177 protein-coding genes, 4 tRNA genes and 1 other RNA gene (1 of these 182 running past the window's edge) are annotated in these 230,686 nt (G+C 42.8%); 66 read left to right on the top strand and 116 right to left on the bottom strand.

Annotation, left to right across the window (positions count from 1 at the left end; genetic code table 11):
* Positions 1–474 carry the 5' portion of a ferrochelatase gene (gene hemH, locus JMX96_RS08235; RefSeq protein WP_201568529.1) on the bottom strand. It extends 546 nt beyond the left edge of the window, so 474 of the gene's 1,020 nt are visible here — the first part of the coding sequence; its start codon is at positions 472–474; its stop codon lies off the left edge, out of view.
* A 495-nt stretch (positions 475–969) separates the two neighbouring features.
* On the opposite strand from hemH, the gene metX reads away from it, so the two are divergent.
* The 4 genes from metX (at position 970) to JMX96_RS08215 (ending at position 5,200) form a co-directional block, all read left to right on the top strand.
* Positions 970–2,313: a homoserine O-acetyltransferase MetX gene (metX, locus tag JMX96_RS08230; protein ID WP_227676990.1), complete on the top strand. Its 1,344-nt coding sequence runs from the start codon at positions 970–972 to the stop codon at positions 2,311–2,313.
* Complete coding sequence (gene metW / locus JMX96_RS08225) at positions 2,310–2,918, top strand: methionine biosynthesis protein MetW (protein ID WP_057758464.1); 609 nt, start codon at positions 2,310–2,312, stop codon at positions 2,916–2,918. Before metX ends, metW begins: the two co-directional genes overlap by 4 nt.
* Before the next feature lie 412 nt (positions 2,919–3,330).
* Positions 3,331–3,912 carry a tetratricopeptide repeat protein gene (locus tag JMX96_RS08220; RefSeq protein ID WP_057758462.1) on the top strand — a complete coding sequence of 194 codons (582 nt, stop codon included), beginning with the start codon at positions 3,331–3,333 and terminating at the stop codon, positions 3,910–3,912.
* A 289-nt stretch (positions 3,913–4,201) separates the two neighbouring features.
* Entirely contained in the window at positions 4,202–5,200 is a 999-nt protein-coding gene (locus JMX96_RS08215; protein ID WP_320157903.1) for a rhodanese-related sulfurtransferase, read from the top strand.
* 149 nt (positions 5,201–5,349) lie between these two features.
* Here JMX96_RS08215 and serA read toward each other — a convergent pair whose 3' ends face one another.
* Positions 5,350–6,576, bottom strand: a complete 1,227-nt coding sequence (gene serA, locus JMX96_RS08210) for a phosphoglycerate dehydrogenase (RefSeq protein WP_057758460.1) — start codon at positions 6,574–6,576, stop codon at positions 5,350–5,352.
* A 336-nt stretch (positions 6,577–6,912) separates the two neighbouring features.
* On the opposite strand from serA, the gene JMX96_RS08205 reads away from it, so the two are divergent.
* Complete coding sequence (locus JMX96_RS08205; RefSeq protein WP_201568526.1) at positions 6,913–8,349, top strand: FAD-binding oxidoreductase; 1,437 nt, start codon at positions 6,913–6,915, stop codon at positions 8,347–8,349.
* Positions 8,350–8,439: 90 nt separating this feature from the next.
* Here JMX96_RS08205 and JMX96_RS08200 read toward each other — a convergent pair whose 3' ends face one another.
* A complete protein-coding gene (locus tag JMX96_RS08200) occupies positions 8,440–9,069 on the bottom strand; it encodes a BLUF domain-containing protein (protein ID WP_201568524.1) in 630 nt (209 codons plus the stop codon).
* Between the two features lie 537 nt (positions 9,070–9,606).
* Here JMX96_RS08200 and JMX96_RS08195 point away from each other — a divergent pair.
* The 4 genes from JMX96_RS08195 to lspA all read left to right on the top strand — a co-directional run bounded on the left by JMX96_RS08195 (position 9,607) and on the right by lspA (position 15,949).
* Complete coding sequence (locus JMX96_RS08195) at positions 9,607–11,244, top strand: carbon-nitrogen hydrolase family protein (RefSeq protein WP_102094613.1); 1,638 nt, start codon at positions 9,607–9,609, stop codon at positions 11,242–11,244.
* 196 nt (positions 11,245–11,440) lie between these two features.
* Positions 11,441–11,989, top strand: a complete 549-nt coding sequence (locus JMX96_RS08190; protein ID WP_201568522.1) for a protein disulfide oxidoreductase — start codon at positions 11,441–11,443, stop codon at positions 11,987–11,989.
* Between the two features lie 449 nt (positions 11,990–12,438).
* Positions 12,439–15,300, top strand: a complete 2,862-nt coding sequence (gene ileS / locus JMX96_RS08185; protein ID WP_201568520.1) for an isoleucine--tRNA ligase — start codon at positions 12,439–12,441, stop codon at positions 15,298–15,300.
* On the top strand, positions 15,293–15,949 hold the full coding sequence (gene lspA / locus JMX96_RS08180; protein WP_201568511.1) for a signal peptidase II: 657 nt from the start codon (positions 15,293–15,295) through the stop codon (positions 15,947–15,949). The genes ileS and lspA overlap by 8 nt, the downstream gene beginning before the upstream one ends.
* Positions 15,950–16,093: 144 nt before the next feature.
* On the opposite strand, the gene JMX96_RS08175 is transcribed toward lspA, so the two are convergent.
* Positions 16,094–16,762 carry a DUF1294 domain-containing protein gene (locus JMX96_RS08175; protein ID WP_227676982.1) on the bottom strand — a complete coding sequence of 223 codons (669 nt, stop codon included), beginning with the start codon at positions 16,760–16,762 and terminating at the stop codon, positions 16,094–16,096.
* 183 nt (positions 16,763–16,945) lie between these two features.
* On the opposite strand from JMX96_RS08175, the gene JMX96_RS08170 reads away from it, so the two are divergent.
* Both JMX96_RS08170 and JMX96_RS08165 read left to right on the top strand, forming a co-directional pair.
* The gene (locus JMX96_RS08170) at positions 16,946–17,443 is read left to right on the top strand and encodes an FKBP-type peptidyl-prolyl cis-trans isomerase (RefSeq protein WP_057758447.1); all 498 of its coding nucleotides are present in this window, start codon (positions 16,946–16,948) and stop codon (positions 17,441–17,443) included.
* Positions 17,444–17,543: 100 nt separating this feature from the next.
* Positions 17,544–18,584: an aldo/keto reductase gene (locus tag JMX96_RS08165; protein ID WP_201568509.1), complete on the top strand. Its 1,041-nt coding sequence runs from the start codon at positions 17,544–17,546 to the stop codon at positions 18,582–18,584.
* A 173-nt stretch (positions 18,585–18,757) separates the two neighbouring features.
* Here JMX96_RS08165 and JMX96_RS08160 read toward each other — a convergent pair whose 3' ends face one another.
* On the bottom strand, positions 18,758–19,558 hold the full coding sequence (locus tag JMX96_RS08160; protein WP_201568507.1) for a lysophospholipid acyltransferase family protein: 801 nt from the start codon (positions 19,556–19,558) through the stop codon (positions 18,758–18,760).
* 306 nt (positions 19,559–19,864) lie between these two features.
* On the opposite strand from JMX96_RS08160, the gene hflX reads away from it, so the two are divergent.
* The 4 genes from hflX (at position 19,865) to JMX96_RS08140 (ending at position 24,102) form a co-directional block, all read left to right on the top strand.
* On the top strand, positions 19,865–21,292 hold the full coding sequence (hflX, locus tag JMX96_RS08155; protein WP_057758442.1) for a ribosome rescue GTPase HflX: 1,428 nt from the start codon (positions 19,865–19,867) through the stop codon (positions 21,290–21,292).
* Between the two features lie 376 nt (positions 21,293–21,668).
* Positions 21,669–22,103 (top strand): CidA/LrgA family protein, encoded by a 435-nt coding sequence (locus tag JMX96_RS08150; protein ID WP_201568505.1) that lies wholly within the window; start codon positions 21,669–21,671, stop codon positions 22,101–22,103.
* Between the two features lie 16 nt (positions 22,104–22,119).
* The gene (locus tag JMX96_RS08145) at positions 22,120–22,809 is read left to right on the top strand and encodes an LrgB family protein (protein ID WP_201568633.1); all 690 of its coding nucleotides are present in this window, start codon (positions 22,120–22,122) and stop codon (positions 22,807–22,809) included.
* 486 nt (positions 22,810–23,295) lie between these two features.
* Positions 23,296–24,102: a lytic transglycosylase domain-containing protein gene (locus JMX96_RS08140; protein WP_201568503.1), complete on the top strand. Its 807-nt coding sequence runs from the start codon at positions 23,296–23,298 to the stop codon at positions 24,100–24,102.
* Positions 24,103–24,273: 171 nt separating this feature from the next.
* On the opposite strand, the gene tsf is transcribed toward JMX96_RS08140, so the two are convergent.
* From tsf to JMX96_RS08090, 10 genes are all read right to left on the bottom strand, one after another.
* Positions 24,274–25,155: a translation elongation factor Ts gene (gene tsf, locus JMX96_RS08135; RefSeq protein ID WP_114701165.1), complete on the bottom strand. Its 882-nt coding sequence runs from the start codon at positions 25,153–25,155 to the stop codon at positions 24,274–24,276.
* Positions 25,156–25,530: 375 nt separating this feature from the next.
* Positions 25,531–26,322: a 30S ribosomal protein S2 gene (gene rpsB / locus JMX96_RS08130; protein ID WP_057758431.1), complete on the bottom strand. Its 792-nt coding sequence runs from the start codon at positions 26,320–26,322 to the stop codon at positions 25,531–25,533.
* A gap of 465 nt (positions 26,323–26,787) precedes the next feature.
* Positions 26,788–27,237 carry a chemotaxis protein CheX gene (locus JMX96_RS08125; RefSeq protein ID WP_102091536.1) on the bottom strand — a complete coding sequence of 150 codons (450 nt, stop codon included), beginning with the start codon at positions 27,235–27,237 and terminating at the stop codon, positions 26,788–26,790.
* Positions 27,238–27,272: 35 nt separating this feature from the next.
* Entirely contained in the window at positions 27,273–27,722 is a 450-nt protein-coding gene (locus JMX96_RS08120) for a chemotaxis protein CheX (RefSeq protein WP_201547934.1), read from the bottom strand.
* A 30-nt stretch (positions 27,723–27,752) separates the two neighbouring features.
* On the bottom strand, positions 27,753–28,115 hold the full coding sequence (locus JMX96_RS08115; protein ID WP_057758425.1) for a response regulator: 363 nt from the start codon (positions 28,113–28,115) through the stop codon (positions 27,753–27,755).
* Positions 28,116–28,176: 61 nt separating this feature from the next.
* Positions 28,177–30,357 (bottom strand): ATP-binding protein, encoded by a 2,181-nt coding sequence (locus JMX96_RS08110; protein ID WP_201568502.1) that lies wholly within the window; start codon positions 30,355–30,357, stop codon positions 28,177–28,179.
* 12 nt (positions 30,358–30,369) lie between these two features.
* Positions 30,370–31,239, bottom strand: coding sequence for a transporter substrate-binding domain-containing protein (locus JMX96_RS08105; RefSeq protein ID WP_201568495.1), 870 nt, complete (start codon positions 31,237–31,239; stop codon positions 30,370–30,372).
* A 357-nt stretch (positions 31,240–31,596) separates the two neighbouring features.
* Positions 31,597–32,856, bottom strand: coding sequence for a multidrug effflux MFS transporter (locus JMX96_RS08100; RefSeq protein WP_201568493.1), 1,260 nt, complete (start codon positions 32,854–32,856; stop codon positions 31,597–31,599).
* A gap of 355 nt (positions 32,857–33,211) precedes the next feature.
* Positions 33,212–34,024 (bottom strand): crotonase/enoyl-CoA hydratase family protein, encoded by an 813-nt coding sequence (locus tag JMX96_RS08095; RefSeq protein ID WP_201568491.1) that lies wholly within the window; start codon positions 34,022–34,024, stop codon positions 33,212–33,214.
* A 223-nt stretch (positions 34,025–34,247) separates the two neighbouring features.
* Entirely contained in the window at positions 34,248–37,865 is a 3,618-nt protein-coding gene (locus tag JMX96_RS08090) for an ATP-binding protein (RefSeq protein ID WP_201568489.1), read from the bottom strand.
* A gap of 592 nt (positions 37,866–38,457) precedes the next feature.
* On the opposite strand from JMX96_RS08090, the gene cysM reads away from it, so the two are divergent.
* The 6 genes from cysM (at position 38,458) to JMX96_RS08060 (ending at position 46,714) form a co-directional block, all read left to right on the top strand.
* Positions 38,458–39,429: a cysteine synthase CysM gene (cysM, locus tag JMX96_RS08085; protein ID WP_370587171.1), complete on the top strand. Its 972-nt coding sequence runs from the start codon at positions 38,458–38,460 to the stop codon at positions 39,427–39,429.
* Positions 39,430–39,571: 142 nt separating this feature from the next.
* Positions 39,572–40,396, top strand: a complete 825-nt coding sequence (locus JMX96_RS08080) for a 3'-5' exonuclease (protein ID WP_201568488.1) — start codon at positions 39,572–39,574, stop codon at positions 40,394–40,396.
* Positions 40,397–40,458: 62 nt separating this feature from the next.
* A complete protein-coding gene (rlmD, locus tag JMX96_RS08075; protein ID WP_201568487.1) occupies positions 40,459–42,030 on the top strand; it encodes a 23S rRNA (uracil(1939)-C(5))-methyltransferase RlmD in 1,572 nt (523 codons plus the stop codon).
* A gap of 423 nt (positions 42,031–42,453) precedes the next feature.
* Positions 42,454–44,991 carry a RelA/SpoT family protein gene (locus tag JMX96_RS08070; RefSeq protein WP_201568484.1) on the top strand — a complete coding sequence of 846 codons (2,538 nt, stop codon included), beginning with the start codon at positions 42,454–42,456 and terminating at the stop codon, positions 44,989–44,991.
* Positions 44,992–45,046: 55 nt separating this feature from the next.
* A complete protein-coding gene (gene mutM / locus JMX96_RS08065; protein ID WP_201568483.1) occupies positions 45,047–45,988 on the top strand; it encodes a bifunctional DNA-formamidopyrimidine glycosylase/DNA-(apurinic or apyrimidinic site) lyase in 942 nt (313 codons plus the stop codon).
* A 285-nt stretch (positions 45,989–46,273) separates the two neighbouring features.
* The gene (locus tag JMX96_RS08060; RefSeq protein ID WP_102091526.1) at positions 46,274–46,714 is read left to right on the top strand and encodes a hypothetical protein; all 441 of its coding nucleotides are present in this window, start codon (positions 46,274–46,276) and stop codon (positions 46,712–46,714) included.
* A gap of 114 nt (positions 46,715–46,828) precedes the next feature.
* Here JMX96_RS08060 and mscL read toward each other — a convergent pair whose 3' ends face one another.
* The 3 genes from mscL to JMX96_RS08045 form a co-directional block, all read right to left on the bottom strand.
* On the bottom strand, positions 46,829–47,284 hold the full coding sequence (gene mscL, locus JMX96_RS08055) for a large conductance mechanosensitive channel protein MscL (RefSeq protein ID WP_102094592.1): 456 nt from the start codon (positions 47,282–47,284) through the stop codon (positions 46,829–46,831).
* A gap of 280 nt (positions 47,285–47,564) precedes the next feature.
* Positions 47,565–49,415: a translational GTPase TypA gene (gene typA / locus JMX96_RS08050; protein WP_057758402.1), complete on the bottom strand. Its 1,851-nt coding sequence runs from the start codon at positions 49,413–49,415 to the stop codon at positions 47,565–47,567.
* Between the two features lie 349 nt (positions 49,416–49,764).
* Entirely contained in the window at positions 49,765–51,039 is a 1,275-nt protein-coding gene (locus tag JMX96_RS08045; RefSeq protein WP_201568482.1) for an OmpA family protein, read from the bottom strand.
* 584 nt (positions 51,040–51,623) lie between these two features.
* Here JMX96_RS08045 and JMX96_RS08040 point away from each other — a divergent pair.
* Positions 51,624–52,352, top strand: a complete 729-nt coding sequence (locus JMX96_RS08040; protein WP_201568480.1) for a GspH/FimT family pseudopilin — start codon at positions 51,624–51,626, stop codon at positions 52,350–52,352.
* Between the two features lie 20 nt (positions 52,353–52,372).
* Here the strand turns inward: JMX96_RS08040 and JMX96_RS08035 are convergent, their stop codons facing one another.
* The 19 genes from JMX96_RS08035 to coaD form a co-directional block, all read right to left on the bottom strand.
* Entirely contained in the window at positions 52,373–53,146 is a 774-nt protein-coding gene (locus tag JMX96_RS08035) for a pyridoxine 5'-phosphate synthase (protein ID WP_201568478.1), read from the bottom strand.
* A gap of 63 nt (positions 53,147–53,209) precedes the next feature.
* On the bottom strand, positions 53,210–54,001 hold the full coding sequence (recO, locus tag JMX96_RS08030) for a DNA repair protein RecO (protein ID WP_201568477.1): 792 nt from the start codon (positions 53,999–54,001) through the stop codon (positions 53,210–53,212).
* A 63-nt stretch (positions 54,002–54,064) separates the two neighbouring features.
* A complete protein-coding gene (gene era, locus JMX96_RS08025) occupies positions 54,065–55,180 on the bottom strand; it encodes a GTPase Era (RefSeq protein WP_201568475.1) in 1,116 nt (371 codons plus the stop codon).
* Positions 55,181–55,376: 196 nt separating this feature from the next.
* Positions 55,377–56,174, bottom strand: a complete 798-nt coding sequence (gene rnc / locus JMX96_RS08020; protein ID WP_201568473.1) for a ribonuclease III — start codon at positions 56,172–56,174, stop codon at positions 55,377–55,379.
* A gap of 102 nt (positions 56,175–56,276) precedes the next feature.
* A complete protein-coding gene (locus JMX96_RS08015; RefSeq protein WP_227676980.1) occupies positions 56,277–56,669 on the bottom strand; it encodes a DUF4845 domain-containing protein in 393 nt (130 codons plus the stop codon).
* Between the two features lie 131 nt (positions 56,670–56,800).
* Positions 56,801–57,703 carry a signal peptidase I gene (gene lepB / locus JMX96_RS08010; protein ID WP_201568471.1) on the bottom strand — a complete coding sequence of 301 codons (903 nt, stop codon included), beginning with the start codon at positions 57,701–57,703 and terminating at the stop codon, positions 56,801–56,803.
* A 102-nt stretch (positions 57,704–57,805) separates the two neighbouring features.
* A complete protein-coding gene (gene lepA / locus JMX96_RS08005; RefSeq protein WP_201568469.1) occupies positions 57,806–59,605 on the bottom strand; it encodes a translation elongation factor 4 in 1,800 nt (599 codons plus the stop codon).
* A 363-nt stretch (positions 59,606–59,968) separates the two neighbouring features.
* Positions 59,969–61,210: a capsule biosynthesis protein gene (locus JMX96_RS08000; protein ID WP_201568467.1), complete on the bottom strand. Its 1,242-nt coding sequence runs from the start codon at positions 61,208–61,210 to the stop codon at positions 59,969–59,971.
* A gap of 139 nt (positions 61,211–61,349) precedes the next feature.
* Positions 61,350–63,830, bottom strand: coding sequence for a capsular polysaccharide biosynthesis protein (locus tag JMX96_RS07995; RefSeq protein WP_201568465.1), 2,481 nt, complete (start codon positions 63,828–63,830; stop codon positions 61,350–61,352).
* 75 nt (positions 63,831–63,905) lie between these two features.
* Positions 63,906–65,678 carry a polysaccharide biosynthesis/export family protein gene (locus JMX96_RS07990; RefSeq protein WP_201568463.1) on the bottom strand — a complete coding sequence of 591 codons (1,773 nt, stop codon included), beginning with the start codon at positions 65,676–65,678 and terminating at the stop codon, positions 63,906–63,908.
* A 55-nt stretch (positions 65,679–65,733) separates the two neighbouring features.
* Entirely contained in the window at positions 65,734–66,849 is a 1,116-nt protein-coding gene (locus tag JMX96_RS07985; RefSeq protein WP_201568461.1) for a capsule biosynthesis protein, read from the bottom strand.
* On the bottom strand, positions 66,818–67,489 hold the full coding sequence (locus tag JMX96_RS07980) for an ABC transporter ATP-binding protein (protein WP_201568459.1): 672 nt from the start codon (positions 67,487–67,489) through the stop codon (positions 66,818–66,820). The genes JMX96_RS07985 and JMX96_RS07980 overlap by 32 nt, the downstream gene beginning before the upstream one ends.
* Positions 67,490–67,535: 46 nt before the next feature.
* Positions 67,536–68,348 (bottom strand): ABC transporter permease, encoded by an 813-nt coding sequence (locus tag JMX96_RS07975; protein WP_201568457.1) that lies wholly within the window; start codon positions 68,346–68,348, stop codon positions 67,536–67,538.
* A 226-nt stretch (positions 68,349–68,574) separates the two neighbouring features.
* Positions 68,575–68,651 (bottom strand) — tRNA-Met (locus JMX96_RS07970).
* Between the two features lie 121 nt (positions 68,652–68,772).
* An RNA gene (gene rnpB / locus JMX96_RS07965) (RNase P RNA component class A) lies at positions 68,773–69,139 on the bottom strand.
* A gap of 74 nt (positions 69,140–69,213) precedes the next feature.
* Positions 69,214–69,930 (bottom strand): dethiobiotin synthase, encoded by a 717-nt coding sequence (gene bioD / locus JMX96_RS07960; RefSeq protein ID WP_201568455.1) that lies wholly within the window; start codon positions 69,928–69,930, stop codon positions 69,214–69,216.
* Entirely contained in the window at positions 69,927–71,267 is a 1,341-nt protein-coding gene (gene bioA / locus JMX96_RS07955; protein ID WP_227676978.1) for an adenosylmethionine--8-amino-7-oxononanoate transaminase, read from the bottom strand. Before bioA ends, bioD begins: the two co-directional genes overlap by 4 nt.
* 55 nt (positions 71,268–71,322) lie before the next feature.
* A complete protein-coding gene (locus tag JMX96_RS07950; RefSeq protein ID WP_201568453.1) occupies positions 71,323–71,571 on the bottom strand; it encodes a YfhL family 4Fe-4S dicluster ferredoxin in 249 nt (82 codons plus the stop codon).
* Positions 71,572–71,666: 95 nt separating this feature from the next.
* Positions 71,667–72,185: a pantetheine-phosphate adenylyltransferase gene (gene coaD / locus JMX96_RS07945; RefSeq protein ID WP_102078894.1), complete on the bottom strand. Its 519-nt coding sequence runs from the start codon at positions 72,183–72,185 to the stop codon at positions 71,667–71,669.
* Between the two features lie 251 nt (positions 72,186–72,436).
* On the opposite strand from coaD, the gene smpB reads away from it, so the two are divergent.
* A complete protein-coding gene (gene smpB, locus JMX96_RS07940) occupies positions 72,437–72,913 on the top strand; it encodes an SsrA-binding protein SmpB (RefSeq protein ID WP_057758370.1) in 477 nt (158 codons plus the stop codon).
* Positions 72,914–73,051: 138 nt separating this feature from the next.
* Here the strand turns inward: smpB and rarD are convergent, their stop codons facing one another.
* Positions 73,052–74,074: an EamA family transporter RarD gene (rarD, locus tag JMX96_RS07935; protein ID WP_227676976.1), complete on the bottom strand. Its 1,023-nt coding sequence runs from the start codon at positions 74,072–74,074 to the stop codon at positions 73,052–73,054.
* A 242-nt stretch (positions 74,075–74,316) separates the two neighbouring features.
* Between rarD and JMX96_RS07930 the strand changes: the two genes are divergently transcribed.
* Together JMX96_RS07930 and JMX96_RS07925 are read left to right on the top strand one after the other, a co-directional pair.
* Positions 74,317–74,784 (top strand): Lrp/AsnC family transcriptional regulator, encoded by a 468-nt coding sequence (locus JMX96_RS07930; protein WP_101204277.1) that lies wholly within the window; start codon positions 74,317–74,319, stop codon positions 74,782–74,784.
* 162 nt (positions 74,785–74,946) lie between these two features.
* Complete coding sequence (locus tag JMX96_RS07925) at positions 74,947–75,705, top strand: hypothetical protein (protein WP_201568450.1); 759 nt, start codon at positions 74,947–74,949, stop codon at positions 75,703–75,705.
* A gap of 171 nt (positions 75,706–75,876) precedes the next feature.
* On the opposite strand, the gene JMX96_RS07920 is transcribed toward JMX96_RS07925, so the two are convergent.
* Both JMX96_RS07920 and JMX96_RS07915 read right to left on the bottom strand, forming a co-directional pair.
* Complete coding sequence (locus tag JMX96_RS07920) at positions 75,877–76,527, bottom strand: hypothetical protein (protein WP_201568448.1); 651 nt, start codon at positions 76,525–76,527, stop codon at positions 75,877–75,879.
* 10 nt (positions 76,528–76,537) lie between these two features.
* Positions 76,538–77,824: an ammonium transporter gene (locus JMX96_RS07915; RefSeq protein ID WP_201568623.1), complete on the bottom strand. Its 1,287-nt coding sequence runs from the start codon at positions 77,822–77,824 to the stop codon at positions 76,538–76,540.
* Between the two features lie 612 nt (positions 77,825–78,436).
* On the opposite strand from JMX96_RS07915, the gene JMX96_RS07910 reads away from it, so the two are divergent.
* The 5 genes from JMX96_RS07910 to dcm all read left to right on the top strand — a co-directional run bounded on the left by JMX96_RS07910 (position 78,437) and on the right by dcm (position 84,983).
* The gene (locus JMX96_RS07910; RefSeq protein ID WP_087813979.1) at positions 78,437–80,899 is read left to right on the top strand and encodes a YgiQ family radical SAM protein; all 2,463 of its coding nucleotides are present in this window, start codon (positions 78,437–78,439) and stop codon (positions 80,897–80,899) included.
* 329 nt (positions 80,900–81,228) lie between these two features.
* Positions 81,229–81,639, top strand: a complete 411-nt coding sequence (locus JMX96_RS07905; RefSeq protein WP_134292608.1) for a hypothetical protein — start codon at positions 81,229–81,231, stop codon at positions 81,637–81,639.
* 331 nt (positions 81,640–81,970) lie between these two features.
* Positions 81,971–82,534, top strand: a complete 564-nt coding sequence (locus JMX96_RS07900; RefSeq protein WP_227676974.1) for a hypothetical protein — start codon at positions 81,971–81,973, stop codon at positions 82,532–82,534.
* A 167-nt stretch (positions 82,535–82,701) separates the two neighbouring features.
* Positions 82,702–83,718, top strand: a complete 1,017-nt coding sequence (locus JMX96_RS07895; RefSeq protein WP_201568447.1) for a hypothetical protein — start codon at positions 82,702–82,704, stop codon at positions 83,716–83,718.
* The gene (dcm, locus tag JMX96_RS07890) at positions 83,718–84,983 is read left to right on the top strand and encodes a DNA (cytosine-5-)-methyltransferase (protein ID WP_201568446.1); all 1,266 of its coding nucleotides are present in this window, start codon (positions 83,718–83,720) and stop codon (positions 84,981–84,983) included. The genes JMX96_RS07895 and dcm overlap by 1 nt, the downstream gene beginning before the upstream one ends.
* A gap of 58 nt (positions 84,984–85,041) precedes the next feature.
* Here dcm and ligA read toward each other — a convergent pair whose 3' ends face one another.
* The 6 genes from ligA to JMX96_RS07860 form a co-directional block, all read right to left on the bottom strand.
* Positions 85,042–87,033, bottom strand: a complete 1,992-nt coding sequence (ligA, locus tag JMX96_RS07885; RefSeq protein ID WP_227676989.1) for an NAD-dependent DNA ligase LigA — start codon at positions 87,031–87,033, stop codon at positions 85,042–85,044.
* Positions 87,034–87,382: 349 nt separating this feature from the next.
* Positions 87,383–88,399, bottom strand: coding sequence for a cell division protein ZipA C-terminal FtsZ-binding domain-containing protein (locus tag JMX96_RS07880; protein ID WP_201568445.1), 1,017 nt, complete (start codon positions 88,397–88,399; stop codon positions 87,383–87,385).
* Positions 88,400–88,614: 215 nt separating this feature from the next.
* A complete protein-coding gene (locus tag JMX96_RS07875; protein ID WP_201568443.1) occupies positions 88,615–92,559 on the bottom strand; it encodes an AAA family ATPase in 3,945 nt (1,314 codons plus the stop codon).
* Positions 92,560–92,625: 66 nt separating this feature from the next.
* The gene (locus JMX96_RS07870; RefSeq protein ID WP_201568441.1) at positions 92,626–93,567 is read right to left on the bottom strand and encodes a hypothetical protein; all 942 of its coding nucleotides are present in this window, start codon (positions 93,565–93,567) and stop codon (positions 92,626–92,628) included.
* Positions 93,568–93,603: 36 nt separating this feature from the next.
* Positions 93,604–94,545 (bottom strand): STM4504/CBY_0614 family protein, encoded by a 942-nt coding sequence (locus tag JMX96_RS07865; RefSeq protein ID WP_201568439.1) that lies wholly within the window; start codon positions 94,543–94,545, stop codon positions 93,604–93,606.
* 46 nt (positions 94,546–94,591) lie between these two features.
* The gene (locus JMX96_RS07860) at positions 94,592–95,395 is read right to left on the bottom strand and encodes a sulfite exporter TauE/SafE family protein (protein ID WP_201568618.1); all 804 of its coding nucleotides are present in this window, start codon (positions 95,393–95,395) and stop codon (positions 94,592–94,594) included.
* Positions 95,396–95,552: 157 nt separating this feature from the next.
* Between JMX96_RS07860 and JMX96_RS07855 the strand changes: the two genes are divergently transcribed.
* Together JMX96_RS07855 and JMX96_RS07850 are read left to right on the top strand one after the other, a co-directional pair.
* On the top strand, positions 95,553–96,542 hold the full coding sequence (locus tag JMX96_RS07855; protein WP_201568437.1) for a biotin--[acetyl-CoA-carboxylase] ligase: 990 nt from the start codon (positions 95,553–95,555) through the stop codon (positions 96,540–96,542).
* Between the two features lie 59 nt (positions 96,543–96,601).
* Positions 96,602–97,330 (top strand): pantothenate kinase, encoded by a 729-nt coding sequence (locus tag JMX96_RS07850; RefSeq protein WP_201568435.1) that lies wholly within the window; start codon positions 96,602–96,604, stop codon positions 97,328–97,330.
* A 110-nt stretch (positions 97,331–97,440) separates the two neighbouring features.
* Here JMX96_RS07850 and JMX96_RS07845 read toward each other — a convergent pair whose 3' ends face one another.
* From JMX96_RS07845 to JMX96_RS07790, 12 genes are all read right to left on the bottom strand, one after another.
* Positions 97,441–98,628, bottom strand: a complete 1,188-nt coding sequence (locus JMX96_RS07845; RefSeq protein WP_057758345.1) for an isovaleryl-CoA dehydrogenase — start codon at positions 98,626–98,628, stop codon at positions 97,441–97,443.
* Positions 98,629–98,671: 43 nt separating this feature from the next.
* Positions 98,672–99,592, bottom strand: a complete 921-nt coding sequence (locus JMX96_RS07840) for a hydroxymethylglutaryl-CoA lyase (protein ID WP_201568433.1) — start codon at positions 99,590–99,592, stop codon at positions 98,672–98,674.
* Positions 99,593–99,651: 59 nt separating this feature from the next.
* Positions 99,652–101,751, bottom strand: coding sequence for an acetyl/propionyl/methylcrotonyl-CoA carboxylase subunit alpha (locus JMX96_RS07835; RefSeq protein ID WP_201568429.1), 2,100 nt, complete (start codon positions 101,749–101,751; stop codon positions 99,652–99,654).
* A gap of 77 nt (positions 101,752–101,828) precedes the next feature.
* A complete protein-coding gene (locus JMX96_RS07830; RefSeq protein ID WP_201568427.1) occupies positions 101,829–102,638 on the bottom strand; it encodes an enoyl-CoA hydratase/isomerase family protein in 810 nt (269 codons plus the stop codon).
* A 165-nt stretch (positions 102,639–102,803) separates the two neighbouring features.
* Positions 102,804–104,414: a carboxyl transferase domain-containing protein gene (locus tag JMX96_RS07825; protein WP_201568425.1), complete on the bottom strand. Its 1,611-nt coding sequence runs from the start codon at positions 104,412–104,414 to the stop codon at positions 102,804–102,806.
* Positions 104,415–104,654: 240 nt separating this feature from the next.
* On the bottom strand, positions 104,655–106,430 hold the full coding sequence (locus JMX96_RS07820; RefSeq protein WP_201568424.1) for an AMP-binding protein: 1,776 nt from the start codon (positions 106,428–106,430) through the stop codon (positions 104,655–104,657).
* Positions 106,431–106,800: 370 nt separating this feature from the next.
* The gene (locus tag JMX96_RS07815) at positions 106,801–108,054 is read right to left on the bottom strand and encodes an FAD-dependent oxidoreductase (protein ID WP_191114695.1); all 1,254 of its coding nucleotides are present in this window, start codon (positions 108,052–108,054) and stop codon (positions 106,801–106,803) included.
* Positions 108,055–108,153: 99 nt separating this feature from the next.
* Positions 108,154–108,762 carry a DJ-1/PfpI family protein gene (locus JMX96_RS07810; protein ID WP_201568423.1) on the bottom strand — a complete coding sequence of 203 codons (609 nt, stop codon included), beginning with the start codon at positions 108,760–108,762 and terminating at the stop codon, positions 108,154–108,156.
* A gap of 403 nt (positions 108,763–109,165) precedes the next feature.
* Positions 109,166–109,897, bottom strand: a complete 732-nt coding sequence (locus JMX96_RS07805) for an amino acid ABC transporter ATP-binding protein (RefSeq protein WP_057762314.1) — start codon at positions 109,895–109,897, stop codon at positions 109,166–109,168.
* Between the two features lie 190 nt (positions 109,898–110,087).
* The gene (locus JMX96_RS07800) at positions 110,088–110,756 is read right to left on the bottom strand and encodes an ABC transporter permease subunit (protein WP_201568422.1); all 669 of its coding nucleotides are present in this window, start codon (positions 110,754–110,756) and stop codon (positions 110,088–110,090) included.
* Positions 110,753–111,499, bottom strand: a complete 747-nt coding sequence (locus JMX96_RS07795) for an amino acid ABC transporter permease (protein ID WP_201568421.1) — start codon at positions 111,497–111,499, stop codon at positions 110,753–110,755. The genes JMX96_RS07800 and JMX96_RS07795 overlap by 4 nt, the downstream gene beginning before the upstream one ends.
* Positions 111,500–111,596: 97 nt before the next feature.
* Positions 111,597–112,571, bottom strand: coding sequence for a glutamate/aspartate ABC transporter substrate-binding protein (locus tag JMX96_RS07790; protein WP_180958124.1), 975 nt, complete (start codon positions 112,569–112,571; stop codon positions 111,597–111,599).
* Positions 112,572–112,947: 376 nt separating this feature from the next.
* Here JMX96_RS07790 and JMX96_RS07785 point away from each other — a divergent pair, with 376 nt between their 5' ends.
* Positions 112,948–113,928: an Hsp33 family molecular chaperone HslO gene (locus tag JMX96_RS07785; RefSeq protein WP_201568420.1), complete on the top strand. Its 981-nt coding sequence runs from the start codon at positions 112,948–112,950 to the stop codon at positions 113,926–113,928.
* Positions 113,929–114,022: 94 nt separating this feature from the next.
* Here JMX96_RS07785 and JMX96_RS07780 read toward each other — a convergent pair whose 3' ends face one another.
* The 10 genes from JMX96_RS07780 to JMX96_RS07735 form a co-directional block, all read right to left on the bottom strand.
* Complete coding sequence (locus JMX96_RS07780) at positions 114,023–115,516, bottom strand: alpha/beta fold hydrolase (RefSeq protein WP_201568419.1); 1,494 nt, start codon at positions 115,514–115,516, stop codon at positions 114,023–114,025.
* A 236-nt stretch (positions 115,517–115,752) separates the two neighbouring features.
* A complete protein-coding gene (locus JMX96_RS07775) occupies positions 115,753–117,969 on the bottom strand; it encodes a PhoX family protein (RefSeq protein ID WP_201568418.1) in 2,217 nt (738 codons plus the stop codon).
* Positions 117,970–118,266: 297 nt separating this feature from the next.
* Positions 118,267–118,983: a fumarylacetoacetate hydrolase family protein gene (locus tag JMX96_RS07770; protein ID WP_201568416.1), complete on the bottom strand. Its 717-nt coding sequence runs from the start codon at positions 118,981–118,983 to the stop codon at positions 118,267–118,269.
* Positions 118,984–119,119: 136 nt separating this feature from the next.
* The gene (locus JMX96_RS07765) at positions 119,120–119,845 is read right to left on the bottom strand and encodes an ABC transporter permease (protein ID WP_101205569.1); all 726 of its coding nucleotides are present in this window, start codon (positions 119,843–119,845) and stop codon (positions 119,120–119,122) included.
* Positions 119,846–119,857: 12 nt separating this feature from the next.
* Positions 119,858–120,592: an ABC transporter permease gene (locus JMX96_RS07760; RefSeq protein ID WP_057758316.1), complete on the bottom strand. Its 735-nt coding sequence runs from the start codon at positions 120,590–120,592 to the stop codon at positions 119,858–119,860.
* Between the two features lie 608 nt (positions 120,593–121,200).
* The gene (locus JMX96_RS07755) at positions 121,201–122,148 is read right to left on the bottom strand and encodes an ABC transporter substrate-binding protein (RefSeq protein ID WP_201568415.1); all 948 of its coding nucleotides are present in this window, start codon (positions 122,146–122,148) and stop codon (positions 121,201–121,203) included.
* 72 nt (positions 122,149–122,220) lie between these two features.
* Positions 122,221–123,117, bottom strand: coding sequence for a transporter substrate-binding domain-containing protein (locus JMX96_RS07750; protein WP_201568414.1), 897 nt, complete (start codon positions 123,115–123,117; stop codon positions 122,221–122,223).
* Between the two features lie 152 nt (positions 123,118–123,269).
* Entirely contained in the window at positions 123,270–124,070 is an 801-nt protein-coding gene (locus tag JMX96_RS07745; RefSeq protein ID WP_180958123.1) for a transporter substrate-binding domain-containing protein, read from the bottom strand.
* A gap of 330 nt (positions 124,071–124,400) precedes the next feature.
* Positions 124,401–125,198, bottom strand: a complete 798-nt coding sequence (locus JMX96_RS07740; RefSeq protein ID WP_057758311.1) for an ABC transporter ATP-binding protein — start codon at positions 125,196–125,198, stop codon at positions 124,401–124,403.
* Between the two features lie 348 nt (positions 125,199–125,546).
* Complete coding sequence (locus tag JMX96_RS07735) at positions 125,547–125,852, bottom strand: hypothetical protein (protein ID WP_179799076.1); 306 nt, start codon at positions 125,850–125,852, stop codon at positions 125,547–125,549.
* A 431-nt stretch (positions 125,853–126,283) separates the two neighbouring features.
* Here JMX96_RS07735 and JMX96_RS07730 point away from each other — a divergent pair, with 431 nt between their 5' ends.
* The 4 genes from JMX96_RS07730 (at position 126,284) to gltS (ending at position 130,276) form a co-directional block, all read left to right on the top strand.
* On the top strand, positions 126,284–127,585 hold the full coding sequence (locus tag JMX96_RS07730; RefSeq protein ID WP_201568413.1) for a glutamate-5-semialdehyde dehydrogenase: 1,302 nt from the start codon (positions 126,284–126,286) through the stop codon (positions 127,583–127,585).
* Between the two features lie 121 nt (positions 127,586–127,706).
* The gene (locus tag JMX96_RS13680; RefSeq protein ID WP_201568412.1) at positions 127,707–128,459 is read left to right on the top strand and encodes a ribonuclease domain-containing protein; all 753 of its coding nucleotides are present in this window, start codon (positions 127,707–127,709) and stop codon (positions 128,457–128,459) included.
* A gap of 16 nt (positions 128,460–128,475) precedes the next feature.
* The gene (locus JMX96_RS07720; protein ID WP_201568409.1) at positions 128,476–128,865 is read left to right on the top strand and encodes a barstar family protein; all 390 of its coding nucleotides are present in this window, start codon (positions 128,476–128,478) and stop codon (positions 128,863–128,865) included.
* Positions 128,866–129,001: 136 nt separating this feature from the next.
* Positions 129,002–130,276: a sodium/glutamate symporter gene (gene gltS / locus JMX96_RS07715; protein ID WP_201568407.1), complete on the top strand. Its 1,275-nt coding sequence runs from the start codon at positions 129,002–129,004 to the stop codon at positions 130,274–130,276.
* A gap of 135 nt (positions 130,277–130,411) precedes the next feature.
* Here the strand turns inward: gltS and JMX96_RS07710 are convergent, their stop codons facing one another.
* From JMX96_RS07710 to JMX96_RS07695, 4 genes are all read right to left on the bottom strand, one after another.
* Positions 130,412–131,947 carry an alanine/glycine:cation symporter family protein gene (locus tag JMX96_RS07710; RefSeq protein ID WP_201568405.1) on the bottom strand — a complete coding sequence of 512 codons (1,536 nt, stop codon included), beginning with the start codon at positions 131,945–131,947 and terminating at the stop codon, positions 130,412–130,414.
* A gap of 409 nt (positions 131,948–132,356) precedes the next feature.
* Complete coding sequence (gene glyA / locus JMX96_RS07705; protein WP_201568403.1) at positions 132,357–133,613, bottom strand: serine hydroxymethyltransferase; 1,257 nt, start codon at positions 133,611–133,613, stop codon at positions 132,357–132,359.
* A 687-nt stretch (positions 133,614–134,300) separates the two neighbouring features.
* A complete protein-coding gene (locus tag JMX96_RS07700; protein ID WP_201568401.1) occupies positions 134,301–134,789 on the bottom strand; it encodes a chorismate--pyruvate lyase family protein in 489 nt (162 codons plus the stop codon).
* Between the two features lie 99 nt (positions 134,790–134,888).
* Entirely contained in the window at positions 134,889–136,274 is a 1,386-nt protein-coding gene (locus JMX96_RS07695) for a GNAT family N-acetyltransferase (protein WP_201568399.1), read from the bottom strand.
* Positions 136,275–136,881: 607 nt separating this feature from the next.
* On the opposite strand from JMX96_RS07695, the gene JMX96_RS07690 reads away from it, so the two are divergent.
* Complete coding sequence (locus JMX96_RS07690; RefSeq protein ID WP_191114679.1) at positions 136,882–139,101, top strand: NADP-dependent isocitrate dehydrogenase; 2,220 nt, start codon at positions 136,882–136,884, stop codon at positions 139,099–139,101.
* A gap of 237 nt (positions 139,102–139,338) precedes the next feature.
* On the opposite strand, the gene icd is transcribed toward JMX96_RS07690, so the two are convergent.
* Positions 139,339–140,598, bottom strand: coding sequence for an NADP-dependent isocitrate dehydrogenase (gene icd, locus JMX96_RS07685; protein ID WP_201568397.1), 1,260 nt, complete (start codon positions 140,596–140,598; stop codon positions 139,339–139,341).
* Between the two features lie 437 nt (positions 140,599–141,035).
* Between icd and JMX96_RS07680 the strand changes: the two genes are divergently transcribed.
* Both JMX96_RS07680 and JMX96_RS07675 read left to right on the top strand, forming a co-directional pair.
* The gene (locus JMX96_RS07680; RefSeq protein ID WP_201568396.1) at positions 141,036–141,650 is read left to right on the top strand and encodes a pseudouridine synthase; all 615 of its coding nucleotides are present in this window, start codon (positions 141,036–141,038) and stop codon (positions 141,648–141,650) included.
* Positions 141,651–141,863: 213 nt separating this feature from the next.
* Entirely contained in the window at positions 141,864–142,718 is an 855-nt protein-coding gene (locus JMX96_RS07675; protein ID WP_201568394.1) for a DUF305 domain-containing protein, read from the top strand.
* Positions 142,719–142,886: 168 nt separating this feature from the next.
* Here the strand turns inward: JMX96_RS07675 and JMX96_RS07670 are convergent, their stop codons facing one another.
* The gene (locus JMX96_RS07670; RefSeq protein ID WP_201568392.1) at positions 142,887–144,923 is read right to left on the bottom strand and encodes a M61 family metallopeptidase; all 2,037 of its coding nucleotides are present in this window, start codon (positions 144,921–144,923) and stop codon (positions 142,887–142,889) included.
* A 324-nt stretch (positions 144,924–145,247) separates the two neighbouring features.
* On the opposite strand from JMX96_RS07670, the gene JMX96_RS07665 reads away from it, so the two are divergent.
* Positions 145,248–145,733, top strand: coding sequence for an FKBP-type peptidyl-prolyl cis-trans isomerase (locus tag JMX96_RS07665; RefSeq protein ID WP_201568390.1), 486 nt, complete (start codon positions 145,248–145,250; stop codon positions 145,731–145,733).
* Positions 145,734–146,279: 546 nt separating this feature from the next.
* Here the strand turns inward: JMX96_RS07665 and JMX96_RS07660 are convergent.
* Positions 146,280–148,490, bottom strand: a complete 2,211-nt coding sequence (locus JMX96_RS07660; protein WP_101205548.1) for a carboxy terminal-processing peptidase — start codon at positions 148,488–148,490, stop codon at positions 146,280–146,282.
* Positions 148,491–148,953: 463 nt separating this feature from the next.
* Between JMX96_RS07660 and nagZ the strand changes: the two genes are divergently transcribed.
* Complete coding sequence (gene nagZ, locus JMX96_RS07655) at positions 148,954–150,030, top strand: beta-N-acetylhexosaminidase (protein ID WP_201568388.1); 1,077 nt, start codon at positions 148,954–148,956, stop codon at positions 150,028–150,030.
* 101 nt (positions 150,031–150,131) lie between these two features.
* Here the strand turns inward: nagZ and JMX96_RS07650 are convergent, their stop codons facing one another.
* Both JMX96_RS07650 and JMX96_RS07645 read right to left on the bottom strand, forming a co-directional pair.
* Entirely contained in the window at positions 150,132–151,730 is a 1,599-nt protein-coding gene (locus JMX96_RS07650; RefSeq protein WP_201568387.1) for an OmpA family protein, read from the bottom strand.
* A 297-nt stretch (positions 151,731–152,027) separates the two neighbouring features.
* Positions 152,028–153,659 carry a hypothetical protein gene (locus JMX96_RS07645; protein WP_201568385.1) on the bottom strand — a complete coding sequence of 544 codons (1,632 nt, stop codon included), beginning with the start codon at positions 153,657–153,659 and terminating at the stop codon, positions 152,028–152,030.
* A 414-nt stretch (positions 153,660–154,073) separates the two neighbouring features.
* On the opposite strand from JMX96_RS07645, the gene JMX96_RS07640 reads away from it, so the two are divergent.
* The 6 genes from JMX96_RS07640 (at position 154,074) to JMX96_RS07615 (ending at position 159,289) form a co-directional block, all read left to right on the top strand.
* Positions 154,074–154,682, top strand: a complete 609-nt coding sequence (locus JMX96_RS07640; RefSeq protein WP_201568383.1) for a rhomboid family intramembrane serine protease — start codon at positions 154,074–154,076, stop codon at positions 154,680–154,682.
* Between the two features lie 103 nt (positions 154,683–154,785).
* A complete protein-coding gene (locus tag JMX96_RS07635; protein WP_201568376.1) occupies positions 154,786–155,742 on the top strand; it encodes a metallophosphoesterase in 957 nt (318 codons plus the stop codon).
* Between the two features lie 107 nt (positions 155,743–155,849).
* On the top strand, positions 155,850–156,401 hold the full coding sequence (gene purE, locus JMX96_RS07630) for a 5-(carboxyamino)imidazole ribonucleotide mutase (protein ID WP_201568374.1): 552 nt from the start codon (positions 155,850–155,852) through the stop codon (positions 156,399–156,401).
* Positions 156,402–156,598: 197 nt separating this feature from the next.
* A complete protein-coding gene (locus JMX96_RS07625) occupies positions 156,599–157,963 on the top strand; it encodes a 5-(carboxyamino)imidazole ribonucleotide synthase (protein ID WP_201568373.1) in 1,365 nt (454 codons plus the stop codon).
* Positions 157,963–158,412, top strand: coding sequence for a DUF188 domain-containing protein (locus JMX96_RS07620; RefSeq protein WP_201568371.1), 450 nt, complete (start codon positions 157,963–157,965; stop codon positions 158,410–158,412). The genes JMX96_RS07625 and JMX96_RS07620 overlap by 1 nt, the downstream gene beginning before the upstream one ends.
* Positions 158,413–158,647: 235 nt before the next feature.
* Complete coding sequence (locus JMX96_RS07615; protein ID WP_201568369.1) at positions 158,648–159,289, top strand: NAD(P)H-binding protein; 642 nt, start codon at positions 158,648–158,650, stop codon at positions 159,287–159,289.
* 158 nt (positions 159,290–159,447) lie between these two features.
* Here the strand turns inward: JMX96_RS07615 and epmA are convergent, their stop codons facing one another.
* From epmA to JMX96_RS07600, 3 genes are all read right to left on the bottom strand, one after another.
* On the bottom strand, positions 159,448–160,491 hold the full coding sequence (gene epmA / locus JMX96_RS07610; protein ID WP_201568368.1) for an EF-P lysine aminoacylase EpmA: 1,044 nt from the start codon (positions 160,489–160,491) through the stop codon (positions 159,448–159,450).
* A 56-nt stretch (positions 160,492–160,547) separates the two neighbouring features.
* Positions 160,548–161,657, bottom strand: a complete 1,110-nt coding sequence (locus JMX96_RS07605) for a 4-phosphoerythronate dehydrogenase (protein WP_201568616.1) — start codon at positions 161,655–161,657, stop codon at positions 160,548–160,550.
* A gap of 108 nt (positions 161,658–161,765) precedes the next feature.
* Positions 161,766–162,893, bottom strand: coding sequence for an AI-2E family transporter (locus JMX96_RS07600; RefSeq protein ID WP_057758261.1), 1,128 nt, complete (start codon positions 162,891–162,893; stop codon positions 161,766–161,768).
* Positions 162,894–163,768: 875 nt separating this feature from the next.
* Between JMX96_RS07600 and JMX96_RS07595 the strand changes: the two genes are divergently transcribed.
* Positions 163,769–165,460, top strand: coding sequence for an NAD+ synthase (locus JMX96_RS07595; RefSeq protein WP_201548552.1), 1,692 nt, complete (start codon positions 163,769–163,771; stop codon positions 165,458–165,460).
* A gap of 214 nt (positions 165,461–165,674) precedes the next feature.
* Positions 165,675–166,949, top strand: a complete 1,275-nt coding sequence (locus JMX96_RS07590; protein ID WP_201568366.1) for a hemolysin family protein — start codon at positions 165,675–165,677, stop codon at positions 166,947–166,949.
* A gap of 46 nt (positions 166,950–166,995) precedes the next feature.
* Here JMX96_RS07590 and JMX96_RS07585 read toward each other — a convergent pair whose 3' ends face one another.
* A complete protein-coding gene (locus JMX96_RS07585; protein ID WP_201568365.1) occupies positions 166,996–167,712 on the bottom strand; it encodes a YggS family pyridoxal phosphate-dependent enzyme in 717 nt (238 codons plus the stop codon).
* 355 nt (positions 167,713–168,067) lie between these two features.
* Here JMX96_RS07585 and JMX96_RS07580 point away from each other — a divergent pair, with 355 nt between their 5' ends.
* Positions 168,068–169,123, top strand: coding sequence for a type IV pilus twitching motility protein PilT (locus JMX96_RS07580; RefSeq protein WP_057758253.1), 1,056 nt, complete (start codon positions 168,068–168,070; stop codon positions 169,121–169,123).
* A gap of 132 nt (positions 169,124–169,255) precedes the next feature.
* A complete protein-coding gene (locus JMX96_RS07575; RefSeq protein ID WP_101205533.1) occupies positions 169,256–170,377 on the top strand; it encodes a PilT/PilU family type 4a pilus ATPase in 1,122 nt (373 codons plus the stop codon).
* A gap of 128 nt (positions 170,378–170,505) precedes the next feature.
* Here JMX96_RS07575 and fur read toward each other — a convergent pair whose 3' ends face one another.
* Positions 170,506–170,940, bottom strand: a complete 435-nt coding sequence (fur, locus tag JMX96_RS07570; protein ID WP_057758249.1) for a ferric iron uptake transcriptional regulator — start codon at positions 170,938–170,940, stop codon at positions 170,506–170,508.
* 317 nt (positions 170,941–171,257) lie between these two features.
* Between fur and JMX96_RS07565 the strand changes: the two genes are divergently transcribed.
* Complete coding sequence (locus tag JMX96_RS07565) at positions 171,258–171,677, top strand: outer membrane protein assembly factor BamE (protein WP_201568364.1); 420 nt, start codon at positions 171,258–171,260, stop codon at positions 171,675–171,677.
* A 33-nt stretch (positions 171,678–171,710) separates the two neighbouring features.
* Here JMX96_RS07565 and JMX96_RS07560 read toward each other — a convergent pair whose 3' ends face one another.
* From JMX96_RS07560 to JMX96_RS07545, 4 genes are all read right to left on the bottom strand, one after another.
* Positions 171,711–172,082, bottom strand: coding sequence for an RnfH family protein (locus tag JMX96_RS07560; protein ID WP_227676972.1), 372 nt, complete (start codon positions 172,080–172,082; stop codon positions 171,711–171,713).
* On the bottom strand, positions 172,070–173,203 hold the full coding sequence (locus JMX96_RS07555; RefSeq protein WP_201568363.1) for a hypothetical protein: 1,134 nt from the start codon (positions 173,201–173,203) through the stop codon (positions 172,070–172,072). The genes JMX96_RS07560 and JMX96_RS07555 overlap by 13 nt, the downstream gene beginning before the upstream one ends.
* Before the next feature lie 354 nt (positions 173,204–173,557).
* A complete protein-coding gene (locus JMX96_RS07550) occupies positions 173,558–174,226 on the bottom strand; it encodes a c-type cytochrome (RefSeq protein WP_101205531.1) in 669 nt (222 codons plus the stop codon).
* A 318-nt stretch (positions 174,227–174,544) separates the two neighbouring features.
* Positions 174,545–174,880 carry a c-type cytochrome gene (locus JMX96_RS07545; RefSeq protein ID WP_201568362.1) on the bottom strand — a complete coding sequence of 112 codons (336 nt, stop codon included), beginning with the start codon at positions 174,878–174,880 and terminating at the stop codon, positions 174,545–174,547.
* Between the two features lie 403 nt (positions 174,881–175,283).
* Between JMX96_RS07545 and yihA the strand changes: the two genes are divergently transcribed.
* Positions 175,284–176,054 (top strand): ribosome biogenesis GTP-binding protein YihA/YsxC, encoded by a 771-nt coding sequence (gene yihA / locus JMX96_RS07540; protein ID WP_179798163.1) that lies wholly within the window; start codon positions 175,284–175,286, stop codon positions 176,052–176,054.
* 123 nt (positions 176,055–176,177) lie between these two features.
* Here yihA and JMX96_RS07535 read toward each other — a convergent pair whose 3' ends face one another.
* Entirely contained in the window at positions 176,178–176,885 is a 708-nt protein-coding gene (locus JMX96_RS07535) for an HAD family hydrolase (protein ID WP_201568361.1), read from the bottom strand.
* A gap of 132 nt (positions 176,886–177,017) precedes the next feature.
* Positions 177,018–178,028: an RluA family pseudouridine synthase gene (locus JMX96_RS07530; RefSeq protein ID WP_101205527.1), complete on the bottom strand. Its 1,011-nt coding sequence runs from the start codon at positions 178,026–178,028 to the stop codon at positions 177,018–177,020.
* Between the two features lie 1,191 nt (positions 178,029–179,219).
* Here JMX96_RS07530 and JMX96_RS07525 point away from each other — a divergent pair.
* Positions 179,220–183,404, top strand: coding sequence for an Rne/Rng family ribonuclease (locus tag JMX96_RS07525; RefSeq protein ID WP_201568360.1), 4,185 nt, complete (start codon positions 179,220–179,222; stop codon positions 183,402–183,404).
* A gap of 116 nt (positions 183,405–183,520) precedes the next feature.
* Here JMX96_RS07525 and JMX96_RS07520 read toward each other — a convergent pair whose 3' ends face one another.
* The gene (locus JMX96_RS07520) at positions 183,521–184,462 is read right to left on the bottom strand and encodes a DUF808 domain-containing protein (RefSeq protein WP_201568358.1); all 942 of its coding nucleotides are present in this window, start codon (positions 184,460–184,462) and stop codon (positions 183,521–183,523) included.
* A gap of 405 nt (positions 184,463–184,867) precedes the next feature.
* Here JMX96_RS07520 and JMX96_RS07515 point away from each other — a divergent pair, with 405 nt between their 5' ends.
* The 5 genes from JMX96_RS07515 (at position 184,868) to JMX96_RS07495 (ending at position 190,794) form a co-directional block, all read left to right on the top strand.
* A complete protein-coding gene (locus JMX96_RS07515) occupies positions 184,868–185,719 on the top strand; it encodes a DsbC family protein (protein WP_201568356.1) in 852 nt (283 codons plus the stop codon).
* A gap of 386 nt (positions 185,720–186,105) precedes the next feature.
* A complete protein-coding gene (locus JMX96_RS07510; protein ID WP_201568354.1) occupies positions 186,106–187,446 on the top strand; it encodes a homoserine dehydrogenase in 1,341 nt (446 codons plus the stop codon).
* Between the two features lie 109 nt (positions 187,447–187,555).
* Positions 187,556–188,737: a thiolase family protein gene (locus JMX96_RS07505; protein ID WP_201568353.1), complete on the top strand. Its 1,182-nt coding sequence runs from the start codon at positions 187,556–187,558 to the stop codon at positions 188,735–188,737.
* Positions 188,738–189,135: 398 nt separating this feature from the next.
* On the top strand, positions 189,136–189,984 hold the full coding sequence (locus JMX96_RS07500; RefSeq protein WP_191114655.1) for a DUF2382 domain-containing protein: 849 nt from the start codon (positions 189,136–189,138) through the stop codon (positions 189,982–189,984).
* 243 nt (positions 189,985–190,227) lie between these two features.
* Positions 190,228–190,794 (top strand): YsnF/AvaK domain-containing protein, encoded by a 567-nt coding sequence (locus JMX96_RS07495; RefSeq protein ID WP_201568352.1) that lies wholly within the window; start codon positions 190,228–190,230, stop codon positions 190,792–190,794.
* 124 nt (positions 190,795–190,918) lie between these two features.
* Here the strand turns inward: JMX96_RS07495 and JMX96_RS07490 are convergent, their stop codons facing one another.
* Together JMX96_RS07490 and secA are read right to left on the bottom strand one after the other, a co-directional pair.
* Positions 190,919–191,452, bottom strand: a complete 534-nt coding sequence (locus JMX96_RS07490; RefSeq protein WP_201568350.1) for a hypothetical protein — start codon at positions 191,450–191,452, stop codon at positions 190,919–190,921.
* A 241-nt stretch (positions 191,453–191,693) separates the two neighbouring features.
* Positions 191,694–194,495, bottom strand: a complete 2,802-nt coding sequence (secA, locus tag JMX96_RS07485; protein WP_191114652.1) for a preprotein translocase subunit SecA — start codon at positions 194,493–194,495, stop codon at positions 191,694–191,696.
* 462 nt (positions 194,496–194,957) lie between these two features.
* Between secA and mutS the strand changes: the two genes are divergently transcribed.
* Together mutS and fdxA are read left to right on the top strand one after the other, a co-directional pair.
* Positions 194,958–198,059, top strand: coding sequence for a DNA mismatch repair protein MutS (mutS, locus tag JMX96_RS07480; protein ID WP_201568348.1), 3,102 nt, complete (start codon positions 194,958–194,960; stop codon positions 198,057–198,059).
* A 206-nt stretch (positions 198,060–198,265) separates the two neighbouring features.
* Complete coding sequence (fdxA, locus tag JMX96_RS07475; RefSeq protein ID WP_101205516.1) at positions 198,266–198,589, top strand: ferredoxin FdxA; 324 nt, start codon at positions 198,266–198,268, stop codon at positions 198,587–198,589.
* 95 nt (positions 198,590–198,684) lie between these two features.
* Here fdxA and tfpZ read toward each other — a convergent pair whose 3' ends face one another.
* The 23 genes from tfpZ to JMX96_RS07360 form a co-directional block, all read right to left on the bottom strand.
* Complete coding sequence (gene tfpZ / locus JMX96_RS07470) at positions 198,685–199,425, bottom strand: TfpX/TfpZ family type IV pilin accessory protein (protein ID WP_320157902.1); 741 nt, start codon at positions 199,423–199,425, stop codon at positions 198,685–198,687.
* A gap of 89 nt (positions 199,426–199,514) precedes the next feature.
* The gene (locus JMX96_RS07465) at positions 199,515–199,964 is read right to left on the bottom strand and encodes a pilin (RefSeq protein ID WP_201568344.1); all 450 of its coding nucleotides are present in this window, start codon (positions 199,962–199,964) and stop codon (positions 199,515–199,517) included.
* A gap of 94 nt (positions 199,965–200,058) precedes the next feature.
* On the bottom strand, positions 200,059–200,511 hold the full coding sequence (locus tag JMX96_RS07460; RefSeq protein WP_201568343.1) for a pilin: 453 nt from the start codon (positions 200,509–200,511) through the stop codon (positions 200,059–200,061).
* A gap of 314 nt (positions 200,512–200,825) precedes the next feature.
* Entirely contained in the window at positions 200,826–201,278 is a 453-nt protein-coding gene (locus JMX96_RS07455; RefSeq protein ID WP_201568341.1) for a type IV pilin protein, read from the bottom strand.
* Positions 201,278–201,868, bottom strand: coding sequence for a prepilin-type N-terminal cleavage/methylation domain-containing protein (locus tag JMX96_RS07450; RefSeq protein WP_201568339.1), 591 nt, complete (start codon positions 201,866–201,868; stop codon positions 201,278–201,280). Before JMX96_RS07450 ends, JMX96_RS07455 begins: the two co-directional genes overlap by 1 nt.
* On the bottom strand, positions 201,852–205,784 hold the full coding sequence (locus JMX96_RS07445; protein ID WP_201568337.1) for a PilC/PilY family type IV pilus protein: 3,933 nt from the start codon (positions 205,782–205,784) through the stop codon (positions 201,852–201,854). The genes JMX96_RS07450 and JMX96_RS07445 overlap by 17 nt, the downstream gene beginning before the upstream one ends.
* 64 nt (positions 205,785–205,848) lie before the next feature.
* Positions 205,849–206,709, bottom strand: a complete 861-nt coding sequence (locus JMX96_RS07440; RefSeq protein WP_201568335.1) for a PilX N-terminal domain-containing pilus assembly protein — start codon at positions 206,707–206,709, stop codon at positions 205,849–205,851.
* Between the two features lie 40 nt (positions 206,710–206,749).
* Positions 206,750–207,928, bottom strand: a complete 1,179-nt coding sequence (locus tag JMX96_RS07435; RefSeq protein WP_201568333.1) for a PilW family protein — start codon at positions 207,926–207,928, stop codon at positions 206,750–206,752.
* A complete protein-coding gene (pilV, locus tag JMX96_RS07430) occupies positions 207,928–208,497 on the bottom strand; it encodes a type IV pilus modification protein PilV (RefSeq protein ID WP_201568331.1) in 570 nt (189 codons plus the stop codon). The genes JMX96_RS07435 and pilV overlap by 1 nt, the downstream gene beginning before the upstream one ends.
* Positions 208,494–208,973 carry a Tfp pilus assembly protein FimT/FimU gene (locus JMX96_RS07425; protein ID WP_227676970.1) on the bottom strand — a complete coding sequence of 160 codons (480 nt, stop codon included), beginning with the start codon at positions 208,971–208,973 and terminating at the stop codon, positions 208,494–208,496. The genes pilV and JMX96_RS07425 overlap by 4 nt, the downstream gene beginning before the upstream one ends.
* Before the next feature lie 340 nt (positions 208,974–209,313).
* On the bottom strand, positions 209,314–210,150 hold the full coding sequence (locus JMX96_RS07420) for a ComF family protein (protein ID WP_227676969.1): 837 nt from the start codon (positions 210,148–210,150) through the stop codon (positions 209,314–209,316).
* Between the two features lie 75 nt (positions 210,151–210,225).
* Positions 210,226–211,674: a phospholipase A gene (locus JMX96_RS07415; protein WP_201568329.1), complete on the bottom strand. Its 1,449-nt coding sequence runs from the start codon at positions 211,672–211,674 to the stop codon at positions 210,226–210,228.
* Positions 211,675–212,058: 384 nt separating this feature from the next.
* The gene (gene dsbD / locus JMX96_RS07410; protein ID WP_201568327.1) at positions 212,059–214,188 is read right to left on the bottom strand and encodes a protein-disulfide reductase DsbD; all 2,130 of its coding nucleotides are present in this window, start codon (positions 214,186–214,188) and stop codon (positions 212,059–212,061) included.
* A gap of 47 nt (positions 214,189–214,235) precedes the next feature.
* The gene (locus tag JMX96_RS07405) at positions 214,236–214,784 is read right to left on the bottom strand and encodes a protein-disulfide reductase DsbD N-terminal domain-containing protein (protein ID WP_201568325.1); all 549 of its coding nucleotides are present in this window, start codon (positions 214,782–214,784) and stop codon (positions 214,236–214,238) included.
* A gap of 245 nt (positions 214,785–215,029) precedes the next feature.
* Positions 215,030–215,569: a type II secretion system major pseudopilin GspG gene (gene gspG / locus JMX96_RS07400; RefSeq protein WP_413786736.1), complete on the bottom strand. Its 540-nt coding sequence runs from the start codon at positions 215,567–215,569 to the stop codon at positions 215,030–215,032.
* Between the two features lie 417 nt (positions 215,570–215,986).
* Positions 215,987–217,189: a type II secretion system inner membrane protein GspF gene (gene gspF, locus JMX96_RS07395; protein ID WP_201568321.1), complete on the bottom strand. Its 1,203-nt coding sequence runs from the start codon at positions 217,187–217,189 to the stop codon at positions 215,987–215,989.
* An 83-nt stretch (positions 217,190–217,272) separates the two neighbouring features.
* A complete protein-coding gene (locus JMX96_RS07390; RefSeq protein ID WP_201568319.1) occupies positions 217,273–218,334 on the bottom strand; it encodes a hypothetical protein in 1,062 nt (353 codons plus the stop codon).
* A 320-nt stretch (positions 218,335–218,654) separates the two neighbouring features.
* Positions 218,655–219,590 (bottom strand): AraC family transcriptional regulator, encoded by a 936-nt coding sequence (locus JMX96_RS07385; RefSeq protein WP_102094695.1) that lies wholly within the window; start codon positions 219,588–219,590, stop codon positions 218,655–218,657.
* A gap of 445 nt (positions 219,591–220,035) precedes the next feature.
* A tRNA-His gene (locus tag JMX96_RS07380) sits at positions 220,036–220,111 on the bottom strand.
* A gap of 41 nt (positions 220,112–220,152) precedes the next feature.
* Positions 220,153–220,229 (bottom strand) — tRNA-Arg (locus JMX96_RS07375).
* Between the two features lie 105 nt (positions 220,230–220,334).
* A tRNA-Pro gene (locus tag JMX96_RS07370) sits at positions 220,335–220,411 on the bottom strand.
* 250 nt (positions 220,412–220,661) lie between these two features.
* On the bottom strand, positions 220,662–222,179 hold the full coding sequence (locus JMX96_RS07365; RefSeq protein ID WP_227676967.1) for an McrC family protein: 1,518 nt from the start codon (positions 222,177–222,179) through the stop codon (positions 220,662–220,664).
* Positions 222,180–222,194: 15 nt separating this feature from the next.
* Positions 222,195–223,712: an McrB family protein gene (locus JMX96_RS07360; protein WP_227676964.1), complete on the bottom strand. Its 1,518-nt coding sequence runs from the start codon at positions 223,710–223,712 to the stop codon at positions 222,195–222,197.
* 377 nt (positions 223,713–224,089) lie between these two features.
* On the opposite strand from JMX96_RS07360, the gene JMX96_RS07355 reads away from it, so the two are divergent.
* Positions 224,090–224,815 carry a DUF4442 domain-containing protein gene (locus JMX96_RS07355; RefSeq protein WP_201568317.1) on the top strand — a complete coding sequence of 242 codons (726 nt, stop codon included), beginning with the start codon at positions 224,090–224,092 and terminating at the stop codon, positions 224,813–224,815.
* Positions 224,816–224,853: 38 nt separating this feature from the next.
* Positions 224,854–225,327: a RidA family protein gene (locus JMX96_RS07350; RefSeq protein ID WP_201568315.1), complete on the top strand. Its 474-nt coding sequence runs from the start codon at positions 224,854–224,856 to the stop codon at positions 225,325–225,327.
* A gap of 112 nt (positions 225,328–225,439) precedes the next feature.
* Here the strand turns inward: JMX96_RS07350 and gspE are convergent, their stop codons facing one another.
* The gene (gene gspE / locus JMX96_RS07345; protein WP_201568313.1) at positions 225,440–226,993 is read right to left on the bottom strand and encodes a type II secretion system ATPase GspE; all 1,554 of its coding nucleotides are present in this window, start codon (positions 226,991–226,993) and stop codon (positions 225,440–225,442) included.
* A 327-nt stretch (positions 226,994–227,320) separates the two neighbouring features.
* Between gspE and JMX96_RS07340 the strand changes: the two genes are divergently transcribed.
* Positions 227,321–228,142: a thiazole synthase gene (locus tag JMX96_RS07340; protein WP_101205496.1), complete on the top strand. Its 822-nt coding sequence runs from the start codon at positions 227,321–227,323 to the stop codon at positions 228,140–228,142.
* 174 nt (positions 228,143–228,316) lie between these two features.
* Positions 228,317–229,756 (top strand): WS/DGAT/MGAT family O-acyltransferase, encoded by a 1,440-nt coding sequence (locus JMX96_RS07335; protein ID WP_201568312.1) that lies wholly within the window; start codon positions 228,317–228,319, stop codon positions 229,754–229,756.
* 92 nt (positions 229,757–229,848) lie between these two features.
* Here JMX96_RS07335 and JMX96_RS07330 read toward each other — a convergent pair whose 3' ends face one another.
* Complete coding sequence (locus JMX96_RS07330; RefSeq protein WP_057758174.1) at positions 229,849–230,676, bottom strand: inositol monophosphatase family protein; 828 nt, start codon at positions 230,674–230,676, stop codon at positions 229,849–229,851.
* Between the last annotated feature and the right edge of the window lie 10 nt (positions 230,677–230,686).

Here is a 230,686-nt window from a genome sequence, read left to right as displayed (position 1 = left end):
TTGCTTGAGCGTCCACTTCGTCAGCGCATCATATACGGCACCGCCTGAAGAAGCCGAATACTGCGGAAACAACGGTAGAATAACAAAGTGATCAACCCCTTCACCACGTAGCGCATCCATGACGTCAGGCAAACCAGGATTACCATAGCTCATCGCAGGATGCACAGAGACACGAAATGGCGCCACACTATCAGCCAAACGTGGTTCCAATAGCTCAACTTGGCTTTTTAGTATTTTACGAATCGGTGAATCACCTTCCCAGATACTGGCGTAAGCCTTTGCTACGCGCTTAGGACGACTAGGTAAGACAAATAGATTCAGAATAATAGCCCATAGAAATTTGGGAATCTCAATCACTCGTGGGTCTGACAAAAACTGTTTGAGGTAGCGACGTACGGCAGGGGCCGTTGGCTCATCTGGGGTACCAAGATTCACTAACAAAACGGCAATACGTGGGGGCAATTTAGGTTTCATAGCAGCACTTTATTAGCAGTAAGTTATTAAGGGTTAGGTCAAAATAATAAGAGACGATACTGTTAAGACACAGTTGAATAGACACCTCATTAGTGTAGCATTTTATCTATTAATGACGCGGGCTAAAAGCGCTCCTATACAATTTGATACGCAGTTGCTATTTATTAACTCTTGATTACTTGATGCTGGCGGCTTACTCGTTATTCATTTCTAGCGCACCTTCTATAAAAACTATGATCGATGCGCTCGAAAGGCGCGCTCGATGGTTGTACTCCAACGCGCATCACCATACAATAGGCAGGCCCAGTTTATAAAAACCGTGTAGGTAAAATAGCCTGTTAGCAACGTGCCATTTTGCTTTTATTTTATTGATGATTGTAGTCTTGCGAGGTAGCTTTGAACGCACGCTCTGATAATACCAGTGACCAGCATCCTAATTCACAACCTCACTCTAATAGCTCAGCCAATACCAACAGTGATTTAGGGTCTGTAGGTATCGTTACGCCTCAGAATTTTCATTTCGCTGAGCCCTTAACGTTAGAATGCAACCGTACCCTACCCTCGTTTGACTTGATGGTAGAGACTTACGGTACGCTCAATAGCGACAAATCAAATGCGATTCTGATTTGCCACGCGTTATCTGGCAATCATCATGCAGCTGGCTTCCATAGTGCTGATGACAAAAAAGCAGGCTGGTGGGACAATATGATTGGCCCCAATAAAGCAATTGATACCAATCAGTTCTATGTGGTGTGTGTCAATAATATCGGCAGCTGTTTTGGTTCAACAGGGCCTACCACTATTAACCCAGATAGCGTTGGCTCGGATAGTGTTAGTTCGGACAGCCTTGATTCAAATAGTAGCAATGAGCCACAAGTGTATGGCCCTGATTTCCCGCTGATCACCATCAAAGACTGGGTAAAAACCCAAGCAATGCTCTCAGATCGTCTAGGCATCGACATTTGGCATGCGATTGTCGGCGGCTCAATGGGCGGTATGCAAGCGCTACAATGGTCTGTTGATTATCCAGAGCGATTAAAGCGCTGTGTGGTCATTGCCAGTACGCCAAAGCTATCTGCTCAAAATATCGCCTTTAACGAAGTGGCGCGTCAATCTATATTATCCGATCCTGACTTTAAAGACGGGCGCTATATACAAGAAGGCACTTATCCTCGTCGCGGACTGATATTGGCGCGTATGGTTGGCCATATTACCTATTTAACTGATGACGCGATGAAAGCCAAATTTGGTCGTGATTTAAAATCTGGCAAATTCATGTATGGCTACGATGTTGAATTTCAGGTCGAAAGCTACCTACGCTATCAAGGCGAACGCTTTAGTGAAAACTTCGATGCCAATACTTATCTGCTCATGACCAAAGCCTTAGATTACTTTGATCCGACGCGCGATTATCCTTCAACGGTAGCAAAAGATACTACAGAGTCGGCAGTGCAAATAGAAGACTCAATCGCGGCGTCAGTCGAATCTAGCAAAGCAAACGCACAGAGTGAGTTAGAAGATGCGGTAACGACGATTGAAGATATTGAGTCTGATCGTCAGCAAGAGCTTTCTGCGCTCAAAGCGGCCTTTGCCCATACACAATGCCAATATCTGGTCGTGTCATTTACCACTGATTGGCGTTTTGCACCTGAGCGCTCGCAAGAGATTGTCGATGCACTGATGGCCACTGGCAAACCCGTCAGCTATATCAATATTGACGCGCCGCACGGACATGACTCATTCTTATTTGATATTCCTCGCTACATGGGTGCGGTTAAAGGATTTTTGACTGCGCCATTTATTACCCCTAGCCGCCCAGCCACAGGAGAGCGCTCATGAGAATGGATCACCAACTGGCAGAGCGTTGGATTGCGCCGCAAGCACATGTACTGGACTTAGGTTGTGGTAATGGCGAGCTGCTTGCCCACTTACAGCAAAAACTAGGCGTGACAGGTTACGGACTAGAGATTGATGAAGACAAAATCAATGAGGCGATTGGTAATGGTCTATCGATTGTCGAGCAGGATCTCAACGATGGTTTAGCGCGTTTTGCTGATAACAGCTTTGACACGGTTGTCATGGCACGTGCCCTACAAGCAGTAAAAGCACCTGACGAGTTGTTGCTTGATATGCTGAGAGTTGCCCGTGAAGCAGTCATCACCTTTCCTAACTTTGCGCATTGGCAAAACCGCATTCATTTAGGGCTTAAAGGTATGATGCCTGTCTCTGAAGCGCTGCCTTACGAATGGTACAACACGCCAAACATTCATCTATGTACCTTTAAAGATTTCGAACTGTTATGTGCGCAGCATGATATTCATATCATTAATCGTTTTGCCGTTAGTGATTCTGAAAAAGGTCACACACCGCTAATGAAAGCGTTAATAAGACAAGCGCCTAACTTGTTAGCAGACGTCGCTATCTACCGAGTGACCAAGAAATAACCGTTAAGTTATCAGCTGGCTTTATGTTTTATAGAATGTTAAACAGTGCTGTAAATACTGATATTAACCTTAATAGATTGTTAACTTAATATAATTTTTTAGTAACTGTCTGATTTTGTTAAGGACAATCAGGTACAAACGTCTATGAGACCTTGTAATTAGTATTTGAGTTTCGTAAGTTTGGGTGTTAAGCTAGCAAAATATTGTCAGCCACCCCACTATTACGACCGTTTGTCTAATCAGTTAGGGTGAAATCTCTGATTTAGAGATGACAACCCCCTTTTGCTAATGATTAGGTAAGTTCATATCGCAAGATTCCACCTAATTGTTATCGCCGTCTGACTGTCTTTAGCGAGACAATGTTTAGCGGTACAATTTTTTTGCTTATTAACTGCCTAATTTTGGAGCTGCTATGAAATTATTAAAAGCTGCGTTGTTTACTGCATTATTTTCTTGTGCTGGTTTAGCCAATGCTGAGTTAATATCAAACGTACCGCTTGATACCTCACGTTTTGAGCTTATGCCTGTGAGCGAGTTGTCTAGTCGTGCCGCCCAAGGTAACGATCACGCACAGTTCTATCTGGCCAAGCGTTTGCAAAAAGGTGAAGGTATTGCGCAAAATACCCAACAAGCAATCCAGTGGTATACAAAAGCGGCTCAGCAAGGTGTTGCTCCTGCTCAGCTGAATCTTGCTATCATGTATTTGCGCGGTGAAGGTGTACAGCCTAATTTGCAACAAGCCCGTTTGTGGTTAGAAAAAGCTGCAATGCGTGGCGATAACCGTGCTAGCTACACGCTTGCGCTACTAGATGAAAAGCAAAAAAATCTAGTCGATGCCTATAAATGGTATGACTTGGCTGCCCGTGATGGCATGTTAGACGAAAAAGTCCGTAACAAGGCACGTGGTAAAATTGGTCAGTTGGCATTGAACCTATCAAGTGATGACATCGCCAGTGCTCGTAGCAAAGCAGATACTTGGTTCCAGAGTAAATAGTATCTAACTTTCGTACTACGAATTGAATATAAAAAAAGCTCAGTATTTTACTGGGCTTTTTTGTTTTTTATAACAATAATCCAAGCGTTACAAACTATTCAAAACCCTAGCAAAATTTGCTACACTACGCGCGCATTAATCAATTCCACAATTGAGATAATGTTATATACCTATCTACTTTTCTATTATCATTGCACTAGGTTTGCGACCTAGCCAGCAGGAGAAAGACATGAGCATCAACAAAGAAACCGCGATAACTGACAACAATTCAGCCCCTGTATACGATAGTGTGACTAATAATATCGTCGTTGCCGCACTATATAAGTTCACGCGCTTTGCTGATTTTGAGCAATATCGTGAGCCTATTCTAAACACTATGCTTGATAACGATGTGAAAGGTACATTGTTACTTGCCAGTGAAGGCATTAATGGTACGATTTCTGGTACGCGTCAAGCTATCGATACTGTACTTGACTACCTGCGTAGTATTGAGGCGATTGGCACGTTTACCTTCAAAGAGTCCTATACTGACACACAGCCTTTTTATCGCACTAAGGTGAAACTGAAAAAAGAAATCGTCACTATGGGTGTCGAGAATATCGATCCATTGGAATCCGTTGGTCGCTATGTAAAACCAAGCGAGTGGAATGCGTTGATCTCAGATCCTGAAGTCACCTTGATCGACACGCGTAACGACTATGAAGTGCAAATCGGCACCTTCCAAAATGCAGTCAACCCAAACACTGAAACCTTCCGCGAGTTTCCAGAATACGTTTCAAAAGAGCTCGATCCAGCCAAGCATAAAAAAGTGGCGATGTTCTGTACAGGTGGTATCCGCTGCGAAAAATCTACTGCCTATTTACGCGAGCAAGGGTTTGAAGAGGTCTATCATTTAGAAGGCGGCATCCTAAAATACCTTGAAGAAGTCCCTGCCAGTGACTCTATGTGGCAAGGTGATTGCTTTGTTTTTGACAATCGAGTTTCGGTCAACCACAACTTAGAAAAAGGCAGTTATGAGCAATGTTTTGCTTGCCGTATGCCAATCACAGCCGATGACATGCAAAGCCCTGCCTATATCAAAGGTGAGTCATGCCCACACTGTATCGACAAAGCGACCGACGAGCAGAAAGCCCGTTTCCGTGAGCGTGAGCACCAAATGCAGCTAGCCAAGAAGCGTGGTGAAGCCCATATTGGTAGCGACGTGATGGATGTAATCGAAAAGCGTAAAGCCGCTAAGACGGAAGCGCGTCTACAAGCGGAAGCTGCAAACAACGCTAAAGCGAACTAAACTTAGTATTAGTACAATAAAAAAGAAGCGAAACAAAAAAGAGAGGCTCTAATCAATAGAACCTCTCTTTTTTTATGATAAATCTTCAATGCGTATCAAAACTATTAGCCCTGATATAATTGATCCAATTTTATAATGGATTGACTATATTAGAATAAGATACGTACGCGGATAGTCTCTTCTACATCTTTTAATTGGTCTAGTGCAGCAGTCGAATCATTGTAATCGACATCCATCACTAGATAACCAACATCACCTTCTGTCATCAGGCTCTGTGCTAGGATGTTAATGCCAGCTTCAGCAAACAAACGGTTAATCTGAGACAGTACGCCTGGCACGTTTTTGTGAATGTGTAGTAGACGATGCGAGTTTTCTTTGAACGGAATAGAAACTTCTGGGAAGTTCACCGCAGTCGCTGTATCACCTTGGTCAGAGTATCTAACAAACTTATCTGCTACTTCCAGTCCGATATTGGCCTGTGCTTCTTGTGTTGAACCACCGATATGCGGCGTCAAAATCACATTATCAAACTTACGTAGTGGTGACTCAAACTCTTCGTCAGCTGACTTTGGCTCTTTCGGGAACACATCAATAGCCGCGCCCAAGATTTTACCAGACTCAAGCGCATCCGCCAGATCATCAATTTCGACGCACGTACCGCGAGCCGCATTGATAAAGTAACTGCCTTCTTTCATCTGAGCGAACTGCTCAGCTTTCATCATATAGCGGGTGCTTGGTACATCAGGTACATGCAATGTCACGATATCAGCCGTTGATAGTAGCTCTTCTAGGCTACCAACTTGTACCGCGTTGCCTAGTGGCAATTTGGTCACAGCATCATGATAAATGACTTTCATGCCGAAGCTTTCTGCTAAGACAGACAGCTGCGAGCCGATAGAGCCATAACCGACGATACCGATAGTCTTGCCACGTACTTCGTGTGAGTTGGTCGCAGACTTACCCCAGCCGCCGCGATGTACGGTTGCATTCTTTTCAGGAATACCGCGATACAGCATAATGGCTTCTGCCAATACTAGCTCAGCTACCGAACGGGTGTTCGAGAATGGCGCGTTAAAGACAGGGATACCAAGATCACGAGCGGCATCTAAATCTACTTGGTTGGTACCAATACAAAAGCAACCAATGCCGATAAGCTTGTGTGCGTGCTCAAGTACTTCACGCGTCAGCTGAGTACGCGAACGAATACCGATGAAGTGAGCATCTTTGATCTTTTCGATCAGCTCGTCTTGATCTAAGGCGTGACTGATATTCTCGATGTTGTGGTAACCAGCTCCTTCCAATACTTTTAGGGCATTGTCATGTAGACCTTCAAGCAATAAAAACCGGATTTTGTCTTTTTGTAGTGATAACGCCATATGAGAACTGTCCTATAATTGTTTTATAAGATTACCTGTTGGATAATCTATGATGGATGAAACGAAAACAGTCCCGATATCTTACACAAAATTTGAGGCCGATGTTAGCAGATTAGATGAATTATTGGTTATCAAGCCTGAAAAATTTTTATGCTATAGTGAATTATTCTGTTTGAAACCGATCGAATCAACTATTTATTACTTACCTCTTCTTATAGGTAAAAATTATCACCCACTTATTACCTCTACGAGCTGACTCACCACTGAATTTATAGTTATTTCGCTATATAATAAGCAGTCCCAGCATCGTGCTTACGCCAATATTGAGATTTGACCATGACGCCAACTACCGCTCAAAACACATCCGAAACTAATGCCGTGCAAACCATCTTGAGCACGCTCACTGATACCCATAGTTTCGACCCGACCCAAATCAAAACCGATGCTGAGAGTCTAGGGCATTGGGGCAAAGACTGGACCAAACACTTTGCCCCTGCTGCTGCTGCCATCGTCTTTCCAAAGACCACCGAGCAAGTACAGACTATCGTACTCCTTGCCAATGAGCACAACGTCGTCCTCACCCCAAGTGGTGGTCGTACTGGTTTATCTGCTGGTGCCGTGGCTGCTAATGGCGAGATAGTCGTTAGCATGGATAAAATGAACCAGATTGGACAATTCTACCCTGCCGATCGAATAGTTGAAGTCGAAGCCGGTGTCGTCACCCAACAGTTGCAAGAATTCGCTGAATCAAAAGACTTATACTACCCTGTCGACTTTGCCTCAGCAGGCTCTAGTCAAATCGGTGGCAATATCGGTACCAATGCTGGCGGTATCAAAGTCATTCGCTATGGCATGACCCGTCAATGGATTATGGGGCTGACTGTTGTCACGGGTAAAGGTGATATCTTGCAGCTGAATCGCGGCATGGTAAAGAACGCCACTGGTTATGACTTGCGCCAATTGTTCATCGGTAGTGAAGGTACGCTTGGCCTTGTCACTCATGCGCAAATCAAACTTGAACGTCAGCCACAAGACTTAAACGTCATGGTGCTTGGCATGGACAGCTTTAACGATGTGATGAACGTACTCTCTGCTTTTCAAGCGCAGATTGATTTGACGGCATTCGAGTTCTTTGACGATGTGGCCATTGATAAGCTGATGGCACATGGTCAAGTACAAGAACCCTTTGAATCGCGTACCAAGTTCTATACGCTATTAGAGTTTGAAGCACCATATGAGCCAATCATGGACAAAGCCATGGCCATATTTGAGCATTGTATGGAGCAAGGTTGGGTCGTCGATGGGGTGATGAGTCAAAACCTCACGCAAGCAGCAGAGCTATGGAAGCTACGTGAGTATATCTCTGAGACCATTTCAGTATTCACCCCTTACAAGAATGATGTCTCGGTGCTAATAAGCCATGTACCGACCTTTATCGAAGAGATTGATCATATTGTCAGCAGTAACTATCCTGACTTTGAAGTTTGTTGGTTCGGTCATATCGGCGATGGTAATTTGCATCTGAATATATTAAAACCTGAGAATATGAATAAAGATGATTTCTTTGCTGAGTGTCAGGTCGTCAATAAATATGTGTTTGAGACAGTACAGAAATATGGTGGTTCGGTATCTGCTGAGCATGGGGTTGGTATGACGAAGAAGCCGTATCTGCACTATAGCCGCAGTGAAACTGAGATTGAGTACCTAAAGGAAGTCAAAAAAGTCTTTGACCCAAACAATATTATGAATCGTGGTAAGATTTTTGATATGTGATTAGATGTTTAACACTTATCTCAAATAAAAAGACGCTAAACCGAGAGGCTAGCGTCTTTTTTTGGGTTTATAATTCGTAAAAACTACAATCTATAAATATAACAGTATCAGTGCGACGACCAGTAATATGCTCAAAAACCCTTGAATAATCAGAAACGCCTGATGCGGTGCCGCGATATGACGCACCATATTACCCAATGCATTATAAGTAATACCTGCTGCCTTAATATGAGGTGGACTATCGAAAGTTTTGATAATTTGCAAAAACTGCTCAGTCCGATCAGACGACCAGCCGTGCGGCGCAAATGGTAAAAACGGAGATAATTGTACGGCCTGTTTCTTGGTCGCGGGTGACCATAACCAACGCTCTAAAAACAGCAAGCGCATACGCCAGTCGGCAAAGCTGCGATGATTGATGACTTGTAATAGCAATACTTCTACATTCTTATGGCGGCTATCGACGAAGATTCGCTCTTGCAGAGCAAATACGTCTGACTTTTTACCTTCAATACATTGCAAGAAGTGACCATTTCCGTAGCATAGCGTGCCTGTGATGTTATGCTGCTGATTGTAGTTACGTGCGTGGCCTTCTACTTCATCAAAGATAGAGGTGCTTAGACGCGAGCCAAGAGTCAGCGTACTGACATAAACCAACTGAACCAAAGCGGAGTCATCTATGTCATCCCACTTCATGATTCTATTGGTATGATTTAAAGGCATAATAAAATAATCCTAAGAAGCCGATGAAAGACGGCTAAACGAAACAAGCAACACAATACTATGCCTGAGTTGAACCAAAAAATTGACTCACAAAAACGTAGCAAATATTTACTACGTGAGACTGTTATTACCGTTACAGCTTGCTATGATAACAAGCAAAACAAAAGATGCTGATAGATATTATTTAGATTGTATATTGAGATAATAAATAGCAAGACAGTCGTAGGTACAATGATAATGCAAAGTTATGCGCTTATCTGTGCTCACAAACCCTATAGGTATAGAGTGATGTAGATTGTGGCAATCGCTATCCTTTAATCCTTTAGGTTAGTCGAAACAAGCACCAAACATAATGAGTAAAACGGCCCAAGATATCAACATAACCTATTGTAAATACGGCAATAAATTATTGTAACGACAATATGTTCCTATTGGAATGTTTTTATTACTTTTTTGCACAAAAATCGGCACATCAATGTGCTATGACCCCATTATTTGATACCCCTACATTCAATAGCTATTTAAAACAGGAAACTTATGAGTAAGATGGAAAAACTAGATGACTTTCACCTCACGATTGCTGAGATTAAGAAAAAAGATTATCCACAATTAAAGGCATTAATGGATCGTGTCTATGTAAACTTGGGTGGCGCGTGGTCAAAGACAACCATTCATACCTTGATTGATGCCTTCCCTGAAGGTCAGATTGCTTTGTTTGATCATGATCAGCTGATTGGTATCGTACTCTCTATGCGCGTTGACTATGCCAAGTTTTCAAACCCGCATACCTATGATGATTTGATTGGGCAAAAAGAAATCATCAGAGACAACCCAGAAGGTGATGCCATTTATGGTTTGGATGCGCTCATCGACCCTGATTATCGCGGCTACCGCCTCGGTCGTCGTCTGTATGACGCACGTAAAGAGCTGTGCCGACAGTTAAACTTCCGCGCTATCTTAGCCGGTGGACGCATACCTAACTATCATAACCATAAAGATCTGACTCCAGGCGAATATATTGATGCCGTTGAAAGCCGTGAGATTCACGATTCAGCTTTGTCGTTCCAGTTGTCTAATGGCTTTATCGTTAAACGTATTTTGACCGCTTATCTGCCAGATGATAAGCAATCAAAGGGCTTTGCTACCTTGCTTGAGTGGGCAAATATCTACTACGAGCCTAAAGACTATAAGCCTAATACTCGCAAGTCTGAAGTGCGTATTGGTGGTATTCAGTGGCAGATGCGTGAAGTCGAATCACCTGAAGAATTACTGCAACAGGTTGAGTTCTTTGTCGATATTATGGCTGATTACAACTCAGACTTTGCCTGCTTACCAGAGTTTTTCAATGCGCCATTGATGGGTCTATGCGAAGAAACCGATCAAAATATTGCCATTCGATTTTTGGCAGGTTATACCGAGTGGTTCAAAAATGAAATCTCGCATTTAGCGGTCAGTTATAACGTCAACGTCATTACTGGTTCGATGCCATTACTAGACGAAGACGATACCTTATACAACGTCAGCTATTTATGTCGCCGCGATGGTACCGTTGAAGAGCAACGCAAAATTCATATTACTCCGCATGAGCGCAGCGCTTGGGTAATCGAAGGTGGCGATGAAGTCAAAGTATTCGACACGGATGCGGGTCGTATCGGCATCTTGGTCTGCTACGATGTTGAGTTCCCTGAGCTTGCACGTCTGATGGCACTTGATGACATGGATATCTTGTTTGTGCCCTTCTGGACTGACACCAAAAACGGCTATTTGCGTGTGCGTCACTGTGCCCAAGCACGTGCCATTGAAAATGAATGCTATGTGATGATCTGCGGCTCGGTAGGTAACTTGCCACAAGTCGAAAGTTTAGATATTCAATACGCTCAATCGTCGATTTTTTCACCGTCAGATTTTGCGTTCCCGCATGATGCGATTATGGCAGAAACCACTGCCAACACGGAGATGGTATTCTTCTCTGATGTAAACTTAGACAAGCTCACTCACGTTCGTCATGAAGGATCAGTACATAACTTAATCGATCGCCGTGATGATTTGTTCAGCTTAAAGTGGAAGCGCAAAGCCAAAGTGCCAGCGAGCAAGTTGAGTGATGAGCAGCGCCGTGAAAATTCAGGTAGCGTACTGATTGGTGATCCATTACAAAACCGAGCACAAAAGCCATAATAGGTTGATGTCGCACACTTATAGTAGACTTTATAAATAACACGGCTGATTTTCAGCCGTTTATTTTTATCTACTGTCTACTCTTTGTGCAATGATCATATAGGCAATCACGATAAGATAAGCAGTGACGATAAGCCATTATTTGAGAACAACTGAAAATAACTGAAAACAATATGCAAACTAAAAAGCGGATGTCATGACGACTGATATTGAACAAACAGAAATAAAGCCAAAGAAGCAGCCGAAGCCGAAGATAGTTTCGATACTTAAAACGATAATGTTATACGGTCTCATGTTTATCGTGATCTATAGCGTGGTCAATTGGTGGCGACAGCCTGTCATGCCTGCCAACCCTCAGTTGCAACTGACCGATTATCAAGGGCAGACTATCGACCTAGCAGCGATGAGTCATGAGCGGCCTACACTGGTATACTTTTGGGGTACGTGGTGTTCAGTCTGCAGCTTTACCTCGCCAACTATCAATAAACTAGCTGCAGATAACTATCCCGTTGTCACTGTTGCCGTACAGTCCGGCTCAAACCAAGAGCTACGCAGCTACCTCGATCAACATCAGTTTGATTTCACCACCATAAATGATCAACAAGGCAATATCTTTGCAGATTGGCAAGGACAAGTCACACCGTCCTATGTGGTATTAGAGAGTGGCGAGATGACACAAGGGCTAACAGGTATTCAACCATTATGGTCATTGAAACTGCGCTTATGGTTAGCATCTATTTTTTAGCAGTTGAGCCGTACTTTATGTTTCAATGAATAAGCATTCAAGGAGCTTATAGCTACGTCTGTGCTGAGGATATACGACGTAGATAAACGATTGATATTGGACAAAATTGGACTGACCTCGCACAGCTCTTTTTACCCTACCCTTTTTGTCATATAATAGCTGCCGATCTAAATATTTTTTTGAATTATTTTACTAGCATATTTTATATTGCAATCGTCTCGTTACCATTTATTATTGACGTAACTATTTACCGACTAGTGAGCGATAATGGGTATTTATTGACATGATGGTTGATAAACCGACTATGATGAGCAATATACCTACTATTAGTAATTAAGCATTATCAATACCGCGTGACCCTCAGTACTATATTGAACTACATTGAACATCGAGCCTTGTATCCGGTTTTGAACCGACACACAAACCTACCTTTTAAAAAGATACCTTCTATGACTGATAAAAGCACTGACACACCAAGCCAAGATTACAAAGACACGCTAAACCTTGCGGATACGCCATTTGCGATGCGCGCAAACCTTGCCAAGCGCGAGCCAGATTGGCTTGCTGCTTGGGAAGCAGATGACGTGTACGGTAAAATTCGTCAGGCGCGTGCTGGTGCAACCAAGTATATTTTGCACGATGGCCCTCCATACGCCAACGGTCAGATTCACTTGGGTCATGCGGTCAATAAAGTACTAAAAGACATTATTGTAAAATCAAAAACCTTATCAGGATTTGATGCGCCTTATGTCCCTGGTTGGGATTGTCATGGTCTGCCAATCGAACAAAAAGTCGAAGCCAAGGTCGGTAAAGTTGGTCAAAAAGTTTCTGCGACCGAATTCCGTGGCCTATGCCGCGAATATGCGAGCACTCAGATTGAACTGCAAAAGGCAGACTTCAAGCGCTTAGGTGTGTTTGGTGATTGGGACAACCCTTATCTGACCATGAACTTCCATCAAGAAGCCAACATCGTACGTGCGCTTGCCAAAATCTATGACAATGGTCATGTGACTCGCGGTATGAAGCCAGTTAACTGGTGCTTGGACTGTAGCTCTGCCCTAGCAGAAGCAGAAGTAGAATATCAAGACAAAGTCTCTGACGCGATCTATGTCAGCTTTGATGTGCTCGGTACGGACAAAGTAGCCGCATTGGCAGATATCGCAGATAATATCGCTGCTGTTATTTGGACCACCACGCCATGGACGTTACCTGCCAACCAGGCTATCTCAGTACATCCAGAGCATAACTATAGCGTGGTTGCTACCGAAAAAGGCAATCTGTTACTCGCAGCGGATCTTGTAGAGACTGCACTAAACGAACTTAAACTGGAAAATAACGGCATCTTAGCAACTGTATCAGGCAGCGAGCTTGAAGGCCTACATGCCCAGCATCCACTGATTGAAGACCGTCAAGTGCCGCTCATCTTGGGCGACCATGTGACTACTGATAGTGGTACTGGTCTGGTACATACTGCACCTGGTCACGGTTTAGACGATTATATCGTTGGTCTAAAATACAACTTACCAGTAGAAAACCCAGTAAGCGGTACAGGCGTTTATTTAGATAACGCTGCTGTATTTGCCGGCGAGCACATTTATAAAGCCAATCCAAAAATCATCGCTGCACTACATGATAATGGCCATCTAATCAGCCATACCAAAATTGAGCATAGCTATCCGCATTGCTGGCGTCATAAGTCGCCAATCATTTTCCGTGCTACGCCTCAGTGGTTTATCAATATGGAAACCCAAGGCTTACGTGCTCGCGCGCTTGCTGATATTCCTACAGTCAACTGGACCCCAGCGTGGGGACAAAACCGTATCGAATCAATGATGACGGGTCGCCCTGACTGGTGTATCTCGCGTCAGCGTACGTGGGGCGTGCCGATTACTTTCTTTACGCATAAAGAAACAGGCGAGCTGCATCCAAACACGCTTGAGCTGATGGAAACCGCAGCTCAAAAAATCAATGAAGGCGGCGTAGAAGCTTGGTTCGATGCTAGCTGTGAAGACTTCTTAGGCAGTGAAGCCGCTGACTATGACAAAGCAACTGACACATTAGACGTTTGGTTTGACTCAGGCACGACGCATTTTGCGGTACTTGATCAACGTGATGAATTGACCAATCCAGCTGATATGTATCTAGAAGGCTCTGACCAGCATCGCGGTTGGTTCCAGACGTCACTGCTAACGTCAGAAGCGATTTATGAGCGCCCACCGTTTAAGCAAGTACTGACGCATGGTTTTGTGGTCGATGAAAACGGTCGCAAGATGAGTAAGTCACTTGGCAATATCATCACCCCGCAAGAAGAGATCAATAAGACAGGCGCGGACATGCTGCGTCTGTGGATTGCATCGAGTGACTATCGTTATGAGATGAGCGCAGGTAAGACGGTCTTTAAAGGTGCGATCGATATGTATCGCCGTATCCGTAATACGCTACGTTTCTTGCTTGCCAATACTGATGACTTCAATCCAGCGACTGATAGCATTGATATCAATGAATTGGTTAGCCTTGATAAATTCATCATTGAGCGCGCACAAACCGTACAAGCGCAAATCATTAGTGCTTACGATGCAATGGACTTTCACCAAGTCACTCAGCACGTGACGGCGTTTTGCTCGCAAGACTTGGGTAGCTTCTATCTAGATATTATCAAGGATCGTCAGTACACCACGCAGGCAGATGGTCAGCCTCGTCGCTCTGCGCAGACGGCTATCTACCATATCACTCATGCATTGATTCGCTGGATTACACCAATCCTATCATTCACGGCGCAAGAGGCTTGGGAAGTGCTGAACCAACGTGATTCGGACAAAGGCGGCTATGTATTTACTCAAGAATGGTATGAGTTCCCAGCGTTTGAGCTAAGTGCTATTAGCAATGATGACTGGCAGCGCATCATGTTCGCAAAAGACATGGTGAACAAACATATCGAGACTGCACGTGGCGAAAAAATCATCAATGCCAACTTGTCTGCCGACGTGAGTCTATATGCTGACGGTGCTATGTATGAAAGCCTAGCTAAGCTTGATGAAGAGCTTCGTTTTGTACTAATTACTAGTAACGCTGCACTAAAGCCAATGAGCGAAGCACCTGCTGATAGCATCGCACAGACAAAAGAAGCGACCGACACCAATACCGAAGAGGCTGTAGATTTAGTGGTACAAGTAAGTGCGGCTACTGGTACTAAGTGCGTACGCTGCTGGCACATTCGTGATGACATCGGTACAGATAGCGCACACCCTGAGCTATGCGCGCGCTGCGTAACCAATGTCAGTGGCGATGGCGAGGTACGTCACTATGCCTAACCCAACAGACTCACCTGAAAGCCAGCATGACCAGCAGCCGCAGGTTAAGGTCGATCATTCGCCTAAGCCTGCTCATGCAACCACAGGTAGCTCGACTACGCCTAGAAGTCGCATGACCAAGTCAACAAATAGGACACCAAAGCTGGTGGCCAATGGTAGTCGTGCTTTTGTATGGTATGTATTGGCATTGGTTATCGTCGTTATCGATCAGTGGACTAAATGGCTGGCAGAAACTAAGCTGACCTTTCATGATCCAGTGCCGGTGATTGAGCCATTTCTCAATTGGACATTGGCTTATAACTACGGCGCGGCATTTAGCTTTTTGGCAGATGCTGGCGGTTGGCAGAAGTGGTTTTTTTCAGGACTGGCTTTACTCATGTCGTTGTTTCTAATCATTTATCTGATTAAAGCACCACGCAAAGCCACGCTGTTATCTTTTGGTCTAGCCTTAGTATTGGGCGGTGCAGTTGGTAATTTAATCGACCGCTTATTACATGGTCATGTGATTGATTTTATCCATGTGCATTATGCTGATGTTTGGCATTATCCGATTTTTAATATCGCAGATATCGGTATTTCTATTGGTGTATTATTGATTGTCATCGATATGCTGTTTTTGGAAAAAAAGCGTGAAATGCCACGGTCATAATTTTAAATAGTATTATGAATACCGTTTGACTTATAAATAAAAAAGGTGGGTTATGTAATCGTAACCCACCTTTTTTTTGTCGATCGTTTTAATGCTTTCGTCATACACGTAGCAATACTGCTAATCGTGAATGCAATTATTTATTTATAGAAACTCTGATAATAAGTCAGTCACAGTCTCTAACCCGCCACCTGCCAATAAAAATAGCAACCCTGCCATGTTCACAACGACGGTCAAATAATAAGTCACTCGAAACTCAGGCTTTTGTGATTTGTGACGCAGATACGTCTGAGCCAATAGCGCGCCTACCCAACCACCAAGCGCGCTTAGTATATGCAGTGTAGACTCAGGCGTACGCCAGTCGCCACTTTGCGCAGCAGCTTTGTCTTTGGCATACATGCCATAAGTAATAATCCCTAACACGACGTACCAGCCGACCACTAGCCAGCTCAGTTTATCTGTTGCTGCTAATAAAGCCAAAACACCATAAAAAGCCAGTCCAAGAAATGAGCGTTTCTTTTGACCCGCTTCAAATTCCGCCTGATGGCTACGTTTCTGATTGCGCTGACGGATCTGCTGATTTTTTTGTGCCATTTTTTGCTGTACGAAACCAAGCTCTTGTACTTGCTTGGCTCGCTTGCGTCCCTCCGCATCTTGCCCAATGCTAAAGACCACTGCCTCACCGATATTAGGACGGCGCTGAGCCTTAAACTCACTCACATGAAAGAAAACAGACTCGCCTGCTTCAGTTTCAATAAAGCCAAACCCTTTATCGTCCTGCCATTTTTTGACAGTGCCTTGTTGTTTATTCACCACCGACACCTCATATCCTTTAGAATTGCCAATTATAGTACACCATCTGCGTTACATTATTGACGCTTACATCTGGTCTTAGATGACTTATTATTTCTTACACTATAGTACTGCAATTAAAAACACTGTAATCCAACGCATTATTTTCTATTCTTTTATTCTAGCAACCGATGGCTCTTTATTATGACTCAATCTCAATTTATTAACCCAAACGAAGACACTCGTATCGCTCATGGTAGCCTTGTGAAGTTGCACTTTGAAGTTTCACTAGAGAACGGCACCATCATCGACTCAACCTTTAATCGTGATGCACCTGTGTCTTTGACCATTGGTGATGAGAGCTTGTTACCTGGTTTCGAGCAAGTATTGATGAATCTACGCGCCGGTGACACTCGTACCGCACACCTTGAGCCAGAGCAAGCTTTTGGTGAGTGGAATCCTGAAAACATCCAACATTTTAGCCGTACTCAGTTTGCGCTAGTCGCTGATAATCCAGAAATTGGCATGATGGTTGAGTTCGAAGACAAAGGTAAAAACACACTGCCCGGTACGATTAGTGCCATCGATGAAGATCAAGTCGAAGTAGACTTTAACCACCCATTGGCAGGACAAGACGTATTATTTAAAGTAAAAATCTTTAAAGTCACACCGCCCGGTGTCACAGGCATCAAATTAATGTAGTCGCTTAAAGACTATCAAAAACTCGTTAAACGTTAACTAAGATAAAAGCTCACGACGATAAAAATTAATATCGATAAAAACAGCCAAAAGGGAGACTTATATGCAGTATCAAACGTTACCGCAACTCGATGAAAAAGTATCTAAAATCTGTTTAGGCACGATGACATGGGGACAGCAAAATACTGAGTCCGAAGCACATGAACAAATGGACATGGCACTCAGTGAAGGTGTGAACTTTTGGGATACCGCCGAGATGTACCCGTCACCACCAGATAAAGACAAACAAGGTGATACTGAGCGCTTTATGGGCACTTGGTTTAACAAGACCAAACAGCGTGACAAAGTCATTCTCGCAAGCAAAATATCGCCAATGAACTTTTTGCGTGATGGTCAAACGCGCTTTAATGCCGAGCACATTAGCAGCGCTATTGACGGGAATTTGGAGCGTCTACAGACAGACTATATCGATATCTATCAGCTGCATTGGCCAGAACGTCAAGCGAATTTCTTTGGTCAGCGCGGCTATGATGAAGAAATGGCAGCACAGTCATTAGACGATTTAACGCCATTTTTAGAGACTATTCAAGCGTTGAACGATGAAATCAAAAAAGGTCGTATTCGTGCTTACGGCCTATCAAATGATACCGCGTGGGGACTGATGCGCTATCTATGGGAAGCAGATAAAAATGGCCTAATTCCACCACTTACCGTGCAAAACCCATATAGCTTATTGAATCGTTTATACGAAGTTGGTATGGCTGAGATTGCCCATCGTGAAAACGTTGGTCTACTTGCGTATTCACCGCTTGGGTTTGGTGTATTGTCTGGCAAATACCTTGATGGTAAACGTCCAACTGGCGCACGTCTCACCATGTACGATCGTTTCGGTCGTTATGTGAATGAGCAGGCCAAATCAGCCACTGAGCAATATGCCAAGATAGCTGCTGATGCAGGTTTAGACATGGCACAGATGTCATTGGCTTTCGTAAACTCTCGTCACTTTGTCACCAGTAACATCATTGGAGCGACGACGACCGAGCAACTCAAATCAAACATCGATAGTGTCAATGTGGAGCTAACGGCAGATGTCTTAGAAGCGATTGAAGCGGTGCATACACAGCAACCTAATCCATCGCCATAGTTGGTCTTTTATAGAGACTGGATGTTAATACAGCCTGCTGAATAAATGACATTATGCTCGCTCTATTAATTTTCCTATAGAAAAGGGCGCAAATCGTTTCGATTTGCGCCCTTTTATTGACTGGCTGAGATTAGCTACACTAGTTCAACTCTAACTAGTTCAACTGTAAATAATCAGTCTTCAACTGGTGCGCTAAGGACTCTTGAATGTAGATCTGCTAGTCCTTCATTCATGCGTGCTTGTAATAAATTGGTAAGCTCGCTTTTGTTACGACCTTCTGGATCTATAGGCGCGAGTGGCAATACATAAGCGGTCACGTTTTTGCTATCGAGTACTTTCTTCATGCTTTCTTTCATCGTCAGCTTACCATAGTATGGCAATGCGTCGCTTAATGTGCCGTCTTTATTGACATAAGCGATGATGATCGGTCTGATAGGCACATCAGCATCTATGGCTGCTTGCAGCAATGTTCCATGAATGCGCTTTACTTTTTTACCACTGGTGGTGGTCGCCTCAGGGAAGAAAATAATCGAAAAACCTTTGGCTAGAAAGTCAGCAATCTGTGCCGATACTGAGCTTGCATCACCGGAGCCGCGCTCGATGAAAAGCGTCCCTGCGGCATGAGCAAGTTTGCCAAATACAGGCCATTCACCGATTTCAGCCTTGGATAAAAAGAACGCTGGGCTCACAGTACCAACGACAGGAATATCCATCCATGATACGTGATTCGATACCCACAAACCATGGAACTGCTCTACAGGTTCCACTTCTACTACTTTTACCCCAAAAGAGCCTGCCATCTTGCGGCAGAATGTCTGGATATAGCGTGGTAGGGTTTCGCGTGGTGGTTGTTTAAATGCACCGATACGCTTTGCTGCGCGTATGCCGCCGACCATGGTCGTGGTCATACCAGCAACCTGTCTGCCTCGGCTCAACTGTCGTCTGAGTGAAAAGCTTGATTTAGCTTGGCTCATCTTCGCCCTCATGATTAAATAACGGGTGTTTAATAGTCAAAAAACGAGCCCAGTATAACAAAGTTAGCACACTCAGTGATAGCTTGTTCACTCAGTGAGTGCTGACTTTTATACAAACGGGCAATAAAGCAGATTTATAAAAAATTATCCGCGGCAAACGCTGTAACATAAAACCATCGCTAATTATGCTAATACGCTTTAATATCAAGTGATAAGACCATATATAGATAATCATATGAACGTTATGTTAAAGCTTATTAAGCTGATTATAGCGAGACATTTACTTTATTAAATAGGTGATACTCTTTGGACTATTTTGAAAGACATGAAGGTGGCGAACGCGCCATTTTAGTACATTTAGACATCCGCCAAATTCAAGATCCTGATGATCTTAGTGAATTTGAGCTGTTGGCTGATTCAGCAGGTGCCGATCGTTTGGCATTAGTCACTGGATCACGCTCACGCCCTGACGCCAAATACTTCGTTGGTAGCGGAAAAGCAGAAGAAATCGCAGAACTAGTGCGCGAACACGAAGCAGACATCGTACTGTTTAACCACAGCCTGTCGCCATCACAAGAGCGTAATATCGAAGCGCTAGTGAAATGCCGCGTGTTGGATCGTACTGGTTTGATTTTGGATATTTTTGCACAGCGCGCCCGTACTTATGAAGGTAAGCTGCAAGTCGAACTGGCTCAGCTTAACCATCTATCAACGCGTCTGGTACGTGGTTGGACGCATTTAGAACGTCAAAAAGGTGGTATTGGTCTGCGTGGACCTGGTGAAACCCAGCTTGAGACCGATCGCCGTCTACTACAGACTCGCGTCAATCAGTTAAAGAGCAAATTAGAAAAAGTCCGTCAGACCCGTGCGCAAGGTCGTGCCCGTCGCCAAAAATCAGACGTACCGACCATCTCACTGGTCGGCTACACCAATGCGGGCAAATCTACTTTGTTCAATCGTTTGGTCGATGAAAACATCTACGCTGCTGACAAACTATTTGCGACGCTAGACCCTACTCTACGCCGTTTAGACTGGCAGGGAGTTGGTCGTGTCGTCTTAGTCGATACGGTTGGTTTTGTTCGTCATCTGCCGCATGAGCTGGTTGAGTCTTTTCATGCAACCCTAGAAGAAACGCTAGAAGCAGACTTGTTATTGCACGTCATTGACTCCTCTAGCGAAGATATGCACGAGCAGATTCAGGCGGTCAAAGAAGTATTGGCAGAAATCGATAACGATGTACCTGTGCTCAATGTCTATAACAAGATTGATTTGACTGATGAGCCTGCACATATCGGCTATGCTAGCGAAGGACAGCCAAACCGCGTCTATGTCTCTTCTAGACAGAACCTTGGCATGGAAGAGCTAACGCTTGCCGTACAGCAACTGCTGACGGGTAAACTGACGACGTTTGATTTGACCTTGCCGTATGATGCTGGACAGTTCAAAAACACTTTATATGAATTAGGTGTTATTGAAGAAGAAAGCTACGACGATACAGGTCGTGAATGTCTGACGATTCGTTTGCCAAGTGACCGTCTAAGACAGCTACTGGGTCAAGCTAACTTGAAACCTATCGATGTGTTGCCGCTTGCACAAGCAACACTACTGATGCCGGTACTAGAAGAGTTTGAAAAAGTTGATGACGTTGAAGAGCCAACGATGACAGAGGCTGAAGAAAAAGCGTTTGACGAGTTTGATGCATTACACTCAGAAACAGCTGATTCAGAAAAATAATAGTTGTTCCTATAAAATAAGAACTATTGTTAAAGTGAGTCATTTGCGACAGTAGTTGAATGAACGTTTGATTCATACTGTTAGATCACAAACCCTTATATAGTACGTTAAAATAGAATAGACGATATCCATTGATATCGTCTATTTTTTTTGGATATGACCAGTCACGGTGCATAGGCTTTATTAGTTGCCCTACTCTCTATATAATCGCCTGTTATACATTCAACAAATATTGATAGATAGCATTAATCTCTCGAAAGTGAATCATTGCTACCATCAGTATGCATAGCATTATTTTCTACGTTGTGTTCTTGGTGTGATCACATACTTTGTTTGGTACACCATCCATTTATATCTGACTTGGCCAGAATTGCTTATGAAGCCTGCTCACTCTCCCCATCTCCCACTATGGCTTGCGTTAATTCTAACGTTGACCATGGTCATCGTTGTTCGAGAAACGGCGGTTGTTCTCTGTCAAATGGCAGGCATCGAAAAAGCGGCCAATATTGTCGGTTTGGTTGCGATGTTTGTCATTTTGATGGCGTGGCGACTGCTCAAGGGGTTACCGAGCTGGCTCACACAGGCCAGTAATACATTGCTAGTCGATAGTGGTTTTGCCTTCTTACCAGTTTCTGCTGGTGCAGGCCTGTTGCTATTTGCTCTAGGAGATGAGCTCTTGGGTGTGATGATAACGATGATCGTTAGTACGCTCATACCGCTGTGGGGACTAGCATTATTGGCCAATCGTTGGCTCAATCACGCTGCAAACTCTGATAGTACGACTACCAATGAGCCAAAGGGACAGCCGTGAGCTGCGGAGAGATATTATGACTTTTGACAGCGTATTTATGGCAACCCTTGCCGCAATAATATTAACCTTGGCAGCACACGTAATTGCACGTGTATTGGCACGTAAATTATCATGGCTACCGATGGTCATTACCGCACTTGTCCTAGTACTTGTTTTCCTATTTGTACTGCAGTGGGATTACAACAACTATTACAGCGTGGCAAAACCTGTATTTGACCATCTGTTGGGATATGTGACAGTACTTCTGGCTGTGCCATTGGCGGCGATGAATTTTAAAGGCTTACCAGTCAAAAAACTCACTCTAATTGTCGCTATTGCTAGTGTCGTTGGCGCATTATTGCCTATGTCACTGGCCTATTTATTTTCGCTCAGTCATGAGACCCTATTGGCTTTCGCTACCCGTTCTGTGACTACGCCTATTGGCTTGAGTGTCGCAGATTTAATCAAAGCACCACTGGCAATGGCTAACCTAATTATCATCGTTTCAGGTCTGATAGGTGGTACGGTCGCTCGCTTTTTGTTCCGCGGTATCAATGATGACCGAGCCAAAGGCTTAGCACTGGGGTTAGCGGCTCACGCGTTTGGTACAGTAGAGGCATGGCAAATCAGTCATACAGCAGGACGTTATGCAGCATTTGGCTTGGCAGTGAACGGGTTAGTTACCGCGGTTTGGGTGCCTATCTTTATCAGCGCTATTGGTATCTAGTCATCACTAAAACCCTGCCTAAACTATTCTTATATTTTTAAAAATTTAACCATTAATAGGCTTATTTACTGTTAATTTCAGATTGAATATTACCTCGATTACTCAAGTGTCATTATTATTTCTTAAAAAATTGATACACTTTATTTGTCTAAACTTATAAACTCAAAAAGCCCACTACAAATGGCTCATTAAGTCACTTAGAAAAGTTAGTATATTGATTTATCTAAGGTTATTTAATAATAGAAATCTGATTTTACAACTTAGTTTGTCAATCTGATGCGTCAAAAAGTTATTATATGTTATAGTAAGCAACTATTATTTTTTGTATCTATTGCAAGTGGTTCCTTATTGAAAGTGATAATTGCTAAGCTGCTGTCCTCACAGTGGGCTAAATAATTCTGCAAAATCAGTAACCGCTTAAGCGCCTAAATCAATGCATATGTAGGCAAAACAATTTGCTGTTATTCGATAAAAAGTGATTTTACTATGATAAATACGGCTACTTTAATGACTCGCTGCTTATCTCCCCTTTTACTAAGTGCCATTGCTCTTTCGACCTTTTCTGTCGCTGCCAATGCAGGCAACATGTATATCTACAAAGACAAAGGTGGACAAGTGCTGTTGACCAACGTCAATCCTAGTGGAAATTTTGATAAGTTCACGAAAAAAGTAAAAGTAACTTATTATAAAGACTCTAAGATGTATGACGGAAGCAGCGATAGCTATGGTAGCAGTGCCGCTAGCAACAGCGGAAGTCGCAACTCTTACGACAGCTACATTCGTGCGTCCGCTGAGCGCAACGGTGTGGACCCTGCCCTAATGAAAGCGATGATGCATACTGAATCAGCTTTCAATCCAAATGCACGTTCACCAGTAGGCGCACAAGGCCTGATGCAGTTGATGCCAGCAACTGCGCGCCGCTTCAATGTGAGCAACCCTTGGAACCCTGCAGATAATATCGAAGGATCAGCCAAATATATCGCGTGGCTTATGCGCCGCTTCAATAACAATGTCGAACATGCTGTCGCAGGCTACAATGCGGGCGAAGGCAATGTCGATAAATATGGTGGCATCCCTCCATTCAAAGAAACACGTAACTATGTTCAAAGAGTGATGAGCCGTTATCATAGCCTGTATAAAAACGATGCCGGACTGTTTGGTGCACGTATCAGTGCTAACAATCAAACCAGTAGCACTAGTACAAGTAGTGGCTTACAAAATGTCAGCTACGGCACCAGCAGCAATGTGAATAGTGCCAGCTATGCCAACTCAGCCTATGCTGCTTTACGCTAAGCCAGTCACCTAAAAGTCAGACATAAAAAAGCCCATTAACGAATTAATGGGCTTTTTTATGTCTGGATGCTTTATATCTTGAGGCTTCATATTTTGATGCATTAAGAGAAATAAAGCCGAACTGTGAGCCACAATTAAGGACTCACAGCCTGATCCAATACTATTTGGTGCTTACTTGTTAGCAGCCTGAGTTGCAGCAACTTCAGCAGCGAAGTCTTCTTGCTTTTTCTCGATGCCTTCACCAACTTCTAGACGTTTAAAGCCAAGTACTTTTACGCCTTCAGCTTTTAAGACTTCGCCAACTTTCTTGTCGTTGTCCATAACGTATGGCTGACGTAGTAAAGTTACTTCGTCTAGGTACTTACGTAGGCCACCTTCGATCATTTTTTCAACGATGTTGTCAGGCTTGCCAGACTCACGAGCTTTCGCTTCGATGATGTCTTTTTCGCGTGCCAATACGTCAGCAGCAACATCTTCGTCATCTACAGCAACAGGGTTGAATGCAGCGATATGCATAGCAAGGTTTTTACCAGTGTCAGCGTCGCCACCTTCATAAGATACCACTACACCGATACGTAGACCATGACGGTATGCAGCGATGTTAGCACCTTCAAGTGTTTCAACGCGGCGAATCTGGATGTTTTCACCGATTTTCTGTACTAGAGATACACGTGCTTCTTCAACAGTCTGACCTTCGCCATAAGACAATTCAGAGATAGCAGCAACGTCAGTTACGTTGTTTTCTAGTGCAAGGTTAGCAACTTTTTCTGCAAATGCAGTGAAGCTGTCATCTTTTGCAACGAAGTCAGTCTGGCAGTTAACTTCTAACAAGAATGCTTTGTTCTCGCCTTGAGCGATGATGATAGCGCCGTCAGCTGCGATGTTACCCGCTTTTTTAGCTGCTTTAGCTTGACCAGATTTACGTAGGTTATCAATGGCAACTTCAACATCACCGTTTGATTCTTCTAACGCTTTTTTACATTCCATCATGCCAAGACCAGTACGGTCACGCAATTCTTTTACCATTTTGGCAGATACTTTTACTTCTGTCATAAGAGTCACCTTAGTATAGTTATGTATAGGAGTGCTGTATTTCTAAATGCTGGATTTCTATTCGATATCTTAGTATTACTTAAAATCTTGCAGACAGCTCGTTTTGAACGATTACTAATATAGCCATAGATGATGTCAAACAAATAACATCTGTACAATATAGCGATATGACCAGTAGGAACGATAATACCCGCCCAATAGCTGCTCGCTTATACGCACGGCATTATTAATCAGGCTTTATTCAATAACAAGGCATGACGAGTAAAACTACATCATGCCTATTATGAGCTTATATGCTGTTCAGAACATTATATGGATGCTGATAGATACACTATAAAGACATCCTTACAAAGTTAAACTTTTTAAGTCAGCTACTTATTCTGCTGGAGTTGCAGCAGCTTCTTCTGCAGCTGGCGCTTCTTCAGTTGCAGCAGGTGCTTGCTCAGCTTTACCACCAGCTTGAGTTTGTGCGTATTCTTTACCAGCGATGATAGCATCAGCCATAGAAGTTACGTACAAAGTCACAGCACGGATAGCATCATCGTTAGCTGGGATGATGTAATCAACGTTGTCTGGGCTAGAGTTAGTATCAACGATACCGATAACTGGGATACCCAAGTTCTTGGCTTCTTTAATAGCAATAGCTTCATGATCTACGTCTACTACGAAGATAGCGTCAGGTAGGCCGCCCATGTCTTTAATACCACCTAGTGAACGCTCAAGTTTTTCCATATCGCGAGTACGCTCTAGCGCTTCACGCTTAGTTAGCTTAGCGAAAGTACCGTCTTCTGCTTGCTTTTCTAGCTCTTTTAGACGGTTGATTGACTGACGTAGAGTTTTCCAGTTAGTCAACATACCACCTAACCAGCGATGGTCAACGTATGGCATGCCAGCGCGAGCTGCTTGCTCACGTACGATACCGCTTGCAGCGCGTTTAGTACCAACAAATAATACTTTGTTTTTCTTAGCAGCTAGGCCGTTTACGTAAGTCAACGCTTCGTTGAACGCTTTTACGGTGTGCTCTAAGTTGATGATATGGATTTTGTTACGTGCGCCAAAGATGTATGGACCCATTTTTGGGTTCCAAAAACGTGTTTGGTGACCAAAGTGAGCGCCTGCTTGTAGTAAGTCGCGCATTTCGATTTTGGTTGGATTCTTTGTAGCCATGAGAATATATCCTATTGGTTGGGTTATGCCTCCACATCACAAAAACAGCCTATTTAGCGACACGCATCTGCTACCGGTTAGTTTTCATTAGTAAAGCACTAACAGATCACAAATTAATCAAGTCGCCAAACACCCAGCAATTTTTTGCCATGATGTGTGTGTCATTGGTTGGTTTAAAAAAAGAAGCTATCGCTAGATTGAAGCAAATGCCCAAATCTAAACTATAAAGTGAATTATAAAAAATAGCTGCGCTGTATTTTATCACATAACGTCTTGGAATCTCCAGCAGTTTGTTTGTAGTGTATCAATAAGATAAAAACAAACTATGGCGATAATAAAACAAAAAAAAGCGACACATTTGCATCGCTTTTTTCATGATTATTTTTCTAATAGCTATTTTTTAAGTGAGGTTAATGCTGTCGCTCTTTTATAGTTATCACTCGTTTATAGAGGATTGACTATAATTTATGCAATGCAAATACCAATGACCGCCTTGTAACCACGCCACGTAAATGGTGTGATGTAACTTTGACGATCTTTAGGCAAATAAGACACGCTTGGCGCACTCTCTACAATGTGCGGCGGAGAGATAATAAACTCTGAACCAAACTCTGTACGAGCGTTACCTGAGATTGTATTGGCCATTTCACCCAACAAATCTTTCATCATAGTGATTGAAGAGTCAGGCTCGCCCATCACTTTGATGACTTCTCGCAACATCGCGCTTGGTGCACTGACATAGACGCAACCTTCTAAAGGACCCGATATCTTGATGACACCGCTATAATCAAAGCCAATCGCGCTTTTGTTGTTGTTCAAGTAAGGGGTATCAATTGACACTTCCGAGCCATCGATTTGCGCAAAAAACGCATTGATCGAGCTTAGAAATACACCCAATTTTTCTACTTTAACCATAATATATTAATATCCATCTGTATTACGTGGCAGCATTAGTCTTGCAAACAAACCACAATCTCGCCTACTTGAGAATGCCAAGTGATGGGGATGATAAAAGAACGCTCATCGTTCGGCAATACAATACTTTGCGGCGCACCTTTGAACACAAATGGTACAGAGATATGAAACTCTGAGCCAAACTCTTTACGTGCATTGCCTGCGATGGTATTGGCCACTTCCCCAGCCAGATCTACATAGTTCTCTTCACTTTTATCGGTTTCGCCCATGCTGTCTAAGATTGAAGACAGCAAGTCACGCGTCGCCGAGAAATACACCACGCCTTTTTGGCCACCAGATATACCAATCACGCCCGTATAATCGTGGACTTTTGGCTGTTTGTTCTCTAGTAAGTAAGGGGTATCAGCAATAAGCTCTTCTCCACCAAACTGTTCAAAATAATTACTAATAATACTTAAAAAAATCTGTAGCTTTTGCTCTTTCATAATGACATCTGCTTTGGTCGATGAATGGTATTAGTCTTGCATCAGCTCATACAAAGACTCTACAAGCTCCTCTTCCGAAAAAGGCTTGCACAAAAATCCGCTAGCACCTAACGACAGTGCTTCAATGCCGGTGGCTTTGTCCGATAACGCTGATACCACTAAAATGCGTACTTCAGGATCAATCGCGATGATTTTTTCAATACACTCTAGCCCATCCATTTGTGGCATGGTTAGGTCCATAGTGATCACATCAGGACGATGGACATTGAACTTTTCGATGGCTTGAACACCGCTAGTCGCTGTTGCAACCAACATGAATTTTCCTGAATCGTATGCGCGCTGAATACGGTTTCTAATAATATTTGAATCATCAACAATCATTAACTTATGCATAACTTATCTACTACCTTTAATGAAGTGCTTGTCGTCCCTGACAATATAATTACTATTTTGATTAAGCTTTAGGTAAAGTAATGACAAACCGTGTCATCTGACCCAGCTCGCTATTTACGTTAAGCTTGCCATCATACTCTTTTACTTTTGCTTTGATGATGTCAAGTCCGACACCGCGACCACCATCTTCATCTGCATGCTCTTTGGTAGAGAATCCAGAAGAGAACAGCTGTTTGAGCAAGTCACCTTTGCTAAGCTGATTTGTCTCTTCCGTACCGAAACGACCTTCTTCAATCAGTTTATTACGGATGCTGTCATAGTTGATGCCTTGTCCGTCGTCTTGCACCACTAGCATAAAGTTTGAACCGTTGTCTTGCACTTCCAAATCTATGATCCCAACGTCAGTTTTGCCAGTAGCATGACGCACACTTGGCGACTCGATACCATGTACTACCGCATTACGCAGCAACTGAATACTGATTTCTTTGATTGGCTTTGCCAGATTTGCCGGAATGCTGGTTTGGGTTAGCGTCGTACTTTTTAGCTGTACTTGCTTGCCCTGTCTTGCAGCAATCTCTTTTGTAAATTCATTGTAAAAAGACAATAAATCGTCATCTGCTTCATTGTCTAAGTCGATATCTAGCCCACCATCAAAGTCAGCATTACTAGCTGCATGGTCTGCTACTGGACTTTGGGTAGCAATTGGCGCTTGTACGGTTGACGACTTAGCTGCTGTCGGTGCTGAGCGGTTGATACGCTCACCCAACGTCGCAATCGTGTTCGATAAGCTGAGCAAATCATCCAAATGTACTGCCAATGGTAAGAAGTCATTACCAGACAACTGACCTTGGTTTTGCAATGCATGTAACTTGTCTTCAGCATCAGAAGCAATCTTCGTAAAGCTGTGTAGTTTTAGTGCTGATGCTTCACCTTTTAAGCTGTGCATTTCACGATAAATAGCTTTTAATTTGCCTTCAAGCTCGTATTGTGAGCTACCAGGATTTTTTAAGATATTATTCATCTTCTCGATATGCGCTTGGGTATTACCAATAAACTCATTAATAATCTTTGGATTCACATTCAAGATAGTCGTTAACATCTCAATCTGCATATCGTTTTGCGAACGCTCTTTTTCTAGGCGCTGTTCTAAGTAGACTGCATCTGATACATCGTTAACGTTGACCAAGATACGGGCAATGTCTTTATTGTCATAAACACGTGAGAATTTAAAATCTAAGAAGCGATTATCAAGACTCTTGTCGTCAGACAGATTATGCAGCATGACCTTGTTTAACGGGTTAAGTGAATCTACCAGCTTTTCTTTCACTCGAGGGTTATAGAGCTGTTCAATAAACTGCTGTGTGGTCTTGAGGTCTTTATCAGAGATACGGCCACGCAAGACATTGGTAAAGTTCTCCCCTGCCAAGCTATCAGAGCCGATGATATTGTTCAGCGCTCGAGAATGCTGTTGACCAATATTCAAGTCCTTATCAAGTAGGAAAAGACCCGTATTTACCGTTTCCATAATTTCTTGCGTTTCTTGGCGAGCGGCAAGTGCTTCAGCATCCGTCTCACGTAGACGACGTACAAAGAAGAATACGAAGATTAGGAAGTAGGTAAAGATAGCGGCAACACCAAGTACCTGAATAAGACGAATGGTAGTTGCTTGACGTTGTGCACTATCGAACACGTCTTTTGTCAAATTATCCAAAGAATCGTTAATAAACAAACTTGATGTCTTCGCCTGTTCAACGGCCTGCGTCAATTCATCAGCAGACGTTACCATGATATTATCAGCATCTTTTAGATATGTTTGAATCTTAGGCTCTAGCGCTTTCCATTGCTCATTGGCCGCAGCAATATTGGTTTGTGCTTGACTATCAATTTTTGGCAAGTCATAGCTATTACCTTCTGCATCTGTAATTGTACTGCCTTGCTCAATAGCAGCAATCGAGCTGGTGATTAGCGCAGTATTTTGTTCTAAACGGCTTAGCACTCGTTGTATGTGCGGAGAGTTAGTATCCTCACCATAACTACTGTCTAAATCGAAAAGATCTTTAATTACTGCCTGTGCACTGTTTGCAACTTGGTTAGTTTGGTCAATTAAAGCGGTGTTTCGTTCTAATAAATTTGAGGTATAAAACGTGAACGCTAGCAAAGCACCGATTAGAGATAAAAATAGTGCAATTGAAATAATCAGACCTTGATAGCGCTTATTGTCAACATTAGGTACGGTTGCCATCTTCAGAATTCCTTAGTTCAATTGCTTAGTATTGGTGTCAGAGTCGCTCTTTTCAGCAGGGTCAGCTTCACCCAACCAGCGCGCCTCAATTTCTTTAAATGTCCCTTTTTCTTTTAGTTTGGCAATACCTTCATTAACCGTTTTGATAAGCTGAGTATTTTCTTTTGCCATGAGCACCACTTGCTGGGCTGAAGGCGCATCTGCAGCTTCATAGGGTACAATTTTCACTTTATGCTCAGGATAGCCTTTGACGATATATTGTAAGACTGGCATATCGTACAAGAAGACATCTGTATTACCTTGAACCAAATCCTGATACGCCAAAAATGCTGTAGGTCTTGAAATTAGCTCAACTGAACTGCCCATCTCTTTTAGCGTGTCTTCTTCTTTAGAGCCTTCTAACGTACCTGCTTTTAGACCTTTTATATCGTTTAAGCCTTTTACATCGAACTTACCTTCCAAATACATGATAGTAGCTGGGTTGAAAAAGTATGGTGTTGATAGACCATATCTCACTGCCCGATCGTCTTTGTAAGAAATACCAGAAATCGCTAGATCACGCTTTCCTGTTTCGACGCTATCGAACATGTCTTGCCAAGTTTCTTTGTAAAACTCGACTTTGAACCCCTGCTCTTCACCAATAGCACGAATTGAATCAACATCAGTGCCTTGCATATTGCCATAGTCATCCTGGAATGAAAAAGGCGGCAAATCACCAGTCATGGCAACTTTCAATGTTGGCGCTGTATCAGGTAGCTTACTCACAAAGCTATCTGTGTTTTCCTTTACTGGTGCGCTTGCATTTTCTTGAGTAGCAGAATTACCACAGCCAAATAGGCCAACACTCAACAAAATCGGTAACGCTCGATATAACTGCTTCATAATCTATCCTTGAAACCTAACGTTGTTTTACATTTTAATTAATTGACAATCTAGCAAGGTTAAGCAATGTCTATACATATTAACTTACAGAAAGTTACGTTAGATAGTACTTGCCTAATTTCACGATTGCAATAATTATGTTTGGTCATTATTTAAGGTAAGCCATATATAGCAAAGGCTGCATATAATCGTAAATAACATATACTCGTTTATAATCAATAAATTCCATCATATAAAACGCCTATAAAATTTAATTTTGCTCTGAATAAAAATATATAGAGTGCACAAAAAAGCACTCATACGCTGTGAACGCATGAGTGCTTTTTAAAATACAGCTAACTTAAAATAGAAATGCCTTTACTCTGCGTCGTCCAAATTGAGATTACGGTCTATCTTCCAAATCAGGAAAGAACCGAAACTCATTAGTGAGAACAGAGCAATACCGACCTTGAGGACTGGATTGACTGGAAACAGGTTCAATAATAAGCCGCCGAAGATACCGACTGAAAACATTAGCGAGCCTTGTAATGCACTTGCCATACCAGCACGGCGTTTCTGAAAAGCGAGCGCAATTGCAGAAGCATTGGGCTGGGTCAGACCCAGTCCTGCGATACAAAAGAAAATACAAGCCAGCACCAGTGGTAGCCAAGCATCCGTCCCTAAAAGCAAGCCAGTCACAAATAGCACACCCGCAGAGACAACCTGCATCATCGCCCCAAATCGCAAAATACTTAGTATTCGAAAGCGATTGGTAAGCCATTGGTTTAACTGAGTCAAACCTACAAAACCAGCCGCATTCATTCCGAACAACCAAGCAAAATGTGTCGCTGAGACGCCATAAGTATCCATAATTAGCTCAGAAGCCGAGCTGATATAGACAAACATCGCTCCCATTAACAATCCACCACCAATTGCTGGATAGTTAAAAGTCGGGTCTTTTAATAAATCCCAATATTGACTGAGCACTTCTCTTGCAGGACGTACGTTGCGATTTTCTTCGGTCAAAGTTTCAAAAAAGAAAAACTTAGTAAGTAACAAATTAAGAGCGCCAAATGCAGCTAAAAACCAAAAGATAGAATGCCAATCAAAAAACTGTAAGAATAGCGCGCCAAGCGATGGTGCCAATATGGGTGCTAAGCCCATCACTAAAATCATGATGGAAAAAGCTTTTGCCGTTTGTTTGGCAGTGAGGCGATCTCGAATCGCAGCGCGAGTAACTACTGCACCCACACACGCGCCCAATGCTTGTAAAGTACGGCCTGCAAAAAGCACGTACTCATTATCAGTGGTCGCACAAAGGATAGAAGCGATAACGTATAAGGTCATACCTATATATAAAGGTTTGACACGGCCGACACGGTCACTGAATGGGCCGTAAAATAGCTGCCCAAATACCAAACCTAAAAAGTATGCAGGAACAGAGTTGGCCATAAAGGCCGTTGAAACACCGAAATCATCGGCCATCGATGGCAATGCTGGTAGATACATATCAATGGATAATGGCCCTACTGCAACCATCAGCCCAAGCATCATAATCCATGCAACAGGCAAATCAGCAGAGCGCACTCGCTCAGAGGCGATAGGTTTGTTTGGAAGGGAGGGTTTTGAAGCAGACATATTTAGACCGTTTTATATAGTGGCTATTATTTTTAATATTTTATTTTTCGACGTTTAATTGCTTGCACGTGTTGTTAGGTAGGCTTTCGTCATTTTACTGGCTTATCTAGTAATCAAAATAGATACCTTTAACAACAATAGTGCATCTTTACCCACATCGGTGCAAGCAGACAATGCTATATCGTGCTATCTGCTTGCATTTCAATGGCTGTAAGACAATGGCAAAACAACCGCTAACAATTAAAACTCGTCAAAAGGATTTATCAAAATATGTCTGGTATTCTTAGGTAGTAACCTCTTCTATTAAAGTGAATCAAACGAAAATAACACTAGCAAATTTACTGATAGCAAAAATTTAGCGGAATTGGCGTTTGCCAAATAAGGTGCTGGCCTGCTTTGCTTTTCTGAGGGCAAGCTTACGATTACGACCAAGCATCATTTTAAGCTGCCATGCTTTTTCTTTATATAAAGTCTTGGCAGGTTGATCATACATCGCATTTATCACGCGTTTGCTTGCTAGCACCGCATCAGGAGAGCGCTCTGCAAACTCGGCAGCAAGCTTTTGTGCTTGTTCAAGAGGCACTTCACTACAATGGCTAATCAAGCCTAACTCTTTGCCTTCATTAGCATCGATGATACGAGCGCTCATGGCGAGCTCTTTTAGAGTATCTTCTCGTAGAACCCCAAATGCCGATTGAGTCAGTCCCATATCTGGCACTAACCCCCATTTAGCTTCCATAATAGATAACTGACAGTCAGGGTGACTGACACGTATGTCACAAGCCAACGCCAACTGTAACCCAGCGCCGATACAATACCCTTCCAATACTGCTATGACGGGTACTGGCAGATCACGCCATACCAAGCACACCCGTTGGAACGCACTTTGCCATGGCTTAATCAACTCCCAAAGCGCAAATGCTGTGTTTTTTGGATGATTTAAGTCTCCTAAATCAATCCCTGCGCAAAACGTTCCTTCTGCCCCATTTAGAATGACCGCGCGTATGGTTCTGTCCTTGCTAATGCGACCTGCCAGCTTAATCAACTCATTGATTACCTGGAAACTCATGGCATTTTTTTTATGTGGACGATTTAAGGTAACCGTCAGTATGTTGTCTGTAATACTAACTTGTAAGGTCTCATACTGGTAACTTGCAATCGCGTTCATAACAATCCTTATTAATGAATAAAATAAATATGGTGCTGATATTCACAATATTAGCAGGCTTGTCTTTGTTGTACCGTAGTAATAACTGACTGCCACGATACTATAGTCAGTTTCATATACAGCAGATATAGAGTGTTTAGTTGATAACGATAAGCAAATCTAACAAGACTACCTATCGCTTTCTGAACCTGAATGATTTTATCTGCTTTACCTTAACCTCAACTTATATCATTTTCCACGTCATGTCATTTTCGCTCAAGCGATGATAATTAAGCTGAGGATAAGAAGATAAATCTACCTTTTGCAAGTTGTCTAGCGCCGTTAATAATGCCTTATAATAGGGCTCAATCATTGCAAATTGCACAGGTGTCGTATGCTGTACATTCAGCAGACATTTATCTTCCAAATCTTGGCTAGCCTGACGCAGTTGCGGTACACCTGTATATCGACTACCGCCCAGTATACGATGGGCAATTTGTGCCAACATATTGCGGTCATGCGCTTCCCATGCCTGAATAAGCGCCTGTTTTTCATCATTGATAGTATCGATCATCATGATAATAAGCTTGGCCGCCAATTCAGGTTTGTTCGCTGAACGAGTGAGCGCATCTTGCCAATCTAAAATGTTTGAAGTATCACTTTTGCTTATATTGTTGTTACTAAAGTCATTATTGATTTGCTCGTGTAAAGTCGTATTATCGTGAGCTGTTCTATCTTGAAAGCCTTGGTCTTGAGGGCTTTTATCTTGAGAGTTGTCGATAGACCTTATTTGTGATTGTAGTAGTGGCGATTGACCTTGTTTTTGTAGACGTAAGCTTTCATAGCGCGGTTGAATATCACGCGCAGTATCTCGTCTATAGCCGTCACGAGGCTGGCTATCACGCAGATAATCATCACGGATTTTTTTCAGGGATAGTGGACGGGTAATTTTCGGCTCGCTACTGACAGAAGTACTATTACGATCTACCCCATCTCCTCTTATTATTGGATAAGTAGCGATTGAGTTGTCTGAACTGGCTTGAGTCTCTTGCCCATTTACATTGTTGGAGAGCAAGTCGTTCGATAAATCATTGTCATTGATTGAGTAACCACGCAACGAGTCAATAGCAGTTAGCTCAGCTTCTGATGAGTCGGTGCCCCGTACATTAGCATCCTGTACATTAGCACCTTGTAAATTATCACTCTGCAAATCAGAATGCTGTAAGCCAAAGCTCTGCAAATCTGTATCAGGTAATGCGGTCAATTGTGGTGTCGTACTCTTGCGACCAAGCCATTTCTGTAGCACTTGCAATAACTGAGGTTGGCTAATAGGTTTGCCGACATAGTCATTGATACCGCTGGCTATAAGTTTGTCACGTTCATCTGCCAACCCATGCGCGGTCAGAGCGATAATAGGGATACGACTATCCGCATTTTCGATATTTCGAATCTGCTTAGCTGCCTCATGTCCCGACATCCGCGGCATTTGAATATCCATAAATATCAAATCAATATTATCTTTGTCTTGCGTAGCCGCTTTATCATCAGCGCTCGTGTCCTCATGATAGAACGCGCTATTTGTTTTCTTATTTATCTCATCACGTGTTTCTGCTTTAGAGAGTTGCGTTTTATTCGATAGGCTTTGCTTATCGCTCTTGGCAGTTTTAATATTTTTGGTTTGTTGTTTACTGATAATCTCAATAGCATCAAATCCACTGCTCGCAGTGACTACCTGAATACCTAGCTCACTCAATAAAGCATCAAGCACTAGTAAATTGGGCAAATGGTCATCAACTGCCAGTACAGTGACCCCTTTCCAGCGTGGTTCCTGCAAGCTTTGCGGCATACTACGGCTTTGGGTATCGAGCATCGCGTACAGCTGTCTTTTGTCTAATGGCTCATACAGTATGTTGGCATGATAGCGATTGAGTAGCGCTTGATCGGCTGCCACTTGATAGCCAAATACAGCAAGCTTGCCTTGATAATGCAGACGAATTTGCTTGAGGAGCGCCATCATATCGTCTTGGGTGTCATCATCAACGATGACCCAATCCCAATAGTTACCGTGTTCTTTTAATGACTCAAGCACACCTGGTAATGAGTTGGCTTGAGTCAGCTTAATCGGTAAGTACTGCAAGCTGGCCTTTAGTACTTGTATCGAAGCAGTATGATTGATCCAAACCAGTACATTAAACTCATCGGTCTCGCTTGCCAGTGGCGCTAATACTGGTAATTCAATCGTTTGACCAGTGGCTGCCTCTAGCACATCGACATGGGCCGGCATGCGAAACCAAAACGTCGCACCTTGGTTGGCAATATTTTCTTGAGCATTATCATGAAATCCAATATCACCGCCCATCAAGCGCGTCAACTGTTTGGAGATGACCAGACCCAACCCTGTACCACCATACTGACGCGTGATTGATGGATCGCCTTGGCTAAAGCTTTGAAACAGCATTTTTTGATCTGCAAGAGAAATACCTTTTCCGCTATCTTGCACGCTAATCATCAGATAATTGTCACGGTGGTCATCTAAGCTCACACGCACCACCACATCACCACTATCCGTAAATTTAATGGCATTACCAACGATATTGGTCAATACTTGCTTAAGACGTAACGCATCGCCGTTGATGCGCATCGGCACATCATTGTAAAACAGTACTGCCATGCGCAAACCCTTCTCCGCAGAGACAGGAGATAGCATATCGACCACATCGTAAATGGTGTCATAGAGATCAAATTCATGACGATCCAGTACTAGCTTGCCTGCCTCAATTTTAGAAAAATCTAAGACATCATTTACCAAAGCGAGCAAGTGTGCTGAGGACTTACGTATGGTCTGTACATACAAGTCCTGCTCAGGATTGAGCTCGCCATGACGTGCCAGCAAATTAATAAAACCATCGATACTGTTCAATGGTGTACGCAGTTCGTGACTGATATTGGCTAAAAACGCAGATTTTGCTTGGCTGGTTGAAATTGCCGCATCACGTGCATTTCGAATAGAGATGTTTTGCATCTCCATCTCATCAAATGCCAGACGTAAATCATCCTCCGTTTGCTCGGCATGGTCTTTGAGCTCTTGAAAGCTTCTATGTAGGCGGCGCAATGTTCTAACTAGATCTTGCTGTAATAGATTCAGTTCACCATCTGACTCAACGGGTACAGGTTGGTATAAATTATCGACATGGGTACGCTGCAACTGCAAACGCAGCTCATAAATGGGAGCAATCCAACGTTTTGAATAGATATTTAGGCTCAGTAGTAGAATCAAGATAGTAAACAAGCCGGTAATCACTAACGCCATCGCAATACGGTAGCGTGCAATATAGAGCGGCTCATTGTCCATATCGACGAGCAGCCACAACGTTTGCCCTTCAAACTCTCCCAATACACTGCCATACGCTGTGCCTACAGGCGTTGGTCGTTGTGACAAAAAGCTTGCGGAATCACTGATTAGCGGCCATTCTTCATTGAGGCCATAACCGACTGTTGCTAGTATTTGATTGCCTTCATTAATAATAGCAATGCGCTGTACATGCTGCTCAGACTGCATACGTCCAAGCTTATCTTGGATACCCTCTAGCGTCGTCATCGCCGCTTGCTGGGTCCTCTCAGCACTACTCCCTACTTGCTGGCGCTCTTGTTCTAGCAGCTCAGGAATCAGTTCAGCTATGACTGGTGTATAGCGAATAAGTACCGCTTCGGCCAATACTTCTTGCTCAGAGTCGCTTGCACGCATGGTTTCGTGAAATACCAAAATGCCGCCTACTGCTGCCAACACACAGATGGGCAAAAACACCAGTATGATCAGCTGACCATAAGCACTACTGGTGTCGAAACGTTTTTTATATGCCATGCTAGGTCTACTCTCTACTAAGGTTCTTGCCGTGAATTTTCGTAATAGTGTCAGTGTTCGTGTTACTTGCAGCGCATCATCTCAGAGCATCTGGGTAAGGCGCTATTTTTAATGAAACCACTAATTGTTAATAAGGTAATTGGTTCTGATAAGACAATTGATATACAGCTCAAGATTATCTTAACAGGATTCTCTAAGTTCTGGTTAGGCATTCCATGTGATGAATAACGTTATAATTAGAGTGCCAACTACTCTGTATCAAAGAAAAGACGGCGTTAAGCGAACAGTCCTACTTTTGCAACCCTCAACGTAACATTGACATTGACCTGATACAGTGACTATTAATCCTTGATGCGATAAGCGCAGCTGAAAACAAAATGATATAATAAAGCCACTTTTTATTTACCACAATATATCGCTCATAGTCATAACATATGAGAGCGCACTCTAATGCCTTTCGTTTTTAGCTCGCTTATCACCGTAAACCTATATACCAAGCGACTGTCTAAAATTATGATCTAACAATAAAAACAGTGTTTCCATCAAAAACAAGCCATTAAAAACATATTTAAAAAATAAAAAAGGATACTTTATGTCCACTACGGCCATGTCAAATGCTAACTTTATTACTCAAATCACTACCCTCGCTGATTGCGTTGGTCAAACGCCATTGGTACAACTTCAACGTCTGCCTGAGCAAGAGCACATTGCCAATGGTGCCACAGTACTAGCTAAGCTTGAAGGTAATAATCCAGCGGGCTCAGTAAAAGATCGTCCTGCTTTTAATATGATTTATCAAGCAGAACAGCGCGGTGATATCAAGCCTGGCGATATGTTGATTGAAGCCACTAGTGGCAATACTGGTATTGCATTGGCCATGGTCGCTGCGATGCGTGGCTACCCAATAACGTTGCTGATGCCAACCAACTCTACCCAAGAGCGTAAAGATGCCATGATTGCCTATGGCGCAACGCTGATTGAAGTAGACGAAGGTATGGAAGCTGCGCGTGATTTGGCATTGCAGATGCAAGCAGATGGCAAAGGGGTTGTATTGGATCAGTTTAATAATCCTGATAATAGTCAAGCACATTACCTGACTACAGGCCCTGAGCTATGGGCACAGACAGAAGGTAAAATTACGCATTTTATTAGCTCGATGGGCACGACAGGTACGATTACCGGTGTATCACGCTACCTAAAAGAGCAAAATCCAGACGTCAAAATCATCGGCCTACAGCCTGATGAAGAAGCTTCGATTGCTGGTATTCGCCGTTGGCCAGCGGCTTATATGCCAGGTATTTTTGATGCAGATTTGATTGATGAAGTGATGGATATCGATCAGCGTATTGCCGAAGTCTATATGCGTAAATTGGCGAAGACTGAAGGTATCTTTGCTGGAGTATCTTCGGGCGCAGCTGCATGGGCAGCGACCCAAGTGGCAAAAGAAAATCCTAATGCTGTTATTGCTTTTATTGTCTGCGATCGTGGCGATCGTTATTTATCAACGGGTTTATATAACGTTGACGATAGTAATACGGATAACAGCAGCGCAGAAGTTAATTAATGCATAAGAAATGCCATTTAGTATCGTTAATTTGAAAGAAGTGCAAAGCGGCCAAGTGCAGATGCAATACTTCAAGCAAGGTTAGCGCTGTCATTCTTTTATAATGAATTAACTATCAGCTCATAAATAGTCAGGATTATCTATGTCACAAGCGCTACCATCCGACCCTATATTGGTTTTTGATATCGAGACTGTCGCCGATGTCGATGCAGCACGCCGTATCTATCCGCAATTGGCCGATCTTAACGATGCGGATGCGTTAAGTGCGCTGACAGCGATACGTACACAAGAGGCAGGGCATGATTTCATGCGCTTGCCACTACAGCGCATCGTCTGTATCTCAGCTCTGTATATCAAGGATGGGAAGTTATCGCTATTTTCTTTGACTGCCGATAAATTTAGTGAAAAAGAAATCCTAGCCAAATTCTTTAGAGCATTTAACGACATTGAGACACTGCCGCAACTTATTAGCTGGAATGGCTCAGGCTTTGACATACCTGTACTGATATATCGTGCCATGCAATATGATTTGTCAGCACCATGGCTGTTCGAAGAAGGCGAGCGTATTAAAAACATGCGCTTTGATAACTATGTTAATCGTTTTCATACACGTCATCTAGACTTGATGGATCGGTTTAGCCAGTATGGTGCTAGTCGCCGCGAAGCCATGGATATCGTCGCAAGTCTGTACGGATTACCCGGTAAAACTGACGTGGATGGAAGCATGGTTGGCGCGCTTGTTAGTAGCGGTGACTGGCAGACCCTATCTATATACTGTGAGTCTGATGTTATGAACACTTGGCTTATTTATTTACGCTGGTTACGTCTAACAGGACAGTTGTCTTCACAAGATTTTGATGCTTGGCAGCAGCAGAGCTATGACTATCTGGCAAAGTATACCCAGACTGACGGTAGTCCGCGACATCAAGAGTTTATCGCTGACTGGTCATCGGCACCCAAATTATAGAATTAGCACTATTAGCAGTTTTTCATTCCCTTCTTCTGGTTATTTATTATTAAGGCAGGTTTATGCAACCCACCGATTCAAAAACATCTACAGCATCTGATATGGCAGCGCAAAACAGTAACGCTCAAGCGAATGAAGCTCAAACAAACGACACCCAAACGATTGTCATTCCGCCTAGTAAGAAAAAATCGAAGCCATCATCAAAGACACGTCGTCGCCTAAAAGATGCAGAGCCAATTCCATTTAATATTGATGGCTTGTCACATGATGGTCGCGGTGTTGCTGTCTATGGTAATGGTTTTGACGTTGCGGAAGGCCATGCTGAAGATAAACACGGCAAAAAAATCTTTGTTAGTTTTGCCCTCCCAGGTGAAAGCGCCTTAGTAAAAATAACCAACAGCCGTGCTAGCTTTGAAGAAGGCGATGCCATTAGTATTACTGCCAACCCAAACCCTGAACGTGCTGTCCCACCATGCCCGCATTTTGGTACTTGCGGTGGTTGTAACTTGCAGCACTGGCAGCCAGATGGTCAGATAAACTTTAAGCAGTCGGTACTGGCTGAAATGCTAATGCATCAAGCCAACGCGGAACCTGACAATTGGCTCCCTCCTGTGGTCGGTGATCGTCTTGGTTATCGTACCAAAGCACGTTTGGGCGTGCGCTATGTTGTCAAAAAAGAAACCGCGCTTGTCGGCTTCCGCGAGCGTTCAAGTAACTTCTTGGCAGAGCTAAATGAATGTCATATCTTGGATCCGCGTATTGGGTTTGAGATTGAAAACCTAAAAACGCTTATTAGCACTTTAGAGAGTCGTGACAAAATTGCTCAGCTTGAGCTTGCAATGGGTGAGCAACTGCCAGAACTACCTGATGGCAATCAGCCAGTTGCGCTCATCGTACGTAATTTAGAACCGTTGTCAGACGCTGATATAGACAAACTAAAAGTATTTTTTGCAGCGCGTAATTGGCAGCTATATTTGCAGTCGAAAGGCGTTGATAGCATCCAACGTATTGCTTTGACAGACGCTGATGATTTGAGCGAGCAATTTGGGCGTTTATATTATCAATTGCCAGAGTATGATCTGACTTTTGAATTTATCCCTACTGACTTTACTCAAGTAAATCTATCTGTGAACCGTCAGATGACTAAGCTTGCCTGTGACTTGTTGGATTTAAAAGCAGGCGAACGCGTATTAGATTTATTCAGTGGTTTGGGTAACTTTAGCTTGCCATTAGCGCGCCTCGTTGGCGAGACAGGCTCAATAGTCGGTGTCGAAGGCAGTGAGGCCATGACCAAACGTGCTGCTGACAACGCTCGTCGCAACGGTATTAACAATACTGAGTTTTACAGTCAAGATTTGACTCAAGACTGTACTGATAAGCCATGGGCCAATCAAGGCTTCGATGCACTGTTGATTGATCCACCGCGCTCTGGTGCTTGGGAGATTATGCAATATTTGCCAAAATTCAATGCTGAGCGCATTGTTTATGTGTCTTGTAATCCAGCGACCCTTGCTCGTGATACAAAAGCATTGTTAGAACAAGGCTATCGTCTGACTCATGCTGGCGTGATGGATATGTTCTGCCATACGGGTCATGTTGAATCTATCGCTCGCTTTGAAAGAGTAGCGATTTAACGTTATTAATCTTCAAAAATGATTAATAGTCAATAACAACTGATAGTTAAACCTAATTAAAGAGACAATTAAGCGTTATTACGATTATCTAAGATAACTCAAAGCTTTGATAAGTTTGTGCTAATAAATAGCCATTATTTAGCGTAATTGACCACAGCCATACAGAGGCTCGCTTGATTTGTCACTTTAAAATGAGATAATAGTAAACAATCTTCCTATGTTTTTGATGATGTTTCCAATCGCTACATAGCAAGCATTTGCACTCATAGCTTTATATATTTTACGCGCATTTTATAGCTGCTAAAAATAACATTTTTAGCAGTTGTATTGGTTTATAGCTGACACTTTATGGATCGTTAATTCAGAGTGTGTGCATAGTAGATGAGGTTATAATCAATTCAAAATAGCTAAGAGGAGTCGGCTATGGTAAAAATTCGTGAAGGATTACCGCTGGTGGATGGACAGACCACGCAGGCCGATAGTGCAACACTTGCGGCGCAACTGGTGGCGAGCCAACGCTCTCACCAGTCAGCCAATAGCTATGCCCAAATTCCCCTCGACATCAAATACCAGTTGGCAACTCACAAGCTACATACTACTTTTGATCGCTCAGCCGCACACACTTATCATTTGCATGACCCTCACACTGAAGACGAGTATTTGGATGATACCAATGCGCTATCAAACGATGAGCTTGAGGCGGTCGACTTAGACCAAGCTAATATCGACGTACCTACTTGGCTAGATAATGTGGCCAAGCGTATTGGACAAGAGTCAGTACCCAACCTAAGTGCAGCTTGCGAGTTTATTCGCAGTCATATGAATACCAGTGAGTCTGAGCGCTCAGGCGCTTATGTGACCGGTATTGGTATGACTGATATCTTGACCTATCTTTACCAAGATGAAGACGCATTGGTCGCGGCCATGCTGTATCGCAGTGCCCGCAAATCAATCATTAGTCTCGCTGAAGTTGAAAAAAACTTTGGTCCAGATATTTTGACGCTTGTTAAAGACACCCTTGCAATGGGTAAGCTGTCGGAGATTATTGAGAGTAACAAGCGCTTAGAAGACCATTTCGTCAATAATCAACGTGATCAGCTATCAAATATTTATAGCATGCTCATCTCTGTCACCAACGACGTGCGTGTGGTACTCATCAAATTGGCAGAGCGTACCTTTGCCATGCGTGAATTGACGTTTTCTAGGCCAGAGCGTCAAACTCGTGTCGCGCGTGAGGTCATGACTATTTATGCGCCATTAGCCCATCGTTTAGGTATTGCACAGCTAAAATGGGAGCTCGAAGATTTAGCTTTCCGTTATCTCGCGCCTGATCGCTATAAAGAAATTGCTAAGCTACTGTCAGAAAAACGTAGCGAACGTGAGTCCTATATTCAGCGCGTACAAGACAAGCTAAATGAATCATTAGCAGATGCCAGTATCGAAGGCGAAGTATCTGGGCGCGTCAAGCATATCTACTCTATTTATCGAAAAATGAAGCTTAAAGGTTTATCGTTCGATCAGCTTTATGATATTCGTGCCTTGCGCGTCTTGGTCAATAGCCCTTCTGACTGTTATCACGTTTTAGGCCTAGTACACGGCTTATGGCGTTATATTCCTGAGCAGTTCGATGACTATATTACTAACCCTAAGTCCAATGGTTATCGCTCGCTACATACTGCTGTAATCGCGGAAAATAAATCACTGGAAGTCCAGATTCGTACTCATGAGATGCACTTTGAGGCCGAACTTGGCATGTGTGCGCACGTTAATTACAAAGAAGGGCTAAAGAATAAGAAAGACAATTATCTGAATCAAAGAATCAGCTCACTACGCCAATTATTATCTATCAATAATGAAACACGCAATCAGCCACGCTCAGCTGTGGTAGCGGGCGAAGAGATAGACGATATTGAGTTTGACGAAGAAGAACAACTTGTTGATTTTGATGAGCTAGAACGTATTTATATCTTTAGCCGTGACGGTGATATTACTGAGCTACCAAAAGGCGCGACCGTTCTTGATTTTGCCTACTATGTACATACTCAAGTTGGCAACCGCGCGCAGGCAGCCCGCGTTAATCAGCGCTATGTGCCACTGACATATCAGTTGAAAACAGGTGAGCAAGTTGAGATTATCACTAAGGCTTCGCGTGAGCCCAATCGTGATTGGTTGGTAGCATCGCTAGGTTACATTCATACCAATCGGGCCCGTTCAAAACTGCGCCAGTGGTTTAATAAGCAAGACCGTGATAAGAATATTGAAATAGGTCGCCAAATGCTCAGTAAAGAGCTTGAGCGCCTATCTGTTCATCCTAATAGTATTGATCTAAACGACTATATTCAGCATTTTCATGTCAATACGACCGATGATATTATCGTGGGGCTGGTGACAGGTGATATTGGCCTGAATCAGTTGACCAGTCATATCTCTCGTCAGCTACACCTTGAACCTGAGATACCACCAGAGAGCTTTGTACCTCATGTAGATAACCGAGATACAGGTAAGCTCGATGCCTATAAAATCCATATCGATGGTTTGGATAATATCGAAATCAATTTGGCAGGTTGTTGTCATCCTGTGCATGGCGAACCGATTGCTGGCTACATCACTTTATCGCGCGGCGTTAGCGTGCACAATAGAGGCTGCCCAGAGTACTTACGTCTGGTCGAGCGTGACCCTGAGCGCAAGATAGAAGCCGCTTGGCAAGTGCAGACGGGGCGTTATCAGCCCGTTGATATTCATGTCGAAGCATATGACCGACGCGGTTTGCTACGTGATTTGACACAGATAATTGATAAAGAAAACGTCAATATTCGCCAAGTTCAAACGTTAAGCAATGACGACAATATTGCTTTTTTAAAGTTCCATATTGAAGTCTCAGGCTTAGCGCATTTGTCTAAGTTGCTCGCAAAATTAGAACAGCAACATGGTATTTTGCACGCGCGCCGTGCAGTTGTGTAAATAAAACCTTAAGCCAGTCGTTGTTTATTTTATAATAGAGTTGTCAAAAAATACTATGCCTGAATTACCTGAAGTAGAAACCACTAAAGCCAGCCTTGCTCCATTGTTGGGGCAACAGGTAGTTGATGTTAAAGTATTTCAACCAAAGCTGCGGTGGATGATGCCAGATAACTTGGACGCGCTGGTTAATTACACCTTAGATAGTGTCGAGCGCCGAGCAAAGTATCTGATTCTTAATTTTCTGCCAGCAGATGCACAGAATAACGCTACAATGTCAGCCAATAAAGTTGAACCACGTCAGCTTCTTATTCACTTAGGAATGTCAGGTAGCTTACAGCAACATAACTATGGTACTGATAAACGTAAACATGACCATCTGGTCGTCGTTTTTAATGATACTGCTAACAAAAAGTCTCAGCTACATTACTATGATCCTAGACGTTTTGGTTCAGTACTATGGCATGAAGATTACGGCAATAAACTACTAGATCATCTGGGTCCTGAGCCGCTTTCAAAAGATTTTACCGCAGACTATTTGTACAGTTTAATCCAGCGTATAGATTTATCTAGTCAAGATAACAATGGGTCATCGTCAGATGATACTAAAACGAATAAGCGACTAAAACCCATTACTCGGGCTATTAAATCTGTCATCATGGAACAAGAGGTCGTAGTGGGGGTTGGCAATATTTATGCAACTGAAAGCCTGTACTTGTCTGGCATCCACCCTGCTACACCAGCCAATCAAATTTCATACGATCAGATTGTCATTTTAGTGAATCATATTAAAGAAATTTTAAAGAAAGCGATAAAACTGGGCGGTTCGACCCTACGGGATTTCACAGTAGCAAGTGGTCAAACTGGTTACTTTCAGCAAACCTTAAATGTGTATGGTAGACAAGGAGAGAGCTGTGTGCATTGTAGTACGACGCTAGAGAATATCAAGCTTACTGGTAGAGCTAGTGTTTATTGTCCAAATTGTCAGCCGTTAAAATAGCTAATAATTGATATCCGTTTGTTTGTACTGTATCTAGATTAAGGTAATATTTAGATACAGTATTTACTTTTGAAAGTATCAAATATTGCCAAAGCTATAACTAGATTATTCTCATTTTTGTTGCTTATTAGCGCGCATCTTGCTTTAATAGTGCTAGCGCTTACATAAATAGTGCGTATCATTTATTTTTCTGTAATATTTAGCCTAACTATTGTTGCCGCAAGATTCCTGTGTGAAGATAGCAGCAGCCATTAATCATACTACTATGAGTTTCAGGATATCGTTATGACTGTTAAAGCAAAAACTCAACGCACAGTTAAGCAGAGATTTTTTACTGTATTGGCAACTTTAGGATTGGTAGCTGCGACTATTCAGCCTACTTTTGCAGCTATAGAAATTGATGAAACTGATTTCGGTCCTTCATACGAGACGATGGTAGTCGATACGATTGTTGGTAAGCCACTGCAACTCGTGAATGCTGTGGCTGGTACGGCAGCTTATATCGTAAGCCTACCTTTCTCACTTATTGGTGGTAATGCAGATCAAGCACAGCAGAAACTATTTGTTGAACCTTGGGATGCGATGGGACGTTGTTTAGGCTGCACAGTTGCAGAAGACAACTATTACAAATCTCAAGTTATTGATAATAACGTGGTACGTATCGTTGTCGATCAACCATCAGAAATTCTGATTAACACCAATGATTATGTAGTGGTTACTCCGTAAAAGCACTCTTTTAGTAAAAACATTCAATATTCTATAAAAGATGATAGTAAATACTTTATAGAAAAAAAGGGCTAACAAGAAGTTAGCCTTTTTTATTGTCAACGAGTTGATAATTTATTTCGTAATACTGGTATTACTTAATTTGGCACTGATTTCACGCAGCAACTTCACTTCTTCTGATGGCTCTTCTATTGCTTCTTCTATAACTTCCTCTACCTCTTCAGCACGGCGCATTTTATTGACACCTCTAACCATCATAAAGATGATGAAAGCTAAGATTAGGAAGTTAATAAGTACGGTAATAAAACTACCGTAAGCCAATACAGGTACACCTGCCTCTTTGAGCGCATCATAAGTCATAGCAATACCATCAGGTGCATCGCCTAAAACTAAGAACATGTTTTCAAAATTAATCTCGCCGCCAAAGATAAAAGCGACAATCGGCATAATAATATCATCTACCAGAGATTTTGTGATGGTAGCAAAAGCCCCGCCGATGATGACACCGACTGCCAGATCCATCACGTTACCCTTGACAGCGAACTCTTTAAACTCTGAAACCATACTCATTGTTTTTTCCTCAAAATTTATCTATAAACAAATAGATATTTATATAATTAGTATCACATCTAGCTTTAATGTTAATAATTGAATACATTAATGCCACTATTCATTCTGTCTGTATTTTTCCAAGATTACAACACAAAAAAAAGCAGTATAAAGTGAACCACTAATAGCTCACCTTATACTGCTCAATTTTTGAATCACTTAGTGCCAGTAAAACTACTGATACTAAGTGTTTGCGTCAAACATCAATATCATGAATTACTCAGTAACTCACTTATTGATATTAAGCACCTTTCTTACCACGGCCGTGACGCTTACGCTCACTTTCAGTCAAGTAGCGTTTACGAATACGTACCGCTTTTGGCGTTACTTCGACTAGCTCATCGTCTTGAATAAATTCAAGCGCTTGCTCAAGAGTGAACTTCACTGCTGGCGTCAACGTCAATGCTTCGTCAGTACCACTAGCACGTACGTTGGTTAACTGTTTAGCAGTCGTTGGGTTAACAGTCATATCATCGTTACGAGAGTTAAGACCAACAATCATACCTTCATAAACTTCAAGCTGTGGCTCAGCAAACAACTTACCACGTTTCTGTAGGTTAAATAGAGCAAAACCTAGGCAAGTACCATTTGCCATAGAAACCAATACGCCGTTAGAACGACCACCAACATCACCGATCTTCTGTGGACCGTAATGTGAGAAGCTCGAGGTCATGATACCACTACCTGAAGTCAGGGTTAGGAACTCAGAACGGAAACCGATCAAGCCACGCGCTGGTATGGTTGCCTCGATACGCATACGGCCTTTACCGTCCAGCTCCATGTTAGTCATCTCGCCTTTGCGTAGACCAACTTGCTCCATGATAGAACCTTGATGCTCTTCTTCGATATCGAAGACAACGTTTTCATACGGCTCTTGTAGCTTACCATCAACTTCTTTAACGATAACTTCTGGACCAGAAACACCTAGCTCAAAACCTTCACGGCGCATGTTTTCGATAAGTACTGATAAATGAAGCTCACCACGGCCTGATACTTTAAATTTATCAGGAGACTCAGTGTCTTCTACACGCAATGCTACGTTATGAATCAATTCACGCTCAAGACGCTCACGAATGTTACGTGAAGTCACGAACTTACCTTCACGACCAGCAAATGGTGAATTATTTACTTGGAAGTTCATAGATACTGTAGGTTGATCTACCGTTAGTGCTGGTAGTGCTTCAACGTTGTTAGGATCACAAATAGTGTCAGAAATGTTTAGTGCATCGATACCTGTGATACAAACGATATCACCTGCTTGTGCATCTTCAACGTCAATACGATCAAGACCATGGTAACCCATGATTTTTAAGATACGACCGTTACGCGTTTTGCCATGCTTATCAATGACAGTCACTGGCGTGTTAAGTTTAACTTTACCACGCTGAATACGGCCAATACCGATTACACCAACAAAGCTGTTGTAGTCAAGGCTTGAGATTTGCATACGGAACGGAGCGTCAGCATCAACCTGTGGAGGCTGAACAACGTCAACGATAGTTTTGAACAATGGGGTCATGTCGTCAGCTAAATCATCTGCTTCTAGACCTGCAATACCGTTCAATGCTGAAGCATAAACAACTGGGAAATCAAGCTGCTCATCGTTTGCACCTAGGTTGTCAAACAAATCAAATATTTGATCCATTACCCAATCAGGACGTGAGCCAGGACGATCGATTTTGTTGATAACAACGATCGGCTTTAGACCTTGTTCGAATGCTTTTTGCGTCACAAAACGAGTCTGAGGCATTGGACCATCAACAGCGTCAACAACCAAAAGTACGCAATCAACCATAGACATTACACGCTCAACTTCACCACCAAAATCGGCGTGACCTGGGGTATCCACAATGTTAATACGGTATTCGGTTTCTGAAGTTTTATCTGTCCAGCGGATAGCTGTGTTTTTAGCCAAAATGGTAATACCACGTTCTTGCTCAATATCACCTGAGTCCATTGCACGCTCAGCAATGTTTGCACGGTCGCCAAAAGTACCAGACTGATGTAATAACTTATCAACCAAAGTTGTCTTACCGTGGTCAACGTGGGCAATAATTGCAATGTTACGCAGGTGTTTGATATCGTTCGCCATATAAAATGCTCGTTTCGTCTTAAAAAAATGCAGTAGCAGTAAGCGCTGCTGAATAAACTTTCATCATCAATCAGATAGATATTGAATCTAAGATGACGCAAAAAAGAATGCTATCAAATAAAAAAGTTCAATACAATCAAATATCTATACTGACGAATTCATCATACAGATTGCTATGCTATTGTACATACTGTTAATTTACAGAATGTTTGGGTGGCTAGTATAACATTATTGATTCATAAATTTATGTAATAACTCACTTTTCTCAATACATAAATAAAAAAAAGCCACCCATTGGGTGGCTTTTTTTGTAACTGTATATTTAACTATACGATTATTTTGCTAATACTTACTGAACAACCATATCTTTAGTTTGTTCAACAGTCATTGTTTTGTCACCAGTAATGATGGCATAAACACGACGGTTCATAGCACGACCTTCTTCAGTGTCGTTTGAAGCGATTGGGTTGTTATAACCATAGCCTACAGTTGATAGACGGTTTGGAGCGATACCGAATTCATTAGTTAGCATAGATTTAACAGCAACGGCACGAGCTTCAGATAGACGTTGGTTGTAACGTGCTGAAGGACCAGTCTTAGAAGCATGACCTTCTACACGAGCTGTAGAGTTAGGATACTCACGCATCTTCTCTGCTACTTTAGCGATTTCTGGCTTGTACTGGTTTTTGATAGCTGACTTGTCGTTATCAAAGAATACACGTAGTTCCATTTTCAGTTCGTCAGTAATGTCTACTGGTACTGGGCAACCGCGCTCATCAACTACAACGTTCATTGGAGTGCCTGGGCATGCATCGATGCTATCAGGTACGCCATCACCGTCAGAATCAAGATCAGCTTCAACAACAACTACTGGAGTGTTGTCAACTACTGGCTCTTGCATAGGTGGTACTGCTACTGTAGGTGCTAAATGGCCACCTAGTACTACTTCTAGACCGGCCAAAGCCATGCCTTCCCACCAGTTGTTATCAAAGTTATGAATCGCACGAGCTTCACCACGTAGGCTTAGCGCGTCATTGATGCGATACATAGCACCTAGACCTAGGTTACCGATAGTGTCTTTAGAGTTTGATACTTCAGTACCAGCAGCAACTACTTCGTTATCAGAATTAGTGTATTGCTCTTGGTTTTCTACTTTAATCTTAGATTGACCAGCACCTATTAGTACATATGGCTTAAGTGCACTATCAGTATAACCAGTGAATTCTTCAGTACCGATCAAGAAGTTACCAGAAATCATTTCTTGTTCGATATCAAAACGGTTAGCGCCAGATTTCGCTGAATCTTCAGAAGCTTCACCATTAGCATCAGATACACCATATTCTACTTGGAACTGAGTAGAAGGAGTAAGTTCGATACCTAGTGCTGCACCAGTGTATAAGCTACTTTCTTTAGCTACGCCACCATTGTCGTTACCAACGCGATCTGTATTGTTTTGCAGATTCTTACCAGTAGTAAGAACTTCACGCTGTTTGTCAGAGGTATCACTGAATTCTTCAGTCATATGATAACCAAGTAACAATGGGCTAATAGTAACACCAGCATTAGCTGCCATCGGTGCAGCCGCTACAGCAACAAGGGCTAGAGCTATTTTATTCAATTTCATGGACTTCCTCCAAAGGATAATTTTAGTGATGCATTAAGCAAAACCGATTCTCAAGACGTACTAAGATAGACATCTCTTACGCATTTTAAGTTACAAAGCAAAACCAATTAAGGAGTAGCTTAGCGATTATTAATTCAGTTTACAACTTTTTTCGTTAACGAGCTACACATTATTACACGATAATGTTGTAACTAAAACACAATAAACAGTCTAAGTTACCCAGAACTAACACACCTTACGCTTCTTATCTTTTACACATCAGTTTGCGATAGATGAATAGTCTATTGATAGCTCTTTTCTTGAAGCATTTTATTACAATTGGAATTTTTTCTCTATTGCTAATGTCATTCTTTCACTAATTGAAACATTTTTTGACAGTCGCTATATATTACATATATATTGTAAAAAACCAATATTCTTCTGAAAATCAAGTAATTAGGTGTTGTATGTGTTTTATATACAGAGGAATAAGAGAAGGTTTAAAGAATTTGGACAATTGGTTTGCTTAAAAGATAGTCAACACAAGGATGTGTGAGACGTTGTTCTCTACTTGAATGACAAACAGCTATAGGATGTAGCGCATTATGAACTTACTTAGTAAGGTACTGGCCCATTATAAGAGAATAGTCATTTTTACCTTTTGTTTACCTATTTGCAGAAAAGGCGGGTATGGAATTGATAATTTCTTAGCTATTGCATCTAGGTTATTCAATAAACTATTGAAGTTAGCCTATTATAGGAAACCATCCCTTCAGAACAATAATATTCTCAGTGCTAAGCAATCAAACGGCTTTACTCTCGTTGAACTAACTGTGACGACAATGGTATTGGGGATTATCGCAGCTATTGCAGCGCCAAGCATCTTAACGCACTTAGCACGAATGGAAGCCCAACGGGTCAAGCATCAACTAGAGAGCACCTTATCCTTAGCAAAGGCCGAAAGTTATATAAGTCGGCAGGATGTCTTAGTTTGTTTATCGAATGATGCACAGCAATGTCATAGGAACAGTTATAAGACACTTCTGCTATTCGTAGATAAAAACAACAACAAGCATTTTGATTCTCAAGTAGATACCTTATTAACTCAGCAATCCTTAAACCTAAGATATAGTACAGTGAAGTTAAGAGTTGGTGGTAGGCGTCACTATACTAAATTTTGGGGTGATAGCGGCAGACCGCGAGGACACTTTGGCCATATAAAATACTGCCCCACCTCTTCTTATAACAAATCAATGTACCAAATCTCTTTTAACCAATCCGGTATCGTCAAACATAAACTTAATGCAGACCATCCTACGAAATGTAATGGGTAATAGATGCTGTATATGCAAACCTATTTATGCATAGCCTCTTTCATCATTGTTACAGCACTATCTAGTCCTACAAATACGGCATCTGCAATAAGTGCATGACCGATATTTAATTCATATATACCATCAATCTTTGCAATGGCATTAACATTGTCACACGTTAAGCCATGACCCGCGTTAATAAGCAATTTATCGTCTAGGCTCTGTGCTGTAGCTACTGCTTGTTCAATTCTTTTAAGTTCAGCCAGCTGTGCGTCATTATCATTTGCTAAACCTGCTTCGGCATAAGCACCCGTATGTAATTCTATCGCGTCCGCACCACACTCTATCGCGGCTGCAATCTGCTTGTCATCAGGATCAATAAACAAAGAAACCTTGATATTAGAATCTTGTAGCTTATGAACATACTCTTTTAAAGACGTGACTTGCCCTGCAACATCAAGACCACCTTCTGTCGTTAATTCTGCACGCTTTTCAGGTACTAAACATACCCAAAAAGGTTTAACTTCGCAGGCAATTGCAAGCATTTCATCAGTCGCCGCCATCTCTAAGTTCATTCTTGTCGACAACTGCCCTGCCATTTCATAAACATCAGCATCTTGTATATGACGGCGATCTTCACGTAAATGTATAGTGATACCATCTGCTCCTGCCTTTTCGCACAGTAATGCAGCAGCTAGAGGACTCGGATAATTCACACCGCGCGCTTGACGAAGTGTTGCCACGTGATCAATATTCACGCCTAACAAAGGTTTTTTTGAATTGTTTTCAGATGAGGTAGATACAGAGATACTCATAAAAAATCCTTTGGGCAATTAAGCCTAACTTATATAGTTGATACTACGAGAATATTTGAGACTTTATTGATAGCGCTGCTGCTGCTGCCATAATAGACGACTTTGTAGAGGCTGATAATCAAGCAAATGATCAATAAGATGTCGATGTAGTTTTGACCAATGGCTCAGCGTTTGCTCAGTAATACCTAAGCGTGCCATTTCTATGATATCCGCACCCTTAAAGACGGTCTGTCCAGACTCACTGGCTAAATGCTCAGACTCTTCATTATGTACTAATACAGGAAGTAAACCTACATCCGGTAAAAAGCGATAAGTAGAATCAGACTCGATGGGATCTTCAACGTTGTCATGCGTTAACGTTAAAGTGAATCCTAATTCGGTAAATAGATACTGCTCAAACTGACGTAGACAGAGACGAAGCTCGCTATTACTCAAGGGCTGCTTGAGTTGTTGTAGACTGATTTGATAATGCTGCCACAATATAGGCATTGGGTCTTCAGTAGGTAACAGCCGCCACAGAATCTCGTTTATATATAGTGCGGCATACTGATGTTGGCCGCTGATATTGGCGTAAGGTACGGCTTCCAAGACAGCAGGTGTACTATCTTTTTGAACACCGTCTTTTTGAACACTGTCAGCTTGAGTATTATCTTGCGAAGCAATATTAATTTGACTAAAGGTTTTTAAGTCACGTTTGCCAGTAGCAAAAAGCTGTAACGGCATAAATAGTGGCGCGCCTTTTTTTCCAACACCATGTATCACACCATGTTGTTGAGAAAAAAGATAATACAAAGCGCGCTTTTCTTGATAAGGACGCTGATGCAATAAATACCCGACGAGCGCTTCATTACGCATTTTTTATTACCTAAATAGCTAAAAGGCAGATAGTGCTTTTGAAGCGTTCGTTCTTAACCGCTATCAATAGCCCAAACTGGTCAACGCACGCTCGTCATCAGACCAGCCACGTTTCACTTTGACCCACAAAGTTAACATGATTTTCTTACCAAACAACTGCTCCATATCTTTACGAGCATCCATACCAACTTGTTTGATACGCTGGCCTTTATCACCGATAACGATGGCTTTTTGACCACCACGTTCAACATAGATAGTCGCATCGATGAAAGTACAAGCTTTGCGCGGACGCCCTGTTTTTGGATCAGTATGTGTAGGTTCGTCTTTAAACTCATCAATCTGTACGGTTAAATCATATGGCACTTCATCACCCGCACTACGCATGATTTTTTCGCGAATGATTTCACTGGCTAAAAATCGCTCAGAGCGATCAGTGATTTGCTCTGTATCATAAATAGGCGCAGCGACTGGTAAATGTGAGGCAATCACTTCTTGCAAACGATCTAAGTTTTGATTTTTTAGTGCAGATACAGGAACGATATCAGCAAAATCGAAACTATCGTTGAAAGTTTCGATAAGTGGTAGCACGCTGCCTTTATCTTTTAGAGTATCTGACTTATTAATAACCAATACGACTGTTAGATTGGTCTCACCGAGCTTTTGCAAGGTCAATAAATCATCGTCACGCCATTGATCTGAATCGACAACAAACAATACTAAATCTACATCTACTAACGCCGATACCGCCGCTTTATTCATACGTTCGTTAATAGCACGTACTTCGTTACGGTGAATACCTGGTGTATCAACAAACACCGCTTGCATTTCATGGTTTGACAAAATGCCATGAATACGATGACGGGTAGTTTGCGGTTTACGTGAGGTGATAGACAGCTTTTGACCCAATAAGTGATTCATCAAAGTTGACTTGCCCACATTTGGACGTCCAACAATAGCGACATAACCTGCTCTAAAATCATCAGCCATACGGGCATTGCCACTTGGTGCAAAAAATTCTTCAATAGCCACATCATTGTCTAATGCAATATCTTCTGCATCAATACCATGAGTCTCTTCAGTAACTCCGATATTGTTTTGGCTTAAATCAATATCTGTGTTTTTACCCAAACTTTGGGGGCCGTCTTCATTGTTTGATGGCAAATCAGTATGATTGCTCATAAGTTAATCCTATAGGGTTTGTGTCTAGCCGAACAGTCGTTGATGCCAAATTTATTCATTCACCATTAAAAACGGGCTAGAGACATTTAAAGTTTTAAAATAAATAATATGTGAGGTAGTTTTAATATATGTTTTGCAAGCTATAAACCAATCTAAGCTAATACTCTGCATCTAAAAATGCGTTTATAGATATCGGCTATACACGTTTTTTGGCAGATCCTGGCAATTTATGTAATTGGTTAATCATAAGCTCAGCTGCTTTTTGTTCAGCAATACGGCGGCTCTCACCAGATTCAGTAATATCAGGACAGTTATTGATATTGACATGGCAACGTACAACGAAAATTTGATGCGGTGCATTACCACGCGTTTCCATGAGTTCGTAGTTGGGCAAGTCAAACTGCTTAGATTGTAGCCACTCTTGTAACCGACTCTTGGCATCCTTTAGCGCTTTTTGGTCATTGACATTATCAATCAGATCACCATACCAAGAGAGAACACATTTACGAGTAATATCCATATCTTTACTGTCTAAATAGATAGCACCAATCAGAGATTCTACAGCATCCGCCAGTATAGACGCACGATTGCGACCGCCACCTTTGCGCTCACCTACTCCTAATATAAGATGGTTAGACAGCTCTAGGTTTTGGGCGATAATTACCAATGACTCTTGGCGCACCAGTGTTGCACGCATACGCGTTAGGCGCCCTTCATTTTGACTAGGATAACGATGATATAAAGCTTCACCCACAATCATCCCTAAAAGTGCATCACCTAAAAACTCTAGGCGCTCATAGTTTTTTTTGCTATCAAATGAGCGATGCGTTAACGCAAGTTTAGGTAGACTCAAGTCATTGAACTCGTAGCCTAACTTACGCGTTAATACTGCTAACCGCTGAATAAATTCCGAGCTAACAACAAGCGTGTCAACAGACGTACTATTTTTTTGGGAAGTAGAAGCCGCTTGGGAATGGTGCAAAGTTGGTTTCATGCGAGGTTTGTGGTTATCCCTTCTGCTTGACAGATTTAGTTTAATAATATTATTTGATATATCTTATGAAATAATGAAGGTGCTATGTCGTACTATTGCGACTTACTCTGCTGTTGCCATTTCGACGTCACCTTCGAAACGGTTTACGATGTCGACATTGCTAAAAAAGTTGTTAGTTATTGCATATTCTTTATGAATAGCCAATTGACCTGTTTTTTTATCGGTAAAAGTAAATACCTCTTCGGCTTTAGTATCGTAATCTGCATTAATTGATAACTGCTTATCAACACGCTCAACGAATTGCTTAGCTGTCTCGTTGTTACTATTGGCTTCTTTTAGCTGTGCACTTAATACCTTGGTCAGTTGGTAGTCACCAATTTGAGCTGGTACAATAGCTACTGTCAATTTAGTCGCAATACCCAAAAGCATAATAATGAGAACAACATTTGTCACACTGGCGCCGCGCTGCATAGCCAAACCAGATAATTGCTGCATTATGATATCCTTCTGAAGATAAACGACTATTTCGAATAAGTGTATAAATAATAAATAGCTATTGATTATTTAGCAACGATATTAGCATAAAACCATTATCAACCAATCAATCTCTAGACAATCTCATAATCTTAATTGATACTACCATTACGCTCAAAGGTCGGTAGGTTAAGACCAGGTGGTTTATGCATCCAAATATAAACTGCCTTACCTGCTAGGTTTTCATCCGGAACGAAGCCCCAAAATCTACCGTCTGCGCTGCGATCTCGGTTATCACCCATCACAAAATACTGATCTTCTGGCACGTTAATGCGCCACTCAGTACCCTCTGACTCAACCACCTCTGGTGATTGTTGTTGTAAAAATGGCGCGTATTGTGAACTGTTCATACCGTCTAAATAGCGCACGAGGTGCTTATTGTCACCTTGTACTTCTTCAAAATATTGTGCCGCCTCTTCTTCTTGCTGGCCCATTGCAGAAGCACTCTCTTCGGTCAGCACTTGACCTGGACCAACCTGGCCTGGTAAGTATAGCTGTGAAGTCAATTCAGCATTTGCCGCGAAATCTACAGACTTAGTCTCAATAGGTACGTCATTGATAGACAGCGTGCCTTGGCTATAACTTACGGTATCGCCAGGCAAACCGATAACACGTTTAATATAATAAATGCTCGGGTTCTCAGGATAGCGGAACACTGCTACATCGCCATGCTTAGGTTCACCAGTATCTAGCACCTTATTATAGGTTAACGGCAGGCGCACGCCATATGCATACTTATTGACGGCAATAAAGTCACCCGTATATAGCGTCGGCACCATAGACGATGATGGGATATTAAATGGCTCAATTAAAAATGAGCGTACTATCAATACCACTGCTAACACAGGGAAAAAGTCATAAGCCCAGCGAACTAGTAAGCCTTCTTGACCTCGACCACGAGTTTTGCGCTGTTTGAGCGCTAGCTTATCTAACAGCCAAACAATTCCTAGGACTATAGTTAACGGCACTAAAATTAAATTAAAATCAAAATCCATACCAAATTGCCTATTAACGAGCGGCTTATCTAACACCTTTACGATAAGACTCACTACATTTGACTGTTATCTACAATGACTATCTTAGGTTACGTTTAGCGATTAGCTATCAACTTGCAACACAGCTAAGAAGGCTTCTTGTGGAATTTCCACGTTACCTACTTGCTTCATACGTTTTTTACCTGCTTTCTGCTTAGACAATAGCTTTTTCTTACGTGACACATCGCCACCATAGCATTTTGCTAATACGTCTTTACGCATGGCTTTTACCGTACTACGACCAATGATCTGGCTACCGATAGCTGCTTGAATGGCGACATCAAACATTTGACGTGGAATCAGCTCTTTCATCTTAGTAACTAGAGCATTACCACGATAACGTGATTGGGTTTCGTGTACGATCATCGCTAAGGCATCGACTTTATCGCCATTGATTAGTACATCAACTCTTACTAGCTTGTCAGCTTGATAGCGCTCGAAGTTATAATCTAGCGATGCAAAACCACGTGAAACCGACTTCAGACGATCAAAGAAATCCATGACAACTTCGCCCATTGGAATATCAAATATCAGCTGTACTTGTCGACCCATAAAACGCATATCAACCTGAACGCCGCGACGCTCAATACATAGCGTCATTACATTGCCTAAGAACTCTTGCGGTACCAAAATTTGACAGCGGGCAATTGGCTCACGGAACTCTTCAATGTTGTTTGGCTCAGGTAGATGTGAGGGGTTATCTACATAGATTACATCACCGTTCTTTTTCTCAATTTCGTAAATAACTGAGGGCGCTGTAGTAATCAAATCTAGATCATATTCACGCTCTAGACGCTCTTGGATAATCTCCATATGCAGCATACCCAAGAAGCCACAGCGGAAACCAAAGCCAAGCGCATCCGACGTATCTGGCTCAAAAAACAGCGAAGCATCGTTGATTTGCAATTTCTGCAAAGCTTCACGGAATTTTTCAAAATCACTTGAATCTACTGGGAACATACCAGAATAGACTTGTGGCGTGACTTGTTTGAAGCCTGGGATACGATCCACATCAGGGGTATTAGCATGAGTGATAGTGTCGCCTACTGGCGCTCCGGCAATATCCTTAATACCCGCAATAACAAATCCGACTTCCCCTGCTTCTAAAACACCCGTATCTACAGGCTTAGGCGTAAAGACACCAATCGAGCCAACCAGATGTGCCTCTTGAGTCGACTTGATATATAATTTGTCACCTTTACGTATAGTACCTTCACGCACCCGTACCAATGAGACCACACCCAAATAATTATCGAACCAAGAGTCAATAATTAGTGCTTGGAGTGGCGCTTCACGATCACCAGTTGGTGCCGGAATAAACTCCACCAATGCTTCTAGCAGCTTATCAACACCCAGACCAGATTTGGCTGATACTCGCGGTGCATCAACGGCATCGATACCGATAATATCTTCAATTTCTTGAATGACGCGCTCAGGCTCAACTTGCGGCAAATCAATCTTATTTAACACCGCCATGACTTCTAAGCCTTGATCAACGGCTGTATAGCAGTTGGCCACTGACTGCGCTTCTACGCCTTGAGCGGCATCAACCACCAATAGCGCACCTTCGCAAGCCGCTAATGAGCGCGAAACTTCATATGAAAAATCGACGTGACCAGGGGTATCAATAAAGTTAAGCTGATAGCGCTCTCCATTTGGATGATCATAAAACAGCGTTACCGATTGTGCTTTGATAGTGATACCGCGCTCACGCTCGATATCCATTGAGTCGAGTACCTGCGCCTGCATCTCGCGATCTTGCAAGGCACCGCACATTTGAATAAAACGATCGGCAAGCGTCGACTTACCATGATCAATGTGGGCAATGATTGAAAAGTTACGAATATTGGCTAATGCAGTCACAAAGCGCCTACTAAATTAAGGGTGATAGAATAATAAAACTAAAAAATAAATATCGTCAGATGCAATTAATAAGATGCGTGTACTTCTTTGAAGGTTAACCGTTATAACAAGCCGATTTGGCTAATACCACCGTCTAAAACCTATAGCCAAGCACATTAACTCTTATGCGTAGACGTAAAAGAGTATTCTAGCAGTTTTCCACTGCAAAGTAAGGCGATTTTGTTAGAAGAGATGTGACTTACAGATGAAATAACAAGCTAAAAAAGGATAATGCAACAATCGTTACACTTGTTGAACTTCGTTTCTTTATATAGATACCATTACAGTTACTATGACCTCTTAGAAAGAAAAACAAATAAATGACTAGGGTAAATTGGTCTTAGACATATCTACGTCTGTCGTTTCGCTGCCAGTTTGGCACAAATACTTATACATCCATGGCGATCTGCCATAAAAAGCACCATTTATTTGAGTTTGCTCTATCAAGTACTCACGAAATCTCAAATAAAATTCATTATCTGGGCCTTTAGGCTGCTGCCAAAAATCATCAAGCGGCTTTTGATCTGTTAGCTTAGGAATATCATAAATTGCCCGACCCATAACCTTAGTAGGTTTCTTATGATAAACCGACTGCAAGCCTGTCGTACTGTTAATAGTCACCATGCCAATACTATATTTCATCAAAGTTGGCAGGTGCATATCACAACCATAGAAAACACGATGAGACACTTGATAGCGCTCAGCTAGGCTAGCTACCAGCTCCCGATAGTCTCTATGACCACGATCCAATGGATGATGCTTAAACACGAGTAACTGTTTTTGCTTAGCAAAATTTGCAAAGCTTGCGATAGACTCGTCAATGAACTGTACCACATCACGATAATCACTATGATGGGTAATCTGTGAGTCATTATGTACTTGCAAGCTAATCAAAAAGTAATTGTTACTTTCTTGCTTGGTCAGTTTATTTTGCAGGTGTTTGTCTGGTAAATACCCTCGAAGCTTCCGCCACGGTGCTTTTAACCAAGCGATAGCCTCTTGCCAAGCAGTCATGCCACGATAATGCGAATAATGTGTATAACGGCTTTTATAAAGCCAAGCAATAATGTAATAGACGATGGCTGCGATACTGAGGCGATAAAATCGATTATGTGTATATAAAGGCTGATCATTGGCTTTCTTAAGTGCTTTGATCTCAGCAGTGTTTAGACGTGAATAGCCATTAATCCCATGCTCTTGCAAGGTAATGTAATCAGGACGCAAGTACCCCTCTTCAAAGACAAAGAATGAAATACCCAGCTTCTCACTAACACATGCTGCTTGAGTATGATGCGGTCGACAATCACCAAAGCATACAATTGCATCAATACCATGCTCTTGAATAAACACCTGCAACCAAGAGGAAAATTGCGCTAACGTATTGGTATATTCGTAAGTATTGTCGTGATGATAAAAAAAGGCATCGCCTGCATTAAAATTGATTTTGCTTACTTTAATGTCTTGAGTTTGCAAGAATGACGAAAATCGATTAAAAAACCCACCCATTTTCCCTTGTAGTAGCAAGACGTGTCGATGAGTAAGCAAGTGAGACATCGAAGCTGCCATAATACAGGGCTACCATTAAATGAGAAAATAAGAGATAAGAAAGGTCGTGCAACCGTGTGAAAACACATAGCGTAAAAGTGATTATACCGAAAAAGCATCTATTTGTCGCAATGCAATTATACGGTGCTACTCTGGTAAATCAACGAGACGTTTTACGCAATTTCTGTTGCCACTGGTGACGCTGCTGCATAAAACGTGTGGTCGCGTGACGTTTAAACTTTGTAGATAAAGACGAGGTCACATTATTAGCTGAACTATTTAAGGTATTAGCCATTTTAGATTGCGATTCTTCATTACTCGCAAGCAGATGCGAGTCTTTGAGAGGATACAAATAATCGATCACCTGCTCGACTTGTGCCAGCCCATAGCCGTCAGGTAGACGATACAACGGGTAACATATAAGCGCGCCATATATTAGCTGCTCAAGAGTCAAAGGTATATCTCGTTGACGCCTTTTTAGATAGGTAGCTTTCGGTAACGACTGCTCATCAATATCTGTGGTCAATCCCCAACCTGCATAAAACGGCAATCCATAACAGGTAACGTCTAACCCTCGCAGCAACGCTTCAAAACCAGTCAATGAGCTGATCGTATGAACCTCATCCACCCATTCTAAGCAATCAGGCATTGCAGTATCGTAGGCAACCGCTTGAACTTGTCGTAGATGAGCTTCTGATACTTTGCCTGCTCGCAGTCCTGCTTCAACATCAGGATGCGGCTTATAAATCAAATAAGCGTCTGGGTTATCTTGTCGTACACGTTCAATCAGACCACTGTTTGTCTTTATTGTAGAGCCGCAGTACTGTACTGACAAATCGTCCTCTACCTGACCAATAATAAGAACGCGTCGTCTCCCAGATATTTTAGCATCCTGCATCCACGAATTATTTTGGATACTAGAAACATCTATACCAGCCCCAACATTGTATTTACTTACCCGCTGATTCAGCAGTTTATCTTGCAGTCTTTCTACGCGAAGACGCTGTTCAGAACTTAATGGCTGAAAATTTTGCAGCAATGTTTCTAAATCTGAAGGCTGAGTCGCATCGTAATAGATACCTTGTTTGTCTATCACAACAGACAGTGGCGCCAATAAAGTAGCACCTAAACCATTTGATCGGATAAACCCATCTTCCATACAATAAATAGCTATATCCGAGCTTTTTTCAGCAAGTTTACTCTGTAGCTTCTTCTGTACTTGCTGACGTTTGGCCAAACCCCATACCAATAAAGGCTGGCTGAAATTGACACGGAAATGGTCTGGATGTAGAAGATTTTTTAGACGCGGTTTTGGTTTAACGAATAATGTCGTACGCGGTAGGTCTGTAAAGGCTTTGACAAATGGCAGCTTCCAACGACTAAATTCATATATTGTCAAATCGCCTTCAAGACGTGCTTGCCACCGCCGATTGGTCACCAACCACTCAATGGCTGTATCGATATCACAAGCTTGTTTCGTTGCTGGATCTACATAACGACTGTAATCAATATAAGCACTATAAAATAATGTTTCTAACGTCGTTTTAAGCGTTTTATGTGAAGTTAAAAGAAACACTGCTAAGTTTGACGAATCTCTATTATTGAGGAGTGTCTCAGCTAATGCTAAGCGACGTTTTTGAACTGATTTAAGTAGATTTCTAGGTGCGTTAGTATCATCGGTCAGCCCCCAGCCACAGTACCAGCTGACCCCGAAGCAATGTACTCTTTTACCTAACATTAATGCTTCAAAGCCCATATGTGAGCTGACGGTATAAACCTCACTTACTTGCTTAAGCAGTTCAATAGGATTGAGAAACTCAGTCAATAGCCTAACGTTTTTAGGCAGTTTTAAGTTGGATAAGTAGCCTGATTTTGATGCAGGATGAGCCTTTATCCAAATATGGGCGTTAGGATGGTTGCGACATGCAGATTTTAGCATCTTCTTAAATTGACGTTTATTCGCACCAGCGCCTTTAACAGAGGCATCACCCGCTACTTGGTCAATCAACAGGATATGTGATTGTGAAGCATTTTCCTTTTCGTTAATATTTTCTTCATTAATCAATTTATCCAACGACGGACAATCGATTATGGAATTATATTTACTCAGTTTTTCTTCGCATATATGTGCCATCAGATGACGAGCACGTGCCTCGCCTGCTGCGCAATTACTGCTAGTACTCTTGGTGCGCTCAACAATCAACTGCTCGAGGCGCGAGTGATGCGTCATATCAAAGTAGATGCCAACGTCATCGACAACCACGCTCAAACCATGGCGACTACTAATACCTGAATCCAACGAACGCAAAAATCCATCTTCAATACTTAAGGTATTCACGTCCTGACGAGTGGCAGCTTTATCAGCTCGTTGAAAGCTTTTCTTGTGCCCCCATCCAATAAATGCCTCAGGTTGTGGTTTTTTCTTGCGATTTATCAGGCTTTGTTGCAAGCCTGACCACGGATACCAGCGCTGAATATCAGCTTGCAACACTTGCGAGAGTAGCAAATTGTTGCGGCACATACCTTTACCAACTACTGCCAACTGCTTTGGTGATTGATACTGTGACGATGGCGAAAGTAGCGCATGATCAGAGGTAGACACATCAGATACCTTGACTTCATTCGCTACTTTTTTTGCCATATCTTTAATACCTTTACTCGTTAATTTTAGTTAAATCTATTTAACAGTCATCGTTAAGTCATGAATGGCTAACCGTTATAGATCTAGAACTACCTTGGCAGCAATTGCTAACTGATAAACAATCTGTGATAGACCGCGAGCAATCTCCACACGCTTAGTTTTGACTTTTGGTAATACCATAATCTCGTCACCCTGCTGGATACGATACGCAGTATTGACCACTTGGCTCGCTCCATTTTGATGAATAATTAAGATATCTTTTGTATCAGCGTTATCAGAGAAACCACCAGAATTAGCCACATAATCGCCAACGGTGTAGTCAGGATTAAAGGTAAGTGCCCCTTGTGCTCGTACTTGACCATTGACTGTAATGACTGATGTTTGTGCTGGTATCTCAATGATGTCGCCCTGTTGCAGAATAATATCTTGCCATGAATTTGGCACAACGACGATTTGACCGTCCGTCTGAACATTGCGAGCTTTAGCGACGAACTGCTTAACCAATGCTGCATCGTCTTGACGCAATGCGGCTTCTTCACGAGTCGTCGATTGAGTGGCAAGCGTTAGTTCTTCTAGACGATCGAGCGATTCGTTAATCATGCGTTTTTGTTGCTCAGCAACAGATTCACGATAGATGGTTAGATGCGTTAATTTTGCCAGGGGACTTGGCTGTAATTGTGGCACGATATCTTTTAGACGCGCGCCATATGGCACAACCATCGCGCCATTACCAGTATGTGCACCTTTTACCTGCACCGCGATGGTACCTGCGTAACGATCTGACGTTACTACCATTTGGTCGCCGTTATAGACAGGAACGTTTTGGGCTTCACTTAATGAGTAGTACTCTGCGGTTTGTGCACGTCCTGCACTGCGAGTGATACTGACATTAGTGGCATTTGCTGCCGGATTAGACACTTGCAACACATCACCAATAGTCAGATCATTCACATCAAACTCAAAAGTATATTCGTTTTGAACTTGACCGCTTACCACAAATGTCTTTTTCTGCGGTGCCACGGTGATGACATCACCATCTCGAAATGAAAAAGCCTGTAATTTACCTGCTAGCAAAAAGTCATATAAATTGACTTGCTGTAGCATTTGACCGTTACGTTTGATTTGAATGTCAATATAACTACCGCGCGTTGGGTCAACGCCGCCTGCTCTATCTAAATAAGACAATACCGAGTCTGCTGCTAGACCACCGTAATAGCCTGGCTGCTTAACAAAACCTGTGACGAATACTTTGACTGGCTGCGCCTGCTCTAATGAAGCATAAACGCCTACATTCGAGCGGTAAATACGACTGACGGCACTTTTGACCACGTTTTGTAAGCTACCATTTTGTACACCAGAGACGCGAACTGGTCCAACGTTCGGTAAGAAAATATTACCTTGTGGATCGACAGTCATGGTAGCAGCATATTGGTAAGCGCCCCACATTCTTACTTGAACGTTATCGCCAGGGTTAATCACATAACTGTCATTAAAGGTTGAACCTGAAGTCGTCGAAAATGCTCCACGGAATAATTGCTCACCGAACATCATATCTTGAGTTTTAATATCTTGATAAGGACGCGTAGTATTGATGACCGACTGGCTTGGTAAGCTTGCTGCGTTAACCGCTTCTTGAGTCGTTGCTTGCCCTGGCACTGCCCCAGCAAATGCTTGGGTAGACACGTTAATATTGCTCTGGTTCTGAGATTGACTCATGTTATTACTGCTTGTGCCAAAGCCCGAACCTGATATTTGATCTGCATAACTGCTTGCAGCTGTTGCAGACATACTAGTCGCCGCCATTGCCAAGCTTGTCGCTATCACGATAGAACGTGGTTTCATATTCATGAGTTATATTCCTTTCCTGATCTATCGATCATTACTGATATCTGGTTTTTCAAGATTAGCTGCGGTGATCACGGACAACTGCCATCACCAAACGCACAAATCCGTACAGCATTAAGAGCAATGCAAGCGATGTCCAAATAAGATACGCTTGGCGCGGATATGTTGCATCTTCAGCTTCATAGGGCGTTGAGATCACAATCAAGTTTTTCATTTTCTTGAACGCTTCTAGTCTTGATTTCTCAAGCGATGACAACGACAACTTATACAACTCGGTAGCAAAATCCACATCTGCCTTAATGGTCTCAAACTGTACTGCTTGACGGTTTAATTTGGTTGTATTTGGTGATGTCAATTTGGTTTGTTCTTGAGTAATTTGCTCTTCAACAGCCTTTATCTGACTTCTTAATGAAACCACTTGCGGTGCATCTGGATTTAGATAACTGAGTAGCTGACGCTCTTCAGTACGCAATGAGCTTAATTGCGCTTGCAAGCTGCCAATTAACTGATTGACGATTTGTGCATTGGCTTGTGGGTCATAGATTTCGTTTTCATTCTGATAATTTAATAGCTGCTCTTTGGCATCGTTTAAACGCTCTTCTGACTCGTCTAACTGAGTTTCTGCAAACGCCAATTGATCACGAGCCACTTCCTGTGAAATGCGGTTCACAAAACGCTCAGACTCACCTAAGATAGCTTTGTTCAGCTCAAAAGCATACTTTGAGTCAAAGCCTTCTGTTGATACCGAAAGCACATAGCTCTGCTCGTCAAGATCAATGTGAACCCGTTTTTTGAAGTACTCAAGTAGATCTTCTTGCGTCGCATCAGGATCGATTTCATAAATAGGGTCTGAACCATCAACATAATAAGCTTCTCGGAACTTAAACTTATTATCGAGTCGCTTCACCATATCATTCGACAAAATATACTCTGTCAAATAAGTCGCGTCTTCTTTACTGGTACTATTCACGCCCAATAGAGCTGATAGTCCGCCACCAGCTGGTACGCTCGAATCACTGACTTGCTTCACTACCACGTCAGCAGTCGAAACGAAACGCGGATGCGCCAGTGTCATTACATAGTATATAACGAGCAACCAAGGAAGGATGACCAAGCCAATAAACAGCGAGAAGTTAATTATCTTACTTTTTTGCTTTGTGGATATGCTTTTCATAAACCTCAATCGCTTCTGTTGTATCGTCAAACACGTGTGCTGTTTGATCCATTAGTACAATACCAATATCGCAGTTTCGTTTGATATCACCAATATTGTGCGACACTATTAAAAATCCTGCTTGTGCGCGGCGGGCCGCTAAAATCTCTTCACTACGCTTACGGAATGCTGCATCACCAACAGCACCTGCTTCATCGAGCATATAGTAATCAAAATCAAAGGCCAAGCTTAAACCGAACGTTAAGCGGGCTCTCATGCCTGATGAATAGCTTTTAACTGGCATATCAAAGTAGTTACCAATGTCAGCAAACTCTTCGACAAAACGAATTTTTTCATCAATATAAGGGCCGCTTGAATATAAGCGGCAAACAAAACGGACGTTTTGGCGGCCTGTTAGACTGCCTTGAAAACCACCTGCCACCCCAACTGGCCAAGAAATAGTCGAGTCAGTGATAATATCTCCATGATCCGGTTCATCAAGTCCACAGATAATGCGTAGTAATGTTGATTTACCAGCGCCATTACGTCCCAATAAGCCGACACTCTGTCTATCACCAATTGTAAGATTAAGGTCTTTAAACAAATAGTGACGCCCTTTCTTTGTCATAAATGACTTAGAGACATTTCTAACTTCAATCATCACATTACCTATTAGTGTTAGCATTGCTTAAATGATAACTATTCTATTATTTTGAACGGATCATATCTCGCTCAGCAAACTTGTAAAGTAGCAACCCTAAGAAATTGACTGCAAACATCCATTTCAGGAAATATATTATATCAATGTGGTAGGCAGGATAATTTGGGGCAAAAGCATGCCTGATTAGTTCGATGTTATGAATGAAAGGATTGTACAACAAATAGCTAAAATAAGGTTCAGGGATAATATGAATCGGATACACAATACCAGAAGTAAAGTACAGTATCGTAAAAAATATAGTAATTATTTTACTAACTTCGCCACCATAATAACCAATGACCATCATGATTAAAGCAACACCAAAACTAAATATAAAAAGAGTTACCCAACAAAATAATACAATATGAATATTCTCTAAGTTAGCGTATATATTGAAGAAAAAAAGCACAAATAATAATAATACTGACGTAACAAAATAGATCATCAATTCTAGAAATGACCGCGCAATAATGACATCGATATGCCGAATCGAACGATACATTAACAACCCTTTGTTTGCCTGAGCAGCTCCCAATGCTCTTGTTGCGATTCTTTGAAACATGCGAAAAGGGACCATTCCAACCACCAGAAACAACATTATATCCATTCCTGGCACTATTCTTTCACGGAAATTACCGACAAGTATCAAAATAATAGCTATTTGGAATATAACTTCAAGTGGTGCCCAAAGATAACCTAAACGATATCCACCGAAGCGAGTCTGTAATTCACGCATCAGCAAAGCATGAAATGCTGCACCCATGACTTTAAGGCCACTGCGATGCTTGATAGGACGATAAGGGGGGAGTTGAACAGACATGGCGTTACAGGACTTTACCGAAAACAGCCCCTATGATAAGTAAGCGCGACATAAGTTACAAGAATTAATCTGTATATAGACAGATAAACCTATGATTTAGTAAGAAATCTGTAAGTAAATCACACCTAAAATGCTATGTATCAACAGCTTCTAGTTTAAAAAACCATTTATTTTGGGCAAAAAAAAACCAATCTCGATAGATTGGTTTTTTTCGTACTGCTATAGATGGTGGCGATGAAGAGACTTGAACTCTTGACCTCACGATTATGAGTCATGCGCTCTAACCAGCTGAGCTACATCGCCGTTTTAGGCTGCACATTATGCCCAAGCTATTGACTGTCGTCAACCCCTAATAAGCATTTTTTGCAAAAAAACGAATTTAATTCAGATTAATTACAACTATTACTACAATAAACAGTAAAAAAGGTTTGGTAAACCGATAAGCCGGGTTCTGTCGTGGACGATCATTCCTCTAGGCGTATCATCGCTAATACGCTCAAGCAACCTACCCGCATCGAACGCGGGCCGCGCCATGCCGATGCCTATTTGGTCTTGCTACGCGTGGAGTTTACCATGCCGTGAAATGTTGCCATCCACGCGGTGCGCTCTTACCGCACCCTTTCACCCTTACCGATAATATCCTAAGATACTAAAGGCGGTCTACTCTCTGCTGCACTGGTCGTCAAGTTACCCTGCCCAGCCGTTAGCTGGCACGCTGCCCTATGTAGCCCGGACTTTCCTCCCCTGCTCATCTGTTGCCAGTGTGCAGCGGCGATCGCCTAGTCTACCAAGCGCGCTAGTATAGCAAACTTATGACTGCCTGCGCATGTCTTTTGAATTTATTTTTAAAGACAACATAAATAGGCTAAACAAAATTTTCTGGCAGTGTCTCAATATTACCGACCAAGTTATCTTTTAGATATGGTATTTGCAGCCAATGCGCTTCGGGATAATGATTGTCCAAATATTTTCGTAGAAACTCAATAGTGCTATTTGCGATCTCAGTATCCGTTTGCTCAGCATCATCATGAATATGATTATAAATTACGCTATGTACCATCAATCCGCGCGACTTTATAGCTTCTAAACTCAGCAACGTATGATTGATACTGCCCAATCGACCAGAGGTGACCAAAATAACTGGATAGCCTTGCTCGGCAATATAATCTAATATCAGTAGATTTTCTGTAATCGGCACAAGTAAACCACCTGCACCTTCTAGTAGTACCGCATCGTAATGTAACTGTAAGCGCTTGGTGGCGTTAGTAATCATATCAGGATCAAGTGTCTCTCCTGATAGCTTAGTAGCCAAATGAGGGGACGCTGGCTTCTTATAACGATGAGCACAAGTCGTAAAATCGAGGTCACACGGTTGCAAAGGTAAGTCCATTAATTGACGATGTGTAATAATATCATCAGCGATATTCATCTCACCATTATCTGAATTTATCGATACGCCCGTCTGTACTAGTTTTTGAGTGATGACGCTCACACCTTGTTGCATAAGCGCTTTGGCAAGCAGTCCAGTAGCATAGGTTTTACCAATATCGGTATCGATACCAGAAACAAATAAAACACTCATGGTTGACCTCGGTTTTCTAGATACGTACATACTACTTTTAGCAGTGATTGGCATAAGGTAGTCAGCTCATCATCAGTAATCACGTAGGGTGGCATGATATACACCAACTTACCAAATGGTCTGACCCAGATACCATTATCAATCAATAAAGACTGAAATGTAGGCATATCGACCGCTTCATGCAATTCAATAACGGCGACTGCACCCAAACAACGCACCTCGGCAACACCTTCTAATAACGCGGCTGGCGCTAGTTGTTGCTCCATAATGCGTTGCATATTTGCGGTACGCGCTTCAGTATCATAAGTCATAATCAAATCAATCGATGCACACGCAACCGCACAAGCCAGTGGGTTGCCCATAAAAGTTGGGCCATGCATAAGGGCTGGATAGTCACTATTATGAATGGTATCGGCAACTTTTCGGGTACATAGCGTTGCAGCAAAAGTCATATAGCCACCCGTCAGCGCCTTGCCAATGGTCATGATATCAGGGCTAATAGCTGCATGTTCACACGCAAACAATTTACCACTACGCCCAAACCCAGTGGCGATTTCATCCGCAATCAATAGTACATTATGCTCATCGCACAGTTGACGCAGCAATTGCAGATATTCAGGACTATAAAAACGCATCCCGCCTGCGCCCTGAATAATTGGCTCAATGATAAAACCCGCCAGCTGCTCACCATACTCGACAAAAAACTGCGCTAATGATTTACGCTCATCTACTGTCAATGCGCGATCAAAGCCAAGTGGCGGCGCAGGAACAAAATGCTGCATCGGTAACTGTTTACCATATAGGCTATGCATACCATTAACAGGATCACAGACACTCATGGCATGCCACGTGTCTCCATAATACCCTGAATGGGTTGAGGCAAACTGTTGCTTGGATGAGCGCTTGGCAGCCACTTGATATTGCAGCGCCATTTTTAGCGCCACTTCTACCGCAATACTGCCGCTGTCGGCATAAAAAATTGCATCAAGTCCAGCAGGTACAATATCTAGTAGCTTTTTGCCCAAATCTATCGCTGGCTGATGGGTTAACCCACCAAACATGACATGCGCCATTTTACCCAACTGATTAGTCAGTGCGTCATTCAGTTTTGGATGGTTGTAACCATGAACGCTCGCCCACCATGACGACATACCATCGATCAGGCGCGTGCCATCTTCGGTGATGATATAAATACCTTCAGCGCGATCGATTACGATATTAGAATAAGTGGGTGGCAGGCTGGCATATGGGTGCCAAAGATGTTGCTGATCGAAGTCATTTACGACTTGGATGGATTGCGTGGTTGTTGTTTGCGTGGTTACTTTTTCCATAGTCATCGTGTTGCCCCTAAAACGTTGTAAATCCAGACGTCATCAATCGCTTATAAATACTCTATTGGCCCGTAATACGTTTGTATTTAGACAGCAGGTCGCTTTCAGTCTCGATATGATTGGGATCGTGGGGAATACAGTCAACTGGACAAATCACAACGCATTGCGGCTCGTCAAAATGTCCAACACATTCTGTACATAGATCAGGGTCGATGACATAGATATCATCCCCTTCTGAGATGGCTTCATTGGGGCAAGCAGGCTCGCACACATCACAGTTGATGCACTCATCAGTGATTAATAGTGCCATGAACTGTTCCTTATATTTTTACTTATATCAGTCATATATGGCTGCTCTTTGCTATTTTAGCAAGTGCTAGCAGCATATCTTTGATACAGCGTCTTTTATTTGATATTTAACTTTTTATCGAATGCTTGCAAAACACAAGGTGGAACGAATTTATTGACGTCACCACCAAGCTTAGCAATTTCGCGAATCATGGTAGATGAGATAAAGGAGTAATTTTGAGATGGGGTCAAAAACACTGCCTCAAAGTTTTCATCAAGCTCACGATTCATATTAGCTAGCTGAAACTCGTACTCAAAATCTGACATTGCACGCAAACCACGCAAAACTGCAGTGGCGTTTTTTTCACGCATAAAATCAACAAGCAGCCCTTCAAAACCAATTACAGAAACTTGCGGTAAATCTGCAAACACGGTTTCGACCAAAGCAACGCGCTCTTCAAAATTGAACAAGGGTTTTTTATGATGGCCTGAGGCAACCGCGATAACGACCTCATCAAATAGCTTGACGGCGCGTGTGACCAAATCTACATGACCGTTGGTAATAGGATCAAAGGTACCAGGGTATAGAATTTTAGTATGTAGCTTTGAGGAATTGGGAGAAATAGAGTGGCTCATAGCATGACTGATATAATCGGTGATATTAGGCCATATGCTAGCAAATTTTGCTCAAACTTAATACTTATCTGCTACATTTGTCCTAACAGCTGATTTACCTTTTCACCAGAGGCTTTGATACAATAGGCAGTTCGACTCATCCATCTCATAATCGAAATAAAAAACAAGACTAGTTATTGGATTAGGATGAGGAATTAGTGGGACTGATTAAATAAGGAGCCTGTGTTTTAGGTCATCCTTATGGAGAAACTATGTCAAAAAAATCAAAAAAGCCAGATAATCAGATTTGCGCCAATAAAAAGGCGCGTCATGAGTATTTTATCGAAGAAACCTTTGAGGCAGGACTGGCATTACAAGGTTGGGAAGTCAAAGCCATTCGTGCTGGTAAGATGACGATTACCGAAGCGTACGTCATATTCCGCAATAACGAAGCTTTCTTGTTTGGTGCGCACATTCAGCCATTGCTATCGAGCTCAACGCACGTTAGTCCAGACAGTATTCGTACCCGTAAACTGCTGCTGAACCGTCGTGAAATCGAAAAACTATCTGGGGCAATCAACCAGAAAGGTTATGCCTGCGTACCGCTATCTTGCTACTGGAAAAACTCACTGGTGAAATGCCAAATTGGCCTAGCCTTGGGTAAAAAGCAGCATGATAAACGTAAAACGCTAAAAGATCGTGACTGGGAACGTGATAAACAGCGCGGTTTCAAACAGCATTTAGATTAAGTGTTATTTAATCTAAATAAAAAGGACGACTCAATATTTACTGAGCCGTCCTTTTTTTTGTCTACGATATCTATAAATATTACCGTCCAGCTTTAGCTACCAATAACAACTCATACAAGCATTTAGCAATCCACTCTACTATGCCATTTGCTCTTCTAGAGATGCTGCTGTCTTTCTACTAGCCTGACGCAATTGCCTAACACCATGAGCAATTAAACACCCAATACCTAACCAAATCATACCATAGCTATAGATCATCGCTGACTCAAATGGGTTGCCTAGTACAGTCACTGCCAAAATAAATAGCAACGCAGGTTCCAAATAGCTCATCATTCCATACACATTGACTGGTAGCATTTGACTGGCATCAATATTGGTCTTCATTGCCAAGACACTGAGCACACCCAAACCTATTAGCATCATAATAAAGAAACCCGAGCCGCTAACCAATGCCAAACTGCTTGGGGCAAAGAAGAATAAGTAAGCTAGCGCAAAGGGCGCAAATATCGTTAAATCAATCAATAATCCAGTCACTGCGCCAATTCCCTGCAGACGGCGTAAAATGTAGTAAACAGGATACGTACCGCATACCCATAGCGTCGCCCAAGAGACACTTTGGGTACGAATAACTTCGCTACCTACGCCCAGTGCAGCAAAGACCACTGCCAACCATTGCAAACGGCTTAGTTTTTCGCCAAAGAGGACACAACCAAACACCACCATCATTAATGGGAATAAGAAGTATCCCATCGCGGTTTGCACGCCTTGGCCATTCACTGGCGCCCACATAAATAACCAAAATTGACTAAGAAATATCGGCGTAGGTAATAGCAGCCAAGCCCACTGCTTAGCACCTTTGAGCAATTTTAACTTATCAATGTGCAACCCCAGACGCCCACTTACCATTAAGTATCCGACCAACGCTGCCCACATCGCGAGCATGCGCCAGATAAAAACTTGCGTCCCTGATAATGGCGACAAAAAACTGCTATACGCATAGAGTACGCCAAATAGCACATTGGACAATATGGCAAAAGACACCCCTAATATTAATGTGCGTTGTTGTGCGCTACCTGTCGTCCAAATCGCAGGTAGTGGCAAACGTGCAGCAGTCGTTGCTAGCGTATTAGCGAATACATTGGAGAGCATTGAGATAGACATGATAAGCACCGTAGCTATTAATAGATGATAAAAAACCAATTGCTAGCTCTTTTTTTAAAGTAGCTCTAATCGATATGGTCTATTTTACTAGGGTGCTTTGATATATTATCTCTATATAGATGTACTTATGAATAAAAATATCAAATAGGTGTCGTATAAATTATTATTTTCTTATATTAGTGTTTTTAGTGATAATATTTATAAAAATTTATAAAAAACTCTGCTGTTAAGGATGACCTGATATGAGCCATACTTTAGATAATATTGATAAAGCTATTTTGAACTTGCTGCAAGATGATGCGACATTACCGCTTAAAACTGTCGCAGAGCGGGTGCATGTATCTATTGCGACGGCGCAGCGGCGTATACAGGCGCTGATAGATAGTGACGTGATTACCAAACAAGTAGCTATCGTCAATCCTGACAAAGTGGGCTACGGTCTGACAGCCGTAGTGATGATAGAAATGGAGCGCTCTAATACCTCAATGCAGCATCGGTTTGAGCGCCTAATGGATGCGCAATCACGTATCATGAGCTGTTATGAAGTATCGGGCGATTTTGATTTTATGTTGATGGTCAATGCAAAAAACATGAGCGACTATCATCAGTTCACTCGCAGCTTACTGACTTACGAAAATAACGTACGCAATTTCAAAAGCCAGTTTGTGATGAACTTTACTAAGAGTGGAACCAAAATCACGCTAGATTAACTATAATTAATTAGTCTAAGCTGAAGTTGCCTATCATATGACAATGGATGATAAGTAGCTAAGTTACCTCTAAACCCTGTACGATATCACCAAATATTTGATGGAAATTAAGCTTTAATCACTCATTTCGTAAGCCCATTTTTTAGACAAGGAAGCCTAATCATGACTGACCATACAAACGCTACTAACAAGAATATGCAAGAGTTACTAAAACCGTTAAAACCATTAAATTCAAAAAAGATAATAGCAGCCGCTTTGTTTGCCACAGTACTAGCCAGCTCGGGCTGTGCGACTAGCTCACTATTAGACAATAGTGGACACGTCACTACGAACACGACGAAGCAAATATTGTCTGAAGATCAAATTGTTGCTTTTGGTCGCCCTGCGCAGGCGTTACCAAAAATGCCAAACGCGTCAATGGTTATCGTAGGAGAAAAAAACAGCTACGTCCTCACCCAAGGTGGGACAGAAATGGTGAACTTACTGAGTAATCTGTCTCAAAAAAATATTCAAGTGGATAACGATATGAGCTTTCATGTACCCAATAATGATGGGCACTTCCAAGGTGAGATGAAACTGTCTTATGCCAAATTAAAAGATGAGTTTGGGCGTTCAGACTATCAGTTCTTTTTGCAAAATAACGGTAAAGAGTGCACTTCAGCGAGTGATCAACGTATCAATGCTCAGCGCTTTTGTTTTAGCGTTCCTGTCAAAGGCGCTATCTATCCGCAAGTTAGTAATTTAGGGTTGATTCAGTCAAACTATCGCGCACTGACCAAACCATATACGGTGAGTTTTTATACACAGACTCAGCAAGATGTCGTCACTCGTAGCGGTCCAAATGGCGCACAAAAGCTAGTACTGCTACCTTTTGCCCTCGCCTTTGACGTGGTTACTTTCCCGCTTCAGCTATTGGACTAGATAGCTAAATACTATTAGACAGCTCATCGCCTAGTATCAAGTTTCAAGGTACGTTATGAAGGCTGCGTCATGACAGCTAAATAATGAAAGCTACGTTATAAAAGCCCCTTTATATAAAGCACGTTATCGAAAGGTTTTCCGTACCCAACCGTAACGTGCCCACTAAACATTTTAGAATAACTTTTCGACCAATGTTTTCGGATAGCTCTGTTTCGCTGTTTCCGCTGCTCGAAACATCATCTCATCTGCTTCAACAGGGCCTGCAACATCGCATAAGCATACATAAGCCAACTGCATCAAATTATTTAACAGGTGCTCATTATCAGGTACAGACGGGCGATTGCCTTCCAAAAACTGACTGATGTTAAGACTATGCCCTTTGAAGGTGCGCTCTTGCGAAACAGTTTGGTGCATGGTCAGAAATAGGTTGCGACTTTCTGTTTCTGATAGCTGACTGCGCAGCGCTTCTATGACAGTATAAAATGCCAAAACCAACTCAGAGACAGGGACTGACGCTTTGACTGTTTCATTATGGCTATTGTGACTATTATAACCATTATGATTATCAGCCTCGACTGTCTGCTGACTCCCCGCTTGCAACGTAGCCCAAAAACCTTTCCTAATATCAGACTTATAAGCTTGCAGCTCAGGATAGCGCCGTGTCGCGTCCAAGACGCACTGCTGCATCATTTTTACAGAGACAGTCGAGTATCGCTGCCACTGTGATTTAAGCAGTCGCACCTCTTCAGGATGTAGATAATCGGCAAGCACTTCTGCCATCGCAGTCACAGCTTGGTCTACGGATTGAGTATCAATATTCATCAGCTCTCTCCTATAAATGCCGCTCGGTTAAACTCTTGGAATCAAACATTTGCTTCTGAAACTCAGGGTAACCAAGCTCTGCATGCTCAGTATAATCAAGGCCGCGCTGCTCATGTAAGCGGCTGGCTTTTAACCCAAAGCTTAGATCGATAAGCTTATACATCACCAGACCCAATCCCAGTCCCCAGCCTAACGCCACGCCGACGCCCAGCGCTTGCACGCCTAGCCGCGATAAATTAAACAAATCTCCTGTATAAAACAATCCTGCGGCGAGCGTACCCCATGCACCGCCAAAGCCATGTACTGCCACTGCCGAGACCACATCGTCTACTTTGAATTTTAATAATGCTTGCGACGATAGGATATAAACCACGGAAGCAACCGCACCGATGATAATGGCATATACAGGCGTTGTGGTCGCACAACCTGCAGTAATCGATACGAGACCAATCAAGCTGGCATTAACACTATCGCTCAGTAAAATGGCTTTGTTAAGCGATCGGGAGATAAGCATATAGCTCACCACCGCACTGACTGCTGCGACAAAAGTATTGACTGCGATTAAGCCAATATTGCCCGTGATAGATAAGGTCGATCCAGCATTGAAACCGAACCAGCCGAACCATAAGATAAATCCACCAAGCGCTAACAACGTCATGTTATGCCCTGCGATGAGTCTTGGCGTGCCATCAGGGGCAAAGCGACCTAACCTTGGGCCAATGACCAAGATACCTGCCAATGCCAACCAGCCACCGATAGAATGCACGACGGTAGACCCAGCAAAATCAATAAAGCCAAGCTCAGCTAGCCAACCAGTACCGCCGAAGTAACCACCCCACACCCAACTGGCAAACACAGGATAAATGAACAAACAAATCAAACATGCCGCCACTGCATAGCCGATAAAGGAAACGCGCTCTGCCATTGCACCACTAGCAATCGTCACCGCTGTCGCTGCAAACATCATCTGAAAGAACATCAACGCCCAGTCCATATTAGACAACGCGACTGGCATAAAGTGATCCGTGCCGATGAATCCTGAGTGATTGGTACCCATCATTAGCCCAAAACCAACCAAGTAGAACGCTAGACCACCGATACACATGTCGGTATAGTTTTTCATCATTACGTTTACCGTATTTTTCGCACGTACCGATCCGCTCTCAAGTAGAGCAAAACCTGCCTGCATAAAGAACACCAATACCCCGCCCCAGATAATCCAAGCGATATTTTGATATTCGAGCAACTGTGCCACGGTCAATGTGTCGGCCTCAGCAGCTTGGGCGCTACCCATCATTGCAAACAATAATGTACTTAGCACCAGCCTATTGCTTAGCGATAGTTTTAATGGTTGTAATAGTTTTAATAATGCCTTTACCGTGTCCAGTCCAACAGATGATGTTCTCATTTTATCTCCAAACACTTATCTATCCGTTCAAATGTTATCGGTGCACTATTTTTACTCATTAATGCACACAAATAAGCCCTAATAAGGGTGGAGCAAAACCTGTGCCAAAACCTATCATTAGAAATTGAAGGAAGTCATAAATATAAGAAAACAAATGACCAGTATCAGCCAAGTCGGTATTTTGATAATTATGCTTGCGTGGACGTGGCTATAAATTGAACTAGGGTAGAGAATGATTGTTGGAAGTAAGTTTTATTGAACTAATAATGTGACTGTTCTGTCTAGACTGTTTTTGCCATTATTTTGCTGTGCGGATAGCTTGCTTTGCATGAGCAGTTTATCTCACGCTATCAATAACTTATCGGCAATCGCCCCTCATAGAATAGGTCGCATAGTGAAGGCGATTCATGTTAAAATGAGCGCTTTTAAATTCGCCTTTATTATCATTGGGTAATAAGGGCTGTATTTTTAGTGCCATTTTTCTAATTAACAGGTCCGCCCATGTCTGCCGATACCATCGCCCGCACTGCCTTTAAACAAGGCACCAAGCCACTTTATGATTATGACAAACACTGGGCGAGCTGCTACGAGCCGGCGCCTTATCTACCGATGAGCCGCAAAGAGATGGACGATCTAGGCTGGGATGCTTGTGACGTTATCATCATCTCAGGTGATGCCTATGTCGATCATCCAAGCTTTGGTATGGCCATCATCGGTCGTCTATTAGAGTCGCAAGGCTTCCGTGTTGGTATCATCGCTCAGCCAGATTGGAAGAGCAAAGACGCCTTTATGGAACTTGGCAAACCTGTCTATGCTTACGGCGTGACCGCGGGCAACATGGACAGCATGATCAACCGCTATACCGCCGATCGTAAAATCCGTAGCGATGATGCTTACTCTCCAGGCAACGTGGCAAACAAACGCCCTGATCGTGCGGCTATCGTATATAGCCAGCGCTGCCGTGAAGCCTATCCTGATGTGCCAATTATCTTAGGCGGTATTGAAGGTAGCTTACGCCGTATCGCTCATTATGATTATTGGTCAGACAAAGTCCGCCGTAGTATCTTGCTGGATGCACGTGCTGATGTCTTACTATATGGTAATGCTGAGCGTGCGATCGTCGACGTGGTACATGGTCTGTCTAAAGGCTATAGCTTTGAGCAGATGAGCAAACTGCGTGGTACGGCTTACTTATTGACCCCGACTCGTCGTCATTGGCAAGAAGATATGACTGAGGTTGCGAGTAACGATGTCGATACCGTTGGCCGTGTCGATCCAATCATCAACCCTTATGTGATGACCGAAGACGTTGATAGCTGTTCAATTGAGCAGAACAAACCATCGGACTCGCCTGTTGGCCAAGCCATGCCTTCATCTATGTCATCGCAATATCAGGGTTTTGTCGCTGAGCCAGTTGCCAATAAAGTCATCAACGCTGAACAAGTCGACGAAGAGACGCAGGTGGTACAAATGCGTGGTTTTGATAAGCCAATGACCGCACGTAAGCATAAGCTAAAAATGCCACCACGTGAAAAGACGGTGATTCGTCTGCCTGACTACGAGCACGTCAAATCTGACCCTGTACTTTATGCTCATGCAAGTCGTATCCTGCATTTAGAAACCAATCCAGGTAACGCCCGTGCGCTTGTACAGCGTCATAGTAGCGGTGCTGGTAACTCACATACCTCTATCGATGTTTGGCTCAATCCACCACCAGTGCCACTCTCAACTGAAGAGATGGATTATGTGTTTGACTTGCCGTACGCGCGCTTGCCGCATCCAAGCTATGGCGATGCGCGCATCCCAGCTTATGATATGATTAAATTTTCGGTCAATATCATGCGCGGCTGTTTTGGTGGTTGTACTTTCTGCTCGATCACTGAGCATGAAGGCCGTATTATCCAAAGCCGTTCAGAAGATTCAATCTTGCGCGAAGTAGAAGCAATTCGTGATACCGCACCGAACTTTACTGGTGTGATATCTGACCTTGGTGGCCCTACTGCCAATATGTATCGCCTAAGCTGTAAAGATGAAACGATTGAGAAGAACTGCCGTAAGCCATCTTGTGTCTATCCTGATGTCTGTGAAAATTTGATCACCGATCACAGTAACTTAACCAAGCTATACCGCAAAGCGCGTGATATCAAAGGCGTGAAAAAGATCCTGATTGCTTCAGGCTTACGTTATGACTTGGCAGTGAAAGATCCTGAATATGTGAAAGAGTTGGTCAGTCATCATGTCGGTGGTTACCTCAAGATTGCGCCTGAGCATTCTGAAGAAGGCGTGCTATCGAAGATGATGAAGCCGGGCATGGGCAGTTATGATCAGTTCAAAGCCATGTTTGAACAGTTCAGTCAAGAAGCAGGCAAAGAGCAATATCTGATTCCTTACTTCATCGCCGCCCATCCGGGAACCAAAGATGAAGATATGATGAACCTTGCCCTTTGGCTCAAAAGTAATGGCTACCGTGCTGACCAAGTGCAGGCGTTTTATCCAAGCCCGATGGCGACCGCGACTACCATGTATCACACGCACAAAGATCCGCTACACAAGGTTAGTCGTGATGAAGGTGACATGGATATCGTCAAGTCTGGCAAGCAGCGCAAACTACATAAAGCATTCTTACGCTATCATGATCCAAAAAACTGGGTATTACTACGTAAAGCCTTACAAGACATGGGTCGTAGTGACTTGATTGGTAAAAACCGTGGTTGCTTGATTCCGCCATTTAACGCCAGTTTAGAGGGGCGTGATGCCGCGCAAGATACTTATCAGTCAGCGCGCAAAAAGAATAGCCGTGTTGGCAATGACTCAGTGAAGCGTAGTAATGGCTCGTCAAACAACAGTGTGTCAGCTAAAGGTGCAGCGGGTAAAAATGCTGTCGGTAAAAACAGTAAGAAGAAAGTCAGCAAAGGCAATTTCCAGACTCAGCATACTGGTCTACCACCGCGTAAAACGAAGTAGTGTTCATAGCAGTTAATGTTCATAGTATAAAAATACATGCTCAATATAGAGCGTGTTAAGTAAAACAAAAAAGCGCCTATCAGCCACTCGTTGATAGGTGCTTTTTTACGCGCTAATTTTATAGTTGCACATCTCATAATTAATACGACTTACTTTTCAGCATGTCGCAGATTACAAGTTACATTAGACAGCGGTTGGGTAACGAAGCTAACAGGTAATGAACAATTTCTAACATTGAAATGGTTCGTTTTCGCTACTATAACCCTCATATGCTAAACGCATCATTAAGAACAAGTAAATGACATCAGCGAAAAGCTTTGGAGAGCACTATGAAAATGATAACTAAAATTGCGACTACCCTACCAGTCCTTGCCCTATTGAGCGCTTGTGCGACTACCGCACCAACTACCCCAGATGCAACTGATACACCAGTTCCAGAGAAAGTAACCGCCGCCTATGATCGTATGGCACCAGCACCATACACCTGTACCGATGACAGCAAGATCATGGCAAAGCAATCTATCAATAAAGAACAAGTCATGCTCAACGCTACCTTACCAAAAGTAAAATGGGCCGAGCAGCCAATCATCCTAAACGGTAAAGTGAAAGGCGAAGTCGCAAGCTATGTAAACGACTCAAACCCAGAGGTCGTCTATGCATGGCACATGAAAGGTGACAAAGGTATCTTTGCGATGAAGTGGGCTGATGGTAAAGAATACCAAGTAAACTGCCAAATCTAATCAGTTAAAAATACGCTCATATCGTAATAGACAAATAGTCGTAATAGACAAAAAGCAGTCATTAAATAGTGGCTGCTTTTTTATGCGTGTTCGTTTGATATTTTTATAGAAATGGCTATAAAAATCAGTATCAGATAGATAATTGTATAGTCAGTTCAATATAATTTCGACACAAGGAAACCGAGTGCAAGTTATACATTAGTATGCTTAGCGAGGTTAACGCTGTCATTCTTTTATAGAGGATTAGACTATATCAAAACTTGCCATCTGATGTATTTCGCTAGAGAAGCACAAAGAAAGCTGTCAAAATAGTAGATAGAGCAAATCAATCATGACCGACAATCAAAAGGGTAACTCGATGGCAAAGCGTCTGATAAGTATGATGGTAATTGCAACGGCAAGCATGTGGGCGCTGACAGGCTGCGATAACGCTACCGATTCTGTCGATGCCACTGAGCAAACTGCGGAGACAGCAGCAGATCCATCCGCACCAGCAGCCGACACCATCGACTGGTCACTGGTAGACAGTGGTACAAAACCTGCTGACCCTACCAATTATAAGTATCCGTTTGCCATCGACAGTCAAAACGTCCGAGACTATGCAGATTACTTCAAAGTGGACGCTGCGACCGCTCAGCATAATCTGACAGTGAGCATGGCAAGTAACGAAGCGCTATCGAAAGCGTTAGATCAACTCAGCGAAACGTATGTCTCACATGAGCTAACCGATGGCAATGAGATGACGCTTATCATTCATACCACGCCTGATGTCTCTGCCAGTCGCTATGATTATGTGCTGTCTGATGACTTTGCTAAAGGGCTGGTACTACCTATCGTAATTCAGCCAGACGGTAAGAAAGGTGATGTGAAGGCGCATGGTGAGATGGTGGAGTAGCATATTGGATCTATGCTCCTGTCAGCGGAAGAGGTAGGAGCTATTATATTAGCTACTAGAACTAGTCTGCTACTGACTATGATTTACGTTAGATATCTATGACTTGTACATACTTAGTAGATTTAATGCTAAAATTCATGCTTCTTAAATAGAGACTATACTATTCTATGCAAACAGTTGATGATCTAGCCCAAAACGCATGTAATTACTGGCCATCAGAGTTAATTAAAGAGGCAGCTGATAAAAGTACTTTAATTCCTCTTCTTGAGACACAAGATACCTTCTTAAATTTATTAAAAGTAGCTGATGCTAGTCCTTATGCATGGAAAGAGGCGCTTATCCAAAATAAAGCATTATCAGCTAACCTGTTCTTAAAGCACCTCATGGTACTTACAGATATTGGTGGAGAGCGCCTACAACGCTATTCAAAAGATTTTTTTCAACTATTCCCTGAACGAAAACTAGAATACAAGTTCGATAATGTTGTTCATACTCATGAATTTAGTAAAACTGACAAACGTGTTTGGAACAATAAAAAGTTAAGGATTGAAAAGTCCCTACTGCTTGAGAACCGTCAAAGCTTCAGTGAAGATATGCTTGATGTCTGCATGCTGTTGATCTGGGGCTCAAATACTATAGACCCTTCTAACTTACCAGATGAGATATTAGAAAAAGCTATTATCGGCAGCATGATAGGCAGCCCTGATAAATTAGAAAAATACGTCAAAGAACGCTACCTCTTTGTTAGTCGACAGATTGGTGGTTCTACAGCTAATGACTTGGGGTATATTTGCGAAGCCTATATCAAAAATAAACTACAAAAGATGCTACCTGATTACTATAATTTTGATGGGCATACATTAGTAAATGTTACCTTGAATGATTCGGAGCTAACTAAATTCGATATAGTTGTTTCTAATTCAAACACTAATCGCTCTATAGGTATAGAAGTTAGCTTCCAAGTTACTACTAACTCTGTGATTGAGAGAAAAGCACAGAATGCTAATAACAGACAGCAACTTGCACACCAACATAATCATAAGGTTGGGTACATTATAGATGGTTCAGGTAACTTCCAAAGAAAAAGCGCTGTACAAAATATATTAAACTATAGTGATTGTACTGTGAATTTTTCTGATGCTGGGTTACTGCAAATGGTTAATTATATAAAAGATAACATTTAATGATTAGATTTATTGATTTATTCGCTGGAACAGGTGGCATTAGACTTGGTTTCGAACAAGCTTTGCATGAGCTGGATATAAACTCTGAATGCGTTCTCAGTGCAGAAATAGACAAAGAAGCATGTAAGACTTATGAAGAAAACTTTGGCGAAAACCCATATTGTGATATTACACAATTATCTAATGTGAAAAACTTTGATGTGCTATTGGCAGGATTTCCTTGCCAAGCTTTTTCTTCAGCTGGTAAAAGATTAGGTTTTGAAGATACGAGAGGTACGCTGTTTTTCGATGTAGCACGTTTAATAGAAAGCAATCAGCCGTCTTTATGTATCCTTGAAAACGTGCGAGGTTTAGTAAACCATAACAAAGGCAAAACATTTGCTACTATTAAAAATGTTTTGAGTGACTTAGGTTATGAATTTGAATATAGATTACTTAACTCAAGCAACTACAGCGTAGCTCAAAATCGTGTAAGGATCTACATAGTAGCAGTTAAAGGTACTATTCCTAAAATAACACTACCAAGCGATGTTGGGGCTGTAGATTCACACGCATTTAAAGAAAACTTAATAAACAATGATTTATTTCATGACAACAAATCAATATTAGTCAGAGATATTTTAGAACCTAATCCTAGTTCCCATTATGACTGTTCTGAAGAGTTCACAAATCAATTAAAAAAAGTATTAAAAGGAGACTTAAGTAAGCTACATGGTATACGTCTAATTGATAGTCGAGGTGGAAACTCTATACATTCTTGGGATTTAGGATTAAGGGGAGAGTGTAACAATCATGAAATTGAATTTATGGATTTGTTAATTGCCAATCGTCGAAAAAATATTTTTGGTACACATCAAGATGGGAAAGCATTAAGTAAAGAACAAATTAGCACTTTCTATCTATACGATGATATTGATGCGATTATCAACTCGTTACTATTAAAGCGTTATATTAAAGAGAACGACGGTCTATACAACTTAGTAGCAGGGAACATGTCATTTGAGGTATTCAAATTTCTTGACCCTGATAGTATTTCAATAACTTTAACTGCCTCTGACTCTAATAGGTTAGGAGTATATCATAATGGACGTGTACGTCGTCTAACTCCCAGAGAGTGTGCAAGGTTACAGGGTTTTCCTGACTCGTATAAACTACATCCTAAAGATAACTTTGCTTACAAACAATTGGGTAACGCAGTCAGCGTACCAGTAATCAAAGCACTCACTAAAGATGTTTTAATTAATAACCCTAATATTTTAAAATAAATTTTAGGGTTATTTAAGAACACAATTCATACTTTATAAAGTTTTACTTTGACCTCACCTACTCTCCAACCATCGCCAAAAACTCTTCCTCACCCACGATTTTGACGCCCAGTTTTTCTGCTTTGGTCAGTTTAGAGCCAGCCTTATCACCTGCCAGTAGCGCAGTCGTTTTTGCCGAGATGCTGCCTGAGACTTTTGCACCCAGCGCTTGTAGTTTGGCTTTGGCTTCATCACGCGCCATGCTATCGAGTGCGCCTGTGATGACCCACGTTTGCCCATCGAGTGGTAGACCTTCTGAGGCGACCTGCTCGACCTTATCCCAGTGCACGCCAGCTTCACGTAATGCGGTGATGACCTCTATATTGTGCGGCGCACGGAAGAATTTATAGGTCAGCTCGGCAGTAATTTCTCCAACATCTGGGGTTTTTATCAAGGTCTCAATACTGGCCGACATTAGACTATCTAAATCACCAAATTGCTGAGCAAAGTTCTGTGCTGTGCCTTCACCAACACCGCGAATACCTAGTGCGTAAATAAAGCGAGCCAATGTCGTATGCTTGCTAGCTTCGATAGCGTTGATGATATTTTGGACAGATTTCTCACCCAGTTTTTCAAAGGTGACCATCTCATCTGCATGATTGTGCAATTGATAGATATCAGCAACGGTTTTGACCAGACCGTGCTCAAAGAAGCTAATCAGCCAACTTGCGCCAAGCCCATCAATATCCATCGCACGACGTGAGACAAAGTGAATAAGTGCTTCTTGCTGCTGCGCTGGGCAAAACAGCCCACCCGTACAGCGCGCCAATGCTTCATCTTCAGGCAGCACTACGGGAGAGTCGCAGACAGGGCAAGTCAAAGGTAGCGTGACAGGCTCACTATCGGCTGGGCGCTGATCGTGCCAGACACGAGTAACTTTTGGGATGACATCGCCCGCCCGATGGACGCTGACCGTATCGCCTGCGCGTACATCTAAACGTTGAATCTCACCAAAGTTATGCAAAGTAACATTGCTGACAGTGACGCCGCCGACTTTGACAGGTTCAAGCTTACCGACTGGTGTGATTTGACCCGTACGGCCGACTTGCCACTCGATATCGTTGAGACGCGTCATTACCGTTTCGGCAGGGAATTTATAAGCAGTCGCCCAGCGTGGCTCGCGTGATAGGTAGCCAAGTTGCTGCTGTAGCGCAAGGCTATTGACCTTGATGACCATGCCATCAATCTCAAATGGCAGATCGCTACGCCCTTCTATCACTGACTCATAATAGGTCTGCGCGGCGCGTGGATTGGCGACCACTTCTACTGCGCTGACCGTAAATCCAAGCTCGGTAAGCCATGCCAACGCCCCTGACTGAGTGTCGATAGTATCTGGCAAACCTTGATTGACCGAATAGCCATAGAAAGCCAATGGACGACTGGCTGCTATCGCTGGATCTAGCTGACGTAAGCTACCAGCGGCGGCATTGCGCGGATTGGCAAAGGTTTTGCCTTCATTCTCTTCTGCTAAGCGATTGAGACGCTCAAACCCCGCCTTTGGCATTAATACTTCACCGCGCACTTCTAGCAACTCAATATCAGCAGCATCAGCTATCCATAGTGGCAAGTTACGAATGGTCTTGGCATTTTGGGTAATATCTTCGCCCGTCTGCCCATCACCGCGCGTGACCGCTTGGACAAATTTACCATGCTCATACTTCAGTGAGACAGCCAGTCCATCAAGCTTTAGTTCCATCTCATATTCAGGGTTTTGCTGTGAGTCGCTGAGACGATCATTGACACGGCGCATAAAATCGCGCAGATCATCATATTCAAAGACATTGCCTAGCGACAACATAGGAATATCATGAGTGACTTGGGTAAAGGCCGATAGCGGCATATCGCCGACTTGATTGATTGGGCTATCTGGCTGCACCAAATCTGGATATTCTTCTTCAATCTCAAGCAACGAGCGACGCAATTGGTCGTACTCGCTATCTTCTAATATCGGATTATCTAGCACATAATAGGCATAGTTGTGCGTTTTGATAGCATCAATAAGCGCACGCATTTTTGAGACAATCTCTGCACTATTATTGATACTACTGTCGGTCGAACTAGGTACATTAGATTTGGCAGGTGCTTGGTTTTCTACTTGAGCAGATAGGTTTTTAGAGTTATTTGATGAGGTAGAGTCAGTCATAGTCGGCGTCTTTTTTGCAATTCAAGATGTCGATATGATAACAAGTTTGTAGGAAGCTCGGTATAGTCAATCCTATATAAATCAAATACCATGTCAGGCTTGCTCAGTCTACTATGGTTAGCATTTTGCAGAAACTATAGCCCATTAAAAAAGGCAAATAACGTTAATCGCTATTTGCCTTTTTTATGATTTCTGCTATTAAGTAGCTTTTAGCCTTCTAACCCTCATAATCACGGACTTGGTTGCGTAGCTGCTGCTTGTATTCAGGCGTGATTGGTTCGTTCTCTTCATCAAGCATAATCGCGTCAAGGTCGCTTGCCATCATATAAGCAATACTCATCATACTATCAAAGCTACGCACGGCCTGTGGATGTGGCAACGACAAGAATACGACGACACCATTATAAGTGTTGGTCGCGACACTATGCGGATCAAATGGCGCGATACCACTATCAGTAATGCCCATCATGCTAAACCACAACATACCGGTGCCGTCTTTTTGCTCATAGCGATGGAACATATTCATCGCGCCATAGCGTAGGCCGTATTTATCAATCAACGCTAGCAGGTCACGACCACGGATAATCGCCGCTGGACGATCGCGATATTGGTGCGGCAAGATGGTGATATTGATATTGTCTTTGGCATTGATCAAGGGGCCGTTTTGCGCATCATCACCCGACTCTGATAGATGCTGATCCAGTATCGGGCTATTGTCATCGAAGCTTGGCTCTTCTGCCGTATCGATGGTCGGCATTAGGCTATCGGTCGCTGACATTAGGCTAGAGAACGCATCAGGCTCTTGCTCGATATGCATCTGATCGGCGACTTCTACAAACTCAGCACTATCGGCACGGCGTTGCTCTTCTTGCCAGCGAGCGTAGTCTGCTTCATCGATGACGTCATGATCGTCAGCTGCTACATGGTCACGCTCAGCTGTTAGTTGAGCATCAACGTTGGTATGTGCTTGCGTCAATGGCTCTTCTTCAACCACGGCATCCAAGTAGCTACGATCTGGACCGATGCTCGTCTCGCCTGCGACTGTATCATCAAGATCTGGCTGATCGACGATGTTGCGCTCGTGACGCGGTATGATCGGAATACCATTTTTATCATAATTGACCGCAGCAGCTTCGGTAGCACCGCGGCGCTTAAAGCTACGAATGACCATAAACAGCCCTGCGAGCACGATAAACGCGGCAATGGCAATCAATATAAACTGAATAACGGTCATGATAAATACATCCTAGTATATATAACAAAAGGGAATACACAAACGAGCATAAATGGCAATATTCTAGCATGGCTGACCTATATCGTCACCACATTGTGTACTTTATAACCAGTATGCTGGACTGAGGTCAAGCTTATTTGCATTTATGCCAATTGATTGATTATATTTGCATCGCGCTGATTCTCATAGCACTTTTAGTGTCGGTTATTTCACGCTTAGCTCTCTACGTAACGCGCAGCTTCGTCGAGCGACACACTGACGAGTGTAGAAATGCCTGCACTTGGCATGGTAATACCTTTTAGCTCATCAGCAATTTGCATCGTTAATTTATTATGACTGATAAAAATAAACTGCAAATCATCTGCTAGCTCATGGATGAGACTGGTAAAGCGCGCGACGTTGGCATCATCAAGCGGTGCATCAACTTCATCAAGGACACAGAACGGTGCAGGATGCTGCTTAAATATCGCAAAAATCAAACTCAATGCAGTAAGGGTTTTTTCACCACCCGATAATACCGCTAAGCGACTATTACGTTTACCCTTCGGCTGCGCCATCAAGGTAAGCCCTGCCCGCCATTGTTCCGACTTTGGCGTATTGGCTGGCATCTCCTCAGTATTCAGTGTCAGACTGGCTTGCCCACCGCCAAAGACTTTGGCAAATAAATTGGCCAACTCATTATTGACTGCGTCAAGTGTCTGCATAAACAGCGTCTTGGTCGTCTCATCAATAGAGGCAATCGCTTCAGTCAATGTCTGCATACTGGCCGCGATATCTGCCGTCTGCTGTGCGAGTGGCTCTAGGCGTTCGTTCACTTCGGCCAACTCTGCGACCGCTGCCAAATTGACTGGCCCAATCTTGCTCAACTGCTGGGTCAACTTGGCTCGCTCGGACTCTAGCTCAACGATTTTGTCTGGACGGACGCGGCGATCATGAGCGATAAAATCTGCTAGCAGGTTTGAGACGCTCATGCTTTGTTGTGGCTGTTCTGCTTGCGCTTTATATTTATGACTTACACGATAATAAGCATCTAAAGCGCTCTGCGTGTGTGCGCTAGCATCCTCTAACCGTGCAGCACTCAGTGCCAGCTCAGTAGCATGACGGGCAAGCTCGCTTTGCTGCGTTTGTAACGTATTTTGCAATGTATCAAATGCTGTCTGCTGCTCAGCGTACGTTTGTTTTAGTGCTGTTAGCGCAGTATCGCGCTCGTTCAATAGCACTTGCTGCTCATCGCGCGTTACCTGTGCAGACTGCAAAGCTGCTTGTAGCTCTGGCAATTTGGCCTGCTGCTGCTCGTGACGTGTCTGTAGACTTTGCTCATTCTCTAACGACTTATCATGTTGCTCAGTCGTACGAGCCAGACTGCTAACACTATGCTCTAAACGCATCTCATACTGCTGAATACGCAGCTGCAATGCTTGCCACGCGTCATCATCGACTTGACGCGCGCGGTTTAGATCGCTGCGCTCAGCTTGCAGTTGCTGAGTTGTCGCTCGTGCCTCTGCTATTTGCAGAGTGAGTGTGGCGATCTCACTTTCAATGTGCTGTTGTTCTTGCTCAAGGGTTTGTTGCTCTTGTACCAGTTCTTGCTTTTCTTGCTCAAGCGTTGCTTTATCAGCGTTCAAACGCTGGCTATCCGCTTGCAACCGCTCAGCATTGGCTCGCTCGGTCGTCAGTTGCTGCTGGTATTGATGCTTATCACGGGTTAACTGCTCAGCTTGCGCGCGCGTTTCTTCCAAGCTAACCATCAACGCATCATAATCGCGCTGGTCTTTTGCAATAAACTTTTGCTGCTCTTGTATTTTGCTTTCAAACTCATCAAGCAAGTCTTCTAACGCTTGCAAACGAGTGCGCTGCTGCAAACGCTGAGTGAGAAATTGACTGCTGCTATCACTTTGATTATCTTGCGCACCAGCGAATTTGCTTAAATTAATCGTTCCATGACGACTGATGAGCCAACCATCTGCGGTAAGTAGGATAGCGGACGATGGTAATAATTTTAGTACATCAGTAAGTGTGTCAATCTCATTCTGTTGACTGGTCTCAAACTGCGCCGTATATATATAGCACTGCTGCCATAGCGAGAGTAGCGGCTGAGTAATCAACTGCGATAATGGCAACACTTTATCAATCAAATTGTCTGGCAATTCGCTGACAAATTCTTGGTCACTAATATCACTTTTCGCAGTTGGCAACCATAAGCTATGACCTGTCTCTATTAGAGTTTTATCTTTTGCACTGGCAGGCGTATTTTGTGCCGTCTGATAAGTCAGTAAGTCTGCAACGTCATGCTCAAGCACTTGCCAGAGGCTATCAGTTTTCTGAGAAATGCTATTAGCGTTGTTAACGTCTGATTGCTTGATTTGATTAGCTTGTGGATTAGATGTCAGCACATGGCTGTCTAGCCATAATGCCAAGATACTATCGAGTAGCGGCGCATACTCCTGCCCTTTGGCACTTAGCTCAATCTGCTCACGTAGCGTCGCGATGGCTAACGGCTGATGATGTATGCCATCGTTATCTGCATTATCCGTCGCAGTAGTTTGGGTCTTTGCTGATTGCTGTTTTATAGGTTTCGGATGCAATATCTGATGCAGGGTATCGTATTCGCCTGCCAGTAGCGCATGACGCTTTTCATAATCGCTCAACTTACTCTGTTGTGTGTTTAGTCTCTGCTGCAAACTATGCGCTTGCGGTTGTATCTCGGACAAGCGTTCATCGACGGCTTCGTATTGACGCTCAACCTGCTGCAACTGCATGCTTAGCTCAGTGACTTGCTGTTCTAGCACCTGACTGAGATCTTGCACCTTATCCGTCTTACTCACATCAGTACTGTCAGATGCAGATGGCGCTATAGACTGCTGTAATTGCTGCCACAGGTTTTGCCAGTTTTGCTCGCGGCGTTGCCATTTATCATGGCTTTGCTGATGGCGTTTCTGTGCTTGAGCATTAATGGCTTGCTGCTGTTCAAGCGAACGGGCTTTATCTTGTAAGCGTGACAGATTGTTTTGCGCTTCATGCCACGCACGTTGTAGTGGCTGCTCATTACGCTTATAGTTATTGCGTTTATCTGTCAGCTCAGTCAGCTGCGGACGTAACGCTTCTAACGCTTGATTCTGCTCAGCTTGTTCAGCGTTGAGCCGCTCGATATCAGCGAGTGATTGCACACGCTGCTGAGCCAAGCCTGACAATTGCTGCTCGATAGTAGTCAGCTGTGACTTAGCATCGCTCAATTGATGTTCCGCTTGTTGATAGCCGAGCTGCTGCTGATAGTGAGCGCTTTGAGCATCGTCTTTGAGCCATTGCTCTTGATTGATACGCGCAGTGAGCTTGTCTTGCTGAGCTTTGAGCGTGTCATAGTCAGCCTGTAGTGACGACACCTCAGCAGCACTACGTTCATGCGCTACTTTCTGCTGTTGATGCGTTTGCTTCGCTTGATAGAGCTGTTGAATGGCGAGCTGCTGTTCGATATCACCTAGTGTTAATGCCAATTCTTCGTAACGCTGCGCGCTCGCTGCCTGTTTAGACAGTGTTTTCTGCTGGCGTAGTAATTCGCTTTGCATATCATGCAGACGCGCTAGATTGTCTTTCGTTTTCTCTAATTTCTTTTGCGTTTCTTCACGGCGAGCCTGATAGCGTGAGACACCTGCCGCCTCTTCAATAAACTCACGCAGCTGCACAGGACTAGACTCAACAATGCGCCCAATCATGCCTTGCTCAATCACCGCATAGCTACGTGCACCCAGCCCTGTACCTAAAAACACATCGACCACATCACGGCGGCGGCAACGCGTACCATTGATAAAATAATCTGAGCGGCCATCTTTATTTACCTGACGGCGAACCGATAGCTCTTGGTACAAGTTAAACTCGTGGCGAATACCAGTCTGCTCATCTTGGGTATGCTCAAAGGTTAGCTCGACACTGGCGACACTTTTGGCTGTCTTATCCTGCGTACCAGCAAAGATAACATCACTCATCGCCCCGCCGCGTAACTGCTTGGCCGAGGTCTCGCCTAGCACCCAGCGGATGGCATCAATCACATTGGATTTGCCACAGCCGTTCGGCCCGACGATGGCGGTGATACCATGACGAAAAGTAAAAGTGGTTGGATTGGCAAAGGATTTGAAGCCTGCCAGCTTTAGAGATTTTAAACGCATGAAGAGTCAATAAACTTAGCAAAAACAGGCGGCTATTCTACCTGAAATTGTAGTGGGTTTTTAGGGTTAAACGGCTAACTGCATAAACGATTTTGATTCAAGGCTTTGATGGAACCCTCGCAGCAGTTTTTGCTCCACTTGGCAGACGCTATTTTCTGCTAAGTAGCGATTATTAAACTCGATAAAGGCTGACCAAGAGATACTTGCCACTTCTAAATGATTAACTATTTTTAACAGCTCTGGTCTTAGCAAATGCTGATACTTTCTTGGCCGTTTATGACATAGAGCCAGCTCCCGATCTACGAGCGTTTGCTTGTTTTGCTTTAGCGCGTCACCACCGATAAATAACAGCAAAAACTTTGCCCCTTTCTCGATAAAGCCTTTTGCTAATAAATGCTCGTACATTAAGCAGTACTTTAGGATTGGGTCTGGGTTTTTCCGACCAACGAGTTTTAACTCATTGGCTATCAGCACATTCGCCTGATGGTTATAGGCTAGGTTGTCCATATACATTGCTTTTAGCTCTGTACTGTTTTCAAACATGCCGCTGTTGCCATGTGTCGACCATGAGCCGCTTGTCTCAAAGTTGATAAACTGCTGATAAAATAAGTTCAGATAAACATCACTGCACAAACTCAAAAAAATATCGAATTCTTTATTTAGATAGTCTTCAGAAAAGAACGTTACGCGGCGCACGGCTTCTCTCGCATTACAGATACCCATCGTTTGCGTTGAATACGTCTCTAGCTGCTCAGTTTCATTCATTTTCGTATTGAGCTTTTTGATGACTGATTGCTCAATCTCTTCTATATTTTTGTCTTTTAACTCTGGGTGGGCCGCCCACTCAATGATTTGGCGTACGTATTGCTTTTTAGTGATGCCTAAAATACGCTGTGGCTCCCATGCCAAAAACTCTACCATATTAGAGAGACCCGTCGTCCATGATAACTGGTCTTTTAGATGATTCATTGAGCCGAAAACACGGCGGTATTTTTCTGCAGCTTTCATACTAATAATGTCTCACGGTTTGCTTACTTACTTTACTCAGTCCAATGATTCTTCAGCTTTAATTAAAAATACGATCGTAGATGCGGTCATATGTAGCACATACTGAATAAGGTGTTCAGGAACTTCTATCTCATCGTTACCTTTACCATGACCACTTAATTTATTTCGAGGTGTACCTATGCTTGAAGTAAGTATATTGCTTAATGAGTTAAACTGGTCAGTCCAAAACTTCGGTATCAATTCATTACTTAAGCAACAATCTACAAGCTTCTTTGAAGTTGCATTTTTATCACATACCAAACTTCTCTTATGAATTATGATTTTCATTGTACTTTCAAAAGCTTTTAAACAATCTGTTAGAGCTGCATCGTAACGACTATGACGATAATGTTCGTGAGCGTTTAGAAACTCTTCTTGAGCACCTATATATGTAGGGTTACTTAATAACTGTAAAACAGGTTTAACTGCTTCAGCGTGGATAAACTCAGAGTCTACTCTAACGATTTGACCGCTCTCATACTGATAACCTACACCATGTTCGCGGAAACGTTGGTTCAATTCATTGATAGCTTCGTCAATGTTTATAGAAACCTTATACCTATATTCTCTAGCGAAGCTAGAAATAGTTTGCGCCATCAACTCTATAATACTTAGAGCTTGTTCAATATTATCCTCACTTAAAAAATAGCTAGAGATACTTTCAAAGTAGGTAATGTAAATTTCATCATCGCTATCTTCTTCATTTAGTTTAAACACACCTATTTCTTTGCATAGACTCTTGTAGCATTTTTTCAAATATTCACGATTTAAACTGCTAGGATTCCAACCACCGCCAGAATAGTCCGCTTCTATTGTTTCATCCCATAAGTGAATTATTTGGACTTTTAGTTTATTTGGTAATTCATCGTATTGATAAACATCAGGATATTCGCCTCGAATTCTTTTCTGCCTTTTATGGAATAAGTCAGTAACAGCCATATTAAACCCTCAATTTATTATTAGTAACTACCTCGCTACACCAAAACTAAATCACACCCAACCCACTCAACAACAACTGCCCTCCAGCAAATATTAACAACACACCAAATGCGCGCTTAAGCATCAGCGCAGGTAAGACATGGGCAAGCTTGGCACCGACTTTTGCCATCGCAAAGCTGGCGACTGAAATAAACAAGAATCCTGTGACGTGGACAAACCCTATCGTACCCTCAGGTAGATTGACCACGTCTTGACCGAACCAAGCAAAGCCCGCTGCTCCAGCCAATGCAATCGGTAGGCCGCATGCTGCTGACGTGCCGACCGATTGCTTCATCGGCAGTCCTGCCCAGTTCAAGAACGGTACGGTCAAGCTGCCGCCACCAATGCCAAAAATAGATGACGCCATCCCAATGCCAGTACCTGCACCAAACTGGACACCGGCCGATGGTAACGGTTTACCCACTTGTTCTTTATTCGAAAAGAACAGAATTTTTAGAGCAACCAATAGTGCACCGAAACCAATGATAGCCTGTAGTGCTTGTCCATCAATCATATCCGCGATACCAGCGCCGACCAAACTACCGATGACCAATCCAAGCGCCATCTTGCGCCATACTTCCCAGCGCACGCCGCCGCGCTTGTTATGTGCCGTCAGTGAGCTGATCGAGGTCACGACGATGGTCGCCAGTGACGTCCCGATGGCCAAATGGGTGATTACTTCTGGCGAAAAATCATATGCGGTAAAAATCCAGACCAATGCGGGCACGATAATCATGCCACCGCCGACGCCAAACAAGCCCGCGCTGACACCCGCAAGCGCGCCTGCAATCACAAACCACACATATAACATCATAGAACGAACCTTTTATAATACTGACTGGCGCTTAGGCGTGCTTAATTGTATTTGCCAAATCTCAGCGTGACCTTTATGCTGTTTACTCGGTACTGTCTGACCGCAACAATCGCTCAGTATATCAAAGTTTCCTTTAACCACATCGACTAAACTTATGCCGCCACTCACTAGTTTTTCTCCCTATTTATCCGAGCTCAATCACCGTCATGTGGCTAGTAGCGCCTCGACCAATAGCGAGCTGATAGAAGCCTTGCAAAACGGGTCGTTAGATGTCACCACCGTACACGTTTTGACCGCGGAAGCCCAAAGCGCAGGTCGTGGACAGCACGGACGCTCGTGGCAATCACCGCGCGGCAATGTCTATCTGTCGCTATATCATCCTGTGCATATGCCGATCAGTGGCCTGCTATCGCTCATCATTGGCCTTGAACTGGCAAAAATGCCCGTCATTCAAACACTGAACGAGCAACTGCAAGCGCAGGGACTGACACCAATCGGTGTGAAATGGGCAAATGACTTGGGTTTTTATCAGCAAGCTCAGAGCCAATGTAAAGAGCTATCTAAAGAACAATCTATAACGGACAGCTCGGTATTGGAATCAGCATTGAATAGTGATGTAGCAAATCAGCGTACGCTACCTTTTAATAAACTGGCTGGAATTTTGATAGAGCCAGTGACTAAAGCTGGCAGGTTGGTCGGTGTGGTGCTAGGCATTGGCTTAAACGTACAGGCAGCACCAAAGCTCACTACGCAAACGTCTGAGGGCATGAGCTACCAAGCGATTAGCTTACAAGATATTAATGAGATGCTACCTTTAGAGACACGATCTGCGAGCCTACCAGACCTACCAATGCTCTATCAGCAGATGAGCAAAGCATTGATGGCGGCGATGACACGCTTTGAGCATTTGGGCATAGAACAGCCAACGGGTCATACTTATTATTTGGATAGTTTTTTGGAGCAGTTTGCGATGATGGATGCGCTATCAGGTCTACATTTGCGCGTCACGCAAGACTATAATAACGAAGAAAAAGTCGTGACGGGAATCGCTTGCGGTGTCGACACACATGGCTGTTTGCAATTGCGCCAAGATAGCGGTAAGATTTCTACGCTTTTTACTGGACGCATCGACGTTATTTATTAGGCTTAGACAATTATATTGATGAACACCATCATTAACGAGCACTATATAAAGGGACTTTTATGCTCTGGCTTGATCTTGGAAATACCCGCCTAAAATACTGGCTAACCGATGATATCGGACAAATAGTCGCGCATGATGCCAAGCAGCACCTGCAAGCACCTGCCGAACTACTTATGGGTCTGACGGATCGCTTTGAGCGTTATGCACCTGACTTTATTGGTATCTCATCGGTATTGGGTGACAATCTCAATGCCAAAGTATCAGAGACACTCAGTCGTTTGAAGATTCCGTTTGAGTTTGTCCATGTCGATGCAGCACACGCGCTGATGAAAAGTGCTTACAATGATCAGCAGCTCGGCTGTGATCGCTGGCTACAGATGCTCGGTGCGGTCGATAAGAAAAAACGCCAGTGTGTGATTGGTTGTGGTACAGCGGTGACCATTGATTTGATTGATCATGCTGAGCATTTGGGCGGTTATATTTTCCCCAGCATCTACCTGCAACGTGAATCACTGTTCTCTGGTACTAAGCAAATCACTATCTCGAACGGTACTTTTGATAGCGTCAACCAAGGCTTGACCACTCAAGACGCGGTACATCGCGGTATTTTGCTCTCTATCGTCGGCGCGATTAATGAGATTAGCCATCGTCACCCTAATTTTGAATTGATTATGACAGGTGGTGATGCAGCCATTATCTCGCAGCACGTTAATCGCCCAGTGCGCTTACGTGATGATTTATTATTAAATGGTTTGGCAAGATACTTTGATTATCGCAATAAGTCTTAACCGCTTGTAGATAATTCGGTTCGACGTCGACACAAAAAAAGCAGCACATTTTACACGTGCTGCTTTTTTATTTTATATTAGAAAATAGCTAAGGCATCATTAGCTGTCTCTTATTTGGTCTCGTTAAACAGCTCGCGACCGACTAGCATACGGCGAATTTCACTGGTACCTGCGCCAATTTCATACAGCTTAGCATCGCGCCAGTAGCGACCAAGTGGATACTCATTGGTGTAGCCATTACCACCAAATATTTGAATGCCCTCGCCTGCCATCCATGTGGCTTTTTCGGCACACCATAGAATCACACTGGCGCAATCTTTACGCACTTCTCGACTATGACCGGCACCGCGCGCGTCCAACATATCGAGGTTTTTCCCGACAGTATATAAGAAGCTACGACCGGCTTGTAGTATCGTATACATGTCCGCAACTTTACCTTGGATAAGCTGGAACTCACCGATCGCTTGACCAAACTGTTTACGGTCGTGGATATAGGGCACCACATTGTCCATTACTGCTTGCATGATACCGATAGGACCTGCGGCCAGTACGGCACGCTCGTAATCTAGGCCACTCATCAGTACCTTAACGCCTTCATTGAGACCACCCAAGATATTTTCGCTTGGCACTTTTACATTATTAAAAGTCATCTCGCCAGTATGGCTACCACGCATGCCGAGCTTATCTAGCTTTTGTGCGGTACCAAAACCTTCCATGCCTTTTTCAACGATAAAAGCCGTCATGCCTTTTGCACCCAATTCAGGATTGGTCTTGGCATAGACCACCATCACGTCCGCATCAGGGCCATTGGTGATCCACATTTTGCTACCGTTTAAAATATAGCTGCCGTCTTTCTCTTCGGCTTTGAGCTTCATACTAACGACATCTGAGCCAGCGCCTGTCTCACTCATTGCCAAGGCACCGATGAACTCGCCGCTGATTAGCTTTGGCAGATATTTCTGCTTTTGTTCTTCAGAACCGTTACGTTTGATTTGGTTAATACACAGATTAGAGTGTGCGCCATAGCTAAGCGCGACTGATGCCGAAGCTCGGCTAATCTCTTCCATCGCGACCATATGGGCAACATAGCCCATGTTGGAGCCGCCGTACTCTTCAGGAACGGTAATACCATGTAGACCGAGGTCACCCATTTTTTGCCACAAATCCATTGGGAATTCATCGCTGCTATCAATCTCAGCAGCACGTGGAGCGATCTCATTTGCCGCAAACTGCTGTACGACATCACGTAGCGCGTCAATATCTTCGCCAAGTTGAAAATTTAATCCAGGTAAACTCATAACCATTCCTTGTATTTTAGTATTTAATTTTTACAGTAATTATTTAAGACTGACGTTTATTGATTAGAGCACGTGCTACGTTTGAGCCATTCGGACGCTTTAAGAACGCACTGATACGCTCGCCTGCCACGACCAATTTATCCAAATCGATGCCTGTGCTGATACCCATGCCATGCAGCATATACACCACATCTTCGGTCGCGACATTGCCCGTTGCGCCTTTAGCATAAGGACAACCGCCCAAGCCAGCGACAGAGGTATCAAACTCACTCACACCCATTTGTAATGCAGCCAAAGTATTGCTTAATGCTTGACCATAAGTATCATGAAAATGACCCGATAGCATAGAGATATCAGCATACTCAAGTGCAGCTTGCAACGTTCGTTGTACTTTGAGTGGTGTACCCACACCGATCGTATCGGCAATGCCAATCTGCTCTGAACCGATCTCAATCAATCGCTTGGTGACATACGCTACTTGGCTAGGGGCAATCTCGCCTTCATAAGGACAACCGACCGTACAAGAGATCACGCCTCGTACTTTGATGCCTTGTGCTTTTGCCGCAGCAGCTACTGGCGCAAAACGTTCGATACTCTCATCGATACTACAGTTGATGTTTTTTTGACTAAAAGTTTCACTGGCTGAGCCAAAGATGACGATTTCATCAGGGCGATGCAAGATAGCATTTTCAAAGCCACGCATATTGGGCACGAGTACCGAATAGCAAACGTCCGTCTGCCGCGTAGGCGCGAGTGCGTCGAGCAACTCGCTGTTATCACCCATTTGTGGCACCCACTTTGGCGAGACAAAACTGGTCGCTTCCAATTTTTTAACACCCGCCGAAATTAAATCATTGATAAGCGTTTGCTTGATAGAGGTCGGTACCGTCATGGATTCGTTTTGTAGCCCATCACGCGGACTGACATCAACGATGGTGACATGGCTTGGATACGAATGGCTCATACTTGTCGTCCTTTTTGCTATTTGCCCTTTTATGAGGCTTTTTTATTAGGCTTCGTCAGCTATGCGCTCTCACTATCGATGCGCAGTAGCTCATTACCATCAGCGACCAAGTCACCTGCTGCAAATAATAGCTCTGCTACCACTCCATCCGTCGGTGCGGTAATCGTATGTTCGATTTTCATGGCTTCGATAACTGCAAGTGGTTCGCCTTTTTTCACAGTATCACCAACAGCTACTTTGAATGCAACCACTTGTCCTGGCATGGGTGACTTTAAACTGCCAACCGCTGCTGTGTCTTCACCCACATGTGCCATGATATCAATAAGCGTAATTTCATCACGCCCGCTATCTGTGAATACGTAGACCGCCTCGTTATTCACCCAGCTTTGGGCACTGATACGTGCACCCTCTAACCATAAGGTATGATTGTGCGCGTCACTGCTATCATAGCTGATCTGACCTTCATAAACTGTTTCGGTCTGAGCAGCCACATTGATATTGCTATCATCCTGCGTATTCGCGATTTCTCTTCTAATGACGAGCGTAAAACTACTGAGATTATCGCCGCCTTTTTTGCTATCAGCACAACTCGCATTATGCCAATTACTGATGCGAGCGCTATAAGCCTGCTCATCATAAACCAAGCTAAATGAACGAGTATAATCGCTATAAGCACGAAAACCCGTTGGCTTGCTAAATGGATCTAAACCTTGCGTGGTCGCTTCACTCGCAAGCTTCTGAGCAATAGCAGTCACCACAAGCGTCGATAATCCGAGAGGATGCTGATCAAAAAGCTTATCCTGCTCACGCTCTATCAAGGCTGTATCAAGATTGGATTTGCTAAATGAATCGGTATTTAAAATATAACGCAAAAATGCCACGTTGTTTGGCAGACCAACGATACGCGTCTGTGCCAATGCATGATCTAGTCTCGCCAACGCTTGCTCGCGCGTAGGAGCATGGACGATAAGCTTAGCAATCATAGAGTCGTAAAAAGGACTAATCACATCACCCTCACGTACGCCATCATCGATACGCACATTAGTAATGTTGAAGGTACTATGCTCAGGCTTTTGATAAGTGAATAAAGTCCCAGTCGCTGGCAAGAAATTATTGTCAGGGTTTTCAGCACAGATACGCGCCTCAATTGCATGACCGTTGATAGCCAGATCGTCTTGCGCCATTGGCAATGGCTGACCCGCAGCAACCAACAGCTGCCACTCGACCAAATCGACACCAGTAATGGCTTCACTAACCGGATGCTCAACTTGCAAACGCGTGTTCATTTCCATGAAATAAAAATTCATAGAGTCTTCACGCTGCTCAACGATGAATTCAACAGTACCTGCACCAACGTAATCAACCGCACGTGCTGCTTCGATTGCCGCTGTACCCATCGCTTCACGCATGGCAGTATCGACACCGGGCGCTGGCGCTTCTTCTAATACTTTTTGATGGCGACGCTGTACTGAGCAATCACGCTCAAACAGATGCACATAATTGCCATGCGTATCACCAAATACTTGGATTTCGATATGACGTGGTTTTAGCGCGTATTTTTCAACCAATACTTGATCATTGCCAAAACTGGTAATCGCTTCACGGCGACATGAGTCTAACAAATCAATAAAATCGCTACTTTTTTCAACGATACGCATGCCTTTACCGCCGCCACCTGCACTCGCTTTAATCAAAACAGGATAGCCAATACTATCAGCCTGCTGCTGCAAAAACTGTGCATCTTGGTTGTCACCATGATAGCCCGGTATCAGCGGCACGCCAGCCGATTCCATCAAGCGCTTAGACTCAGACTTGCCGCCCATAGCACGGATAGCATCCGCCGATGGGCCAATAAACACCAAGCCAGCATCTTGGCAAGCCTGCGCAAAATCTGCGTTCTCACTTAAAAACCCATATCCTGGATGGATTGCTTGGGCGCCAGTCTCAAGCGCTATCGCAATAATAGCATCGCCTTTTAGATAACTGTCTTTCGGTGCCGAACCGCCTAAATAGATAGCTTCATCACAGACAGCCACATGCTTGGCCTCACGATCCGCATCAGAATAAACAGCAACGGTACTGACGCCAAGACGCTTAGCAGTCGCAGCCACTCGGCAAGCAATTTCACCACGGTTGGCGATTAGAATTTTAGAAAACATAACTATCCCTGTGTCTTGTCGTTATTATTTGACGTCTTGTCTATTTACCCATTTGCCTATCATTGTTCTGCTACTAGTTAGTCTACTGTCAGCCAATCAGGTTTACGCTTTTGCAAAAACGCTTGTACACCCTCGCGACCTTGCTTTGATGAGCGGATATCAGCGATACCTTTGACCGTGTCAGCAATCAGCTCATCTGTAATAGGTGCACCAGCGACATCGTGTAATAGCTGTTTGCAGGTTTTTACCGCGTCAGGGCTATTTTTGACGACCTTGTTACAGAACGCAGCCACTTCATCGCTTAGCCACTCTTCGCTAACACGCTCATGGATAAAGCCAAGCTGACGCGCCTTTTTGGCATCAAATACTTCAGCACTTAAGAAATAACGCTGCGACGCTCTAGCACCTAGCGCGCGGATAACATAAGGACTGATAGTGGCAGGTGCCAACCCTAAACGCACTTCGCTGAGGCAGAAATTAGCAATTTTGACCGCGATAGCCACATCGCAAGCAGCGACCAAACCCATGCCACCTGCGTACACATCGCCTTGAATAGCCGCAACTGTCGGCTTAGGACATTCATAAATAGTCTTAAGCATTTGCGCCAATTTATCAGCATCCGCTAGATTCTCTTCATAGCTATAGTCCGCCATGGCACGCATCCAATTGAGATCAGCACCTGCACAAAAAGCCTTGCCAGCAGCCGCTAGCACAATGACACGTACCTCATCATCAGCACCAAGCGTATTGAACGCATCGGTTAGCTCGGCTATCATTTCATCATTAAATGCATTACGTATCTCAGGACGATTTAACGTCACTGTCGCCACGTGCTGCTCCACTTTAACCAGTAGGCTTTTATAATTTTTATCACTGTCTTTTTGCATAACTTTCTCTATATTTTTTATGTAAATACTCAAATAAACTCTTGGTCAATCCATAATAATGTTAATACAAGGAAACCAAGTACAAAGACTAAGCGTAGATGTACAAACCATACTTCAAATGAAGTTGACGCAGTAGTCGCTTATTATGGGGAGACCTTAGAACTCCTACATTCTAAAGACACCAAACGTCGTCTCTTCAATCGGCGCGTTATACGCAGCGCTTAATCCTAAAGCCAATACACTGCGCGTATCAGCAGGATCAATTACGCCGTCATCCCACATACGTGCGGTGGCATAATACGGATGACCTTGCTCTTCGTACATTTCGCGAATCGGCGCTTTAAATGCCGCTTCGTCCTCATCGCTCCACGCTTCACCTTTGCGATCAAAGTTATCACGTTTGACCGTTGCCAGTACTGATGCAGCTTGCTCGCCGCCCATGACAGAGATACGGGCATTTGGCCACATCCATAAGAAACGCGGGCTATAAGCACGGCCACACATACCGTAGTTACCAGCACCAAACGAACCACCGACGATAACGGTGAATTTTGGTACTTTGGCATTAGCCACCGCCATTACCATCTTGGCACCATGACGAGCGATACCTTCGTTTTCGTATTTGCGGCCAACCATGAAGCCAGTAATGTTCTGGAGGAATACTAATGGGATTTTGCGCTTACAGCACAGTTCGATGAAATGCGTCCCTTTTTGCGCTGACTCACTGAATAAGATACCGTTATTGGCAATAATACCAACAGGCATCCCTTCGATATGGGCAAACCCGCACACTAGCGTCGTACCAAAGCGTGCTTTAAACTCATCAAAGGCACTGTCATCAACGATACGGGCGATGATTTCTCTGATATCAAACGGCTTGCGCTTGTCCGTTGGAATCACACCATAGAGTTCTTTGGCATCGTAACGTGGCGGACGTGGTGTGATTTGATTAGGGATGTTTTTCGCAGGGCGATTTAGATGACTGACGATATTACGGGCAATCGATAACGCGTGGGTATCGTTTTGCGCTAGATGATCAACCACGCCTGACAGTCTAGTATGTACATCACCGCCACCCAAGTCTTCTGCGGTAACTTCTTCACCCGTTGCTGCTTTGACTAGTGGTGGACCACCCAAAAATATCGTACCTTGCTCTTTGACAATAATAGACTCATCGCTCATGGCAGGCACATAAGCTCCGCCAGCCGTACAGCTACCCATGACCACAGCAATCTGTGGAATGCCTGCCGCACTCAGATTGGCTTGATTAAAGAAGATACGGCCGAAATGCTCTTTATCAGGGAACACATCATCTTGATTCGGTAAGTTTGCACCACCTGAATCAACCAGATACACACATGGCAGATGATTTTCTTGCGCAATCTCTTGCGCACGTAGATGCTTTTTGACCGTCATTGGATAGTACGTGCCGCCTTTTACCGTGGCATCATTACAGACAATCATACATTCGATGCCATTGATACGGCCGATACCTGCAATCACGCCAGCCGCCGGAATCTCTTCGCCATACATATCATGTGCAGCCATCGGTGCCACTTCTAGGAACGGTGTACCTACATCCAATAAACGCTCGACGCGCTCACGTGGTAACAGCTTACCACGCGCTAGATGTTTGGCTCGTGCGCGCTCTGAGCCACCTTGGGCAACTTTACGCAAGTGTACATACAGGTCATCGACTATCTCTTGCATCGCGGCACTGTTTTGCTGAAAATCGCTTGAGTTTGGACTCAGTTTACTGGTTATGATAGCGCTCATGATATCCCTTTTTTTCTTATACATAGATAGATACGTAGCTGTGAGTAGCTTTTTATATAAATGATACTAACTACTATTTTTAAGCGTTGCTCACATATAGTCGATTCAATTTAAAAGTAGTACAAGGCAACCGAGTGCAGATGTATGTGTGATACTTCAAGCGAGATTAACGCTGTAATACTTTTATAGTGAAATGAATATGGTTAGTCTTTTGTTTTTTAGAGCAGATAAGTAAGCTTACTACAAACCCAACTCTTCTTTCATTTGCTCAATGATTTTATATTTTTGAATTTTACCAGTGATGGTCATTGGATATTCAGTCACAAAACGATAGTAGGTCGGCACTTTATAATGAGCGATATGCTCACTACAGAACTCGCGTACTTCTTGTTCAGTCAAGCAGCCAGGCTCTTTCGGAATAATCCACGCCGCGAGTACCTCACCATAACGCTCATCTGGTATACCCACGATTTGTACATCACGAATCTTTGGATGACGATAGAGGTAATTTTCAATTTCTACCGGATAGATATTCTCGCCGCCGCGAATCACCATGTCTTTACTACGGCCGACGATTTTTACGTAGCCATCTTCATCCATTGTGGCCAAGTCACCCGTATGCATCCAACCATCTTGGATAGCTTCACGCGTTTTAAAGCGGCTACCCCAATAGCCTTTCATCACTGAATAGCCTCGTGTAAGCAGCTCACCTGTCTCGCCCAACGGGACAATTTCACCTGTTTCTGTATCGACGACTTTCACCTCAAGCGCAGGCTGTACCAGTCCTACCGTCGAGACTTGTTTATCAAGTGGCGTGTGCTCATTGGTCTGGCAAGATACTGGACTGGTCTCTGTCATACCATAGGCAATGGTGACTTCGCTCATGTGCATCTTATCGATGACACGGCGCATAACTTCAATCGGACAGCTAGACCCGGCCATAATGCCCGTGCGCAAGGTAGACAAATCAAAGTTTTCAAATTCAGGATGGTCAAGCTCTGCGATAAACATCGTTGGCACGCCGTGCAGACCTGTACATTTCTCTCCTTCGACTGCTTGCAATACGGTTAACGGCTCAAAGCCGTCGTTTGGATATACGATACAACCGCCATGTGTGAGAATCGCTAGATTACCAAGCACCATGCCAAAACAATGATACAGAGGTACTGGAATACACAGCCTATCCTCTTCAGTGAGGTTCATGGCCTCACCGATGAAGTAGCCATTGTTAAGGATGTTACGATGGCTTAAGGTTGCGCCTTTTGGTGTACCTGTCGTACCACTGGTGAACTGTACATTAATAGCATCGGTGTTTTTAAGCTGGGCTTGACGCTCAGCAACACGCGGATCGTTGGCATCGCCCTCGCTCATCCACGCAGAGAACTTTTGCATAAAACCGAAGGTCTCTTCAGACTCTGGCTCATCAATCCAAATGATGCGTTCAATCGTCGGAATCTCAACCAAATCAAGCTGAGTGTAGTCTTTGTGGTAAATTTCAGGACACAGCTCACGGATTAAACTGGCATAGTCACTGGTTTTGAAATGACGCATCAGTACGAGCGCTGAGCAGCCCAGTTTATTTAAGGCATATTGCAACTCAAAAGTACGGTAGGCAGGATTGATATTAACGAGGATAACGCCGACTTTTGCTGTAGCCAATTGCATGAGCAACCACTCAGCATTGTTATGTGACCATATACCGATACGATCGCCAATCTCTAATCCCATTTCAATCATGCTACTGGCTAGCTGATTCACTTGCTGCTGTAGCTCACGATATGTCCAGCGGATATTTTGATGGCGGACGACCAGTGCTTCGCGCTCAGGATATTTAGAAACAATAGCATCAAAAAAGTCACCGATTGTCGCTTCAATCAGCGGTACATCAGGACCTTTGTCATAGCTTTGAGTAAGTGGTGCGTTGGCTGAGCGTGCGCCCATATTGATACTAGGAATGTTGTTTAAAATAGTGTCGAAGTCAACGCGAGTCGAATCGAAATCAGGAGTTTGAGTCATAACGAGTCCTTTCGTTTTACTTTTTATATTATTTATAAATAGCACTTATTGATAGCCTGCGTGCAAACCTTCTTCCTTGGGCAGGTCTTACATAGCATTCAGCTACTATAACGCCATCAATGAAAGCCTGTCAACAATATCAATACAGTATGTATCATTTAATTAGACAGTCTGCCTTTCTACTTAGTAAAAGGTAGCATAGAATCATGGCAAATATTTGACACGAAAAAGCCAGCCACATTATAAGTAATGGGCTGGCTCGATCATCAACACTGTCGTTTAACTGAATTTTCTGGAAAGCATCTAATAAAGGAAATCACTTATAAATGATATGCTTTTATTAGTTTTTCAAAAAACGGTATTGCAATCGTTATGCTTTAGGAACTGCAGGCGCCTTAATCGTTACCGTTGCGCTAACGGCTTCATTATCATCGATCAAATCCATGATTAGCTCATCATCACTTTCAGTCTTCACTTGCCAATTGCCCGCTGCTTGCGGTACGCCCGTCACCATCACAGAGATGGCTTTGTTCTTAAGGCGAATCATCGGCGGCTTATGATCATAACCGCTGTGCTCGTGACCTAAGATATCATCAGCGATAGTCGCAGCCTGCGCGCGTAATGGCGCAACATAACGACAAGCCACCCCATTGATAGACATACAGTCGCCGATGGCATAGATATTCGCTGCATTGGTACGCAACGTCGCTGCATCCACCACAATACCCGTACGGCGATCGAACTCCACACCAGCCGCCGCAGGTAATTGCTCATCGACTGTCAGACCTGTACTGGCAATCACATGATCTACAATCAGTGGTTCGAGCGACTGAGTATCAGTATTGTCTGCATCCGATGATAACGGTGCATAGTCTACTTGTAGTTTCTCGCCATCTTCGCTGTCATTATTATCATCGTCACTAACACGAGCGACAGCTGATACTTGATAACCACCTAAGAATTGAATACCCTGCGACTCGATTGCTTTGGCGATACGTGCTGTTGCTTTTGCTGGTAGCATCTGCGAAAGCGGTGCATCATTTAAATCAATGAGCGTTACTTTATGACCAGCTTTAAGTAGGTCTTCTGCGATTTCTGTACCCACCATACCAGCACCAACGATCGCAACATGCTGACTACCTGCTGCTAGCTTTTCTTGTAGCTGACTAAAACGCTCGATATGATTGACATGCCAAACCAAATCTTGCGGCAGACTTTTAGGGAAGATAGGATGAGCACCCATCGCTAGCACCATTTTCTCATAGCCGATAGTCGTCAGTGTATCATCTGACTGCGTAGTAGAGCGCACCTGTACGGTTTGGCTCACTGGATCAATATCTGTCACTTGCGTATTGGCTAACAACGTCACTTCTGCTGTGTTCGCCGCTTCGCTACCAGATGCCCGTACTAAGTCTGATGCTCGTTTGTTTTGGCTGATTGCCATCGTCAACATCGGCTTGTGATAACGGTCGCCACTATCAGCCGTGATTAATGTGATTGGAACCTCTGTGTCTTTGGCACGAATGGCATCAATGACATGCCAGCCTGCCAGTCCTGCACCAATAATAACCACACCTTTTTTTGCTGCTGTGCTCGATGCTACAGATAGGTTTTCTACGCTCATATAAACTCCAATATGGTTTATGAATTATTTTAATTATCAAAAATATTGACCGCTATTGTATCAGTAAACAGCCATTCACTCACCTATCTAACAATTCACTTAGTCAATATCGAATTCCATGCGATGTGCTGTTGCACGCATGGTTTCACTATCTATTAATTTTTCTATACAGTATAGACTTGCATGGATGCCTGCACTTATCCCCGCTGATGTGACGATATTACCAGTATCATCACTGGCATCTACAAAACGCGTATGCGAGATCACATCGATATCAGGATAGGATGCTAAATTATCCAAGTCCATCCAGTGCGTGGTTGCTGACTTACCAGCTAGCAAACCTGCCTTAGCCAACAGCAACGCTCCTGTACACACTGAAAGCGTCAGCTCTGCCAAACTTGCTTGAGTGATAATCCAGTCAATTACCACCTTATTATATATTTCTGTTTTTTCGGCACCGTAACCACCAGGGATGATTAAGACATCAATGTCTGGATGCTTGGCAAAACTATAGTCAGGAATGACTTGCAGACCATTCCTAGCGGATATCGTTGCTTGGTTCTCGGCAATAGTGATAACCTTAAAGTGCTTATCATCACTAGAACTGGCAGCATTTTCAGCCAACGAAAACACCTCAAAAGGCCCTGCAAAATCCAATACTTCTACTTCATTGAACAGTAGTATGCCGACGGTTCGTTTTAGCGTCATATTCAATCCTAATTCAGTTAATAACGTTAAATAAAATTAAATTTATCTATATTATGATTACTATCTTTTCAAATTTGTTTGATTAATCAGATGAGACATTTCATTTGCTTTTGCCGTTTGCGATTTCTCTAATTCGGCGACTATTCCCGCTCTATTTTCAGCGGCTTTATAGTCTCAAAGATCTCTTCTTTGAATTCCTTGTGTGTAGATATCATAAGCCCCAAATCGTTTTTCAAATAACTATACAAAAAAGGCTAAATACAAAGCGCCCTATTAAAGATAGCGTTTAACCGTCTTTAATAGGGCGCTTTGTATAATTATTAGCAGTGGAAAGAAAAGTAAGCTTTAGAACATGTCTTTATCTTAGAAATACTGCTATAAACAATCGTAAATCAAAGTGTATTTAATGATTTAAAATCTTCGACAAGAACATCTGCGCACGGTCACTTTTCGCGCCTTCAAAAAACTCATCCTTACTACAGTTTTCTACGATATGCCCTTCATCCATAAAGATGATACGATTGGCTACCTGACTGGCAAAGCCCATCTCATGCGTCACACACATCATGGTCATACCATCACGAGTCAGCTCGACCATCACATCTAGCACCTCCTGAATCATCTCAGGATCAAGCGCGGAGGTTGGCTCATCAAACAGCATTGCGACGGGATCCATGGCTAACGCTCGTGCAATCGCAACACGCTGCTGCTGACCACCAGAGAGCTCCGCTGGATATTTCGCCGCTTGTACCGTCAGACCAACACGGTCTAGATAGGCCATCGCTTTTTGTTTGGCCTCAGACTCTTTACGACCCAACACTTTGATTTGTGCCACAGTCAAATTATCAATAATAGTCAAATGTGGAAACAACTCAAAATGCTGAAACACCATGCCGACACGGCTACGTAACTTAGGTAAATTAGTCTTTGGGTCACCGACAGAGATGCCATTGACCATGATGTCACCCTTTTGAAAAGGCTCAAGTCCATTCACTGTCTTAATCAAAGTTGATTTACCACTGCCCGATGGACCACAAACAACAACGACATCACCTTTATGTACATGCGCTGTACAGTCAGTCAGTACTTGAAAATCTCCATACCATTTGCTGACATTAGATATCTCAATGACCATCTCATCACTAGCATGACCACTATTGGTAACCAGCCCGCCAAAGGCATTTAAGTACGTATCAGCATTGCTCATCACTGGCTCCTAACCACATTATTTTCGATAATCATTATTTAAAAAAGGTAAATCAAACGCTCAATCCAAGCTCTCAACACTCAAAAGCGCAAGCGATAAGCGTATCAAAATAACTATATTAAAACCGCAAACGCTTTTGTAATTGTTGCACACCAATAGAAGCACTTAAGCTAATCACAAAATAGACAGCACCAGCACCTAAGATATACGGCGTGAGTAATCCCATTAGCTCACCGCGAACGTAGGCTGCGCGGAAAAAGTCGGTCAAACCAATCGCAAATACCAGTGTCGTATCTTGGAATAAGATAATACACTGCTGCAAAATCAATGGCAGCATCTTACGAAAGGCTTGTGGCAAAATGACCAGACGCATGGTCTGCCCATAAGTCATGCCAAGCGCTTTTGCCGCATTGACCTGCCCGCTACCAATCGATTGAATACCAGCACGCACCACTTCTGAGAAATAAGCGGCCTCAAACATCATAAAGGCGACCACACAAGAGGCAAACGCAGCATCGAGCTGCAGGTACTTACCCGCTACCCAAAGATAAATCATCGGTACGGCAAAATAAAACCATAGCAATACCAGTAGCAGCGGTACGGAGCGGAAGTAATTGACGTATAGCTTTGCTGGAATTTCAAGCAATTTAATGCCTGACAAGCGCATCAATGCCAGTACAGTTCCTAAACTGATACCGCCTAAAATAGCCAAAAACAGCACTTTTAAAGTGGTAAGCATGCCACCCATCAAACCAGGATAGGCTGTTGCCAATTCGGTCATATTCATTTCTGACCTCCCGCAATAAGCCCAGGCACACGCAATTTACGTTCAATCAACCCCATAATAGCGATCAAGGATAAATTGAAAACTAAGTAAATAATCGTCGCGTAAGTATATATCTCGATACTATTTTGAGTATATTCGCTGATGGTTTTGGTTTGGCTAATCAGCTCCATTACCCCCACAAGCGAGGCCACAGAAGCGTTTTTGAAACAGTTCGTTAGCTCAGAGCTGAGCGGTGGCAAGATAATACGAAATGCCTGCGGTAGCAGTACTTCTTTATAGACTTGTGGAATGCTAAACCCTAACGCATAGGCCGCATTAATCTGTCCATCTGGTAATGACTCAATACCTGTCCGCACCTGTTCAACAATACGAGCAGCGGTAAATAAGCCCAAACCAATACTGGCTGATAACATGGCTGAGGTATTCGGAGACAAATCCTTATACCACCATTCTTGTATCGTCGGCGTGAGCCAGCCAGGCGCGATATAAAACCAAAAGAACAGTTGAACAAGCAGTGGAATATTACGAAAAAATGTCACATAAGCCGTACCGATTGCACGAGCGGTATTGTTGGGCAATGTACGCATGATACCGAAGATAGTACCGACGACCATCGCGATAGCCCATGCGATACTACCAATCAATAGCAGCCAGCCAAGACCAGTGATCATCCAATGGATGTAGAGCTCGTTGCCAATACCAGTCTGCTCAAAGAGCACACCCCAGTTCCAGCTATAATTCATGGTTGTCTCTCCGAGCAACGATTGATAAGCCTATACGTCAAATAAAATTACTGGCTATCTGAACGTATAGGCAAGCTATGTTGAGGGACAATGAGCGTTACTGCGCTGCTGCTTCTTTAGGCTGAGCGCTGTCATGCGGATTGGCAATCAAGGCCTTTAAGTTGTCTGACATCTCAAAGTTTAGATTGACGTTCTTTGGTGGGATTGGGTTCAAGAACCACTTGTCATAAATGCTATTGATTTCGCCTGAGCTAAAGACATTAGCAAGTGCTTCATCGACCACAGCTTTGAATTCAGGATCATCTTTACGCATCATACAACCATAGATTTCAAACGATTGCGGCGTACCGACGATGACCCACTCATCAGGATTTTTTGCTTTGGCTTTTTCGCCTGCAAGCAATACATCATCCATCATAAAGGCATCAGCGCGACCATTTTCTAGCATTAGGAAGCCTTCGCCATGATCTTTTGCTGAGATGATATTGGTATCCATTTTATTATCATCGTTGTACTGACGGATATAACGCTCTGAAGTCGTACCTGCTGTCGTTACCAAGGTTTTGCCTTTTAGGTCTTCAAAATCTTGAATACCAGAGTCTTTTTTGGTCAACAGACGCGTACCAATTTCAAAGAAACCATTAGAGAATGCAACTTGCTTTTGACGTTCTTCGTTATTGGTGGTTGAACCACACTCAAAATCTACCGTGCCGTTTTGTACCAATGGGATACGAGTTTGCGAAGTGATTAGGTTATAGCGAACGTTAAGGTCTGGCATGTTTAGCTTTTGCTTAACGGCTTCAACCACTTTCATTTCCAAGTCGTGCGCATAGCCAATCGGCTGATTAGGATCATCAGCGATATAAGAAAAAGGAATAGAGGAATCACGGTGACCGACGACAATAGTGCCAGAGTCTTTGATTTTCTGTAGCGTACCGTTAGTCGTGGTTTCTGTCGTCGCTGCATCATCTGCTGGCGCATCGGTGCTGGTCTGGCTGCTGTTATTACATCCCGCTAAGCCTAATGCCATAACAGCAGCTAAAGTCAACGGTTTGGAAAATGAGTATGTCATGAAATACATCCTTTTATCGCAAGATTGAGTGAGTGCTTGGACGACATAGGTCTGATTGACCAGACTGCCCCGCATCCGTACGGTTGTTGCTGTTGTTTATCACAATGCAACTTAATGTTACTGTACAACAAATTTGCAGTAGAGGGTGAATTTTTTTTGAGAGAGTACATATTTATGAATATATTTATATTCTAACTATAAGATGATGGCTTATAGCGGCTATCTACTCAGAGTTTTGTACAGACAGCTGCTTGGTTTTTTAAACCCATTATTGACAATTACTACTCATAATCGTCAAAACAGTCTACTAAGTGAGATTGATAAATCGGCAGTAATCCCCATAAAGCAAACAACTTCTCTATACTACAAATGACTTATGACTCAAGATATCCAAGTCCCAAATACGGACAGCCAAACTATTGGCAACCATAGCAGCAACGACATTCGCCAACGTTTCTTTGTTGAAGACTCGCCCGTGCGCGGTGATGTGGTACGCCTATCACGCAGCTACGCGAGCACCATTGCACAAAAGCCCTACCCTGAAGCCATCAAACGCTTATTGGGTGAGATGCTGACCGCAGCGAGTTTGCTAATCAGTACGGTCAAAATCAATGGTCGCCTGTCTATTCAGTTGCAATCATCAGACAGTGACAGCTTACTAAACTGGGCGATGGCAGAATGCGATCAAGACGGTATCATTCGTGCGCTTGCTAGTTGGAAAGGCGAGACGGATGAGCAAGTACAAGCGTGGGACAATATGACCCATGCCAAAGAAGCCTTTGCAGAGCTTGGTGCGATGGGACAAGGCGTATTGTTTATCAACATTCAGCCTGATGGCGGTGAGCCATACCAAGGTATCGTTGAGCGTAGCCATGACAATCTAGCGGACTGCTTAGCGCATTATCAAAAGCAATCAGCCCAGATTCCAACATTGATTAACTTGGCATCTGATGGCCTGCAAGCCGGTGGTATCTTGGTACAAATGCTACCGCGTACTGCTGAAGAAACGTCTGAAGTTGAGCAAAACCAAGATGCAGGTATCGACGATGATTTATGGACGCGCTTGTCTGTATTGACGCGCACGGTAAAAGCAGAAGAGCTAACGACACTGGATGCTAACGAAATCCTTTATCGCTTGTATCACGAAGAAAACATCGTGGCCCCTGAGCCTGCCCCTCTGTCATTTGGTTGCACTTGCTCACGCGAGAAGTGTGAAATGGCAATCGAACAAATCGGTGAAGCAGAAGCATTAGATATCGTCGAAGAGCAAGGCGGTACATTTGAGATGGATTGTGGATTCTGCGGTGAAGTCTATAAGTTCAATAAAGATGATGTAGCAGCAATATTTGCTGAGTAAGTTTTTTCTTATTTGCTATAAATCAGCCTTTGTAGAAATATAAAAACCCCTCAAGCATGATGCTTGAGGGGTTTTTGTATTTATCATTAAATCACTACACCGCTACATCTAAACTTCTGGGATAAGAGTGTATGCGCGGACGTCCCGCATAGTCACTTCGACCATTATCAAGTAGCCATTCAACAACCTGTTCGCGTACTCGTCTACTATGAATTAAGTTCATATGATTGACGCCATAAAACACTGCTTTATGACCATCTGGCACAAACAAAGCATGCTCAGCGTCATCTTCACCTAAGGCTGAAGCCACCGATACCAAACTGTCTCCTAGCAGATCCGTTACCTTAGAATCATAATGCGTCTCAAGCAAAGCACTGGCGACAAAGTAAGTCTTGATACCACTTGGCAACCGTGCAGGATGGCGAAAGTCTTGTGGCAACACGCTACGTCCTTCTAATGCTTTCCAATCTGCATCCCGAATACTGCCATGACGCAGATCGATAATACCGGCACTGCGCATATCCCCGAGCTTAGCCAGTGAGCCTGCAAACGGCAGCTTGGCAATGATGTCTTGTACATAATTACCGATACGCTCAAGCACTGCCCCATGATGCGGCGAACCTAGCGTGATGAGATTGCCCACGCGTTTTATCCAATCTAGGCGGTCTTGCTCGCCATAAAACAGTGCACTGCGAGAGACCAAACCACCCATACTATGTCCGACCAGATCTATCTGACTGATATTTGGATTGTCATCGACCAGCGCTTGTAGTAATTGAGAGAACTTGCGACCGCTACGTGAGATACGGCGACCTGTATTGTAATCCAAATACAGCACCGTGGTATCAGGCTGGCTAACATGAATGGCCTCGCCTAAATCATTACCTGCTTGTGCTTGCCAGCTTAAATGACTCATACATAGACCATGGCACAAAATAACGATACGGCCTGATAGCACTTCATTCTGTGGTTTGCCGTCTTGAGTGTATAGCATCATCGGAATGGCGAGCGCATTTTGGTTGTTGACCAAATGATCACCTATGACACCATTGAGCACATTGACCAGTTTTTTTAGTGAGTCCGGTAGTGGCTGCACTGACTTTTGGAGAATCAGGTTTTTGTATATGCGTAGTACAGACGCTAGATTATTACCGACCATTTGCATCACATGACGTATCGTGCCATATATACGTCCAGTAAATCCGCGCGACCATTTATTTAAATGTTTGTCATTGAAGCGGCCTAGCGGACGCAGAATAACTTCACGATGAATGGCTTCTACGATTTCTGTAATCTCAACCACACCCATGGTAGCGAGCTGGGCCAATCCTTCAAAAAAATTAGCCAAAGACACAGGTGTTTTGTTGATTTCATCGCTGTCATCCGAATCTGCCAGTAGCTTGACCAGCTCATCCATATCGATGGCTTCGAGTTGGTCGATTTGCTCATATAGATGACTGTGTAGCGGTACACTCGCATCTGGGACAAAATGCGCATCGAGCTCATGATGAGTACGAGTATAGCTGCTATCGTTTTGAGCGTCGCTGTCACTAACACCGTCGTTATAAAACACATTTGGACTGCTCATAATATTTGCACATTCAGCGAGAAAAGTAATGGTCTATATTATCCTGTAACTGCAGCAAAGAGAAGTGAATGGTTTGACTTTAGATCGGGATGACGACTAGCAGAGCCAGATTACTGATAGACGGTCTCGTTAGCCATCAAATCAATATAATAATAAAAAATCCCAAGTCTTAACTTGGGATTTTTATGGTTGTGAGCATTTTAGTTGTTTCTATTATTCGCCTATAGCTTATCTATCTATGTCGTGCTATCAGCCGTATCAAATGACTCTGCCAGTATGACATCACCATCCTCGCGAGTAATCATCACAGTCGCTGAACGAGGTATACTACCACCAGCGACAGCGCCCCATGTGTTGCCAGGATGCTGAATATTGATAAACAGCGTTTTGAAATCTGGCGCCATGGTGATACCTGTTACTTCGCATCCTTCAGGACCGACAAAGAATCGTTTGATATTGTCATTGCTAGCAGATGTGCCGACTCGGGTTGACTGCCCTGCCGATGTGGTCGTCATCGAGCCATCACTGACCTTACCCGGCAGAGCCGCAAGCAACATACAGCTACTGGTATCGGTATAAGCGCCGTCATCTGTCTGAATCCATAAGACACCGCGCGGGTCAAAATATAGCCCATCAGGTGAAGAAAAGTCATTATTATCATTTAATTGAGAAAGGTTTTCTGCTGATAAGTCACTTGGCGCACCAAACAGATAAATATCCCATTCAAAGCTCGTTGCGGCATGGTCACCGCCTGCTTCTGCCCAGCGAATAATGTGACCATTGTCATTACCAAGTGCTTTTCCGCTTGACTGATAGCTACGCGGATTGGAAGCTGAGACAGGCTGATCGTCACGTACGCCGCGATATTTATTATTGGTCAATGTCACATAGACATCGCCCGTCATAGGACTGACCGATACCCATTCAGGTCGATCCATCTTAGTAGCACCAGCAGCATCGGCAGCGGCACGGGCGAAGATCAATACTTCATCTTGTCCATTGAATGGCAGTACACTATTAAAAGCATCCAGTCCGTTTTGACCGTGGACAAGGGCTTTCCACTCACCGCTACCATCTTCGTTAAATACCGCCACATATAGCGTGCCGTCATTCAGATATTTGTCACCTGCTTTTAGTCCGCCGCCGATGTCCGAGTTTGACCACATCGCTTTGGAGACAAACTTATAAATGTACTCACCTCGGGCGTCATCACCCATGTAGAAAACTACTGGCTTACCTTGCTCGACAGGAGCATACGCGCAGTTTTCATGAGCGAATCGGCCCAGTGCAGTGCGTTTCTGCGGTATAGAGTTTTGGTCAAATGGGTCAATTTCAGTAATATAACCGAAGGTGTTAAAGCCGTAGCGATAATCTTCCGCAGCACTGGCACCGACTGCGGTCATATCCCAGCGTGAGAACTCGTCTGCTATTTTAGCATCCTTTGCCTCTGGGGTATGCCATAGATACTCCCATCCTGGGAAGTCCTCCACCGCACCGTAGCGCTCGCGCGCATAGTTATCACCAGCGCTCAATTGACTAGCATCCTGTCCACGGGCAAACACACCCAAGAAGTTCTCTTCGGTAGTCAGATAAGTACCCCACGGTGACAGACCTGCGCCGCAATTGTTATTGATACCGCGAGTCTGATAGCCTGTCGGATCAAACTTGGTCTTGACCAGAGCAGAGCCTGCCACAGGGCCAGCCAATTGTGCTGTTGTACTACTGGTGATACGGCGATTGTATTTAGAATCAGGTACCATCTCATAACCCATACCATCTGCACGGCGAGTTAACTCAACCACCGAGACGCCATGACAGTTGACTTCACGGCGGACGTCGCTCGCGAGACGACGGTTTTGAAAAATAGGCGCAGCATCGTTATCTTGAGTGACGTAATAGCCAAATGGGCTAAGCTCACTGCTATTAACGTATTCATGGTTCATGACTAGCAAGCTATTTTCTGACGCTTTAGCATCGTAAGCGTTACCGTTTTTGCCAAAGAACCACATCCCATCATGGTTGTCACCCATACGCCATTCAAATGACTCTGCTGATTGCTCGCGATTGTCTTTCCAATCCTCGATACCAGAGTTCAGCGGTGTACCAAGCGGTAATATCATCTCTGCCTTGTAACCTGCTGCTACGGTCATCGTATCCGCTGTTGAATGCGCGACTGCCTCAAACTTTAAGGTATTAGGACGCTTCAAATCACCTTGTGCAGGGATAGCGGCATTATCGTCATTACCAACAATACTGTTATCATCGTCTTCACTACAACCGACCAAAGGTAATGCGCCAAAAAACGCAGCAGCCGTCAACCCTGTGCCACCTTTTAGGATACTACGGCGGTTCAATCGACGATTGATAATCGTCTGAAAGTCAGTATTATTAGTAGGATTTGAGTCTTCAACCACTTCGTGGGCAAGCGTTCGCTCATTGTTCAATAATGTCATTATCAGTCACCTTGCTATTAGGCTAGATTGGCAGAGAGTTGATCGCGGCTTTATAATTACGACCACAAAAATACGAATTCCGCTTAAGTCTACTCAACCTTTATGACAGCACGCTGAACAATAGGTGACAAACTGATGACAATCGACTGTACTGATGATTATTGAAAAATAGAATGGTTAGATAGTTAGCATTGTTTGGCAGTTAGCAAATTCAAAAAATAAATATAAAGGCTTAAAAGCAAAAACCCCAAGCAATTGCTCGGGGTTTTTAATATGTGTTTGTTATTGCAATCAAGCTTACTGTACTTGCGACACCCACTCATGAGCACCCAGTTTTAGTTTAAGCTGATCGCCTGCTTGCAACACACCAACGCCGCTTGGCGTACCAGTCATAATTACATCCCCTGCTTGCAAGCTAAAGGCATGACTGATATTGACCAGCAATTCATAGACAGGAAATAGCATTAAGGCACTATCGCCATCTTGCGTTAACTTATCATTGATAGATAGCTGATACTGTACACTTTGCAGATTGCCAAACGCTTGTGGGTCGAGCCAATCAGCAAGGACGCAAGCTCCGTCAAAACACTTAGCACGCTCCCACGGATGACCTTTTTCTTTTAGCTTGCTTTGCAAATCACGCAAGGTCAAATCCAGTCCCAATGTCACGCCACCAATGGCTTGCTTAGCTTGCTCAATCGTCGCCCTAGATAAATCAGCTGATAGCTGAATACATAGCTCGGCCTCGTAGTGAGTCTCGCCAAATAACTCTGGACTTGGGCGAACCACATCACCACGGATAGAGACCACTGAAGACGCAGGTTTCATAAACAGTATCGGTGTGGTTGGTACTTCATTGCCCAACTCTGCAGCATGTGCCGCATAGTTGCGACCGACACAGACAACTTTACCAATAGAAGCACGTAATCTTTCATTATGATTGATAGCGCCCTGCTCGGCATTGACACCAGCTGCAATGGCGTTCGCTAATGACTCGTGTGGCGATTGGCTCATACTAAACTCTCCCTGTAAATGATGGCTATTTTATCAGCAGTCCATACTATATTGTCTACAGTGACTTTGACGATTTTTAGTTGCTAACTATTAACTATTAACTATTAACTATTAACTATTAACTATTAACTATTAACTATGGAATCGTATTGGTCACCACATCTGGTGGTACATAACTGGCATGACGGTTCATACGCTTTTCAAACATTCTAAAGCTAAACAAGATAACCCACGACAGCAATAAATAGACGATACCAGCGGCAAAGAATAGCTCCATCAAGGTATAGGTACGCGCACTAATCGTACGAGCAACACCTGTGATATCCATCAATGCAATAGTCGAAGCGAGCGCACTACCTTTTAGCATAAAGATAACTTCGTTACTGTATGCTGGAATCACAATACCAAATGCGCGCGGCAGCGTAACGCGTGTTAACTTTTGCCATTTAGACATACCAAGCGCATCAGCAGCTTCAAGCTCTCCAATAGGAATCGTCTGAATCGCACCGCGTATAATCTCGGCTAGATAAGCACTGGTATTGAGGGTAAAGGCGATGATGGCGCACCAATATGCTTGGCTGAGTACTGGCTCCCATAAGAACGACTCGCGTACGGCCTCGAACTGACCCAAACCGTAATAAATCAGGAATATCTGTACCAGCAGCGGCGTACCACGGAAAAAGAAGATATACAGAAACGGTAGTATCTGTACCACCCAGTTCTTAGACAGTCGTAATAACGCCAAAACCAAACCAAACAGCAATCCAATCACACCTGAAAACAAGACCAGCTGTACGGTCAACACCGCGCCGCCTAGTAAATCAGGGATATGGTCAAAAATGACCTGCCAATTCCAATCCATAGTAACTCTCCTCTACCCTATGGTCGATTGACTGTGAGTGGATTGACGGCTTATCTTTTTGGCATAGCGTGCCGCAGGATTGGCACGCCACTCAAGCCACATCATAAAGCCAGTAATCAACATGGTCAGACCCAAATAAATAATCGCTGCTGCCATATAAAAGGTAAATGGCTGCTGTGTAGACTGTGCCGCACGCGATGACTGATACATGATGTCCTTGAGACCCACGACCGATACCAATGCGGTATCTTTAAGCAGTACCAGAAATAAATTTCCCAGACCTGGTAAAGCAATCTGCCACACTTGCGGCAAAGTGATGCGATAAAAAGTCTGAAAAGGACGCATACCAATCGCTTGCGCAGCCTCTCGCTGCCCTACTGGAATCTCTTGAATGGACATGCGAAAAATCTCAGTCGCATACGCACCAAAAGCAATAGACAGTGCCATGACACCACCCCAAAAAGCGCTAATTTCGACATAGTCGTTATAGCCGAACTTTTTGAGGATGCTCATCAATAAAATAGAGCCGCCATAGTAAATAAAGAGCACCAATAGCAGCTCAGGAATACCGCGCATCGTCGCAGTATAGACAGTCGCAAGTTTACGCAGCAACCAGATATTGGACATCTTTGCGGTTGCGCCGAGCAAGCCTAAAGCCAGACCAATGATTAAACTGGTCACAGCTAGCTGTATGGTGACGGTAGCGCCGCTCAATAAAAGCGCGCCAAATCCTTGTAAGTCAAACACGATTATCCACTCAGTCTCTTTATATTAGCAATTAAGGCATGTCTTCAATTCAATCGATAGACATCTAAATGGTTTAAAAACGGCTAAATCTTGCCAAACGGCGTCAAATAGCTGACTAATATCTCGATATTATTTGCGCTATTTTTCTTGTTTGACTGCAATTTATCTCATTTTTATTACCATTTTTAAAATGAAGACACGCCCTAGCAAAATATGAGTTAAAAGAATCAGCATCAATAGCTGAACGCGGCGAAACACCGTATTTTATACCAAATCAATAGGGATGGTCGGCGTCAAAAAATGACGTCAGAAGAATACGATTAACGCTGCGATAATTGACACAGTAGAAATGAGCGCTGATTTTATCATATTCACTCGCCGTGATGTTAATACTGACGCGTAAAAGCTGTGCCTAAACCGTACTTAAACAGACACTTGCCTCTAGAAATACACAATGAGCCGACTAAATTTGAGCAAAAATGATAGGTGACTATTATGTATATTCGTTGATATAACGACAAATAAAAAAGGACATCACCATGGTGGCGATATCCTTTTATTAATCAAAACAATATTTTTTGACTGCTATCTTTGACTACTGTTAGCTATTAACTAGTGCTTTCTGTCGTTGGTTGCTCGCTAATGTCTGCATCTGCACCCTTATCTACATCTTCACCAACTGTACTCGTTGCAGACGCTGGTACCGCAAAGTACTTTTGATTAATTTTATCGTAAGTACCATTAGCTTTTATATTAGCAAGAGACTGATTAATCTTTGCTTGTAGCGGATCGCCTGGGCGTACTGCTATTGCAAAGTTATCATTAATATCGATCTCATCACCTTTGAGCGCATATTTGCTACCAGCATTTGAGCTCAGCCATTCTATGGCAGGCAGCTTATCAGAAATCATCGCATCGACACGGTTTGAACCGAGATCCAAAAACGCATTGCTCAACGTATCATAAAGCTTCATATCGGCTTTTGGATACGTGTCTTCTAGCCACTGCGATGAAATGGTTGAACGCTGTGCAGCAATAGAATGCGAGTCAATATCACTGTTGTTACTAGAGTCAAAACTGCTGTCTTTTTTGGCCAAAAAAACCAAGGCATTGCTAAAGTACGGATCGGTAAAGCTCACCTGCTGCGAACGCTCTGGAGTAACAGACATCGCCGCCACAATCGCATCGTACTTACCTGCTTTTAGACCAGGAATAATACCGTCCCAGTCCTGCGCTACAATCTCACAAGTAACCTGCATATCCGCACAAAGTGCATTTGCTATCTCAACATCAAAACCACCCAGTGTCCCATCGGCATTGGTATAGTTAAAAGGTGCATAGGCCCCTTCTGTACCGATGCGTAATACATCACCTGTAGAGGCTGCCGTTGCTTCGTTAGCATCTGGATTGGTATCAGCCGCACTCTCTTGGCTATTGCTACAGCCAGCAACGGTAAAGGCCGTCGCTAGTGCAAACAATGACATAGACAGACGACTGGCTACATTAATGTTAGATTTGCTAGTCGTGGCACATATTGGGGCACAATGGTTGCTCATGATCATCCTTGGTTTTTGCTTGAGTAAACAACACGTCTTTACACAACAGCAGTCAAACTACTAGATATCGTATTAGTTAGCTGGTGCTTCTTCTTCAGCGACCACTACTTCTTCGACACTATCAGTTGTTGCGACCGCTTTTTGAGCAGCAGCAGTTGAGCTAGTACCAAAATAGCTACCCGTGATTTGATCATAGGTGCCGTTGTCTTTTAGCTCAGCCAATGCCGCATTGAACTTAGCAACTAACGGATCGCCTTTACGGAAGGCAATACCCATTGCGTCGTCATTGGTGCTGATTTCTTCACCTTTGACTTCGTAACCTTTGCCTGCGTCTGTTTTTAACCAGTCAATACCCGTTACTTTGTCAGACATCATACCGCGCACACGACCTGAGGTCAGATCTAGATAAGCATTGTCTTGCGTATCATATAATTTGATATCAGCATCTGCATGCTCGTCTTGTAGGTATTGCGAGGCAACAGTTGAGCGCTGTGAGGCAATTGGTAGACCTGTTAGTGACTCTACGCTTAAGTCATCACCTTTTTTGCCGATCAAGATGATACCGCTATGGAAGTAAGGATCACTGAAATCAACCACTTCTTTACGCTCAGGCGTGATAGACATACCTGCGATAGCTGCATCAAATTTCTGTGCGTTAAGCCCTGGAATCAAACCATCCCAATCTTGAGAGATGACTTCACACTCAGCTTTCATTTGTGCACATAGTGCGTCAACCAGCTCAATCTCGTAACCAATCAGTTTGCCATCTGCATCGGTATAACTAAAAGGCTTATAGCTTGATTCTGTCGCAATTTTGATATTTAAAGGCGCTTCAGTAGCGGTGTCAGCTTCAGCATTTTCTGCTGGTGCTGAGCTATTGTTACAGCCTGCCAACATTAGCATTGCTGCGCTAAGTGGTGCTAGCCACAATGCTTTTTTGCTCATTGATGATGTCATTGAAATTGTCATAAGTTTTATTCCTTAATATATTTACCAGCTGTATCGTCAATCACTGCTTGCTGATTTATGCTTATAAACACCGTTTATTTAAAATATGCCCAGTTTTAAGCATTACTCGCATCAAACGTTATGTGTTCTAAGCATAAATCTTCAGTGAGTCATTATTGACCAAAGTTCATCTGCTCAAGACGTGCAAGCTCACCGTTACTACGGATTTCGCTCAATGCTTTGTCAAAGTCAGCTTTGAGTGAGTCACCTTTACGTACAGCAATGGCAATATTGTCATCGTTATCAATTTCATCACCAACGATACCGAAGCCCGCTGCGTTTTCTGCTAACCATGATTTGGCAGAAACTTTTTCGGCCAATACGGCATCGCTACGACCAGATTTTAGATCTAGATAGGCATTGTCATAGTTGTCATACAATTGAACTGTGTTGCCTTCTTTACCTTCGTAGTTATCCTGTAGATAAGCACCTGGCGTAGTAGAACGTTGACCACCAAGCGTTGCATCTTTAATCGTCATAGGATCAAAACCACCATCCGTATTGGTCAACCATACCATCGTATTGGCAAAGTACGGCTCGCTGAAATCAACTTTTTCTTGACGCTCAGCAGTAATAGACATACCTGCAATCACAGCATCATATTTCTGTGCCAATAGACCAGGGATGATACCGTCCCAGTCCTGTGCAACGATTTCACACTTTGCTTGCATTTGATCACACAAGGCATTGGCAACATCGATATCAAAACCTGCCAAGCTGCCGTCAGCGTTGGTGTAGTTGAATGGAGGGTAAGCGCCTTCGGTGGCGATACGAATGGTTTTACCAGTGGTTTCTGCTGCAGGGGCGTCAGCGTTGGTATCGGTAGTTTCATCGGCAGGTTGGCTACAAGCGCTCAACATCAATGCAGCAGTAACGGTCATTGATGACCACAATAGGCGAGAATTCGACATCATACGTTCCTTAAATTCTGATGGGTTTTACATAAGTTTTTGACAGGATTTTCTGACTTAGGGTTCTGATATTTTGTTCTCTGACGTCCCTGCCAGACAAGCAATATAGATAGCAGAATAACAGACAGCCACGAGACGTGACGGCCTATAAACCTTTTGATAATACCTGAGTAAAATATCAAAAACAAACGTTTTGCATACTCAGAGTTATCATTAAGCAATAAACAGTCAACAATGGTTACGTTACAGTGATTTTACGTTTGGCAGGGCAAATGGTGACAAGAGTGTTGCCACCATTTATATTGGACATGATATTAAGCAAAAAATTAATAATTAAGTAGGACGGTGTGATGCCATAAAGTCTTTGACACGCTCAGAGGTAGGGTTATCAAAGACTTGCTCAGGTGTGCCAATTTCTTCAACCACACCTTGATGTAAAAAGACGACTTTGCTTGATACTTCACGGGCAAAGCGCATTTCGTGAGTAACGATAAGCATCGTACGTCCCTCTTCTGCTAGCTCGCGCATTACCGCAAGCACTTCGTTAACCAGTTCAGGATCTAGCGCAGAGGTTGGTTCATCAAATAGTAGAACTTGTGGCTGCATAGCAAGTGCACGGGCAATTGCGACACGCTGACGCTGACCACCAGATAAGTTCGCAGGATATGCATCTTTTTTGTCTAGTAGGCCTACTTTATCGAGCAATTTTTCTGCATCGCTAATCGCTTGGTCTTTTTTAATCTTTAAGACCTGCGTTGGCCCTTCGATGATGTTTTGTAGAATTGTCTTATGCGGCCATAGGTTAAAGTTCTGAAAGACAAACCCCACGCGTGCGCGCAAGCTTTCTAGCTGCTTCACGTCTGCTGCTTGTAGCTCACCTGATTTAGCAGGTTTTAGCATCAGCTCTTCGTTACCGATCAAGATACGACCATGATTGGGGTTTTCTAGAAGATTAATACAACGCAGCAACGTCGACTTACCTGAGCCAGATGAGCCCAAAATAGAGATAACATCGCCATCATAGGCAGTCAGGGATACCCCTTTTAATACCTCTAATGAGCCGTAGCTTTTATGGATGTCTTGTAAGTCTAGGGCGATAGGCCGAGTCGGGTTTTTTGCAGTATCAAGCATGGTTCAGCAGACTTCCAATAAATATGAGTGAAAACACGAATAAAATAAGAGCTATATCTATATATAGTACAAGCATCTAGATGCATTATCGTAATATGCCTGATGAGGCAAAGAGAAAAATGCCATATTGTCTCTTATTACGCAGTAAAAAGGCAAATATTGTATTTAACCAACGGGTTAATCAGCTTCTAACAAACCGCGAATACAAAAAAGCCCAGACTGCATTTATCGCTCTGGGCTTTATTTTATCACTTTAGAATACGAGACGTTGTGTTATCTGATAACTGCCTATTTATAGTATGTGCTTAGTACATCTAATATGTAGCTAGTGCATTCTATAGTATGCGATTAGTACGTCGATACATGCTCTGAGTCTTCAGTACCATCCATCATATCCGCATCTTCTGCTGTCGCCACTGCTACATCATCGTTATTGGTAACGTCCATACCCTCATCATCGGCACTAGCAACGGCCACATCATCATTGTCACTCGCTGTCGCACTTTCTTCTACAGAGGTTTGAGCGTCTACAGTAGTGTCAGCTTCAGTTTCCATCGGTGTGTCGTCTTTTTTGCTACAAGCGCCTAATGCCAAAGCACCTGCTACCAAGCCAACCGTTAACCAATTTTTATAAGTCGTATTTTTCGTAGCCATGTTCGTTCTCCATCACTCATCATAATAAGATTAAGTACTATCTACTGATAGCCTTGCTGTTTTAATGCTTACTATACTGAGGATATCTCGCAGCTACCTTAGTATTTACAGCGCAATTCTGTTAAAAACACGTAAAGATATAGTGGAGTACTGATAACGCAGTTATTTTAAATAAACACCGCTTAGCATGAATAATATTACTTTGAATAAGCCCTTACAAGAGCATCGCAAAGCGGATTCTGTTCACAAAATCATCTTTACTATCGTCCCAATCTGCTCTATGTTAAATAGCATAATGACCTCTCACTATCTGAGTAGGCATTCAAAACTTCTTTTTTTGCGACACTTTTCGCCTTTTTAGGTACTTTTACCTATATAAAATTGGGCGCTTTTAGTTATAAAAAACCTGTATCACATAAGGAAAATAATTTATGAGTCAATCGAATACTACGGATATTACGACCTATATGCAGTCTGTCGGCAAGCAAGCACGAGCTGCTTCTCGCGCGCTGGCTGCTGCCAACACTGGCGATAAAAATTCAGCACTATTAGCCATTCATGATGAGCTGGTCAATGCCAAACAAGACATCTTGGCAGCTAATAAAATCGATATGGACAACGGTCAAAAAAACAATCTTGATAGTGCACTCCTCGACCGCTTGGAGCTAAACGAAGCACGATTTAACGGTATGCTACAAGGTCTTAAAGACGTCGCTGGCCTTCCTGACCCAATTGGTGAAGTCACTGACATGACTTATCAGCCATCGGGTATTCATTTGGGTAAAATGCGGGTGCCACTTGGCGTAGTCGGTATGATTTATGAGTCGCGTCCTAACGTAACATTGGAGGCTGCCTCACTGGCACTCAAGTCAGGCAATGCCATTATTTTACGCGGTGGTTCTGAAGCCTTTGAGTCTAACCAAGCCATTGCCAAATGCATCATCAAAGGTCTTAGCCATACTGATCTATCGGAACATAGCGTGCAAGTGCTACAGACGACCGATCGTGCAGCCGTCGGTGAGCTGATTACTATGACTGAATATGTCGATGTCATCGTACCACGTGGTGGTAAAGGTCTGATTGCGCGTATTAGCAACGATGCCAAAGTCCCTGTGATCAAGCATCTAGATGGTAACTGCCATACCTTTATTGATAGCAATGCAGATCCTGAGATTGCGATTAAGGTCAGTGTCAATGCCAAAACACATCGCTACGGCACTTGTAATACGATGGAGACGCTACTGGTCGATGAAACAGTCGCAGATGAGCTATTGCCTAAAATAGCAGAGGCCATCGTCGCTGCTGATAACGCAATGCAACTACGCCTTGATGACAAATCACAAGCTATTCTAAATGAGAGTGCTAAGCTTGAAGGTCATCTATCAGCTGCCACTTCTGAGGATTGGGATACTGAATATTTAGCTCCTATCCTAGCGGTAAAAGTGGTCTCAGGTATTGACGAAGCGATTGAACATATCAATACGCACGGCAGCCATCATACCGATGTCATCATCACTGATAACTATACCAAGTCGCAGCGCTTCATCCGTGAAGTGGACTCGGCCAGCGTTATGATTAACGCTTCTAGCCGTTTTGCTGATGGTTTCGAATACGGTCTCGGTGCTGAGATTGGTATCTCAACGGACAAAATCCATGCGCGTGGTCCTGTCGGTCTCGAAGGTCTGACTTCGCAAAAATGGATCGTTTATGGTCATGGCGAAACCCGTGCTTAATCATACTAGCATCGACTATCGAAACGAGTAATCAGAAACGTCAGCAATTATGCTGGCGTTTCTTCGTTTAAATCACAAGTATTTTAGTTAAGGCATTTAAATTATAGGGAGCGGTACGACCATGCAAAGTGGCAAGATTAAGCACTGGAACGAAGATAAAGGCTATGGCTTTATCGATGTAGATAATCAAAGTGAAGATGTGTTCTTTCATATTAGCAAAGCACGATTGGCAAAGCCTATAACGGTTGGTCAAAGTGTCTATTTTAACAGTGCTCGTAACGACAAAAATCAATTGAGAGCTACTGAAGTGACCTCATCTTCGTTGAGCCTTGACCAAGATACTGCATCAGATGTTCCAAGCTATACACCTACTAATGCCAATAGAAATAGCCATCATAGCACTCGTAACTCAAATCGTAGCAGTCAAAACAGCAGACCCAATAAAAGAAGCTTAGGCTCTACGCTATTTAGCCTTATCGCTATAATCGCTGTCGCTTTCTATTTCTTTGGTGATTTAAATTCGACATTGTTTGCTGATAGCATCGAGTCGACAACGGTATCGCAGGACGTAAATAATAATACGAGCCAAGTCGCCCGTGCTGGTATAACAGGTGATGCACAGGTCGATAATACGATTGCGCTTATTCAGCAAGGCGGCCCGTTTCCTTATCCAAATAAAGATGGCACGACGTTTTATAACCGTGAAGGCAGACTACCCGCCCAGTCACAAGGCTACTACCGCGAATATACCGTACCCACCCCTGGTGTCTCTCATCGCGGCGCACGGCGTATCGTCACAGGTGGTAACCCACCTACCGTCTATTACTTGACTATCGACCACTATGATAGCTTTCAAAGACTACAGGTGCCTTAATATGAAACGAGCTGATATGAAACAAGCCATCCACTACGTTAATCAAAGCCATGTTAATCAAGACCACATTAACCAAAACGGTACAGCACTGGGTACTAGCATTCCTGCGCAGGCTGTTACTATAGCCGTAGGTGACACGCTCGAGAAAACTGAGTTATTGACGAGTTTGGCCAAGGCCTGTGACTTTCCTAGTTATTTTTCACACAACTGGGACAGTGCATGGGATTGTCTAACAGACAGTGAGGCAATTTATTTGAGGCTGGATTTAACAGACGTCAAAAGGATAAATACTGAGGACTTCAATGTCTTTAAAAGCATCATTGAGGATGCCTTTAGAGAATTTGGCAAACCACAATTGTGGATCATCGTGCCATCTGAGGATGAAGCTTATAAGTTAGAAAGTTAGTCGTTGAAAGCCTATATTGCAAGCCCGACCGCCGATAGTCACCGATAATTATTCGTCATCATAGAAACCTGAATTCGAGATAAAGCCATATTTATCCCGAATTCAGGTTAATTTATTTTATAGAAAGGATTAACCTATGGAGATTACCTTAAACGGTTATTACACCCTGATATTGGCCACCTTAGTGCTGCTGCTTGGGCGGTTTTTGGTGCGGAGAGTCAAGTTTTTAGAAGACTTTAATATTCCAGAACCTGTTGCTGGTGGTCTGGTCGCGGCGATTGTTGTCTATGCTCTCAATATGGTTTGGGGATATAGTTTTAACTTTCATCAAGGATTACAGACCGCCACCATGTTGATGTTCTTTGCGTCCATCGGTCTGAGTGCTGATTTCAGTCGATTAAAAGCAGGCGGCACACCATTATTGATTTTTACTATCGTTGTTTCAGTATTCATTGTATTGCAGGATGTCGTTGGTGTGGCCATGGCAAGTGCGTTAGGACTTGATCCTCTGCTCGGTCTGGTGACAGGGTCTATCGCTCTAACTGGTGGTCACGGTACAGCAGGCGCTTGGGGTATTACGTTAGAACAAGACTACGGCGTGGTCGGTGCGACGACGCTTGGTATCGCGGTTGCTACTTATGGTTTGGTCGCAGGTGGTATCGTTGGGGGTCCTGTTGCCCGTCGCTTGATTAACCGACTTGGGTTAAAACCAACGCTAGCCAACCCTGATCCTAGCGATATCGAAAAAGTTGCTGGTGCACAGTCGTTATATAGCACCAAACACGATGAGGAGTCTGCAGGTAGTAATAAAGATATCTTTGAAAGACCTGATAGCATGCGCTTTATCACAGCGTCCTCTACTATCGAGACTTTGGCACTATTCGCAGGTGCTTTGGCTTTTGCCGATGTAATGGCCATAGTTGCTGAAGGCACCTGGTTTGAGTTGCCGACGTTCGTATGGGCACTGGCAGGTGGTGTCATCATTCGCAATGTACTGACGATGGTCTTCAATTTTGATATGTTTGACCGCTCAATTGATGTACTTGGTAATGCATCTTTAAGCCTATTTTTAGCGATGGCATTATTGTCTTTAAAACTTTGGCAGCTGACCGATTTGGCGGGTCCTGTATTAGTCATATTGGTTGTACAGACCATCATTATGATTATCTACGTTTACCTGATTACCTTTAAAATTATGGGTAAAGACTATGACGCAGCTGTATTGTCAGCGGGTCATTGTGGTTTTGGTATGGGTGCAACACCGACAGCGATTGCAAATATGCAGGCAGTCACTGATCGCTATCTGCCTTCACCTAAAGCATTCCTAATCGTGCCAATGGTTGGTGCGTTCTTCGTTGATATCGTTAATGCCACGATATTGCAGATTTTTACGAAGTTGCCGTTTATGTAGGCTGATACTGTCCCAGATTAAAACTTAATAGCCATCTAGCAAATAACAAATACTAGCCATCGAAAAGCCCGCCAAGACTCATCTTGGTGGGCTTTTTTAATTATCAAGTTATAAGAGAATGTTCAATCAAACCATTTATTTATACTTCTTAATTTCACCACTTTTCACACGCGCTATGAAAGAATTAACCTCTCTTTTCACAATTGGCATCAAGAAGTACAGACCGATGATGTTGAAGATCGCCATAGCGAACAGAGCCGCATCTGAGAAGTCGATAACGAAGCTGAACTGTACGATGGTACCGATAACAACGAAGATTAAGAAGATAAGTTTGTATATCATCTCGCCGCCTTTACCTTCACCAAAGAGGTAAGTCCAAGCTTTTAGACCATAATATGACCATGAAATCATCGTTGAGAAAGCAAACAATAATACCGCGACAGCTAAGAAATACTGGAAGATAGGAGCCGTTTCCATGAAGGCTGCACGGGTTAGATCCACACCAGTAAGTGCTTGGGTTTGCAAGTTTGCGGCAGTGTTCACCCCAGAGATAGTAATAACAAGCGCCGTCATCGTACAGATAACAACCGTATCAATGAAAGGCTCTAATAGCGCTACTAGACCCTCAGTAGCAGGCTCTTTGGTTTTTACTGCTGAGTGAGCAATAGCGGCTGAACCAACGCCCGCTTCGTTAGAGAAAGTTGCACGTTTTAAACCTTGAATCAATGCGCCAATAAAGCCACCAGCCACGCCAGCACCAGTAAAGGCACCTGTGAAAATCTCGCCAAATGCAGTGCCGATATGATTAAAGTTAGCAATCAGTACGATTACCGCCATAGTAATGTATAACAAAGCCATAAAAGGTACGACTTTTTCGGTAACGGTTGCGATGCGCGGCATACCACCAATGATAACCATACCGACTAAAAATGCTAAGCCAATACCAAAGAACACACTGTAATCCGTTGGAATGCTAAAAGTAGAGCTCATGACTGCAAAGGCTTGGTTACCTTGGAACATGTTACCAGCACCAAAGGTCGCCAATATACACATGAGTGCAAACCCAACAGCCAGAAACTTACCTAATCCGCCCATACCACGTTCAGCCATGCCGCGGCTTAGGTAGTACATAGGGCCACCTGATACGACACCAGATGGTAGTACCGTACGATATTTGACGCCTAACGTACATTCTACAAACTTAGTCGCCATACCGAATAGGCCGACCATAATCATCCAAAAGGTAGCGCCAGGTCCACCAATAGCAAGTGCTGCACCAACACCTGCGATATTACCAAGACCAACGGTACCTGATAATGCAGTAGCTAAGGCTTGAAAGTGGCTGACCTCGCCTTCTTCTTTGTTGGCCGGATTGGGATCGGTATATTTGCCTCTGACAATATCTAAAGACAAGCCTATTTGGCGAAATTGAATAAATCCAAAGTAAAAGGTGAAGATGAGTGCAGCAACTAATAACCAACCTACAATGAGCGGGAAGCTGACGTCTCCAAGAGGTACTGAAAAGAAAATAAGATCGACGAACCAGCCAAATATATTGGCCATAAAGCCATCAAGACCTGCTCCAAATGCTGCTAAACCTGATTGTTCTGCTGCTTGCGCAAGAGTCGTGCTGAGTAATAGCATCGTTGCGACTAAAGATTGTTTTTTCATGTAAATCCCTTTATTGAAAATAATATTTATATAATTATTCAATCAATTACAGCGATACTAATACAAAGTGTAACTATTTATTATAATTTGTATTAGTATTATTACTAAATGTTCAATACTGACTATATACTAATATTTTTGTATAAACAAAGAGATTTACACATTTTTCTTAATTAAACATCAACTTAGCTCTTTAAAACTAATAGCGGAACTCAATCAAGCTCACTACACTTATCGAAAAATGTCGGTAGTAATTTTCAGGTTAAATAACGGACTTAAATATAATTAAAAGAGCTCAATGGCAATATCAACATAGGTTTGCGTTAAATGACATAATATTCATAGAGAGCAATAACAAAAAAACCGCTAAGCAAAAGCTTAGCGGTTTTTTTTATTACCATTCTAAAGTTTACTGATTTTTAGCATAGACTGGTAATTCTGCACAGATAGCTTCTACTTTAGCGCGTACTTCAGTCGCAACCACTTCATCACCGCGGCTGTCTAGTACGTCACAGATCCAACCTGCCAACTCACCCGCTTGTGCTTCGTTGAAGCCACGAGTAGTAATCGCTGGCGTACCGATACGAATACCAGAAGTCACGAATGGTGATTTTGGATCGTTTGGTACAGCGTTTTTGTTGACAGTGATGTGTGCTTCACCAAGCCATTTGTCTGCTTCTTTACCCGTCATCTCTTGCTTAACGAGACTGATCAGCATTAGATGGTTTTCAGTACCACCAGAGATAACTTCATAGCCGCGCTCTTGAACCACTTTTGCCATGGCTTGCGCGTTTTTCACTACTTGCTGCTGATACGTTTTGAAGTTATCTTCTAACGCTTCTTTAAAGCAAACCGCTTTTGCAGCGATGACATGCATCAACGGGCCACCTTGGTTGCCTGGGAATACAGCTGAGTTTAGCTTCTTAGCCAATACTTCATCACGTGCCAAAATCATACCTGAGCGTGGGCCACGTAGAGTTTTGTGCGTCGTCGTTGTAACCACATCAGCGAAAGGTACTGGGTTTGGATAAACACCGCCAGCAACTAGACCAGCAACGTGTGCCATATCGACCAATAGATACGCGCCTACTTCGTCCGCGATGTCACGGAAACGCTGCCAATCAACTACTTGTGAGTATGCTGAGAAACCCGCGATGATCATTTTTGGCTTATGCTCACGCGCCAAGCTCTCTACTTGATCATAATCAATAAGGCCAGTGCCATCTACCAATCCGTACTGTACGGCATTGTAGTTCAAACCTGAGAAGTTGATGTGTGCGCCATGCGTCAAGTGACCACCAGCGTCTAAGCTCATGCCTAGTACAGTGTCATTTGCTTCTAGCAATGCTAAAAATACGGCTGAGTTTGCTTGGCTACCAGAATGCGGCTGAACGTTCACATACTCTGCACCGAACAACTCTTTAGCACGGTCAATAGCCAATTGCTCAACTACGTCCACATGCTCACAACCACCATAATAACGCTTGCCAGGATAGCCTTCTGCGTATTTATTGGTAAGGTCAGTACCTTGTGCTTCCATCACTGCTTGTGAGCAGTAGTTTTCAGAGGCGATAAGCTCGATATGGTTTTCTTGACGAACGCTTTCTGCGGCCATCGCTTCAGCAAGTACTGGATCAAAATCTTTGATAGAAATATCTTTAAACATAGTGATGTCCTAAGTAGTGACTGTCATTAAAAAACGTCATTGAAAAGAAGCTTATAGCCTGCCCACAATAAAACAACTACTGCGTCAACGTCGCTGAAGTACTATTAATACCTCTGCACGCTGTTTTTCTGCAGTCTGTTTTATGGTATGACCCTTATTGTGAATGGAGTCTATTAGCAAAGATTGAAATAAGAATAAATACAGGCGACTGACCTGTTATTAACCTGACTGATTCGTCAATAAAATCGATGTACATTTGCATCGATATCATCGCGAAAGATTAAGTGTAACATGAAAATTTGTGCTGTGAGCGCAAAAAAACCTCACCTTAAGATGAGGGAATTAAATGACTATATAACACAGATAAATAGCCAATAAAATAAAGGATTTATCCGCTGATTTTTTTCTCTTGCTTGCACTTTTATGCTGTTTTAGGCATAAAATATTTTTAAGCGTGGCTAGATATAGTCAATTTAATATAATTTCGATACAAGGAAACCGAGTGCAAGTTATACATTAGTATGCTTAGCGAGGATGACGATGTAGCGGATTTATATAGACTTGACTATATAGTCGATTCAATTTAAAAATGGTACAAGGCAGCTGAATGTAGATGTATATTAAACACCTCAAGCGAGGTTAACGCAGTAATACTTTTATAGTGGAGTGACTATTATAGTGAAGTGATTATAAGAACGCCGGCAGGAACGTTTCACTAATCATTATTTTACGACCATGCCAGTCATAACGGGTTTGTCGTTGCCAACCGTCACTGGTATGACTGATAAAACGCTCATTTGGCAAGGTACGGCGACGCTTAAATAGCACGTAGCCAATAGGTGTGTTCTTCAAATGCTGAAGACGACGAGACTGACCCTTCAAACTGTTTAAAGGAAAGATACTCTGTGCTTGCACCCATGGCATGTCATCATTGCCATATAGCTGCACTTCCCGTATCCATGCCAGCATTGGACGATTTAGCATCATGCCTCGTACACCCAACTGTTTTTTTTGACCTAAAGTCAGCAAACGATAGCCTTCAAAGCTGCGTTTTACGCGCAGCGGCTGCCCTGCCTTCTCTTCTAATATCGCAGTGAGAGAACCTTCAGCATTGAGCCAAGGTATGAGTTCAGTAGGAGGTAGATCATTGGTAGAACTAAAAGAATTGCTGGTCATAGTTTATGGCTAGTATTTTTTAGAGAGTATTTAACAGTTAAAAGGTACATACGAATAAAAGCAAAGTTAGTCACAGCTGACTACCGTTATAAATTACTGCTATGAGTCAATGCCTTTTAATGCAGGCATATTGTCTGCGTTAAAAGGCAAAGCTTCGAATGCCTGCTGACGATACTGCGCCATATGCAGCCGATCTCTAGCACAAAAATCACCAATCGCTGGTACAAAACGCGGATCATAAATACGGTGGATAGAATGCGTCGTCGTTGGAATAAAGCCACGTACCAGCTTATGCTCGCCTTGCGTACCCGGATCAAAGGATAACAACCCTTGCTCAATAGCAAACTCAATACCTTGATAATAGCACAGCTCAAAATGCAAGCTGTCATATTCACCTAGCGCGCCCCAGTAACGACCATATAAGGTGGCATTATTATTATCAACATCAGCCTTGTCACCATCAACATTGTCGCTATCAGGTCTGTCATATAAGAACAAACTACTCGCGATAATCTCACCACTGGCATCAAGTGCTTGCGCAAGCATTATATGCTCAGGCATGCTCGCTGCCAAAGCCATAAAAAAGTCTATCGTCAAATAAGGTTGCTGTCCGCGTACTGCATAGGTCATCACATAACAATGATAAAAGGCCTTCCAGTCTGCGTCGCTAATAGCATCGCCGCATTTTCGCTGGCAAATAATGCCTTGCTCAGAAACTTTACGGCGCTCAGCCCGAATGGTTTTGCGTTTTTTGGCTTTTAAGGTCATCAAAAACGCATCAAAATCTGCAAATGGCTTACGGTCATTCAGTAAGTCTTTATTTTGCCATAAGAACTGGCAACCTTGACGCTCAAATATCGGTAGCTCAATAGCAGCTGACTCTACGCCGCTTTCTTGAGCTGCTATCGCAAGCTCTACATCAATTTCAGTTGGCATAGATGTAGTGGCAATAGAGGCAAGCTCAGGTGTCACAAATAGCCCATGCCAGCTTGAGGCGCCCACTTGTTGAGCGATATCATCGATACCTGCGATGGCTGTTTTGAGGATATCTTCATTTAATATTTCACCTTTTGCCAACCAAATCCTTTGACCAGTAATCGGTGTATATGGTGCGCTAGTGACCAATCGCGGATAATAATCAACACCATAGCGTGCATAAGCTTCAGCCCATGCATGATCAAATACAAACTCACCACGATGATGGCCTTTTATAAATACTGGCATGACGGCCACAGGCTGCAATGTATTTTCTGCCGCGCTATCTACTAAGGTATCGGTGTTACCTTCACTATCGGCACTGTTAGTAGCATCAGCGACACGATGTACCAAAATAAATATTGGTAGCCACCCTGCCTGCTCACCAATTGCTCCGGTGTCAGTCAACGCTTGCCAAAAAGCAAATGACATAAAAGGGGTATCTGGCGTCTGCCACTCTGTTTGGCTCTGCCAGCTGGTATCATTAATCAGCGCATACTCTAAACTCATATTCACCGTCACTATTATAATCGCGATATATTTATCGATAACCAATCTATTGATGACCTAGACTAGCAAATTTTTACGTCATTGCTGTCACAATTTGCAAAAACTTATCTGCATCCAATAAAAAACCACCAACGATAACGCGGGTGGTTTGTAAGAATGCGCTCATGGGCAGTAAGGTCAATATAAAACGTCATGAAAAAACAGTAGTTGTATGGAAAAGATGATATCGAAGCCGATGACTGGTAGAATAAGGTTGTTATTAGCTTAGTATAATTCGAAACCATAGGATACGAGCTAAAACAGTATACTTAGTTCATGGTATACGATTGACATCCTATCGGATTTATAGTGGATTGATTATAATGTAGCGTCAGTGATTCACTTTTAGGCAGTTTTGCACCGACCGTTAACGTGTTGCCTTTAAATGCTTTTTTCATGAATATTATTAAAAGAAAATGTCTGACCTGTCTTAAAAATTTCTAAGAAGCTACATATGAAGTACTTGTTCTAACCATATCATGGATTATTGCATAGTATCATTGACGCATATTCAACACTATATTTGAGCTTTATTATTAACTACAGCCTAAAGGAAGATCTAACTAAAATGTCAAAAATTATTTATACAAAAACTGACGAAGCCCCAGCGCTGGCGACTCTGTCGTTCTTACCTATTGTCGAAGCATTCACAAAAACAGCAGGCGTTGAAGTTGAAACCAGCGATATCTCTGTTGCAGCGCGTATATTGGCTGAATTCCCTGAATACTTGACCGAAGAGCAACGTGTTCCGGACAACTTAGCTGAGCTAGGTCGTCTGACTCAAGATCCAAACACCAATATCATCAAACTGCCAAACATCAGTGCTTCTGTACAGCAGTTGAAAGCCGCTATCAAAGAGCTACAGAGCAAAGGCTATGCCATCCCTAACTTCCCAGAAGATCCACAAACTGACGAAGAAAAAGAGCTACGCAAGCGCTATGGCAAAAGCTTAGGCAGTTCAGTGAACCCAGTACTGCGTGAAGGTAACTCAGATCGCCGCGCTCCTAAAGCAGTTAAAAACTATGCACGCAAGCACCCACACTCTATGGGTGAATGGAAGCAATGGTCAAGCACGCACGTATCACACATGCATGGCGGCGACTTCTACGATGGCGAGCAATCTATGACATTAGATAAAGCTCGTACAGTACGTATGGAGTTGTTACTTGATGATGGTACTCAAAAAGTACTAAAGCCTAAAATTGCTTTGCTTGATAAAGAAGTCATCGACCTGATGGTCATGAGCAAAAAAGCACTATTAGAGTTTTATGAGCGTGAAATGGAAGATTGCCGCGAAGCTGGTATCTTGTTCTCATTGCACGTAAAAGCGACTATGATGAAGGTCTCGCATCCTATCGTTTTTGGTCATGCAGTTAGAATCTACTATAAAGAAGCTTTCGAGAAACATGGCGCTTTCTTTGATGAGCTAGGTATCAACGTCAACAACGGTATGGCAGATCTATACGACAAGATCTCAACGCTACCAGCTTCAAAGCGTGAAGAAATTGAGCGTGATTTACATGCGTGTCAAGAGCATCGCCCACGTCTGGCAATGGTTGACTCTTCAAAAGGTATCACCAACTTCCATTCTCCAAGTGATGTAATCGTTGATGCTTCTATGCCAGCGATGATTCGTTCAGGCGGTAAAATGTGGGGCGCTGATGGCAAAATGTATGACTGTAAAGCCGTCATGCCAGAGTCTACCTTTGCGCGTATTTACCAAGAAATGATCAACTTCTGCAAATGGCATGGTAACTTTGATCCAAAAACGATGGGCACCGTTCCTAACGTTGGCCTAATGGCTCAAAAAGCTGAAGAATACGGCTCGCATGACAAGACTTTTGAGTCTAGCGATGCTGGTATTGCACGTATCGTCGATATTGATACGGATGAAGTGCTACTCGAAAAACGTGTTGAGAAAGGTGATATCTGGCGCATGTGTCAGGTCAAAGATGAGCCTATCCAAGACTGGGTAAAACTTGCCGTACGCCGTGCTCGTGAATCAGATACGCCTGTAATCTTCTGGTTAGACCCATACCGTCCACATGAAAACGAGCTAATCAAAAAAGTCAGAACGTATCTAAAAGATCATGATACTACTGGCTTACATATCGAGATTATGTCTCAGGTTCGTGCGATGCGTTATACGCTAGAGCGCGTTGCTCGTGGTCTAGATACTATCTCTGCGACCGGTAACATCTTACGCGATTACCTAACTGACTTGTTCCCTATCCTAGAGCTAGGTACCAGTGCCAAGATGCTATCAGTTGTACCATTAATGAAAGGCGGCGGTTTATTTGAAACTGGCGCTGGTGGTTCTGCACCGAAGCACGTTGAGCAGCTGACAGAAGAAAACCATCTACGTTGGGATTCACTTGGTGAGTTCTTGGCATTGACGGTATCTTTGGAGCATCTAGCAAACAACGACAACAATGCTAAAGCTCAAATCTTGGCAGATACGCTAGATACAGCAACAGAGAAATTGCTACTAAACGATAAATCACCATCACGCAAAACTGGCGAGCTCGACAACCGTGGTAGCCATTTCTATCTAGCGATGTACTGGGCAGAAGAGCTTGCAGCGCAAGATAAAGATAGCGAGCTAAAAGCGCAATTTACACCATTCGCGCAAAAGCTAAAAGAGAACGAAGAAGCCATCGTTAAAGAACTTAATCAAGCTCAAGGCAAGCCAGTAGATATCAAAGGCTACTACTATGCTGATGAAGAATTGGCTAAGAAAGCAATGCGTCCAAGCGCTCTGTTTAACGAGACTTTGGCATCGCTATAATTTTAAGCGATTGCTCTTAAACCATTAAGCCTAATCGCTTTTGGGTTTTATACTCAGAAGCGATTGGATGAGTTTAAGTTTTAGTAAAAAAACACCTCAACCGTCTTAGAACGTTGGGGTGTTTTTTTGTGTGCTGTCTAAAGGCTCTATAAAGAGTGAAATAAAAAAAGCCACCTGTATAATCAGGTGGCTTTTAATAAACAGTAATAAAATAGAATGCTTAGAGTTTAAGTAGTTTTAGGCTTCCATATGCTTAATAATCGCCTTACCAAACTCCGAAGTACTCAGTAAGGTAGCATCTGGCATCAGACGCTCAAAATCATACGTGACTGTTTTATTGGCAATCGCACCTTGGATACCGCTGATGACAAGATCAGCTGCTTCCGTCCAGCCCATATCACGAAGCATCATCTCAGCAGACAATATGAGTGAGCCTGGGTTTACTTTATTCTGACCAGCGTACTTAGGTGCAGTACCGTGCGTCGCTTCATAAACAGCGATCGCGCCGCCTTTATTTGCACCAGGTGCGATACCAATACCGCCTACTTCAGCCGCCAAGGCATCAGAGATATAGTCACCGTTTAGATTGAGTGTCGCCACTACAGAGTAATCTGCAGGACGCATCAAAATCTGCTGCAAAAACGCATCAGCGATGACGTCTTTAATAATAATGTCATTACCCGTTTTTGGATTTTTCATGGTCATCCATGGACCGCCATCTAATAACTCTGCACCAAAACGCTCTGCCGCCAGCTCATAACCCCAATCCTTAAACGCACCTTCAGTGAACTTCATGATATTACCTTTGTGCACTAGGGTCACATTTGGCAGATCATTATCGATGGCATGCTGAATCGCTTTACGTACGAGGCGCTGTGAGCCTTCTTTTGAGACAGGCTTGATACCGATGCCGCAGTCTTCAGGGAAGCGAATACTGGTCACACCCATCTCATCTCTCAAGAAATTGATAACTTTTTTGGCATCATCACTGCCCGCTTTCCACTCGATACCCGTGTAGATGTCTTCTGTATTTTCACGGAAGATAACCATATCCGTTAGCTCTGGATGCTGTACTGGACTTGGCACGCCTTCGAACCAACGTACTGGGCGTTGACAGACATACAGGTCAAGGTTTTGGCGCACTGCGACGTTTAACGAACTAAAGCCACCACCTACTGGTGTGGTCAATGGACCCTTGATACTAATGACGTAGTCTTTTAGAATCTCTAGCGTCTCGCTTGGCAAATAGTCGCCGTCATATACTTTCGCTGCCTTTTCACCAAGATAAGTCTCCATCCAAATGATAGACTTCTTGCCGTGATACGCTTTATCAACTGCAGCATTGACTACTTTTATCATGACAGGCGTGATATCTACACCGATTCCATCACCTTCCACAAACGGAATGATCGGATGGTTGGGAACATTTAATGTTAAATCTGCGTTTACGGTCACTTTTTCGCCGTCTCTTGGCACGATAACCTTATCATATGACATCGATGATACTCCTTGGTTGTATGTTGGACGTCGCAAGCGAACTAGACACTTTGTTATGCTAACCGTTTTATTATAGTTGTAACGCTCTGGGCGCTTATCGGTTAAGCAAAGCTTTGATGAATACGACACTTGCGGCATTGATTTAAACAATGTTAAAAATAGCTCGAAGCTAAAAAATTAAAATAAAGACCCAAACAATAATTATCGCTTGCAGCTAGTAGATATTTCTCTATTAAAAATATAAATACCACTATCAGAATGCGGATTTAGGATAACAGCAAATTTATACAAGCGCTGTCCTACTTTTGTAGCAGGTCACGTAGCATACAGCACGTTAAATATATCGCCTTTAGTCTTGCCGCTTAATACTAGCTCTGCATCACAAAACATACGCTACAATGATTCATTGTACATCAAAAACTAGGAAACACCTTTTTATGTCTACTTCTAGTCTCATCTTATTCAATAAGCCTTACGGCGTGCAAAGTCAGTTTAGAGATGACAGTAATAACGATCACACCACCCTATCGCAATACTTTACTGACAAGGCTTTACGAGTTGCTGGTCGGTTAGATGCTACTTCAGAGGGCTTGCTGATTTTGACCGATGAAGGTCGAGTTAATAAAGCAATTACTCATCCGCCAAAAGCCAATGCAGGGCGCAAACAAGGTAAAACTTATTTAGTACAAGTAGAAGGAACGCCTACTGCTGAGCAACTCAATAAGCTTAAACGTGGCGTGGTTTTAAAAGATGGTAAAACGCTACCTGCTGAGGTCAGACACGTTAGTGAAGAAGAACTACCGATGGTACTCTGGCAGCGTAATCCACCAATACGTGAGCGTAAAAGCGTACCGGACTCATGGCTAATGCTGACAATATACGAAGGGAAAAATCGCCAAGTTAGACGTATGACAGCGCACGTCGGTTTACCTTGTCTGCGTTTAATACGTTGGTCAGTGGCAGGGTTTGAGCTGGGTGAATTAGCTGTTGGGGAGTTTGTACGTGTTCATCTAACTAGCGAACACTGTCGTCAGCTAGGTATTAGCAATTAGTTTATATGGTTTTAAGTTTATATATTGTTGATTAGTTCACACTGTTTGGCTATTTAGCCCCAAATATAAAGCTCTGACACTAATATATTACGACCTATTAAACATAGTGTCTCGAATGGGTAAGGTTTATCTGCTAACATTCAGCACGTAATTGATTATGTATAATAGGTATTATCCATTTATCGTTTGGTTTTTTCACAATAGGGATATGTCATGATTGCTTCTCGTCGTTTTCTTTCGTTGGTCACTAGCATTTCTGCGGCACTTGTATTGAGCGCCTGTCAGCCAACGACAGAGGACAACCAATCAAATCCTGCAGAAGAAACCTCACCGCCAGTGACTGATATGCCACATGCTGAGCATGACGATATGGCAGACGATACTCTAACAAATGACAGCGATAATAGTGTCATTGATGAGTCTCAAATGAGCGATATGCTCAGAGACTATACGAGATCGATGACTAGAATGCATGATGAGATGATGATTGGTATGGGTTATAACGATCCTGATACCGCTTTCGCTAAAGGCATGTTGGGACATCATCGCGGCGCGGTAGAGATGGCAAAAATAGAGCTCAAGTATGGTACTGATGAAGCGATGCGCCAACTTGCTCAAGATGTCATTACGGCCCAGCAAGCTGAAATCGATGTATTAAACAAGTGGTTGGCTAGCCATCCTGATGCTGCCAAACCTAAGCCAAATACTGTGGCAATGCAGCAAGCATATGCTAAAAACATGGAAAATATGCATGGCGAAATGACTTTGGGTGTGGCTGATCCCGTGCCTGATATGGCATTTGCACGCGGTATGCTACCGCATCATATTGCCGCTGTTGATATGGCAAAAGTTCAGCTCGAATATGGGACAGATGAAGAGATGCGTCAGTTGGCGCAAGACGTCATTGATAATCAGCAAACTGAAATTGATGTGATGAAAAACTGGATTGCTGCGCTTGAGGCTGCAAGTAGCAACGAAGACGATAGCTCTGTAGATGAAAATATTGAGCCTGAAACTACCGATAATAAGAACCTAGATAGCTCAGATAATAAAGCTAAAGAGCAGTAATCTTGTACGTCACCAATCACAGATTGATTAATCACTTAGGTTGCTTGGACATATCTACAATATTAAAAGTAATTTAAAAAAACCCTCTTCTAAGCAGTACTGCTCGGAAGAGGGTTTTTTATATGGAAGGGTTTTTCGTATGGAAAGGTATTTGATATAGCATTGAGGCTATCGCTTCATAACATTAAGCCATGTCTCCCAACCTGCCTCACCTTTTAATTGCTCATTATCATTATCATTCTCTAAAGTCTTATCTCCTTTTGCTAAGCGTAGGCTTACTTTATGAGGAGGTACTGCTCCAGTCATGCCAGTTGTCTCATCTCGCGGCTTAACTTTGGTTGTCGTTTCGGGTTGAACCTGAACACACATCAGTTCATCACGACGGAATAAATAACATTCAACAGGGTGCGCTATATTAACCAAGGCGGTAAGTTGTTTCGTATCTGCTTTGATGCCGTCAATCGCGATAATAACGTCATGTGCTGAAATACCAGCTTTAGCCGCAATACTATCTCGCATCACACGATTTACCTTGAGTCCAGCTGGCGTTTCGTTACATCGCATACCCCAAGGCACATGCTTGTCAGCCGTTTCTTTAGTATTCGCCTGTATTTTGACGCCGTTTGCCACTAGCAACGCTTCAATTGGCAACTCTTCTACCCCGTTGACATAACGGCGCTCAAAATCTTCCCATTCTGCTAGCGGCATAAACTGCTCAATGACGGAGCCCATATCGGCACTACTGATACCAATTCGCTTACTGTCGTTCTGCTTAGCTTGAGTATAAAAAGCTTTGACCACATCAAATAAACGATAACGACCGTCGCTATTTTTGAGTAAGATTAGATCCAGACATAGAGCTACCAACGCGCCCTTATTATAGTAGCTTATACCCGCATTGCCTGTATTTTCATCGGTACGATACAGCTTAATCCAAGCATCAAAGCTCGACTCTGCAACGCTTTGATTGCCACGCCCTGGGGTTTGATAGTAGCGATTGATTTGCTCGGCTAGCAGTCGCAGATAATTGGCTTTATCAATCACACCTGACGCTTGCAACATAAAATCATCGATATAAGACGTAAACCCTTCGAATACCCAAAGTAATGGCGTAAATGCCTCACGTCGTAAATCGACATCGATCATGACATCAGGACGTACCGTCTTCACCCACCATGAGTGAAAATACTCATGACTACATAATCCTAAAAATCGCTGATAATCTGTACTTGGTAACTTTGGCTCATTGGTGCTGGGTAAGTCATTGCGCGGGGTGATAAGGCTAGTAGAGTTGATATGCTCAAGCCCACCATAGTCTTGACCACTGGCAAAGGTCATAAAAGTATAATCGTCAAACGGCGCATCGCCTAACCAATCTACGTAGGTCTGACAAATCTGAGTAATATCCTGCTGCAATCGACCTAGGTTAGCATTCTGCTTACCTGACAGGTAAAAGCTATGATGTAGCGTCTGATGCTCATTATCATGAATAATAAAATCAAACTTTTCTTGCTCCGCGATTTCGAATGGGTAATCAATCAGCTCGTGATAATTAGCTGCCTGTAACTTATAAATGTGCTGACTATTCGCTTGCTGACTGCCTTTTTGCTGCTGATCAAAATGCAGGTGCGTAGCGTCCAAACCACAGGCTAACAGTACTCTGCTACTTTCTTTGTCTACAAAAAATGTCTCAGGAACGATTAAGCTAACTTGGGCAGGTGCTTGCTCTTGCCCTTCGATGGCGAGCGCAAGTGAAGTGAAATTGCCATAAAGTCGTTGCTGATCGACATAGGCTGTACGTACAGACAAGTCATAGCAATAGACTTCGTACTCGACGATGACCGTCTGCCCTGCTTGCACAGTTGGCAGCTGCCATGTATTTTTGTCAATTTTTTGCGCGCGATAAGTTTCTGGTTGCTTGTTACTATCCGCTGTTTGAGCCTCTACTATTTGATAATGTACCGCAGTGATGTTTCGAGCAAACTCGCGCATTAGATAACTGCCTGGTATCCACGCTGGTAACCAAAGCTGCGGAGCGTCGGATACTGCTGTAAAACTCAGTGATACATCGACCAAATGTTCAAAGAAACGGGCAAAATCAAATTGATAGCTTATATCAACTATCGTTTTAGCCTTAGTAGCATCGTGATTGGTTGAAACATTGCTCGTTAGTTGTTTAGTAGTGGTATTGGTAAATGCAGTCATCGTGTCTCTCATCCTTATTTTTATAATTATGCTAGAAGTCCTGCTCTAAAAAAGCAACTTCTAAACCATGAATAGCCAATAGCTATGCATTAACTATAGAAAATAGCAGTTATTATTGTAAATTGTGGCATTAATTGGCATTTTTTATGTTTTTTGCCTTGAAAGTTATGTGGGCCATCTCAATTAAAGATGCTAACTGCTAAAGTTACTTTAATAAACTGATGATAATTGACTAATGACGTGGCCTTTTGGCTTGCAGATTGGCTCTTTTAGGTTTATTGCAACCGTATTTAATTTTTTACATAGATATATTTAGGATATTTTATGACTACTATCGCAAAAGACACTGCCGTCAAATTCAATTACACACTAAAAGACGACGAAGGCAATATCCTTGACCAGTCACCAGAAGGTCAGCCACTTGCTTATCTACATGGTCACAGCAACATTATCCCAGGCCTAGAATCACAATTAGAAGGTAAGTCTGCTGGCGAAAAAGTTAATGCAGTCGTTGAACCTGCTGATGGCTACGGCGAATACCAAGAGCAAGCAGTACAGCACGTACCACGTGACAACTTCCAAGGCGTTGATGACATTCAGCCTGGTATGCAGTTCCAGTCAGAAGCTGGCGGCCAAGTAATGTTGGTTACCGTAACTGCTGTAAACGATCAAGAAGTTACTGTTGATGCAAACCATCCATTGGCTGGCAAGCGTTTGACATTTGATGTTGAAATCCAAGAAGTACGTGCAGCAACTGAAGACGAACTAAACCATGGCCATGTACATGGTGCAGGTGGCGTTGAGCACTAATCTCTTCTAGAGTGCAGTGAAAATAGTTAGATGATAAGTTATTAAATTTATCATCTAATCTAAAAGGCCAGTAGCCGATCAGGTTACTGGCCTTTTTTTATGTTTATCTCATGGTAAGTTTTGAATTAATGTCGATGTGGTCATCTATGAACTAAGTGCTAATTCCGTATACAGTGCTTCTCAACTTAAATACTATCTACTTAGAAAATCCGTCACAAAAATTACTAGTCTCCAGACGTAACAAAGCCGCATAACGACAAGCGTCATGCGGCTTTTATTACCAACCATCCATGTTAGCGTTACGTGATACCTAATCCCGGGGTATCTCATAACTGACAGGCATCCAGCCTTATCATCCTTAATCAGCAAACTACTTATCCCTAGTGCGACCTTTAAGATACCAATCCCTAGTATCAATGAACCGTTTCGTTCAATCGTGCCGTACAGTTATAGTCGCAGATTGACCCTTCGTTGGTAAGAGGTCTAAACGTCAATCTATGTAAGCATATGCTTACATAGATTACGTAACGCTATAATAACTTCACATTATAGCTTCTCTTCAGGGCTAAGCATTGTCTTAGGTTCCGCGCTGAGCATCAGGTAAGCTGCCTCATTGATAAACGCTTCATCCTCTGGTAACTCTGGACGCTCAGCGGCTTTCATGCGGCTACGTTCTTCAAATTTTGCGTCCATCGCTGCTTGATAAGTATTCCAGTTAGAGTACGGACGCTCACCAGTTGCGATAAGGCGCTTGTTTTCTGCTTCTAATGAGCGTTTTTCAATTAGCTGCATTTTAGCTCGGCGGCTATTGATATCTAAACGAACAGGTTTCTTTTCATCATCCATGTTACGAATATCATTTAGCGTCGACAGATAAGTAAATTGCGGGTCTTTTTGTTGGCGAATCTTAGACTGCTGATTGAGCGTCGCCAACGTGTCACTGGTAAACTTCCCTTCAGGCTTATACGGCGCCGTTCTGATAGTGTCCCAAGGCAATGCTTTTTTCTGAGCGCGCTCGCCAAAGGTTGCATCGTCATAGATATTGACCAGCTCAACATCTGGTACGACACCTTTATTTTGCGTACTACCGCCAGTGACACGATAAAACTTACGCTGAGTTAAGGTGGCAGAGCCTAAAGCTAAGCTATCGAGCTGAATCTGCGCAGAGCCTTTACCAGTCGTCGTACTACCAACTACTAATCCGCGACCATAGTCTTGAATAGCAGCGGCAAAGATTTCACTGGCTGAGGCCGATGCTAAGTTGGTAATGACCGCCATCTTGCCATCATACAGCTGCTCGCCACCATCGTTGTCACGGTATACTTGAATATTGCCGCGATTATCACGAATCTGTACCAGTGGTCCACTCTTGATAAAGAAACCTAACATCTTAGCAACTTCATCTAATGAGCCACCAGGATTATTGCGCAAATCAACCACTAGGCCATCGATATTTTGTTTATTCAACTCTTTTAGCGCTTTTTCAGTATCGATACTGACGCTACGATAGTCTTCACCATTGCGACGTGCACGATAGTTTAAATAAAAGCTTGGTATCTCAAGTACGCCAATACGCTTTGGTGTCTTATCAATATTAGGACGCTGCACTTCTACCACTCGCTGAGTGACGCCAGATTCTTCTTGCTGGATAATATCACGTACCACCGTGACCGTACGGGCGCTAGCATCTGGGGTATTAGGTTGACGTAGTTTCAGTGTGACCGATGTACCGCGTTTTCCGCGAATCAAGCTGACAATTTCACGCGTTGACCAGCCAACCACGTCCGTCATGGTTTCGCCATCTTTTGCGATACCAACGATCAAGTCATTGGGCTTGATTTGACCCGACTTGGCGGCTGGACCACCATCGACCAAAGTCACAATACGAGTATAGTCCGGATTTTTGCGATCTGGACGAATAGAGACACCTATGCCTTCCAACTGAAGACTAGACTGGATTTGCAGTTCTGTCGCCTGAATCGGTGCATAGTAATTACTGTGCGGATCATAAGTGAGCATCGCTGTATTTAAGATGGTCTCCATTATTTCATCATCTTTGAGACGCTTAAACTGCTCTTGTTGACGCGACAAACGATTTTGCAAAATCTCATTTGGCGTACGCTCATCGTTACGTACCAAGTCTTGCCCGCGAGTAATATCCGGATTGCTTAAAAATACTTTCTCTTTGGCTTTTTCGTCTTCTTGGCCGAGCGTAATGCTCATCAACTGAAACTTTAACTGACGTTCCCAGTAGTCGCGCTGCTCTTTTTTGGTTTTAAAATGGCCAAGTTTTTCACGATCAAGAATGATTGTGTCATTACCTGTCAAATCAATGTCTGTTTTGAGCATTTTGGTGGCCATCGCAAAGTACTCGTTTGAGCGTTTGCGATACCGATCAAACACCTCTACCCCTGCAGATAGATCACCTTGCTTTAGGCGAGCGCCAAAATCTTCAGCGTGTTTTTTCTTCAGCTCATCGACATCAGATTGCAAAAACAACGTGTGGTTTGGGTCAAGGCTATCGATATACATTGATAGGATTTCGCTACCAGTCTTGCTATCTAAAGGCTGATTAAGATAATGACTCCGATCCAGCAAGGCGGCTACTTGACGGGTGGTGACTTTTTGCTCAGGGGTCTGAACGAAACTTCCCGTGTTGGTCTCGGCGACTGCAGTACCGTAGCTTTGGGTCAAGATAATACCGGCGATGCCCACTGACGCTGCACTGAGTAACCACTGTGCTGGTTGTTTTTTCATCATATGTACCTAGTTATTTGAAGTTAATAGTATTGGGTAATTCATCAGAATTAGAAATGCTCGAATCTGTTATGACCTATAAATACTGTGTTTTTATTCTTATACTTTATGCATCATTAAATACTGATATATAGTCAAAAATCAATCAATATTATCATGCGCATAAATACTGAACTGTCTCAAACTGTATAAGCAATCTTACACGCTACGTCTGTACATACCAAACTTTCTATCACTTTTATCATACATAGCAATTGAGGGCTATCAACATCGATTTGATGACTGAATCTAATGGCTATTAGCAAATTGATTTGACCAAAAAAATCTGCCACATTATGCTCAGTTAATAATAGCTGTCATAATAAGGTATCTGAACAATGACTGATAAGCGATAAGATAGCCATAGATAGATCATCAGTCACCCTCATAATATAACCATATATAAAATAATAAGGAACACGCGATGTACGGCGTTTTAATGATAGATATCGATAGTACCGCTTTGACCGCTGAAGATGTCAGCTTGATTAAACAAGCACAGGTCGGCGGAGTAATATTGTTTGGTCGTAACGTCATAGATGCGGCCCAAGTCAGAGCACTATGCGACGATATACGTTATCACAATCAAGACATACTTATCGGTGTGGACCAAGAGGGTGGACGAGTCGCGAGGCTACGTGAAGGATTCACGCCCCTACCTGCTATGGGTCGATTGGGTGAGCTATTCAATCAAGACCCGAGCCAAGCACTCAGCTGCGCCTACGATTGCGGTTATCTAATGGCGGCTGAAGTGCTGGCTGTAGGAATTGATTTGAGCTTTGCACCCGTACTGGATAGAGACGGTATTAGCCAAGTTATCGGTGATCGCAGCTTTCATCATGAGACGCAAGCCATCACTGCGCTTGCAACACAATTCATGCGCGGAATGAAAGCGGCTGGTATGGCAACCACTGGTAAACACTTCCCCGGTCATGGTGCCATCGCTCCTGACTCGCACGTATCAGAAGCCATCGATACGCGTAGCTTAGATGAAATCATCAATAGCGATATGCAACCTTTTGCTCAAACGCTACATAGTCTGGACGCTCTTATGCCAGCACATGTGATATTTTCGCAAGTAGACGACAAGCCAGCAGGATTCTCCAAAATTTGGCTACAAGATATCATTCGAGATGAGCTTAAATTTGATGGGGTATTATTCTCTGATGATTTATCGATGGCAGGTGCAAAGGCGGCTGGTGATGTCAGTGCTCGCGTAAAAGCGGCCATTGATGCCGGTTGTGATATTGCCCTCGTATGCAACGACCGTGTGGCTGCTCATGAGGCAGCTAAAGCTGCGCAAGATCTGCCTTACCCTAACCAGCAACGTATCAAAACCATGCGTGGCAACATCCCAACATGGCAAGGCGACCTTGAATCTACCTGCCAGCAGTTTGAATACTGGCAGCAAGCCAAGCAAAATGTTACTCAGACTTTTTTTGATGCGCAAGCTGATGGTCAGACTGCTAAAGAATCGACAGATCCTACTCTGTATAAATAATAGCTTACTTAACTATCATCGAGCAGCATGCAAAAAACCGCACCTTTATAAGATGCGGTTTTTGTCATTTGGCTACTATAATCAAAATAAGAACAAATAGATTAATTGGTTGGGTCTACCGCAGTATCTTGGGTAGCATCATCGCCATCTGGTAACAAATCATCATTGTTACTATCTAATGGGTTCATATCTGGATCTAGCGAATCACTGTTTATCATCATGCCATCATTGGCGCTGACCACTTCGTCATTGACCATAAATTCGATACGGCGATTGCGGAAGCGACCTTGTTCGGTTGAATTGTCCGCGATTGGTTCTGATTCGCCCATGCCTTTGGTCGTTAGTTTACTGGCATCAACCCCTTTAGATACTAGATACGCTTTCACTGACTCAGCACGCTCCTGAGACAGCTCCATATTATAGGTATCAGAGGCTTGACTGTCTGTATGACCGACGATCATCAGCTTCATATCAGGTACGTTATTGATGATTTCTGCAGCACGGTCTAACAGCGCTTTATTGACTTCAGGTATAACCGCTTCATCTACTTGGAAGTTAATCACCTGAATACTTAAAGCGCGAGCAACATCACGTGGATCTGGGTTATCGCCCAGATTGGTCATCGCCACATCTGCAGCAGCCAGACTATCGTCAATCTCGCCTTGTAGGTCTAATGGACCTTCAGCTTGAACCGTCATGGCAGGAGCAGCTGCTTGTAAATCAGCAACTAACTTGTCCAATGCAGCTTTATCAGGAGCATTAACAGTAATGTTATCGCCTTTGATAATCATGCTCGCATTCGGTACATTTTTGATAATTGGTAATATCGTTGCCAGTTGAGCGGATGCTGGCATATCTACTGCAAAATTATCATCAACGTCAGCACGGCATTTATTTGCTTCATCACCAAATGCACCAGTCAAAGCATTCATAACATTGGTTTGTAACGTCTCATCACCTACGCTCATACGACAAGCATACAGCTCGCTATTTTCACCAGTTGCGATACTCAGTGATGCAGGCTCAATCGCGCCTGCAACCGCTAGTGCCTCATTGCCTTGTGCCCCTTGCTGCACTGTAGCCGCTGGCGTTGCTACAGGTTCAGGGTTTTCTTGACAGCCTCTGAGTAGTGCCCAAGCCAATGCACCTAGGATAATCAAACCAATAATGGGTAGCAGCGCTTTCATAAAGCTCTCTTTTGGCTCTTCTTCTTTTTGTAGTGGCGCTGTGCTGGTGGTATCAGAAATTGGTGTGCCAGCCGTAGTAGAAGTGGCAGCGACTGCACTAGCAGGCAAAACAGTACCCGCCCACGCAGGGATATGATGCTGATAACTGTTCAGATTGTCATTCAAAAATTGCGGAACAGGCGTAGTACCAGCTAAACTTTTGATTTCATGAAAAGCTAATGGCGCTGCCATCGCAATCAAACCACGTGAGGCCGTTGCATCGACATTATGTTTGCCTGCCAGTTCACGAGAAATTTGGTCGCGGTGTGCCCCTTCTGTCCATACACGGTCATAAAAAGCATTATCGTCACGGGCAATATTTTCATTAGCAAAGCGACTAAAAGTATCGTTGTCTGCAAGACGAGCAGCAAAAATGGCATAAAACTGTTCTAGTAGATTTTTCTTAGCTGGGCTACGGTCATCTTCCAATACGGCTGGGCTGACGGTGCGTGTCAAATGGCTAATAATATCCATAATATGGCTCTCCCCTTAATTTTTATTTATATCATTCGTTCGCTCAAAAAGCAGCTATTTCATTCTTTTGTATTAAATCATCATAGTAGTAGTCATGGTGGCGATGAATTCATCAAACTACTTTATTTGGTTTTGATTATTATAAAATTCTTAAGCTGCTATTCACAGTCTGTACGTTGTTGTGCAAATGATACAGTAAGTAATGTTTCGGTTGGCACACGTAACTGTAGCCAAGCTACATGAAAAGATAGGCCATATAAAAAGACACGCCCTATGAAACAGCGTGCCTTATAAAAACTATCTAACTTGAGCTGGTTCAGCAACGATAACCGTGTTTGCCATCTCATCCACTTCTGAAGGTGAAAAAGGGCCTGGCGGTCTGGTCGTTTGATTATTCGAAGGAAAATTGTTGGGAGTATTGCTCGCGCCATTAGTAGGCAGATTGTTGGGCGCATTATTAAAGCTATTATTGTTAGGCAAAGGAGTTGGTATCACACGATCTCCAGTATCATCATCTGATACTTGGTATTCGCCAGAGTTACTATTTAACCCATTATTATTGTATTGATTATTAATCCCCGCTCCATCATCTACAAACTGGTTATTTGCGTTTGCCATGTTGTTCGTAGCATCACCAATGTTGCTATTATCAGGCAATGGCAGTGGCGCTGTACTCTCGACTACCATTGCTGGTACTAAGCTTCGTATTTCTGTGACCAGTTTTTGCAGCAGCATATTGTCTGGCGCCTCCAGTGTAAGACGGTCATTTTGCACATGTAAACGTGCAAACGGTGTTGATCTAAGCATCGTCAATACATTGGGCAGTGTCTCCGCAGGCATATTAGCGATTGAGGTTGCTACCCCATCCTGTATGTTCAATTCACAAATACTTGCCTGCTCACCAAAGCTTGTATTGAGCGCCTGTTGCAACGTGCTTTGCAGTGCAGTATCGCCAACGGTCGCACTACAAGTGTACAAGTTTCCGCCGTTGTCTACACCGACAATAAGCTCAACAGGAGTCGTTGTTGGTACAGGAAGCACGGGTGCTGGCGGTGGTTCAACAGGTACTGTGGCTACAGGTTCTACTGGTATTTCATTATTGGGTTTCACTAATAATGCCCATGCTGCTAGTGCAAGCGCGGCTAGAGCTACTATTAACAAAAATACACGTATTAGTAGATCGTTTCGTTGATTACGAGTACGCACCTGTGCATGCTTTAAGTTACTGTTTTCTGCTAAATGGTAGGCTGCTGGATTGGCATGAATAGCATCACTATTGGCAATCTCATCGTCATCTAGGGCTTTATTACTTACGCGCTCAGCAGTTGATATTTGCTCTATACTTTCTACATCATTATTTGTTATTGGTTTGTTTATGCCAGTATCTAAAATGGAATCATCTTGCCTATCCGATATGTCGTCACTTACTGGCACATGTACTGGTACATGGTCATCATCTGAATTGAAGCTTGTTTGTATTTGCTGACTAATACCTTGAGTAGTAATCACAACTGCTGCCCAGATAGGCAAATATGGACGTAAAGCAGCCTGTTTTTCTTGTAAAAATGCTGGCAAAAACTGCCCATTGGCCAATACTTTTAGCTCACGATATGCCAATGGGGTAGCACTAATTAGTAATTGCTCAGTTGTCTGCTCATCAATGTGATGAGTGGCTGACAACTCTTGGACAATAGTCTCTTGCAGGCTTTTATCTTGCCATATTTGTTCAAATAAAGGGCTTTCATTATTAGTGCTAGTAGTTACTTGATCAGTACGCAGCAACTGTGAATAAACCTGTGGCACAGCTAGACGCGAAGCCAAAACAGCATAGAACTGCTCAAGTAAACTGACATAGGCGACATTATTGCTGTCATCATTACCTATTACAGCTGGGGTTACCGTTTGTTCTAGCTGGTCAATAATGTTCATAATCCACTGCCTCTATCAGCCTTATTTGAATGTGCAAAATTAAGCACTTATTTTATTTTTGTCCATGTCACTTGTGTATTTTGCTTCTTTGTCTAAAAGATTAATTGCAGCGCGGATGAATGAACACTACTCTCGTCTTTAACCTTGCTTTAAAAGTTTCACTTATGTTGCATGGTACACTGCTACATTATTCACTATAACCGCATAAAAAAGCATCGTTTTGTCACACAATAGGTATTCGCGTTATCGCAACTGCTGTTAGTATTAGTCTATTGCTAATCGTTAGTACTTAATACGGATCAGACGTCAAACTTACTTTTTAATCAGCCGTAACGCTTAGGCTTTGAATATTGTCATTTGTAGCTTGTCATTTGTAACATTGTCACATATCAGGCACGGCCTAAGGATTTTCCTTTGTTAAACCATACGACGCTTATTATCATTATTACCGTTATTGTCAGCTTATTGGCTTGGCAAAACAAGACGCTATTTAATCGATTGATTTTTTATCCGCCAGCAGTTAACAATGGGCAATGGGATCGCTTTGTGACCCACGGCTTTATTCATGCTGATAGTATGCATTTGCTCTTCAACATGTTTACTTTGTATTTCTTTGGGCGTGCTATCGAAGGACTATATCAGCCGTTTTTATTCGGCTACGGTTTTGTGGTTTTTTATGTGTTGGCAATTACCGTTGCCATGATTCCAAGTTACGTGAAAAATAAGAACAACGCCAGTTATTTGAGTTTAGGTGCATCAGGCGGTGTATCGGCTGTGCTATTTGCTTTTATTTTGCTAGCACCATGGGAGAGAATTTATCTCTTTGCCGTGATTCCTATTCCTGCGATACTATTTGCCGTGGCTTATATATTTTATAGTATCTATGCGGATCGACGCGGTGGTTCAAACATCAACCATATGGCTCATATGTGGGGCGGCGCATTTGGCGTTATCGCTACGATTGTTTTGGAACCAAAAGTCCTACCGCATTTTATCAATGCGTTGCTATCACCGGGATTTTAGACATTTTTACGTATAGTAAAGCTAGCACTTTAAACACAGCTATACTTTATAAACTCTATTTTACGCAGGGTACACTTTTACATTTGAGATTTAGTAATACATTATGATTATAGATATTATCGGTGATATACATGGTTATGCAGACAAGCTGGTCGGTCTGCTGCATCAGTTGGGCTATGAGCATAACGGTCAGCATTTCGTGCCACCAACAGGTCATAGGGCGTTGTTCATCGGCGATTTGATCGATCGTGGTTCGCAGCAATTAGCCACGTTAGAGATTGTCTTTGCAATGCTAGATGCCGATGTAGCCGATGCAGTAATGGGCAACCATGAATATAATGCGTTGGCATATGCCACGCGCGATCCTGATAATACTAGCCAGTATTTACGCTCGCACAATGATATCCATAGACGCCAACACGAGGCGTTTTTAGCAGAAATACTATTTGGCTCAGAGCAACATGAGTACTGGTTGCAGCGTCTATACGAAATTCCATTATGGCTCGAGACCGACTACGCCTGCTTTGTACATGCTTGTTGGGATACAGATAGCATGGCAATACTAAAGCCCCTTCTGACTGACGATAACTGTCTGACTCCTACAGGTCTAATCGAAACGGCTAAAGAAAATACCGTTGCCTTTGACGCTTTAGAGCGAGTGTTAAAAGGGGTTGAAACAGGCTTACCTGATGGTATTGTGATGGTAGATAAAGAAGGTACCGAGCGTACACGAGTGCGAGTACGTTGGTGGCTAGATAAGCTAAATACACGCACACTTCGTGAAGTGTCTCGTGCTCCATCATCCGCATTGGCACAAATACCGCCTGACGCACTGGCTGAAAATATTGAATTTGCGCTAAAAACTCATAAACCTGTGTTTGTCGGGCACTATTGGCTCACTGGCACACCTGAGCCACTCAGTCCACAAGTTGCCTGTACTGACTACTCTGCTGCAGTAGATAGCGGCTATCTAACGTGCTATCAACTGGATACCGAACAACCATTACCATTGACGGTCAATCACTTTGTTCAGCATTATCACGATGAAAAACATATATAAAATCGTGATATCAATGCAATTAGCGCCAGACAAGTATTAAAAGTCAAACTTGGCTTTACGACCATAGCAAAATTTTTGTATGATGGTCTTTTTGAGGATATCCAATCATGAGCACCACGAATACTGCTGCTAACCAGAACGGTCCAATCACCTCCCCTGCTGGTCAGCCAAAAGTCGGCATTATCATGGGTTCGCAGTCTGACTGGGCAACTATGAGTGCTGCTGCGCAATTGCTTGCAGACTTTGACATTGCTTTTGATTGTGAAGTTGTCTCTGCACACCGTACGCCTGACAGATTATTTGATTATGCCAAAAGCGCAAAAAATAATGGTCTACAAGTGATCATCGCTGGTGCAGGTGGTGCCGCTCATCTGCCAGGCATGTGTGCCAGTCAAACGCCGCTACCTGTCTTTGGTGTCCCTGTAAAGTCCTCTATGCTGAGCGGTTGGGATAGTCTATTGTCTATCGTACAAATGCCAAAAGGCGTCGCTGTTGGTACTTTGGCGATTGGTGCTGCTGGTGCTTATAACGCTGCCCTACTTGCAATTCAAGTATTGGCATTGCATGATGATACGATTGCTACTAAGCTCGATCAGATGCGCCAGTCTCAGACTGAGACTATTCTCGCTAGCCCAACACCAGGTATTATCAATCCTTAGGTAAATATAAAACGACCTACTTTTATAGCAGCGTCTTTTATATTGATAGCCTAATGATTGAAATTATCACTGTATATTTTCAAGCAATTCCAATTAGAGATAAGGTGCATACAGTGCACCTTTTCCTATTTTCACCCATTGAGTTTTAGATTTTAATAGCCCATACACCTTATTCACTTTTATTCAAAGAGCCTGCCATGACTACAGCAAACGCTTATCCTGTTACCCAAACCATTCGTACCATCGGTATTTTAGGCGGTGGTCAGCTTGGTATGATGCTTGCCGAAGCCGCCATGCCATTGGGTTACCAATGCGTATTCTTAGAAGACAATCCAGAATGCCCTGCCAGCTTATACGGTCGTGTCTTTCATAGCGATCAATTAGAAGACTTTATCGCAGCAGCGGATGTCTTTACGTTAGAGTTTGAGAACACGCCAACGTCTACGGTCGAGCAACTGGTTAGCCTGTCAAAATCTGGCAGCAAGCAAGGCATGTTTCCACCACTGATTGCGCTTGATATCGCTCAAGATCGTCTAAAAGAAAAGCAGATGTTCAACACACTTGATATCGCAACCGTGCCATTTATGGAAGTCAATTCTGAAGCTGAGCTCAAGCACGCTTGTAAAGAGTTAGGACTGCCTATCGTTCTAAAAACCAGCCGAGGTGGTTACGACGGTAAGGGACAGTTCGTTATCAAGCAGGACAGTGATATTAAGACAGCTTGGCTAGATTTAAAAGATGCTGTCAGCGGTAAAGGTTCACTTACGCCAACGCCTGCGCCGTTAATTGCTGAAGGTTTCATTAACTTTAGCCGTGAAGTCTCTATCATTGCAGCAAGAGCGCAAAATGGTCAGGTACGCTGTTACGATTTGGTCGAAAATCATCATCACAACGGTATTTTGGCCAAAACTCAAGCGCCTGCTGTTGGCACGAGTCATCTGTTTCAACAAGCAACAGACGCCATTACCAAAGTCATGAACCATTTGGACTATGTCGGCGTTATGGCGCTTGAATTATTCGTCACCAAAGATGCTCGCGGTCATAACGCGATATTGGCGAATGAGATCGCGCCACGGGTACACAACTCTGGGCACTGGAGTATCGAAGGCGCTATTACTAGTCAGTTTGAGAATCATATCCGTGCTGTGGTTAACTTGCCATTAGGCGATACAGATAACGTGCATCCTGCGATTATGGTAAATGTGCTAGGTCAATATCCTGATATTAGTGCAGTGCTAAACATCGATGGCGCTCATTACCATAGCTATCATAAGGCTGAGCGTGACGATCGCAAGATTGCTCATATAACCCTGATGCCTAATGACGTGACTGATTTAGAGCCTGCTATGACAAAATTGGTTGCTATCTTGCCAAACAAGGTTGGTCTAGATAAAGAATATGTAAGCGTGGATACTCAGCCTAGTAAAGCAGACGTCGATACTAAGAGTAATGCTAAAAACAGTGCTCAGAACAGTATTCAAAATGATGCCAAAGCTGATGACCTAGACAATAAAGACAGCCTGACTACTACCCCATCAAAACCTGAGAAGGCTAAAAAATAATGCAAATTTGGGTGGACGCAGACTCGGTACCATTGATTGCCAAAGATTTGATTATTAAGACGGCTGAACGTACCAAGACCATGGCCATATTTGTAGCCAATCAGCCGATTAAGTTACGCAAGTCGCCCTTACTTGTTATGACTGTCGTGCCATCAGGATTCGACAAAGCTGATGATTATATCGTCGAGCAGATACAAACTGGTGACTTGGCTATTACTAGCGATATTCCCTTGGCCAATGACATTTTGGATAAAGGTGGTATGGTACTAACGACGCGCGGCGTGGTCTACGACAAGAACAACATCAAGCAAAAGCTCAATATGCGCGACTTTATGGACACTATGCGTGGTACTGGTGTCCTAGAGTTGCAAGAAATGAGCGGTCAGAAACCTTACGGCGATCGAGATAAAAAAGCCTTTGCCGACGGTCTTAATCGCTTAGTTCGTTAATACTTTTTATCGCTCTATCTGACGGTCAGCCGCCCTTTCATCTATTATATGATGTCATCTGATCAACGTTTGCTTCCTTGCAAACTGTATACACTCTATAACCAAACACTATTCAATCAGCACGCTTTATAACGAAGCGTGCTACCTATCTTTGTTACTCTATATTCGGTTTTTAAGATAAATAAACTTACAGAATAATTTAAACAATAGAATTTAAATAAAAATAGGAATGATTATGAAAATTTTAGTCGTTGGTGCAAGTGGTCGAGTGGGCGGTGATTTGGTTAAGCAGTTATTGGCTGATGATCATCAAGTTATTGGCACGACTCGTCAGAAAGAAAAGCTATTTGATAATGACAACTATACCCAGCTAGATTTAGACATTACAGCAAGTAAAGACTCTATTGAAAAACAATTGGATCAGGATATTGAGGCTATTTACTTTGTTGCAGGATCTGGTGGCAAAAATGTCTTAGAAGTTGACTTGCATGGTGCCGTGAAAACGATGCAGGCTGCACAAGATAAAGGCATTAAACGTTATATTATGCTGAGCTCAGTCTTTTCATTAGAAACTGAAAAATGGGATGAAAACCCTGGTATTGCAGATTTAAAAGAATACTATATCTCTAAACACTACGCCGATCACTGGTTAGTGAACAACAGCTCACTTGATTACACTATCGTGCAGCCAGGCGCACTAAAAGAACGCGCTGGTACAGGCAAAATCACTATCAATGATACAAGTTCTGGTGAGAATGCAATCGAAGATGTAGCGACAACGTTAGCAGCAGTACTAACCGCAGATAACACCATAGGCAAAGTTTTCAATCTACACAATGGTGATATCAATATCAATGAAGCAGTTGCTACTGTATAAATAAGTTTAGTATTACCAAAATTGGTTGTATCTGCTAAATTTTAGAAGCAGCCAATACAAAAGGTCGTTATCGATTCGCCAATATCTAATTGGTAAATCGGCAACGACCTTTTTATTACGTATTTAGATTACAACTAATCGAAAAAAAGCTCTTTCAATCATGCTTGCCCACTGGGAAAAGGGATAACTTCCTCCAAGCTGCTTGCACCTGTCAACACCATAAGCAATCTATCCATACCGACTGCAATACCACTACATGGCATCAAATCATTGGAGGCGGCTAATAGATGCTCATCGATTGGCATTTGAGGTAGATTATGACGCGCACGTAATTGATTGTCTTGTTCAAAACGGTCTCGTAATACTTGACCATCTGCTAGCTCATCATAAGCATTGGCGATCTCAACGCCATTAATATACAGCTCAAAACGTTTTGCAATTTTATTACCGTCTTTATCCATAGCTGTCTTCGCTAACGCAGCAGTCGCAGGTGGATACTCTATAATTAATGTCGGCAAATCATGACCTAGGTTTGGCTCTACGGCATGACTGAATAACAAATCCAACCAGCTCTGACGACGGTTTTCTTCGCTATCATCAGCATTATTAAAATCAAATCCTGTCAAACCCATATCTTCTGCCACGGCTTGCAATGCAGTTAAACTCGCTGTCAACGGATGTATGCCCACAAAGTCCATAAAGGCATCGACATAGCGATAATGACTCATCACAATTGAATGACCATAGAGCGTCTCCAACAACTCATTAAGTTCAGTTGCCATCTCGTCCAGACTATAATTAGGTTGATACCATTCAAGCATCGTAAATTCAATATTATGACGCATGCCTATTTCGTTATCACGAAAGACAGGACAAATCTGATAAATAGGCACTTGCCAGCTGGCTAATAAACGCTTCATCGCAAACTCAGGCGAGGTATGCAAATAATAAGTGCGTGGACGGTCTTGATAGGTCACGTGAGCTGCTACAGACTGCAAAAAAGTGTCTGTATTGCCTGCTTGGGATAATAGCGGTGTCTGCACTTCCAGTACTTGTCGACTGGTAAAAAACTGACGAATATTGCTAATGAATTGCGCGCGTTGTTGTGCCATCGCAAGTGTCATGGTTGGTGCATAGCTAGGCTTAGAGCTAATAGATTTAAAAGTAATAGGCTGCGAAGAAATGTTATTTGCTTGAGTCATTTGTTATCTACTGCGATTGATTAATAATCGGTTTGGTAATTGGGTGTTTGAATTTTTTAAAACTGCCACTCACGACGTAAATGATAATCGCGTCTCAAACCATCAAAATCAGCGCCATTTACCTGCCCATCAGCTTCCTTGCTTCTCAATGAGGTATCATCCTGCATAATGTCATAAAACTTTGGCAGTCTATCTGGATATGATTTTAGTTCAGACCATAAGAACATATTTAGCGGTAGCAGATTGGACATAGATTGAATTGGAGGTATCGATAATTTTTCACACAAGGCATCATAAATGATTTGTGTGCCACGTAGCTTACCTTCTAGCGTATAGCCAGCGATATGCGGTGTGGCAATAGCAAGTTTGGATAGCAAGCTTACTGCAATCTTTGGCTCATGCTCAAACACATCTAGCACCACTTGACGTCCAGTACGCTCAATGTCTGTTTCAAGCGCACTTTCCTCAATTACAGGCCCGCGCGCACTATTAATCAGCATTGTATCAGCAGGCATCATTGCTAATGCAGCTGCATTTATAAGGTGACGTGTTGGGTAATCACTACCTTTAGGATTCGTCGCATTCTTTTCATTGGTCAAAGGCACATGCAGACTAACCACGTCACTTTGGCTAAGTACCTGCTCCAAGCTAGCATTATTAGTTTTAGAGGTTGGTAACAAGGGATCATAACCTAGCACCTGCCAACCCAAATCATAGGCATATTGAGCAAGCGTACTGCCAATATTACCAAGACCAATAATACCTAATTTTAATGACACCGACTGCTGCCAATACTGCGGACGCAAAGTTAAAATAGCCGTCAATACATATTGAGCCACAGAATGCTTGCTACAACCAGCCGCATTGGCGAAAGTGATATTGCGAGACGCTAGATAATCTTGATCTACATGGTCGGTACCAATAGTCGCAGACCCGACAAACTGCACACTGTTATTATCAACCAGTAAAGTATTACCTACTTTTGTCACCGAGCGTATCAGCAGCACATCTGGCTGCACTTCGGCAAGTAGCGCTGTATCGATATCTCGACCAGCGACAGTAATAATCTCAACCTTATGCTCAGTCAGCTGACCTAGCATAGAATCATTAAAAAAATCATTCAGACTGGCGATGTTGCTGTCCGCTAAAATAGTGATATTTTTAATTGTACTTAATTTATCAGTCTTATTATTCGTCGATTCTGTCATATTCTTATTTATCATTTGCCATCATCTCTATCGATAATTTTTTACATCATATTTGCTAGCGATTCATTATTCTGGTTCGTGCACAGGATCTATCGCACGAGGGTCAGAAAGCATCACCTCTTGCTGAGCAAATATCTCATTCTTATGCTGCGATATCCACTCGCGCCATACCGCAAGTCCGATAGCCAATACGACAGGCCCGATAAACAAACCAACAAAACCAAACGCTGTTAGGCCACCTAGTACACCAATAAAAATAATGATAAAAGGAATCTTGGTCGCGCCGCTAATAACGATAGGACGAATCAAGTTATCCACCCAGCTAATTACTAATACACCCCATAGCGCCAAGCCAATACCTTCTGCAGTATGTCCTTGGCTCAATAACCAAATCGATACACCGCCCCAAACGAATGGCGTGCCAAACGGAATCAAGGCAATGATAAAAGTAACAATGGTTAATAAGATAGGACTTGGCGCACCAGCGAAGTAATAGCCGATACCAGCCAATAATGCCTGAGCCAATGCCGTCAACCCGATGCCGTATACCACAGCGCGCGTAGTTGTACCCACAGAATCGATGTAACCATCAATGCGATTACCGATGATGTTACGCAGCGCTTGACGAATCTGCCGAACCAGACTGGTGCCATCACGATAAAAAAAGAAGAGCGTCATTAACGCCATACCGAGTTTGGCCAAACTACTGAACACCACATCGAATGCTATTTTGCCATAATATAAATGCGACTGAACCCAAATGCGAAAAGCTTCTAGCGTCCCTTCTGGGTTTTTATTGATACGCCACAGTACGTCTTTGACTTGCTGACCAATGATAGGCAAATCTTTAAGAGAGTCAGGCACATCTAAGTAGCCTACCTTGATACGATAAATCAAGTTGCTGATTAAACTTAAAGCTTCTTGCTGCAAGATAAACACACCGATGACCAGCGGCACGCCTATTATCAGTGAGATGCTCACCGTCATAATAGCGGCACTAAAATCTGGGCTTAGCTTCACCTTTTCATGGAAGAAATTATAAATAGGAAAAGTCACATAGGCCAAAATCGCTGCCCACAGCGCTGGTACAATAAAAAACTGCACCACTTGAAAACACAATACGAACAGCACTACTAGCAACGTAATTGCCAATAAGCGCTGAATAATAAATTCTTTTGTCCAGTTTTCAATCATAGCGTATAAACCAAAAGCGGACAGCAAACGATAATTTTGCTGGCGAGTTTATAAATGTGTGATGAATATCAGCTCTTAGACACTGTCTATAAGCTGTATCCATTAGCGAGAGTTGCGAATCATACAAAAAAGCATTGTGTCGGACTTATATTGCTACGGACTTATAAATTCACATGAAGATTAAGTAACATGACAATTAAATAGTATGACTATGTCCAGTTCTATACTATAAATTCATAGCCATTTATTATTGTAGATAAAATAATAAAAATGCAGCTAGCACACTTTATTATGCAATAAAGCGTGTGAATTATATAACGCGTTGTTGTAATCTTTACTTACAACTTTGTCTATGCAAGCTTACTAGATGACGACGATAATGACTAGCGCATAATGCATGAATTTAGTGTGTAAAAATGATGTATCGAAAACTGCTTTTATGTTCAGCTTTTAAACTGTTATCTTATAAGGGAATCCACTGGTGCGTTCTATTTGTCGCGACAATTGATGTTATACTAAAGCAATTATTTTAAGCTTTTCAGTGTAGTTAAGTTTATTTGCACATATTTATTTACATCGTCGTACAGACATCGAATCCTCTGAGCCAGATTTCAACACCCGCTTATATCGTCTTCTTTTAGACTATCATAAGTTCTAATTTTAGGGTGTCGCTATCACTTAGAGTGAGTTACTTGAGCAAAATCATAAGTCTTTTATAAAGACTTATATAAGATTTAGACTCAGCATATCAGCTCAATATTTGAGCTTGATATGCAAGAGCGCAGTTTTGAGTTAATTTCGGATTTACTTTGATTTTATTTGAAATCAATACAGACACACCAAATTTTAATAATATATCGATAGGAACAATAACAATGTCAAAAGACACTGATAACCCCAACTCTAACACCTCAAACGAAGCCAGTAAGACCAATAAACCACAAGATACTGTCACTTTTGCTTTAGCTCAATCACATTTTTTGGTCGGTGATATCGCAACCAATGTCGAAAAAATGCGTACCCTAGCATTACAAGCACGCGAACAAGGTGCTGACGTAATCGTATTCCCAGAGTTAGCGTTGCTAGGCTACCCTCCACAAGATTTATTGCTACGTCCAAGCTTATCAGGTCGTGTTAAAAGCGCTTTATCTACTTTAAGTGATATCGATGATATCGTCATGATTGTCGGCTATCCGCATGTCGATCATCACGGTACTTTTAACTCTGCTGCCATCCTACATAATGGTCATCAAAAAGGTTTTTACCATAAGCAAATTTTGCCAAATTATGGCGTGTTTGATGAGCGTCGCTATTTCGATAAAGGTCGCAATCAAGTTTTATTTGACTATAAAGGCATTACTATCGGTCTACTTATCTGTGAAGATTTGTGGGAAAAAGGGCCTATCTCCGAGCTTAAAAAACAAGGTGCTGATTTAATCGTAAGCTTAAATGCCTCGCCTTTTGAGATTGAAAAGCAAGACAATCGCAAAACCATGCTGGCCAAGCGTAGCCGTGAAAATAAGCTACCTATCGTCTATGTCAACGCAGTGGGCGGACAAGACGATCTAGTATTTGATGGTGGCTCTATGGCTGTACAAGCTGACGGTAGCATTGCTCATGAAGCGCCGCGCTTTATGAACCAGTTGCTACTGGCTACGTTAGATGTAAAAACTGCGAAGTTTAACGAGCAGACCAAAGCGCCTCTAACCTTGAGCCGTGAATCTGAAATGTATCAAGCGTTAGTCGTCGGTCTACGCGACTATGTCAACCATTCAGGATTCTCTGGCATTATTGTCGGGTTGTCAGGTGGTATTGACTCAGCATTGACACTCTGTATCGCTGTTGACGCTCTAGGCGCTGACAAGGTATATGCAGTCATGATGCCATACGAATACACCTCTCAAATCAGTCTAGAAGATGCTCAAGCCCAAGCACGTCGCTTAAATGTTTCTTACACCGTCTGCCCTATTTTTGACGCTGTCGAAGGCATCCGTCATACGTTAGCGCCGTTGTTCAATAAGTCACCAGCGGACACTACTGAAGAAAACATCCAAGCGCGCGCTCGCGGTGTTATTTTGATGGCCTTGTCTAATAAATTCGGTCATCTGGTCATTACGACTGGTAACAAGTCAGAATTGGCTGTTGGTTACTCAACGCTATATGGTGATATGGCTGGCGGCTTTGACGTACTAAAAGACGTATATAAGTCTCAAGTTTATAAATTGGCGAGCTATCGTAACCGTTTAGAAGATACGCCTGTCATTCCTGAGCGCGTTATTACCCGTCCGCCATCGGCTGAACTACGTCCAGATCAAAAAGATCAAGACAGCTTGCCAGACTACGATGTGTTAGATGGTATCTTGACATCATATATCGATGAAGATATGGGCTATCAAGAGATTATTGATAAAGGCTTTGATGCTGAGATGGTCGCCAAAGTCATCAAAATGGTAGACAACAGCGAATACAAACGCTTGCAATCTCCTATCGGTACTAAGATTAGCCACAAAGCTTTCGGACGTGAACGCCGTTATCCATTGGTTAATAAGTGGTCAATCAAAGGTTAATTACTACATACCTCTCAACTCTTACTATCTATAAGTTGAGAGGTACTAGTTAGCCAGTTTTAAAAGATATCGAATTTTTTATTATTAGCTGGGTGCTTGCCCAGCTTTTTTGGTTTTTATCCATCAAAAATTTTTACACCTAGCCATATTCTTTTCCACACAGTTTCACCAACTATTTTGCCTTAATTATCTTTATTTCTTTTTCGAGTACGTCATGAGTTTGCTAACCGCTAGTGTCTTTCTTCTTTTACTGCTTGCCTTAAGCACCTTTGTCTCTGCTGCTGAGATTGCCATCGCCGCAGGACGCAAAATCAAGCTCCAAATTATGGCAAAAGAAGGCGATGTTCGCGCACTTGACGTCCTTAATATGCAGGAGCATCCTGGAAGTTTTATTACCGTCGTACAAATAGTGCTAAACGCGGTCGCTATTTCAGCTGGTGCCGTGGGTGAATCAGCCATCAGTCCATATCTCGAGCAGTTATTGAATAGTGAAACGATAGCATCAGTCATATCGTTTGTACTTATTACGAGTTTGTTTTCACTACTTGCCGACCTAATGCCCAGACGTTTGGCCATGTCAAATGCAGAGACGATAGCGGTACGGCTTGTACGCCCGATGATGTTGTTGATATTTATACTAAAGCCCATTATATGGGTGTTCGATGGGGCCGCGAATATCCTATTTAAGCTTTTTGGCATCTCAACCATACGTCAAGATGATATGACACCAGAAGATATTTATGCAGTGATGGATGCGGGTGCCGAAGCGGGTGTACTGAAAAAGCAAGAGCATCACTTGATCGAAAACATCTTTGATATGCAGGAGCGTACCGTCACCTCAGTAATGAACCCTCGAGAAAATATCGTTTATTTTGATACCAAGACAAATACCGAAGAAGTCGTGAATATCATGATTGAGCAGCCACACAATAAGTTCTTGGTCTGCCATGATGACGATTTAGAACATATCGTTGGTTATGTGGAATCTCGTAGCTTTTTAGCTTTGGTCTTGAACCAACAAGAAGTTAGCTTAACGAACAAGACTCTATTGAAACCAGCACTTTTCGTGCCTGATACTTTGTCTCTATTTGAAGTATTAGAGATGTTTAAATCTACTGGCGCTGATTTTGCGGTTATTGTGAATGAATATGCATTAGTCGTTGGTGTTATCACCTTAAAGGACGTGATGAGCATTGTGATGGGTGAGTTGGTAACGCTAGAAGAACAACCTATTGTCCAGCGCACTGACAACTCGTGGCTAATCGATGGCATGACCCCTATCGAAGATGTGATTCGTGCATTAGATATTGTCGACTTACCACGCAGTCAAAATTACGAAACTATCAGTGGATTTATGATGTATATGCTCCGAAAAATTCCTAAAAAGACCGACACAATTGAGTATGCCAATTATCGATTTGAGATTATTGCGACTGATAATCTTAAAATTACGCAGATGCTAGTCACAAAATTAGAAGATGTCATTTAATTTAATGACTAGTTAAAGGATGCTTAACTAGCCAATTCATATCGTTTTAAGCACGTTGACCAAATATAGCAGTGCCGACACGTACCATTGTTGTGCCGTTTTCTATCGCTTCTGCCATATCACCACTCATACCCATACTAAGCGTATCCCAACTATCTAGCTCTGGATAGTCGGCTTTAACATCTTCAAACAACTGCTTAGTTCGAGCAAAGGCTTCCGTATTCTCTTTAGCAGGAATAATCATCAAACCTCGCATTTGTAAGCGCTCATACCCTTTGATCGCTGTTATCAGCTCTGGCAACTGGGCTGGCAAACATCCGGATTTGCTATCTTCGTTATCGATATTTAATTGAATCAACACATTCAACGGTGGCAGGTCAGCTGGTCGTTGGTCATTTAACCGTTTAGCGATGATATCGCGCTCAACCGTTTGCACCCAATCAAAGTGCTCTGCAATGTCACGTGTCTTGTTACGCTGAATACTACCGATATAATGCCAAACGATACTCTTGCCTACAGGCTGAGCTTTAAGTTCAATAATTTTTTCGATGGCCTCTTGTAGATAGTTTTCACCAAAATCACGCTGTCCCTGCTTTGCTAAGGTTGCAATCATATCGGCAGGTTTCGTTTTCGAAACAGCCAGCAGCATAATATTGTCAACCTGTCTGTCAGCACGATCACACGCTTGCTTCATCTGTTTACTAACTTGCTGCCAGTTATCGATAAGTGTCATTTCATCAATATTGCCATTCACTTCCTTCATATTTTTCCCTTACTGCTTGATTAATTTTTTGAGATTTTTTTCTGCAATTTTTATTATATAAAAAACATAACTATCCGATTTTTAAAAGTAAATTAAAAACAACTCCTATGAGAATTATTTTAAAACGATCCAGTTTTGGTTTTTCTTAATTTAGTAGATGGTTAAATACTCATAGTCTTGTTATGATATTGTTACATGCTTTAACATATGCTGCTAAATATGCTAGTGATGGTAAAGACCTGTACTGGTGAGCTTCTTATCATCTCTTATTATACTAAGGCTATCGATAAATAGTTTACCACGTACTTTTATAGTGTTTTGTCTTACCTAGACTAAGTGATAGGAATATCAAATTATGGCTGAAAAAAATAATCTTAATATCGAAGACTTGCTGCGCTTTACGGTTAAACATAAGGCATCAGATTTACATATTTCAGCGGGTATGCCGGCAATGATACGTGTCGATGGTGAAATGACACGTATCAATATGCCAGAGATGACCCATCAAGTCGTACATCAGCTTATTTATGACATCATGAATGATAAGCAACGTGCTGACTTTGAGGAGTTTTTTGAAACGGATTTTTCTTTTGAAATTCCTAATCTAGCACGTTTTCGTGTCAACGCTTTTAATCAAAACCGCGGTGCAGGCGCTGTATTTCGTACCATTCCTTCTAAAGTATTAACGATGGAAGACTTAGGTATGGGCGATGTCTTTAGACGCGTTTCAGACTTTAAGCGTGGCGTGGTATTGGTCACAGGACCAACAGGCTCAGGTAAGTCAACAACACTTGCGGCGATGATTGACTATATTAACGAAAGCCGTAAAGAGCATATTCTAACTATCGAAGACCCGATTGAATTCGTGCATCAGTCTAAAAAAAGCTTGATCAATCAGCGTGAAGTACACCGTGATACTTTGGGTTTTGAGCCAGCATTGCGCTCTGCCCTACGTGAAGATCCCGATGTTATTTTGGTTGGTGAACTACGTGACCTTGAGACTATCCGTTTGGCATTGACGGCAGCAGAGACTGGTCACTTAGTGTTCGGCACCTTGCATACCAGCTCAGCGGCTAAAACGATTGACCGCGTTATTGATGTATTCCCAGCTGCTGAAAAAGACATGATCCGCGCGATGTTGTCAGAATCATTGCAAGCTGTTATTTCACAGACATTGCTGCGTCGTCAAGCAGGTGGACGTATAGCCGCCCATGAAATTATGATAGGTACCCCTGCTATCCGTAACTTGATACGTGAAAACAAAATCGCTCAGATGTATTCTGCTATCCAAACGGGTGCAGGCGATGGCATGATTACCCTCGATCAAACGTTAAAGAACTTAGTAAGTAAAGGAACCATTAGTAAGGATGTTGCACGTCCTTATGCTAAACAACCTGAGGCATTTTTGTAGTACTGATAGATAGTATTGACAGATACCACTAAAAATAATAAACAACTTATGGTCTCTGTTTTTACTTTATTACTTTTTACTCACGTATTTAAAATATGATTTTAATTGACTTACATCTGGTGCAGGTGCGATATGGACATTGATAAACTATTACAATTAATGATCAGCAAAAATGGCTCTGACCTTTTTATTACTGCTGACGTAGCACCTTCCATGAAAGTAAATGGAAAAATTTTACCTGTCGGTAGAACACCTTTGAGTGCTGAACAAACCATGAGATTGGTCAAAGGTGTAATGACGCCAAGCCAGCAAAAAGAGTTTGAAGAAACAAACGAGTGTCAATTTGCGATCTCTGATGAAGCACAGCAAGCTCGCTTTCGAGTCAGTGCATTTGTACAACGCGACATGGCAGGAATGATTTTACGAAAAATTGAAAACAACATTCCAACGGTCGAAGAGTTACGTTTACCGCCAGCGCTAAAAGAATTGGCCATGAAAAAACGCGGTATTGTTCTATTAGTTGGCGCAACGGGTACAGGTAAATCTACTACCCTTGCAGCAATGATAGGACATCGCAATCAAAACTCTCATGGTCATATCATTACAATAGAAGACCCTATTGAGTTTGTTCATAAGCATCGTGGCTGTATTATTACCCAGCGTGAAGTTGGTATCGATACTCATTCATTTGAAGCGGGCCTAAAAAACACGCTACGCCAAGCACCCGATGTTATCTTAATCGGCGAGATTCGTAACCGTGAGGTCATGAACTACGCTATCCAGTACGCTGAGACAGGTCATCTAGTGTTTGCAACGTTGCACGCAAACAATGCTAACCAAGCAATTGATCGTATCATTCACTTCTTTGAAACCAATCGCCATAATCAGTTGTTTATGGATTTGTCGTTAAACCTGCAAGCTATTATCGCGCAGCAACTTATCCCAACACCTGATGGTAAAGGGCGACGCGCTGCTATTGAGATTTTGCTAAATTCGCAGCTGATCAGTGACTATATCCGTAAAGGGGAAGTCCATGAAATCAAAGATGTGATGACACGCTCACGAGACAGTGGCATGCAAACCTTTGATCAGGCACTTTTTGATTTGTACGAACAAGGAGAAATAACGTATAAAGAAGCGATTCTACATGCCGACTCTCCTAACGATCTACGCCTCAAAATTAAGCTCAGTAGCAAAAACGGTAAGGCTAATTTAGATGAAGGTGCTGATAGTTTATCGTTAGATGTTAGCTAAATTATTGCGCTTTCTAGGCATAATAGACATATAAAAAGAAACCCTCGTTATAAATAACGAGGGTTTCTTTTATTGTTCGATATCGTATTACTGGCAGAAATAAGCATTTCTACTTATACACTAGACAATTACTTCGCGCTGTCTCTACAGGCTTGGTCTGCACAAATGCCATATAGCACAAGAGAATGCCCAGACAGTTTAAAGCCATGTTTTTCTGCCACTTTTAGTTGTTCTTCTTCAATAACTTCATTATGAAATTCTATAATCTTGCCACACACATCACAAACTAGGTGATCGTGATGCTCTTCTTGGGTAATCTCAAATACAGATAGATTGTTTTCAAAGTTATGACGCTCAACAATACCTGCTTGCTCAAACTGTGTTAGGACACGATAGACAGTGGCAAGACCTACATCTTCACCTTGCTCGATAAGTGCCTTATACACTTCTTCTGCGCTCATGTGATGCAGCTCTGCGCTTTCTAATAGCTCTAAAATTTTGATACGAGGTAACGTGACCTTGAGTCCTGCTCTACGTAAATCTTGATTGGTAAAAGAAGCCATAATATCCCTTTTGACTGTGACAGTCTTAACAAATAGAAAATATGAGATAAATAATCAACAAAGATTATTTTTATTTAATATAAAGTAAATGATTAATAATAAACTGATGAAACTTACGCAGACATCTCTCTTATTATTTTCTAAATATCGAGATGCAAGCCTATGAATTTAAAATATAATTAATCTAACTATTCAGATTGTGTTTGGTAAATAATGTCGTAAGTGGTAGGCAATTGCAAGTAAATGACGTATCATTTGTCCAAGATTGTCGGTCAGACTGGTACGACCTAACGCTGGCCACACCTAATTCATTTCTTATGAGTCATCTTACCATGATAAAGACATTAAATTTCCGTCCGTTAAGCCACACAAGCGCATTACGTAAGATCGTTATCACCAGTATGCTTAGCGCTACTGTTGCTATGTCTGGCTGCTCATTATTGAGTGTTTATAAGATTGATTTGCCACAAGGCACAGAGATTACGCAAACCCAAGCTCAAAAGCTAAAAGTGGGTATGAACCAAAACCAAGTTCTTTATACTCTTGGTAGCCCTGCGATTCGAGATACGCTTGAGCCTAAACGCTGGGATTATATCTATGACTACAAAGCAGGCACCGAAGGTAGCCGTAAAGGCATTGCAGATGTCAAAAACGCTAGCCAGCATTTAGTTGTTTACTTTGATAATAATGGTTTGGTCACGCGCATCGAAGGTATTGAGAGTCTGCCAGCATCATAGTCAGCGAAGCCTATTAGCTTAGATGATTAACGGTTAGCTACGAGATTTATTTTTGCGCTGAGACATAGGATCAGCGCTTAAACTGCGATATACCTCGATACGGTCAAAAGGCTGTAGCAAATAACTTAATGGCTGTTTCTGTGCATAAATCCCTACATGCCAACGTTTCGCAGTTGGCGTGGTGATATCTATTACTTGCTCACACCACTTCGCCAGTTCTGCAAATTTCTCAAGCCACCCTGCTTGCGCCAACGCTTCATACAAATTGGTGCCACGGCAAACCTGTAACGCCAAATAATGCTGGCGCTGCTCATCTTCAGCATACGCCAGATATACGGTCATTAAGTTAGCTTGAGTAGACTGTGGCACGCTGTTGTCACGACCTTCGACTGTTAGCTCAACCACTGCATCACCCAACCTATCAATGCTAGCAGTAATGCTAATGGTACGACTAAACGTATCGCCACTCGCCACAAGTTATAAACTGCTTCATTGCTGAAATTTAACGACTTACGTAGATGGCTAATCTTCATCTGCCAACCAACAAATACTGATAATAATAGTACAGCAATGCTACTAATAATGACTAAGATGCCAACTAACCATGCTGTCGGAATCGCAACCACTAATAGTAACGCTACAGCAAAAGTGATTATCAAACTAACCAATAATCCAAATTTGTGCGTTAACTGTTGCGTGCTGTAATGTAGCAAATAACTGGATACAAATAACACCCCGCCCCAATATAACAGTTGTCCAATTGGTGGTAGCGACATACCACTAGTAAATAAAGCCACTACTCCTATCAGCAGTTGCAATATCCAAATCGGTAACACTAACTTGGTTGCACGGTACTCACGAGTAGCTGCTCTGTTTTTTGTTTGCTGATTGTTTGCTTCTACTGCTGTGACTGTCTGCTTACTCACCAAGTTCTGACCGAACCAGTATAGTCCTGTACCCGCACCGACACTCACTAACGCTAACGCGACTGCGCGTGCCCATTCCGTCAAATTGACATCAGTCATGGCAAAACCAGCATTTGGTACACCGTTTGCGAACCCTAGTAGCAACCCTATTACCATCAACCCTAAGCCAATAGGTAAAGGCGTAATACCCAGCAAGCTTAAGAGTAACGCAATGACCATCAGGCCTGCAGCAACTGCGAAGCTAGGTACATCGGGTACGCTATTTAGCGCAGTTAATGCAGACAATATACCTGTACTTGCACCAGATATGACCAACGCTGCAATCACAATAGAGACCAGCGCCGCTAACCAACCAAAGCTGCGCCATATCGGACTGACATCTGCTTCACGAGTGAGCTTTTGCATACCCGCCAGAGGGCCTTCGACACTGCGATAGGCCAACGCTATCTCAGCGTAAACAACTGGCAGCGCAACCAATACCATGGCTAATAGCCATAGTAGCCAAAAATCAATCTCACCAATTGACGCAGGTGCAAACCAACGAAATAGCAATAACGGTAGTAGCGCCGCGATAAAATAAGAAGCATAACGGATCATCATAATTTCAATCCAAACGATCTAATACCATTCACAAAAACTGTATTAGCAAACAAAACAAGTGCAAGTACCACGCATAATAGACTGAACATGTTTAACAAGGCTAATCGTATTTTGAAAATCGGTATAAAGTGAATAACGATAATTTATAATTATACAGAGCAACGACTGGCTTCTGTAAATGAATTCATCTAAATACTGTCTTAATATAAGGGACAAACAGTTATAAAAAAACCCCGAAATCGGGGTTTAGTCATTCAGATATAATCAATATGCGATTCAATACTCAGTGGCTTTACTCAATGGCCTTCTATGCAAAGCAAAGCATGTATCAGATATCGCATCAGTGCGACTCAATTAGTGAATAGCACTTACATAGTCTGACAAGATACGAATGTCACGATCTGATAGTTTCGATGCAACCGTTTGCATCATACCCATCTCGCCTTCTTTGGCTGCATCATTGACTCGTTTTTGATCATCGCTATCGATATCATCAACACGTCCAGCGGCACGGAATAGTTTTAGCTGAGTAGCAATATACTGAGCGTGCTGTCCGCCTAGCTTTGGAAATGCAGCCCAAGTATTACCTGCAGCATCTGGACCATGACAGCCAGCACAGCCAATGACACCGCGCGACTTATCGCCGCCCAAGAATAGCTTAGTCGCTTCTTGGTTGGTTGCAGGATTGCCGTAGCCGACGCCCCAAGGCGCTTGACTGGCATAGTAACCTGCTACGTTTGCTAGGTCTTGTTGAGACAGGTTAGCAACTTGTGACTGCATAATACCGTTTTTGCGATAACCTGCTTTAAAGTTGACTAGCTGTTTATATAGGTACTTTACGTTTTGGCCGCCAAGGTTTGGCTGTGCAGGAACAATGCTGACCCCATTAAGACCATGACAAGCGGCACAAACGGTTTCTGCAACTTTTTGACCTGCATTGACGTCATATTCAGGAACAATAATAGCAGCTTGTACGCTGAAACTTGCAACGCATAAGCTGGCAGCAGCGATTAACTTTTTCATTGATACAAATCCTACTAGCTCGGCGTAAGCATTATTTAGAGTGATTGCACTGGTAAGATACCTGATATAGCCGTCTCTTTAATCATGAGAATGGCGTATATTTTGAGGTCTTGGACACAAGCAGTCTGAAAGTACTTACTAACATCAGGGTTTATTTTCGATTATTATAGCAAGACTTTGTATCATTTGCCTACTTAATCATAGTATCCATCAGTTTTCTGGCAACACAATATACAATATGACGCAAAAACAAAAAGCGCAGATAGGTTATTAGCCCAGCGCTTTATTTTATATGCTTAGCTTATATTTATAAGTCGATTATTTGCTCATATATTCGATAAGTTTACGATAATCGTCATCACTACATTTGTCGCAAAGACCACCTGCTGGCATTTGCGGCATCCCACCTTTGACAGACTTGATAAGCGTCGGCATACTTTTTTGTTTAATCAGCTGTTGCCATTTGGCACTATCACCTTTTTTGATGGCATTCAACGCCCCACTATCGTGACAGGCTGCACATGAGTTATTATAGGTAGTAGCGATATCTGCCGCACTTGCGCTGCTAATCATAATGCCACTTAATAATAGTGCAGCACTGCTAGCCGTTATAGCGCGATAACTCTTGCTAAGAAGTTTACTGATTGAAAACATAGAGCACCTCCTCGTGATATTTCACGTGTCTCATCAATCGTTCTATTAAACATCCTTCGTTAAACATTGTAACAATATATGTCATATAAACATAGAGAATTTGGATATGGCTTTGTTAAAGCTGAGAACTTGTCGTAATGACTGGCCAACTTTAATGTTATCCTACTATTTATATGATGCTAATCGCAGTTATTTCAATAAGTAAGACGCGGAATAGTATAGAATAGCCAGTAATATTGAATAGCTACCTTTATGATTTGCACATAACTGTATTGATGAATAATAGCCTTTTAACTTGCTTTACCTATTGCTTTACCAATTACTTGACCGCACCGATGACTTGAATCATCAGCTGACTAAAATTTTATAATCGCATCCAATTTTTAAGATTAATGAGCCATTTATGAGTACCCCGTTTAACGATGTCGCCGCTGAACATGCTTTGTTCAATACCAAATCTCGTCAAAAAATTCAGCAAACTGAGTTTATGATGTCAGCACCTACCTTTCGTCTCTGTCCACCTGATATGGGATTGGAGGTCGCTTTTGCAGGTCGCTCAAACGCTGGCAAATCATCAGCCATCAACGCCTTAACCAATCAGCGTCAATTGGCTCGCTCGTCTAAAACGCCTGGACGCACGCAGATGATTAACTTTTTTAGTATCGGTGATACTGACAGACGTTTGGTCGATTTGCCTGGTTACGGCTATGCAGCTGTTCCGCTAGAGATGAAAAAAGAATGGCAGGTTGAGCTAGAAGAATACTTGGTATCACGCTCAAGCCTTGCAGGTCTGGTATTGATGACAGATATTCGTCATCCGCTTAAGTTTTTTGATGAGCAAATGCTGCACTGGGCAAACGATGGTGAACTACCAGTACACATTCTGCTAACTAAAGCAGATAAACTGAAGTACGGTGCTTCTAAAAACGCTCTCCTTGAGACTCGTAAAAGGCTGAAAAAATTGGGCTTAAACTGTACCATTCAGTTGTTTTCGGCTCTCAGAAAAGAAGGTCTTGACGAGTTGGCTGGGATAATGGGCAACTGGTATGAGTATCAGCTTGATGCAGATAAAATTATCGAGTCATCTTTTGCGTTGCTAGAAGGCGATGAGTTAGAAGACGCTATTGAAAAGGAAAGCGGTGAAAAAGAAAGCGTTGATAAAGAAAACAAATAAATATCGTTGTCTTTAATAAAAAGGGTTTATCGCTATTACGATAAACCCTTTTTTATTGTCTGTTTATTCACTCATTATTATCATCGGCATGCTATAAAAATAACGAGAATTATAAAAGTAGCTCTACCCGCATAGCAAACCCACTAGCGCTTGTGGAGTATCAACTTGGTAGGTTGGATTTTGCCCCGCAAGCTCTGCACTCGTTGCCGTACCATAGTTCACCGCTATACTGGTCATGCCCAATGCTGTTGCCATTTGAATGTCATAGATACTGTCGCCGATAAACACAGCATCAGAAACCTGCTGCTGCGTGTATTCCAAAATATCGGTTAACATCTGCGGATCAGGTTTTGAGCCTGACTCATCAGCACACCGCGTAATCGCAAAATAATCATGGCTATCTGAAGCATCTAATACACGATCTAGCCCTTTTCTTTTTTTACCAGTTGCTACGGCGAGCGTTTTTCCCTGCTGCTGCAAAGTTTGCAACATATGCTCTATCGGTTCAAATAGCGGCGTACTATGACTATTGGCAATATAGTACTCTGCATAGGTTTGCTGAATCTCAAGCAACTGCGTATCGTTTGCCTGCGGATATAAAATCTTAATGCCATTCATTAAGCTCAGACCAATGATGTCTTTTACAGCTTTATCAGTCGTCTTAAACCCATGTGCTTCACCAGCCACATGCATAGAATCAACAATCAGGCCGATTGAATCCATTAGCGTGCCGTCCCAATCAAAAATAATCAACGTCTTGTCAGACAGATTGTGTTCTGCTGATGATTGAGCATTTATAATGCGTTCTGAAGTTATAGCTGGTTTGGTCATGGAGTTACCTTAATGAATAACAGTAATAAATAGCAGATACTAAAACGTCACGGTGGCTTATTCGTAAAAATAAGATATCGTGACGTTTAGGAAAATACAAAAGAGTTTGGCTTAAGAGTTTATTTTGAAAAACTATTCAGGCAATTTCGTTGTTTCTGGTAACCAATCTGCCATATCGTCTGGCAATGGCGCAGTAATAGTCTTGTAGCCTGGGATGTCTAAGCGCCATGCATGTAGACACAGACGATGGACGCCTGATTTGTCATGAACGTTATATTTGTCATCACCTAAAATGGCATGGCCGATATGTGCTAAATGCACACGGATTTGATGAGTGCGACCCGTCAATGGCTTGGCTTCAATTAAGCTGACTGGCTGACTATTAATCGTAAAGCGATCATGGATAATAATATCAGTCTGGCTTTCTTTCGCTTGTGGGTCTTGGCTATCTACTTTCACTCGGCGCTCACCACTGGCAAGCGTGTAACGTAGCAATGGCGCATTGATACGCTGCTCATTAAGCGCCGGTTGACCTTTGGCAAGACACAGATAGTGCTTCTGAATGGTCTTGTCTACCAAATGCTGCTGCAATACTTTGAGCGTTGAGCGTTTTTTGGAAATCATCAGTAGCCCTGATGTGTCTTTATCAATGCGATGGATTAGCTCTAGGTATTTTTTACCCGTCACTTCACGCATGGCTTCGATAACCCCAAAGTCCAAGCCGCTACCGCCATGCACAGCGATACCAGAAGGCTTATTCAGCACTAGCAAACCGTCATCTTCATAGACCACGCGCGCCAGCAAGCTTTTGGCAAATTCGGTACTAATAATTGGTTTCTCGCGCGTTGCTAGCTCTACAGGGGCGATACGTACCACATCTTCACGCTGCACTCTATCGTGTGCTTTACAGCGCTTATTATTGACGCGTATCTCATCTGAGCGAATCATTTTATAGATATGTGATTTTGGCAAACCTTTTAAACGGTTTAACAAAAAGTTATCCAAACGCTGATCGTGTTGATGGCGCGTTACTTCGAGGTAGTTCACCTTACCGAAGTTGCTAATCTCATCGTCAGCGCTTTGTGGGCGTGTTTTGCTATTAAAAATAGCAGGGGCTTCATGGGTAGTAGCGTCGTCAGTCATTTTTGAGTTTGTCATTTTTAGTTAGGTATTTACACAAAGATTTGCTATAGTTTAGCATGTTGAGCGACAATTAAGCAGAGGCGACAGCAATAATCATTGTTGTTACAAATAGTTGACCACCATTTTATCGCTTGTTAGTTTTCTACTACTTGCCAGTAAAGAGGTTGACACTATTTATTATCCTGCTTACCTGACACGTTTCATCTGATTTTAGGGCGCGTTATTTATTTAGAGGTATTACTTACCAAATATAGCCCTACAAATTAAAAATACTGTACTGAATGTTATTCGGTACCATAAAATAAATAGTGACACTAAATACCATCGCGTTAATAACGCTGATAATAAATCAGCTTATTAACCGATTACAACACAACACTGACTCACTAATTGCATGACAACGACCGTACTCGATAATCAATCATTATTTAATGACTATTTATCTGATGGTTCTTTATGCCAGCATAGTTGAGCAAGTATGGGTAGTTTAGCGTTAGGATCGAAAAGTATATCGATAGCTGCCTAAGTATTGGTGGTCAAACAGATGACGATAACAATGTAAATACGATACCACGCTGACAAGCTGGTCCATTACTCTGTTTGCCAAGTACGCCCCGCTGATAACAAAAGCTGCGACACCTAACCTTGAGACACCCAAGATATTATTGACGTTATACAAAGAACGATAAACAAAGAGTAACCAATTGCTTCGCCTGAATAAACAACCGCTGAATGACACCACTATATAGTAGTAATCATGACCGCGATATTATTGTTAGACTTTGATGGATGAATGGCAACAGCACTACGCCTTTTTAATATCAGTATTTTTTAGAACTGTAACTGACCCTCGCCCACGCTTACAACGTGCGCTGAAATCACTACCAATAGAACGTACTGAGAATAAGAACGCTTTGACGCGCTGACCCAATCATATATGTACCAAGTTTACTGATGATAAAATATAAGTACCATAGCCTTACACCCTATATTACTGATATTGACGTGAGCGCCGCTCATTACTTCAGGTAAAAAAAAGCCATTGAAAAAGCCCATGTGCTTTATGAAACCCACGATTTACGTTCTACCGTTAATGAACATCTACACACGCTAATCACAATATTAGCCACACTTGCCACTATGTCCTAAAGACTGTCTTATCGTTGTCATGCGTACTCATAGGATACAAATATGAAACGCATTTTGATCAACGCCACTCAAAACGAAGAGATTCGTGTCGCCTTATGTAAAGGCAACCACCTGTACGATTTCGACCTAGAAAACCGTACTCGCGAGCAAAAAAAATCTAACATTTATAAAGGTCATGTGACCCGTGTCGAGCCATCGCTTGAAGCGGTATTTGTCGAATATGGATCTCAGCGCCAAGGCTTTTTGCCGATTCGAGAAATCTCTGCTGAATACCTAAGCGGCAATCCACGTGACGAAAACATCAAAAAACTGATCAAAGAAGGCGATGAGCTAATCGTCCAAGTCGAAAAAGAAGAGCGCGGCAACAAAGGCGCTGCCCTATCGACGTATGTGTCATTAGCCGGTCGCTATCTGGTATTGATGCCAAACAACCCTCGCGGCGGTGGTATCTCACGTCAAATCTCGGGCAAACTGCGCGAAGATATGAAGCGTATGCTGAGCAACCTTGATTTACCAAAAGGCATGAGTGTCATCATCCGTACTGCTGGCATTGGTAAAACGCAAGAAGACTTGCAGCACGATCTAAACCACTTGCTCAACATTTGGCAAGCCATTCAAGAACAAAACCAAAAATACCCTTCACCGCGCTTGGTTCACCAAGAAGCGGGCGTCGTCACACGTGCTGTTCGCGATTATCTGCGTGATGATATCGCTGAGATTTGGATTGATAACGAAAATGCTTATATTGAAGCGGCTGGGTTTATCGATGCGGTAATGCCAAAACAAGCCGAAAAGCTACGCAAATATACCGATTATGAGCCGATGTTTTCGCGCTTTAATATCGAAAAGCAAATCGAAACCGCTTATCAGCGTGAAGTTCGTCTGCCATCAGGTGGTTCAATCGTTATTGACCAAACAGAAGCACTGGTCTCTATCGATATTAACTCAGCTAAGTCAACCAAAGGTTCAGACGTTGCTGAGACCGCTTACCATACCAACTTAGAAGCAGCTGACGAGATTGCTCGTCAGCTTCGTTTGCGTGATATGGGTGGTTTAATTGTCATTGATTTCATTGACATGAATGACAACAAGCACCAAAAAGAAGTAGAAAAACGTCTAATCGACGCGACCAAATATGACCGTGCACGTGTTCAATTTGGGGATATCTCTAAATTTGGTCTAATGGAAATGAGCCGTCAGCGTCTACGTCCTTCGTTAGAAGAGTCAACAGGCTATATCTGCCCACGTTGTCATGGCAATGGTATGATTCGTGACTTGCGTTCATTGTCGCTATCTATCATGCGTCAAATTGAGCAAATCGCTCTTAAAGAACGCCAAGGTGAAGTACAAGCAGAAGTTCCGACAGACATCGCAGCATTCTTGTTAAATGAAAAGCGCGATAGCTTGGTTTATCTTGAGCAAGACAGTGGCACGCGTATCACTATTTTGCCACACGCGCATTTAGAATCACCAAACTTCAAGCTTCACTTCAATCGTGATGGCTTTGCACCATCGAGCTATGAGCGTATTACTGATACTCAGCAACAAGAGCATAGTGACCTTGGCTACAACGTTGACTGGCAGACTGCTGAAAAAGAGCGTCCTGAACAGCAACCTACTCGCCAACCTCGTAAAACTGCAGATGATAAGCAGAGCCGCTCAAACACGCAGCAGAATGCAGCCACGCAAGCTCAGAACGATACGGTAAGTCATAGCAATGATCGTCGCAATCATAAAAATACCAACGACGTGTCGCCTGCACATGCACCGCAAGCTAATAAAACTGCTAGTGTTGCCGCTCCAATGGCACCGCAGACACAGAGTGTCGAAGCTACTGCTCAACCAAAAGCCGTCGCGTGGTTATCAAACCTATTTGCTCAGGCACCGCAAGCCACTACGACGCCTAGTGTCAGTAGCCGAGATGCTGCTGAAGCAATCGAAGCACTAGTAAACACGGGCGCGCAAAGCTTAGGCTCGTTTGGTCAAGTCGATAGCAATGCATTGAATAGTGCCGCTACAACTAGTGAGCAGCCAACTCAACAAAATAACAGTCAGAAAAATGACAGCCAACAGTCAGACAACAACGCTAATCGGCAACAGGCGCGTCGTAATGACAGCGATACTGACGACAGCAGCAATGAAGACAGAAGAAGACGTAAGCCGCGTAAGTCTAGATCTTCTAAGCCGCGTCAAAGAAAAGAGACAACTGACGAGGCTACTGGCAACGTAAACAGTAGTTCAGAAAGTACTGGCTCAAATAATGCTGATGACAAATCGTCTGATACTCAAGACCAAAGACAGCAAGACAAGCGTCAGAACGATAACAAACGTACGAACGATCGCAATCGTAATAACCGCCAAGATAGCAATCAACAGAACAGCAATCGTAACGCAAGCGAGCGCAGTGATGCTGATAACGAAAACAGCTCTAAAGCAGATGAGCAAACTCGTACTAAGCGTAAATCGCATAGCCAACGCGGCTCACGCGGTAAGCTAGAGCGCGGTGAGACACTAACGGCTGACAGCGTTAAACAGAGCAAACAGCAGAACGCTAGAAACAACGATGCTGCCAATAGCAAAAATCAACATAGTGCACGTCGCAATCAAGACCCTAACGAGGTCGTGCTACAGGTCAATGAAGCGCCAACTGAGCTAAAAGCACCTGAAGTGGTGCACCTATCTTTAGATGATAGCAAATCCACACAGGCCAAAACTCAGCCTAGTGAGAAGCAAAGCGCGACAAATAACGTAGCAAAAGATGAGCGTTCAAACGAAACAGCTGCTCAAAAACCTACTGATAAGCATAGTAGCAGTGAGCAGAACACTGGCAAGCAAAACACCAGTGCTCCGAATGCTGACAAGAAAAATGATAACGAAAAAAGTACGGTGGAAGTGAATGCTAATCAGGTAAATGATGATAAGCGTGAATCTACCGTACAAGCTAAGGTACAAAACGATGTACCTAAGCATGAGCAGGCTGCTGAAGAGAAAAAAGCACCTGTAGTTGTAGAAGCTCAATCGACCTCTACGAGTAACACCGAAAGTAAAGCGGAAGCTCCAACGTCGGTAACTACTGACGTAGAAGAAGCTAAAGAAACTCAGACTCCAAAACAGCAGGAAACCAGGACTGCTGAAAATGTGAGTAAGAGTGATGAAGCTCAAAATACTCAGGCTGATAGTAATAGTGCAAGCACAAGTAATGTGAGTAACTCAGCACTTGAGCTAACCCATGAAGCACTATTTGGCGCACGTTACGTGACTGCTGAGAAATTTGGTCAAGCGAGTAACGATCCACGTGTAGTACTCGCTCAGCAAGCCGCTCAAGCGGACAAGCCAGCTGCTACTAATGTGCCGGCAATACGTGGTACGGTTGGTGAGTTTATTCGTGCCACGCTACCAAACGCGCAAACGCGCTTAGCGGAAGAAGGCATTATCAATTGCTTTATCGCGACTATTGCTTTGTATAATGAGCAATCTCAGAGTACTGCTAATAGCTCTGATGCTGCTAGCCAGAGCTTTGACTTTAGCAACTATGGCTATCAACCATTGGCTGCCGACTACCTTGCACGCTTTGAATCGATGACTCAAGCCGTTAGTCAATTCGCAGCAGCACAAGGTAAGACAGACGTTGAGCCACGTGCTATCACTAAGCGTGCTAGCAACGATCCACGCGGACAACACCCTGATTATCAGGAATCTGCTGTATTGAGCGTACCTGCTGAACAAGTAAGTGACGCGAAACCAGCTATCACTGAGCAAGCCGATAGCGAATTCAATGCGCATGACGTTGAAGCAACTGCCCTCGCCAATCAAGCTCAAACTGATGATATCAGTGTTGATAGTGAGCAATTGCTAGAAGTCGAGCGTGCTCAGTCAGAAGCTAAGGATGCAGAAGTCGAAACCTCTACAGAGCAAACTGTCAATGAGGTAGAAGATGCTGCAGAAAACATAGCTGCAGAGACTGAGCAGACGACTGACTCGGCAGTAGAAGAATCTACTAAAGAAGCTAGCAAAGAAGACAGTCAGGCAGCTAAGTCTAAGACGACTATAGCCAGCTATAAAAACATGATCGAAAATGTGGCTGAGCAATTACTACCACAGACTGGTATGTTTAATCTAACTACGCCAAAAGTACCAAAGGCGCGCAGTCGTAAGCCTAAGACGGAGCATAAGAAGCCGACGCAGGCTGAAAAGCTCGCATCTGATGATGTAGACAGCGACAGCTAGTCATATAAGCTCAAACGTAAAAGCCCCAAAGCTATTCGTAGCTTTGGGGCTTTTTATTTTAATACAGTCAAACTTACTTGCTAATTCAAACGAGAGACAATAAAAAGCAGATAAGCTTAGTGTGCAGAAGACGCTGTGTCATCTTTACCACGGATTTTACCAATAGTAGTAACAATAGCTACTACAATAGCACCAACAATCAGTCCGACCAATCCATTTAACAATGACGCAGTTAACCCTTCAAATACCCCAGTAAGATGAGCAATATCTTCTACACTGTGATGCAAAAAGCCGATACCGTGAACGATAATACCGCCGCCCACCAAGAACATCGCAATCGTGCCTGCTATGGATAAAAACTTCATAAGCTTTGGCGCAGCCGCAAGCATAAACTCGCCAAACTTGCGCTTACTATCACCTGCTTGTGAGTTTTCAATCAAATGCAGACCCGCATCATCAATCTTTACGATGCCTGCAACTAAGCCGTAAATACCGACGGTCACGACAGCAGCCACTATCGAAAGTACGATGCCTTTTTGGACAATATCGCCACCAGCTGCTGTAATTGCGCCTAAAGAGATAACAATAATCTCAGCTGATAAGATAAAGTCTGTACGTATGGCACCTTTGATTTTGTCCTTTTCAAACGCGACCAAATCTACCGACTCATCTGCGTTGGCTTTTAAACGAGCATTTTGCTCTTCATCATGAGGCAACAACTTCGGCCAAAACTTGTGAATGACCTTCTCAGCCCCTTCATAACTCAGGTATAACCCTCCGATCATCAATAGTGGAGTAATCAACCACGGTATAAAATAACTGATCAATAGCGCCGCTGGTACTAAAATCACTTTGTTCAGGGCAGAGCCTTTGGCAACTGCCCAAATGACGGGGAGCTCACGATTTGGCTTAACCCCTGTGACCTGCTCGGCATTGAGTGCTAAATCATCACCAACTAAGCCCGCGGTTTTTTTGGCGGCAACTTTGGTCATGACGCTCACGTCATCCATTAAGACGCTGATGTCATCGAGTAAGGTTAATAAACTGGCACCTGCCATGTGTGCTCCTTAAAGCAAATTTGTTAAAGTAAGTCGTTCTCAAATAGTTTATACAACGCATTTTATATAGATTTTTATAAAAACAATGCGATTAGCCTTAGACTACAAGTTCAAGCAACTATGTTAAATAGCACAAATGTATCTTGTTTTTTGAATTTATGTTGATAGCTATTCTTTAAAGTTGGCTTTATTGATACTTCTTGGCTGCCTTCCCTTTGCTATTATTTGGCGTAAATATGGTAATATGAAGGCTGTTATTACCTATCTTTTATTATCAATAAGTTATAAGAACTTCTTCAATGTTAGACCTTTAAAACACTGCCAAGACACATTACTATATAGAAAAGTTTATAGCGCTTTTTATAACGAACTCATGATTAGGCGCGACGCCTATAGGAAACCCGTATGCCGTTCCCCACTATCAAAAATACTACCTTGCGTAACCCTCTTTCTCGTACCGTTCTATCTCGTTTTATGATGAGTGCGCTGTTAGTTGGTATCGCTGCTGGCTGCTCAAACAATGCCGCTGATGCAACCAGCAATACCAGTGTTGTAAACGCTGCACAGACCAAAGCTACTACTAAGCCTTCAGCTGGTAATGATACAACCGTGGTGAAGGCGTTACAGGCGAACCTGAAAAGCTCTGGTATCGAGGAAACTATTGTCTCAGCCGTACCGACAGATATGGATGGTATTTATTGGGTGACCGCTGAAGGTCTACCTTCTTTCTTTACTGATAAAGCTGGCAAGCATATTATTCAAGGTCAGATCATCGCTGTGGGTGATGCCGCTCCAGTCGATATCAGTGCTGCATTGGTTGCTACGACAGCACAAGAAGCGCTGAAAGCCGTCGATAAAAAAGACATGGTGATTTATCCAGCGAAAGGTGAAACCAAAGCCGTTATTTATGCCTTTACCGACGCAGACTGTGGCTACTGTCGCAAACTACATTCAGAAATGGATGATATCAATGCGCGCGGTATCGAGGTTCGTTATCTGGCATGGCCACGCAGTCAAGAGTCTGTACCGAAAATGGAAGCGATCTGGTGTAGTCAGGATCGTAAAGCTGCAATGGATCAAGCAAAAATCGGTGCCAATGTACAAGCCCCTAGCTGTACTAACCCTGTACAAGAGCATATGGCTCTAGGTTCAAGACTTGGTGTGCGCGGTACGCCTGCGGTGTTTACCGAAACAGGACAACAAGTAGGTGGCTACTTGCCTGCAGCAGAATTGGCACAAGCAGTAGGCGCTAACTAATCATCTGAGTTACCAGTATTAGTGACTCATATTAGTAACTAATATTGGCAATCAAGCATAAATGACATATACATATGCCAAACAAGATTGAAGCTACTGCTTTTTTATAATCGTCAGCTGATATAACCTTGATAACGTTGTCTTTATAACATTGGCTTTTATGAGACTGTATAGACGTCACAATGCCTTGTCGGTATGATACGATAAAGCGCGATGCAAAATGAGCAACACCCTTTTTATTTGAGCTTTTTTTATTCAACTATGATGAAGTAGATGGGCAGGCAGCACTAGACAATGCGCACAGACGTTATGTTTGATGTCGCAGACTCATTTGACACTGTCACCGCTTATACTGACTTCATTATATTTAACCTCTTGAGGATACTGTGAGTAATTCCATCAAACTAGCGATACTTGGTCTGGGCACCGTCGGAACGGGCGTGATCAATCTGATCAATGACAATTTAAATGAGCTAAAACGCCGTAGCGGACGCGACATTATTATTACCGAAGTCGGTACGCGTCGTCAGCGTGATGATATTGATACCAATATCATGCAAAACAGCGATCTGATGGCAATTGCCGCAAGCGATAACGTCGATATTGTTATCGAAGTGATTGGTGGTACCACCTTAGCCAAAGACGTCATTATGCAGGCCATTAAAAACGGCAAACATGTAGTCACGGCAAACAAGGCTCTACTCGCTGAACACGGTAATGAGATCTTTGCCTTCGCTGAAGAAAACAATGTGCATGTTGCTTATGAAGCAGCGGTAGCAGGCGGTATTCCAATTATCAAGGTAATGCGTGAAGCACTGGCTGCCAATAAAATCGACTGGCTCGCAGGTATCATCAATGGTACTGGCAACTTTATCATGACCGAAATGCGTGATAAGGGCCGTCCTTTTGCCGACGTATTAAGCGAAGCACAAGAGTTGGGTTACGCAGAAGCAGATCCTACTTTTGATGTTGAAGGTATTGATGCTGCTCATAAATTGGCGCTACTCGCCTCTATCGCTTTTGGTATTCCGCTACAGTTTGATAAAGTTTACTGTGAAGGTATCACTGGTATTACCCTGCAAGACGTGAACTATGCCGAAGAACTTGGCTACCGTATCAAGCATTTAGGGTTTGCCGTACGCCGCGATAGTAAAAATGATGGTGATGCAGGGGTTGAACTACGAGTACACCCGACACTTATTCCACAAGATGCGCTACTGGCGAACGTCAATGGTGTGAAAAACGCAGTACTGGTCAACTCACATCCACTTGGTCAGACGCTCTATTGCGGCGATGGTGCTGGTGCTGGTGCAACTGCTTCTGCAGTGATGGCCGATGTCATGGATTTGGTTCGTGTACTGGGTAGCAAAGACCGCGACGATCAGAGCAACACTGGACATCATGTGCCGCATTTAGCATTTATCCCTGAGCAGCTATCAGACACACCTATATTGCGCGCTGATCAGATGGTAACTGGCTATTATTTGCGTGTGCATGCTTATGATAGCCCAGGCGTACTGGCAGATATCACGCGCATCCTAAGTGATGCTGGTATCAATATCGATGCAATCTTACAAAAGCCTGCGCATAAAGTAGGTCAAGTGCCGGTTATTATTCTGACGCTACCTGTGGTCGAGAGTCAGATGAATCTTGCTATCGAAAAAATTGAAAAGTTAGAGACCATTACTGATAAAGTAGTACGCATACGATTAGATGAGCTAGCATAAACCACATACTGAAGAAGACAGATGCTTATAATATAAGCAAAAGCTAGCCAATCGGCATCTGATTTCTTGGTAGATACTTAATCAAAACGCACAACAAGGAATAATAACGATGTCAAATGATGCAATTGTAATTCTAAACGGCGCACGTACACCAATGGGTGGCTTTCAAGGCGCACTAAAAGACATGAGTGCTACCGAGCTAGGCGCCGCCGCTATCAAAGCTGCCGTCGAACGCTCAGGTGTTAGCGCTGACAGTGTCGATGAAGTCATTATGGGTTGTATCTTGACGGCAGGTCTGGGTCAAGGCCCTGCTCGTCAAGCCATGCGCAAAGCAGGTCTACCGGATGCGACTGGTGCTGTCACAATCAATAAACTTTGTGGTTCAGGCCTAAAAGCAGTCATGCAAGCGCATGATGGTATCAAAGCGGGCAGCTTCAACGTTGCTGTTGCAGGTGGCATGGAATCAATGACCAATGCACCGTATATTATGCCAGGTTCACGTGGCGGCTATCGTATGGGTCACAAAGAAGTCAAAGACCATATGTTCTTAGATGGCCTAGAAGATGCTGATACTGGTAAGCTAATGGGTATGTTTGCTCAGGAAATGGCTGATGAAAAAGGCTATACACGTGAGCAAATGGATGAGTTTGCTATTGAGTCATTGAACCGTGCGCTGACTGCTATCAAAGACAACCATTTTAAAGATGAGATCGAGCCTGTTACGTTTGCCACGCGCAAAGGCGAGCAAACTGTTGATACCGATGAGCAACCAGCCCTTGCTAATGCTGATCGTATCCCTACTTTGCGTCCAGCATTTGCTAAAGATGGTACGATTACTGCCGCAAACGCTAGTTCAATCTCAGACGGTGCTGCAGCAGTCGTCGTGATGAAAGAGTCTCAAGCGAAAGCCGAAGGCTTAGACTACCAAGCTCGCATTGTTGCTACTGCGTCAAACTCACGTCACCCAAGCGAATTCACCATTGCACCAATCGGTGCCATTGAAAAAGTACTATCAAGTGCTGGTTGGTCAGTAGATGATGTAGATCTATGGGAAATCAATGAAGCCTTTGCGATGGTTACTATGGCTGCGATGGACGAGTTAAAACTTGACCATGCCAAAGTAAATATCGAAGGCGGTGCATGTGCTCTTGGTCATCCAGTAGGCTGTTCAGGTGCTCGTATTCTAATTACGCTTATCAACTCTCTAAAACGTACTGGCGGCAAAAAAGGCGTCGCAACGCTATGTATCGGTGGTGGTGAAGCGGTAGCTGTTGCTATTGAACTTGCCTAAATAAAGCAGGTCTAACTGACTTAAAGTAAGTTAGTTAAATAATACTGAGATAATTATTGTTTATTGAGAAACCGCATTGCTAATGGTAATGCGGTTTTTTTGTGTCTACTTTCTTTCGATGAATGTTGAATATTACTCTGTGTAAAGTCTCGTTAACTTCTACCCCTTCCTATGTTATGCCACTTACAGCCTATTACACGCAATTACTGCAAGCGCACACTTTGCTACCTTGCTCATATATCTCATCAAAAATCACGGTGTTAGGATAGCTACAAGTTGATGGGGAAGCTATTCACTTGGTTTACCGTTAACTGTAATAAATATGGTTTTACTAAAAATTAATAACAACACCAACCATGACATTATAAAAGACAAACTCGCAAAAAAGGAATATAACAATGAGTCAACTAATCCGTTTAAAAGATATCCAAGCTACTCATCAAGACTTAATTGGTGATGACTATTATGACCCAACGCACAAAACTGCTTACGGTATCAATGAAGAAAAAATTGGTAAGATCGAAGGTGCTTTAGTAGAAGATACCACTGGTCGTATTCGTTACTTAATCGTAGACGCAGGCGGCTGGTTTAGCTCAAAAGAAGTACTGGTACCAGCAGGTTTAGCACGTATCGTTGGTGATGATGTCTTCTTTGATAGCTTAACCAAAACACAAGTAGAAGCCATGGAAGTATACGATCACGATTACCAGTACAGCTATAAAGAGCAGTACGAGAGAGATCGTCAAGCATTTACTGCTGATACACTCCCTGTAGAAGATCGCGTCGATATTGCAGATCATTCTTATGACGCACCAAATACGCTAGAGCTGTTAGAAGAGCGTCTAACGGTAAATAAAGACCGTATCGTTGCTGGTCTAGTAAAAGTAGGTAAGCATGTCGTCACTGAAGAACGTAACGTTGATGTAGATCTAGAAGAAGAACATGCCAATATTCAGCGTACTAGCGTAGATCGTCCAACAGATCGTCGTATTGGTGATCTCGATGCTACCGAAACAGTTGAAGTCGAACTACAAGCTGAACGTGCTCGCGTCAGCAAAGAAACATATGTTTCTGAAGAAGTAAATGTCGGTAAGACGACCGATCACCATACTGAAACCTTGATTGAGACCATTCAACGTGAAGAGCTAGATGTTGATGGCGACGGCAATGTGGTAGACCGTGAAGGTAACTTAGTAGACCGTGATGGTATCACAGCAGAAGATGTACGCCGTGCTCGTGGCATGTAATATGCTAATACCTCATAGTTTAATGACGTAAGTTTCCTATATCGTCAGTTAAATATGATAGTAATAAGTAGCTAAGCTCATATGTTTAGCCATTAAGATCAGAGCATGTCTCTGGTCTTTTTTGTATTCATAACATGAGCGAATGGTTTATAGTATTCAATGTAGCTAGTTAACATGTGTGGTTGACATACAGCGTTTTAGATTATTAAAAAATTATCATTTTACAATTATAAAGGAATCATAATGACTACTGAAAATGGAAACAGCCTTTACCAAGATAACTTGGACAAAGAACAAAATATCTCAACGAAGCAGGCAAATAATACCGTCAATGTTGGACACTTAGAGCTATTAGAAGAACGTCCTGTGATTAATAAAGAACGCTTGGATGTGGGTAAAGTGACCGTCACCAAGCATTCACGTACTAAGACTGTCGAAGTGCCAATTGAGTTGGTAGAAGAATATATCACCATTCGTACTGAGTACCATGACGCAGAGAGCCAAGACTTACTCTCTGGTAACTATGATGACAAAGACATATTGCGCCACGTCGAGCCTTCTTTGGATAGCAAAGCTGTAGTAACTATTAATGGTAAACAAATAGAGATTGGCGATGCACCGATTGATATTGTGCTATCTCGCCAAGTGGCTACCATTACCAAAGATACCTACGCTATTCAAGACATCGAAATCAATAAGAGCACTCATGTACATACTGACAGCATTCAAGTAGAGCTTAAGCATGAAGAGTTAGATGTGACTGAAGAGGGTCTATTAGCTCATGGTTCTGATACAACTCCGTTAAAATAAGCGCTGATAGTTTAGCCACTACGAAATTGTATGATTGATAAAGATTATTTCACAACATGAAAAAGCAACGCTATCTTAGCGTTGCTTTTTTAATGATTATTACCTGCTAAGTATTGCAGACCAACTATGAGGCTTCATTACATTCGAATGTATTAACATTCGACTCATCGGTACCAGCAGTACGCATAACGCCAGTTTTACGAGCTTCATGCCCGACGCGCCATTGTGTGAAGCCTTGACCACCATCAATTGCGGTCGCCACTTCAAACACTTCAGGATTACTACCTTCATTGGTTTGGTTCAACGTTACTGTACCCATGTCAGTTGCGACAACAACTTGATTGGCATCTTCTTTATAAGTCGCCTCAACTTTTAGTTCAGGTGTACATAGATACGACATCTGCATCACGCCGCTGTTTACTGAAGCGGTGGTATCACCTTCTACTTCGTTAAGTGAAGCATCTTCAGTATCGACAACGACATCGCTAGGTTCAGCAGGCTCCGCTGACATTGGAACGGACTCTTCTGTATTAGCACCTTCTTCCATTCCCGTCTCTGGCTCTGACTGTTGCTTACAAGCACTAACCGTCAAGGCGCCAGCCAACAAACTTGTTAAAACTACTGAGCTGCGTACTTTTTTTAAGAATTCTACACTCATGACACTCTCCCAAATAAATATGTTAAACACTATAGCGTGTCCATAAATTCACGCCTATGCTGAATTTGTAAGTAATCAATACAAAGTGTTTGTTGGTCTTAATCTAGCAAGTTTTAAGTTTGCATAAGTTATTTAACAGATATGAAAAAGCCCCTATCTACTTAAGATAAGGGCTTTTTCATATAAAGGCTGTCTTTAATAGCAGTTCAATACATAGCTATTAACTCGCCATGACTAACGACTAGATTTTACCATGACACTGCTTGTACTTAAGACCTGAGCCACAAGGACACGCTGCATTACGACTGATATTCATACCTGCATATGGGTTTGGTTCATTAGCATTACTACCGTTACCTGCTATAGCAGCACCAACGCCAGCTGCCGTAGCCCCACTGTTTAGAGTGCGGCTTTGTGGTTGCGGCTGAGCAGCTGAACCACTCGCATTGCTATCCAAGTTATCTACATCGTCATGCTCGAACTGCATTTGCATATGGGCAGCGTTCTCACGTTGCTGAATTTCTAATGCTTCTAGTTCTTCCTTGGTTGGGATATGAACACGTGACAAGTCTTGTACGGTCTCAGACTTAATCGCACCAAGCATCATTTGGAACAATTCAAACGACTCACGCTTATATTCCTGTTCAGGGTTTTTCTGTGCATAACCACGTAAATGAATCCCTTTACGTAGCTGATCCATCTGCGTTAAGTGCTCTTTCCAATGCTTATCTAGACTCTGTAGCATGAAATGACGCTCAAGCTGAGCGGCGTCTTTTTCACCCATCTGCTCACGGCGACTGTGATAACGATCTATCGCCGTTTGAACGATTTTCTCACGCAGCCCTTCTTCATCCAAACGACGATCTTCATCCAACCAATCGTTAATCGGCATTGAGATTTTGAATTCGTCTTCTAACTCATCTTCTAAGCCGTCAATATTCCACTGATCATCAATAGAGCCAGGTGGAATAAACTGATTGATCATCGCGTTATATACTTCATGATGCATCACTTCGATGGCTTCTAATAAGTCCATCTCTGCTAATAAATCATCACGCTGACCATAGATAACTTTACGCTGCTCATTGGCAACATCATCGTATTTCAGTAGGTTTTTACGAGCATCAAAATCGCGACTCTCAACTTTGCCTTGCGCGTTTTCAATCGATTTAGAGACCATCTTGTGCTCGATGGCTTCATCTTCTTTGAGGCCCATCGCACGCATCATATTGACCACGCGATCGCCTGCGAAGATACGCATCAGATCATCTTCGAGCGATAGGAAAAAGCGTGACATACCAGGGTCACCTTGACGACCAGCACGACCACGTAACTGGTTATCGATACGGCGTGACTCATGGCGTTCAGAGCCAATGATATGTAAACCACCAGCTGCTACAACTTGGTCATGTTTGACTTGCCATTGAGATTTTAGACGCTGCATCTCCTCTGGACTAACCGCATCGATATCTTCGATAAACGACTGCCAGTTACCACCAAGGATAATATCCGTACCACGGCCTGCCATGTTGGTGGCGATTGTGACTGATTTTGGGCTACCTGCCTGTGCAATAATTTCTGCTTCACGCTCATGCTGCTTGGCGTTTAGAACGTTATGCTTAACGCCTTCTTGGTCAAGCAAGTAAGACAACTCTTCACTGGCCTCAATCGTCGCTGTACCAACCAGTACTGGCGCGCCTTTGGCTTGAATCTCTTTAATTTCGCGAATAATGCCTTTGTATTTGCCTAACTTGGTTAGGAAAATTTGGTCATCCATATCGATACGAGCAATTGGCTCATGCGTTGGAATCACGATGACATCTAGATCGTAAGTAGATTTGAATTCGGCAGCTTCAGTATCAGCGGTACCCGTCATACCGGACAATTTGTCATATAGACGGAAATAGTTCTGGAATGTCGTGGTTGCAAGCGTCTGGTTTTCTGCTTGGATCTCAACGTTTTCTTTCGCTTCTACTGCTTGATGCAAGCCTTCTGACCAGCGACGACCAGGCATGGTACGGCCTGTATTTTCATCCACGATGACCACTTCGCCTTCATCGACGATATAGTGAACGTTTTTGACAAACACATGGTGCGCACGGATGGCCGCTTGAACGTGAGCCAAAAGTGGCAGACGACTTGGGCTATATAAGCTTTCGTTTTCACCCAGCTCGCCCACTTCGATTAAGAAGCGCTCGATTTTTTCATAGCCTTTTTCGCTGATCTCAATCTGGCGATTCTTTTCATCAATCCAGAAGTCTTCTTCTTCGTTATTCTTGTTTGCTTCTTCATCTTTTGAACGAATCAACACAGGAATAATCGTATTAATCAACGCGTACATGCGTGAAGAATCTTCAGCTTGACCCGAAATGATAAGCGGCGTACGAGCCTCATCAATTAAGATTGAGTCAATTTCATCGATAATACAAAAGTTTAGCGGGCGCTGTTTTTTCTCAGCAAGACTAAAGACCATGTTATCGCGCAGATAATCGAAACCGTATTCGTTATTGGTACCATAGGTAATGTCGGCTTGATAAGCTTCGATTTTTTCTTGTGGTGGCTGCTGTGAGTAAATCACACCAACAGTCATACCCAAAAACCCAAACAACGGACGGTTTAGCTCAGCATCACGTGCGGCCAAATAATCGTTGACCGTGACCAGATGAACCCCTTTACCACTGATCGCGTTCAGATACATAGCCAAGGTTCCCATTAGGGTTTTACCTTCACCAGTTTTCATCTCAGCGATTTTACCTTCGTGCAAGGTGATACCACCAATCAGCTGCACGTCGTAGTGACGCATGCCGTTGACACGTAATGATGCTTCGCGGCAGACGGCAAATGCTTCTGGCAATAATGCATCTAAGCTTTCGCCTTTTTGATGTCTGGCTTTAAATTCTTCAGTTTTTTGTTGTAGTTGCTCATCAGACAGGGCTTGTATTTCAGCCTCTCGTGCGTTGATCTTGCTGACCACTTTACGCATGCGTTTTAATTCGCGGTCATTTTTGGTGCCAACCACACTGCCTATAATCTTTGATAACATAATTTTTTGACCTATGGAATATTCGATAATTAGTGCGCATTAGCCAAAGCTTAGCTCTTTGCCTTGTCATCACCCGACTAAGTACTACCTAATTTAGTATCGCCCAATTAAGTGTGCCGTCATTATATATGGTTATGACGCTGATGGATACAAGGGCAGCGAGTAGATATTTGCCACAGTAAAAACCTAGTAGGACGTGTTAAAATAGCGAATACCTTGTCAAATTTCTTAGCTTTTTCAGCGACTTTATTTGTTTGTCACAGTTCGACTTTCATACGCTTGCTATCGCTACGTCTTGGCTCAAAATTTTTCGTTAAGCCATTTATCTACAAGTGACTGGCTTATGGATCAAGCCAAAGCTCAAAGCTATATATCAAACTCATACATAAGACAAATAACCCTTTAGCATCCCTATCACAAAATACTTATTAATACTCATTAAAGCACTATAAGAGACTCTGCATGACCGTAAAGCCATCTGGACAAAATCAGTCGTCAAATCCTAATCCATCAGAAAAACCCTTATTAAAACAAGAGAACTCTGACTGCTTAAATATAGGCGATGCCGTCTATAACCTAGCAGACCATACGCCAATGATGGTGCAATATCTAACCATGAAAGCCAACTATCCACAAGCATTGCTCTTGTACCGGATGGGTGACTTCTATGAGCTGTTCTTTGACGATGCTAAGCGTGCGGCGCAAATACTAGATATCACATTGACGCGCCGTGGTACGGATAAAGCAGGTAACACAATAGCCATGGCGGGCGTACCGTTTCATGCAGCCGATAGCTATATGGCACGCTTGATCGCGGCTGGTCAGACAGTGGTCGTATGTGAGCAAATTGACGAAACGACAACTGGCAGTGCTAGCAATAAGTCTAATATTTCTGCAATGGGCGACAAGCAAAAGAAAGACAAAAGTAAATCTGCTGCTGGTAGCATCATGCGCCGCGAAGTAGTTAAAACGCTTACCGCAGGTACTATTACTGATGACGCATTGATTGCACCTAATCATACGCCGACTGTGGTTGCCATCGATATTGCGACTATGAAAACGCAAGACAATAGCCAGACGTTACAAGCAGCCGTTAGCCAGATGGATTTGGCCGCGGGTACACTGACTACCCAGGCATTGGTAGCAGATAAAAACGATATAGATGGTCTGCAAACTCAAATGCTTACTGTATTAGCACGTTTTGCGCCCAGTGAGTGCATCATTAGTGAAGCACTCAGCGATAGTATTGGTGGCAGCATTGGAAGCAATGATTCAGAGTGGCTACTGTGGTTACGACAAAATCTGGACTGCCCTATTATAGAAGTCGCTGCCAATGACTTTCATCGTGAGCATGCCAGTGACACGCTTTGTCAGCAGTTCGAGGTTCAGCGTCTCGATGGGTTGGGCATTGCTGAGGCTCCACTTGCGCAAACCAGCTGCGCTGCGCTTATCCACTATGCGCGTCAAACTCAGCAACGCCACGTGCCACAAGTGAACCAACTCATCGTCGAGTACAGCGATGACTACCTAATTATCGATGCTAACAGCCAACAAAACCTCGAGCTATTTACCCCTGTTAGTAGCAATGGCACTTCTTTGATATCTGTGCTGAATCACTGTCAGACTCCGATGGGTAAACGCCTACTTGTTCAGCAAATGAAGCGTCCACTGCGTCAACATTCACGTATCAATATGCGTCTAGATGCGATAACTTGTTTGCTAAGCCCAGAGAATGACTCAATTGAATCAAACCAAGATGTAAAAGAGAGCTTACTGGTTACACGTTTACGAGAAACGCTGAATACTATTGGCGATATTGAACGAATCAGCAGTCGAATCGGGCTAATGAGTGCTAAACCTCGTGACTTACGCAAGCTTGCCGATGGCATCGCTAGTAGTGCTCAGCTTACTACCTTATTAACAGCATCGGGAATCAGTCCTGAAGACGCTGGCCTGTTACCGATGTTGATACAGCAATTACCAGCCCAACTACCTGCTGTTCAATCCGTCGCCGAATTAATTGAGCGCGCTATTGTCATAGAGCCGCCTGCTCATATCCGCGATGGAGGAATGCTAGCATCGGGCTTTGATGAAGAGTTTGATCGTCTTACCCACTTGCATGACAATATTCAATCGACGCTAGACGAGATGGTCGAGCGTGCCCGTCAAGACAATCAATTACCGAGTCTAAAAGTCGGCTTTAATAAAGTTAGCGGCTTCTATTTTGAATTGCCCAAAATGCAGGCAAAGAATGCCCCTGCCCACTTTATCCGTCGACAAACGCTTAAAAGTAGCGAGCGCTTTATCACTGATGAGCTAAAGGAAGTTGAGACAGAATATCTAAGTGCCCAGTCCTTAGCATTAGCTCGTGAAAAGCAGCTGTATCAAGAGCTCTTAAATCAATTAAACCAACACTTGGCTGACCTACAACAGCTTAGCGCGGCTATCGCCCAATTAGATGTGCTAAGCAATTGGGCCCAGCTTGCCATGACGTATAACTGGCAGCGCCCAATCATGGGGCTACATACAAAAGACCAAAGCGAATCGGTGGCCAAAAATCAAACCAACATTGATATTCGTCAAGGTCGTCATGTTGTGGTTGAAGCAGCATTGAATCAAACAAACGCCAACAGCAGGAACGGTAATTCACTAAGTACAAACCACTTTGTCGCCAATGACTGTGCACTAGGTAGTGATGGGTATCCTGAAAGGCTGCTTCTTATTACTGGGCCTAATATGGGTGGCAAATCTACCTATATGCGCCAAACAGCTTTGATAGTCCTACTCGCACATTGCGGTAGCTTTGTACCAGCAGCTAGTGCTCATATTGGTGATATCGACCGCATTTTTACACGTATCGGATCAGCTGATGACTTGGCTGGTGGCAAATCAACCTTTATGGTAGAGATGATTGAGACGGCCAATATCTTAAATCAAGCCACCAATAAATCACTGGTACTAATGGACGAAGTCGGTCGCGGTACTGCCACCACTGACGGTTTGGCCATTGCCCATGCCTGTGTCAATCGCCTAGTCGAGATTGGCTGCCTGACATTATTTGCCACTCATTATTTTGAGCTGACCCAATTAACGAATGATATTAGCAATCACCATGCTAATATCCGTAATGTCCATGTAGCAGCCAGTGAAGTCGATGGTCAATTATTGCTATTGCATCAAATCAAAGATGGCGCAGCGAGTTCTAGCTTTGGATTACATGTCGCAAAAATGGCTGGTATCCCTACTCAAGTGATAGAGGATGCTAAGCGCTATCTAGCAGACAACTTACAGCTAGACCATTTAACCGTAGATAGAGCAAGACCTATTGATGATAAAAATGAATTAGCTAAGTCAGTAAAGGATAAACGGCAAGATATTTATAATGATGCTACTCTCAATCAAGAAGTAAGTCATACTGCTCAGATATCGGACACATTTGACAATCCGAAACAAAATCAGCTATTTAGCTTGCAAGATGAGCTGAGCATGATTGATCCTGATAGTCTAACGCCCAAGCAAGCGCATGATTTGCTTTATCATCTTAAGAAAATCATTAGTCATTAAAGGGAATTGTCAAATAGTAGTAAAGGCGCTAAAATACGCTTTATTTTCCAACTATTCTATGTAGCCCTTATAGTTGATTTAATTTAAAAGAATTACAATGTAGCTGAGCGCAGAAGTATAAATAATACTTCAGGCTAGGCTGTCACAATAATTCTCTTGAAAGAGATTGACTATATCAGCCAATCCAATAACAGGTAGACCTCACTATGACCTTTGTCGTTACAGATAACTGCATTCTTTGCAAATACACAGACTGTGTAGAAGTCTGTCCTGTGGACTGCTTTTATGAAGGCCCAAACTTCCTAGTCATCGATCCTGATGAGTGCATCGACTGCGCACTATGCGAACCTGAATGTCCGGCTAATGCAATTTTCTCAGAAGATGAAGTACCGAAAGACCAAGAAATGTTCACTCAGCTGAATGAAGAACTGGCACAAAAATGGCCAAACATTACTGAAATGAAAGGGCAAATGCCAGAAGCTGAGAAATGGGATGGCGTGGAAGGTAAGATTCAGTATTTAGAGAGATAGTCTTCTCCTCAAAGTACTTGTATATTGAAACAATAAAAAACCACCTAATGGCGATATGCTGTTAGGTGGTTTTTTATTGGCTTGCTATTTACTTCTTACCAAGGGCGTAAATCTACAATATCTACAATATTATTATCATCTATCAATACAACCATATCTTGCTCATAGGCTTTTAGCGGTGGCCATGCTTTCGCAGATGGATATTTGCTAGTTATAGCATCAACACTTACTTTAGAATTGGTTTTATATAAGCTATTAAAGTCGCTCCCCTCACGATTGATAGTTTCCCATTGATCAGCCATGGGTTCATATAGGTTTGGTTGCATACTCGGTGCAACGTCTGTTTCAAGCTCTACGAATAACCTGTCGTTTTTTTGCTCAATATTATCTATAGGTCTGACGGCTACAAATTTTGGCTTTCCCCATCCCAATGTATTATAAGGATCTGATGCTTGCTCTATGCTCTCTACAGGGATATTGTTGGCTTGTACCACTTCAAAACGGAACGTGTCAAAAGCAATATATACAGGTCTACTAATAGCAATATTATATATACCATAGATAAATGCAGCGAGCTGCAAGACAACAATGACGGCTAGATCAAATTCTAACGACTTCTTGTCTTTTTTGGCAATGATAAAAGTTAATAGTGGCCCTAAAATAACATCAATGCCCAGCATCATAATAAATATATGACTAACGCCTACTGCCTTTGCCAATGGTACTGGATGCCATACCATAAAGACAATATATAAACTGATTAACGCAATCAAAATAGAAATGCCCAAATGATAAGCAAACGCTTTGAGCCGAAATCTAAGTGAGGGATTTAAAATATATATACTGATTTATAAGCAATTATCAAAGGTGTTTTTCATTTACTGATGTAAAGTCAAAAGCTTACGTTATAAGTAGTAATTAATGGCTAATTGCGACAGCCTAGTGGTAATTTATTTGCATCTACTGTACCGTTGCATGACCATTTGACAACCTGTTGGTTGTTAAGACTATTCATCTGAGGCGTTAATATTAATGTCTTCCCAGCAATATTTCCAGCATCGAAATTAATAGCGATGACACCTGTATCTGGCGTCACAGAGATGCCACTAGTAGCAATGTATTTACCCTCTAGTGTATTCGCTTGCTTGCCAATTTTACCAGTTACTGACACCTCGTTGGCATTGGGAAAACGTTTATTTTCCCATAGATATACACCGATTTCGCTTCGCAGACCAGCTGAGACAGTAAAACCTTCAACCGCTTGTGATCTGCCAATGTAATTAAGGTAACTTGGTATAGCAATCGCAGATAGAATACCTATTATAGCAAAAACGATCATTAATTCGATTAAAGTAAAACCGTTCTGTGTTCTCATAACAGGTCTTCCTACGTTAATTTTTTTGAAAAAAAAGCCCTAGCATTAGCTAAGGCTTTACTTTTTTATACTATTATGTCAGATGATTCAAATATTACTGACAGCTAGATGGTAAACGAGATTTGTCTATACCATTAGTTCCAGTAGGGGCACAAGTCCATTTTGAAATTTGTCCAGCATTATTTGTAGGAGTCAACATCATTCCCTTACCACTATTTGCGCCCTTATCGAAAAGTACAGTTATTACTCCATTATTACCAACAGATGCCTTCGTTTTAGAAAAATATTTACCTTCTAAAGCTTGTGCTTGTGCGACGATTGGAGCAGCAGTTGTGGCTAATGTTGCTGTTACTGGAAGCGCACCGGTATCTGCTAGAAACACGCCGATATCACTTTGCAGACCAGAAGTTGCCTTAAAACCTTCCGATGCTTGAGCACGAGCCGTATAATCTTGATAAGCAGGTAGAGCGATCGCAGCCAAGATACCGATAATAGCGATAACAATCATTAATTCGATTAAGGTAAAACCTTTTTGAGCAGTGTTCATAAGAACTCCTTTTGAGGTAATAAGAAAATAGCTTAATTGCCAGCTTATTTTCAGTTATATAATTTATTTACTTCTTACCCTAAATGAAGCACTTATCGTGCCAATTCAGAAACATAGTGATCATTATTTCTAAATTGACAAATAAAATGTGCAATACATTAAATATTGTCACTCACTTACTATTTCCACTTATACATTGTTATTAATGTTACTCATTACTTGCTAAAAATTGTCAGTTTATGTAATTTATAGAATTCAGAGTAATTGCACATGACATTTTTTGTCAGATAAACATAAAGCATGTCATTAACAGTTCATCTCCATTCATCACCTGTTCCGCATTTCTTGTTCGGATTATCTCCACGACATCTTATATTTTGAAAATTCAAACTCAATGTACCATCGTTCGCCATTTGACTACCATTCTTGGGCGTAGCTATAATGCTCCAATCCGAAGTGAGCGGATTAGGAGTAAAGCTGACTGTATACAGAGCGTCACCTTGCTTAGGATAATCGCCGCTCAACCCTGTAATCAGAGCGTTGCTATACGAACCTTGCGCCAACTTACGACTTTGAATTTCAGACGCAATATTATGCATCTCGCTCATCATATCGGTACGCTTAGTCTTGATAACATATTGCTGATAGCTTGGATAAGCTATAGCCACTAAGATTCCAATAATAGCAATGACGATCATTAGTTCGATCAATGTAAAACCAGACTGCTTCTTAAAGACGATGACTGTCGTGTTCGAATCAATCTGCATCACCACTCTCCTTGGCCCGTACCACAATCACTATCTCCTATTTTCACTTTATTTTTATTTTGACAGCTTAGACCTGTGCTAGATATCATAAAATAGCTAGCATATTCTGTAATCCCCGAACCCCTTGGTTCAGCTAGCATCTTCCAGCTTCTACCAGTTGTATTGTCAATACCTGTCGTAGTAGCCGGTACTAATGAGCTAGCAGTATTGGCACCATCCACTAATGTGATCTGATAACGATAATTGGTCGAATCACTACCCTGAGGAACATAAATAGTCGTGTTGTTAGCATCATAGGCGTACGTAGCAGTACTACTACTGCTAACTACTTTTGGTCTAAAACCTTTATAAGTTAGCGCTGTTGCCCGCCATCGCTCTAATTGTATCTCTAACTGCAGCATTTTAGCTTGTACATCACGTTCAGCATTCATAATCGCATATTGACGATAGCTTGGGATCGCAATAGCAGCTAGTATGGCAACAATAACCACGACAATCATCAACTCTATTAAAGTAAAACCTGATGGTTGAAGCTTTGGGTTATTACCGTGGCTCTTAGCTGAAGCATGCACTCTATTTTTCCTCTTCATAAAGCTCATACCATCTTTTCGGTATGAATTTATATTTTTCATACCCAAGATTACTGTCGCTTGTGGCCTTACCGTTTGTAGCGACTACATTATCAGACTTACCACCACTACCAGTTGTACCATCATTCACAATAGTGTTGTTTGTTACTTGCAAGCCAGCCTCATCGGTTTGGTTTAATCCCCCTGAACCAACATTATTGTTATTTCGATTAGCAATTTTAACTTGGTCAGCCAGTGACTGTGGACCGATCAGCATTTTGACATTACGCTGGTCTTTACTATAAGCACCTAATGTCAGTTCTTGTATTCCTTTACCAGCCCGAGTATATCCAGCTGTTCCATCAAGCGACTCAATATCGTCGCATACTCCATAAGGCATACAGTATACTTGTCGTTCCGAGCCACCTACCACTCTAGCAGAACAGTTATTTGTCTGATCATAAACCATTTCTGGACTATAGACAGTTGTAAACAACCGATTACCATATGCTAAAGGCTCTCCTACTGACTTCACCCCTTCAACACCGCTATACCCATCAAAATAGGTTAGTGGATAGCGCCATCCTGCATAGTCGTAGACATAACGCTTTTTGGTATCGTTGTACGCTCCTTTTGCTATCGTCTGTAGGACCGCTTTGCGACTCGTTAAGTTCTTCAAGGCATTATTTTGCTTAAATGGGAGACTAACGAGATCATTAACTGTTTTATCTTTCGATATTAGTTTGTCATTTGTATAGCTAAATATACTGGATTGAGCGATATCATAATCAAATATATTAAATAAATAGTTAGGGTTATCAGTATCTCTGAGCATAGAAAGCGGTGTACTACGATCTCCTGATGCAACAGTTACCGACGCAAATATCTCCTGATAAGGGCTAGTATAGAAACTGACGATAGGTCTTTCGTAGAACCGATATGGCAGCGTCTGCCCAGAGCTAGCATCTAACACTCTAACCACTCGTTTCACCAAACTGGTATTTGTAGCACCTGAGTTTAGATCAGCGCGATAGACACTACCGCCCAAATCAGCATAATAGAGGTGGTCGATATTACCATCATCATCCCGATCTAAAGCAGTAATTCCACCTACCACACTATGATTCATGCTCGTCACTTTAGTGTGGTTTGTACCACTATCGCTACCAGATATAGACGAGATAATACTACCATCACTAGCATCTAATATATAAACTGCATTACCTTCTGCCTGCGTTTTTTTATCGCAACTTGTGTTGTCTCCACTGGTTTTTAATTTGAAACTTGGATTTTCATAGCAAGTATCATAACCACCAGCAACGATAATCACATCTTTAGACTCGTATTTTGTTCCTTTCTTCATTCTAACTTTTGCGACTGTAGGTTCACTCCAAACTTGTCCTAAACGAGAAAATCCAGCATCAGTCGTATTTTTAGAGAATAAGAAGGTTGGTTTATCTTTCGTAGTTAGATCCAAGCCGTATACGCCTTTACCGCCCATTCTTAGGCCACCATACGCTTTTACTGACGTCGCTTTTACTTTTTTAGGCGTTCCTGAAAAATCATACTCTAGTACTGAACTACTCGTCCATGGTGCGTCAACGCCGAATACAGTTCTGCCTACGGCGCCTTCACTGTCTGCTTTTAGCGCTTTTAATTGCTGTTTGATAATAGTTTTAGGAATAAACGCAAATGTTTCTTCGCCTTTTTCTGATGATACTAAATGTAGTGCTCCGTCCATAGAGCCAAACATAATATAGTCATCACGATCTTTTTCATCGTTAGATATCTCACCATCAGTTGTAAAGTCTGCACCGTAAGATACTTGCTTTGGTTTAGAGTGTACTACGCCTCCTAATACCTTCACCTCTTGAGTTGGTGGATTTTTTACGATGTCATTAAATGCTGTTGTTTGTTTGGCGGCTGTATTCAAAGCAGTAATAGTTGCTGCAGCATCTGTGGACACGCTGTATCCCAAAAAGGATAGTAGATACAACTTTTCTGCTACACCATAATCTGTATCTAACTGATCAAACCCAATCACAGTACCATTTGTGACTTTAATATTTACTAGCTTGGCATTACTACCTGTACCACTCTCAACATACACATTACGAGTAGTACTAGCATTAGTTCCGGCAGTCGGTGCCTTTAAACGTGCATAAGCGCCCCCTGCATAAATCGAATTATTCGCACTTTCACCTTTATCATTTTTGTAATCTGTAGTACTCCAAAGATCTTGAGTACTTGTGCTTAAATCATCTGGAAAATCATCACCATCATCATCTACATATAATCTACTAGACTCACTAAATGGGAAAGTCGATTTACCATATAGCGTACCTTGATAGACATTGTATTTCTTTAAATTTCCAGGCCATACATACTGAGAACCAGCTACTTTTGGCTCGAGCATAGGTAAATAAGCAAACGGCTGCAAATTAGTAGAGCTTAGTGGATCATTGGGGATAGTAATGGTACCTGAAGGGGCTGTTTCGATAATTTGAGTCAGTTTGGCTGTAAAGCTAGACACGCTAGCAGCTAGGCTGTCTGCATCTGTCGTGTAGTAAAAACCACCACCGCCATATGCTTCACTACCTAACTTACATAGGTTTTTGACATGTGTAGAGGGAGTGAATGATGATGATGCTGACTCATCGCAATGATAAACCGTTTTGCCAGCGCCATCCACCGAAGTCTTAATGCCAGCAAACTCTTTACCGAAACCGACTGTGGCGGTTAGTATTGATCGTTTGGAAGGATTGGTGACGTCTCGCAGTTTTTTAGAGTATTCACCCATACATGCCCAGCCCGTACTACCACCGTTATTGACTAAACCACCATTACAAGTCCCATCCAGACTTAAAGAGCTACTTTTACCTTTAAGACTTAAGTTCATTAAACCAGAAGCAATCGAGTTAGATGAGCCATTAGGCACACCATCTGTTAAAAAGTAAATACCATAGCCACTACACTGCGAATCCGAGACGGGGGCATTATAGTTCAAATAATCATTTGTCGAATCTTTCGCGTCTTGAGTAGATACAGTATAACCACTTTCATCAGTATCTTTTATCGTAACACCATTTTGGTTTTTACTTACTATCTGATAGAAATAACGTACGTTTCCAAGATCATAACCGTCATCAATGTTTTTAGATATTTTAGAATTTGCATTTCCGTCAAAAGTTGAGAGTTTCTTTTGTTTTTTCTTGTTGCCCGTTAACTCAACATCACTATAGGTATTACAAAAGTACCAGTCTTTACTATCAAAAGGTGTTACGTAAGAATCATTATTAGTACACTTTTGGAGCCTGTATCTATAGGGTTTGCTATTATTACCAGAATACTCTTCAACAACTCGACCTAAAACTTTGTAAATTTTTTCCTCTTTATCTTCTAGCTCAACGGTCGTAGTACCCATCATGTAGGCGCCTGCTTCCGCATAAGCATTGGCCGCTGGCGTATTACCACTTGCGCGGAAGCCTGTCAGAGTAGCAATAAGTTTAGTGCGTTGTGCTTCGTCAAGCTTACGTGCCGGCACTAAAATACTACCTGCTTTACCATCAACCGATCCATTACCGTCTTTGTCCACAGAGTATTGACCCAGACCAATTATGTTGTCACTTGATAATGTATAGTTACCATTTGCATCTTTTTTTGATAGCAAATCCGTCAAAGCCCTTTTTAATATGGTCAATCTGGATTCAGTACCAAAATCTACAGTACCCATAGATCCCGAAGTATCAAGCATTAGCGTTAGTACAGCACCACCCGATTCTGCTGCCTTATAAATCTCCAAATCACCCAGATTGTTCCTACCCGCATTAACGGGTAAGGCCACCATAGATAGTGCAACGGCATAGCATAAAGGCTTAACAGTCTGGCTAAGCTTAGAATATCGTAACTGATTAGGTATGAGCTTTTTTAAAATCATGATGAGTACTCTTATTTAACTACAACTGTTAAAAGGGCTAATGGATGCCTTGTTTATCTATCAATTAATTGTTAGCGGCTGTTTTACGGTTACCATTGACATCAATGCCAACCAGTTTCTGACAATCTTCATCTATTTTACCGTCTCCTACACCAAACCCATAACAAACAGTATTGTCTATGACGTTCTTAACATAAGCTTGCTGAACTAGTGTTTTAGTCGCAACCCCTTCGTCTTTCATACATTCATCCAGTGATTCAGTGCTACCATCATTAGGGTCAATAGGTTTTTTAAGACAGTCGTTTATATCTTCCTTACTAGCATTCGATAGACTAGGTAATATAGAAGTAGAACGAATATTAAAGACAGCAGACTCATTGCTTGGCTCATTAGCTTGTATACCAGATCCTTGTGTTACTGATTTAAAGCCCCCTTGTCCTACAACTACACGCGATGGACGAGTAATATTAATTTGCGTTACTGAGTTACTACGAGCACTAGAGTAGCTTTCCGTCTTTGATATATCACAGTATCCACTACCCGTTGTCATCACCGTACCCCCATTAGGTTTTACGATGCTGGCTTGATTCAATTTAGCAAAGCTATTTAGTCGTGCGTTATAACAAAAAATATATTGATCATCGCGATTTGTACTACCTGCTTGAGAAAGATAATAGCCAAACATTCCCGTCCCTTCTATCACTGCATCTACATAATCTTGATCTGTATCGTTATCAAATATTTTTTCAATACGCTTATTTGCGCTATCTGAAGAGTTTAATAAAAACGTGTCTATTTGATCAGCAGTGGCTACTTTTAAATCTGTTGTACTTCTCTTAACCGCAATAATACCCACTAAAGTAATGAGCATTAAGAACATCAATACTACGATAAGAGTAACGCCTTCCTGTGATTGTCTAGTCATCTCATTTATCCTCTTTCAGTCAGATTATCCGCTTCATCAACTAGATACTGGGTATAGAACTTTCTTTAACAGCTCTTGAGTTTCTCAACATAATATTCGACTCATATACTCTGCGAATAAAAGCGCTGGAAGTATCTGAAGATAAGTCTCTTTTTTCTCCAAATACTATAAAACTAGATGCTCCACTCTCTCCTGTAATGGGGCGATCAGCTCGTACTAAAACAGACAGTTTTGCAGATATAATATCTGTTGTCGTTATAGTAGACGTACTAGCTGAAGATTCTGCCTGTTGAACAGTTTTCAAAAAACTCATATATTGTTCAGGAGTAAAATACCTTAAACTAACCGAAGTATTAGTTGGACTGGTAGCGACAACCTCTACTCCTAGCAAGACACCAAAATAATCAACTCTTGGAATAACGACTTCTCCAGCATCCCCAAAATCTCTTATATTCCGAGTAGCCACTAACTTAGTACTGTCCTTACCGCTGATTTCTTGTGCTGCAAGTTCTGCTGTATTTAAGTCTTCTTTGATATAACGTCCAGCGTCACAACGTAGCTCATAACTTTTTATACTTGATTCATAATTAGACTTATTACTCTGAGTGACTTCGTTGAGAAAATACCTTTCAATAACAACCTGACCTGGTATCATCGTCAAACGTCCATCACGATCTATTTCGACTGGTCCCCGAACTAAAGAGCCTTCACAATCGTACATATTCTGCGGTGCTTCGTACTGTATAGTGAGCTGGGAGCCTTTTAAGCCTGTAATGTTACTGTTCCCTGCTTTCCAAGCGTTGTTAACGCTACTTGTGCTTTGGTTTCCACTTCTGGTTAGATAGCCATCTGTAATTTCTTCAGCACCAGCGCTCGACTTGGTTCCTCCCATTTTAATACCATTCATATTATTCTTAGATTTGTCTGTCTGGGTAGTACTAACCAAACTACTGTCACTGGTCATAACTAGACCTGCCGTAGGAGTGAAAGGATTGTTAGTATCCGCCATACCTAAATTACTGAGCCTTACACTCTTTTCTATATTTTGAATACCAAAAATACTCGCTTCTAATATATCGGCACCGCCAGCCTGTACACTGCTGGTTTTAACGCTGGTCAAATAAATTTGCATGACCGCTGCTGAGATTAAAAGACCTAAGGTGAGAGAGATCATTAGTTCTATTAAAGAAAAGCCGTCCTGAGTATATTTAATATTCATTAGTAAGACTCCATAATCAAGCAATCAGAACCTGCATGATATATCCCAAACGCATCGGCACAAGCCTTACTACTCGCTGAACTGACTCCAAACACTGGCTCTGTTCCGTTCCATGAAGTGATAATACATTGACGTAACTGTTTGTCCGCAGTACCAGGACAAGTAATCATATTTAGTAAAATGCCGTTTTCACATGCTTGTTTCATCGTACTCCAGCTATTGTATTGACCTAGCTGTTCCTCGGTACATGACTCACTATCACAGTTCTTTGTGACAGTACTCGTTTTATAGTCTTCGACAGCTGCACAGTAATTCTTTGAAGCAGATACTTTGCTTAATACACTTTGGATATCCTTTTGATAAGCCAGTATATTATTAGAATTTAATCGTAAATCTTCAGACAAGCCACGCATTACTGTATTAGCATTTGCTATTAGCACGCTATCATCTGTTGCTTTTATAGATACCATGTTGAGTGCACTAAATCCCAATACTGCAACTGCTAGTAGTAACAGAGCAACTAGCACCTCAACCAAACCCACACCTTGTTGGTTAATAGTTTTAGTCATGGGCACGTTCCTTCGGATCTATTACTAATAACGGCAGTAGCACTGACTAAGATTTTTATAGGACTAGCTGCACTATTGCTATCGCATATAGTATATGTGGTAACTTCTGCGACTTTATTTGGTTTAAATTCATTACTGCTACGATCTGACTTAATTGTACTTTTAGCATCATACCTATAACTTTCTACAGTGCTATCTACCGTACCTGACACTATATGCTGAATATTTATTACCTTACTAGTATTATCAAAGCTTATCGTTAGTGGTTGACGACGAATAACGCTTTCGACTTTAGCTTCTTTTAGTGCATTAGTGAGAGTACCAGCTGACGACTTACTACGTTGATTGGCAAGCTGAGTACTAATATTAGGTGCGGCTATACTTATGATAATAGCTAATACTGCTATGGTTACCATTAATTCAATTAAGGTAAAACCTGAGCTTACGTTTTTCAGCTTAGGTGATAATTCGTTCAAAGATGCGTTCACATCATATTCCTATTTAAAACGGCAATTAACTATCTTTCGTCTATATCTCACTAAAATTTATTGTAAGTATCTTATATTTTTAGCTTACTACTATTTTTATACTGACTACCCTAATAACATGCAATTTTCGTTCCACGGCATATAACTAATAATGTTTAAAAAAGTCGATATTTGTCACTTGACATATGTAACTTATCCATAAATATGTAAAATTATTATCGACGTATACAGCCGTAAAACAACAAATTAGTATACATAGTTATAATAATATAGCGTTAAGGAAATATATTAGCAATAATTAGATATTACTGACAAAGATATATTGGGTTTAGGATTTGCTGCCATGTGCTAATACGTAAGCAGAAATTTGATAACTATTATGGCTGCTATCCGTTGCTGATTTTACTGCTGCAGGTGGAATGAACGCTCGCGCTAATGCTTGTAAGCTTGCACCTGTGGTAGATACATCATCGAATAGTAGTAAGCGTTTTGTAGGGGGCTTTTCGATTAGAGCAAAAGCGTTATCTAAGTTACTAAGACGTTCGGCACGAGTCAGTCCTTGCTGACTAATTGTATCGTCAATGCGCTTAACGCCTTGCCATAAAGGAATTTGCCAATGTTTAGACAATTGGGCAGAGAGAATACTGACAGGATCGAACCCACGTTTAACCAATCGTTGACTTGTCGTTGGCATAGCAACAATCACACTGTTATTGCGATGACAACCGTGTGGACGCGGTAATTGACGTATGGCATGTAATAGTAACGGCAATTTCGTCATATCCTCTTGATGCTTAAATGCTCGGATAGCTTGACGTATTGGATACTCGTAGTAAGTAGAGGCTTGGATAGATAGAGATATACTAGGAGCGATATCCACTTTAAAAGGTCTTGGCAACCAAGTAATATCGTTGTGACAGTGAGTACAAAGTAAACCATTGCTCAAATGGCTGTTTACTTGATGAACGATATTAGTAAGAAAAGAGTGTTTCTTTAAGGCTGTCCGTGTAGGCGGCGCATTCGTTATATTATCTAGGCTAGATTGTGTTTGATGGTGCAGTAGTTGAGATTGTGGTGTACTACGATAAATACGGCATAGTTGGCAGCGCATATCCATATACTCTGCCAACCACAGTCCAGTTTGATAAGGCGCTAAACGGCGCATAAACTATTATTCGTCATAACTTATAATAAATTTCATCTATGTCAGAACCTTTCTCAAATTGATGTCCTTTCTAAATTAAAGCCCTTTCCAATCGTTCAGTACGATACCAAAGCCGATAGAGGTATTTTCATGATTATAGTCAATGATCGACTCGCCATAGCCTTGGAATAGCTGAACCATACCATTGACGTTCTCTGAGATAGGATAGATATAGTCGATTTGCGCAGCACCTTTGTTAGTACCTGGATTGTAGCGCAAGGTACCACTAATGCTTTGATCAGCCGGCAAGTCATATAAGAATTTGATATCACCATAGCCCATGTAGTCTTCGATATCTGGATTATCGTCATCGCTACTACTTTCGTTATTTACTCGAGCCCATAGGCGCGGTATGACTGAGAGTCTGCCCCACTCTGCACCCGCCATGAGGTAAGCACGATTCCATGAACGTGATAATGGATCATCTTGTCCATTCGAGTGATGGACAGCACCTGCGCCCAACATACGCAGACGTCCACCAAAAGGTAGATCTGCTGTCACAGGTTGGGTTAAGAATATTTCAGGTTGATAATCGGTAGCGCGGAATGGACGCGAGTTGTCTTCGTTATAAACTTGCCAGTGTGATTCTTGGGTATAGCCAAACCATAGGTCAGCACTGGTATCAAACAAATCTTCTGCGACTTTTGTTTTTAGGGATAATTGGAATTTTAGCTCAGTTTCGCGTATGTCATTAGAATCAAAAGGATCTGTTTCTTGTGATGGTGTGCTTGGATTTAAATTGGGATCGAAGGTATAAAATAATGGTAACAGATACGTTGGTCGATATGGTCTGACCGTCCAAGTACCACGCTCACTGTTTTTATCTAGGTCATAGGATAGACTGAGTGGCGAGAATTTTTCGATGTCTGTTTGAGTGACACCTACATTTTCTAAAATCTGTGCCTCGCTATTCGTTTCAGCATCTACTTCTACGTTGCCATTTGCCTTCAATTTGCTAGCTGCTGTTTGCTGACTGGTCATTAAAATGGTATCTGCATCTTCAACTGTCGTACCACTCATCGCCGTTTGAGACTCAGCCAATATCACTTTTGGATTACCTGAGACCGTACTTTGAAAGGTTTTTGCCAAATCAATTGGTTGTTTGGTTGAGGTATAGCTTGGTGTCTTACCTTGTTCAGCTACCTTATCAAAACAAGCTAGGCGAGCAGCACTAGACTGGACTTGAGTACATTCAGAAAACAGCTTGGCTTGCTGAGCAATAAATTCTTTGCTAATTATTTTGCCACTTTGTGTACTCATATCAGAAGATATCGCACTGTTATCAAGCCTCTGTGAAAGGTCAAGATCCTCATATTCAAACGCAGCTTCAGGTGCTGGCAGTTCGTTATAAGTCTGAGAATCATCAGCAGCTTGTACTTGTATCGCGGTACAACTCAACGCAAGCGCAACTGCAATACGAAGAGGCATATGCGCATTCTGGTAAGACGGCTGTTGGTGACGCTGAGTAATGGTATGGGCAAACATAAGTGTCCTTTATCTAACTAGCATTAGCGCTAGCAGAGTATATGAGGTAATTAATATAGCCATTAGCGTTATCGCTAAAATAGAATTGACTGAGACTATCAGCTAATCGCAGATATTAGGAGCGAAAAAAATGACAATTAGTGCCCCTGCTGCATTGTTTCTTTATTGTAATGAAAATATAAGCACGATACTAGCTTTATCGATAGTTAAAATAAGCATCTATCAATATAATTACTTATATAACAAATACTTAATAAACATTCTATAGTATGAATTTAAAGGCATCAAAAAAGCCAGCATACTTTCTTAGTATACTGGCCTTCTTAATATTCTTAAGAATTTTCGAAATATTACACTGGTTTCTTAAGTGTTCATTGTTAAATGTTAGTTGTTCAACGCCGATAATGTTTGCTCAAACTCTGAGCGACCAATCTCACCTACTTGCTGATTTACTAGCTGACCATCAATATAATACAGTAACGCTGGTGGACCAAAGAGTTGGTAACGAGACAACACGGCTTTTGAGTCTGCTGTCGTCTCAGTGATATCAAGCTTCACTAATTGCCAATCTTGCATCTGCGCTGGACGATTGTGAAACAGGTTCTTGTCCATAATGCGGCACTCAATACACCACTCTGCTGTCAGATCGACAATAACATTCGGATTGGCTGCGACAATAGCATCTAGCTCTGCAAGCGTCGTGATCGTCTTATCAGTGGTACTATCACTATTCACTGGTTGACCAGATGTTGACTGTACCATCATCGGTGCTGCACCCAATGACGCTAGTGGATGTAAGCTATCGTCATTGCCCAATGCAGCGCCAACTATTAGGCAAGTCGCCCAAATACCAGCGATAAGGCTTAGTGCTTGGGTCAGCATACGACCTTTACCTAGCCAACTCCATGCCCATGTTGCCACGACCATAAACCACAATGCCCACACCATCAGCATGACTGGCGATATAAACACGCGCTCAATCAATAGCAGTGCCACGGCAAACAGTAGTAAAGCAAAGCCTTGCTTGACCCAATTCATCCACTCGCCTGCTTTTGGCATAATCTTGCCTTGAGTAGCACCGATTAGGATAAGCGGCGCGGACAAACCAAAACCCAGCATGAATAAAGCGGCAAAGCCGAGCAATGGACTACCAATGGTAGAGACCGCCAATAATGCCCCAAATAATGGCGCAGAAACACAAGGTGACACGACTAGCGCTGATAAAAACCCAGCGATTAAACTGCCGCCTGTACTACCAAGCTTACTGTCACCTGCTTGGCTTAAGCCTTGCATCTTTCGACTGATCGCTTGTGGTAATCGCACACTGAAAAGACCTAACATGTATAGTGCGAGAAGTATAAAAACAATAGCAAAGCTAATGAGAATAATTGGATTCTGCAGCCAACCAATAATACCTAAAGATTCACCGAATACTGCGATAACAGCGCCCAAAATTCCGTAAGCAGTCGCTACCCCAATCGCGTAACTGGTGGTCAAGATGACACCGCGTTTGACCGTTGGGTTTTGTTCGCGGGCTACAATGTTGGCCACGATAGGTAACATCGGTAACACACATGGCGTCAAGGCCAAGCCTAAGCCTGCTAAAAATAATAGTACTAATGCCAGCCAAGGGTGAGAAGCCAAACCAAAAGGATCGCTATCAACGAAACTGTTGCTCAAGGTACTTTCGCTATTGGCCGTCTCGCCTGTTACGCTGCTATTTGCTGCAGAAATCGTATTCGTCGCTGCATTACTATCTAAAGAATCATACTCTACAGCGCTGTCATCAATGAGATCATAGTCAATAGCATCATCGTCTGTCAGTGCTTGCGCCTCATCAGGCAAAGTATTATCAAGCGCTGGTGAGCTTGCTTTCTCTGGTGTCGCCGTAGCACTATTCTCTGAGTCGGTCGAGCTCGCAATACTCTCACTATCTGCTGATACCTGCGTCGATGCAGCTGCAATATCGACAGTCGTATTAATCTTTTCAGGTGGATAGCACAGTCCTGCTTTTGCACAACCTTGCCACCCGACGACGATAGCGGCGTCTTCTATATTCTTGCCACTATTGTTCGTCAGTGTGGTGGTAGCGACCATATTCGCTTGGTCAAATACCAGTACTTTGCCAAATGTTGGATCATCTATCGAATATGGTGTCTGGCTAAAGGTAAAAGGTGCAGCCGTCACGCCAGCGGGTAGCGTAAGCTTAATTTGCTTTTTATAGACGTAATGTTCAGGAGTGATATCAAAATTAACAGATAACCGCGTACCTGCTTTGACAGGGGTACTATCTGTACTTACCTGAAACGCTTGATCTACTGGCAAAAACTTTGACTTCGATGAGCTTTCACTACTACCGAAAAGGTCGCCTAACCCTGCCGCTTGTACCGTCGATGTCGCTGATAAACCTGTCAGCAATGAGCCACTAGCGATGGCCAGCGCTAAGATATGGGATTTTTTCGAATGAGTAGATACGCTAAATGATGAGGACTTTGGTGATGTCTTGATGGACATGAATGGCTACCTATTATTACCGATATTTTAATCAATCTGCTCGATATTTATCTGCGTGTCGCAGCAATATCTATCTTGGTTTTAACTTTTTCTGGTGGATAGCATAGCCCAGCCGTTGCACACCCTTGCCAACCAATAATAATAGGCGCGTTTTTGGCGCCCTTACCATTACTCGTCGTCAGTGTCGTGGTTGCAATGACGCTTCTTTGCGTAAATACAGGGACCTGACCAAAGGTCGGATCATTGATTGATACTGGTGCTTGATTAAAAGTGAACGGCGTGGCGCTTATTCCTTTAGGAAAGCTCAACGTAAGCTTATCCTTATAGACATAATGCCCTGGCGTAATTTCAAAACTAATCGACAACCGCGTGCCTTTGGAAGTCGCTTTGGTATTACTGACCACCTGAAAGGCTTCATCCACTGGTAAGAACTTCGATTTTGCCGAGGAGCTATTGTTAAATAAGTCATTCAACCCTGCTGCTTGTGCACTGACCGATGTCATTGACAAGACCGTTACTAATGAAGTGCTTGCAACAGTTAGAACCAATTTATAAAGGTTTTTAGAAAAATATTTATTAGACTGTTGGATCAACATAGATGATTACCTTTAATTGCAGTTTGCGATGACTGTTTTGCTGAGCGCTTAGATATATTTATAGCACTGGCTATCAAACTTGTATTGAACAGTAGGCGATTTATCTACTGATAAAAAATATCAACCAATAAGGGAATATTGGTTGATATTTATAAATTGTTGAAAGTGCATCGATGAACGAATATTTCATTCTACAAAGCTATATCAGTATCAGAACTTATTCACTATACGTCTGTTATTAAGCTTTATAGCTGAGCATAAAGATCCGCATCTTGACCTTCACCACCTTGTTGACCATCAGCGCCTAACGAAAACAAATCATATGGGCGCCCTTCACTACCTGGTGCAACATATTGCATCTCATTTTCCCAACCATCGGTTGGATAGCCACCTTTAATATACCCACCTTCAGGATAGTTTTTTGCATCAGCTGGCGGTGTCGTAAGCGCCTCTAATCCTTGAGCGGTCGTCGGATAGCGCGAATTATCAACCTTATACATATCTAGCGCATTTGAGACAGTGGCAAGCGCCGTTTCAGTTGTTTTAACACGGGCCTTATCACTTTGACCAACTACTTTTGGTACCACTAATCCAGCAAGAATGGCTAGGATCACAATGACGACCATAATCTCGATAAGAGTAAATCCTGCTTGACCAGACTTTTTTGTCGCACTGCGCTGTATAGCTGAAGAAGTGGTCTTATGGTCACTTACAATATTTGAATGGAATTGCGTATCCTGAATAGCACTTTTTGGCGTCATATTTACTTGGAATTTGTCAGTCATAGTCATCGCTTTGGTCATCACAGTTATGTAAATAGTAAAAGTGGCGTTCTATCGTGGCTCTCATCAATGATATATCAATGAGCTCTGAAACTATTGTCACTATAAACCATGGTTTTATTTTTATCCAGCACTGCGCCTAGTTTGGGTTTGCTATTTTAGCCGAAGCCAAATGTTAGCTGACTCTAAATGTATGACTATTAAACCGTGCTTACTATAGCGCGGCGCTGGTGTTTGCCATAGCAAAAATAGCGTTTGTTCAACAATATACAACAGTAAGCAAACCTTAAGAAAGTTAGCCCAAGGTTTAGCAAGCAAGTTAGGTGATATAAATAGAGTAAAAGAGAACTAAAGAGAGGTTTTGAAGATTGGCAGCTAGCTATACATAAAGAATGATAAATCATCGGCTAGCGAATTAACTTAGCCTGCTAAATCGTTCATATTAACAATAGGTAGCATAACTGCCATCACAATAATCATGACTACTACGCCCATTAGTACCAGCATTAGAGGTTCAAGTAATGATAATAAGGTGCTGATAAAATTGGTTGCTTCTGCCTCCTGCATATTGGCGGCACGGCTCAGCATATTTTCAAGCTCGCCTGAGTTTTCTCCACTTTTTATCATCTGTACCATCATCGGTGGAAAGTAAGTAGATTTCTCTAGTTGACTAGACAAGCTAGAGCCTTCTGTGACCCTATCAGCAGCAGTGATAATGGTTTTTTGGATATGTAAATTGGTCGTGACCGCAGCCCCAATATGTAATGCCTCAATCAATGGCACCCCTGAGCGTACTAGTATCGCAAGGGTACTGGCAAACCGCGCGGCATTCAATCCTCTCGACAATCTAGCGAGTATCGGTAATCTAAGCGCCACGCTATCAATTGTTAATTTACCTGCTTGCGTTTGGGCAAAACGGTAGAATAAAAATGCGGTACTTGCCAATACCAGTAATATTAACCACCACCACTGAGTAATGATATTCGATAGCGTGAGAACAATTTGAGTAATTAAAGGCAGTGCTTGCTCAGACTGTTCAAAGACTTTGACAATTTTGGGCACGACGAAGCTCATCAGCCCCATAATTACCGCAATTGCCATTACCATCAGGACAATTGGATAGACCATAGCCCCTTGGATTTTCTTTTGGAGGGCAAAACGGTTTTCGGTGTAGTCTGCTAGCTGATTGAGGATAAGGTCAAGATGGCCAGATTTTTCGCCTGCAGCAATCGTAGCGATATATAACGGTGGAAAGCTAGCAGCTTGTTGCAGAGAACGTGCTAAGCTGAGCCCTTCCAAGACATGTGAGCGTACCGCAAGCATTAGGGATTTGATATGAGTCTTTGGAGATTGTTTAGCAACCGCTGCCAAGGTTTCCTCAAGTGGGATACCCGCTGCTAGTAGCACAGATAGCTGACGTGTCAGCAATGCCAGCTCGTATGCAGACGGTTTTTTGTAGCGGTTTTTGCTCTGACTCTGTCTGTCATTGACCGGATTGACTTCAACGGGTGTCCATTGCTTATCACGCAGCTGCTGGCGAATTTGCCGCGCAGAGTCCCCTTCTAGCAAGCCTTTTTGGACAACGCCATGGTCGTCAAGCGCTTTGAAATGATAGGCAGGCATGGCAACAGATATCCTAAGAGACTTACAGGTAGACAGTTATAATTTATGACTTAATAGAAATTTATTAATTTGACATGCGACGCTTAAAAAAATGGCGTTGAGTCATTACTATCAGGCATCAAACCTTGTAATAGCAAAACATCCAGATGCTGCTGCTGTAGCTTTTTATCAAAGTCATTGACCTCAGCGATTAGCATTCTTTCAATACGTTTATCACTCGCAAAAACGCTCAAGCGCGCACAGATGACAGCCAACTGATAAATACGTTTTTTGCAATAACCGTCAAGACCTTGTAATAGTCTAACCATATGCGGGGTTTCAAGACTGGCGTAATCATAGTCAGCCACGACTTGCTGGCCAAGAGCTGTGACGCCATAAGTAATCGACAAGTGAGCACAATAATAACAGCTAAATAAATAACCAACCACATGACCGATATAATAGCCTCGATCGTAAGTAAAACTACTCACGCCAAAGTGCCCAAGTACATAACTGTTGAGACTACCTTGGTCGCGAATTGGCTTGCCGTGCTTTAACTTACCGACCGTAGCAAAGCACAATGGATTGCGACCATCTTGAGTCGTCAGCTGCCAACCAGCAGGCTGCTGCGCAGGCATATGACGCACGATACCTGCAATAATATCATCGACCACATGCAGCTGCTGCCAGAGTCTTTCGAGCGTATCCGTATCCATCAACCCACGTTTATCAAGCTGCTGCGCAAGTAGATATTGCTGATATTCTGCGAATTGCGGCTTTAGGGTTTGTACTAAGTAAGTAGGACGCGTCTTGGCAGATGCCATATATAACAGTCGAGTACGCTCATGCTGAGCACGATAAAGCGCAACACGCTGCGTAGCGACATTGGTTTCTTGAGCCGCAGGTTTTGCAGCTACTGTAAGACTATCGGATGACTCAGATATTACTGCTTTAGTTGCTACCGCCTCGATATCTGATAAGGTAAACATCGTCAATAATGCCGCCTTATCAGGTGTCTCTACCGACTCATTTCTCGGTGCATCTTTGCTGACATGCGGGTTCTCTATAGCAGTGTTTTTATCAACATTACTTTCTGTTTTAGCAGTTGTAATGGTCTCTTGTTGGCCATTGCTTCCTGCATTTAGCTTTGCGGTCGGTTCAGTCATAACATACCATCAGCAGCGAAAATAAACATCGTCTCGATCCTTTTATATGCCTATCGTATAAGGACATATAACGCGCTACAATACCAACGCTTTTATCTCGACGACTCATCAACCCATAGTACCTGAACACAGACTCAATGTCAGCTGCCCTTAACTAAAATAGCCATAGCAAGTTACCAAAGGTCTTATAGATATGAGTGACTCAACGTTTATAAACAATATGTATTCACAAATTAAAAAAAGCGCCAAGGACATATAGATGACCTTAGCGCTTCTAATCGAGATTCTACTTAAATAACTTAAATAAACAGCAACTGAAGCTATGCAAGATTGTTCTGTCGATACTGCTGACGGTATGCTTTTGGCGAGACACCATACACACGTTTAAACGCCTGACTAAAAGTCGAATCTGAAGCGTAGCCCACCATCTCGCTGATACGGCTAATACTGTTTTGCTGTAAGCGTAAATAGCGAGCCGCCAATCGTAAGCGGTAATCGATCAAATAAGTCAGTGGTGGCATACCAACAGTGTCTTTGAAACGCTGTGCAAAGCTGGAACGCGACATCCCTGCCACTTCAGCAAGCTGATGAATGGTCCAGCTTTCACTCGGTGCCCCATGCATCGCGGCTAGCGCCTTGGTCAAAAACGGATCCTTCATGGCTTTAAGCCAGTTTTCTGTGGCTTCAGGCAAGCTTTCGATATAGACGCGCAAACATTCAATCATCATAATGCTTGCCCAATGATTGATTACAGCCGTTTTGCCCATACGCTCACGCTCAGCTTCTAGTGTTAGCAGCTTTATCTCTACATCGATCACTTCAAACCGACCGTCAGCAGCATCATTGAGCTCCGGTAATATTGGTGGTAGTACTGACAACAGAGGATTAATCATCTCTTTGTCGTATTTGCATTCGATCAGTATCAAAGAAGAATTGGGGTCTCCATCGCCATCGATATCAAGTGTACGCTCAGTGCAATTGCTCAATAGTTCATCAAGCGACTCAGCAACATCGCCATGGTGATTAAGTGCGTAACTCACATGCTTGTGCGCATTCGGAATCATGATCATGTCGCCAGCGCGAGCTTCTCGTAGACCATTACCAACATCAATGCAAAAACCGCCAGACATTACTAAGTAAAATAAAATGGTGTCTTTTCTAGTAATAGAATAAGACCAATTGCCAGTGCCATTTAGACGATAATACTTAGTCTCAAATAAATGCACGTTTTGCAGCAATACACTCAGTGCGTCCATCAATCAATTCCTCAATAATGCAGATTAATAACGATTCATCTTAAAAAAATAATAGTATTCTTAATAACAAGTTCTGTCAGTTTCCTCTATGCCAATACTTGCTCCAATAAATAATTTTTATTAAGTATTATGTCTGTGATAACATTTAAGCATAATGCATCATTTAAAACGTCATGTCTATTTACTTATTAGAATTACTAAACAATAATAGAGGAGACACAGTCACGCTAGGCCTTAAGGGAAACCTACAGGAAATGTTGATAAAAATTTGGGGGATTATCTAGTATTGAAGGTGCTATCAAACTCAATCTGTTTAATCTTATAAAGGTAATATAGAGATAAAATCGAATAGGCATAAAAAAATCGCCATCAAGGGCGAGTGCTATTACTGATACATTTTTAGATTAAGATATGATTTGTATGTAGATACATACAGAATAAAATATGGGGCGACTGATGGGACTCGAACCCACGACAACCGAGATCACAACCCGGGGCTCTACCAACTGAGCTACAACCGCCATAACTATTGCCAAAGAATAGGCAAGATTTGCAGGCTAAATGGTGCGCCTGGCAGGATTCGAACCTGCGGCCACCTCCTTAGAAGGGAGATGCTCTATCCAGCTGAGCTACAGGCGCTCTTAGAGGACTTTTATATACTAAGCTTACTTTACGATATATTTTACTATATCAGAAACTAAACCGTTATACATAAAAAAAAGCCTGTAAGGCTCTTAAAATAGATGGTCGGAGTGATAGGATTCGAACCTACGACCCTCTGGTCCCAAACCAGATGCGCTACCAAACTGCGCCACACTCCGAAATTCTCTATTATCACGATAGTTTGTTAATCAACTCGTTGTTGGCAATGCCGCTAACTTGTTAATGTTCCTCGCTATCGAGGTGCACATATTAAGGGGTAAAGGCGATTGTGTCAACACCTATTTTCGATTAATTTCAAATAATCGCTAATTTTTTTAAAATTACGTCAATTTCGCCAAAATAGTGACAGCAAGACCCTTTTCTTATTTACCTATCAGTCAGTCATTCGCGTTGTCATTGATAACGATATTAAGCTTTGTCCAAATGTGGCAGTACTTCACCGTTGAGTGTACCTGTCAAAACATCAAACGGCATTAACCATAAATGGGCATCGGCTGACTCATTTTTTTTAATATCATCGCTACTGTCACCACTGCCATAGTAAATTTGTTGCTTAAGCACCACTGGCTGCCTATCACTACCTAGCACCGGATAAACCAACCAAACCTGCCCCGCCAAGTAAGCTTGTGCATAGCTGGTCAATTGATAAGCGTCGCTCGCACTAATTGCAGCAGCATGCGGTAAATACTTCCACTTAATATCGATGACATGACTGTAGCGACCTCTGGTTTTGTTTTTGGCTTTAGTTTGATGAGCTGCTATATCGTTCTGATTTTGACAATCATCAGAGGCAGTTTTAAATATCAGCAAATCAGGCCGTATAGATAAGCACGCTAGTCCTTCAGCATCGTTTAGCCAGACACTTTGGGTTTGATAGAAGGGACGATAATTGCTACTAAGCTGTTGAAACATCGATGCGATACGCTGACTTGCCCATTGCTCAAAAGCTTGATTCATATCAATCAATAGACACAATCTTAGCTGAGAGCTATTTTGTTTATTTGGATCAATACCGTTACCTATCGCAGCTGTCGTCTGTTTCAACAACCAATATGCTAGGTCTACTAATTGCTGCGCGGCGTGCAGTTTTTGTCTTTGGAGTGGCTGAACGTCTAGCTGACGCTTTGCTTGAGCATATATTAACGCTATCTGCTGCATTTCGCGGTTGTTTAGCGTAGGCACTTGCTGCCATGGCTGCAACAGTTTTGAAGAAATAAACTGGGGCAATAAAGGCATCAAGTAAACCAATGCACTCTTAATCAACCGATTGGCCAACATGTCGTGACTTAATACGCTACTTTCACAGATGAACTTATGCGGTTGCATACTATTATGACGCAGTTGTTCTTTGATGAGCAGTCGACCTTGCAGGGATGCCTGATTTTCAATCTGAGCCTGATAATGCTTGGTTGGTTGATAATCCATTAAACGCTGCAAAAACTGCTCAATCAGCCAATCTGATATAGGTAATACTTTCAACGGTAAAGGAGTGGACTGGGAACTAAACTGACCGAAATTTTTCGTATTGGGTAGCTTACGATTTTTGCTCGTATCAAGATGAATCAAATCCGATAGCATACTCTGTACCCAATGACGAGTCTGGACGATATCGCTAGACTGAGTAGACTGATTGAGCTTTGGCAATATCTCAAGCGTCATGCCACTAGGCAGTAGAATAATCCCAATGTAGTGCCCAACCTTAAGCTGCCACTGTCCTTGCTTACGCTTGATAGTAAATACTGCAAACTCTTGTGCCATGAGCCAATCGAAGTCAGACGCGCGCAAAAAATCATGCACGGTCAAACGTTGATGCTCAAACACGGTGATAACATTCATGGTAGCGACACTACTGTTAGGGATACGAGTCTGGCGACTGCTTACCCTAATAGCATATTGCTTGGCGGAATATTGATTATTTGTTATCACTGAACAGTCACCCTGCTAGTACAAACGCTGATAGATAGCAGCATGATTAAACTCACCACCCCTAGCAATCAGTTCGGCATTAATGGTATAGCTATTCATACTCATAGACTGACCAAGAAAAGAACCCTGCCCTGCAAACATTTGGTGTTCAGCGGAAGCATTGTTTTGGTTGCCCATCGGATTGTACAAGTCATCATTCATCAATGCTTGACTGTCCTGTACGAACTGCTTGCTCATCGGTTGCTGCTCATCTCTAAAGATATACTGCAGCACCGTAATTTGACCACCCGCAGCTTGAGCCAATTGAGGGATAATTTGTTCAACGAGAGCTGTTTGTAATTGCTCTAACTGAGTGACTGCGAACAAAAACGCATGCCCCAACTGCGCTTCTATTCCCAATGTCTGCACGATACGTCTATTCAAGCCTGTTAGTAATTTACTCAAATCTATCGCACCTGCTTCTAAGTCTTCAGACAGTCCAGTATCGGTGTCATTACTGTCACGAATTGTTGATAGTAAATTAGGCTGCGGTGGACAATCAATAAAGCGAAAACGTCGGCGTAATGCCATATCAAGTGGTGCTAAAGAATGGTCTTGGGTATTCATAGTGGCATAAATATCGACATTGGCAGGAACACTAAAAGCACGCCCAGAATACGCCAAACTCACTGTCATCGCATTCGGCTTGCCCGCTCGTTTATCAGGCTCTATCAAACTGAGAAGCTCGCCAAACACCCGTGACACGTTAGCACGGTTAATCTCATCAATCAGCATTGCATAACGCTGCTGAGGGTCACGGGCGGCGCGTTGACATAGCCTCAGGAATGCTCCATCTTGCACCGCGTAACTCATTTGAGTTTGATTAAAAGGGTTGCTATTTGCTTGTGCAGCACCACTCATGACAGGCCGTATACCTTCTACAAACTCTTCATAACCGTAGGCTTGATGGAAGCTCACCATACTAAAACGTTGCTGACCGATGTTTTGATTTTGATGGGCTTGGTTGTCACGCTGTGCTTGCTGAAACTCTGCTAATTGCTGCGATAAATCTTCTAGTAGCACCATACTCTCTGGCAATAAATACCATGATCCACTATTGTCTTTATCAAAATAAGCTTGGCTAGCACGGTTATCAAAACTGACTGTTTGAGAGTTCGTAGGACTATGTCTGCGTAACTCTAACCAAGCTGTACTATCTAGATTTTTATCACGTGAGTTCTGAGCAGCTTTTGTCATAAAAAAAGGATGATCAATAATTTCTCGTACCTTTAACAAGTCCTGTTGTTCAGCACGTAAATCTAAAAATACCAAACATAATACTTCGCGCCAGCTTAGACCTTGCAGCAGCTGTTCTAATAAATCTTCATTTTCAGTCTTGGGTAGATAGTCGGTGTATTGCTTCGCGATTTGCAGCAATCTATAGGTTTTACCTGTACCAGCAACGCCCGTATAAATAATATTGGTCGGTTCATGAGCAGACATATCAGGCATAACGTTATCCAGCGGCATTGAAAACAGGTTTAAAATAGACATGCTAACATTTTGTCATTATAACGTGGCTGTCTATTGGCATGGTAACTATAGTCAACCCTCTATAAATTAGATACGGTGTCAGTCTCGCTTAGTCTACTATTTATAGTACTTCCACTCAGCTTCCTTTGTCCAAATGATAGTGATATATAAGATACCTAGACTACTTTAAGTGGCGATCTAAATTGATGACATAACCTAGCAACATAGCCACGCTACTATAGTTTTGTAAGCGCAGCAGTTCATGCTAATAATAGTAGGAAGGCAATGGTTGATGTACCATAGTATTTGTAGCGACTTTCATTATCTATATTTGTGTTGCTATCATAAAAAGCCATGCTAAGAATGTCATTCAACTCATTTACGTTAAGGAATTTTGTATGTCAGGATTATTAAAAAAACTACCCGCCAAGTTGACCAATAAACTGCCAGCCAAAGTATCTGACAGCACAAAATCTTCAGTTGAGAAATCCAGTAGTACGCTAAAACCAATTAGTAATCAGTTTACTAAACTGTTATCAGTCACCAAATATCTGCCTGCTGGAGCACGCTCAAGTATTTTATCTAAAGCCTTTGGCAAGGTCGTCCCATATGTCGGCACAACTGGCATTTATTATGAGACGGTAGAACCAAACCAAGTCGTTGTTAGTTTAAATAACAATAAAGCCGTCCAAAACCATATCGGCTCTATCCATGCAGTCGCCATTACATTACTGGCTGAGACGGCTACGGGCTTTATTTTAGGTTTAAACTTACCTTCTGATCGCATTCTGCTGATTAAATCTTACTCAGTAAATTTCCATCGTCCAATCAAAAAAGGTCAAATTGCTGCTATTGCAAGCTTGTCTGATGAACAACGTTTGGATATCCTAAACACACCAAAAGGTGAGATGATTATTCCTTGTGTCATCAAAGATCGTGAGTCTGACAGTGACCGCGATCCAATTGTGGTTGAGATGACGTGGGCATGGATACCAAAAGCGGAACTAGAGGCACGCCGCCAAGGTAAAGCGTCTGAAAAAGTCGCAGAAGATGACACTGAAACCAAGGCTTCAATCGAAGAAAGCGATGCCTCATCTACTCAAAATAATAGTGCTGATAAGTAGCTAGTAAAAATTGATAATAAACCCAATGAGGAAACAGTATGTCCAAACTTAGTACTTGCTTGTCTACGCTAGCGCTCGCCGCTATGTGCTCATTGGGTTTTGTTCATAGCGCTAATGCTAATACGACGACGGCTGTCAGCATTGCTAAGTCTGCTCCTACTTTCTTGGGAGATGGCGGTACTTATCCTTTTTCAGAGGCTGTACGCGTGGGCAATACATTGTATATGTCGGGACAAATTGGCTTTAAAGATGGCAAACTGGTCAAAGGCGGTATCAAAGCTGAAACCAAGCAAGTGCTCGATAACATCCATAGCACGCTATTAAAATACGGCTACCGAAAGTCTGATATTGTTAAATGTATGGTCATGCTGACTGATATGGATGACTTTGATGACTTTAATAAGGTCTACAAGGCTGAGATGATAAAGCCTTATCCTGTACGCTCAGCTTTTGGCGTATCAGAACTGGCTGCTGGAGCAAGCGTTGAGATTGAATGTATGGCTGCAAAATAATAGCGGCTAAAAACTCTAAAGCTCCACAATTAGAAAAACGTTAAAACTAAAACAACTGGCTATTTAAGCCAGTTGTTTTTTTGTCTGTTATACCGATATCTAGTCTGCAAATTTATACCAGTATCGTGTCACCCGTTAAGGCGCTCTCTTTCGTCACTCGCAGCACTTCCTCCAATGTCGTACGTCCTTCTATGACTTTACGTAAGCCATCTGCACGTATCGACGGTGTTTGCTGGCGCGCATACTCTTCCAGCTCATACTCAGCCGTATTGCTATGAATCATACGGCGCAATGTATCGTCGATTGGCACGACTTCATAGATAGCAGTACGTCCTTTAAATCCTGACTGATTACATTTATCGCAGCCAACTGGCTTGGGCAAACGAATCGACTCACTTGCTATATCTTTGGCATCACTTTTCAGCGTTGACCCAATGCCAATTTCGGTAAACAGCTTGGCTTGCTCGGTATCAGCAGCCTGCCAGCTCTGACAGTGTGAACATAAAGTACGTACCAAACGCTGCGCTACTACGCCAATAAGCGATGACGACAACAGAAACGGCTCAACACCCATGTCCTGTAAGCGAGTGACTGCACCGATAGCAGTGTTGGTATGCAGCGTCGATAATACCAAATGCCCTGTCAAAGAAGCCTGTACGGCAATCTCTGCTGTCTCTAAATCACGAATTTCACCAACCATCACCACATCAGGATCTTGACGAAGCATTGCACGCAAACTTTTAGCAAATGTCATGTCTACTTTATTATTAACCTGCGTCTGCCCGATACCATCAAGCTGAAACTCAATCGGATCTTCGGCGGTCAAGATATTGCGGGTCTGATCATTTAAATCGGTCAATGCAGAGTATAGCGTCGTGGTTTTACCCGAGCCAGTCGGCCCTGTTACCAAAATAATGCCATGCGGACGATGGATTAAGCGTTTTAGCTCAGTATAGTCATTATCAGACAGCCCCAAATACGTCATATTCAAACGGCCAGCTTGCTTGTCTAATAAACGCATCACCACCCGCTCACCAAAGCTCGATGGTAAGGTCGATACACGCACGTCGACCTCTCGCCCTGCCAGTCTTAAGCTGATACGACCATCTTGCGGCACTCGCTTTTCGGCGATATCCAATTTAGCCATTACTTTAATACGTGAGACTAATAGTGGAGCCAATTGGCGTTTTGGTGTGATGATTTCTTTTAGCTCACCATCAACTCGGAAACGAACAACCAAGCGCTTTTCAAAGGTCTCAATATGAATGTCTGAAGCACTTAAACGAATGGCTTCGGACAGTAATGCGTTGATCAAACGAATGATAGGCGCGTCGTCTTGTTGATCCATCAAGTCTTCGGTTTCAGGGACGCTATCTGCCAAGCTATCGAGATCAGGATGGTCTTCAAGTCCAGCAGCAATATGCTGCGACTCTCCTGTATTGCCAGCATAAGCCGCGTTCATACGTTTTTCAAAATCGTCCGCGCTGACACTTTCGTAAGTGGGTACACCGCGAATGCCTTGCTGCTGTAAAAACCGTACCGCTTCATTGATCGCTGACAACGGAGTAGCTTTGGTAAGTACCAATGTTGGCGGCAATTCAGGATCTATCGCAAGTATGGCCAAAATCTGATGGCGTTTCGCAAAGCTGTATGGCAACTGCATCATAAAGACGGCCCAATAAGTGAGGAGAGGATAAGAAGAACGCACGTCAAGACATGATGGATGCCTTGTCCTTAACAGTTCGAATCAAAAAAGACTGCCAGTAAGGTTGCATGAGTTTGTTATAATAGCATTTTGTTTTAGACGGGTATTATTTTATGTGACTGGCGCTTTATACCTATCGCCCAGCACATATTATTACTATCAGAGTTGGCATATCATGCGATTTTTTGCAGACCGCTTGCCATTGTCTATTACACCTTTTAGATTACTTAGATTACCCATCATATTTTGTCTGTCCCCTTCTCCCGCTCGATATTAGGATTTTCCGTTATGTCAGAGAACGTTAGCACTACTCATCCAACACCACTTTTACAAGATACCTTTACTGTCGGTAGCCGTACCTTTTCTTCACGTCTGCTGGTTGGTACCGGTAAGTACAAAGACATGACAGAGACTGGAGAAGCCATTGCCGCTTCAGCAGCCGAAATCGTGACCGTCGCCATTCGCCGTGTCAATATTGGACAAAATAGTGATGAGCCTAACTTATTAGATGTGATTTCACCTGATAAATATACGATATTACCGAATACTGCTGGCTGCTTTGACGCCGAAACAGCCATTCGCACTTGTAAGCTTGCTCGCGAATTATTGGGTGGGCATAATTTGGTTAAGCTTGAGGTATTGGGGGATGAGAAAACCTTATATCCAAACGTTATGGAAACTTTAAAAGCCGCCAAAGTATTGATCGATGATGGTTTTGAAGTGATGGTTTATACGTCAGATGACCCTATCGTCGCACAAGAATTAGAAAGCATGGGCTGTGTCGCCATTATGCCGCTTGGCAGCTTGATTGGCTCAGGACTTGGTCTACTCAATCGTCATACGCTTAGCTTAATAATCGAAAACGCTAAAGTACCCGTATTGGTTGACGCTGGTGTCGGTACTGCGTCTGATGCTGCACTTGCGATGGAGCTTGGCTGTGATGGCGTACTAATGAACTCAGCCATTGCCAATGCACAAAACCCGGTAATGATGGCACACGCAATGAAACATGCTATGTGGGCAGGTCGCGCTGCGTTTTTGGCAGGTCGTATGCCTATGCGTAAGATGGCTACTGCCAGCTCACCACAGACTGGGTACTTCTTTCAATAAATTGAAGTATAAATGACATATCATAATAGAGCGTGTTGAGTATTTACGTATAGTGCTGTCAGTGCTATGGTTGATTGCTTAACACGCTCTATAAAATAATAAAAAATGTTATTTGATTGAATATCTACTCATTATAATTTTCACATAACACTTATCGTCATAAAAGGATTTATTATGCGACTTCTCACAGCAGTCGACCAGTTGTTTCTACTTCTTGAGTCGCGTAAACAGCCCATGCACGTTGGTGGACTGTTTGTATTTGAATTACCAGACAATGCGGATAGCGATTTTGTCTATCAATTGGTAAAACAAATGCAAGAGTCTGATGTGCCGCCTAGCTTTCCTTTTAATCAGGTACTTGAGCATTTAGCCTTTTGGAAAAAAGACAAAGACTTTGATGTTGAGCATCATTTGCATCATGTCGCGCTACCAAGTCCTGGACGCGTACGTGAACTATTGATGTACGTCTCAAGAGAACATGGACGTTTATTAGATCGTGCCATGCCGCTATGGGAATGCCACGTCATCGAAGGTATCCAGCCAGAAGTCGAAGGTGGACCTGAACGTTTTGCATGGTATTTTAAGATTCATCATTCTTTGGTTGATGGTATCGCGGCGATGCGTTTGGTTCAAAAATCCTTGTCACAATCGCCAACCGAACCAGTTACCCTCCCTGTCTGGTCGTTGATGGCGCGCCATCGTAACCAAGTAAACGCTATCTTACCTGCTGAACGATCTATCAGAGGCATCATAAAAGAGCAGATATCTACCATCAAACCTGTATTTACAGAACTGCTAGATAACGTGAAAAACTACGGTGATGAAGGGTACGTCGGTACTTTTGACGCGCCGATGAGTATCTTGAATAAACGTATATCAGCCTCACGGCGTATAGCCGCACAGTCTTATGATATAAAACGTTTTAACGATATCGCCGAAAGGCTCAAAATTAGCAGAAACGATGTGGTACTGGCGGTCTGTGCAGGCGCTATTCGTCGTTATCTAATCTCAATGGATGCGCTACCGAGCAAACCGTTGATTGCTTTTGTACCGATGTCACTGCGTACGGATAACAGTATCTCGGGCAACCAGCTGTCATTTGTATTGGCAAACTTGGGTACGCATTTGGACAATCCACTGCGCAGGATAGAGCTTATCCATCGTAGTATGAATAACGGCAAACGTCGCTTTCGCCGCATGAACCAAGCGCAGGTCATTAACTACAGTATCGTCTCATACGCGTGGCAAGGCATCAATTTGGCAACAGGATTATTCCCTAGAAAGCAGGCATTTAACCTGATTATCTCTAACGTACCTGGCTCTGAAAAACCGCTGTACTGGAATGGCGCACGTCTGCAATCATTGTACCCTGCTTCTATCGTCTTTAATGGTCAAGCGATGAATATCACTTTAGCCAGTTATCTAGATAAGATTGAGTTTGGTATTACTGCTTGTAGCAAAGCATTACCTCGCGTACAAGATATGCTGATGCTGATAGAAGAAGAGTTGCAGCTGCTAGAAACTACCAGTAAGGAGTTAGCATTCAAAGGTATTACCGTCGAAGATAAAGCAGGCAATAAGGGTAATGATAAAACAAAAAAGCTGGCTCCATAACGGAACCAGCTTTTTTCATTCATACTCAATCTAGACACTAACCACATCTAAATCCTGAAAGCGCTAAACATCAATACCATTAAGGTTAACGTTTAGATTGCGTCACCCCAGATTGGTACAACTGTTTGCATCAATGGCTTAAGCAATTTCACATTACAAGCGAAGATAGAGCCTGATGTCATAGAGTTGTGCGCGCCAGTATGATCAACCACCACACCGCGTGCTTCAGTTACGATAAGCTCGCCTGCTGCGATGTCCCAAGGCTTGATAGACATTTCAAAATAACCGTCAAAACGACCAGCGGCAACATAGCATAAGTCAAGCGCAGCTGAACCCATACGACGTACCTGACCACCTGCCTCAGATATCTTCTGTAAGCTCTCAAAGTGTTGTTTAGCATAAGAGATAACTTCGCCATTGCGCTTACGCTCAAGCGGATGACCAGTCGTAAAGAAACCGCCATCAATGGTTTTGCGTTCGCTCACTTGCATACGGCGATTGTTCAAGCGCGCGCCTTTGCCGCGGCTCGCTGAGAACATCTCATCACGTACTGGATCATAGACCACACCGTGTTGGGTAACACCTTTATGCTGGACTGCGATAGATACGCAGAACTGCGGTACACCGTGCACAAAGTTTTTAGTGCCGTCTAGTGGATCGATAATCCAGCACCAGTCAGCATCTTCGCCACGGCCTTCTTGCATACCAAACTCTTCACCCAAAAATGAATGATTAGGATAGCTGGCTTTTAGCGTCTCAATCGTGAGCTCTTCGCTAAAGCGATCAATGCGGGTAACCAGACCATCAAGTCCTTTAGACTCAATATCTAACTCGATTTTGTGGCGGTTTTGATGCGCATATAAAATCTCTTTACCAACTTTTTCAGCAGTACGCGCTGCGATGACGACCATGGGTTCCATAAATAACCTA

The sequence above is a fragment of the Psychrobacter sp. JCM 18900 genome, assembly GCF_904846625.1.
In the GTDB taxonomy this organism is placed as follows: Bacteria; Pseudomonadota; Gammaproteobacteria; order Pseudomonadales; family Moraxellaceae; genus Psychrobacter.
Note: the sequence above shows the minus strand (reverse complement) of the source record. Positions and strands in the feature narration are given on the sequence as shown.

Coding starts and splice junctions, on each gene's coding strand:
- metW (WP_057758464.1), top strand. CDS start 2,310: ATGAGAATGGATCACCAACTGGCAGAGCGTTGGATTGCGCCGCAAGCA.
- JMX96_RS08220 (WP_057758462.1), top strand. CDS start 3,331: ATGAAATTATTAAAAGCTGCGTTGTTTACTGCATTATTTTCTTGTGCT.
- serA (WP_057758460.1), bottom strand. CDS start 6,576: ATGGCGTTATCACTACAAAAAGACAAAATCCGGTTTTTATTGCTTGAA.
- JMX96_RS08205 (WP_201568526.1), top strand. CDS start 6,913: ATGACGCCAACTACCGCTCAAAACACATCCGAAACTAATGCCGTGCAA.
- JMX96_RS08200 (WP_201568524.1), bottom strand. CDS start 9,069: ATGCCTTTAAATCATACCAATAGAATCATGAAGTGGGATGACATAGAT.
- JMX96_RS08195 (WP_102094613.1), top strand. CDS start 9,607: ATGAGTAAGATGGAAAAACTAGATGACTTTCACCTCACGATTGCTGAG.
- JMX96_RS08190 (WP_201568522.1), top strand. CDS start 11,441: ATGACGACTGATATTGAACAAACAGAAATAAAGCCAAAGAAGCAGCCG.
- ileS (WP_201568520.1), top strand. CDS start 12,439: ATGACTGATAAAAGCACTGACACACCAAGCCAAGATTACAAAGACACG.
- lspA (WP_201568511.1), top strand. CDS start 15,293: ATGCCTAACCCAACAGACTCACCTGAAAGCCAGCATGACCAGCAGCCG.
- JMX96_RS08170 (WP_057758447.1), top strand. CDS start 16,946: ATGACTCAATCTCAATTTATTAACCCAAACGAAGACACTCGTATCGCT.
- JMX96_RS08165 (WP_201568509.1), top strand. CDS start 17,544: ATGCAGTATCAAACGTTACCGCAACTCGATGAAAAAGTATCTAAAATC.
- JMX96_RS08160 (WP_201568507.1), bottom strand. CDS start 19,558: ATGAGCCAAGCTAAATCAAGCTTTTCACTCAGACGACAGTTGAGCCGA.
- JMX96_RS08150 (WP_201568505.1), top strand. CDS start 21,669: ATGAAGCCTGCTCACTCTCCCCATCTCCCACTATGGCTTGCGTTAATT.
- JMX96_RS08145 (WP_201568633.1), top strand. CDS start 22,120: ATGACTTTTGACAGCGTATTTATGGCAACCCTTGCCGCAATAATATTA.
- JMX96_RS08140 (WP_201568503.1), top strand. CDS start 23,296: ATGATAAATACGGCTACTTTAATGACTCGCTGCTTATCTCCCCTTTTA.
- tsf (WP_114701165.1), bottom strand. CDS start 25,155: ATGACAGAAGTAAAAGTATCTGCCAAAATGGTAAAAGAATTGCGTGAC.
- rpsB (WP_057758431.1), bottom strand. CDS start 26,322: ATGGCTACAAAGAATCCAACCAAAATCGAAATGCGCGACTTACTACAA.
- JMX96_RS08125 (WP_102091536.1), bottom strand. CDS start 27,237: ATGGTTAAAGTAGAAAAATTGGGTGTATTTCTAAGCTCGATCAATGCG.
- JMX96_RS08120 (WP_201547934.1), bottom strand. CDS start 27,722: ATGAAAGAGCAAAAGCTACAGATTTTTTTAAGTATTATTAGTAATTAT.
- JMX96_RS08115 (WP_057758425.1), bottom strand. CDS start 28,115: ATGCATAAGTTAATGATTGTTGATGATTCAAATATTATTAGAAACCGT.
- JMX96_RS08110 (WP_201568502.1), bottom strand. CDS start 30,357: ATGGCAACCGTACCTAATGTTGACAATAAGCGCTATCAAGGTCTGATT.
- JMX96_RS08105 (WP_201568495.1), bottom strand. CDS start 31,239: ATGAAGCAGTTATATCGAGCGTTACCGATTTTGTTGAGTGTTGGCCTA.
- JMX96_RS08100 (WP_201568493.1), bottom strand. CDS start 32,856: ATGTCTGCTTCAAAACCCTCCCTTCCAAACAAACCTATCGCCTCTGAG.
- JMX96_RS08095 (WP_201568491.1), bottom strand. CDS start 34,024: ATGAACGCGATTGCAAGTTACCAGTATGAGACCTTACAAGTTAGTATT.
- JMX96_RS08090 (WP_201568489.1), bottom strand. CDS start 37,865: ATGGCATATAAAAAACGTTTCGACACCAGTAGTGCTTATGGTCAGCTG.
- cysM (WP_370587171.1), top strand. CDS start 38,458: ATGTCCACTACGGCCATGTCAAATGCTAACTTTATTACTCAAATCACT.
- JMX96_RS08080 (WP_201568488.1), top strand. CDS start 39,572: ATGTCACAAGCGCTACCATCCGACCCTATATTGGTTTTTGATATCGAG.
- rlmD (WP_201568487.1), top strand. CDS start 40,459: ATGCAACCCACCGATTCAAAAACATCTACAGCATCTGATATGGCAGCG.
- JMX96_RS08070 (WP_201568484.1), top strand. CDS start 42,454: ATGGTAAAAATTCGTGAAGGATTACCGCTGGTGGATGGACAGACCACG.
- mutM (WP_201568483.1), top strand. CDS start 45,047: ATGCCTGAATTACCTGAAGTAGAAACCACTAAAGCCAGCCTTGCTCCA.
- JMX96_RS08060 (WP_102091526.1), top strand. CDS start 46,274: ATGACTGTTAAAGCAAAAACTCAACGCACAGTTAAGCAGAGATTTTTT.
- mscL (WP_102094592.1), bottom strand. CDS start 47,284: ATGAGTATGGTTTCAGAGTTTAAAGAGTTCGCTGTCAAGGGTAACGTG.
- typA (WP_057758402.1), bottom strand. CDS start 49,415: ATGGCGAACGATATCAAACACCTGCGTAACATTGCAATTATTGCCCAC.
- JMX96_RS08045 (WP_201568482.1), bottom strand. CDS start 51,039: ATGAAATTGAATAAAATAGCTCTAGCCCTTGTTGCTGTAGCGGCTGCA.
- JMX96_RS08040 (WP_201568480.1), top strand. CDS start 51,624: ATGAACTTACTTAGTAAGGTACTGGCCCATTATAAGAGAATAGTCATT.
- JMX96_RS08035 (WP_201568478.1), bottom strand. CDS start 53,146: ATGAGTATCTCTGTATCTACCTCATCTGAAAACAATTCAAAAAAACCT.
- recO (WP_201568477.1), bottom strand. CDS start 54,001: ATGCGTAATGAAGCGCTCGTCGGGTATTTATTGCATCAGCGTCCTTAT.
- era (WP_201568475.1), bottom strand. CDS start 55,180: ATGAGCAATCATACTGATTTGCCATCAAACAATGAAGACGGCCCCCAA.
- rnc (WP_201568473.1), bottom strand. CDS start 56,174: ATGAAACCAACTTTGCACCATTCCCAAGCGGCTTCTACTTCCCAAAAA.
- JMX96_RS08015 (WP_227676980.1), bottom strand. CDS start 56,669: ATGCAGCAATTATCTGGTTTGGCTATGCAGCGCGGCGCCAGTGTGACA.
- lepB (WP_201568471.1), bottom strand. CDS start 57,703: ATGGATTTTGATTTTAATTTAATTTTAGTGCCGTTAACTATAGTCCTA.
- JMX96_RS08000 (WP_201568467.1), bottom strand. CDS start 61,210: ATGGCAGCTTCGATGTCTCACTTGCTTACTCATCGACACGTCTTGCTA.
- JMX96_RS07995 (WP_201568465.1), bottom strand. CDS start 63,830: ATGGCAAAAAAAGTAGCGAATGAAGTCAAGGTATCTGATGTGTCTACC.
- JMX96_RS07990 (WP_201568463.1), bottom strand. CDS start 65,678: ATGAATATGAAACCACGTTCTATCGTGATAGCGACAAGCTTGGCAATG.
- JMX96_RS07985 (WP_201568461.1), bottom strand. CDS start 66,849: ATGAAAAGCATATCCACAAAGCAAAAAAGTAAGATAATTAACTTCTCG.
- JMX96_RS07980 (WP_201568459.1), bottom strand. CDS start 67,489: ATGATTGAAGTTAGAAATGTCTCTAAGTCATTTATGACAAAGAAAGGG.
- JMX96_RS07975 (WP_201568457.1), bottom strand. CDS start 68,348: ATGTCTGTTCAACTCCCCCCTTATCGTCCTATCAAGCATCGCAGTGGC.
- bioD (WP_201568455.1), bottom strand. CDS start 69,930: ATGAGTGTTTTATTTGTTTCTGGTATCGATACCGATATTGGTAAAACC.
- bioA (WP_227676978.1), bottom strand. CDS start 71,267: ATGACTATGGAAAAAGTAACCACGCAAACAACAACCACGCAATCCATC.
- JMX96_RS07950 (WP_201568453.1), bottom strand. CDS start 71,571: ATGGCACTATTAATCACTGATGAGTGCATCAACTGTGATGTGTGCGAG.
- coaD (WP_102078894.1), bottom strand. CDS start 72,185: ATGAGCCACTCTATTTCTCCCAATTCCTCAAAGCTACATACTAAAATT.
- smpB (WP_057758370.1), top strand. CDS start 72,437: ATGTCAAAAAAATCAAAAAAGCCAGATAATCAGATTTGCGCCAATAAA.
- rarD (WP_227676976.1), bottom strand. CDS start 74,074: ATGTCTATCTCAATGCTCTCCAATGTATTCGCTAATACGCTAGCAACG.
- JMX96_RS07930 (WP_101204277.1), top strand. CDS start 74,317: ATGAGCCATACTTTAGATAATATTGATAAAGCTATTTTGAACTTGCTG.
- JMX96_RS07925 (WP_201568450.1), top strand. CDS start 74,947: ATGACTGACCATACAAACGCTACTAACAAGAATATGCAAGAGTTACTA.
- JMX96_RS07920 (WP_201568448.1), bottom strand. CDS start 76,527: ATGAATATTGATACTCAATCCGTAGACCAAGCTGTGACTGCGATGGCA.
- JMX96_RS07915 (WP_201568623.1), bottom strand. CDS start 77,824: ATGATGGGTAGCGCCCAAGCTGCTGAGGCCGACACATTGACCGTGGCA.
- JMX96_RS07910 (WP_087813979.1), top strand. CDS start 78,437: ATGTCTGCCGATACCATCGCCCGCACTGCCTTTAAACAAGGCACCAAG.
- JMX96_RS07905 (WP_134292608.1), top strand. CDS start 81,229: ATGAAAATGATAACTAAAATTGCGACTACCCTACCAGTCCTTGCCCTA.
- JMX96_RS07900 (WP_227676974.1), top strand. CDS start 81,971: ATGACCGACAATCAAAAGGGTAACTCGATGGCAAAGCGTCTGATAAGT.
- JMX96_RS07895 (WP_201568447.1), top strand. CDS start 82,702: ATGCAAACAGTTGATGATCTAGCCCAAAACGCATGTAATTACTGGCCA.
- dcm (WP_201568446.1), top strand. CDS start 83,718: ATGATTAGATTTATTGATTTATTCGCTGGAACAGGTGGCATTAGACTT.
- ligA (WP_227676989.1), bottom strand. CDS start 87,033: ATGCGTGCGCTTATTGATGCTATCAAAACGCACAACTATGCCTATTAT.
- JMX96_RS07880 (WP_201568445.1), bottom strand. CDS start 88,399: ATGACCGTTATTCAGTTTATATTGATTGCCATTGCCGCGTTTATCGTG.
- JMX96_RS07875 (WP_201568443.1), bottom strand. CDS start 92,559: ATGCGTTTAAAATCTCTAAAGCTGGCAGGCTTCAAATCCTTTGCCAAT.
- JMX96_RS07870 (WP_201568441.1), bottom strand. CDS start 93,567: ATGAAAGCTGCAGAAAAATACCGCCGTGTTTTCGGCTCAATGAATCAT.
- JMX96_RS07865 (WP_201568439.1), bottom strand. CDS start 94,545: ATGGCTGTTACTGACTTATTCCATAAAAGGCAGAAAAGAATTCGAGGC.
- JMX96_RS07860 (WP_201568618.1), bottom strand. CDS start 95,395: ATGTTATATGTGTGGTTTGTGATTGCAGGCGCGCTTGCGGGTGTCAGC.
- JMX96_RS07855 (WP_201568437.1), top strand. CDS start 95,553: ATGCCGCCACTCACTAGTTTTTCTCCCTATTTATCCGAGCTCAATCAC.
- JMX96_RS07850 (WP_201568435.1), top strand. CDS start 96,602: ATGCTCTGGCTTGATCTTGGAAATACCCGCCTAAAATACTGGCTAACC.
- JMX96_RS07845 (WP_057758345.1), bottom strand. CDS start 98,628: ATGAGTTTACCTGGATTAAATTTTCAACTTGGCGAAGATATTGACGCG.
- JMX96_RS07840 (WP_201568433.1), bottom strand. CDS start 99,592: ATGAGCCATTCGTATCCAAGCCATGTCACCATCGTTGATGTCAGTCCG.
- JMX96_RS07835 (WP_201568429.1), bottom strand. CDS start 101,751: ATGTTTTCTAAAATTCTAATCGCCAACCGTGGTGAAATTGCTTGCCGA.
- JMX96_RS07830 (WP_201568427.1), bottom strand. CDS start 102,638: ATGCAAAAAGACAGTGATAAAAATTATAAAAGCCTACTGGTTAAAGTG.
- JMX96_RS07825 (WP_201568425.1), bottom strand. CDS start 104,414: ATGAGCGCTATCATAACCAGTAAACTGAGTCCAAACTCAAGCGATTTT.
- JMX96_RS07820 (WP_201568424.1), bottom strand. CDS start 106,430: ATGACTCAAACTCCTGATTTCGATTCGACTCGCGTTGACTTCGACACT.
- JMX96_RS07815 (WP_191114695.1), bottom strand. CDS start 108,054: ATGAGCGTAGAAAACCTATCTGTAGCATCGAGCACAGCAGCAAAAAAA.
- JMX96_RS07810 (WP_201568423.1), bottom strand. CDS start 108,762: ATGACGCTAAAACGAACCGTCGGCATACTACTGTTCAATGAAGTAGAA.
- JMX96_RS07805 (WP_057762314.1), bottom strand. CDS start 109,897: ATGGTCATTGAGATATCTAATGTCAGCAAATGGTATGGAGATTTTCAA.
- JMX96_RS07800 (WP_201568422.1), bottom strand. CDS start 110,756: ATGAATATGACCGAATTGGCAACAGCCTATCCTGGTTTGATGGGTGGC.
- JMX96_RS07795 (WP_201568421.1), bottom strand. CDS start 111,499: ATGAATTATAGCTGGAACTGGGGTGTGCTCTTTGAGCAGACTGGTATT.
- JMX96_RS07790 (WP_180958124.1), bottom strand. CDS start 112,571: ATGACATACTCATTTTCCAAACCGTTGACTTTAGCTGCTGTTATGGCA.
- JMX96_RS07785 (WP_201568420.1), top strand. CDS start 112,948: ATGACTCAAGATATCCAAGTCCCAAATACGGACAGCCAAACTATTGGC.
- JMX96_RS07780 (WP_201568419.1), bottom strand. CDS start 115,516: ATGAGCAGTCCAAATGTGTTTTATAACGACGGTGTTAGTGACAGCGAC.
- JMX96_RS07775 (WP_201568418.1), bottom strand. CDS start 117,969: ATGACATTATTGAACAATGAGCGAACGCTTGCCCACGAAGTGGTTGAA.
- JMX96_RS07770 (WP_201568416.1), bottom strand. CDS start 118,983: ATGAGCCAATCGCCACACGAGTCATTAGCGAACGCCATTGCAGCTGGT.
- JMX96_RS07765 (WP_101205569.1), bottom strand. CDS start 119,845: ATGGATTGGAATTGGCAGGTCATTTTTGACCATATCCCTGATTTACTA.
- JMX96_RS07755 (WP_201568415.1), bottom strand. CDS start 122,148: ATGAGCAACCATTGTGCCCCAATATGTGCCACGACTAGCAAATCTAAC.
- JMX96_RS07750 (WP_201568414.1), bottom strand. CDS start 123,117: ATGACAATTTCAATGACATCATCAATGAGCAAAAAAGCATTGTGGCTA.
- JMX96_RS07745 (WP_180958123.1), bottom strand. CDS start 124,070: ATGATGTCGAATTCTCGCCTATTGTGGTCATCAATGACCGTTACTGCT.
- JMX96_RS07740 (WP_057758311.1), bottom strand. CDS start 125,198: ATGCTTGATACTGCAAAAAACCCGACTCGGCCTATCGCCCTAGACTTA.
- JMX96_RS07735 (WP_179799076.1), bottom strand. CDS start 125,852: ATGGCTACGAAAAATACGACTTATAAAAATTGGTTAACGGTTGGCTTG.
- JMX96_RS07730 (WP_201568413.1), top strand. CDS start 126,284: ATGAGTCAATCGAATACTACGGATATTACGACCTATATGCAGTCTGTC.
- JMX96_RS13680 (WP_201568412.1), top strand. CDS start 127,707: ATGCAAAGTGGCAAGATTAAGCACTGGAACGAAGATAAAGGCTATGGC.
- JMX96_RS07720 (WP_201568409.1), top strand. CDS start 128,476: ATGAAACAAGCCATCCACTACGTTAATCAAAGCCATGTTAATCAAGAC.
- gltS (WP_201568407.1), top strand. CDS start 129,002: ATGGAGATTACCTTAAACGGTTATTACACCCTGATATTGGCCACCTTA.
- JMX96_RS07710 (WP_201568405.1), bottom strand. CDS start 131,947: ATGAAAAAACAATCTTTAGTCGCAACGATGCTATTACTCAGCACGACT.
- glyA (WP_201568403.1), bottom strand. CDS start 133,613: ATGTTTAAAGATATTTCTATCAAAGATTTTGATCCAGTACTTGCTGAA.
- JMX96_RS07700 (WP_201568401.1), bottom strand. CDS start 134,789: ATGACCAGCAATTCTTTTAGTTCTACCAATGATCTACCTCCTACTGAA.
- JMX96_RS07695 (WP_201568399.1), bottom strand. CDS start 136,274: ATGAGTTTAGAGTATGCGCTGATTAATGATACCAGCTGGCAGAGCCAA.
- JMX96_RS07690 (WP_191114679.1), top strand. CDS start 136,882: ATGTCAAAAATTATTTATACAAAAACTGACGAAGCCCCAGCGCTGGCG.
- icd (WP_201568397.1), bottom strand. CDS start 140,598: ATGTCATATGATAAGGTTATCGTGCCAAGAGACGGCGAAAAAGTGACC.
- JMX96_RS07680 (WP_201568396.1), top strand. CDS start 141,036: ATGTCTACTTCTAGTCTCATCTTATTCAATAAGCCTTACGGCGTGCAA.
- JMX96_RS07675 (WP_201568394.1), top strand. CDS start 141,864: ATGATTGCTTCTCGTCGTTTTCTTTCGTTGGTCACTAGCATTTCTGCG.
- JMX96_RS07670 (WP_201568392.1), bottom strand. CDS start 144,923: ATGACTGCATTTACCAATACCACTACTAAACAACTAACGAGCAATGTT.
- JMX96_RS07665 (WP_201568390.1), top strand. CDS start 145,248: ATGACTACTATCGCAAAAGACACTGCCGTCAAATTCAATTACACACTA.
- JMX96_RS07660 (WP_101205548.1), bottom strand. CDS start 148,490: ATGAAAAAACAACCAGCACAGTGGTTACTCAGTGCAGCGTCAGTGGGC.
- nagZ (WP_201568388.1), top strand. CDS start 148,954: ATGTACGGCGTTTTAATGATAGATATCGATAGTACCGCTTTGACCGCT.
- JMX96_RS07650 (WP_201568387.1), bottom strand. CDS start 151,730: ATGGATATTATTAGCCATTTGACACGCACCGTCAGCCCAGCCGTATTG.
- JMX96_RS07645 (WP_201568385.1), bottom strand. CDS start 153,659: ATGAACATTATTGACCAGCTAGAACAAACGGTAACCCCAGCTGTAATA.
- JMX96_RS07635 (WP_201568376.1), top strand. CDS start 154,786: ATGATTATAGATATTATCGGTGATATACATGGTTATGCAGACAAGCTG.
- purE (WP_201568374.1), top strand. CDS start 155,850: ATGAGCACCACGAATACTGCTGCTAACCAGAACGGTCCAATCACCTCC.
- JMX96_RS07625 (WP_201568373.1), top strand. CDS start 156,599: ATGACTACAGCAAACGCTTATCCTGTTACCCAAACCATTCGTACCATC.
- JMX96_RS07620 (WP_201568371.1), top strand. CDS start 157,963: ATGCAAATTTGGGTGGACGCAGACTCGGTACCATTGATTGCCAAAGAT.
- JMX96_RS07615 (WP_201568369.1), top strand. CDS start 158,648: ATGAAAATTTTAGTCGTTGGTGCAAGTGGTCGAGTGGGCGGTGATTTG.
- epmA (WP_201568368.1), bottom strand. CDS start 160,491: ATGACTCAAGCAAATAACATTTCTTCGCAGCCTATTACTTTTAAATCT.
- JMX96_RS07600 (WP_057758261.1), bottom strand. CDS start 162,893: ATGATTGAAAACTGGACAAAAGAATTTATTATTCAGCGCTTATTGGCA.
- JMX96_RS07595 (WP_201548552.1), top strand. CDS start 163,769: ATGTCAAAAGACACTGATAACCCCAACTCTAACACCTCAAACGAAGCC.
- JMX96_RS07590 (WP_201568366.1), top strand. CDS start 165,675: ATGAGTTTGCTAACCGCTAGTGTCTTTCTTCTTTTACTGCTTGCCTTA.
- JMX96_RS07585 (WP_201568365.1), bottom strand. CDS start 167,712: ATGAAGGAAGTGAATGGCAATATTGATGAAATGACACTTATCGATAAC.
- JMX96_RS07580 (WP_057758253.1), top strand. CDS start 168,068: ATGGCTGAAAAAAATAATCTTAATATCGAAGACTTGCTGCGCTTTACG.
- JMX96_RS07575 (WP_101205533.1), top strand. CDS start 169,256: ATGGACATTGATAAACTATTACAATTAATGATCAGCAAAAATGGCTCT.
- fur (WP_057758249.1), bottom strand. CDS start 170,940: ATGGCTTCTTTTACCAATCAAGATTTACGTAGAGCAGGACTCAAGGTC.
- JMX96_RS07565 (WP_201568364.1), top strand. CDS start 171,258: ATGAGTCATCTTACCATGATAAAGACATTAAATTTCCGTCCGTTAAGC.
- JMX96_RS07555 (WP_201568363.1), bottom strand. CDS start 173,203: ATGATGATCCGTTATGCTTCTTATTTTATCGCGGCGCTACTACCGTTA.
- JMX96_RS07550 (WP_101205531.1), bottom strand. CDS start 174,226: ATGAAAAAGTTAATCGCTGCTGCCAGCTTATGCGTTGCAAGTTTCAGC.
- JMX96_RS07545 (WP_201568362.1), bottom strand. CDS start 174,880: ATGTTTTCAATCAGTAAACTTCTTAGCAAGAGTTATCGCGCTATAACG.
- yihA (WP_179798163.1), top strand. CDS start 175,284: ATGAGTACCCCGTTTAACGATGTCGCCGCTGAACATGCTTTGTTCAAT.
- JMX96_RS07535 (WP_201568361.1), bottom strand. CDS start 176,885: ATGACCAAACCAGCTATAACTTCAGAACGCATTATAAATGCTCAATCA.
- JMX96_RS07530 (WP_101205527.1), bottom strand. CDS start 178,028: ATGACTGACGACGCTACTACCCATGAAGCCCCTGCTATTTTTAATAGC.
- JMX96_RS07525 (WP_201568360.1), top strand. CDS start 179,220: ATGAAACGCATTTTGATCAACGCCACTCAAAACGAAGAGATTCGTGTC.
- JMX96_RS07520 (WP_201568358.1), bottom strand. CDS start 184,462: ATGGCAGGTGCCAGTTTATTAACCTTACTCGATGACATCAGCGTCTTA.
- JMX96_RS07515 (WP_201568356.1), top strand. CDS start 184,868: ATGCCGTTCCCCACTATCAAAAATACTACCTTGCGTAACCCTCTTTCT.
- JMX96_RS07505 (WP_201568353.1), top strand. CDS start 187,556: ATGTCAAATGATGCAATTGTAATTCTAAACGGCGCACGTACACCAATG.
- JMX96_RS07500 (WP_191114655.1), top strand. CDS start 189,136: ATGAGTCAACTAATCCGTTTAAAAGATATCCAAGCTACTCATCAAGAC.
- JMX96_RS07495 (WP_201568352.1), top strand. CDS start 190,228: ATGACTACTGAAAATGGAAACAGCCTTTACCAAGATAACTTGGACAAA.
- JMX96_RS07490 (WP_201568350.1), bottom strand. CDS start 191,452: ATGAGTGTAGAATTCTTAAAAAAAGTACGCAGCTCAGTAGTTTTAACA.
- secA (WP_191114652.1), bottom strand. CDS start 194,495: ATGTTATCAAAGATTATAGGCAGTGTGGTTGGCACCAAAAATGACCGC.
- mutS (WP_201568348.1), top strand. CDS start 194,958: ATGACCGTAAAGCCATCTGGACAAAATCAGTCGTCAAATCCTAATCCA.
- fdxA (WP_101205516.1), top strand. CDS start 198,266: ATGACCTTTGTCGTTACAGATAACTGCATTCTTTGCAAATACACAGAC.
- JMX96_RS07465 (WP_201568344.1), bottom strand. CDS start 199,964: ATGAGAACACAGAACGGTTTTACTTTAATCGAATTAATGATCGTTTTT.
- JMX96_RS07460 (WP_201568343.1), bottom strand. CDS start 200,511: ATGAACACTGCTCAAAAAGGTTTTACCTTAATCGAATTAATGATTGTT.
- JMX96_RS07455 (WP_201568341.1), bottom strand. CDS start 201,278: ATGCAGATTGATTCGAACACGACAGTCATCGTCTTTAAGAAGCAGTCT.
- JMX96_RS07450 (WP_201568339.1), bottom strand. CDS start 201,868: ATGAAGAGGAAAAATAGAGTGCATGCTTCAGCTAAGAGCCACGGTAAT.
- JMX96_RS07445 (WP_201568337.1), bottom strand. CDS start 205,784: ATGATTTTAAAAAAGCTCATACCTAATCAGTTACGATATTCTAAGCTT.
- JMX96_RS07440 (WP_201568335.1), bottom strand. CDS start 206,709: ATGACTAGACAATCACAGGAAGGCGTTACTCTTATCGTAGTATTGATG.
- JMX96_RS07435 (WP_201568333.1), bottom strand. CDS start 207,928: ATGAATATTAAATATACTCAGGACGGCTTTTCTTTAATAGAACTAATG.
- pilV (WP_201568331.1), bottom strand. CDS start 208,497: ATGACTAAAACTATTAACCAACAAGGTGTGGGTTTGGTTGAGGTGCTA.
- JMX96_RS07420 (WP_227676969.1), bottom strand. CDS start 210,150: ATGCGCCGTTTAGCGCCTTATCAAACTGGACTGTGGTTGGCAGAGTAT.
- JMX96_RS07415 (WP_201568329.1), bottom strand. CDS start 211,674: ATGTTTGCCCATACCATTACTCAGCGTCACCAACAGCCGTCTTACCAG.
- dsbD (WP_201568327.1), bottom strand. CDS start 214,188: ATGTCCATCAAGACATCACCAAAGTCCTCATCATTTAGCGTATCTACT.
- JMX96_RS07405 (WP_201568325.1), bottom strand. CDS start 214,784: ATGTTGATCCAACAGTCTAATAAATATTTTTCTAAAAACCTTTATAAA.
- gspG (WP_413786736.1), bottom strand. CDS start 215,569: ATGACTGACAAATTCCAAGTAAATATGACGCCAAAAAGTGCTATTCAG.
- gspF (WP_201568321.1), bottom strand. CDS start 217,189: ATGCCTGCCTATCATTTCAAAGCGCTTGACGACCATGGCGTTGTCCAA.
- JMX96_RS07390 (WP_201568319.1), bottom strand. CDS start 218,334: ATGACTGAACCGACCGCAAAGCTAAATGCAGGAAGCAATGGCCAACAA.
- JMX96_RS07385 (WP_102094695.1), bottom strand. CDS start 219,590: ATGGACGCACTGAGTGTATTGCTGCAAAACGTGCATTTATTTGAGACT.
- JMX96_RS07360 (WP_227676964.1), bottom strand. CDS start 223,712: ATGTCTATTTTAAACCTGTTTTCAATGCCGCTGGATAACGTTATGCCT.
- JMX96_RS07355 (WP_201568317.1), top strand. CDS start 224,090: ATGTCAGGATTATTAAAAAAACTACCCGCCAAGTTGACCAATAAACTG.
- JMX96_RS07350 (WP_201568315.1), top strand. CDS start 224,854: ATGTCCAAACTTAGTACTTGCTTGTCTACGCTAGCGCTCGCCGCTATG.
- gspE (WP_201568313.1), bottom strand. CDS start 226,993: ATGATGCAGTTGCCATACAGCTTTGCGAAACGCCATCAGATTTTGGCC.
- JMX96_RS07340 (WP_101205496.1), top strand. CDS start 227,321: ATGTCAGAGAACGTTAGCACTACTCATCCAACACCACTTTTACAAGAT.
- JMX96_RS07335 (WP_201568312.1), top strand. CDS start 228,317: ATGCGACTTCTCACAGCAGTCGACCAGTTGTTTCTACTTCTTGAGTCG.
- JMX96_RS07330 (WP_057758174.1), bottom strand. CDS start 230,676: ATGGAACCCATGGTCGTCATCGCAGCGCGTACTGCTGAAAAAGTTGGT.